Annotated in this window: 213 protein-coding genes, 4 pseudogenes and 1 riboswitch (1 of these 218 running past the window's edge); of the genes and pseudogenes, 124 read left to right on the top strand and 93 right to left on the bottom strand. The window is 60.6% G+C overall.

The window, feature by feature from the left end; all coding sequences use genetic code 11:
- The first annotated feature begins 218 nt into the window (after positions 1-218).
- Positions 219-668: a YkvA family protein gene (locus IOD17_RS08600; RefSeq protein ID WP_233684686.1), complete on the top strand. Its 450-nt coding sequence runs from the start codon at positions 219-221 to the stop codon at positions 666-668.
- A 16-nt stretch (positions 669-684) separates the two neighbouring features.
- Here the strand turns inward: IOD17_RS08600 and IOD17_RS08605 are convergent, their stop codons facing one another.
- Entirely contained in the window at positions 685-1,407 is a 723-nt protein-coding gene (locus IOD17_RS08605; RefSeq protein WP_233684687.1) for a substrate-binding periplasmic protein, read from the bottom strand.
- Positions 1,408-1,539: 132 nt separating this feature from the next.
- On the opposite strand from IOD17_RS08605, the gene IOD17_RS08610 reads away from it, so the two are divergent.
- The 3 genes from IOD17_RS08610 to IOD17_RS08620 are packed head-to-tail and all read left to right on the top strand — an operon-like array spanning position 1,540 to position 2,689.
- The gene (locus IOD17_RS08610) at positions 1,540-1,860 is read left to right on the top strand and encodes a helix-turn-helix domain-containing protein (protein ID WP_233684688.1); all 321 of its coding nucleotides are present in this window, start codon (positions 1,540-1,542) and stop codon (positions 1,858-1,860) included.
- A complete protein-coding gene (locus IOD17_RS08615; RefSeq protein ID WP_233684689.1) occupies positions 1,857-2,222 on the top strand; it encodes a hypothetical protein in 366 nt (121 codons plus the stop codon). Before IOD17_RS08610 ends, IOD17_RS08615 begins: the two co-directional genes overlap by 4 nt.
- Complete coding sequence (locus IOD17_RS08620; protein WP_233684690.1) at positions 2,222-2,689, top strand: sel1 repeat family protein; 468 nt, start codon at positions 2,222-2,224, stop codon at positions 2,687-2,689. The genes IOD17_RS08615 and IOD17_RS08620 overlap by 1 nt, the downstream gene beginning before the upstream one ends.
- A 15-nt stretch (positions 2,690-2,704) precedes the next feature.
- Here the strand turns inward: IOD17_RS08620 and IOD17_RS08625 are convergent, their stop codons facing one another.
- Positions 2,705-4,465 (bottom strand): bifunctional diguanylate cyclase/phosphodiesterase, encoded by a 1,761-nt coding sequence (locus IOD17_RS08625; protein ID WP_233684691.1) that lies wholly within the window; start codon positions 4,463-4,465, stop codon positions 2,705-2,707.
- 94 nt (positions 4,466-4,559) lie between these two features.
- The gene (locus IOD17_RS08630; RefSeq protein ID WP_233684692.1) at positions 4,560-6,641 is read right to left on the bottom strand and encodes a carboxy terminal-processing peptidase; all 2,082 of its coding nucleotides are present in this window, start codon (positions 6,639-6,641) and stop codon (positions 4,560-4,562) included.
- Positions 6,642-7,035: 394 nt separating this feature from the next.
- Here IOD17_RS08630 and IOD17_RS08635 point away from each other — a divergent pair, with 394 nt between their 5' ends.
- From IOD17_RS08635 to IOD17_RS08650, 4 genes are all read left to right on the top strand, one after another.
- On the top strand, positions 7,036-8,001 hold the full coding sequence (locus IOD17_RS08635; RefSeq protein ID WP_233684693.1) for an NAD(P)H-quinone oxidoreductase: 966 nt from the start codon (positions 7,036-7,038) through the stop codon (positions 7,999-8,001).
- 116 nt (positions 8,002-8,117) lie between these two features.
- Positions 8,118-8,681 (top strand): alkyl hydroperoxide reductase subunit C, encoded by a 564-nt coding sequence (gene ahpC, locus IOD17_RS08640; protein WP_021700808.1) that lies wholly within the window; start codon positions 8,118-8,120, stop codon positions 8,679-8,681.
- Positions 8,682-8,929: 248 nt separating this feature from the next.
- On the top strand, positions 8,930-10,483 hold the full coding sequence (gene ahpF, locus IOD17_RS08645) for an alkyl hydroperoxide reductase subunit F (RefSeq protein WP_233684694.1): 1,554 nt from the start codon (positions 8,930-8,932) through the stop codon (positions 10,481-10,483).
- A gap of 240 nt (positions 10,484-10,723) precedes the next feature.
- On the top strand, positions 10,724-11,518 hold the full coding sequence (locus IOD17_RS08650; protein ID WP_233684695.1) for an SDR family NAD(P)-dependent oxidoreductase: 795 nt from the start codon (positions 10,724-10,726) through the stop codon (positions 11,516-11,518).
- 69 nt (positions 11,519-11,587) lie between these two features.
- Here the strand turns inward: IOD17_RS08650 and IOD17_RS08655 are convergent, their stop codons facing one another.
- From IOD17_RS08655 to IOD17_RS08665, 3 genes are all read right to left on the bottom strand, one after another.
- Positions 11,588-12,145, bottom strand: coding sequence for a TetR/AcrR family transcriptional regulator (locus IOD17_RS08655; RefSeq protein WP_233684696.1), 558 nt, complete (start codon positions 12,143-12,145; stop codon positions 11,588-11,590).
- Positions 12,146-12,252: 107 nt separating this feature from the next.
- On the bottom strand, positions 12,253-13,383 hold the full coding sequence (locus IOD17_RS08660; protein WP_233684697.1) for a thiolase family protein: 1,131 nt from the start codon (positions 13,381-13,383) through the stop codon (positions 12,253-12,255).
- A 43-nt stretch (positions 13,384-13,426) separates the two neighbouring features.
- Positions 13,427-13,966: a PaaI family thioesterase gene (locus tag IOD17_RS08665; RefSeq protein WP_233684698.1), complete on the bottom strand. Its 540-nt coding sequence runs from the start codon at positions 13,964-13,966 to the stop codon at positions 13,427-13,429.
- Positions 13,967-14,081: 115 nt separating this feature from the next.
- Between IOD17_RS08665 and IOD17_RS08670 the strand changes: the two genes are divergently transcribed.
- Positions 14,082-15,290, top strand: coding sequence for an MFS transporter (locus IOD17_RS08670; protein ID WP_233684699.1), 1,209 nt, complete (start codon positions 14,082-14,084; stop codon positions 15,288-15,290).
- A gap of 15 nt (positions 15,291-15,305) precedes the next feature.
- On the top strand, positions 15,306-16,706 hold the full coding sequence (lpdA, locus tag IOD17_RS08675; RefSeq protein ID WP_233684700.1) for a dihydrolipoyl dehydrogenase: 1,401 nt from the start codon (positions 15,306-15,308) through the stop codon (positions 16,704-16,706).
- 18 nt (positions 16,707-16,724) lie between these two features.
- Here lpdA (IOD17_RS08675) and IOD17_RS08680 read toward each other — a convergent pair whose 3' ends face one another.
- The 6 genes from IOD17_RS08680 to IOD17_RS08705 are packed head-to-tail and all read right to left on the bottom strand — an operon-like array spanning position 16,725 to position 21,913.
- A complete protein-coding gene (locus IOD17_RS08680) occupies positions 16,725-17,378 on the bottom strand; it encodes an HAD family hydrolase (protein ID WP_233684701.1) in 654 nt (217 codons plus the stop codon).
- Positions 17,378-18,367, bottom strand: a complete 990-nt coding sequence (locus tag IOD17_RS08685) for an ABC transporter ATP-binding protein (RefSeq protein ID WP_233684702.1) — start codon at positions 18,365-18,367, stop codon at positions 17,378-17,380. Before IOD17_RS08685 ends, IOD17_RS08680 begins: the two co-directional genes overlap by 1 nt.
- A complete protein-coding gene (locus tag IOD17_RS08690) occupies positions 18,364-19,161 on the bottom strand; it encodes an ABC transporter permease (protein ID WP_233684703.1) in 798 nt (265 codons plus the stop codon). Before IOD17_RS08690 ends, IOD17_RS08685 begins: the two co-directional genes overlap by 4 nt.
- Positions 19,148-19,993, bottom strand: a complete 846-nt coding sequence (locus IOD17_RS08695) for an ABC transporter permease (protein WP_233684704.1) — start codon at positions 19,991-19,993, stop codon at positions 19,148-19,150. The genes IOD17_RS08690 and IOD17_RS08695 overlap by 14 nt, the downstream gene beginning before the upstream one ends.
- Positions 19,990-20,796, bottom strand: coding sequence for an alkaline phosphatase family protein (locus IOD17_RS08700; RefSeq protein ID WP_233684705.1), 807 nt, complete (start codon positions 20,794-20,796; stop codon positions 19,990-19,992). The genes IOD17_RS08695 and IOD17_RS08700 overlap by 4 nt, the downstream gene beginning before the upstream one ends.
- Positions 20,797-20,854: 58 nt before the next feature.
- On the bottom strand, positions 20,855-21,913 hold the full coding sequence (locus IOD17_RS08705; protein ID WP_233684706.1) for an ABC transporter substrate-binding protein: 1,059 nt from the start codon (positions 21,911-21,913) through the stop codon (positions 20,855-20,857).
- 345 nt (positions 21,914-22,258) lie between these two features.
- On the opposite strand from IOD17_RS08705, the gene IOD17_RS08710 reads away from it, so the two are divergent.
- Entirely contained in the window at positions 22,259-22,975 is a 717-nt protein-coding gene (locus IOD17_RS08710) for a UTRA domain-containing protein (RefSeq protein ID WP_233684707.1), read from the top strand.
- Positions 22,976-23,046: 71 nt separating this feature from the next.
- Here IOD17_RS08710 and IOD17_RS08715 read toward each other — a convergent pair whose 3' ends face one another.
- The 9 genes from IOD17_RS08715 to IOD17_RS08755 all read right to left on the bottom strand — a co-directional run bounded on the left by IOD17_RS08715 (position 23,047) and on the right by IOD17_RS08755 (position 32,127).
- Positions 23,047-24,336 (bottom strand): M18 family aminopeptidase, encoded by a 1,290-nt coding sequence (locus IOD17_RS08715; RefSeq protein ID WP_233684708.1) that lies wholly within the window; start codon positions 24,334-24,336, stop codon positions 23,047-23,049.
- A gap of 72 nt (positions 24,337-24,408) precedes the next feature.
- Positions 24,409-25,119 (bottom strand): 4'-phosphopantetheinyl transferase family protein, encoded by a 711-nt coding sequence (locus tag IOD17_RS08720; RefSeq protein WP_233684709.1) that lies wholly within the window; start codon positions 25,117-25,119, stop codon positions 24,409-24,411.
- A 310-nt stretch (positions 25,120-25,429) separates the two neighbouring features.
- Positions 25,430-26,026 carry a cytochrome c3 family protein gene (locus tag IOD17_RS08725; protein ID WP_233684710.1) on the bottom strand — a complete coding sequence of 199 codons (597 nt, stop codon included), beginning with the start codon at positions 26,024-26,026 and terminating at the stop codon, positions 25,430-25,432.
- A 9-nt stretch (positions 26,027-26,035) separates the two neighbouring features.
- Entirely contained in the window at positions 26,036-26,521 is a 486-nt protein-coding gene (locus tag IOD17_RS08730) for a nitrate reductase cytochrome c-type subunit (protein WP_233684711.1), read from the bottom strand.
- 11 nt (positions 26,522-26,532) lie between these two features.
- On the bottom strand, positions 26,533-29,037 hold the full coding sequence (gene napA, locus IOD17_RS08735; protein WP_233684712.1) for a nitrate reductase catalytic subunit NapA: 2,505 nt from the start codon (positions 29,035-29,037) through the stop codon (positions 26,533-26,535).
- The gene (locus IOD17_RS08740; protein WP_233684713.1) at positions 29,034-29,294 is read right to left on the bottom strand and encodes a chaperone NapD; all 261 of its coding nucleotides are present in this window, start codon (positions 29,292-29,294) and stop codon (positions 29,034-29,036) included. Before IOD17_RS08740 ends, napA begins: the two co-directional genes overlap by 4 nt.
- A 36-nt stretch (positions 29,295-29,330) precedes the next feature.
- Positions 29,331-29,498 (bottom strand): periplasmic nitrate reductase, NapE protein, encoded by a 168-nt coding sequence (locus IOD17_RS08745; RefSeq protein WP_233684714.1) that lies wholly within the window; start codon positions 29,496-29,498, stop codon positions 29,331-29,333.
- A gap of 148 nt (positions 29,499-29,646) precedes the next feature.
- Positions 29,647-30,797 (bottom strand): IS3 family transposase gene (locus IOD17_RS08750; protein ID WP_233684715.1). Its coding sequence is split into 2 segments (ribosomal slippage): positions 29,647-30,554 and positions 30,554-30,797, totalling 1,152 coding nucleotides; the frame shifts between segments, so codons are not numbered across the junction.
- Between the two features lie 331 nt (positions 30,798-31,128).
- Entirely contained in the window at positions 31,129-32,127 is a 999-nt protein-coding gene (locus tag IOD17_RS08755) for an AraC family transcriptional regulator (RefSeq protein ID WP_233684716.1), read from the bottom strand.
- Positions 32,128-32,480: 353 nt separating this feature from the next.
- On the opposite strand from IOD17_RS08755, the gene IOD17_RS08760 reads away from it, so the two are divergent.
- From IOD17_RS08760 to trhA, 5 genes are all read left to right on the top strand, one after another.
- Positions 32,481-33,803: a dicarboxylate/amino acid:cation symporter gene (locus IOD17_RS08760; protein WP_233684717.1), complete on the top strand. Its 1,323-nt coding sequence runs from the start codon at positions 32,481-32,483 to the stop codon at positions 33,801-33,803.
- A 183-nt stretch (positions 33,804-33,986) separates the two neighbouring features.
- Entirely contained in the window at positions 33,987-35,126 is a 1,140-nt protein-coding gene (locus IOD17_RS08765) for an acyl-CoA dehydrogenase family protein (RefSeq protein WP_233684718.1), read from the top strand.
- A 110-nt stretch (positions 35,127-35,236) separates the two neighbouring features.
- Positions 35,237-36,874 (top strand): AMP-binding protein, encoded by a 1,638-nt coding sequence (locus IOD17_RS08770; RefSeq protein WP_233684719.1) that lies wholly within the window; start codon positions 35,237-35,239, stop codon positions 36,872-36,874.
- Positions 36,875-36,964: 90 nt separating this feature from the next.
- The gene (locus IOD17_RS08775; RefSeq protein WP_233684720.1) at positions 36,965-38,146 is read left to right on the top strand and encodes a CaiB/BaiF CoA transferase family protein; all 1,182 of its coding nucleotides are present in this window, start codon (positions 36,965-36,967) and stop codon (positions 38,144-38,146) included.
- A gap of 131 nt (positions 38,147-38,277) precedes the next feature.
- The gene (trhA, locus tag IOD17_RS08780; protein ID WP_233684721.1) at positions 38,278-38,895 is read left to right on the top strand and encodes a PAQR family membrane homeostasis protein TrhA; all 618 of its coding nucleotides are present in this window, start codon (positions 38,278-38,280) and stop codon (positions 38,893-38,895) included.
- A gap of 11 nt (positions 38,896-38,906) precedes the next feature.
- On the opposite strand, the gene IOD17_RS08785 is transcribed toward trhA, so the two are convergent.
- The 3 genes from IOD17_RS08785 to IOD17_RS08795 form a co-directional block, all read right to left on the bottom strand.
- Entirely contained in the window at positions 38,907-39,431 is a 525-nt protein-coding gene (locus IOD17_RS08785; RefSeq protein ID WP_325175665.1) for a SprT family zinc-dependent metalloprotease, read from the bottom strand.
- Between the two features lie 84 nt (positions 39,432-39,515).
- Positions 39,516-40,115 (bottom strand): Yip1 family protein, encoded by a 600-nt coding sequence (locus IOD17_RS08790; protein WP_233684723.1) that lies wholly within the window; start codon positions 40,113-40,115, stop codon positions 39,516-39,518.
- 158 nt (positions 40,116-40,273) lie between these two features.
- Complete coding sequence (locus IOD17_RS08795; RefSeq protein WP_233684724.1) at positions 40,274-40,876, bottom strand: DNA-J related domain-containing protein; 603 nt, start codon at positions 40,874-40,876, stop codon at positions 40,274-40,276.
- 97 nt (positions 40,877-40,973) lie between these two features.
- Here IOD17_RS08795 and ttcA point away from each other — a divergent pair, with 97 nt between their 5' ends.
- The 26 genes from ttcA (at position 40,974) to IOD17_RS08920 (ending at position 64,471) form a co-directional block, all read left to right on the top strand.
- The gene (gene ttcA / locus IOD17_RS08800) at positions 40,974-41,798 is read left to right on the top strand and encodes a tRNA 2-thiocytidine(32) synthetase TtcA (RefSeq protein WP_233684725.1); all 825 of its coding nucleotides are present in this window, start codon (positions 40,974-40,976) and stop codon (positions 41,796-41,798) included.
- Positions 41,799-41,828: 30 nt separating this feature from the next.
- The gene (locus IOD17_RS08805; protein WP_233684726.1) at positions 41,829-42,500 is read left to right on the top strand and encodes a DNA-3-methyladenine glycosylase I; all 672 of its coding nucleotides are present in this window, start codon (positions 41,829-41,831) and stop codon (positions 42,498-42,500) included.
- A gap of 95 nt (positions 42,501-42,595) precedes the next feature.
- Positions 42,596-43,360: an NAD-dependent deacylase gene (locus IOD17_RS08810; RefSeq protein ID WP_418904263.1), complete on the top strand. Its 765-nt coding sequence runs from the start codon at positions 42,596-42,598 to the stop codon at positions 43,358-43,360.
- Between the two features lie 76 nt (positions 43,361-43,436).
- A complete protein-coding gene (locus tag IOD17_RS08815; RefSeq protein WP_233684728.1) occupies positions 43,437-44,057 on the top strand; it encodes a C40 family peptidase in 621 nt (206 codons plus the stop codon).
- Between the two features lie 165 nt (positions 44,058-44,222).
- Positions 44,223-44,747 (top strand): C40 family peptidase, encoded by a 525-nt coding sequence (locus IOD17_RS08820; protein WP_233684729.1) that lies wholly within the window; start codon positions 44,223-44,225, stop codon positions 44,745-44,747.
- Positions 44,748-44,774: 27 nt separating this feature from the next.
- Positions 44,775-45,437 carry an O-methyltransferase gene (locus IOD17_RS08825; protein ID WP_233684730.1) on the top strand — a complete coding sequence of 221 codons (663 nt, stop codon included), beginning with the start codon at positions 44,775-44,777 and terminating at the stop codon, positions 45,435-45,437.
- Positions 45,438-45,443: 6 nt separating this feature from the next.
- Positions 45,444-45,764 (top strand): hypothetical protein, encoded by a 321-nt coding sequence (locus IOD17_RS08830; RefSeq protein ID WP_233684731.1) that lies wholly within the window; start codon positions 45,444-45,446, stop codon positions 45,762-45,764.
- Between the two features lie 89 nt (positions 45,765-45,853).
- Positions 45,854-46,082: riboswitch (cobalamin riboswitch) on the top strand.
- A gap of 127 nt (positions 46,083-46,209) precedes the next feature.
- The gene (btuB, locus tag IOD17_RS08835) at positions 46,210-48,075 is read left to right on the top strand and encodes a TonB-dependent vitamin B12 receptor (protein ID WP_233685211.1); all 1,866 of its coding nucleotides are present in this window, start codon (positions 46,210-46,212) and stop codon (positions 48,073-48,075) included.
- Between the two features lie 48 nt (positions 48,076-48,123).
- Positions 48,124-48,696, top strand: a complete 573-nt coding sequence (locus tag IOD17_RS08840; RefSeq protein ID WP_233684732.1) for a hypothetical protein — start codon at positions 48,124-48,126, stop codon at positions 48,694-48,696.
- Positions 48,696-49,307 carry a cob(I)yrinic acid a,c-diamide adenosyltransferase gene (gene cobO / locus IOD17_RS08845; RefSeq protein ID WP_233684733.1) on the top strand — a complete coding sequence of 204 codons (612 nt, stop codon included), beginning with the start codon at positions 48,696-48,698 and terminating at the stop codon, positions 49,305-49,307. The genes IOD17_RS08840 and cobO overlap by 1 nt, the downstream gene beginning before the upstream one ends.
- Complete coding sequence (locus IOD17_RS08850) at positions 49,308-50,609, top strand: cobyrinate a,c-diamide synthase (RefSeq protein WP_233684734.1); 1,302 nt, start codon at positions 49,308-49,310, stop codon at positions 50,607-50,609.
- A complete protein-coding gene (gene bluB, locus IOD17_RS08855; RefSeq protein WP_233684735.1) occupies positions 50,606-51,259 on the top strand; it encodes a 5,6-dimethylbenzimidazole synthase in 654 nt (217 codons plus the stop codon). Before IOD17_RS08850 ends, bluB begins: the two co-directional genes overlap by 4 nt.
- Positions 51,256-52,065: a cobalamin-binding protein gene (locus tag IOD17_RS08860; RefSeq protein ID WP_233684736.1), complete on the top strand. Its 810-nt coding sequence runs from the start codon at positions 51,256-51,258 to the stop codon at positions 52,063-52,065. The genes bluB and IOD17_RS08860 overlap by 4 nt, the downstream gene beginning before the upstream one ends.
- Positions 52,062-52,970: an adenosylcobinamide-phosphate synthase CbiB gene (gene cbiB / locus IOD17_RS08865; protein ID WP_233684737.1), complete on the top strand. Its 909-nt coding sequence runs from the start codon at positions 52,062-52,064 to the stop codon at positions 52,968-52,970. Before IOD17_RS08860 ends, cbiB begins: the two co-directional genes overlap by 4 nt.
- Positions 52,963-53,955 carry a threonine-phosphate decarboxylase CobD gene (gene cobD / locus IOD17_RS08870; RefSeq protein WP_233684738.1) on the top strand — a complete coding sequence of 331 codons (993 nt, stop codon included), beginning with the start codon at positions 52,963-52,965 and terminating at the stop codon, positions 53,953-53,955. Before cbiB ends, cobD begins: the two co-directional genes overlap by 8 nt.
- Positions 53,952-55,400, top strand: coding sequence for a cobyric acid synthase (locus tag IOD17_RS08875; protein ID WP_233684739.1), 1,449 nt, complete (start codon positions 53,952-53,954; stop codon positions 55,398-55,400). Before cobD ends, IOD17_RS08875 begins: the two co-directional genes overlap by 4 nt.
- 108 nt (positions 55,401-55,508) lie before the next feature.
- A complete protein-coding gene (gene cobU, locus IOD17_RS08880; protein ID WP_233684740.1) occupies positions 55,509-56,045 on the top strand; it encodes a bifunctional adenosylcobinamide kinase/adenosylcobinamide-phosphate guanylyltransferase in 537 nt (178 codons plus the stop codon).
- Positions 56,042-57,097, top strand: coding sequence for a nicotinate-nucleotide--dimethylbenzimidazole phosphoribosyltransferase (gene cobT, locus IOD17_RS08885; protein WP_233684741.1), 1,056 nt, complete (start codon positions 56,042-56,044; stop codon positions 57,095-57,097). Before cobU ends, cobT begins: the two co-directional genes overlap by 4 nt.
- Complete coding sequence (cobC, locus tag IOD17_RS08890) at positions 57,094-57,669, top strand: alpha-ribazole phosphatase family protein (protein ID WP_233684742.1); 576 nt, start codon at positions 57,094-57,096, stop codon at positions 57,667-57,669. The genes cobT and cobC overlap by 4 nt, the downstream gene beginning before the upstream one ends.
- Positions 57,666-58,397, top strand: coding sequence for an adenosylcobinamide-GDP ribazoletransferase (locus tag IOD17_RS08895; RefSeq protein ID WP_233684743.1), 732 nt, complete (start codon positions 57,666-57,668; stop codon positions 58,395-58,397). Before cobC ends, IOD17_RS08895 begins: the two co-directional genes overlap by 4 nt.
- A gap of 179 nt (positions 58,398-58,576) precedes the next feature.
- Positions 58,577-59,785 carry an MFS transporter gene (locus tag IOD17_RS08900; RefSeq protein ID WP_233684744.1) on the top strand — a complete coding sequence of 403 codons (1,209 nt, stop codon included), beginning with the start codon at positions 58,577-58,579 and terminating at the stop codon, positions 59,783-59,785.
- A complete protein-coding gene (locus tag IOD17_RS19315) occupies positions 59,782-59,907 on the top strand; it encodes a hypothetical protein (RefSeq protein ID WP_267925803.1) in 126 nt (41 codons plus the stop codon). The genes IOD17_RS08900 and IOD17_RS19315 overlap by 4 nt, the downstream gene beginning before the upstream one ends.
- 63 nt (positions 59,908-59,970) lie before the next feature.
- Positions 59,971-60,522, top strand: coding sequence for a glutathione peroxidase (locus IOD17_RS08905; protein WP_233684745.1), 552 nt, complete (start codon positions 59,971-59,973; stop codon positions 60,520-60,522).
- Between the two features lie 122 nt (positions 60,523-60,644).
- Complete coding sequence (locus IOD17_RS08910; protein ID WP_233684746.1) at positions 60,645-61,571, top strand: esterase/lipase family protein; 927 nt, start codon at positions 60,645-60,647, stop codon at positions 61,569-61,571.
- 47 nt (positions 61,572-61,618) lie between these two features.
- Positions 61,619-62,689, top strand: coding sequence for a lipase secretion chaperone (locus IOD17_RS08915; protein ID WP_233684747.1), 1,071 nt, complete (start codon positions 61,619-61,621; stop codon positions 62,687-62,689).
- Between the two features lie 3 nt (positions 62,690-62,692).
- Entirely contained in the window at positions 62,693-64,471 is a 1,779-nt protein-coding gene (locus tag IOD17_RS08920; protein WP_233684748.1) for a hybrid sensor histidine kinase/response regulator, read from the top strand.
- Here the strand turns inward: IOD17_RS08920 and IOD17_RS08925 are convergent.
- The 3 genes from IOD17_RS08925 to IOD17_RS08935 form a co-directional block, all read right to left on the bottom strand.
- Positions 64,440-65,057 carry a response regulator gene (locus IOD17_RS08925; RefSeq protein WP_233684749.1) on the bottom strand — a complete coding sequence of 206 codons (618 nt, stop codon included), beginning with the start codon at positions 65,055-65,057 and terminating at the stop codon, positions 64,440-64,442. The genes IOD17_RS08920 and IOD17_RS08925 overlap by 32 nt on opposite strands.
- A gap of 407 nt (positions 65,058-65,464) precedes the next feature.
- Positions 65,465-65,944, bottom strand: coding sequence for a hypothetical protein (locus IOD17_RS08930; RefSeq protein WP_233684750.1), 480 nt, complete (start codon positions 65,942-65,944; stop codon positions 65,465-65,467).
- 244 nt (positions 65,945-66,188) lie between these two features.
- The gene (locus tag IOD17_RS08935) at positions 66,189-67,043 is read right to left on the bottom strand and encodes a sulfurtransferase (protein WP_233684751.1); all 855 of its coding nucleotides are present in this window, start codon (positions 67,041-67,043) and stop codon (positions 66,189-66,191) included.
- A 160-nt stretch (positions 67,044-67,203) separates the two neighbouring features.
- On the opposite strand from IOD17_RS08935, the gene IOD17_RS08940 reads away from it, so the two are divergent.
- Positions 67,204-67,881 (top strand): spermidine synthase, encoded by a 678-nt coding sequence (locus IOD17_RS08940; protein ID WP_233684752.1) that lies wholly within the window; start codon positions 67,204-67,206, stop codon positions 67,879-67,881.
- A 45-nt stretch (positions 67,882-67,926) separates the two neighbouring features.
- On the opposite strand, the gene IOD17_RS08945 is transcribed toward IOD17_RS08940, so the two are convergent.
- Entirely contained in the window at positions 67,927-68,754 is an 828-nt protein-coding gene (locus IOD17_RS08945) for an HDOD domain-containing protein (RefSeq protein ID WP_233684753.1), read from the bottom strand.
- 165 nt (positions 68,755-68,919) lie between these two features.
- Positions 68,920-69,981: an SMP-30/gluconolactonase/LRE family protein gene (locus IOD17_RS08950; protein ID WP_233684754.1), complete on the bottom strand. Its 1,062-nt coding sequence runs from the start codon at positions 69,979-69,981 to the stop codon at positions 68,920-68,922.
- 139 nt (positions 69,982-70,120) lie between these two features.
- Between IOD17_RS08950 and rnd the strand changes: the two genes are divergently transcribed.
- From rnd to IOD17_RS08990, 8 genes are all read left to right on the top strand, one after another.
- Complete coding sequence (gene rnd, locus IOD17_RS08955) at positions 70,121-71,254, top strand: ribonuclease D (protein ID WP_233684755.1); 1,134 nt, start codon at positions 70,121-70,123, stop codon at positions 71,252-71,254.
- Positions 71,251-71,544: a YcgL domain-containing protein gene (locus IOD17_RS08960; protein WP_233684756.1), complete on the top strand. Its 294-nt coding sequence runs from the start codon at positions 71,251-71,253 to the stop codon at positions 71,542-71,544. The genes rnd and IOD17_RS08960 overlap by 4 nt, the downstream gene beginning before the upstream one ends.
- Positions 71,545-71,567: 23 nt before the next feature.
- Positions 71,568-72,500: a D-2-hydroxyacid dehydrogenase gene (locus IOD17_RS08965; protein WP_233685212.1), complete on the top strand. Its 933-nt coding sequence runs from the start codon at positions 71,568-71,570 to the stop codon at positions 72,498-72,500.
- A gap of 92 nt (positions 72,501-72,592) precedes the next feature.
- A complete protein-coding gene (locus tag IOD17_RS08970) occupies positions 72,593-73,042 on the top strand; it encodes a YcgN family cysteine cluster protein (protein ID WP_233684757.1) in 450 nt (149 codons plus the stop codon).
- A gap of 207 nt (positions 73,043-73,249) precedes the next feature.
- Positions 73,250-74,476 (top strand): hypothetical protein, encoded by a 1,227-nt coding sequence (locus tag IOD17_RS08975; protein WP_233684758.1) that lies wholly within the window; start codon positions 73,250-73,252, stop codon positions 74,474-74,476.
- Between the two features lie 49 nt (positions 74,477-74,525).
- Positions 74,526-75,413, top strand: a complete 888-nt coding sequence (locus IOD17_RS08980) for a LysR substrate-binding domain-containing protein (protein ID WP_233684759.1) — start codon at positions 74,526-74,528, stop codon at positions 75,411-75,413.
- 97 nt (positions 75,414-75,510) lie between these two features.
- On the top strand, positions 75,511-76,623 hold the full coding sequence (gene aguA, locus IOD17_RS08985) for an agmatine deiminase (RefSeq protein ID WP_233684760.1): 1,113 nt from the start codon (positions 75,511-75,513) through the stop codon (positions 76,621-76,623).
- Between the two features lie 9 nt (positions 76,624-76,632).
- A complete protein-coding gene (locus tag IOD17_RS08990; protein ID WP_233684761.1) occupies positions 76,633-77,724 on the top strand; it encodes an extracellular solute-binding protein in 1,092 nt (363 codons plus the stop codon).
- Positions 77,725-77,734: 10 nt separating this feature from the next.
- Here the strand turns inward: IOD17_RS08990 and IOD17_RS08995 are convergent, their stop codons facing one another.
- The gene (locus tag IOD17_RS08995) at positions 77,735-78,205 is read right to left on the bottom strand and encodes an RNA methyltransferase (protein WP_233684762.1); all 471 of its coding nucleotides are present in this window, start codon (positions 78,203-78,205) and stop codon (positions 77,735-77,737) included.
- A 133-nt stretch (positions 78,206-78,338) separates the two neighbouring features.
- Complete coding sequence (locus IOD17_RS09000; protein ID WP_233684763.1) at positions 78,339-78,710, bottom strand: YajD family HNH nuclease; 372 nt, start codon at positions 78,708-78,710, stop codon at positions 78,339-78,341.
- A gap of 124 nt (positions 78,711-78,834) precedes the next feature.
- Between IOD17_RS09000 and IOD17_RS09005 the strand changes: the two genes are divergently transcribed.
- The gene (locus IOD17_RS09005; protein ID WP_233684764.1) at positions 78,835-79,134 is read left to right on the top strand and encodes a hypothetical protein; all 300 of its coding nucleotides are present in this window, start codon (positions 78,835-78,837) and stop codon (positions 79,132-79,134) included.
- A gap of 25 nt (positions 79,135-79,159) precedes the next feature.
- On the opposite strand, the gene IOD17_RS09010 is transcribed toward IOD17_RS09005, so the two are convergent.
- From IOD17_RS09010 to IOD17_RS09020, 3 genes are all read right to left on the bottom strand, one after another.
- Positions 79,160-79,633, bottom strand: a complete 474-nt coding sequence (locus IOD17_RS09010) for a Crp/Fnr family transcriptional regulator (protein WP_233684765.1) — start codon at positions 79,631-79,633, stop codon at positions 79,160-79,162.
- 117 nt (positions 79,634-79,750) lie between these two features.
- Positions 79,751-81,376 (bottom strand): methyl-accepting chemotaxis protein, encoded by a 1,626-nt coding sequence (locus IOD17_RS09015; RefSeq protein WP_233684766.1) that lies wholly within the window; start codon positions 81,374-81,376, stop codon positions 79,751-79,753.
- 214 nt (positions 81,377-81,590) lie between these two features.
- Entirely contained in the window at positions 81,591-83,621 is a 2,031-nt protein-coding gene (locus tag IOD17_RS09020) for a S9 family peptidase (protein WP_233684767.1), read from the bottom strand.
- A 152-nt stretch (positions 83,622-83,773) separates the two neighbouring features.
- On the opposite strand from IOD17_RS09020, the gene IOD17_RS09025 reads away from it, so the two are divergent.
- From IOD17_RS09025 to IOD17_RS09040, 4 genes are all read left to right on the top strand, one after another.
- Positions 83,774-84,247, top strand: coding sequence for an MFS transporter (locus IOD17_RS09025; protein WP_233684768.1), 474 nt, complete (start codon positions 83,774-83,776; stop codon positions 84,245-84,247).
- Between the two features lie 66 nt (positions 84,248-84,313).
- Positions 84,314-84,757, top strand: a complete 444-nt coding sequence (locus IOD17_RS09030) for an HIT family protein (protein ID WP_233684769.1) — start codon at positions 84,314-84,316, stop codon at positions 84,755-84,757.
- Positions 84,750-85,526, top strand: a complete 777-nt coding sequence (locus tag IOD17_RS09035; RefSeq protein ID WP_233684770.1) for a class II glutamine amidotransferase — start codon at positions 84,750-84,752, stop codon at positions 85,524-85,526. Before IOD17_RS09030 ends, IOD17_RS09035 begins: the two co-directional genes overlap by 8 nt.
- A gap of 13 nt (positions 85,527-85,539) precedes the next feature.
- Positions 85,540-86,064: a DUF2937 family protein gene (locus IOD17_RS09040; protein WP_233684771.1), complete on the top strand. Its 525-nt coding sequence runs from the start codon at positions 85,540-85,542 to the stop codon at positions 86,062-86,064.
- A gap of 125 nt (positions 86,065-86,189) precedes the next feature.
- Here IOD17_RS09040 and IOD17_RS09045 read toward each other — a convergent pair whose 3' ends face one another.
- Positions 86,190-87,170, bottom strand: coding sequence for a DMT family transporter (locus IOD17_RS09045; RefSeq protein ID WP_233684772.1), 981 nt, complete (start codon positions 87,168-87,170; stop codon positions 86,190-86,192).
- A gap of 104 nt (positions 87,171-87,274) precedes the next feature.
- On the opposite strand from IOD17_RS09045, the gene IOD17_RS09050 reads away from it, so the two are divergent.
- The gene (locus IOD17_RS09050) at positions 87,275-88,162 is read left to right on the top strand and encodes a LysR family transcriptional regulator (protein ID WP_233684773.1); all 888 of its coding nucleotides are present in this window, start codon (positions 87,275-87,277) and stop codon (positions 88,160-88,162) included.
- Positions 88,163-88,192: 30 nt separating this feature from the next.
- Here IOD17_RS09050 and IOD17_RS09055 read toward each other — a convergent pair whose 3' ends face one another.
- Genes IOD17_RS09055 through IOD17_RS09065 form a run of 3 tightly spaced genes read right to left on the bottom strand, consistent with a single transcriptional unit; the run spans position 88,193 to position 90,671 of the window.
- The gene (locus tag IOD17_RS09055) at positions 88,193-89,371 is read right to left on the bottom strand and encodes a vWA domain-containing protein (RefSeq protein ID WP_233684774.1); all 1,179 of its coding nucleotides are present in this window, start codon (positions 89,369-89,371) and stop codon (positions 88,193-88,195) included.
- 34 nt (positions 89,372-89,405) lie between these two features.
- Entirely contained in the window at positions 89,406-89,801 is a 396-nt protein-coding gene (locus IOD17_RS09060; RefSeq protein ID WP_233684775.1) for a GFA family protein, read from the bottom strand.
- Positions 89,802-89,825: 24 nt separating this feature from the next.
- Entirely contained in the window at positions 89,826-90,671 is an 846-nt protein-coding gene (locus IOD17_RS09065) for an AAA family ATPase (protein WP_233684776.1), read from the bottom strand.
- A 216-nt stretch (positions 90,672-90,887) separates the two neighbouring features.
- Here IOD17_RS09065 and cysK point away from each other — a divergent pair, with 216 nt between their 5' ends.
- A complete protein-coding gene (gene cysK, locus IOD17_RS09070) occupies positions 90,888-91,862 on the top strand; it encodes a cysteine synthase A (RefSeq protein WP_233684777.1) in 975 nt (324 codons plus the stop codon).
- Positions 91,863-92,007: 145 nt separating this feature from the next.
- Here the strand turns inward: cysK and metH are convergent, their stop codons facing one another.
- On the bottom strand, positions 92,008-95,718 hold the full coding sequence (metH, locus tag IOD17_RS09075) for a methionine synthase (protein ID WP_233684778.1): 3,711 nt from the start codon (positions 95,716-95,718) through the stop codon (positions 92,008-92,010).
- Positions 95,719-95,881: 163 nt separating this feature from the next.
- On the opposite strand from metH, the gene IOD17_RS09080 reads away from it, so the two are divergent.
- Positions 95,882-98,161 (top strand): fatty acid cis/trans isomerase, encoded by a 2,280-nt coding sequence (locus IOD17_RS09080; RefSeq protein ID WP_233684779.1) that lies wholly within the window; start codon positions 95,882-95,884, stop codon positions 98,159-98,161.
- 78 nt (positions 98,162-98,239) lie between these two features.
- Here the strand turns inward: IOD17_RS09080 and IOD17_RS09085 are convergent, their stop codons facing one another.
- Positions 98,240-99,805, bottom strand: coding sequence for a methyl-accepting chemotaxis protein (locus IOD17_RS09085; RefSeq protein WP_233684780.1), 1,566 nt, complete (start codon positions 99,803-99,805; stop codon positions 98,240-98,242).
- A 279-nt stretch (positions 99,806-100,084) separates the two neighbouring features.
- On the opposite strand from IOD17_RS09085, the gene rlmM reads away from it, so the two are divergent.
- From rlmM to IOD17_RS09100, 3 genes are all read left to right on the top strand, one after another.
- Positions 100,085-101,140: a 23S rRNA (cytidine(2498)-2'-O)-methyltransferase RlmM gene (rlmM, locus tag IOD17_RS09090; RefSeq protein WP_233684781.1), complete on the top strand. Its 1,056-nt coding sequence runs from the start codon at positions 100,085-100,087 to the stop codon at positions 101,138-101,140.
- A 129-nt stretch (positions 101,141-101,269) separates the two neighbouring features.
- On the top strand, positions 101,270-101,521 hold the full coding sequence (gene tusA, locus IOD17_RS09095) for a sulfurtransferase TusA (protein WP_233684782.1): 252 nt from the start codon (positions 101,270-101,272) through the stop codon (positions 101,519-101,521).
- Positions 101,521-101,976: a gamma-glutamylcyclotransferase family protein gene (locus IOD17_RS09100; RefSeq protein ID WP_233684783.1), complete on the top strand. Its 456-nt coding sequence runs from the start codon at positions 101,521-101,523 to the stop codon at positions 101,974-101,976. Before tusA ends, IOD17_RS09100 begins: the two co-directional genes overlap by 1 nt.
- Positions 101,977-101,979: 3 nt before the next feature.
- On the opposite strand, the gene IOD17_RS09105 is transcribed toward IOD17_RS09100, so the two are convergent.
- A complete protein-coding gene (locus IOD17_RS09105; protein WP_233684784.1) occupies positions 101,980-103,353 on the bottom strand; it encodes an MATE family efflux transporter in 1,374 nt (457 codons plus the stop codon).
- Between the two features lie 168 nt (positions 103,354-103,521).
- On the opposite strand from IOD17_RS09105, the gene pdxB reads away from it, so the two are divergent.
- Positions 103,522-104,664, top strand: a complete 1,143-nt coding sequence (gene pdxB / locus IOD17_RS09110) for a 4-phosphoerythronate dehydrogenase PdxB (RefSeq protein ID WP_233684785.1) — start codon at positions 103,522-103,524, stop codon at positions 104,662-104,664.
- A 39-nt stretch (positions 104,665-104,703) separates the two neighbouring features.
- On the opposite strand, the gene IOD17_RS09115 is transcribed toward pdxB, so the two are convergent.
- Entirely contained in the window at positions 104,704-104,880 is a 177-nt protein-coding gene (locus tag IOD17_RS09115; protein WP_418904259.1) for a PA1571 family protein, read from the bottom strand.
- 138 nt (positions 104,881-105,018) lie between these two features.
- On the opposite strand from IOD17_RS09115, the gene IOD17_RS09120 reads away from it, so the two are divergent.
- The 5 genes from IOD17_RS09120 (at position 105,019) to IOD17_RS09140 (ending at position 109,584) form a co-directional block, all read left to right on the top strand.
- Positions 105,019-106,134, top strand: coding sequence for an ATP-NAD kinase family protein (locus tag IOD17_RS09120; protein WP_233684787.1), 1,116 nt, complete (start codon positions 105,019-105,021; stop codon positions 106,132-106,134).
- 85 nt (positions 106,135-106,219) lie between these two features.
- A complete protein-coding gene (locus tag IOD17_RS09125) occupies positions 106,220-106,795 on the top strand; it encodes a DUF1287 domain-containing protein (RefSeq protein ID WP_233684788.1) in 576 nt (191 codons plus the stop codon).
- A 166-nt stretch (positions 106,796-106,961) separates the two neighbouring features.
- Complete coding sequence (locus tag IOD17_RS09130) at positions 106,962-107,396, top strand: thiol-disulfide oxidoreductase DCC family protein (RefSeq protein ID WP_233684789.1); 435 nt, start codon at positions 106,962-106,964, stop codon at positions 107,394-107,396.
- Positions 107,389-107,778, top strand: coding sequence for a DoxX-like family protein (locus IOD17_RS09135; protein ID WP_233684790.1), 390 nt, complete (start codon positions 107,389-107,391; stop codon positions 107,776-107,778). Before IOD17_RS09130 ends, IOD17_RS09135 begins: the two co-directional genes overlap by 8 nt.
- A 27-nt stretch (positions 107,779-107,805) precedes the next feature.
- Complete coding sequence (locus IOD17_RS09140; RefSeq protein ID WP_233684791.1) at positions 107,806-109,584, top strand: ABC transporter transmembrane domain-containing protein; 1,779 nt, start codon at positions 107,806-107,808, stop codon at positions 109,582-109,584.
- On the opposite strand, the gene rhtA is transcribed toward IOD17_RS09140, so the two are convergent.
- The 3 genes from rhtA to IOD17_RS09155 form a co-directional block, all read right to left on the bottom strand.
- Positions 109,581-110,453, bottom strand: coding sequence for a threonine/homoserine exporter RhtA (gene rhtA / locus IOD17_RS09145; protein ID WP_233684792.1), 873 nt, complete (start codon positions 110,451-110,453; stop codon positions 109,581-109,583). The genes IOD17_RS09140 and rhtA overlap by 4 nt on opposite strands.
- Before the next feature lie 74 nt (positions 110,454-110,527).
- Positions 110,528-110,809, bottom strand: coding sequence for a pyrimidine/purine nucleoside phosphorylase (locus IOD17_RS09150; protein ID WP_090253248.1), 282 nt, complete (start codon positions 110,807-110,809; stop codon positions 110,528-110,530).
- Between the two features lie 96 nt (positions 110,810-110,905).
- Positions 110,906-111,457, bottom strand: coding sequence for an exonuclease domain-containing protein (locus IOD17_RS09155; RefSeq protein ID WP_233684793.1), 552 nt, complete (start codon positions 111,455-111,457; stop codon positions 110,906-110,908).
- Positions 111,458-111,664: 207 nt separating this feature from the next.
- Between IOD17_RS09155 and IOD17_RS09160 the strand changes: the two genes are divergently transcribed.
- From IOD17_RS09160 to IOD17_RS09180, 5 genes are all read left to right on the top strand, one after another.
- Positions 111,665-112,543, top strand: coding sequence for an NAD(P)-dependent oxidoreductase (locus IOD17_RS09160; protein WP_233684794.1), 879 nt, complete (start codon positions 111,665-111,667; stop codon positions 112,541-112,543).
- 122 nt (positions 112,544-112,665) lie between these two features.
- Positions 112,666-114,873, top strand: a complete 2,208-nt coding sequence (locus tag IOD17_RS09165; RefSeq protein ID WP_233684795.1) for an EAL domain-containing protein — start codon at positions 112,666-112,668, stop codon at positions 114,871-114,873.
- Positions 114,874-114,884: 11 nt separating this feature from the next.
- Positions 114,885-116,780 (top strand): sensor histidine kinase, encoded by a 1,896-nt coding sequence (locus IOD17_RS09170; RefSeq protein WP_233684796.1) that lies wholly within the window; start codon positions 114,885-114,887, stop codon positions 116,778-116,780.
- An 87-nt stretch (positions 116,781-116,867) separates the two neighbouring features.
- The gene (locus IOD17_RS09175) at positions 116,868-117,128 is read left to right on the top strand and encodes a YkgJ family cysteine cluster protein (RefSeq protein WP_233684797.1); all 261 of its coding nucleotides are present in this window, start codon (positions 116,868-116,870) and stop codon (positions 117,126-117,128) included.
- 33 nt (positions 117,129-117,161) lie between these two features.
- On the top strand, positions 117,162-117,764 hold the full coding sequence (locus tag IOD17_RS09180) for an START domain-containing protein (protein WP_233684798.1): 603 nt from the start codon (positions 117,162-117,164) through the stop codon (positions 117,762-117,764).
- Positions 117,765-117,830: 66 nt separating this feature from the next.
- Here IOD17_RS09180 and gltA read toward each other — a convergent pair whose 3' ends face one another.
- Positions 117,831-119,105 carry a citrate synthase gene (gene gltA / locus IOD17_RS09185; protein WP_233684799.1) on the bottom strand — a complete coding sequence of 425 codons (1,275 nt, stop codon included), beginning with the start codon at positions 119,103-119,105 and terminating at the stop codon, positions 117,831-117,833.
- 362 nt (positions 119,106-119,467) lie between these two features.
- Between gltA and sdhC the strand changes: the two genes are divergently transcribed.
- The 14 genes and pseudogenes from sdhC (at position 119,468) to IOD17_RS09250 (ending at position 135,763) form a co-directional block, all read left to right on the top strand.
- Complete coding sequence (sdhC, locus tag IOD17_RS09190; RefSeq protein ID WP_233684800.1) at positions 119,468-119,842, top strand: succinate dehydrogenase, cytochrome b556 subunit; 375 nt, start codon at positions 119,468-119,470, stop codon at positions 119,840-119,842.
- Entirely contained in the window at positions 119,836-120,204 is a 369-nt protein-coding gene (sdhD, locus tag IOD17_RS09195; protein ID WP_233684801.1) for a succinate dehydrogenase, hydrophobic membrane anchor protein, read from the top strand. Before sdhC ends, sdhD begins: the two co-directional genes overlap by 7 nt.
- Before the next feature lie 3 nt (positions 120,205-120,207).
- Positions 120,208-121,980, top strand: coding sequence for a succinate dehydrogenase flavoprotein subunit (sdhA, locus tag IOD17_RS09200; protein ID WP_233684802.1), 1,773 nt, complete (start codon positions 120,208-120,210; stop codon positions 121,978-121,980).
- An 11-nt stretch (positions 121,981-121,991) separates the two neighbouring features.
- Positions 121,992-122,699 carry a succinate dehydrogenase iron-sulfur subunit gene (locus IOD17_RS09205; RefSeq protein ID WP_108488312.1) on the top strand — a complete coding sequence of 236 codons (708 nt, stop codon included), beginning with the start codon at positions 121,992-121,994 and terminating at the stop codon, positions 122,697-122,699.
- Positions 122,700-122,949: 250 nt separating this feature from the next.
- Positions 122,950-125,781 (top strand): 2-oxoglutarate dehydrogenase E1 component, encoded by a 2,832-nt coding sequence (locus tag IOD17_RS09210; protein ID WP_233684803.1) that lies wholly within the window; start codon positions 122,950-122,952, stop codon positions 125,779-125,781.
- Positions 125,782-125,850: 69 nt separating this feature from the next.
- Positions 125,851-127,071, top strand: coding sequence for a 2-oxoglutarate dehydrogenase complex dihydrolipoyllysine-residue succinyltransferase (odhB, locus tag IOD17_RS09215; protein WP_233684804.1), 1,221 nt, complete (start codon positions 125,851-125,853; stop codon positions 127,069-127,071).
- A gap of 66 nt (positions 127,072-127,137) precedes the next feature.
- The gene (gene lpdA / locus IOD17_RS09220; RefSeq protein ID WP_233684805.1) at positions 127,138-128,574 is read left to right on the top strand and encodes a dihydrolipoyl dehydrogenase; all 1,437 of its coding nucleotides are present in this window, start codon (positions 127,138-127,140) and stop codon (positions 128,572-128,574) included.
- A gap of 210 nt (positions 128,575-128,784) precedes the next feature.
- A complete protein-coding gene (sucC, locus tag IOD17_RS09225; RefSeq protein ID WP_108488308.1) occupies positions 128,785-129,951 on the top strand; it encodes an ADP-forming succinate--CoA ligase subunit beta in 1,167 nt (388 codons plus the stop codon).
- The gene (gene sucD, locus IOD17_RS09230) at positions 129,951-130,838 is read left to right on the top strand and encodes a succinate--CoA ligase subunit alpha (RefSeq protein ID WP_233684806.1); all 888 of its coding nucleotides are present in this window, start codon (positions 129,951-129,953) and stop codon (positions 130,836-130,838) included. Before sucC ends, sucD begins: the two co-directional genes overlap by 1 nt.
- Before the next feature lie 183 nt (positions 130,839-131,021).
- A pseudogene (locus tag IOD17_RS19485) lies at positions 131,022-132,128 on the top strand (HAMP domain-containing protein); the annotation flags it as partial.
- Positions 132,129-132,389: 261 nt separating this feature from the next.
- Positions 132,390-132,983 (top strand): annotated as a pseudogene (locus tag IOD17_RS19490) (methyl-accepting chemotaxis protein); the annotation flags it as partial.
- A 242-nt stretch (positions 132,984-133,225) separates the two neighbouring features.
- Positions 133,226-134,539: a branched-chain amino acid transport system II carrier protein gene (gene brnQ / locus IOD17_RS09240; protein ID WP_233684808.1), complete on the top strand. Its 1,314-nt coding sequence runs from the start codon at positions 133,226-133,228 to the stop codon at positions 134,537-134,539.
- 100 nt (positions 134,540-134,639) lie between these two features.
- Entirely contained in the window at positions 134,640-135,374 is a 735-nt protein-coding gene (locus tag IOD17_RS09245) for a DUF599 domain-containing protein (protein ID WP_233684809.1), read from the top strand.
- Positions 135,371-135,763: an MAPEG family protein gene (locus tag IOD17_RS09250; protein ID WP_233684810.1), complete on the top strand. Its 393-nt coding sequence runs from the start codon at positions 135,371-135,373 to the stop codon at positions 135,761-135,763. Before IOD17_RS09245 ends, IOD17_RS09250 begins: the two co-directional genes overlap by 4 nt.
- Before the next feature lie 60 nt (positions 135,764-135,823).
- On the opposite strand, the gene IOD17_RS09255 is transcribed toward IOD17_RS09250, so the two are convergent.
- The gene (locus tag IOD17_RS09255) at positions 135,824-136,114 is read right to left on the bottom strand and encodes a hypothetical protein (RefSeq protein ID WP_233684811.1); all 291 of its coding nucleotides are present in this window, start codon (positions 136,112-136,114) and stop codon (positions 135,824-135,826) included.
- Positions 136,115-136,303: 189 nt separating this feature from the next.
- Here IOD17_RS09255 and IOD17_RS09260 point away from each other — a divergent pair, with 189 nt between their 5' ends.
- The 7 genes from IOD17_RS09260 (at position 136,304) to IOD17_RS09290 (ending at position 146,222) form a co-directional block, all read left to right on the top strand.
- Positions 136,304-136,768 (top strand): PaaI family thioesterase, encoded by a 465-nt coding sequence (locus IOD17_RS09260; protein WP_233684812.1) that lies wholly within the window; start codon positions 136,304-136,306, stop codon positions 136,766-136,768.
- Positions 136,765-137,211: a PaaI family thioesterase gene (locus IOD17_RS09265; protein ID WP_233684813.1), complete on the top strand. Its 447-nt coding sequence runs from the start codon at positions 136,765-136,767 to the stop codon at positions 137,209-137,211. The genes IOD17_RS09260 and IOD17_RS09265 overlap by 4 nt, the downstream gene beginning before the upstream one ends.
- Before the next feature lie 44 nt (positions 137,212-137,255).
- Positions 137,256-138,521: an MFS transporter gene (locus IOD17_RS09270; protein WP_233684814.1), complete on the top strand. Its 1,266-nt coding sequence runs from the start codon at positions 137,256-137,258 to the stop codon at positions 138,519-138,521.
- A gap of 81 nt (positions 138,522-138,602) precedes the next feature.
- Positions 138,603-140,507 carry a molecular chaperone HtpG gene (gene htpG, locus IOD17_RS09275; RefSeq protein ID WP_233684815.1) on the top strand — a complete coding sequence of 635 codons (1,905 nt, stop codon included), beginning with the start codon at positions 138,603-138,605 and terminating at the stop codon, positions 140,505-140,507.
- A 136-nt stretch (positions 140,508-140,643) separates the two neighbouring features.
- Positions 140,644-144,327 carry a PAS domain S-box protein gene (locus tag IOD17_RS09280; protein ID WP_233684816.1) on the top strand — a complete coding sequence of 1,228 codons (3,684 nt, stop codon included), beginning with the start codon at positions 140,644-140,646 and terminating at the stop codon, positions 144,325-144,327.
- On the top strand, positions 144,324-145,322 hold the full coding sequence (locus IOD17_RS09285; protein WP_233684817.1) for a response regulator: 999 nt from the start codon (positions 144,324-144,326) through the stop codon (positions 145,320-145,322). Before IOD17_RS09280 ends, IOD17_RS09285 begins: the two co-directional genes overlap by 4 nt.
- A gap of 114 nt (positions 145,323-145,436) precedes the next feature.
- The gene (locus IOD17_RS09290; RefSeq protein ID WP_233684818.1) at positions 145,437-146,222 is read left to right on the top strand and encodes a dienelactone hydrolase family protein; all 786 of its coding nucleotides are present in this window, start codon (positions 145,437-145,439) and stop codon (positions 146,220-146,222) included.
- Positions 146,223-146,262: 40 nt separating this feature from the next.
- On the opposite strand, the gene IOD17_RS09295 is transcribed toward IOD17_RS09290, so the two are convergent.
- The 7 genes and pseudogenes from IOD17_RS09295 to IOD17_RS19500 all read right to left on the bottom strand — a co-directional run.
- Positions 146,263-147,051 carry a DUF4394 domain-containing protein gene (locus IOD17_RS09295; RefSeq protein ID WP_233684819.1) on the bottom strand — a complete coding sequence of 263 codons (789 nt, stop codon included), beginning with the start codon at positions 147,049-147,051 and terminating at the stop codon, positions 146,263-146,265.
- A gap of 153 nt (positions 147,052-147,204) precedes the next feature.
- Positions 147,205-147,918 (bottom strand): anti-sigma factor, encoded by a 714-nt coding sequence (locus IOD17_RS09300; RefSeq protein WP_233684820.1) that lies wholly within the window; start codon positions 147,916-147,918, stop codon positions 147,205-147,207.
- Positions 147,915-148,463, bottom strand: a complete 549-nt coding sequence (locus IOD17_RS09305; RefSeq protein WP_233684821.1) for a sigma-70 family RNA polymerase sigma factor — start codon at positions 148,461-148,463, stop codon at positions 147,915-147,917. The genes IOD17_RS09300 and IOD17_RS09305 overlap by 4 nt, the downstream gene beginning before the upstream one ends.
- 90 nt (positions 148,464-148,553) lie before the next feature.
- Positions 148,554-149,414: a pirin family protein gene (locus IOD17_RS09310; RefSeq protein WP_233684822.1), complete on the bottom strand. Its 861-nt coding sequence runs from the start codon at positions 149,412-149,414 to the stop codon at positions 148,554-148,556.
- On the bottom strand, positions 149,414-149,812 hold the full coding sequence (locus tag IOD17_RS09315; protein WP_233684823.1) for an OsmC family protein: 399 nt from the start codon (positions 149,810-149,812) through the stop codon (positions 149,414-149,416). Before IOD17_RS09315 ends, IOD17_RS09310 begins: the two co-directional genes overlap by 1 nt.
- A 56-nt stretch (positions 149,813-149,868) precedes the next feature.
- Positions 149,869-150,216: a PDC sensor domain-containing protein gene (locus IOD17_RS19495; protein ID WP_418904264.1), complete on the bottom strand. Its 348-nt coding sequence runs from the start codon at positions 150,214-150,216 to the stop codon at positions 149,869-149,871.
- Positions 150,217-150,432: 216 nt separating this feature from the next.
- Positions 150,433-151,263 (bottom strand): annotated as a pseudogene (locus tag IOD17_RS19500) (methyl-accepting chemotaxis protein); the annotation flags it as partial.
- Between the two features lie 216 nt (positions 151,264-151,479).
- Here IOD17_RS19500 and IOD17_RS09325 point away from each other — a divergent pair.
- The 3 genes from IOD17_RS09325 (at position 151,480) to IOD17_RS09335 (ending at position 154,850) form a co-directional block, all read left to right on the top strand.
- The gene (locus IOD17_RS09325) at positions 151,480-152,508 is read left to right on the top strand and encodes an amidohydrolase family protein (protein ID WP_233685213.1); all 1,029 of its coding nucleotides are present in this window, start codon (positions 151,480-151,482) and stop codon (positions 152,506-152,508) included.
- 62 nt (positions 152,509-152,570) lie between these two features.
- Positions 152,571-153,035, top strand: a complete 465-nt coding sequence (locus IOD17_RS09330) for a DUF3859 domain-containing protein (RefSeq protein ID WP_233684825.1) — start codon at positions 152,571-152,573, stop codon at positions 153,033-153,035.
- 189 nt (positions 153,036-153,224) lie between these two features.
- A complete protein-coding gene (locus IOD17_RS09335; protein WP_233684826.1) occupies positions 153,225-154,850 on the top strand; it encodes a methyl-accepting chemotaxis protein in 1,626 nt (541 codons plus the stop codon).
- 69 nt (positions 154,851-154,919) lie between these two features.
- Here IOD17_RS09335 and IOD17_RS09340 read toward each other — a convergent pair whose 3' ends face one another.
- From IOD17_RS09340 to IOD17_RS09355, 4 genes are all read right to left on the bottom strand, one after another.
- Positions 154,920-155,687 carry an SDR family oxidoreductase gene (locus IOD17_RS09340; protein WP_233684827.1) on the bottom strand — a complete coding sequence of 256 codons (768 nt, stop codon included), beginning with the start codon at positions 155,685-155,687 and terminating at the stop codon, positions 154,920-154,922.
- A gap of 37 nt (positions 155,688-155,724) precedes the next feature.
- A complete protein-coding gene (locus IOD17_RS09345) occupies positions 155,725-156,792 on the bottom strand; it encodes a phosphotransferase family protein (RefSeq protein ID WP_233684828.1) in 1,068 nt (355 codons plus the stop codon).
- Between the two features lie 285 nt (positions 156,793-157,077).
- A complete protein-coding gene (locus IOD17_RS09350; RefSeq protein WP_233685214.1) occupies positions 157,078-157,392 on the bottom strand; it encodes an SCP2 sterol-binding domain-containing protein in 315 nt (104 codons plus the stop codon).
- A 54-nt stretch (positions 157,393-157,446) separates the two neighbouring features.
- A complete protein-coding gene (locus tag IOD17_RS09355; protein WP_233685215.1) occupies positions 157,447-158,157 on the bottom strand; it encodes a histidine phosphatase family protein in 711 nt (236 codons plus the stop codon).
- A gap of 210 nt (positions 158,158-158,367) precedes the next feature.
- Here IOD17_RS09355 and sohB point away from each other — a divergent pair, with 210 nt between their 5' ends.
- Together sohB and IOD17_RS09365 are read left to right on the top strand one after the other, a co-directional pair.
- Positions 158,368-159,387 (top strand): protease SohB, encoded by a 1,020-nt coding sequence (sohB, locus tag IOD17_RS09360; RefSeq protein WP_233684829.1) that lies wholly within the window; start codon positions 158,368-158,370, stop codon positions 159,385-159,387.
- A 25-nt stretch (positions 159,388-159,412) separates the two neighbouring features.
- Positions 159,413-160,402, top strand: a complete 990-nt coding sequence (locus IOD17_RS09365; protein WP_233684830.1) for a YhdH/YhfP family quinone oxidoreductase — start codon at positions 159,413-159,415, stop codon at positions 160,400-160,402.
- Positions 160,403-160,456: 54 nt separating this feature from the next.
- Here the strand turns inward: IOD17_RS09365 and IOD17_RS09370 are convergent, their stop codons facing one another.
- Positions 160,457-160,894, bottom strand: coding sequence for a hotdog fold domain-containing protein (locus IOD17_RS09370; protein ID WP_233684831.1), 438 nt, complete (start codon positions 160,892-160,894; stop codon positions 160,457-160,459).
- 113 nt (positions 160,895-161,007) lie between these two features.
- Between IOD17_RS09370 and IOD17_RS09375 the strand changes: the two genes are divergently transcribed.
- Positions 161,008-161,586, top strand: a complete 579-nt coding sequence (locus IOD17_RS09375) for a TetR/AcrR family transcriptional regulator (protein WP_233684832.1) — start codon at positions 161,008-161,010, stop codon at positions 161,584-161,586.
- A gap of 44 nt (positions 161,587-161,630) precedes the next feature.
- Here IOD17_RS09375 and IOD17_RS09380 read toward each other — a convergent pair whose 3' ends face one another.
- The 5 genes and pseudogenes from IOD17_RS09380 to IOD17_RS19510 all read right to left on the bottom strand — a co-directional run.
- Positions 161,631-162,128, bottom strand: a complete 498-nt coding sequence (locus tag IOD17_RS09380; protein WP_233684833.1) for a DUF934 domain-containing protein — start codon at positions 162,126-162,128, stop codon at positions 161,631-161,633.
- A complete protein-coding gene (locus IOD17_RS09385; RefSeq protein ID WP_233684834.1) occupies positions 162,112-163,770 on the bottom strand; it encodes a nitrite/sulfite reductase in 1,659 nt (552 codons plus the stop codon). Before IOD17_RS09385 ends, IOD17_RS09380 begins: the two co-directional genes overlap by 17 nt.
- Positions 163,771-164,194: 424 nt before the next feature.
- Entirely contained in the window at positions 164,195-164,812 is a 618-nt protein-coding gene (locus IOD17_RS09390) for a hypothetical protein (RefSeq protein ID WP_233684835.1), read from the bottom strand.
- Positions 164,813-164,819: 7 nt separating this feature from the next.
- Positions 164,820-165,875 carry a methyl-accepting chemotaxis protein gene (locus tag IOD17_RS19505; protein WP_418904265.1) on the bottom strand — a complete coding sequence of 352 codons (1,056 nt, stop codon included), beginning with the start codon at positions 165,873-165,875 and terminating at the stop codon, positions 164,820-164,822.
- Positions 165,876-165,887: 12 nt separating this feature from the next.
- A pseudogene (locus IOD17_RS19510) lies at positions 165,888-166,454 on the bottom strand (cache domain-containing protein); the annotation flags it as partial.
- Between the two features lie 332 nt (positions 166,455-166,786).
- On the opposite strand from IOD17_RS19510, the gene IOD17_RS09400 reads away from it, so the two are divergent.
- The 3 genes from IOD17_RS09400 to IOD17_RS09410 all read left to right on the top strand — a co-directional run bounded on the left by IOD17_RS09400 (position 166,787) and on the right by IOD17_RS09410 (position 169,409).
- A complete protein-coding gene (locus IOD17_RS09400; protein ID WP_233684836.1) occupies positions 166,787-167,617 on the top strand; it encodes an undecaprenyl-diphosphate phosphatase in 831 nt (276 codons plus the stop codon).
- Between the two features lie 80 nt (positions 167,618-167,697).
- Positions 167,698-168,666, top strand: coding sequence for an alpha/beta fold hydrolase (locus IOD17_RS09405; RefSeq protein WP_233684837.1), 969 nt, complete (start codon positions 167,698-167,700; stop codon positions 168,664-168,666).
- A 17-nt stretch (positions 168,667-168,683) separates the two neighbouring features.
- Entirely contained in the window at positions 168,684-169,409 is a 726-nt protein-coding gene (locus IOD17_RS09410; protein ID WP_233684838.1) for a DUF1294 domain-containing protein, read from the top strand.
- On the opposite strand, the gene IOD17_RS09415 is transcribed toward IOD17_RS09410, so the two are convergent.
- The gene (locus tag IOD17_RS09415; protein WP_233684839.1) at positions 169,406-170,305 is read right to left on the bottom strand and encodes a LysR substrate-binding domain-containing protein; all 900 of its coding nucleotides are present in this window, start codon (positions 170,303-170,305) and stop codon (positions 169,406-169,408) included. The two genes, IOD17_RS09410 and IOD17_RS09415, sit on opposite strands and share 4 nt — an antisense overlap.
- 123 nt (positions 170,306-170,428) lie before the next feature.
- Between IOD17_RS09415 and IOD17_RS09420 the strand changes: the two genes are divergently transcribed.
- Complete coding sequence (locus IOD17_RS09420; RefSeq protein WP_233684840.1) at positions 170,429-171,037, top strand: FMN-dependent NADH-azoreductase; 609 nt, start codon at positions 170,429-170,431, stop codon at positions 171,035-171,037.
- Positions 171,038-171,098: 61 nt separating this feature from the next.
- Here the strand turns inward: IOD17_RS09420 and IOD17_RS09425 are convergent, their stop codons facing one another.
- Positions 171,099-172,685, bottom strand: a complete 1,587-nt coding sequence (locus tag IOD17_RS09425; RefSeq protein ID WP_233684841.1) for an ABC-F family ATPase — start codon at positions 172,683-172,685, stop codon at positions 171,099-171,101.
- A gap of 357 nt (positions 172,686-173,042) precedes the next feature.
- Here IOD17_RS09425 and IOD17_RS09430 point away from each other — a divergent pair, with 357 nt between their 5' ends.
- The 9 genes from IOD17_RS09430 to IOD17_RS09470 all read left to right on the top strand — a co-directional run bounded on the left by IOD17_RS09430 (position 173,043) and on the right by IOD17_RS09470 (position 181,407).
- On the top strand, positions 173,043-173,825 hold the full coding sequence (locus IOD17_RS09430) for a MetQ/NlpA family ABC transporter substrate-binding protein (protein WP_233684842.1): 783 nt from the start codon (positions 173,043-173,045) through the stop codon (positions 173,823-173,825).
- A gap of 277 nt (positions 173,826-174,102) precedes the next feature.
- On the top strand, positions 174,103-174,852 hold the full coding sequence (locus IOD17_RS09435) for a GntR family transcriptional regulator (protein WP_233684843.1): 750 nt from the start codon (positions 174,103-174,105) through the stop codon (positions 174,850-174,852).
- Positions 174,849-176,585, top strand: coding sequence for a fumarate reductase/succinate dehydrogenase flavoprotein subunit (locus IOD17_RS09440; RefSeq protein ID WP_233684844.1), 1,737 nt, complete (start codon positions 174,849-174,851; stop codon positions 176,583-176,585). The genes IOD17_RS09435 and IOD17_RS09440 overlap by 4 nt, the downstream gene beginning before the upstream one ends.
- A gap of 16 nt (positions 176,586-176,601) precedes the next feature.
- On the top strand, positions 176,602-176,847 hold the full coding sequence (locus IOD17_RS09445) for a 4Fe-4S dicluster domain-containing protein (RefSeq protein ID WP_233684845.1): 246 nt from the start codon (positions 176,602-176,604) through the stop codon (positions 176,845-176,847).
- 188 nt (positions 176,848-177,035) lie between these two features.
- Positions 177,036-178,445 carry an ABC transporter substrate-binding protein gene (locus IOD17_RS09450; protein WP_233684846.1) on the top strand — a complete coding sequence of 470 codons (1,410 nt, stop codon included), beginning with the start codon at positions 177,036-177,038 and terminating at the stop codon, positions 178,443-178,445.
- A gap of 70 nt (positions 178,446-178,515) precedes the next feature.
- Positions 178,516-179,295 carry an ABC transporter permease gene (locus IOD17_RS09455; protein ID WP_233684847.1) on the top strand — a complete coding sequence of 260 codons (780 nt, stop codon included), beginning with the start codon at positions 178,516-178,518 and terminating at the stop codon, positions 179,293-179,295.
- A complete protein-coding gene (locus IOD17_RS09460) occupies positions 179,295-180,152 on the top strand; it encodes an ABC transporter ATP-binding protein (protein WP_233684848.1) in 858 nt (285 codons plus the stop codon). Before IOD17_RS09455 ends, IOD17_RS09460 begins: the two co-directional genes overlap by 1 nt.
- A complete protein-coding gene (locus IOD17_RS09465; protein ID WP_233684849.1) occupies positions 180,149-181,114 on the top strand; it encodes a HEAT repeat domain-containing protein in 966 nt (321 codons plus the stop codon). The genes IOD17_RS09460 and IOD17_RS09465 overlap by 4 nt, the downstream gene beginning before the upstream one ends.
- Positions 181,114-181,407 (top strand): DUF971 domain-containing protein, encoded by a 294-nt coding sequence (locus IOD17_RS09470; RefSeq protein WP_233684850.1) that lies wholly within the window; start codon positions 181,114-181,116, stop codon positions 181,405-181,407. Before IOD17_RS09465 ends, IOD17_RS09470 begins: the two co-directional genes overlap by 1 nt.
- Before the next feature lie 304 nt (positions 181,408-181,711).
- Here the strand turns inward: IOD17_RS09470 and IOD17_RS09475 are convergent, their stop codons facing one another.
- Positions 181,712-183,082: a transposase gene (locus IOD17_RS09475; RefSeq protein ID WP_233684851.1), complete on the bottom strand. Its 1,371-nt coding sequence runs from the start codon at positions 183,080-183,082 to the stop codon at positions 181,712-181,714.
- Between IOD17_RS09475 and IOD17_RS09480 the strand changes: the two genes are divergently transcribed.
- Positions 183,081-184,643 carry a hypothetical protein gene (locus tag IOD17_RS09480; protein WP_233684852.1) on the top strand — a complete coding sequence of 521 codons (1,563 nt, stop codon included), beginning with the start codon at positions 183,081-183,083 and terminating at the stop codon, positions 184,641-184,643. The genes IOD17_RS09475 and IOD17_RS09480 overlap by 2 nt on opposite strands.
- Here the strand turns inward: IOD17_RS09480 and IOD17_RS09485 are convergent.
- From IOD17_RS09485 to IOD17_RS09540, 12 genes are all read right to left on the bottom strand, one after another.
- On the bottom strand, positions 184,616-185,842 hold the full coding sequence (locus IOD17_RS09485; RefSeq protein ID WP_021703202.1) for an IS256-like element ISPa46 family transposase: 1,227 nt from the start codon (positions 185,840-185,842) through the stop codon (positions 184,616-184,618). The two genes, IOD17_RS09480 and IOD17_RS09485, sit on opposite strands and share 28 nt — an antisense overlap.
- Before the next feature lie 512 nt (positions 185,843-186,354).
- Positions 186,355-187,119 (bottom strand): alpha/beta hydrolase, encoded by a 765-nt coding sequence (locus IOD17_RS09490; protein WP_233684853.1) that lies wholly within the window; start codon positions 187,117-187,119, stop codon positions 186,355-186,357.
- 226 nt (positions 187,120-187,345) lie between these two features.
- Positions 187,346-187,738, bottom strand: a complete 393-nt coding sequence (locus tag IOD17_RS09495) for a GFA family protein (protein ID WP_233684854.1) — start codon at positions 187,736-187,738, stop codon at positions 187,346-187,348.
- Positions 187,739-187,960: 222 nt separating this feature from the next.
- Positions 187,961-188,794 (bottom strand): taurine dioxygenase, encoded by an 834-nt coding sequence (gene tauD / locus IOD17_RS09500; protein WP_233684855.1) that lies wholly within the window; start codon positions 188,792-188,794, stop codon positions 187,961-187,963.
- A gap of 15 nt (positions 188,795-188,809) precedes the next feature.
- Positions 188,810-189,643 (bottom strand): taurine ABC transporter permease TauC, encoded by an 834-nt coding sequence (tauC, locus tag IOD17_RS09505; RefSeq protein WP_233684856.1) that lies wholly within the window; start codon positions 189,641-189,643, stop codon positions 188,810-188,812.
- A complete protein-coding gene (tauB, locus tag IOD17_RS09510; RefSeq protein ID WP_233684857.1) occupies positions 189,640-190,422 on the bottom strand; it encodes a taurine ABC transporter ATP-binding subunit in 783 nt (260 codons plus the stop codon). The genes tauC and tauB overlap by 4 nt, the downstream gene beginning before the upstream one ends.
- A 54-nt stretch (positions 190,423-190,476) precedes the next feature.
- Positions 190,477-191,451 (bottom strand): taurine ABC transporter substrate-binding protein, encoded by a 975-nt coding sequence (gene tauA / locus IOD17_RS09515; RefSeq protein WP_233684858.1) that lies wholly within the window; start codon positions 191,449-191,451, stop codon positions 190,477-190,479.
- 71 nt (positions 191,452-191,522) lie between these two features.
- Positions 191,523-192,503 (bottom strand): taurine ABC transporter substrate-binding protein, encoded by a 981-nt coding sequence (tauA, locus tag IOD17_RS09520; RefSeq protein ID WP_233684859.1) that lies wholly within the window; start codon positions 192,501-192,503, stop codon positions 191,523-191,525.
- A 334-nt stretch (positions 192,504-192,837) separates the two neighbouring features.
- Positions 192,838-193,146, bottom strand: coding sequence for an AzlD family protein (locus IOD17_RS09525; RefSeq protein ID WP_233684860.1), 309 nt, complete (start codon positions 193,144-193,146; stop codon positions 192,838-192,840).
- The gene (locus IOD17_RS09530; RefSeq protein WP_233684861.1) at positions 193,143-193,853 is read right to left on the bottom strand and encodes an AzlC family ABC transporter permease; all 711 of its coding nucleotides are present in this window, start codon (positions 193,851-193,853) and stop codon (positions 193,143-193,145) included. Before IOD17_RS09530 ends, IOD17_RS09525 begins: the two co-directional genes overlap by 4 nt.
- A gap of 10 nt (positions 193,854-193,863) precedes the next feature.
- On the bottom strand, positions 193,864-194,226 hold the full coding sequence (locus IOD17_RS09535) for an MmcQ/YjbR family DNA-binding protein (protein WP_233684862.1): 363 nt from the start codon (positions 194,224-194,226) through the stop codon (positions 193,864-193,866).
- Positions 194,227-194,232: 6 nt separating this feature from the next.
- Complete coding sequence (locus IOD17_RS09540; RefSeq protein WP_160014225.1) at positions 194,233-194,511, bottom strand: peptidylprolyl isomerase; 279 nt, start codon at positions 194,509-194,511, stop codon at positions 194,233-194,235.
- 143 nt (positions 194,512-194,654) lie between these two features.
- Here IOD17_RS09540 and IOD17_RS09545 point away from each other — a divergent pair, with 143 nt between their 5' ends.
- Positions 194,655-195,881: a PilT/PilU family type 4a pilus ATPase gene (locus IOD17_RS09545; RefSeq protein WP_233684863.1), complete on the top strand. Its 1,227-nt coding sequence runs from the start codon at positions 194,655-194,657 to the stop codon at positions 195,879-195,881.
- A 29-nt stretch (positions 195,882-195,910) separates the two neighbouring features.
- Here IOD17_RS09545 and IOD17_RS09550 read toward each other — a convergent pair whose 3' ends face one another.
- From IOD17_RS09550 to IOD17_RS09595, 10 genes are all read right to left on the bottom strand, one after another.
- Positions 195,911-196,636, bottom strand: a complete 726-nt coding sequence (locus tag IOD17_RS09550) for a substrate-binding periplasmic protein (protein WP_233684864.1) — start codon at positions 196,634-196,636, stop codon at positions 195,911-195,913.
- A 72-nt stretch (positions 196,637-196,708) separates the two neighbouring features.
- Positions 196,709-198,664, bottom strand: a complete 1,956-nt coding sequence (locus IOD17_RS09555; protein ID WP_233684865.1) for an acetoacetate--CoA ligase — start codon at positions 198,662-198,664, stop codon at positions 196,709-196,711.
- Positions 198,665-198,850: 186 nt separating this feature from the next.
- Positions 198,851-199,759, bottom strand: coding sequence for a hydroxymethylglutaryl-CoA lyase (locus IOD17_RS09560; protein ID WP_233684866.1), 909 nt, complete (start codon positions 199,757-199,759; stop codon positions 198,851-198,853).
- Between the two features lie 177 nt (positions 199,760-199,936).
- Positions 199,937-201,898 carry an acetyl/propionyl/methylcrotonyl-CoA carboxylase subunit alpha gene (locus IOD17_RS09565; RefSeq protein WP_233684867.1) on the bottom strand — a complete coding sequence of 654 codons (1,962 nt, stop codon included), beginning with the start codon at positions 201,896-201,898 and terminating at the stop codon, positions 199,937-199,939.
- The gene (locus IOD17_RS09570) at positions 201,895-202,695 is read right to left on the bottom strand and encodes a gamma-carboxygeranoyl-CoA hydratase (RefSeq protein WP_233684868.1); all 801 of its coding nucleotides are present in this window, start codon (positions 202,693-202,695) and stop codon (positions 201,895-201,897) included. The genes IOD17_RS09565 and IOD17_RS09570 overlap by 4 nt, the downstream gene beginning before the upstream one ends.
- A 36-nt stretch (positions 202,696-202,731) precedes the next feature.
- Complete coding sequence (locus IOD17_RS09575; RefSeq protein WP_233684869.1) at positions 202,732-204,339, bottom strand: carboxyl transferase domain-containing protein; 1,608 nt, start codon at positions 204,337-204,339, stop codon at positions 202,732-202,734.
- 18 nt (positions 204,340-204,357) lie between these two features.
- The gene (locus IOD17_RS09580; RefSeq protein ID WP_233684870.1) at positions 204,358-205,521 is read right to left on the bottom strand and encodes an isovaleryl-CoA dehydrogenase; all 1,164 of its coding nucleotides are present in this window, start codon (positions 205,519-205,521) and stop codon (positions 204,358-204,360) included.
- 29 nt (positions 205,522-205,550) lie between these two features.
- Entirely contained in the window at positions 205,551-205,952 is a 402-nt protein-coding gene (locus tag IOD17_RS09585) for a MerR family transcriptional regulator (RefSeq protein ID WP_233684871.1), read from the bottom strand.
- 145 nt (positions 205,953-206,097) lie between these two features.
- Positions 206,098-206,442: a low molecular weight protein tyrosine phosphatase family protein gene (locus tag IOD17_RS09590; RefSeq protein ID WP_233684872.1), complete on the bottom strand. Its 345-nt coding sequence runs from the start codon at positions 206,440-206,442 to the stop codon at positions 206,098-206,100.
- Between the two features lie 6 nt (positions 206,443-206,448).
- Complete coding sequence (locus tag IOD17_RS09595) at positions 206,449-207,381, bottom strand: LysR family transcriptional regulator (protein ID WP_233684873.1); 933 nt, start codon at positions 207,379-207,381, stop codon at positions 206,449-206,451.
- A 159-nt stretch (positions 207,382-207,540) separates the two neighbouring features.
- Here IOD17_RS09595 and IOD17_RS09600 point away from each other — a divergent pair, with 159 nt between their 5' ends.
- On the top strand, positions 207,541-208,770 hold the full coding sequence (locus IOD17_RS09600; protein WP_233684874.1) for an acyl-CoA dehydrogenase: 1,230 nt from the start codon (positions 207,541-207,543) through the stop codon (positions 208,768-208,770).
- 53 nt (positions 208,771-208,823) lie between these two features.
- Here the strand turns inward: IOD17_RS09600 and IOD17_RS09605 are convergent, their stop codons facing one another.
- The 4 genes from IOD17_RS09605 to xthA form a co-directional block, all read right to left on the bottom strand.
- Complete coding sequence (locus tag IOD17_RS09605; RefSeq protein WP_267925804.1) at positions 208,824-209,027, bottom strand: hypothetical protein; 204 nt, start codon at positions 209,025-209,027, stop codon at positions 208,824-208,826.
- Between the two features lie 4 nt (positions 209,028-209,031).
- On the bottom strand, positions 209,032-210,018 hold the full coding sequence (locus IOD17_RS09610; RefSeq protein WP_233684875.1) for a TerC family protein: 987 nt from the start codon (positions 210,016-210,018) through the stop codon (positions 209,032-209,034).
- 121 nt (positions 210,019-210,139) lie between these two features.
- Complete coding sequence (locus IOD17_RS09615; RefSeq protein ID WP_233684876.1) at positions 210,140-211,522, bottom strand: phosphate ABC transporter substrate-binding/OmpA family protein; 1,383 nt, start codon at positions 211,520-211,522, stop codon at positions 210,140-210,142.
- A gap of 104 nt (positions 211,523-211,626) precedes the next feature.
- Positions 211,627-212,442 carry an exodeoxyribonuclease III gene (gene xthA / locus IOD17_RS09620; RefSeq protein WP_233684877.1) on the bottom strand — a complete coding sequence of 272 codons (816 nt, stop codon included), beginning with the start codon at positions 212,440-212,442 and terminating at the stop codon, positions 211,627-211,629.
- Between the two features lie 142 nt (positions 212,443-212,584).
- Between xthA and IOD17_RS09625 the strand changes: the two genes are divergently transcribed.
- From IOD17_RS09625 to IOD17_RS09660, 8 genes are all read left to right on the top strand, one after another.
- Entirely contained in the window at positions 212,585-213,226 is a 642-nt protein-coding gene (locus tag IOD17_RS09625) for a GNAT family N-acetyltransferase (RefSeq protein ID WP_233684878.1), read from the top strand.
- A gap of 98 nt (positions 213,227-213,324) precedes the next feature.
- Positions 213,325-215,052 carry an autotransporter assembly complex protein TamA gene (locus IOD17_RS09630; protein ID WP_233684879.1) on the top strand — a complete coding sequence of 576 codons (1,728 nt, stop codon included), beginning with the start codon at positions 213,325-213,327 and terminating at the stop codon, positions 215,050-215,052.
- Positions 215,049-218,717, top strand: coding sequence for a translocation/assembly module TamB domain-containing protein (locus tag IOD17_RS09635; RefSeq protein ID WP_233684880.1), 3,669 nt, complete (start codon positions 215,049-215,051; stop codon positions 218,715-218,717). The genes IOD17_RS09630 and IOD17_RS09635 overlap by 4 nt, the downstream gene beginning before the upstream one ends.
- Before the next feature lie 297 nt (positions 218,718-219,014).
- On the top strand, positions 219,015-220,358 hold the full coding sequence (locus IOD17_RS09640) for an alanine/glycine:cation symporter family protein (RefSeq protein WP_233684881.1): 1,344 nt from the start codon (positions 219,015-219,017) through the stop codon (positions 220,356-220,358).
- A 141-nt stretch (positions 220,359-220,499) separates the two neighbouring features.
- A complete protein-coding gene (tpx, locus tag IOD17_RS09645; RefSeq protein WP_233684882.1) occupies positions 220,500-221,000 on the top strand; it encodes a thiol peroxidase in 501 nt (166 codons plus the stop codon).
- Positions 221,001-221,206: 206 nt separating this feature from the next.
- Entirely contained in the window at positions 221,207-222,436 is a 1,230-nt protein-coding gene (locus IOD17_RS09650) for an MdtA/MuxA family multidrug efflux RND transporter periplasmic adaptor subunit (protein WP_233684883.1), read from the top strand.
- Positions 222,433-225,525 (top strand): MdtB/MuxB family multidrug efflux RND transporter permease subunit, encoded by a 3,093-nt coding sequence (locus tag IOD17_RS09655; RefSeq protein ID WP_233684884.1) that lies wholly within the window; start codon positions 222,433-222,435, stop codon positions 225,523-225,525. Before IOD17_RS09650 ends, IOD17_RS09655 begins: the two co-directional genes overlap by 4 nt.
- 133 nt (positions 225,526-225,658) lie before the next feature.
- Positions 225,659-226,112: the 5' portion of an efflux RND transporter permease subunit gene (locus IOD17_RS09660; protein WP_233684885.1), read on the top strand. Its footprint extends 2,654 nt past the window's final position; 454 of the gene's 3,108 nt are visible here — the first part of the coding sequence; it begins with the start codon at positions 225,659-225,661; the stop codon falls past the right edge of the window.

The following is a 226,112-nucleotide window of genomic DNA, read 5'->3' on the forward strand; positions in this document are numbered from 1 at the left end:
TAACTCTTGCGTAGAAACCCTTTGATATTATTAAGTTATTGATTTATATGGGTATTTATCGTGTGAGCAAAAAATGCCCGATCTGTTGCGAGGCCCCGTGGGCTGGGCGTTTGCCAGGCTTATCGAGAATCTGTTCACAAGGTTATCCACAGCTTTAGTGGATAACCATGGCAAGCCCAGTACGCATGCGGGATTGCCGGGAGATGGTGAGGAAAGCAATGAAAAATCTTGCGCGTTACCAGCGTTTGGCAAAGCGTTTCCTCAAAGCCGGACGGTTACCGGCGCTGTTGTTTTCGGTCGCCCGCAAGCGTGAAAAACTGGGTGAGAGATTCAGTGATCTGGCGGCTCAGCTCAAGTTGTTGCAGGCACTCTGTCTGGCTTGGTGGCGCGGGGAATACCGAGCCATTGATACCCAGGCGTTACTGGCGGTGATGGCGGCTCTGCTTTACTTCGTCACGCCGATTGATGGCATACCGGATTGGCTGTTTGGCATTGGCCTGGTCGATGACTTGGCCGTACTGGCTTGGGTGATGCGTACCTGGCGCAATGAACTGGCAGCTTTTGAGCAATGGCGCGCGGCTCAAGCTCCTGAGGTGCTGGGCGTGTTGGAGCGGTTGCCGGACAGCGAACAGCAGCTGATCGAGCAGCAGGGGCGCCTGTCGCAATGAGCGTTACGAACCTGCTTTAGGTGGCGTTGAGCCACTGCTCGATAATGCCTTGGTCGCGCAATTGCAGCAGGGTCTTGTCCAGCTGCTCGGCACTGACAGGCAGTTTGGGGCTGTAGGTGCAGTGCATGCCATAGCGCTCGATGACCCAGGGGTTGAGCCTTAGCGCAGTAGCGGCTTGTTTATGCAGAGCGAGGTTCAGTGGTCGGCGCATGTCGATAATGGCATCCAGGCGCTGCTTGCTCAGCAGGTTGAGTCCGGCACTGTGATCGCGCAGGTCCTGGCGAATGATCTGCTGCTTGGCGAATGCCTCCATCAGTGCCGCGTTATACACGTAGCCAAGTTGCGTGCCGACGGTTTTGCCATATAGCTGGCTCAGGCTGCTGATGGGGGCTTGCTGATCGTGCAGCAACAACACATCTTCTTCGCTGTAGAGCGCGGCAGACCAGTGATAGCGCTCCGGTCTGTCTATCCATTGTGGGTTGCTGTTACAGATCACATGGATGCGGCCGCGTTGCATGTACTCATCAATGCGTTTATTCGGGGTTTCCACAAATTCTGCGTTGTAGCCAAGCGTCTGGCTGGCCAGTTGGCCAAGCTGATAAATGACGCCGCCGCGCAGTTGCTGGTCTTTGACTTCGACATAGGGCAGGCCGTCAGCGCTGGCAAAACCCCAGCGTAATTCCTCGGCATGGGTCGTCAGGCTGTAGGCAGCAACTAGTATTGTTATCAATGTGCGCAAAGCTAGCCCCCAGGTGCGGCTTGATAACCTGGCGGCAGTATAGATCACGCCCTTTGCCGTGCCGGCTGTTAAGATGGCCGCCTGTTCTGGAGTTGCGAGAGTGATGGAAGTGCTCTGCATGGAGATTTACAGATGAATGTGCAAGTGATCGAGCGTGATGGCGAGCCGGAGTATGCGGTGCTGCCATGGGCGCAGTATCAAGCCCTGTTACAGGCGGCCGGACACGCTCCCGACACTGCGGTTGCCGAAGCGCAGGGCGATACCCCGGCACTCAGCCAACTCACGCGTCTGCGTGAGGCCAAGGGTCTGACAGCGGAGCAGCTGGCGCGCCAGGTCGGAATCAGCCCGCACTATATGGCCATGATCGAGAGCGGTGAGCGTCAGCCAGATGCTGCGATTCAGCGTGCACTGGCCTGGCACCTAGGAGTGGCTGGCTGGGAGTCGCAGCTTTGAGCGTGCGTATCAGTCGGCAGCATTGGCAGGCGCTATTGGATGAGCTTGAGGATGCCCAACGACAGCGCCACCTGCTGACCTATCGTGCGCTGATCGAGCGTCTGGCCTTACCCAGCCCGGCGATGCAGACCCTGGCCGCTGCTCTTGAGCACTTGGCCGCATTGGATGCGCGTGCCGAACGCCCCCTGCGCAGTGCGCTGGTGATCAGCCAGGGCGCCAGTCGCCTGCCTCGCACGGGCTTCTTTGAATGCGTCAATCGCCTGGGACGCTTTAGCGGTGCATCCGATGGTATTGCTGCGGCTTCCTGGCATGCGGCTGAGGTGGCCCGGGTGTTCGAATTCAGCTACCCGGAAGATGCCTGATGCTGATCACCCTGCGAGCTCGTCTGGGTTATGTGCTGGCCCGTCGGTTGTTCCACTGGCCATGGTTGGTCAAACAGCCCAGGGCCTGGCGCTGGATGGAAGGGCAGTTTGCGCGTCTGGCCAACCTGGGGCATCGCCCGGCACAAAGCTTTTATGGGCATATTCTGCTGTTTCGTGGACAGGGGCTGGCTGCGCGCAATGAGGGCCGGCGTCTGCTGGCGCTGGCTGCCAAGGCTGGTGATGCCAAAGCCGCCTACCAGCTTGGCGTACTGAGCCTGGCTGGCGATACCCAGCATGCAGCAGATGTACAGCAAGCCATTGACTGGTGGACCCGGGCGGCCAATGCCGGACACCCCGCAGCGGCGTACCGACTGGCTGAACTGTACCGCGCTGGCGCTCCAGGCATCCCGGTTGATCTGGCCTTGGCTGAGCACTTTGCGGCGCTGTCCGTTGCCGCTCACGACTAGTTTTGCGGGGCCGCTTTAGGCAGCCGTATCGCTGGCGGTGTCGATGATGTGCAGGCTGTAACCAGGTACCGCCTTGGCATGCCGCTTGGCCTCCGAGGCCATGGCGGCAAGTTGACTGGCATCCAGCTGTGCACACTGCTCGGGGTGCACATGCACCACCCCCAGCGACAGCGAGAGCAGGGCGTATTCCTGGCGCTTGCCGCTGCGGTCATGGGCGACAAAACAGCCGGCGTGCAGGTCTTCTTCTCTGTAGAACCTTCGGCATTGGCTCTGGAAGTCTTCCAGCAGGCGATTGAGCCGTGCGCGCCAGTCTGGCGAGCCGAGGGCCAGGAGAAAGTCATCGCCACCGATATGCCCGACAAAATCCCGCGTCGGATCAATCCGATCGTTCAGGCATTGCGCCAGGCTCAAGAGCACTTCGTCGCCCTTGGCATAGCCGTAGATGTCATTGAACGGCTTGAAATTGTCGATATCCACATAGCACACCACGGCTTCACGGCCCTGCTGCAAAAGTCGGGTCAGGCACTGCTGAATCGGTACGTTACCTGGTAACAAGGTCAGTGGATTGGCATAGCGGGCCTGTTGGATTTTCAGTTCGGTGATCAGCTTGAGCACGTCGATCACCCGACCCAGGCCAATGTAACGTCCGCCTTCAATGATGATGAAATCTTCTTCGATGCGCTGACGGGCGCGGCTGGTGAGCAAGCGGCTGACCTGTTGCAGCGACTGGCTGACTTCCACGGCCAGGTAGTCATCACTCATCAGGCGGCTGATAGGCTTGCGGGCGAACAGTTCGTTGGCAAAGGGCTTGAGCAAGGCTTCGGCCAGTGAGTGGCGATGCACGATGCCGACCGGTTGCAGGGTTTCGTCGAGAATGGCCAGTGAGTTCAGGTTGGCCTGGGTGCGAAACATTTCCAGCACTTCAGTAGTGGGCGTGCCGGTGGCTACTGCGCGTTGCGGGTTGAGCAGGCCGCGCAGGTCGCTGGTATCTTCACTCAGCGGACTGCTGGTTGTGGTGTTGGGTAGCAGGTTGAGGGCGTCGCGCGGTGGCACCTCTTGCGGCCGGCAGAGCAGGTAGCCTTGCAGCAGGTCGACGCCCATTTCTGCCAGTACGGCGAGTTCTTCGGGCAGTTCGATGCCTTCGGCAATCACTTGCGCGCGCGAGGCCTTGGCCATCTTCAGAATGGAGCCGACGAATTCGCGCTTGACCGCATCCTGATGGATGCCATCGATAAAGTGGCGGTCGATTTTCACGTAGTCCGGGCGCAACTCTGACCACAGGCGCAGGCTGGAATATCCCGCACCAAGGTCGTCCAGGGCGATAGAGAATCCCATCGCGCGGTAGTGGTGCAGAGCCGTATCAAGCAGGGCGAAGTCGTCGGTAGGCGATTGTTCAGTTAGCTCAATCACTACTTGGCTGGGCGGAATGCCCAGCGACTGCAAGAGTTGCAGCGTACGGCCCGGCTGGTGTTTGGGTTGCATCAGCGAGTCTGGCGAGACGTTGAGGAACAGCTTGCCCTCAAGCTGGAGTTGGCTGAAACGCTGGCAGGCTTTCTGGCGGCACAAGAGCTCCAGTTCGCTCAGGCGGCCGGCGCTGCGGGCCACGGCAAACAGATTGATCGGCGAATGCAGAGCGCTATTGGACGGGCCACGGCTTAGGGCTTCATAGCCGAGAATACGCCGCTCGGAGAGCGAAAAGATCGGCTGAAACAGGCTATGCAGATCGCTGTTGGCGAGGATGTTGTCCAGCGCACTGAACTGCTCGGTGGCAATCATGTTGGATCTCGATAGGCATAAAAAACGGGGACTGGTTGATGACCAGTCCCCGCATTTCACGACAATTTGATGACCCTTTGATGACGCTCGCTGTTTACTGCTTGGCCAGACGTGTATTCAGACCCAGGTAGTCGAGCAGAATGCGTCCGCTTTCGGCGAGGTAGGCATCGTCTTCCGGTTTGGTTTTGTCGTCTTCCACCGGCAGCGCATCTTCGTCTTCTTCCTTGATCTTGTTCAGCAGGGCTTCGCCCTTGGCCTGACGGCGGCTGTTTTCGATGGCCAGTTGCTGGGCTTCGATATCGGCCTGTTGGGCGCGACGTTTGTTTTCATTGAGGCTGACGGTGTTTTCTTCCATCAGCTTCTGCGCCAGTTGCAGGCGTTCGCGGGCGAAGGTGAAGTCCGGATTCTGTGCGGTGCGGCTTTCAAAGCGGCTCTGCAGTTTTGCCAGGAACGGCTTGATCGGGTCCAGCTCCGGTTTGATTGCTGGTTTGATGCTGTCCCATGGCAGGGCCTCGGGCAGGGCGCTTTCGCCGATTTCCTTGGTGTCCATGACGTCTGGGTACTGAATATCCGGAATCACGCCCTGATGCTGGGTGCTCTGCCCGGAGACGCGGTAAAACTTGGCCAGAGTCAGCTTCAGCTCACCATGGTTGAGCGGCTGGATGGTTTGTACGGTGCCTTTGCCGAAGGTCTGACCGCCGAGGATCAGCGCGCGGTGGTAGTCCTGCATGGCGCCGGCAAAAATCTCCGAAGCCGAGGCTGACAGGCGATTGACCAGCACGGCCAGCGGGCCTTTGTAGTAGATACCGGTGTTCTCATCGGCCAGTACATCGACACGGCCATCGCTGTTGCGCACCAGTACGGTCGGGCCCTGGTCGATAAACAGGCCGGTCAGTTCGGTTGCTTCCTGCAGCGAGCCGCCACCGTTGTTACGCAGGTCGATGACCACGCCATCGACGTTTTCCTTCTCCAACTCGGTGAGCAGGCGTTTGACGTCACGGGTGGTGCTTTTGTAGTTCGGATCGCCGGCACGGAAGGCTTTGAAATCCAGGTAGAAGGCCGGAATCTCGATGACCCCGAGCTTGTAGTCGCGATTGTCGTGCTTGAGGTTGAGGATGGATTTCTTCGCTGCCTGTTCTTCCAGCTTGACCGCTTCACGGGTGATGGACACCACCTTGCTGGTCTGATCATTCGGCGCGTTGCTGGCGGGGATCACTTCCAGGCGTACTTGCGAGCCTTTCGGGCCACGGATCAGCTTGACCACTTCATCCAGGCGCCAGCCGATCACGTCGACCATTTCCTTGCTGCCCTGTGCCACACCGATGATCTTGTCGGCAGGGGCGATCTGCTTGCTCTTTTCCGCCGGGCCTGCCGGCACCAGGCGCACGACCTTGACGTGTTCGTTGTCGCTTTGCAGCACGGCACCAATACCTTCGAGCGACAGGCTCATATTGATGTCGAAGTTTTCCGCGTTGTCCGGCGACAGGTAGGTGGTGTGTGGGTCGTAGGACATGGCAAAGGCGTTGATATAGGCCTGGAACACGTCTTCGCCGCGGGTCTGCTTGAGGCGCGCGAGCTGGTTGTTGTAGCGCTTGGTGAGCAGCTCCTGAATCGCCTTGGGCTCTTTGCCGGCGATTTTCAGGCGCAGTACCTCGTCTTTAACGCGCTTGCGCCACAGGTCATCGAGTTCGGCAAGGTCCTTGACCCAGGGGGCGTTCTCACGGTCGATCAGCAATGTCTCGTCACTGTTGAGGTCAATCTTGTCGACGCCTTGTTCGAGCATGTTCAGGGTGAACTGCAAACGGCTCTGCAGGCGTTCGAGGTGGCGTTTGTAGATGGCAAAGCCCGGTTGCAGGTCGCCATTTTTCAACAGGTCGTCAAAACGCGTGCGCCATTTATCGAACTCGGCAATATCGGAGGCGATGAAGTAGCTGCGCGAAGGGTCGAGCATCTTCAGGTAGCCCTGATAGATCTTTTCCGAGCGTTCGTCATTCAGCGGTGGTTTGTTGTAGTGGTGGCGCTTCAACAACTCCACGACGTTGAGGCTGGCGATGACTTGCTCGCGGTCAGGCTGCAGGTATTCCCAGGACGCGTCACTGGTGGTTTTTGCCGCGAGCGGTAGGGCGCTCAGGGCAAACGAAAAGGCGAGGGTGACGCTGAGTAGGGATCGCTTCATGCTGATTCGACGTGTGGGCAGTTGATAACGCATATTAGGGTCTGTTCCCGTTTCGTTCGCGGCCGCGCCGGAGCCTGTTTTAGCGCGAGGCAAGGCACGAGACACGAAGTTTGGTTGTTCCAAATGAGTGTCGAGAAACGCAGTATCGCGCTAAAACAAGCCCGTCCCTACGGGTTGCGCGAAAAATTTCGCCATGCGGTGTTGGAGGACTTGGCAAGGGAACACCATTACCTGCGTCCTCCGCCTAGCCTGGCGAAATTTTTCGCAGCAACGCGGCTCGCGACGAAACGGGAACAGACCCTAGGCCATCTTTAAGGGCGCCAGGTTCCATCGGCGCAATGCAAAAGCCCGGCGGTTAGCGCCTGGCTCGGTTCAAATGCACTATGGAGGCAGCGTGAAGGCATTGCAAGGCGTTGAAGGCCGTGTGGAGTGGGCGCAATACCTCGCGCCGGCCTGTGATGTAGGGGAAATTCGCATCCGTGTGGCCGCCGCCGGACTGAATCGGGCCGATCTGTTGCAGCGAGCGGGGCTTTATCCGCCGCCGCCAGGCGCCAGTGAGGTGCTTGGGCTCGAGTGCGCCGGTATTGTCAGTGAGGTTGGGGCGGGCTGCGACTGGAAAGTGGGTGATCGTGTTTGCGCGTTGTTGAGCGGTGGAGGCATGGCCGAGGAGGTGGTGGTCGATGCCCGGCACGCCTTGCCAGTGCCCGAAGGCATGACGCTGGTTGAAGCCGCCGCTTTGCCCGAGGTGTACGCCACGGCCTGGCTCAATCTGTTCCAACTGGCGGCGCTGAAGCCCGGACAGAGAGTGTTGCTGCATGCCGGTGCCAGTGGTGTGGGGTCGGCCGCCATTCAATTGTGCAAAGCCTTTGGCAGCCCGTGCTGGGTCAGCGTTGGTTCTGCTGAACGGTTGGCCTACTGCGAAAGCCTGGGCGCTCAGGGCGGCGTGCTGCGTGGCGAGGAACAGCTGCAGGCGCTGCGTGACTTTGCGCCGTTCGATGTGATTCTCGACCCTGTTGGGGGCAACTATGCGGCGCTCAATCTGGAATTGCTGGCCCAGGATGGCCGCTGGGTGAACATCGGTTTGCTCGGCGGACGCAAGGCCGAGTTGGACCTGGCGTTGCTGCTGGGTAAGCGCGTGCAGCTGATCGGCTCGACCCTGCGCAACCGTGATGCGCTGTTCAAAGCGCAGCTGCTACAGGATTTACAGCAATACGTCTGGCCGCTGTTTGCCGAAGGGCGTCTAAAACCGCAACTTGAGCGCAGTTTTGCCGTCAAAGAGGCCGAGTTGGCTTTTGCCGAACTGGCGGGCAATGGCGTCAATGGCAAGCTGGTGTTGGTAATTGATCCGACCTTGGCATAAGGCTATGGGTCGATTGGCTTACTCAATCAGAATCATGGCGGCAATCAATAAGCTTTTTTCGAATAAGGGGCTAGAATGCGCCCTGTAAATTTCCTAACCCTCAGAAGGAATCAGAGATGTCCCTCATCAACACCCAAGTTCAACCTTTTTCGGCTAACGCGTTCCACAACGGTGAGTTCATCCAGGTCACCGAGCAGAGCCTGAAAGGCAAGTGGTCCGTGCTGATCTTCATGCCGGCTGCCTTCACCTTCAACTGCCCGACCGAAATCGAAGACGCCGCCAACAACTACGCCGAGTTCCAGAAGGCCGGTGCCGAGGTGTACATCGTCACCACCGACACCCACTTCTCCCACAAGGTATGGCACGAAACCTCCCCGGCCGTGGGCAAGGCCCAGTTCCCGCTGATCGGTGACCCGACCCACCAGCTGACCCGCGCTTTCGGCGTGCACATCGAGGAAGAAGGCCTGGCCCTGCGTGGCACCTTCGTGATCAACCCGGAAGGCGTGATCAAGACCCTGGAAATCCACTCCAACGAAATCGCTCGCGACGTCTCCGAGACCCTGCGCAAGCTGAAGGCAGCCCAGTACACCGCCGCCAACCCGGGTCAGGTTTGCCCGGCCAAGTGGAAAGAAGGCGAGAAGACCCTGGCTCCCTCCCTGGACCTGGTCGGCAAGATCTAAAAATGGGCGTAGCGCTGCTGCGCTAGGCATTGCTGCGTTGAACTGAGGTTCGGGCTGCTCATTTACAGCTCGTAAACTGCGCGCCCTCGTCTCAGTTCGCCTTGCACTGCCTTCGCTCGCGACGCGCTCCGTCCCATTTTCCGCCTCAAGAAGTCCCACAGGACTTCCTAAGGTGCCCGAACGCCCGGGCGCGATCCGTCCGGGCGTTTGTTTGTCCGAAATTTGCTATTCGCCAGAGGAATCCCGTCATGTTGGACGCCAATCTGCAAACCCAGTTGAAGGCCTACCTCGAGAAGGTCACCCAGCCGTTCGAGATCGTCGCCAGCCTCGATGACGGCGAGAAGTCTCAGGAGCTGCTCGGACTGCTCAACGACATCGTCGGCCTGACCGACAAGATCACCCTCAAGACCGATGGCAACGACGCCCGTCGTCCGTCGTTCTCGCTCAACCGCCCGGGTGCGGATATCGGCGTTACCTTCGCCGGCATCCCCATGGGTCACGAATTCACCTCGCTGGTACTGGCCCTGCTGCAGGTCGGCGGCCACCCGTCCAAGCTGGACGCGGAAACCATCGAGCAGATCAAGAGCATCGAAGGCCGTTTCGAGTTCGAAACCTACTTCTCGCTGAGCTGCCAGAATTGCCCCGACGTGGTCCAGGCACTGAACCTGATGGCCGTGCTCAACCCCAACATCCGCAACGTGTCCATCGACGGTGCGCTGTTCCAGGAAGAAGTCGAGCGTCGCCAGATCATGGCCGTGCCGAGCATCTACCTGAACGGTGAAGTGTTCGCCTCGGGTCGCATGGAGGTGAAGGAAATCCTCGCCAAGATCGACACCCAGGCCGGCAACCGCGACGCCGAGAAGATGAACGCCAAGGACGCCTTCGACGTACTGGTAGTCGGTGGTGGCCCGGCCGGCGCAGCAGCGGCCATCTACGCCGCGCGTAAAGGCATCCGCACCGGCGTGGCAGCCGAGCGCTTCGGCGGCCAGGTGCTGGATACCATGTCCATCGAGAACTTTATTTCCGTGAAGGAAACCGAAGGGCCAAAACTGGTGCGCGCCCTCGAAGAACACGTCAAGGAATACGAAGTCGACGTGATGAACCTGCAGCGTGCTTCGGCTCTTGTGCCGGCCAGCAGCGAAGGCGGCCTGCACGAGGTGAAGTTCGAAAACGGCGCTTCGCTCAAGGCCAAGACCGTGATTCTCTCCACCGGCGCACGCTGGCGCGAGATGGGCGTGCCTGGTGAGCAGGAATACAAGGCCAAGGGCGTGTGCTTCTGCCCGCACTGCGACGGCCCGCTGTTCAAGGGCAAGCGTGTCGCGGTGATCGGCGGCGGTAACTCCGGGGTCGAAGCGGCCATCGACCTGGCCGGCCTGGTGGCTCACGTGACCCTGCTGGAGTTCGCTGACACCTTGCGTGCCGACGCCGTGCTGCAGAAGAAGCTCTACAGCCTGCCGAATGTGACTGTGATCAAGAGCGCACAGACCACCGAGGTCAAGGGCGACGGTCAGAAGGTCAACGGCCTGGTGTACAAAGATCGCACCACCGAGGAGCTGCACACCGTCGAGCTGGAAGGCATCTTCGTGCAGATCGGTCTGCTGCCCAACAGCGATTGGCTCAAAGGCACTGTGGAACTGAGCCGTTTCGGTGAAATCATCGTCGATGCCAAGGGTGCGACTAATATCCCAGGCGTGTTCGCGGCAGGTGACGTGACCACCGTGCCGTACAAGCAGATTGTGATTGCTGTAGGCGAGGGCGCCAAAGCTTCCCTGAGTGCTTTCGATCATCTGATCCGCAGCTAAAGCTAGGCGCGCTACGTCGCATAAAGGCGGACAACCTTCACCGGTTGTCCGCTTTTTTTTGCGCTGCGATCAGGTGCTTGGCGGTTCTTTTCAGGTTTTTTACGTCTCAGGCGTTTGCGGCATAGCTGTCGATAGTTTTTATTATGAGCAACATATAATATTTATATTATGTATGTAATATGAATTGGCGCACTATACCTCCAGACAACCTCACTACCCCGTACACCCAGGAGACGCAGCATGAGCACGCATAACGATAAAGGCACTGCATTGATCACCGGCGCTTCATCAGGCATTGGCGCCACCTACGCCGAGCGCCTGGCACAGCGCGGTTACGACCTGCTATTGGTTGCCCGCGATCTGCCGCGCCTGCAGGCCCTGTCGGCGCGTTTGACCGAGCAGTACGGGGTAAAGGTTGAAACGCTGAAGGCCGACCTGACCGACAAGGCTGATCTGCACGCTGTTACTCAGCGCCTGCGTACCGACAAGGCCATCAGCACGCTGGTCAATAACGCTGGTATGGCCATGAACGGCCAACTGGCCGAGGCCGATCTCGACACCGTTGATCGGATGATTCTGCTCAATGTCGTCTCCCTCACCCACCTGTCCAGCGCAGCGGCAGCAAACTTCACGGCTGCTGGACGTGGAGCAATCATCAACATCGCGTCGGTGGTGGCCCTGGCGCCGGAAATGTTCAATGCCGTGTACAGCGCCACCAAGGCCTACGTGCTGAGCCTGAGTCAGACGCTCAATGGTGAGCTCAAGGACAAGGGTTTGCAGGTTCAGGCGGTATTGCCCGGGATCACCCGTACCGAGATCTGGGAACGCAGCGGCATGGATGACTCGGCGCTGCCGCCTAGCATGATCATGGAGGTGGGGGAGATGGTGGACGCGGCACTGGCAGGGTTTGATCAGGGTGAGCTGGTGACCATTCCATCGCTGCCCGATGCCGCCGACTGGCAGGCCTTCACCGCCGCCCGTGGCAAGCTTGGGCCGAATCTCTCTCACAGCAGCGCGGCTGCACGTTACAAGTAAATCTGAGCATTAAGCCAAGCCCCGACTGGCAACAGGCGGGGCTTTTACGTTTGCAGGTGTGCGGGAATGTCAGGCTGTGTTCGGGCTGGTGTTCTGCTCGATCAACAGGCAGCGGGTGGTTTTCAGCAGGCGGTCGGACAGTTCCGGGTCGCTGACGCTGCGTGACAGCAGCAGGGCACCGACCATGGCGCTGAGAATCAACACGCTCTGTTCATCGGCCTGTTCGCCGTGCAGGCCTGCTTCGATGGTACTCAGACGGTCGCGAATCAGTTCATCAGTGGTCGTGCTGGGGGCGCCGCGCTGGCCCAGTTCGGCGGAAATGGTCGGCAGCGGGCAGCCTTCGCCCGGATTGGCACGGTGTGCAGAGGACAGATAGCCCTTGATCAGACCCGCCAATGACAGTTCGCTGCTGGCGGCGGCCAGTTGTTCGGCGCTGTGGCGCAGGGCGGTTTCCACCAGTTCGTCTTTCGACTTGAAGTGGGCGTAAAAGCCGCCATGGGTCAGGCCCAGGGTCTTCATCAACGGTTGCAGGCCGGTTGCACCAACGCCATCGCGGCGGAACAGGCGTGCGGCTTCTTCGATGATGCGCTGGTGGGTCTGGGCTTTATGGTCTTCGGAGTAACGCATGGAGTACCTGGCCGCTGATATTTCAGATGTTGGCTGCCATCTTACCCGCTTCGTCTGGCTGTTTCAGCGCCCGGCGCAGTGACGCGCCGGACGGGGGCAGCACAGGATCAGACGGCTTCCAGCAGAGTGGCAACGCCCTGGCCGCCGGCAATGCATTGGGTGGCAATTGCATAGCGACCGCCCGTGCGCTGCAGCAGGCTGGCGGCCTTGCCGGTAATCCGCGCCCCGGTCGCCCCCAGTGGGTGACCGAGGGCCAGGGCACCGCCGTCGAGGTTGACCTTGGCCATGTCCAGCCCCAGCTCGCGCACGCAGGCCAGTGACTGGCTGGCGAAGGCTTCGTTGATTTCCACCAGATCGATGTCCTCGATACGCAAACCGGCGCGCTGCAGCACCTTGCGTGTCGCCACCACCGGGCCCATGCCCATGATTTCCGGTGCGCAACCACCTACGGCCACCGCCTTGATGCGCGCAAAGATATTCAGGCGGTGGCGGCGGGCAAAGTGTTCACTGCACACCAGCACGGCGGCGCTGCCGTCGGTAAGTGGTGACGCCGTGCCCGCAGTCACGCTGCCGCCAAAGGCCGGCTTGAGTTGGGCCAGAGCCTCGAGGTGAGTGCCAGGGCGGATGCAGCCATCGGCTTCGACCAGGCCTTCTGGCGTGCTGATGGCGACGAGTTCATCGCGAAACAGGCCGCTCTCACGGGCCGCAGTGGCTTTGGCGTGTGACTCGACGGCCATGGCGTCCTGATCACTGCGACTGACGTTGAAACGCTTGGCCACTTCCTCTGCCGTGTGCCCCATGCTCATGTAAACCTGCGCAAAGTTCTCGAGCAGGGTGGGGTTGGGGGAAATATTGAAACCACCCATGGGTACGCGCGTCATCGATTCGACTCCCGCACAGATAAAGGCCTCGCCTGCGCCGAGCATGATCTGCCCAGCCGCGAAATGCACGGCAGTCATTGACGAGCCACAGAAGCGGTTGACTGTTGCCCCACCGAGGGTTTCCGGGAACCCGGCGCGGAAGCTGGCAATGCGGGCGATATTCATGCCCTGTTCGGCTTCCGGGTAGGCGCAGCCCATGATCACGTCTTCGATCTCTGCTGGATCGAGGTCGAGCTTGTCCACCAAACCGCGCAGCGTCTGGGCGGCGAGGTCGTCCGGGCGGAGGTTGATCAGGGAGCCTTTCTTGGCGAAGTGAAATGGCGAGCGAGCAAAACCGGCGATGACGATGGATGACATGGTGGAGTTCCTCATGGTGATTAACGCGATGGCAAAGCCGGGCTCAGCCGGGCATGTTGAGAATCAGGCAGGTGGTTGAGCCCACGGCATACAGGCGGTCGTCGACGTCATAGATACGCCCCTCGGCCAGTGCGGTGGTGCGGCCGAGATGGACGATGCGCCCCTCGGCGCGAACCGGGCCGATTTTCTTGCTCAGGGCCCGGATATAGCTGATGCGCAGGTCGGTGGTGGTGTAACCCTGGCCGCGTTGCAGCTGGGTGTGGATGGCGCAACCCATGCAGGAGTCGAGCAGGGTGGCGGCGTAACCACCGTGTACGCTGCCCAGGGGGTTGTAGTGACGTTCATCGGGCGTGCCCTGGAAGAGAAAACGACCGGGTGACCACTCCAGTGGGATGAAATCCAGCAGGTGACCGATGGGCGGCGAGGGCAGTTCGCCGCGGCCGATACCGTCAAAGAACTCCTGCGGTAACAGTTCGCTGACCTGCGCCAGGCTCATGCTGCCGGGTGCACCAAGGCTGGCGCGCATGGCCTGTTCGGCGGCGAGCCATTCGGCCAGTTTTTCTTCGCGTGATGGGATGCTCATGGGGGCCTCTGCTTGGGTTTACGTTTTATATTTCGAGTGTAATTTTATTGTTTACATTACGACCGAAATATTAATAAATGGCAAGCCACTGCCGCTGAAAATTAAGGGACACGCCATGCACGCCCATCCACTACCGTCGCGCCGCCTGTTGTTGATGCTGGTGGCGTTGACGGCTCTCGGCGAAATCTCCACGCAACTGATCATTCCAAGCCTTGGCGCTATCGAGCTGATCATGGCCGCACAACCGGGTAGCAGCCTGCTGGCGTTATCGGCTTTCGTCGCGGCTTTTGGCTTGGGCCAGTTATGGCTTGGCCCCTTGTCGGACCGAATCGGCCGGCGTCCGGTGCTGATTGCCGGGTTGCTGGTCTACCTGCTGGCGACCCTGTGGATGCTGCTGGCCGGCAGCATGAGTGAATTTATCGCTGCCCGCGTGTTGCAGGGCATTGGTGCCTGTACGGCGCTGGTGTTGGCGCGGGCCATCGTGCGCGATGTGTGGCAGGCCCAGGCTGGGCCTGCATTGGCGCTGACGGTGATCGGTATGCTCTGCGCCATCGTCCTTTCACCCATGCTCGGTGGTGTGCTGACGCTGTATGGCGGCTGGCGCGTACCGATTGCCCTGGCGCTGCTGATCGGCGTCGGCATTGTTTGCGCAGTGTTGGGCTTGTACCGCGAAAGCAATCCGCAGCTTGACCCGCAGGCGGGGCAGCTCAGCCGCTTGGCCGGCAACTATGCCGATCTGCTGCGCGCCGCTTCGTTCCGCGCGCTGGCTCTGACGCTGGCCTGCACCTATGGCGCGATGTTCGCCGTGATCGCCGGCTCATCGGCCGTATACATCGGCCTGCTGGGGTTGAGCACGGCGCAATTTGGTATCACCTTCGCGGCAATTGTTTCGGCGCTGATTGCCGGCGCGCTGTTCACCCAGCGGCGCATTCTGCAATTGGGCCCGCAGAAGATCGTCGGCATAGGCGCGGCGCTGGTGGCGAGCGGCGCACTGGCCACCTTGGCGATCTATCTGCTGTTTGGTTTGTCGCTGCTCGGGCTGTCGATACCCCAGGTATTGGTTACCTTGGGTGGCGGCATGTTGCTGCCGGCATCGGTGGCTGGTGCGGTGATTCCCAATGCCCACCGCGCTGGGCTGGCCGCAGGCTTTATGGGCTTTGCGCAAATGGCCGGTGCTACCTGCAGCGGCGTCCTGCTCAGCCTGCTGGCGGATGGCTCGGCGTGGCCTATGGTGTTGCTGAACAGTTTATTTGCCATAGCGGCGTTCTGCGCCTTCCACCTGCTGCGCCCACGGCCGGCAGCGAACGCGGCGCTGGTTGGCTAACCCAGGAGCAATTCCATGAGCAACTATGACGTGCTGATCATCGGTGGCGGCCCCGGCGGCTACAACGCAGCCATCCGCGCCGGACAACTGGGCCTCAAGGTCGCCTGCATCGAGGGCCGCGAGACCCTCGGTGGTACTTGCCTGAATGTCGGCTGCATGCCGTCGAAGGCCTTGCTGCATGCCTCGGAGCTGTATGAAGCGGCGACCAGTGGCGAGCTGAATAACCTCGGTATCGAGGTCAAACCGACGCTCAATCTGGCGCAGATGATGAAGCAGAAGGATGAGAGCGTAACGGCCCTGACCAAGGGCATCGAGTTTCTGTTTCGCAAGAACAAGGTCGAGTGGATCAAGGGCTGGGGTCGCTTGAACGGGCCGGGCAAGGTCACGGTAACCCTCGCCGATGGCAGTGTGCGTGAGCTTACGGCCAAGGACATCGTGATCGCCACCGGCTCGGAGCCGACGCCACTGCCGGGAGTGACCATTGATAACCAGCGCATTCTCGATTCGACTGGCGCGCTGGCCTTGCCGCAAGTGCCCAAGCACCTGGTGGTGATCGGTGCCGGAGTGATCGGCCTGGAGCTGGGTTCGGTGTGGCGGCGTTTGGGCAGTGAAGTGACGGTGGTGGAGTATCTCGACCGCATTTGTCCAGGCCTGGACAACGAAACCGCGAAAACCCTGCAGCGCACCCTGAGCAAGCAGGGCATGAATTTCAAACTGGCGACCAAGGTCAGCGCCGCCAAGGCCACGGCCAAAGGGGTAACCCTTGACCTGCAGCCCGCTGCAGGTGGCGCTGTTGAGCCATTACAGGCGGACTATGTGCTGGTTGCGATTGGTCGCCGCCCCTATACCGCTGGCTTGGGCTTGGAAACCGTAGGCCTCGCCACCGACAAGCGCGGCATGCTGGAAAATCAGCAGCACCGCAGCAGCGTTCCGGGCATCTGGATTATCGGCGACGTGACCTCTGGGCCGATGCTCGCGCATAAGGCCGAAGATGAAGCCATCGCCTGTATCGAACGGATTGCCGGGCATGCCGCCGAGGTCAATTACCAGGCGATTCCCGGAGTGATCTACACCAAGCCGGAAGTTGCCACCGTGGGCAAGACCGAAGAGCAGTTGAAGGCTGAAGGGTGCGCTTACAAGGTCGGCAAGTTTCCCTTTACCGCCAACAGCCGGGCGAAGATCAACCACGAGGCCGAAGGCTTCGTCAAAGTGCTGGCCGATGAGCGCACCGACCAGATTCTCGGCGTGCATATCATCGGCCCCAGCGCCGGTGAGCTGATCGGCGAATACTGCGTGGCGCTGGAGTTCAGTGCCTCGGCTGAAGACATCGCGCTGATCTGCCATCCCCACCCGACGCGCTCGGAGGCGCTACGCCAGGCGGCGATGAATGTGCATGGCTGGGCCATGCAGGCCTGAATGAAGGTTAGTGCGGGTTCAGCGCCAGTTGAGGATTGGCCAGCCGGCCTGCTGCGCGTGCTGCAACAAGGTGGCGTCAGGGTTGACCACGTGGGGATTGGTGACCACCTGCAGCAGTGGCAGATCGTTGCGTGAGTCCGAGTAGAAGTAGGCCCCGTCAAGGGTTTCGCCCTGTTCCTGCAGCCACGCTTGCAGGCGAATGACTTTGCCTTCGCGGTAGGTCAGCACGCCCTGGGTGCGGCCGCTGTAGTGGCCGTGCTGCTGTTCCAGGTCGATGGCCAGTACTTCCTCGATCTTCAGGCGTTCTGCAATCGCACTGACCAGAAAATGCGCCGAAGCCGAGATCACCAGAATCCGGTCGCCAGCGGCTCGGTGTTGCGCCAGGCAGCGGGTTGCGTCGCTGTAGAAAATCGGCTCAATGACATCTTCCACAAAGGGTTCGACCACGTGGGCAACTTCCTCAGCCGTGCGCCCGACCAGGGGCGACAGGGTGAAGGCCATGTAGTCTTCCATGGCCAGGCTGCCGGCGGCGTACTGCTGCATTAGCACCTGTTCCTGGGCGATAAAGCTGTCCGCGTCGGCCCAGCCGAGCTTGACCATTTCCTGGCTCCACAGGCTGGCACAGTCGCCGCCGATCAGGGTTTCATCCAGGTCGAAAATTGCCAGGGCCATCAGGCCACCTCACAGATTGCGTTGTCTTCAATATTCAGGTTGATGCGTTGGCCGCTGGCCAGCAGGTCAGCGGGGGAGCGATTGAGCACGTCCACCAGCAGTTCGACGCCCCGCGCCTCGACGCGGTAACGGATCACGTTGCCGAGCAGGCGATGGCTGTGAATCTGCCCTTCGATTGCACCCTGTACCCCGATCTGGATGGCTTCCGGGCGGATCGCCACGCGGCTGTTGATCGGGCGTAGCAACAAGCGGCTGGCGGCGTCGGTATCCAGCAGGTTGTAGTTGCCGATAAATCCTGCCGCAAAGGCATCCACCGGCGCGCTGTAGAGGCTTTCTGCATTGCCGCTCTGGACGATCTTGCCGGCATTCATCAACACAATGCGGTCGCTCATGACCAGGGCTTCTTCCTGGTCGTGGGTGACGAAAATGGTGGTCAGGCCCAGCTCCTGCTGGATGCTGCGAATCTGTTCGCGCAGGTGTTTGCGAATCCGCGCATCCAGCGCCGACAGCGGCTCATCGAGCAGCAGCAGGCGCGGGCGAGTGACCAGGGAGCGGGCCAGGGCCACGCGCTGGCACTGGCCGCCGGAGAGCTGATGTGGGTAGCGTTCGGCGAAGTCGTTGAGTTCGACCAGTTCCAGCACCTGTTTGACCCGCTGTTCGGCTTCGCTGCCCTTGACCTTCTGCATGCGCAGGCCGAAGGCTACGTTCTGTGCCACGTTCATGTTGGGAAACAGCGCGTAGCTCTGGAACACCATGCCGATGCCGCGTTTTTGTGGCGTCAGCGGCACCAGATCCTGACCGTCAAGGATGATCTGGCCGCCATTCACCCCGGTTAACCCGGCAATGCAGCGCAGCAGGGTGGATTTACCGCAACCAGACGGGCCGAGCAGGGTGATGAACTCGCCCTTGCCGATTTCACAATCGATTTCGCTGAAGATGGGCGTACTGCCGTAGCTCTTATGTAGGCCGCGAATGCTCAGGTAACTCATGGTCTGTCCTTATTCAGGCGATTGGCTGCCCAGGTGAAGATCAGCACGAAGAAGAAGTAGGAGATCACCAGCGCGCTGTTGAAGTGGCCGCTGCTGTTTTTCATGTTGTTCAGGTAGACCTGCAGGGTTTCATAGCGGGTGCCGACCAGCAGGTTGGCGAACACGAACTCGCCGAACAGGAAGCTGAACGAGAGAAACAGCGAGACCATCAGGCCCTTGCGCAGGTTCGGCAGCACCACCAGGAAGGCCGCCTGCCAGGTACTGGCGCCGAGCAGCTGTGCGGCGTCCATCAGGTCGCGCAGGTTGATCGCTTGCAGGTTGTTGGTGATCGCCCGGTACATAAACGGCAGGGCCACGGTGAAGTAGCAACCAATCAGAATCCATGGCGTGCCGACCATGGCCAGCGGGCCGGAGCCATAGACCTGCAACAGGCCGACTGAGGACACCACCGGCGGAACGGCGAACGGCAGCAGAATCAGCACGTTCATCAGCCCGTCGAGTTTGGGGAAGTGGTAATGCACGACAAACAGCAGCGGCAGAATCAGCAGCACTGACAGCAACAGCGCAGCGAAGCACACCAGCAACGACTGGCCAAAGGCGGTGAGAAAGCGCGTATCGCTCCACAGCGCTACATACCACTTGAAGGTCAGCCCGGACGGCAGAATGGTCGCCGACCAGCTGGTGGACAGCGAGTAGATCAGGGTGCCGGCCAGCGGCAAGAGCAGGATCAGAAACAGCAGCCAGACCACCACGCGGTGATACAGGGCGGCTGGCTTGGCATCAGCGTGCGACATGGTAGCTCCTCTTCAGCAGCCACTGGTGCGCGGCCGTGATCACCACCATCAGGCCCACCAGCACCATCGCCAGAGCGCTGGCCATGTCTGGGTTGAGGCTGATATCACCGGCGACCATGGCGGCAATACGAATCGGCAGTACGTTGAAGTTGCCGGTGGTCAGCGCGTACACCGTGGCGTAGGCGCCCAGGGCGTTGGCCAGCAAGATGACGAAGGTGCCAAGCAACGCCGGGGTCAGTACCGGAATGCCGATATGTCGCCAGAAGTCCCAGGTGCCGGCGCCGAGCAGGGCAGCGGACTCGCGCCAGTCCTCCCGTAGAGCGTCGAAGGCCGGGTACAGCAACAGCACGCCAAGGGGAATCTGGAAGTAGGTGTACAGCACGATCAAGCCGGTTTTGGAGTACAGGTTGAAATCTTCGATGATCCCGGCTTGCTTGAGCAGCAGGGTCAACGCGCCGTTGAAGCCGAGGATGATGATGAAGGCAAAGGCCAGCGGCACCCCGGCGAAGTTGCTGGTCATGTTGGAGAAGGCCATGACGAAGTCGCGCAGCTTCGAGTCAACCTGGCGCAGCGAGTAGCTGCCGAGCACGGCAATCACGATGCCGAACAGGCTCGACCAGAAGGCGATCTGCAGGCTGTGCTTGATTGCCTGCAAGTAGAACTTGGAGCTGAAGATCTTCTCGTAGTTGCCCAGGCCCCAGCTGTCACCAACGCTCAGGCTGTGCACCGCCACCCACACCAGTGGGGCGATCTGGAAGGCGATAAAAAATACCGCGAAGGGCAGCAGGCACAGCAGGGCCAGCCACTTGCCGCGGGGGTTACTTGCCGTCACTTGAGCAGCTCCTTGCACCAGGGTTTGTCATGGGCCGCGCCGAGCAGGGTGCAGATAGTGCCGCACAGCTCGGTTTGGCGTGGTTGCGCGCTGCCATCCAGGTTGAACGCGTTGCCGACGACGAACAGTGGCACTTCGCGCTCTTCCGGCAGCAGGCCGTTGTGCGAGTGGTCGTTGTTCATGCCGTGGTCAGCCGTCACCAGCACCTGATAGCCAGCATCCAGCCAGCGTTGCAGGTACTCGGCCAACAACAGGTCGGCGTGTCTGGCGCTGTTGCGGTATTGCGGCGAATCCAGACCGTGTTTGTGGCCGGCGTCGTCGATGTTCATCGGGTGTACCAGGAGGAAATTCGGCCGGTGCTGCACACGCAGGTGCTCGGCATCGGCAAACAGGTGCGAGTCCGGGTAGTGGTCGGCGTAATAGAAATGGCCCTGCTGAATCGGCAGGTCAGGGTCACTGGTATGGCGGTCGCGGGCGGCATCGAAGGGCGCGCGGTTATACAGCTCGCTGATCCAGTGATAGGCCGCCGCCGCGGTAGACAGACCGGCAGCACGGGCATAGTGGAAGATGCTGCGCTCCTTCGACAGACGCACCACATCGTTGTGCACGATGCCACTGTCGATCGGCGCCACGCCGGTCATGATGCATTCATAGAGTGGGCGCGACAGCGAAGGCAGTTCGCATTCGAGCTTGTACAGCGCGGCGCGGCCAGCGCCGCAGTAGGCCTGCAGATGGCCCAGCGCATGGCGGGCCACCTCGTAATTCAGTCCATCCAGTACCACCAGGATGACGTTGTGTTTCATCGAGCGATTTCCTTGAGCAAAAACACAGCCCGGCGAGCGCCGGGCCGTGGGTCAGCAGTTACTGCATTTCGATGATCACATGTTCCTGCCACAGCTGTGGCAGTGCTTTGGCGGTGGCTTCCCAGGCCGCCGGGTTTTTGATCGGCTGGACCTTGGCGTACTGCTCATTCGGCAGCAGTTTGGCCTGTACCTCGGCTGGCAGAGTCAGGTGCTCGGCACGAATCGGCCGGGCATTGCCCTTGGCCAGGTTGATCTGCCCGGCATCGCTCAAGATGTACTCACGCGCCAGTTTGGCGGCGTTGGGGTGCTTGGCATACTTGTTGATGATGGTGCTGTAGCCGGAGATCACCGAACCGTCGGACGGGATCAGCACTTCAAAGCGATCGGGGTCGATCTGGCCACGGTAGGACAGGCCATTAAAGTCCCAGACGATGCCCACTTCCACTTCGCCTTTTTCCAGGGTCTGGATGGTCGGATTGGACAGGCCCAGACGGCCCTGTTTGGCGATTTCAGCGAAGAAATCCAGGCCCGGCTGAATGTTGCTCTCGTCGCCACCATTGGCGATGGAGGCTGCCAGTACACCGTTAACGGCCTGGGCGGCAGCGCTGACATCACCGATGGCGACCTTGTATTTGCCCTGTTTCAGATCAGCCCAGGAGCGTGGCACGTCCTTGACCAGCTGTTTGTTGACGATAAAAGCGATGGAGCCGGTGTAGGCGAGCATCCAGTGGCCATCGGCATCCTTGGCCCAGCTCGGGATCTGTTCCCAGGTGCTCGGTTTGTAGGCTTGGGTAACACCCTGCTGCACAGCGATGGGGCCGAAGGCGGCACCGACGTCGCCGATGTCGGCGGTAGCGTTGTCTTTCTCGGCGGCGAATTTGGCGATTTCCTGGGCCGAGCTCATGTCGGTGTCCATGTGCTTGAGGCCGTAGAGTTTGTTCAGGTCAGCCCAGGTATCTTTCCAGTTGGCCCAGCTGTCAGGCATGCCCACACTGTTTACCGCGCCTTCTGCGCGTGCGGCTTGTTCCAGTGCTTTCAAGTCCGTCCCGGCCGCCATAGCGGAAGTCGCCAGGGCGATGGCAGAGCCCATCAGTGAAGCCAGCAGCAGTTGTTTCATTGGAAACTCCTTTGCGAGTGATATGCGTGCGAAGTTAAGCATCTGGTCTAGATCAGCAAGACTTGCGCCACTTTAGGCTTGTGTAATGACAGTTTTATGTACATTCGTTATCAAATGGCCGCGTAGAGGCGTTGGCAACGGCTGATCAGCAAGCGTAGACCATCACTCGGGTGCCGATTAATTGCGGTATGGGCGGTGCGTTACCGATAAATGGATGGGCTGAAAGATTATTGTCATGGTCTGTTTATCAAGACTGCTTAAACTTGAAACATGCTTTTAAAACCGCTGCAGGCAGTGGTTATTGCCCCTGAATGGGGCTGGACTAGTCCAAATTCGGAGGTCTTGATGCGCGATGAAGCGCCGCGGGCAGTCACCGCTATATGCCGGGCATTGGAAGAACAGATCGAACACGGCCTGTTGCCATCGGGCAGCCAGTTGCCGGCCGAGCGCAAGCTCAGCGAAGTGTTCGACACCACGCGGATCACCCTGCGTGAAGCGCTGGGGCAATTGGAAGCGCAAGGGCTGATCTACCGTGAGGACCGCCGTGGCTGGTTTGTCTCACCGCCACGGGTGACCTATAACCCGTTGGTGCGCAGCCACTTCCATGCCATGGTCGGCGAGCAGGGTCGGGTGCCCGCCACCGAAGTGCTGAGTGCCAAGCAGATTCCCGCCAGTGCGGAAATCTGCCAGTTGTTGGCCTTGCCAGCGCTGTCCAGCGTGTACCAGATCCGGCGTGCGCGGCGAATCGACGGGCGTCTGGTGCTGTATGTCGAGCACTACCTCAACCCTAACTATTTCGCTGGTATTCTGGATTTCGACCTGACCCGTTCGCTGACCGAGCTGTATGCCAGTGAGTACGGCATTCATTACGGGCGAGTGCGTTTCGATATGGTACCCACGGCGTTGCACAGCGAAGCCGCTTCAGCCTTGAAAGTGGCGGTGGGGAGCCCCGCGCTGCGCATCGTGCGGATCAACCGCGACCAGCATGGCCGGCTGATCGACTGCGACCTGGAGTTCTGGCGCCACGATGCCCTGCATGTGAGCGTTGAGGTGCCGGAGTGATGGTAACTCTGTAGGGCGGAGGCGCTTTATCCAACCACCCTACGACGTCGCGAGCTTGTAAATAGAGGGCGTCAGGGCAGTTCAGCACTGGCGTAAAACGCCGTCAGCACTTTCACCAGATGCGCCAGGTCATGGCTGCCGGCCAGTTCGCGGATCGAGTGCATGGCGAAGGTCGGCAAGCCGATATCCACGGTGCGCACGCCCAACTGGCTGGCGGTGATCGGGCCGATGGTCGAGCCACAACCCATGTCGCTGCGGGTGACGAAGCTCTGCACCGGCACTTCGTTTTCCAGGCACAGGTGGCGGAAGAAACCGGCGGTTTCGCTATTGGTGGCGTAACGCTGGTTGCTGTTGATCTTGATGACCGGGCCGGCGTTGAGCTTGGGGCCATGGTTCTGGTCGTGCTTGTCGGCGTAGTTGGGGTGCACGCCGTGGGCGTTGTCCGCCGAGACCAGCAGCGAGCGCTGGATGGTCCGCACGAAGGCATCGCCGTCCGGCAGCACGCGGCGCAATACCTGTTCGAGCATCGGGCCGTCAGCGCCACAGGCCGAGCAGGAGCCGACTTCTTCATGGTCGGTACAGACCAGCACGCAGCTTTCCTCATCCGGTGCGGCGAGCAGCGCCTGCAACCCGGCGTAGCAGGACAGCAGATTGTCCAGCCGCGCACCGGCGATAAAGTCGCTGTTCAGGCCTATTACTGCCGCGCTCTGGGTGTCGTAGAAACTCAGCTCGTAGTCGAGCACCGCATCGGCGCTGAAGTCATGTTCACGGGCCAGTTGGTCGGTGATCAGCGCGCGGAAGTCTGCTGCTTCGCTACCCGCGAGTTGGGCGAGAATTGGCGGCAGTTCGTTCTGCGCATTGATCGCCCAGCCCTGGTTGGCTTCACGGTTGAGGTGAATAGCCAGGTTGGGGATTACCGCAATCGGGTTCTGGAAGTCGATCAACTGGCTTTCCACCTTGCCGTCGCGGCGGTAAGTGACACGCCCGGCCAGCGATAGGTCACGGTCAAACCAGGGCGCGAGCAGCGCGCCGCCGTACACCTCGACACCGAGCTGAAAGAAGCCCTGGCGTTGCAGCTCGGGTTGCGGTTTGACGCGCAGGCATGGGCTGTCGGTGTGTGCGCCGACCAGGCGGATGCCGCCTTCCAGAGGCGAGCGCTTACCCAGTTTGAAGGCGATTATCGAGGAGTCGTTGCGCGTCACGTAATAGCGGCCACCGGTCTCGGTGTGCCAACTGGCGCGCTCATCCAGGTGCTGAAAACCGGCCGCTTCAAGACGCAAAGCCAGGCTGGCGGTGGCATGGAAAGGGGTGGGCGAGGCCTTGAGGAATTCGATCAGGCCTTGATTCAAATCTTCGCGCATGGGGCACTCCGGGCGGCAATCGGCCGAGTTTAACGGATTTGCCCCAGGCTTTGGGCGGCGCCGCTCGACAGATCAGCGCGGGATGCTGATCAGGCTGAGCAGGTAGCCGTCGAACTCGGCGAACTGGCCTTCCAGCTCACTGCCGGCCGGCCAGTCGGTATGCAGGTCAATCAGCAGGCGCATACGCACTCTGTTGTCTGTGGTGACGCTGAGCAGCTCTGCATCCTGAAAGTAGAAGTACCGTAGCACCTGCGGGTAGAGCGCCTTGAACAGACTTTCCTTGAGTGAGAAGGTCAGGCTGATGTACTGGGCACGCTGTTCTATGGGTAGGCTGTCCAGGCGGATCAGTTCTGCCGGAGTGAGGATTTCCCCGACCAGGCGTTCGGCGCGGCTGGCCGGCATGATGCGTTCGATATCCAGACCCAGGCCGCGCCAATCCGAGCTGTTGCCCACCACTGCGCCTGCCCAGCCACTGCCATGGGTGATTGAGCCCAGCGTACCGGCTGGCCATTGTGGCGCACGGTTTTCGCCGCTGCCGGGAACGGTCGCCATGCCGGTCAGTTGGCCCAAGGCCGTGCGAGCACACAGGCGGCCGGCCAGGTATTCGGCCTGACGCTTGGCAACGCCTGTTACCGGGGTAATGGCGCAGCGCTGGAAATCCTCGCTGTGCAGCAGCGCGGGGTCGAAACGGGTGCTGCACAGCTGCAGCGACGGTAATTGATGGGGCAATGGCCAGTGGGTGCTGAGCGCTGTGCAGCAAGCTGGCAGGTAGTCTGTAGTCATGGGCGCATTCTGCCGCGTGCGTGACGTGTCGGCCAGTCGGCGGTGCTGTTTACAATTCTTTGCAAAGCGGCAACAAAGCTAAACGGAGTGATCGCGGTTTTTTTGCCACACTGGGTCATGCGTTTCTAAGGAGACGCAGGTGAGGTTGTAGCAGGTGCATGCGTGAGGCGTGTACCTGCATTTCTCTGAGATTGAGTGCGGGAGCCCATTTGGGCTCCCGTTTTTTTTTGCCTGCCAGCTATGGCTGGTTACTCTCAGAGCCGTCGCCGTACAACGTTTAAATTGCGTCGGGCACTTTTTGCTCGGACGTTTACCAGCCTGGCACTCCACTCATATCGGGCAGTTTGTGGGCGATGCCTTTATGGCAATCAATGCAGGTAGCTGCGCCGCTGGCCAGGGCCGTGGAGTGCATCTGCCGGGCACGCTGGCCTTGGCGGGTGAAGTCCATAAATTCGAAGTTGTGGCAGTTACGGCATTCCAGCGAGTCATTGGCTTTAAGCCGCGCCCACTCGTGTTCAGCCAGTTCGCGGCGATGGGCGAGGAACTTGTCGCGGGTGTTGATGGTGCCGAAGATCTTGCCCCATACCTCTTTTGAAGCCTGCATCTTGCGCGCAATCTTGTCGGTCCATTTATGCGGCACGTGGCAATCCGGGCAGGTGGCGCGTACCCCGGAGCGGTTGCTGTAGTGGATGGTGTCCTTCAGCTCGACATACACGTTGTCGCGCATTTCATGGCAGGAAATGCAGAACTGCTCGGTGTTGGTGGCCTCCAGCGCGGTGTTGAAGCCGCCCCAGAAAATGATCCCGGCGATAAAACCGCCAAGCGTGAGAAAGCCCAGGCTGTAATGCACGCTCGGGCGACGCAGGATGCCCCAGTAATCCTTGAGCAGGGCGAACAATGACTTCATGACGCCTCCTCAGGGTTTGGCCGGGGCATTGGCTTCGTCCTGCAACAGCTTGTCGATGGTCTCGAAACTGTTGCCCACCAGCGGCTGCACCTCGTTTTGCGAGACATGGCACTGGGTGCAGAAGTAGCGCCGTGGCGAGACTGCCGCCAGCGCCTGGCCGTCGCGGTCCATGTAATGGGTGATGCTGATCATCGGCGCCTGGGTGCGCGCGCTGCCTGCGCGGCTGTGGCAGGTCAGGCACTTGTTGCCGTTCTTGTCGATCTGGTAGCCACTGATGCTGTGGGGGATGGTCGGCGGTTGCTCGGGGTAGTTACGTTCGCGCTTGAGGTCCTTGTTTTCCTCGTTGGCGATGGGTGGGGCCGGCAGGCTCTGGCTGATGGTGCCACCAGCGCGGCGGCCATCCGGGGCTGGAGCGTCCAGCGGGTAGTTGACCTCGGCAGCCACGGCGATGCCGAAGGCGGCCAGCAGCAATAAAGGCAGTAGGCGATAGTTCATCAGGCTTCTCCTCAGGCCACGCTGATCAGTTCGATCTTCACCGCACACTTCTTGTAATCGGTCTGCTTGGAGATCGGATCGGTGGCGTCCAGGGTGACCTTGTTGATCAGCTTGCGCGCGTCGAAGAACGGCACGAACACCAGACCCTGTGGTGGTTTGTTGCGTCCGCGGGTTTCGATACGTGCACGCATTTCACCGCGCCGGCTGATGATCTTCACTTCGCTGCCACGCCGCGCATTGAGCGCCTTGGCGTCATCCGGGTGCATGTACACCAGGGCGTCGGGTACCGCCTTGTGCAGCTCTTCGACGCGCTGGGTCATGCTGCCGGTGTGCCAGTGCTCCAGCACCCGGCCGGTGCTGAGCCAGAACGGGTAGTCGGTATCCGGAGATTCAGCGGCGGGCTCGTAGGGCAGGGCGAAGATGATCGCCTTCTTGTCCGGGTAGCCGTAGAACTGCACACCACTACCCTTGGCCACATAGGGGTCGAGGCCCTCTCGGTAGCGCCAGCGGGTTTCTTGGCCATCCACCACTGGCCAGCGCATGCCACGTTCGCTGTGGTAACGGTCGAAGTCCGCCAGGTCATGGCCGTGGCCACGGCCGAACTGGGCGTACTCCTCGAACAAGCCTTTTTGCAGGTAGAAGCCGAAGGCCTTGGCTTCATCATTGAGGTAGCCGGCTTCGATCTGCTCGCTGGGGAACTGATCGACCTGGCCATTGGCGAACAGCACCTGATACAGGGTCTTGCCCTTGTGTTGCGGCGAGCTGGCCAGCAGCTCGGCGGGCCAGACCTCATCGGTGGTAAAGCGTTTGGAGAACTCCACCAACTGCCACAGATCCGACTTGGCATCGCCAGGTGCGCTGACCAGTTGATGCCAGAACTGCGTACGACGCTCGGCATTGCCATATGCGCCTTCCTTTTCCACCCACATGGCGCTGGGCAGAATCAGGTCGGCGGCCTGGGCCGAGACGGTGGGGTACACATCGGAAACAATCACGAAGTTGTCCGGGTTACGCCAACCTGGCAGTACCTCGCCCATGATGTTCGGCCCGGCCTGCATATTGTTGCTGGCCTGGGTCCAGTAGACGTTGAGCACGCCGTCCTTGAGCATGCGACTCTGCTGCACGGCGTGGAAACCGACCTTCTCCTGAATGGTGCCGGCCGGAATCTTCCAGATTTTTTCCGCCGTGGCGCGGTGCTTGGGGTTGGTCACCACCAGATCGGCCGGCAGGCGGTGAGCGAAGGTGCCCACTTCACGGGCGGTGCCGCAGGCCGAAGGCTGGCCGGTGAGCGAGAAGGGGCTGTTGCCCGGCTCGCTGATTTTGCCGGTGAGCAGGTGGATGTTGTAGATCAGGTTGTTGGCCCACACGCCGCGCGTATGCTGGTTGAAACCCATGGTCCAGAACGACATGACCTTGCGCTTGGGGTCGGCATACAGCTCGGCCAGCGCTTTGAGACGCTCGGCCGGCACGCCGGTTTCCTTGGCGGTGCGCTCCAGGGTGTAGGGTTTGACGAAAGCGGCGAACTGCTCGAAGGACATATCCGTCCAGGTATTGGCCTTGTCTGCGTTCTTCGCCTGCATCTCCAGCGGATTGTCCGGGCGCAGGCCGTAGCCGATATCGTCGGCCCCCTTGGCGAACTTGGTGTGCTGGCTGACGAAGTTCTGGTTTACCGCACCGCTTTCGATGATGTGGTTCGCGATGTAGTTGAGGATCAGCAGATCAGTCTGCGGCTTGAACACCATGGGAATGTCGGCCAGCTCGAAGCTGCGGTGCTCGAAAGTGGACAGCACTGCCACCTTGGTTTGCGGATAGCTCAGGCGACGGTCGGTGACCCGGCTCCACAGGATCGGGTGCATCTCGGCCATGTTCGAGCCCCACAGCACAAACACATCGGCGGCTTCGATGTCGTCATAGCAGCCCATCGGCTCGTCGGCACCAAAGGTGCGCATAAAACCCATCACCGCCGAGGCCATGCAGTGGCGCGCGTTGGGGTCAATGTTGTTGCTGCGCAGGCCGGCCTTCATCAGCTTATTGGCTGCGTAGCCTTCCCACACCGTCCACTGCCCGGAGCCGAACATGCCGACCGACTCGGGGCCTTTGTTCTTCAGCGCTTCCTTGAACTTCAACTCCATGATGTCGAAAGCCTGTTCCCAGCTGATCGGCTGGAACTCGCCCTGCTTGTCGTACACGCCGTTCTTCATGCGCAGCAGCGGCTGGGTCAGGCGGTCGACGCCGTACATGATCTTCGACAGAAAGTAGCCTTTGACGCAGTTCAACCCGCGGTTGACCTCGGCCTTGACGTCGCCGTGGGTGGCCACCACGCGGTTGTCCTTGGTCGCCACCATCACGCTGCAACCGGTGCCGCAGAAGCGGCAGGGGGCTTTGTTCCAGTTCAGCGCGGTAAGGTCTGCTTCGGTGATCAGGTTGCTCGCCGAAGTGGCGAGCGGCAGGCCGGCCGCTGCGGCAGCAATGGCGGCGGCGTTGGCCTTGGCGAATTGGCGGCGGGTTAAGCTCATTCGTCGACTCCTTCGGGGCTGAGCAATTCGTGATAAACCAGCGCGGCGTTGAGTACGCCCGGCAGGTGGCTGATCTGATCGATGCGCTCAAGAATCTGTTGTTCGTTTGCGGTTTCCAGTACCACCACCAGCTTGCCCAGCGGGCTTTGCTGATGCAGTTCAACACCGTCAAGCAGGCGCAGATTGGCTTTTACCGCCTCGAACAGTTCGGGACGGGCGTGTACCAGCAGGCTGGCGATATGCAGGGTTTCGGCCATGTTCCGTGGCTCCATGGGGTGAATCAGGCGGGGCTGTCAGCTAGGCGGCCCCGGTGGGCCAATCAGCATCTGCATAAACCAGATAAAGAAGCCGTAACCACCGACCAGGGCGATGGACAGCAGGGGGAAGAAGCACACCACCAGAAACAGGAACAAGCGGGTTTCCTTGCGTTTACTGGGGGCGTCGCGGTCAGTGGTAGGCATCTCGGCTGACTCCATTCATGCGTAGCAGTCAGGCTAGACCCTACAGGCAATAGGGACAAAAAAATTGCGCTGAATCATGACGAATGGCTTTTTCAGCACGCGACGGGTAATCGCCTGGTGATAACCGGTCTGAATCGCCCCGGATTTCTTAGACACTTTCCAAGCTTAGTAAATGTCGCTTCTCAAACTCTACCGGTGACAGCTGATTGTTGAAACCATGTCGGCGTTTTGGGTTGTAAAACATCTCGATGTAATCGAACACGTCGCCACGAGCATCCTGCCTGGTGCTGTAGATCTTTCGCTTGATCCGCTCCCGCTTCAGCAACTGGAAGAAGCTTTCCGCCACAGCATTGTCGTGACAATTGCCGCGCCTACTCATGCTGCCCAGCAAGTTGTTGGCTTTCAGAAAACTCTGCCAATCGCCACTGCTGAACTGACTGCCCTGGTCAGAGTGGATCATCACTTCTTGCTTTGGCTTACGCCGCCAAACCGCCATCAGCAATGCATCGATAGCCAAGTCACTGGTCATTTGCGGTTTCATCGACCAACCGATCACCTGTCGCGAAAACAGGTCGAGCACCACCGCCAAGTACAGCCATCCTTCGTAGGTGCGAATGTAGGTTATGTCCGTAACCCAGACCTTGTTGGGTTCAGTGACATTGAATCGGCGCTCCAAGTGGTTCGGTGAGGCCACTGGAGGCTTGCCACCGTAACGGCCTGGACGGCGTCGATAACCCGTCTGCGACCGCAGTCCTTCTTGACGCATCAGTCGAGCAACGCGGTGTCTGCCGCACTGTTCGCCCAGCTCGCGCAGATCGTCATGGATTTTTCGATACCCGTAGACACCGCCGCTTTCCAGCCATGAGTGTTTGATCAGGCCGAGCAAGCGCTGATCATCTTTGGCCCTTGCTGACTTGGGCTCAGCAAGCCAGGCGTAGTAACCACTCGCATGGACTTTAAGGGTCAGGCACAAACGGCGAACAGGGTATTCCGATGACAGCTTATTGATAAAGGCGTACTTCAGCCGCACTCCTTGGCAAAGTACGCGGCGGCCTTTTTTAGGATGTCTCGCTCTTCAGTAACGCGCTTGAGTTCCGCACGTAAACGACGTAATTCGGCTTGCTGATCGTCTTCCTGCTCACGCTGCTCTTGGGGTTTGTTGTAGCGCTTCACCCATGCATAAAGGCTGTGCACGGACATGCCTAAACGAGCCGCTACCTCGGCAACAGGTAGGCCGCGTTCGGTCACTTGCTTGACTGCTTCGATTTTGAATTCTTCGGGATAACGCTGGTTGCTCATGGCACCTCCTAATGGGCCTCAGTTTAAGGCTTGGAGGTGTCTACGAAACTAGGGGCGATTCAGTAGCAACCCTTTGATTTGCTTAGAAGCGTGAATGTTCAACGCGGCTAAGTGAGGTGAAAAAGCGACATGAATGGCAACGCGCACCAAACCAGCTCAAGTGTCGTAATGTCCAGACGCTACTGATCGGTTCCAAGGCTGTCTAGTAGATGTGTTGAAAATGTCTCGAAATCACGGCGAAGAGAGGTAGCCAGACCACGTGCGCTTTCACTGCAGCCCAGAATGCGTCATAAACGCCCGTGTGCTGCATGCAGTCGGCAACTTTGCTGCCTTACCCTTCCTGCGCCCGATAGGCCCCCGGGGTTAATCCGGTCCACTTTTTAAACGCCCGATGAAACGCAGACGGCTCGGAAAACCCAAGCTGCTCGGCAATATCCTGAATCGCCAACTCATCACGCCCCAGGTGGTAAATCGCCAGGTCGCGGCGTAGATGGTCTTTGAGTTCCTGAAAGCTTGAGCCTTCCTCGCGCAAATGGCGACGCAGGGTTTGTGGGCTCATGTGCAGTTGTTGGGCGACGGCATCCAGGTCCGGCCAGTTGCTGCAGTCGCGGCCAAGCAGGCGGCGGATTTGGCTGATCAGGCTGTCGCCGCCATCCGGGCGGGCCAGTAGGTCGGCGGGGGAGTGCTGGAGGAATTGTTTGAGGGTGCGTTCATCCTGCAACAGCGGCATGGCCAGGTAGCGCGCGTGGAACAGCAGGCTGGTACGCCCGGCGGTGAAGCGCCGCGTGCAGGGGAAGAGCAGTTCGTATTCGCTGGCATGCGCCGGTTGGCTGTAGGTAAAGGTGGCTTCTTCCAGGCGGATGCGTTGGCCGATCAGCCAGCTACCGAGGCGATGCCAGATCACCAGCAGGCTTTCCACCAGAAAGTGGTCGGGGTCCCACAGGGTTGAGTCGTCCACGCTTAGCCGCGCCCAGTCGCCTTCGCGCTGGATGCTGATGGCCGGGGCCTCGGGGAACAGGCTGTAGAACAGCGCGCCACGGCCCAGGGCTTTTTCCAGGGAATGGCAGTGGATGATCGCGTAACACATCATGGCGAAGGTGCCGCGCTTGCTGCGCATGCGGCCGAAACCCAGGTATTCGTCGTCGAGACTTTCCCACAGCAGTTGCACCAGGCGGGCGAATTGCTCGGGTGCGACCCGTGCGCGCGGTTCGTCGAGCAGCGCTGGTTGGATGCTCAGCTGGCGCAGCAGCGGCGTGCAGTCGTGGCCCTGGCGTTCGGCGCCGCGTAAGGCCGCGCGGACAAAGTGGCTGGCGATGGTGCGTTCGCGCATGGGGGCTCGCTCGTTGTTATAGGCGGGCGATGGTAGCCACACGCCGGTCTGTGCAACAAGCCAAGGCGCTGTTGGCTGGTCATTGGTTTGCTGGGGATAACCGCCACGTGGCTGGCCATGGGCGTGCGGGAATCCGCCAGATTAACTAATTGCTAATCGAGTTATTTTTTCAAGTTGCTGATTTATAAGGATTTAAAAAATAAACCCAGAGTGGCATGGGGCTTGCGATAGGCCGCGCGAGGTGCGCCAGGTGCACCGACAAAAAGTCCCCCATCGTTAAGGGGGGTAGTGCTTATCCGGGTGTTGCCGGTGTCGATGGACGTTGCCGGGCAATATCGCTGAGGACCTCTGCCATGACCGCCACGCCGCTCGCTGCGCCACGTCAACCGTTCTACAAGATGCTCTATGTACAGGTACTGGTGGCCATCACCATTGGTATTCTGCTTGGCCATTTCTACCCAGAAACCGGTGTGGCGCTCAAACCGCTGGGTGATGGCTTCGTCAAACTGATCAAGATGGTGATTGCGCCGATCATCTTCTGCACCGTAGTCAGCGGCATCGCCGGCATGCAGGACATGAAGGCCGTCGGTAAGACCGGTGGTTATGCGCTGCTGTATTTCGAGATCGTTTCCACCATTGCGCTGGTGATTGGCCTGATTGTGGTCAACCTGGCGCAGCCCGGCGTGGGCATGCACATCGACCCAAATACTCTGGATGCCAACAGCATCGCCGCTTATGCCTCGGCCGGTGCGCAGCAGAGCACCATCGGCTTTCTGCTTAATGTGATCCCGGTCACCGTGGTGGGGGCGTTCGCCAATGGCGACATCCTTCAGGTGCTGTTCTTTTCGGTGATCTTTGCCTTCGCGCTGCAGCGTATGGGTGACTATGGCCGCCCAGTGCTGGAGTTTATCGAGCGCATTGCCCAGGTGATGTTCGGCATCATCAACATGATCATGAAGCTCGCGCCCATCGGTGCCTTTGGTGCCATGGCCTTTACCATCGGCCAGTATGGTGTGGGCTCGCTGGTGCAACTGGGTCAGTTGATGATCTGCTTCTACATCACCTGCGTGTTCTTCATCCTCGTGGTGCTCGGCGGTATTGCCCGTAGCCATGGCTTCAGCATCCTCAAATTCATCAAGTACATCCGCGAAGAGCTGATGATTGTGCTCGGCACCTCGTCGTCCGAGTCGGTGTTGCCGCGCATGCTGACCAAGATGGAAAAACTGGGGGCGAAGAAGTCGGTAGTGGGGCTGGTGATCCCGACCGGTTACTCGTTCAACCTCGACGGCACATCGATCTATCTGACCATGGCGGCGGTGTTTATCGCTCAGGCTACTGATACGCCGATGGACCTGACCCATCAGATCACTCTGTTGCTGGTGTTGCTGGTGGCGTCCAAGGGGGCGGCGGGGGTTACCGGTAGCGGCTTTATCGTGCTCGCGGCCACGCTGTCGGCGGTGGGCCATCTGCCGGTTGCCGGCTTGGCGCTGATTCTGGGTATCGACCGCTTTATGTCCGAAGCCCGCGCGCTGACCAACCTGATCGGCAATGGTGTGGCGACTATCGTGGTCGCCAAGTGGTGCAAGGAGCTGGATGAAGACACCCTGCAACGTGAACTGGCCAGCGGTGGCAAGGAGCAACCTGTGCCCGCAGCGGCCAAGCCCGAACTGAGCTGACAGATTAATGATGCATTTGAGCCCGCCTTTTGGTGGGCTTTTTTATGCCTGGGCCATGGCCTCGGGCGTTACGCGGGGGATGACCGAATGGGTCAATCCAGGCTGAGCGCATGGGTCATTGAGGCGGGCTGGAGGGCGGCCTAACCTGCAGCACGACTTCAGTCCCCCAGGGAGCACACTCGCATGCAGCGCACGATTTTCGACACTGAACATACGATGTTTCGCGACGCCTTCGCCGCCTTTCTGAAGAAGGAAGTGGTGCCTTATCAGGATGAATGGGAAGCGGCGGGCGTAGTCAGCCGCGAGGTGTGGAAGAAGGCCGGTGACATGGGCTTTCTGCTGCCCTGGGCGGATGAGGAATACGGCGGTGCCGGGCTCAAGGACTTCCGCTATGAGCAGATCATGTGCGAGGAACTGGCCAAGATTAACGAGCCAGGCTTCATGATCCCGCTGCATTCGGCCTTGTGCGGCCCCTACATCGCCGAGTACGGCAATGCCGAGCAGAAAGCGCGCTTTATGCCAGGCATCATCAGTGGCGAGCTGATCCTGGCGGTGGCGATGACCGAGCCGAGCGCCGGTTCCGACCTGGCCGGTATGCGCACCAACGCGGTGGACAAGGGCGACCATTACCTGCTCAACGGCTCCAAGGTGTTTATCTCCAACGGTTTGCTGGCCGATGTGGTGATCGTGGCGGCCAAGACTGATCCGAACAACAAGCACGCCATGGGCCTGTTCCTGGTCGAGCGTGGCATGGAAGGTTTCGAGCGCGGCAAGAACCTGGAAAAACTCGGCATGAAGAGCCAGGACACCGCCGAGCTGTTCTTCAACAACGTCAAGGTGCCCAAGGCCAACCTGCTGGGCGACGCCAAGGGCGGCTTCTTCTACCTGATGAACATGCTGGCCCAGGAGCGCCTGACCAACGCCTGCGGCGCGGTGGCCGGTGCTGAAGCAGCGTTGCAGACCACCATTGATTACGTGAAGGAGCGCAAAGCCTTCGACCGGCCGATTTCGCACTTCCAGAACACCCGCTTCAAACTGGCGGAAATGCGCACGCAGATCGACGTGGCGCAGGTGTTTGTCGACCGCTGTGTGATGGACCACAACCAGAAAAAGCTCACCCCGGAAGTGGCTGCCGAAGCCAAGCTGTTTACCACTGAGCTGCTGTGCAAGGTGGTCGATGAAGGCGTGCAGTTGCACGGTGGCTGGGGCTACATGTGGGAATACCCGATCTGCAAGATGTACGCGAACGCACGTATTCAGCGGATCTTCGCCGGCACCTCGGAAATCATGAAGGAGATCATCAGCCGCGGCATGAAGCTGTAAGACGCTTGCCCTGCCAGGCGATCTTGACCCTGCATGGTGGTTGTCTGTTACAACGGGCAACCCAAGCCTCAGGGTTGATGCTTGGAAAACAATAAGAACGAGGGAATGCGATGAACGAGCAACTGCCTCTGGAGCGTCTGGCGCTCTGGGTTGAGAAACGTCCGAATGCGGTCTGGCTCAGCCAGCCAGTAGACGGCCACTGGCATGACTTTACCTGGGCGCAGGTCGACGAGCAGGCGCGGCGTATGGCCAGTGCCTTGCTCGCACTGGGTTGCGTGCCGGGTGATCGGGTGGCACTGCTGGCGAAGAATTGCGCCGAATGGTTGATTGCCGATCTGGCGATCATGCAGGCCGGGTTGATCAGTGTGCCGCTGTATCCGTTGCAGTCGGCCGAGAGCATCGACTATGTGCTGCGTCACTCGCAGTGCAAGGTGATCTTTCTCGGCAAGCTGGATGAACCGGCCAAACTGGAGGCGGGCATTCCAGCTGATGTGGTGCGCATCGCCATGCCATACCCGACGCTTGCGGCCGAACATGGCTGGCATGCGCTGTTGGCCGCGCATGCGCCGCTTGCCAAGGGCCATCAGCAGGCAGTCGACGCGCTGCTCAGCATTCTCTACACCTCCGGCACCACCGGGCAGCCCAAGGGCGTGATGCTTTCGGCCAGGGCCTTTGCCTATGCCGGCAGCCAGTCGGTGAAGGAATTACAGATCACCGAGCAGGATCAGTATTTCTCCTACCTGCCGCTGTCGCACGCCGCCGAACGTTTCCTGGTGGAAATGAACGCGCTCTACAGCGGCGGGCGGGTGGCCTTTGCCGAGTCACTGGAAACCTTTGCCAGTGACCTGCGCCATGTTCGGCCCACCGTGTTCTTCTCCGTGCCGCGTCTGTGGACGCGCTTTCAGCAGGGCGTGCTGGAAAAACTGCCGCAGGCCAAGTTGGCGCGGCTGTTGGCTATTCCGCTGCTTGGCGGGCTGGTGGCACGCAAGATTCGCAAGGGCCTGGGGCTGGACCGTGCACGTATTCTGGTCAGTGGCGCAGCGGCGATACCAACGGCGTTGCTCGGCTGGTATCAGAGTATCGGCATGACCATCTGCGAGGGCTACGGCATGACCGAGCACTTTGCCTATGGTTGCTTCAACCGTCCCGGGCAGGTGCGCTTCGGTACGGTGGGCCGGCCGATGCCGGGCAATCAGCTGCGCATCGCCGAGAATGGCGAGATCCTCCTGCAGTGCCCGAGCCTGATGCTGGGCTACTACCTGGACCCGGAGAAAACCACGGAAACCATCACCGATGGCTGGTTGCACACCGGCGACAAGGGCGAGGTGGATGCGGCCGGTTACCTGAAGATCACCGGGCGGGTAAAAGACATCTTCAAGACCAGCAAGGGCAAGTACATCGCCCCGGCACCCATCGAAGGTGAAATAGCCAAAAACCTCTGGGTTGAGCAGGTCTGCCTGATGGGCAGTAACCTCGATCAGCCGCTGGCCTTGATCGAGCTCTCACCGGCCGCGCGTGAGCAGCCGCGTGAGCAGGTCACGGCTGATTTGCAGCAGACCCTGCAACAGCTCAACGCGCAGTTGCAGGCGCATGAGCGGGTCAGTCACTTCGTGCTGGTGCGCGAAGCCTGGACCGTGGACAACGGCTGCATGACCCCGACCATGAAGATTCGCCGCAACATACTGGAAGCGCGCTTTGCCGATCAGCTGGCGGCGCTGGATGCCAGGCAGCCGCTGCATTGGCAGTGAGCGCTGGGTAGCCCGGATGCACTTCCGGGAATCTGTTGATATCCCCGGAGTACATCCGGGCTACGGGATTGAGTTCCCTGAGGAGCTGTTATGCAAGGCCCGCTGTCGTCATTGAAAGTGCTGGATTTTTCCACCCTGTTACCAGGGCCGTTTGCCTCTTTATTGCTGGCTGACATGGGCGCTGAAGTACTGCGCGTGGAATCGCCCAGCCGCATGGATCTGGTGCGCGTGCTGCCACCGCATGACGGCGGCGTATCGGCCAGCCATGCCTACCTCAATCGCAACAAGCGCTGCATCGCCCTCGACCTGAAAAAGCCGGAAGCGGTGGAGATGGTCAAGCAATTGGTGGCCGAGTACGACATCGTGCTGGAGCAGTTTCGCCCCGGCGTGATGGACAAACTCGGTGTGGGCTATGAGGCGCTGAAGGCGATCAACCCGAAGCTGATTTACGTGTCGATCACCGGTTACGGTCAGAGCGGCCCGTACAAGGACCGCGCCGGTCACGACATCAATTACCTGGCCCTGGCCGGTATCGCCAGCTACACCGGCCGCCGTGAAACCGGGCCGCTGCCTTTGGGCATCCAGGCGGCGGATATTGCCGGCGGTTCGCTGCATGGGGTGATCGGCCTGCTCGCGGCGGTTATCCAGCGTCAGGCGACAGGGCAGGGCCAACAGGTGGACATCAGCATGACCGACTGCGCCTTTAGCCTGCATGGCATGGCCGGGGCAGGCTATCTGGCGGCTGGGGTGGAGCCTGCGATGGAAAACCAGGCGCTGAACGGCGGCAGCTTCTACGACTACTACCGCACCCGCGATGGTCGCTGGTTCTCGGTCGGCAGCCTGGAGCCACAATTTATGCAGCAGTTCTGCGCTGCCATCGGCCGCCCGGAGCTGGCCGCGCGCGGCCTGTCACAGAAGCCCGAGGATCAGCAGGCGCTTAAACGCGAGATCGAAATCGAGTTCGAGAAACGCGACTTTGCCGAGTGGAGCCAGGTGTTCGCCGGGCTGGACGCCTGCGTGGAACCGATGCTCAATCTCAGCGAGGCGGTCGAACATCCGCAGATCAAGGCCCGCGGCCTGGTCACCGAAGTGCCGCGTGCGGGCAATGGGCCACAGGAGCAAATCGCCTGTCCGATCAAGTTTTCCAGCGGCCTGCCTGCGCCACGGCATATCGGTGCCACGCTGGGTGCGCATACCAGCGAAGTGTTGGCGGAGTTGGGTTACAGCGCTGAGCAGATTGACCAACTCAGGGCGGCCAAGGTGGTGGCTTGAGTGTACGGGCAAGTATCACGTTGATTGGTGGGTAGTTTGCTCGCGCGGAGCAAAAGGTTGCTCGTCAAACGCTGAAATTTCCGGCATAAGCCTGGGGCATTTTGCCTACGGGCGTCGTGGGGTCGGAAAATATGTATCACGGGGAACGCTTCAACGCCTGGACTCACCTGGTCGGGGCGCTACTGGCTTGCGCTGGCGCGATATGGTTGCTGGTGCTGGCCAGTCTGGATGGCGAGCTGGGCAAGGTCATCAGTGTGGCCATCTACGGCCTGACGTTGGTGCTGCTCTATAGCATCTCCACGCTTTACCACAGTGTGCAGGGGCGGGCGAAAGTGCTGATGCGCAAGCTCGATCACCTGTCGATCTACCTGCTGATTGCCGGCAGCTATACGCCGTTCTGCCTGGTGACCCTCGAAGGTGCCTGGGGTTGGACGTTGTTCGGCATCGTCTGGACGCTGGCAATTATCGGCATGCTGCAAGAGATCAAGCCGCGCTCCGAGGCGCGTGTGCTGTCGATCGTGATCTACGCGGTGATGGGCTGGATTGTGCTGATCGCGGTCAAACCATTGATCGCCGCACTGGGGATGGACGGGTTTATCTGGCTGGCCGGCGGTGGCGTGTTGTACACCGTGGGGATCATTTTCTTTGCCTATGACAGCCGTTTTCGCCACTGGCATGGCATCTGGCACTTGTTCGTCATGGGCGGCAGCCTGATGCACTTTGTCGCGGTATTGCGTTACGTGCTGTAGTTCCCGGCGGATTATTCGAGGCGCTGTTCGCCGGTGTAACGCAGCGTCACCTTGCAACGGCGGCAGTAGTAGCGCCGGCCTTTGCTGACCAGGGCATGGCGCTGGGCGGAAAAGGGGAACTCGCCCTCGGCACAACTGCAGCGATAGATATAGCGGCTGACCGTACGCCGCTGCACCGCATAGCTGTGGCAGCGGTTGGGCGGTAGTTCATACACGCCGCGCATGATCAGCTGCCATTCCTCGCCGTGGGGCTGGATCTTCGGGCCGAACAGCTGGTGAGCGATCAAGTGCGCCACCTCATGAGGCACCGTCTGCTTGAGGAAGTCATCGCGGTTTTCCCGATACAGCTGCGGGTTGAAGCGCAGCTTGTTTTCCGTCAGGTGCGCCACACCGGCCTTTTGTCCACGCAGCTTGAAACTTACCTCGGCGCGGGTGAAGGATTGTTTGAAAAAGGTTTCAGCCTGCTGATAGCAGTGTTCGACGCGCTGGAGCAGTTGTTCAGGCATGGCGGCTTGGGTGCGGAGAAAGGCGCTGATTATGCCCAAGCAGTGCAACGATCACAGCCCTGAAACGACGAAACCACCCGCAGGTGGTTTCGTCTTGTTTCATCATGCGTTGAATCAGCTGGTGTACACCGGGCCAACGCCAAAGCCCCAGAGAATCACTGAGGCGGCAATCATCGCCACCAGCACCACCAGACCTACAGCCAACACCGAGCTGGAGAACATAAAGCCTTCATCCTCGGGGATGCCCATAAAGGTCGGTATGCCGACATACAGCAGGTAAACCGTGTAACAGATGGCTGCCGTGCCCACCACCATAGCCAGCCAGAGGTGCGGATAGAGCGCCGCCAGCCCGCCGATAAACAGCGGTGTAGCGGTGTAGGCAGCAAATACCACGCATTGTGTGAGGTTTGGGCTGGCGTCGTAGGTGCGCGCCATCCAGTGGATAAAGGCCCCCATCACAGCGACACCGGCCAGCATCGCCAGGTAGGTCATGACGGTCATTTGCAGCGCACTGGCCTCGGTGAGCATCACCGGTGCTCGATCACCAATGGCCCAGCCCACCTGAGTGGTACCGATGTAGGCAGAGACTGCGGGTATGGCAGCGAGAATCAGAATGTGGGTGAGGTACATGTGGCTGATGGTTTCTTCTTCGCCACGGATTTCCTGCCATTCCTGATCGGGATGGGTGAACAGCCCCAAAACATGATGGATCATGTCAGACCTCCTGTTGTTATAGCGGCCGTCCCCCAGTAGAGCGCCTGAATCGCGTGCACAGCGGTGTCAGGTGCGATACCAAACCTATGCGACCGTATGTCGCAGTATAGGCGGGCAAAAGGATTGGCAAAGGGGCTGGGTTAGAGCAAATCGTGCTCTCAAACGTGGCCGTAATAGCGTTCCAGGATTTCCATGGCCTTGTTGATTGACTGCAAGCGTGCCGTACTGCCGCCGCGATCGGGGTGATGCTGACTCACCAACTGCCGGTAGCGATGCTTGATAGCGGCGAAGTTGAGCGCTTGTGTGCTGTCTTCCAGCTCGAACAGCTCCAGCGCCGCCTGTTTTTCATCGCTGCCGTGCATGCGCGTCCAGAAACTCAGCAGCAGTTTGGCCACATCCTCTTCCTCGGTGTGACTGAGTTGGCTCAGATCGAGGTAATAGTCGCGCAGTGGGTCGTGCTCGCTCAGTTCGCGGCTACCAGGCTGATAGGGCAACAGCTGGATATTCAGCGCACTGATCTGTAAGTAGCTGCTCTGGCTGGCCCAGAGTCGGTCGCGTAAGCGGTAGAGGGCGTTGAACAAAATAAAGTGGGTGCGAAACAGCGCCAGCCTGTCTGTCAGGGGCTGGTTGGGGATATGCACGCACTGGCGGGCTTTCAGCAGCTGGATCAACTGGTACTCGCCCAGGCCGTCAGGGGCCGTGCGCAGCAGTTCATGCAGTTGTTCGGGCAGGTCGAGGCCTGGGTCGAAATCGTCGTTCATCGGCCGAGCCTAGCATTTGCGAAACTGTGGGGTAGGGTGCGTCACGCTTTCTGGGTAAAATGCCGCACTTTCGTAACCCTCCGGATTCCAGCGCACCATGGGCACCCTCTCGGTCAACCAGAACAAACTGCAAAAACGCCTGCGTCGTCAGGCTGGCGAAGCCATTGCCGATTTCAACATGATCGAAGATGGCGACAAGGTCATGGTCTGCCTGTCCGGCGGCAAGGACAGCTACACCATGCTCGATGTGCTGCTGCACTTGCAGAAGGTCGCGCCGATCAAGTTCGAGATTGTTGCGGTGAACATGGACCAGAAGCAGCCGGGTTTTCCTGAGCACGTGCTGCCGGCTTATCTGGAATCCATTGGTGTGCCGTACCATATCGTCGAGAAGGATACCTACTCGGTGGTCAAGGAGAAGATTCCGGAAGGCAAGACTACCTGTTCACTCTGCTCACGCCTGCGTCGCGGTACTCTGTACACCTTTGCCGATGAAATCGGCGCGACCAAGATGGCCCTCGGGCATCACCGCGACGACATCCTGGAAACCTTCTTCCTCAATATGTTCTACGGCGGCACGCTCAAGGCCATGCCGCCCAAGCTGCGCGCCGATGACGGCCGCAACGTGGTGATTCGCCCGCTGGCCTACTGCAGCGAAAGCGATATTGAGGCCTACAGCCAGCTCAAGGAATTCCCGATCATTCCGTGCAACCTGTGTGGCTCTCAGGAAAACCTGCAACGCCAGGTGGTCAAGGAAATGCTCCAGGAGTGGGAGCGCAAGTCGCCGGGGCGCACCGAGATCATGTTCCGCGCCCTGCAGAACGTGGTGCCATCGCAGCTGGCCGACCGCAATCTGTTCGACTTCAAGAGCCTGAAAATCGACGACAGTGCCACGCCGCGCTTCCTTGACGTGATGAACCTCTGATCCCGCAGTTTACGGTTCAAGGATTGCCTGATGCGCGATTACAAATGGCTTAACGAATACTGCCTGAACCGCTTTGGTTCGGCTGCCGCGTTGGAGGCGATGCTGCCGCAGCCGCGTAGCGCCGAGGAGCTGCGGGCTATCCCTGATGATCGCTACCTGTCGATCCTCAGTCTGCGGATCTTCCGTGCGGGCCTCAAGCACAGCCTGGTGGACGCCAAATGGCCAGCCTTCGAGCAGATGTTCTTCGGGTTTGATCCGGAGAAAGTCGTGCTGATGGGCGCGGAACGCCTGGAAAACCTGATGCAGGATGCGCGCATCATCCGCCACCTGGGCAAGCTCAAGAGTGTGCCGCGCAACGCCCAGTTCATCCTCGATGTGCAAAAGGAAAAGGGCAGCTTCGGCGCGCTGATCGCCGACTGGCCGGTGAGCGATATCGTCGGTTTGTGGAAATACCTGGCCAAGCACGGTTGTCAGCTGGGCGGGCTGTCCGCGCCGCGTTTCCTGCGCATGGTCGGCAAGGACACCTTGATCCCCACCGATGACATGGTCGCAGCATTGAAAGCGCAGAAGATTATCGACAAGGCGCCGACCAGCCTGAAAGAGCTGGCGGCGGTGCAGGCTGCATTCAACCAATGGCAAGCGCAGAGTGGGCGGCCGTTGTGTCAGTTGTCGGTGATGCTGGCCCATACAGTCAATCACTGAGCAGATCGCTGGATGTAGGGTGGATGACGTTTTTCCATCCAGCATGACGCAGTTGCGGTGGACCAGAAGAGCGTCGTCCACCCTACAGATGAGGGATCGAGATGGACGAGGTCATTACCCGTGTTGCCCAGGCCATCGTCGCGGCTGAACGCATCCTGTTGATTACTGGTGCCGGTTTGTCTGCTGATTCCGGCTTGCCCACCTATCGCGGCCTCGGCGGCCTGTATAACGGCCACACCGCCGAAGGCTTGCCGATTGAAGCAGCGCTGTCCAGCTCGATGCTGCAGCGTGATCCGGCACTGTGCTGGAAATACCTGGCGGAGTTGGGCAAGGCCTGCCTGGGTGCTCAGGCCAATGCCGGGCACTATGCGATTGCCGAACTGCAGCGCAAAAAGCCGCAGTGCTGGCTACTGACCCAGAATATCGACGGTTACCACCGCGCAGCGGGCAGCCCGATGGAGCGGGTGATCGAAATTCATGGCGAGCTGGCCCCTTTGTATTGCCAGTCCTGCGGTGCCGTCGACAGTGAGCTGGCCGCGCATTTGGATCGACCGCTGCCACCCAAATGCCGGCAATGCGCCGGGGTGCTGCGCCCGCCCGTGGTGCTGTTCGAGGAAATGTTGCCTGAGCAGGCCATCGGCACGCTGTATGACGAGGTGCGCAAAGGCTTTGAGGTGGTGATCAGTATCGGCACCAGCGCGAGTTTCCCGTATATCGTCGAACCGCTGTTGCGAACCCGCCAGACGGGCGGCTTTACCGTCGAGATCAACCCGCAGCGCACTGACTTGAGCGGCCGGGTGGATGTGCACCTGCAAGGGCGGGCGTTAGATGTTTTGCCGAAACTGCTGAGTCACATTTAGAGCCATAGAATTTGCAAATGTATGCCATAGAGGGCATAGTCGCGCTCTTATAAAATTCATCGACACGGTCGTGCCCATGCTCAAACGCCTCGCACCCCTCGTGCCTATTGCACTCTCCATGGTTCTGGCCGCTTGCGCCAACCATTCGCCGCAGCCACAACCGGAGCTGGCCACCCAGCCCGCAGTGTTCTCCTCGACCGCGTTGGCCGAGTTTGATGAACAGGCCAAGGAAGCTGCCCTCGGCGACTTTACCGAAGAAAAATCCTACAAACTGCCGCAGCTGGCCGACAGCATCCTGTCTCACGGCCTGTCTCTGGTGGGCACGCGCTACCGCTTTGGCGGTGGTTCGGTGAGCTCCGGTTTCGATTGCAGCGGCTTTATCGGTTACCTGTTCAAGGAAGAGGCCGGCATGCAGTTGCCGCGTTCTTCCCGTGACATGATCAATATCGACGCTCCACTGGTCTCGCGTGATGAACTGGAGCCGGGCGATCTGCTGTTCTTCAGCACCAATGGACGTAATCGCGTCAGCCACGCCGGCATCTACATGGGTGATAACCAGTTCATCCACTCCAGCAGCAGCCGCAGCGGCGGTGTGCGGGTCGACAGCCTGGAAGATCGTTACTGGAAACGTACCTTCATCGAAGCCAAGCGTGCCCTGGCGCTGGCTCCCAGTGACAGCGTAGTGCGCCATCCCTGAGCCTGCTTGCCGCGGCTGCCCGTTGTGCAGCCGCTTTCCAGCTTTTCGTATCTGATACATATCGATAGTTTTCAATGACTTGCCAGGCAAAGCTAATCTAAAGCTTGCTCTGCGGTGCGCAAGTCGGCAGAGTAGGGCGCATCTCGGCTCAGGATCGCCTTATCCATGACCGCTCTCGCCCGTTTCAGTCTGCTGGTCGTTGTCGCGCTGCTCAGCGCTTGCTCCAGTCGCGCACCAGCGCCAATCCCGCCACCCGTCGTGCAAACGCCCCACAGCAGCTTTAACGGCAATGCTGATGATGTGCTGTTTCGTGCCCTCGGTTTGGTCGGCACGCCTTATCGCTACGGGGGTAATACCCCGGACGGCGGTTTTGACTGCAGTGGCTTGATTGGCTATGTCTACCGCGATGCAGCGGGCATCAGCCTGCCGCGTTCGACCCGCGAGCTGATCAGTATGCGCGCCCCGGCAGTCGGTCGTGACCGCCTGCAAAGTGGCGATCTGGTGTTCTTCGCCACCAATGGCGGCAGTCAGGTCAGCCATGCTGGCATCTATGTCGGTGAGGGGCGCTTCGTGCATGCGCCGTCCAGCGGCGGTACCGTGCGCCTGGACAGCCTGAGCAACAGCTACTGGCAGCGCACCTACCTGAATGCCAAGCGCGTGTTTCCCCCAGAGTTGGCGCGTAACCCCTGACAGCTGTGGTTTGCAGCGGGAGTAGGCATGACCAACCGAACGCTCAATCTCGATACCGCCTTGTATCAATACCTGCTGGATGTTTCCCTGCGTGAAACGCCGCTGCTCAAGCGCCTGCGTGAGGAAACCGCACAGCTGAGCATGGCGCGTTGGCAGATTGCCCCTGAGCAGGGCCAGTTTATGGCCTTGCTGGTGCAACTGACCGGCGCGCGGCGGATTGTCGAAGTCGGCACCTTTACCGGCTACAGCGCCATCTGTATGGCCCAGGCCATGCCTGAAGATGGTCGGCTGATCTGCTGTGATATCCCCGGTGACTACAACGCCACGGCCAGGCGTTACTGGTCTGAAGCGGGGCTTGCTGAGCGTATCGAACTGCGTCTGGCCCCGGCGCTACAAACCCTGGCGGAACTGGAAGCTGAAGGTCTGGCTGGCAGTGTCGATCTGCTGTTTATCGACGCTGACAAGGCCAATTACCCGGCCTACCTGGAACATGCCCTGCGCCTGGTGCGCCAGGGTGGACTGATTCTGTTCGACAACACCCTGTGGAGTGGCCGTGTGCTTGAGGAAAGCCCCGAAAGCGCCGATACCCGAGCCATTCAAACGCTCAACCTGGCGCTGCGCGATGACCCGCGCATCGACCTGTCTCTGCTGCCGCTGGGCGACGGCCTGAGTCTGTGTCGCAAACGCTGAGTCTGTATGCCCGACCCCATTCGTCTGCCCGAACAACCTGATGCCTGCGAACTCTGCGCTCGTGCGACCGCTTTGACGCGCCATCACCTGATCCCCAAGGCGCTGCACAACAAGGTCTATGTGCAGAAGCGCTTCGCCAAGAGTGAGCGCATCAGCGCCACGCTGTGGGTCTGCCGCGCCTGTCACAACCAGATCCACCGCCTGTTCAGCGAAAAGGAACTGGCGCTGACCTACAACAGTCGCGACAGCCTGCTCAGTGATGAACGCCTGCGTACCTTTGTCGAGTGGCTGGCCAGCAAGCCCGCCGGGTTTATGCCCCGGCATTGATCGAGCCCGGCGCGGGTCAGGCAGCCTGCCTGCGACCTTAATGGTCTCTGGGCGGCGTTATGCGTTGACGCTCCCGGTGCAACTCTCTACCCTGCGCGCCTGCAACAGGTGCCCCCGACGCAGCGCGTCAGAGGGGTGAAACAGGGAAGCCGGTGCGTTACGTGTTGATCACGCAACAATTCCGGCGCTGCCCCCGCAACGGTAAACGAGTCAAGGATCGCCAATAGCCACTGTGCCCACCGGCATGGGAAGGCGCGATCCGGAAGCCATCGGCTTCACTCGTCAGCCCGGAGACCGGCCTGCTGCATCCACGGCATTGCGGAGGGCGTTGTCGGGTGGCTGCGGCGTTCTGCCGTGTCTGCCCGTGCTGTTCTCCCATGCCTTATATCGGCAGTGTCGCGCGGGTGGCGCGACGGAGAATCAGACCTTGCTTCGCATCCTCACTATGCGTCCGCTGGCCATTGCGCTCGCGGGCTGTAGCCCATTTCTCGCGGCCCAGGCCGCAACCCTCAGCCTGGACACCCAGGTCATTACCGCAACCCGTACCGAGCAGTCAGCGGCCAGCAGTATTGCGGCGTTCAACCTGATCGAGCGTGAGCAGATCGAGCGCAGCCAGGCGCAGTCGGTGCCGGAGTTGCTCAGCCGCGTGCCGGGTATTTCCCTGAGCAACAACGGCGGCCCGGGCAAGTCGACCTCGCTGTTTATGCGCGGCAGCAACTCCAACCATGTGCTGGTACTGATCGATGGCGTCAAGGTCGGTTCGGTAACCAGCGGTGGCGCCGCGTTGCAGGATTTGCCGATTGAACTGGTTGAGCGCATCGAAGTGGTTCGCGGGCCACGCTCCAGCCTGTATGGCTCCGAGGCCATTGGCGGGGTGATTCAGATCCATACCCGCAAAGGCCAGGGCGCGGGTTTCAAGCCTTTTGCTTCGGCCGGTTATGGCAGCCAGGACACCTATCAGGGCAGCGCTGGCTTCACCGGTACGGCCGGCAGTGGCTGGTACAGCCTGGGTGTATCCGGTCTTGATACGGATGGCATCAACGTCAAGCCGGCCACGGTCAGCGGTTATGAGCAGGACCGTGACGGTTACCGCAGCCTGTCACTGGCCGCCAAGGCCGGTTACCAATTCGCCAACGGCCTGGAACTCGATGGCAGCCTGTTGCAGAGCCGCTCGCACAACGACTATGACTCGGTGAACAGCAAACGTACCGCTGGTTTCGGGGCCAATGCCGAGGGTGTGCAGAAGGTGGTGGGCGGACGGGCACGTTTCAGCCCGCTGGAGCCCTGGCTGCTGACCCTGCAGGCCGGGCGTAGCGAAGACAAGTCCGACAGCTTTCAGGACCACGCCTTCTATTCGCGATTTGACAGCCGCCGCGACTCGCTCAGTTGGCAGAACGACCTCAGCCTGGCCGATGGTCACACCCTGACCTTGGGCGCCGACTATCAGCATGACGAGGTCAACGGCACCACCGCCTATGCCCGCGACTCACGCGACAATCAGGGCTTCTTTGCCCAGTACCTGGCGCAGCTTGGCCGGCATGACCTGCAACTGAGCGTGCGTCGCGACGATGACGAACAGTTTGGCAAACATGACACCGGCAGCCTGGGCTGGGGCTATGCGCTGAGCGATACGCTGCGCCTGACGGCCAGCTACGGCACGGCCTTCAAGGCGCCGACCTTCAACCAGCTGTACTACCCCGGTTTCGGTAACCCGGATCTGCAAGCCGAAGAGTCGCGTAGCGTCGAGCTGGGGCTGGCCGGTGTGCATGACTGGGGGCACTGGTCGGTCAATGCCTACCGCAGTGAGATCGACAACCTGATCGCCACTGTGAATTCGCTGGTAGGCGGCAAGAGCCAGAGCCGCGCCGAAGGTGTCGATGAGGCGCGCATTCGCGGTGTCGAGTTGCAGCTGGGCAGCGAGTTGCTGGGCTGGGAGTGGAATGCCAATTACAGCCTGATGAGCGCCGAGAACCGCTCACAGCGCAGCAGCCGTGGCGGCATTGCTTACTACGGCAAGGAACTCAATCGGCGGCCGAGCCAGCTGTTCAACCTCGACGTTGATCGCGCCTTCGGTGATGTCAGTGTCGGTGCCAGCCTGCATGCGCAGAATTCGACCTACGACGACCTGGAAAACCAGACCGAGTTGTCCGGCTTCGCCACCCTTGATCTGCGCGGTGAATACCGCCTCAACAAGGAATGGCGCCTGCAAGCGCGGGCGGCCAACCTGCTGGATGTCGATTACCAGACCGCTGAAGGCTACAACCAGCCGGGCCAGGCGTTTTACCTGACCGTGCGTTACCAAGCCCTTTAACCCACCCGACCACCCCTGGCGGGTGGTTTATGACTCAGGAGCAGCTCCATGCCCGTTCTTTCAACCCGTACTCAGGTCCTGATTGGCATCGCCCTGGCGCTGCTGCTGGCCATTACCCGTGGCAATCACTTCGCCACGCTCAACCTGCCCAGCGCGTCCTGGGCGGTGTTCTTCCTGGCGGGCGTGCTGCTGCGCCCGCGTTGGGTATTTGCCGGGTTGTTTGCCCTGGCCAGTGCCCTGGATTTCTCCATGCTGGCCAGCGGTACGGTCACTGACTGGTGCCTGTCGCCGGCCTACTGGATGCTGGTGCCGGCTTACGCGACTCTGTGGCTGGCAGGCCGTCTGTATGCCGGCTGGCACCGCGACACCCTGCAGAGCCTGTTGTTGCTGGCTGCGGTGGTGGCGGTCAGTGCGTTCCTCTGCAACCTGCTCTCGGGTGGCGGCTTCTACTTCTTCTCCGGGCGCTATCCGGAGCCAACTCTGGCGGCCTGGTTGCCGCGCATCGCTGAGTACTACCCGCGCTTCCTGTCTTCCATGGCGCTGTATGTCGGCGTAGCCAGTGCGCTGTATATCGCCGTTCGGGCGTTTTTGGGTCAGCGCAGCAGCCTGGATATCAAATAATGACCGAGTCGAACGAGCGTGATGAGCGCCACCGTGCGCGGATGCAGCGCAAGAAAGCCCTGATCGATGAAAAGATCGCTCAGGCCCAGGATGAATACGGCCTGCTGCTGGTGCACAGCGGCAACGGCAAGGGCAAGAGCAGCAGTGCCTTCGGCATGGTGGCTCGGGCCCTTGGGCATGGTTTCAAGGTGGGCGTGGTGCAGTTCATCAAGGGCGCGGCGAGTACCGGCGAGGAGAGCTTTTTCCGGCGCTTTCCTGATGAGGTCAGCTACCACGTGATGGGCGAGGGCTTTACCTGGGAAACCCAGGATCGCCAGCGTGATATCGACAAGGCCCGTGAAGCCTGGGCCGTGGCGGTGCAGCTGTTGAGCGATCCGGCCATCGGCCTGGTGGTGCTCGATGAGCTGAATATCGCCCTCAAGTACGGCTACCTGGAACTCGACACGGTGCTCGCTGACATCGAAGCGCGGCCGCTGCTGCAGCATGTGGTGGTGACCGGTCGTGGGGCGCTGCCGGGGATGATCGAGGCGGCGGATACCGTCACCGAAATGAGCCTGGTCAAGCACGCGTTCAAGGCTGGGGTGAAGGCGCAGAAGGGAGTGGAGTTCTAGATGGAACGCGCGGCTGCCCGGCAATGCCCGGCTCTGTTGATTGCGGCTCCGGCTTCCGGCCAGGGCAAAACCACCGTGACCGCCGCCCTGGCGCGCCTGCACCGACGTGCCGGGCGCCGGGTACGGGTGTTCAAGTGCGGTCCGGACTTCCTTGACCCGATGATCCTGGCACGCGCCAGTGGCCAGCCGGTGTACCAGCTGGACCTGTGGATGATCGGTGAGGCGGAAAGCCGCCGCCTGCTCTGGGAAGCGGCGGGTGAGGCGGACCTGATTCTGATCGAAGGGGTGATGGGGCTGTTCGATGGCACGCCATCGGCTGCTGACCTGGCGCGGCGTTTTGCCGTGCCGGTTATGGCTGTGATCGACGGCAGCGCCATGGCGCAGACCTTCGGCGCATTGGCCTATGGCCTGGCCAACTTCCAGCACAACCTGCCGTTCTCCGGGGTGCTGGCCAATCGTGTCGGCAGTGAGCGGCACGCTGAGATGCTGCGTGACAGCCTGTCGCCGGCGATTCGCTGGTATGGCGCCTTGCCGCGTAGTGCGGCTGTGGAACTGCCAAGCCGGCACCTCGGGCTGGTCCAGGCGCAAGAGCTGGATGACCTCGATGCACGTCTGGACGCGGCTGCCGATGCGTTGCTGGCCAGTGCTGGAGAGTTGCTGCCGGAGCCAGTCAGTTTCGCTGCGCCTGCCGCGCTGCAATACCCGCCGCTGCTTGAAGGGGTGCGCATTGGTGTGGCCAGCGACAGCAGCTTTGCCTTTATCTACCAGGCCAACCTGGATTTGCTGCGCCAGATGGGCGCTGAACTGCTGCCGTTTTCACCGGTGCACGATCATCAGTTGCCGGAGGTCGACAGCCTCTACCTGCCCGGCGGCTACCCCGAGCTGCACCTGGCACCGCTGGCGGCCAACCAGACGATGCTGGCGGCAATTGCTGCGCACCATGCAGCGGGTAAACCGCTATTGGCCGAGTGTGGCGGCATGCTCTATCTGCTGCAGTCGCTGACCGACAAGCAGGGTGAGCGTGCCGAACTGGCCGGGCTGTTGCCGGGGCATGCACACTTGCAGACGCGTCTAGCAGCATTGGCCTTGCAGGAAGTAGAGCTGCCAGAAGGCCGTCTGCGCGGGCATACTTACCACCATTCCGTGCTGGACTGTGCCCTTGAGCCGCTGGCTCGTGGTGAATGCCCGAATTACCGGCGCACCGCCGAAGCGGTTTACCGCATCGGTCGGCTGACGGCCTCCTATATCCACTTCTACATGCCGTCCAATCCCCAGGCGGCAGCCGAGTTGTTGTTGCCATGACCGATCACGCCTTCAGCCCCGCAGAACGCGCTGCGGTGTACCGCGCCATCGCCGAGCGCCGCGATATGCGCCACTTCGTCGGTGGTGAGGTGGCTCCGCAGTTGCTTGCGCGTTTGCTGGAGGCGGCGCACCAGGCGCCCAGTGTCGGCTTGATGCAGCCCTGGCGGTTTATCCGCATCACTCGGCCTGCTTTGCGTGAGGCGATCCATGGCTTGGTGGAGGCCGAGCGGGTGCGTACAGCCGAGGCGCTGGGTGAGCGCGCTGATGCGTTCATGCAGCTCAAGGTTGAAGGCATTCGTGACTGCGCCGAGTTGTTGGTGGTGGCCTTGATGGATCAGCGCGAGTCGCACATCTTTGGGCGTCGCACCCTGCCGGAAATGGACCTGGCGTCACTGGCCTGCGCCATCCAGAACCTCTGGCTGGCGGCGCGGGCCGAAGGGTTGGGCCTGGGGTGGGTGTCACTGTTCGAGCCGCAGGCGCTGGCTGCGCTGCTGCATATGCCCAGCGGCAGCAAACCGCTGGCGGTGCTTTGCCTGGGACCGGTCAGCGAGTTTTACAGCGAGCCGATGCTGGTGCAGCAAGGCTGGGCCACACCCCGGCCACTGGCCGAGCTGCTGTTCGAAAACAGCTGGGGCGAGGCGCAGGCATGAGTGCAGCGAGCAAGGGCCCGCAGCGCATTGTCTGCCTGTCCACGGAAACCTGCGAAACCCTTTATCTGCTGGGTGAGCAGCGGCGCATCGTGGGCATTTCCGGTTTCACCGTAAGGCCGCCCCAGGCGCGCAAGGAAAAGCCCAAGGTCAGCGGCTTTACCACGGCGCGGCTGGACAAGATTCTCGCGGTTCAGCCCGATCTGGTGCTGGGCTACTGCGACCTGCAGGCGGACATCGCCGCCGAGCTGGCTCGCGAAGGTCTGGAGGTGCACCTGTTCAACCAGCGCGATGTCGCCGGCATCCTGCGCATGATCGAAACCCTCGGCGCTCTGGTGCATGCCAGTGCGCGTGCCGAGCAACTGGTGGCTGAGCTGCAGGCTGGTATGCGGCAGGTTGCCGAACAGGCCGCGCAACTGCTGCGGCGGCCACGGGTGTATTTTGAAGAGTGGAACGAGCCACTGATCAGCGGCATTGGCTGGGTCAGCGAGCTGATCGAACTGGCCGGGGGCGAGGACTGCTTTGCCGAACTGGCGGCTTTCAAGCGTGCGCGCGAGCGGGTCATCGCGGATCCGCAAGAGGTCTTGCAGCGTGCGCCGGAGCTGATCATCGGTTCCTGGTGCGGCAAGCGCTTCCGTCCCGAGCAGGTGGCCGCGCGCGAGGGGTGGCAGGCGCTGCCGGCCGTGCGCAACGGTCAGCTGCATGAGATCAAATCAGCGGACATTCTCCAGCCCGGCCCAGCTGCCCTGAGCGATGGCCTGCGTCAGCTGCATGCGCTGATTCGAGGCTGTGCGGAGGTTGGCGCGTGAGCCTGGCGCTAAGCGCACTGGCCGGTGTGGCACTGGATGCCGTGCTCGGTGAGCCCAAGGGCTGGCACCCGCTGGTGGCCTTCGGTCGTCTGGCCACGCGTATCGAGCAGCGCTTCAACCCCGCCGGTGCCGGTTGGCGCAGCCACGGCGTCACGGCCTGGTGCCTGGCGGTGTTGCCGCTGACCCTGCTCACTTGGCTGCTCAGTGAGATCAGCGGGCTGGGGTGGGCAGTGGAAATTCTCGCCTTGTACGCCGCCCTGGGCCTGAAAAGCCTGGGCGAGCATGCGCTGCCGGTGGCGCAGGCGCTGCGCCTGGGTGATCTGGCCCTGGCCCGCGAGCGGGTCGGTTATATGGTCAGCCGTAATACCGCGCAGCTGGATGCCACGGGTGTGGCCCGCGCCGGCAGCGAGTCGGTGCTGGAAAACGGTAGCGATGCGGTGTTTGCCGCGTTGTTCTGGTTCCTCCTGGCCGGTGCGCCGGGCGTGGTGTTGTACCGCCTGAGCAATACCCTGGACGCCATGTGGGGGTACCGTAACGAACGCTTCGAGCGCTTCGGCTGGGCCGCTGCGAAAATCGACGATGCACTCAATTACCTGCCCGCTCGGCTGGTTGCCCTGACCTATGCGGTGTTGGGCAAAACCCTGCTGGCGCTGCATTGCTGGCGCACCCAGGCACCGCTGTGGGACAGTCCCAATGCCGGCCCGGTGATGGCGGCTGGGGCAGGGGCGCTGGGCATCAGCCTGGGCGGCGCGGCGGAATATCACGGTGAGGTGCATGTGCGGCCTGATCTGGGTGCGGGGCCGCCGCCCCAGGCGCGGGATATCGAGCGGGCCGTCAATCTGGTCTATGGTGGCGTGCTGCTATGGCTGGTTCTGCTGCTTTTCTGGATGCTTTTTTATGCTTGAACATGGTGGCCGCCTACGCGCGGCTTCGCTGCGTTATGGCATTGCCTTGGCGGAATGGCTGGACCTGTCCACCGGGATTGCGCCCTATGGCTGGCCTTTGCCCGCCATCCCGGCCAGTGCCTGGGCGCGCTTGCCCGAACAGCAGGACGGCCTGGAAATCGCCGCACGCGATTACTACGGCGTGGCCAACCTGCTACCGGTGGCCGGCTCGCAAGCGGCGATCCAGGCGTTGCCACGTTTGCTGCGCAACGTCACGGTGGGCATCGTGTCGCCGGCCTATGCCGAGCACGCGGCGGCCTGGCAGCGCGAAGGGCATCGTCTGCTGGAAATCAGCGAAGGGGCGGTCGAGCGGGCGCTGGAACGCATTGATGTGCTGTTGCTGGTCAATCCGAACAACCCCACCGGGCGCTGCATTGAACCTGCGCGCTTGCTGGAGTGGCATCGGCGTTTGGCTGAGCGTGGCGGCTGGCTGGTGGTGGACGAGGCGTTTATCGACTGCACGCCTGCATTCAGCCTGGCGGCGTTCAGCGAGCTGCCGGGGCTGATCGTACTGCGCTCCTTTGGCAAATTCTTCGGTTTGGCGGGCATTCGCCTGGGCTTCGTCCTGGCGCAGCCGCAGCTGCTGGCGCAACTGGACGAGTTGCTTGGCCCTTGGGCCATCAGTGGGCCGAGCCGGGTGGTGGCCACGGCGTTGTTACAGGACCTGGCCGGCCAGCAGGTGCAGCGTGAACGGCTGCTGGCTGATGGTGAGCGGCTGTTGGCGTTGTTGCTTGAGCATGGCCTGAGCCCAACGGGCGGCTGTGCGCTGTTCCAGTTCTGTTGCACGCCGCAGGCCGCCTTGCTGCATGAGTTTCTCGCCCTGCAAGGCATTCTTACCCGCCTGTTTGAAGCACCGCTGAGTCTGCGTTTCGGCCTGCCGCCCGATGAAGCCGGCTGGCAGCGTTTGCAGCAGGCACTTGCTGCCTTTAGTGGGGAAATTGCATGACCACCCTGATGGTACAGGGCACCACCTCCGATGCCGGCAAGAGCACCCTGGTGACGGCGCTGTGCCGCTGGCTCAAGCGCCAGGGCGTCAGCGTGGTGCCGTTCAAACCGCAGAATATGGCGCTCAACAGCGCCGTCACCGCCGACGGCGGCGAGATCGGCCGCGCCCAGGCAGTGCAGGCCCAGGCCGCAGGCTTACCGCCTCACACCGACATGAATCCGGTGCTGCTCAAGCCCAACAGTGACATTGGCGCCCAGGTGATCATCCACGGCCGCGCGCTAAGCAGCATGGATGCAGTGGCTTACCACGATTACAAGAAGGTGGCGATGCAGGCCGTGCTGCAGTCACACCAGCGCCTCAGCGTCGCTTATCCGGTGGTGATGGTCGAGGGTGCCGGCTCGCCAGCGGAGATCAATCTGCGTGCCGGCGATATCGCCAATATGGGCTTTGCCGAGGCGGTGGATTGCCCGGTGATCCTGATTGCCGATATCGACAAGGGCGGGGTATTTGCCCATCTGGTCGGCACCCTGGCATTGCTTTCCGAGAGCGAACAGGCGCGGGTGCAGGGCTTTGTGATCAACCGCTTTCGCGGCGATATCGCCTTGCTGCAACCGGGGCTGGATTGGTTGGAGCAGCGCACCGGCAAACCGGTATTGGGGGTCTTGCCCTACCTGATGGATTTCCACCTTGAAGCCGAGGATGCCATCGACACGCGCCAGAGCGCCAAGGCGGCCGAGCGGATCAAGGTGGTGGTGCCGGTGCTGCCGCGTATCAGCAACCACACCGATTTCGACCCGCTGCGCCTGCACCCGCAAGTCGAGCTGACCTTTGTCGGGCCTGGCCAGGCGATTCCAGCGGCAGACCTGATTATCCTGCCCGGCTCGAAAAGCGTGCGCAGCGATCTGGCGTTTCTGCGTGAGCAGGGTTGGCCAGACGCTATCGCCAGGCACCTGCGTTACGGTGGCAAGCTGCTGGGTATCTGCGGCGGGCTGCAGATGCTCGGCACGCAGATTGATGATCCGCACGGCCTTGAAGGGGCGGTAGGTTCCAGTGATGGATTGGGCCTACTGGCATTTACCACAGTACTGGAGCCGCAGAAGCAGCTGCGTAATGTACGCGGCCAGTTGTGCCTCGGGGATGCGCCGGTCAGCGGTTACGAGATTCATGCCGGGGTCAGTACGGGTATCGGCCTAAACGCTGCCGTGCGCCTGGATGATGGGCGCAGTGACGGCGCGTTGAGTGCTGATGGCCAAGTGCTCGGCACCTATCTGCATGGTCTGTTTGAAGGCATCGAGGCGTGCAGCGCCTTGCTGCGTTGGGCTGGGTTACGCGAGGTGCAGACGGTGGATTACCACGCCTTGCGTGAGCGCGATATCGAGCGTTTGGCCGATCTGGTCGAGGCGCATCTGGATACGGCAAAACTGCGAACGTTATGTGGCCTGTGACGCACGACGACCCGCTTTAGTCGCGAAATGGCTGAGCCAAACGTGTCGCGGCTAAAGCGCATCCCGCAGTAATTCTTCGTCACCCGTTGCAATCAGAAGGTTATCGATATGCATGAACTGATTCTCGGTGGTGCCCGCTCCGGCAAGAGCCGTCTGGCCGAGCGGCTGGCGGCTGAGTCTGGCCTGGCAGTGACCTATATCGCCACCAGTCAGCCGTTGGATGGTGAGATGAGCGCGCGTATTCGCCATCACCAGGAACACCGGCCGCTACATTGGGGGCTGGTGGAAGAGCCGCTGGCGCTGGCGCGGGTGCTGCGCGAACAGGCCGCTGCGGATAAATGCCTGCTGGTTGATTGCCTGACCCTGTGGCTGACCAATCTGTTGATGCAAGACGATGAAGCGCGACTGCAAGCCGAGCGCGATGCACTGCTCGACTGCCTGGCGAGCCTGCCGGGGCGGATTATTCTGGTCAGCAATGAAACCGGTATGGGTGTGGTGCCGTTGGGCGAGTTGACCCGGCGTTATGTCGATGAGGCGGGCTGGTTGCACCAGGCCCTGGCCGAGCGTTGCCAGCGCGTGCTGTTCTGCGTCGCTGGCTTGCCGATGCGGCTCAAGGGCGCAGCACTGGAAGGAGAGACGTTATGAGTCTGCAATGGTGGCAGGGCCCTTGCCAGCCCCTGGATCATGTGGCCCGCCACAAGGCGCTGGCGCGTCAGCAGCAACTCACCAAACCTGCCGGCTCGCTCGGCCAACTGGAACGCCTGGCGATTCAGCTGGCCGCTCTGCAGGGCCGTGAGCGACCGAGTGTGGCGCAGGTGGCCATCAGCATTTTTGCCGGCGATCACGGCATTGTCGCCGAGGGCGTTTCGGCCTTTCCCCAGGCGGTCACCGGGCAGATGCTGCGCAACTTCGTCGCGGGTGGTGCCGCCATCAGCGTGCTGGCCCGGCAGCTGAATGCCACGCTGGAGGTGATTGACCTGGGCACCGCCTTGCCGCTGGAACCGCTGCCAGGGGTGCGCCATCTGCATGTCGGCGCCGGTACGCAGAACTTCCTGCAAGGCCCGGCCATGACCCCGGCGCAATTGCTGATCGCCCTGGAAGCCGGACGCGACAGCCTGCTGCGTGCTCAGCAGAACGGCTGCGAGCTGTTTATCGGCGGGGAGATGGGTATCGGCAATACCACCGCCGCCACCGCCCTGGCGTGCTGGTTGCTGGACTGCCCGGCGGCCGAGCTGGTCGGCCCCGGCACAGGGCTGGATGCCACGGGGGTGGCGCACAAGGCGCAGGTGGTCGAAGCAGGGTTGCTGCTGCATCGTCCCACTATCGCTGAGCCGATGCAGGCCTTGCAGGTCTTTGCCGGCTTCGAGATGGCGGCACTGGTTGGCGCTTATCTGGCCTGTGCGCAACAGGGCATCGTGGCGTTGGTTGATGGTTTTATCTGCACGGTGGCGGCATTGCTCGCTGTGCGGCTCAACCCGGCTTGTCGCGAGTGGATGCTGTTTGCCCATCGCGGCGCAGAACCTGGCCACCAGCGCGTGCTCCAGGCGCTGCAGGCCGAACCGCTGCTCGATCTGGGCCTGCGCCTGGGCGAGGGCAGTGGCGCGGCGTTGGCGCTGCCGCTGTTGCAACTGGCCTGTAGCCTGCACAACGACATGGCCACCTTTGCCGAGGCGGCCGTGGCCGAGCGCCCGCAATGACGGTCTATCTGGAGCTGCTGCGCCACGGGGAAACCGAACTGGGCGGCGGCCTGCGCGGCAGCACGGACGATGCCCTGACTGCAACCGGCTGGGCGCAGCTGCGCACGGCGGTGGCTGACGGCAGTCGCTGGGATCGCTTGATCAGCTCACCTTTGCAGCGTTGTGCACGCTTTGCCGAAGAGTTGGCCGCGCAGCACGGTGTGCCGCTCAGTCTGGAGCCCGATCTACAGGAACTGCATTTTGGCGCGTGGGAAGGGCGCAGTACCGCCGAGCTGATGCAGACCAGCGCAGAAGACCTGGGCCGTTTCTGGCGCGATCCCTATGGCTTTACCCCGCCCGAAGGCGAACCGCTGCTGGCATTCGAGGCGCGGGTGCTTGGTGCGCTGCAGCGCTTGCAGGCACGCCATGCCGGCGAGCGCCTGCTGTTGGTGACTCATGGTGGGGTGATCCGCCTGTTGCTGGCACGCGCCCGTGGTCTGCCGCGCAATGATCTGCTGCAGGTAGCGGTCGGCCACGCCGAGCGCTATCAGCTGCGCCTGGATGAACAAGGGCAGCTGTGGGAGCGCACATGACGTCCTGGTGGATTGCCCTGCAATTTCTTACCCGCCTGCCGGTGACCCTGGCCGGCAGGCCGACGCCTGAGCAGGTCGGCCGCTCGCTGTTGTTCTATCCGCTGGTGGGGCTGCTGATCGGCCTGTTGTTGCTTGCCGCGCAACACCTGCTGGGCGATAGCGCGGTGCTGCTGCAGGCAGCCTTGTTACTGGCGCTGTGGGTGGGCATCAGCGGCGGCCTGCATCTGGATGGCCTGGCGGACAGCGCCGATGCCTGGGTTGGCGGCTTCGGCGATAAACAACGCACCCTGGACATCATGAAGGACCCGCGCAGCGGGCCGATTGCCGTGGTGGTGCTGGTACTGCTGCTGTTACTCAAGTTCGCCGCCCTGGCGACCATACTGGAAAACGGCTCGACGCTGCTGCTGGTTCTGCTGCCCTGGCTGGCGCGCTGCCTGTTGCCGCTGCTGTTTCTGACCACGCCCTATGTGCGCGCTGGCGGTCTGGGGCAGGCTTTGGCTGAGCATTTGCCGCGTCAGCAACTGCCTTGGGTACTCGGCGCCAATGCTCTGGCCATGTTGCTGTTTGGCTGGCCGGCGCTGCTGGCCTGGTTGGTTGCAGCGGCCGTGTTTATCTATCTGCGTGCGCTGATGTGCCAGCGCCTTGGTGGCACTACGGGCGACACTGCCGGCGCGCTGCTGGAAATAGTCGAGTGTGCCGTGTTGCTAACCTTGGCCCTGGCGATCTGATGGCGCGGCGGCGACTGTGCTGCCAACAAAGCGAGCAACTGTGCCTGTGCCTTGATCAATAGCCGGCATATACCTGCTGATCGCCGTCTCGACACTCAGGCCGACAGTCCGCCTGAGTAGTGTGCTGACAACTGCATTACCTTCACAGCCGCCAACGGCTGTCCCTGGGAGATCGACACATGACAAGCGCAAGGCGCTCTGCCACCTGGTTGCTGCTGGGCGCATCGCTGATTCTGGCGCTGTCGCTGGGCATCCGGCATGGTTTTGGCCTGTTTCTGCCACCGATGAGCAGTGAGTTTGGCTGGGGACGGGAAGTCTTTGCCTTTGCCATCGCCCTGCAAAACCTGATCTGGGGGCTGACCCAGCCGTTTACCGGGGCCCTGGCCGACCGTTTTGGCGCGCGCCGCACGGTGATTGTCGGTGGTGTCCTGTATGCCATTGGGCTGCTCTGCATGGGCCTGGCTGACTCGCCCTTGAGCTTGTCGCTGAGCGCCGGGGTGCTGATTGGCATCGGCCTGTCCGGCACTTCGTTCTCGGTGATTCTGGGTGCGGTGGGGCGTGCGGTACCCATGGAGAAACGCAGTATGGCCATGGGCATTGCTGCGGCGGCCGGCTCGTTCGGTCAGTTCGCCATGCTGCCCGGTACCCTGGGCCTGTTGAGTTGGCTGGGCTGGTCAGTGGCGTTGATGGCGTTGGGCTTGCTGGTGGCCCTGATCGTGCCACTGGCGGCGATGCTCAAGGACACGCCGCTGCCGCTCACCGGTCAGGAGCAGAGCCTCGGCGAAGCCTTGCGCGAGGCTTGCAGCCACTCGGGGTTCTGGCTGTTGGCGTTGGGCTTTTTCGTCTGCGGCTTTCAGGTGGTGTTTATTGGCGTGCACCTGCCGGCCTATCTGGTCGATCAGCACCTGCCAGCGCTGGTCGGCACTACGGTGCTGGCCCTGGTGGGCCTGTTCAATATCTTTGGCACCTATATCGCCGGTTGGCTGGGCGGGCGGATGTCCAAACCACGCTTGCTCAGCGCACTGTACCTGGCACGGGCGGTGGTGATTGTGGCGTTTATCCTGACGCCGCTGAGCGTCTGGAGCGCTTATGCCTTTGGTGTGGCAATGGGCTTGCTGTGGCTGTCCACGGTGCCGCTGACCAATGGCACCGTGGCGACCCTGTTCGGCGTACGCAACCTGTCGATGCTGGGCGGCATCGTGTTTCTGTTCCATCAGCTGGGGGCATTTCTCGGCGGCTGGATGGGCGGCTATCTGTATGACCATACCGGCAGCTATGATCTGGTTTGGCAGATTGCCGTGCTGCTCAGCTTGTTGGCGGCTGCCTTGAACTGGCCGGTGCGCGAGCAGCCGGTGGCCCGCTTGCAACAACAGGAGGCGAGTGCGTGAATATCGAGTATGGCTGGAGCGCCGCGCTGATGATGGGCGGCATGTTGACCCTGGGCCTGGCCTGGTGGGGCTGGCTGCAAGGTGGCCTGGCGTTTCTGCAATTGGGGCTGGGTGTCTGTTAACTGCTATAAGCGTTTATGCCTGACGCATGGTGTTGGGCTGTCGATTGATCAAGGTAATCCGTTATGTGGCGTACTTTTCTGCTGGTTGCGGTGATGTTTGGGGCAGTGGGCGGGCTTGCCCAGGCGGCCGAGTGCCCGGCCTTGTTGCAGGGCGATCTGCAGAAACTGCGTAGCCAGGAGCGTATCGACCTGTGTGCGCAGTTCGCCGGCAAACCGCTGGTGGTAGTCAATACCGCCAGCTTCTGCGGCTTTACTCCGCAGTTCAAAGGCCTTGAGGCGCTGTATCAGCGGTACAAGGGGCAAGGCCTGCAGATTCTCGGTGTACCTTCGGATGATTTTCGCCAGGAGGCTGATGACAGTGCCGAGACGGCCAAGGTCTGCTACGTCAACTATGGCGTGACCTTTGCCATGAGTGAAACCCAGCGCGTAACCGGCAGTGATGCCGTACCGCTGTTCAAGGAACTGGCCGCGCAGAGCCAGGCTCCACGCTGGAACTTCTCCAAGTATGTGGTTGATGCCCAGGGCCAGGTGATCGCCAGTTTCCCCAGCAGCACCACACCCGATGACCCGGCACTGCTAGCTGCCGTCGAGCAGGCGATTGCCTCGCAGCGTTGAGCGCCGGGTGATCGAGGCCTCACCCATCTGGGCGATGGTTTACCGTTAAACACCTCCTTAGAGTTGTTAGTACGCCGGACGCAGTTTCCCGGCGTGCCAACAAGAAAAATAAGGAGGCACCCATGCGTCGCGTTATTGCTACTGCCCTAGCTGCTGTTGCCCTGGTGGGCGCGGTTGAAGCTCAAGCCAACTACACCAAGACCAAATACCCGATCGTGCTGGTGCACGGGGTGACTGGTTTCGACACCATTGGTGGGCTGATCAACTACTTCCATACCATTCCCTGGAACCTTGAGCGCGACGGTGCCAAGGTCTATGTCGCCAGTGTGTCGGCACTCAACGACAGCGAGCAGCGCGGTGCCTCCCTGGCGCAGCAGATCGTGCCGTGGGCCAGTGCCAATGGTGGCAAGGTCAACCTGATCGGCCATAGCCAGGGTTCACCGACTTCGCGCGTTGCTGCCTCGCTGCGTCCTGATCTGGTGGCCTCGGTAACCTCGGTCAACGGCGTCAACAAAGGCTCTAAGGTAGCCGATGTGCTGCGCGGCGCAATTCCGGCCAACAGCGCGATCGAAGGCGGGGCCAATGGCCTGGCCAATACCCTGGGCAAGCTGATCAACCTGCTGTCGGGTAACAACAACCCGCAGAACGGCTTGGCCGCACTGAAAACCCTCACCACCGCAGGTACTACGGCGCTTAACGGCCGCCATCCATGGGGTGTGAACAGCAGCAGCTACTGCGCCAAATCCACCGAAGTGCACAACGTGCGCGGGCACAACATCCGTTACTACTCCTGGACCGGTAATACTCCGTACACCAACGTCTTTGATGCGGTTGATCCGTTTCTAGCCATCACCGGCCTGGCGTTTAATGGCGAGAAGAACGATGGGCTGGTTGGCGTTTGCTCGACCTACCTGGGGCAGGTGATCGCTGATGACTACAACATGAACCACGTGGATGCGATCAACCACCTGTTTGGTGTACGTGGCTGGACCGACCCGGTTTCGCTGTACCGCCAGCATGCCAACCGCCTGAAAAACAAAGGCGTCTGACCGTTGTCCGGCGGGCTGCGCAATGCCGCCCGCGTTCTGGAGCTTTTATGGCCCTGTCGTTGCGCACCACTGTTCCTCTTCTGGTACTGGCCGGCAGCGTTGCCGGCCTTACGCTTTACTGGCAATGGCCGCAGGCATCTGCGCCGGCCGCAAGCCACGCACCGTCGGCCAGCACGGCGACTGTTGCCAGCCCCCCCGTGGCGCATCTACCAGCAGGCAAGCCGGCTGCGCAAAGCCCGGAAAAACCCGTAACCCTGCCGGGCCTGCAAGGCACTGAAGTGGATGGTGACCTGCGTGCCGACAGTGCCGGTAACCTGCAGCTGAACCTGGCCTTGCGCGATTATCTGGATTACTTCCTCAGCGCGGCGGATCGAGCCGGCCTGGAAGTGGTCGTCGAGGCCATGCTGGCGGATGCCCGTGGGCGTTTGCCGGAGCCGGCGCTGGGGCAGTTTATCGGCCTGCTGGGCGACTACATGGATTACAAACGCGCCAGTCTGGAACTGTTACAACAGCCGTTGAGTGCTGCGCAGCAGAGCACCCCGGCAGACCAGTTGCAGGCCTTGCAGCGCGCCTTCGAGCAACTGGCGCAACTGCGCCGGGCGCATTTTTCCAGTGCGGCGGCCGAAGCCCTGTTCGGTGCCGAAGAAGCCTATGGCCGTTACACCCTTGATAACCTGGCCCTGATGGCCCGTGACGACTTGACCGAACAGGCCAAGGCGCTGGCACAAGAGCGTTTGCGCGCCCAGTTGCCCGAGGCCATGCGTGCCAGCGAGGAGCGTCAGACGCAGGCCCAGGCCTTGCAGGCGCAAACCGAGAAACTCTGGCAGGAGGGGGCCAGCGAAGAGCAGGTGCGTCAGTTCCTTACCTTGACCTATGATCCACCCACGGTCGAGCGTCTGCTCGACGAGCAGCGCAACGAGCGCGCCTGGCAACAGCGTTATGCCGCTTACCAGCAGGAGCTGGCGGGTCTGCAGGGCAATGGCCTGAGTGCTGAGGATCAGCAGCGTGAGCAGCAGCGTCTGCGCCAGCGTTTGTTCAGAGCCGAAGATCAGCATCGGGTGGAGACCTATGACGCCATTGCCGCCAAACAGCAGGACAATCCCTCGCCTGAGCTGTAAGCCATGAACCTGGAGCGCCAGGAAGCCCTGCTACTGGCCCAGCAGCGCCGTGGCTATCGCAGCCTGCGCTTCACCGAGGCGCTGGAAGAGCAGTTTGTCGAGCACCGGGTACAGCGTATTCGCCGCCGTCTGCTGCTGATCATCAGTACCGCGATTGTCTTTCAGCTGGTTTACACCGTACTGGATCTGTTGCTTCTGCCCCTGGAAACCAGTCTGGCGACCTTGCTGCTGCGCGTGCTGGGTATGTTTGGTGCGTTGCTGGCATTTCTCTATTGCCGGCGCCCGAGCAGCCCGGCGCGCCCAAGTCTGCTGGCCTATGTGGCTGCCTACGGGCTGAACGGTAGCTGTGTGGCGGCGATTATCCACGTGTGCTGGGCCCAGGGCGTGCCGATGCCCTATGACGGGCTGTTTCTGGTGCTGCTGTTTGGCTATGTATTGCTCGGCGTGTCGTTTCGTGCGGTCAGTCTGGCGTCGTGGAGTATCTGTGGCCTGTTTCTGTTGTTTGGCCTGTTCAGTTCAGGCGGCAGCGTGATGTTGAGTTATCAGGGGCTGTTTTTGCTGTGCGCCAACCTGATCGGCAGTGTCGGCGCCTACCTGCAAGAGCACGGCCAGCGTGGCGCCTGGCTTAACTTGCGCCTGCTGGACCTGGCGCGGCAGCGTGCGGAAGCGGACGACGCACGCAAACTGCGCCTGCTCGCGGCCGCCAGCCATGATCTGCGCCAACCACTCAACGCCATGGGCCTGTATGCCCAGCATCTGCTTGAACAGAATCAGGATCCCGGCGTGCACCGCATCAGCAGCCGTCTGGCGATTGCCGTGGAGCAGCTCAGTCGACTGCTGCAATCGCTGTTCGACTACACGCGCTTGACTCTACCCGGCGGCGTGCAGGCCAAACAGGAGGTGTTCGCCTTGCGTCCGCTGCTGGCGCGCCTGAGTGGTGAAACCCGCGCCGAAGCCGATGCCCAGGGCATTGAGTTGCAGCTGCACAGTGCCGACCTCTGGGTGCGCAGTGATCCGCTGTTGCTCGAGCGTGTGCTGCGCAACTTGCTTAGCAATGCGCTGCGCCATGCGCAGGCACGGCATGTGTGGTTGCAGGCGCGGGCGGAAGAGGGCGTGGTCTACCTGGAAGTCGGGGATGATGGCCAGGGCTTGAGCGATGAAGAGCAAGAGCTGGTGTTCGAAGAGTTCCGCCAACTGGACAACCCCGGACGCAATGCCGAACGCGGCCTGGGCCTGGGCTTGGCTATTGTGCAGCAACTGGCGCAATTGCTTGGGCATCAGTTGCAATTGCACTCAAGCCCTGGGGCTGGCGCGCGGTTTGTTCTGCAACTGCCGGTGGCCGAGGCTGGGCAATGGCAGGCACCTGCGCCGGCGGTCAGCGCCATGCAGGGGCGAGTGCTGTTGCTGGAGGATGATGCTGCAGGGCGTGAAGCTCTGGCTGGGCTGTTGCAACGCTGGGGCTGTGAGGTATGGGCCTGCGCCGATCCAGCCGAGGCTTTGCAGTGTTTGTCCGAGGCGCAGCCACAGGTGCTGATCAGCGACTATCGGCTGGCGGCCACTGAAGACGGCCTGCGCGCCATTGAGCGTCTGCGCGAGGAAGCCGGGCGTATGCTGCCGGCGCTGCTGATCACAGCGGATGTCAGCGCTGACCTGCAGGAACGCTGCACCCGTGCCCATGTCACCCTGCTGGGTAAGCCACTGCTGCCGGCTCGCCTGCGTCAGACCCTGGCGGTGTTATTGCCCGCAGTGGTTAAAGCCAGCCCCGCTGCCGCGCCGCACTAACGCAGGCAGTGCGAGTGTGCACGTCGAACTCCTGGAACAGTGATTTCAGGTGGGTTTTCACCGTGTCCTCGGAAACGCCCAACTGACGACTGATCGACTTGTTCGGCAGGCCTTCGGCCAGCAGCTGAAGGATTTCCATTTGCCGTGGCGTGAGTTGTGGTTTGTCCCCGTGTTGCGGTGCAGGCAGGGTTTCTCCTAGTAGAACGCGGGTGACCGCCTGACGCAGTTCATCGCTATTGGCACTTTTCGGGATAAATCCCAGGGCTCCGGCAGAGAGTGCGGCCTGGGCGTCCAAGTTGGAGTCGCTGGCACTGAGAATCGCCACCGGGGTCATGCGCCCTTGTTGTTGCCAGCGTTGCAGCAACTCCAGGCCTGGCACGTCTGGCAGACGCAGGTCGAGCAGGATCAGATCGAAAGTGGCGTGTTGCAGGCAGGTTTCGGCGGCGGCTGCGGATTCGGCGGTGCGAATCTGCAGGTCAGGGCAGAGCGGGGCGAGGGCCAGGCTGAGGCCATCGAGAAAGATCCGGTGGTCATCCACCAGCAACAGACTGAGCTGTTCGGGCAAGGCAGTGCAGAGTGCAGTCATAAGGGCTGTCTCAGGCGGCTTATGGCCTGCCATCCATGGCGGCCACCCGCGGGCAGTCGCTACGCGACGTTAGAACGGTTCCAGGCCATTCTTCTTATTGTTGTGTGCGCCGGGCGAGTGTAACCCAAACGGCTGGATGAATCAGAAGCGCTACGTCACCTGTATGCCCTGCTGTGACCGGTCTGCTAATGCTTTGTGCAGTGCTAGAACAATCATTGACCGTGTGATGGCTTGGGGGGTAGAGACAAGATCAGGAAATAGGCAGGGTTTGGATTACTGGGGTTTGCCTGTGGGGCGAAAAGCGACAACTTTCCATGGTTTCTGAAAAGTCTTTGCAACCCTTGAGAGAGCGGTTTGTACCTGTGTTTCGATTGCCGAAAAATGCCCTTGGCACGTTGGTTTGTGTTTCAGGCGACCTGGCTGAGGTTGCCGATGCAGCGCTGCCAGGCGGCGATAAAATCTTTGGTGCGACCATGGGGTTTGAACACCCGTCGCCAGACCTGCGCCATGCCCATCAGGTCGTCGGCATCGGGCAGTTCACGTTGCTCGGCTTCAATCAGCATCCAGGCAATCGCCGTGGCGTAGCGCAGGTTTACGGTCAGTTCCAGGTGCGGCGCAGCAAGGAAGGCATGCTGACTGGCGAGGCCGCGTACCTGGCTGGCGAGTTCTGGGTCCAGTGCCAGGTGCTGATCCCAAAGCTGTTGGTGGCGTAGTGCGGCGATACGGTAGAGGCCGTGCCCGTGTTTGTCATCGAGGGCTGAGCCGAGCGCGGATTGGCTGGCGGCGGCTCCGAGCAACAAGGCTTCGGCGGCGGTGGAATGGCGGCCCAGGTAGAGCAGGGTAGGGCGGATGACGTACTGGCTTAACTCGCAGGCGGCAATTCCCATATAGCCCTCGGCGAAAGGTGACCGATGGGGACGGGGCGCTGGCAGCTTCGACTTATTCTAATAAAGGCCCCACCGGGAGCGGGGTTAGCCGCTCATGTTGAAGTGTAGTGCGACCTTTCTACTGTAAAAGGCTGTTTTTAAATTGTTTTCGGCTTTCGGTTATTGCCTATATTCCAGTTTGTGATTAACCCGCATATGGCGACGCGACGCGACGCGGCGCTGCGGCCGCATCGCTTGAGGCTTGTCAGTCGCCAGTGGCTACTGGCCGAGTCGGGTCGGTGATCCATTCGCTCCAGGAACCGGCATACAGTGGTGCCAGCGGGTAGCCAGCCAGGCACAGGGCGAACAGGTTATGGCAGGCCGTTACACCGGAGCCGCAGTAGGCCACCAGCTCACTGGCCGGACGCTCGCCAAGTTGCGCGGCAAAGCGCTGGCGCAGTTGCTCCGGGCTGAGGAAGTGACCGTCGCTGTCGAGGTTGTCGGTAAACGCCGCACATTGCGCGCCGGGAATATGCCCGGCGACCGGGTCGATTGGCTCTACCTCGCCTCTGAAGCGCGGCAGGCCGCGGGCATCGAGCAGGGTCAGTTGGCTATCACCGAGGCGCTGCTGCAGCTGCGCGGCATTGACCAGCAGGCTGGCGTCGGCGTTGCCAGTGAACGTGCCGGCAATAGGCGTGGGCAGTTCGTGGGTCAAAGTGCCGCCGGCTTCGCGCCAGGCTTTTAGGCCACCATCGAGCAGGTACACGCCGTCACGTTTGCCCAGCCAGGCCAGCAGCCACCAGGCGCGGCTGGCAAAGGCGCCGGGGCCGTCGTCGTACAGCACCACCTCACTGTTATTGTTCAGTCCCCATTCACGCAGACGACTTAGCAGTTGCGCAGGCTCTGGAAGCGGGTGACGGCCGGTGATGCCTTTGTGGATTGGCCCGGACAGGTCGCGCTCCAGATCGGCAAACTGCGCGCCAGGGATGTGGCCTTCGGCATAGCTGCGTTGGCCGTAAGTCAGATCCTCCAGAGCAAAGCGGCAATCAAGAATCAGCAGACTGGGGTCGGCAAGGCGCTGTTGCAGTTGAGCAGCAGTGATCAGTTGGGCGAGGGGCATGCCAGTCATCCTATGGGCAAAGGGGCAGCCGGCATCATAAACCCTGCTATTGAGCTGTCGCAGCCTGGTTCTGGAAGATTTCTGCCCGCTGGGCGCTGCATCTTTGCCGGTTTATGGGCATGCTGCATGCCCGTTTTAGCTGACCCAGGTTGCGCACGCCATGAAGCGTTTTGTACTGCTCGATACCGCCCCGATTCCCGATGGCTCGGGCGCGCTGTGCCTGTTCGAGTACGGTGAGGATTTTGTCATCAAGATTGCCGGCGGCGATGGCGGTCAGTTGATGAATACGCGCATGCATGGTTCCGAAGATGCGCTGGCGGCGATTCCCTGCAAGAAGGTCGCCGGGCGGCCGGACTCGCGGGTGTTGATCGGCGGTCTGGGCATGGGCTTTACCCTGGCCGCAGCCTTGCAGAACCTGGGCAAGACCGCTGAAGTGGAAGTGGCCGAGCTGGTGCCTGGGGTGGTGGAGTGGAACCGCGGACTGCTGGGAGCCAAGGCCGGTTACCCGATTCTCGATCCGCGTACCCGGGTGATTCAGGACGATGTCGCCAACTGCCTGAAGAATGCCGAGCAGCGTTATGACGCGATCATGCTGGATGTCGACAACGGCCCCGAAGGACTGACCCAGAAGCGCAATAGCTGGCTGTATTCGGCTCAGGGTCTGCAGCGCTGTTACCAGGCATTGCGCCCCAAAGGCGTGTTGGCAGTGTGGTCAGCAAGTGCCGACCGGGTGTTCAGCGACAAGGTGCGCAAGGCCGGATTCAAGGTCGAGGAAGTGCAGGTCTACGCCCATGGCAACAAGGGCACCCGGCACACCATCTGGATTGCTAACAAGTAGCACTAGCCACCACTGAGCGCGGTCAGGCGCTCAGTGGTGTTTGACTCAGCCAAGCAGCTCGGCAAAGCCTTTGTCGGCATCCAGAATAGCCGGCAGTTCATCCAGCAGGCTGGGCACATCCAGCCCTTCGAACAGCGGGCCTTGCAGCGTGTCCACTGCCTTGGACATGGCGCCTGGATGTTCACGCAGCGCCTCGGCAATCGACACCGCTTGCGCCAGTACGCGTGGCAAGGGCATGTCCACTGGTGCCTGGAACGGCCGACTCTGGTAGGCGATGGCATGCTGGATCAGCTCCGGCAGTTGCCAGCGCCGCGCCAGCTCCGCACCCACCTCAGGGAAGCCAAAGCCCAGTTGCAGGGTTTCCAGTGCCACACGCTGGGCGGCCCCGACATCCTTACCATTCTGGTTGAGGCGTTCGGCCAGCTCAGGTACGCCGGTCTGAATCAGCAGTTCGCCGATGTTGTGCATCATCCCGCAGGTAAATGCAGTTTCCACGGCAACACCGCGGTTCTTCGCCAGCAGTCGACTGATGCTGGCGACCTGAAAGCTGTGTGTCCAGAAACCCTTGAGGTCAAAGCCTGGCGGCGCCTGAAACGCACCGGTCACAGCGGAGGCCAGCACCAGCGTACGCAGGGTGTTGAAACCCAGGCGCATGGCGGCATCTTCAACGCTGGTGGACTCGCGGGCGCCGCGAAAGCGCGCCGAGTTGGCCAGGCGCAGCACTTTGGCGGCTATCACCGGATCCAGGGCGATATTGCGCGCCACACTGTCCAGGCTGGTGTGGGGGTTATCGAACTGTTGAATCAGATCCTGGGCGACGCGGGGTATACAGGGCAAGCTGTGAACTTGTGAAAACAGGGCGCTTATATCCATGACAGGAGCCTGCTAGAGGGGTGGGAATAATCACGATAGCAGCGATTTGCAGAGCGCAATGTGCCGTGCACATTTCTCCTGATCTGGATCAGGAAAACACCTGCAGGAGGGGCTGGGGAGGGGGTAGAAAGGCCCGCCACATTTGATGGGCGGGCCTCAGATGTATCAGCGGATTTTCAGTTTGCCGATGCGGTCGTTGTCCAGGCTGCCGAAGTACAGGTAGTCGCCCACCGGCTTGACCGAGGTGATCATGCGCAGGTGGGTGCCACTGGTGTCATGCAGGCTCTGGATGATCTCGCCTTGCTCATTGAGGGCGATGGCAAAACCGTAAGGAACGGCCTTGGGCCAGAAGGCGCGTGGCAGTTTGGCCAGCTGTGATTTCGCCCAGGGCGAGCGGTGTAGCATATCGGCGTCGGCCTTGCGCGGGGTTGGCAGGGCGACCCAGAAGGTGCCGTTGCGGTCACCCTGCAGGTTGTCCGGCAGGCCCGGCAGATTGTCGATGAAAATGTCGTGGGTGCCGGCCTTGTCGCCGCTCAGCCAGTAACGGGTGATGCGGTAGCGGTAGGTTTCGTTGACCAGCACGAAGTCCTCATTGGCCGACAGCGCTACGCCGTTGGCGAAGTACAGGTCCTTGAGCAGCACCTTGGTTTCGCCGTTGGCCGTGTTGTAGCTGAGCAGGCGGCCCCACGGACGGGCTTCGAGCAGGTCGAGCAGGTAATCCGGTTGTTCGAAACGCTGGCTGGCATCGCTGAAGTAGATAGTGCCGTCGCGGGCAATGTCGAGATCGTCGGTGAACTTGAACGGCACGCCTTCGGCTTCAGTGGTCAGTACCTTGACCTGGCCCTGAGGGTTGATGCTCAGCAAGCCCTTGTAGGCGTCGGCGACGATCAGGTTTCCGGCGGCGTCAAAGTCCATACCCAGTGGGCGGCCCTGGGTGTCGACGAAAGTCTCCACGCTACCATCGGCCTTGATGCGCACGATCTTGCCGTCATGCAGGCCGGCGTACACCTGACCCTGAGCATCCACTGCGGTGTCTTCCGGGCCATGCACCTGGCCACGGCCGAGCAGTTCGGCCTTCATCAAGGTGTCGTTGGGTTCCAGATTACCGGTCATTGGCGGGATTTTTGGCGCGTCCCAGGCCAGCGGGTCAATCGGGCTGGGGGTGACGGCGAGGTAGATTGCCGCGGCGGCAATCAGGGCCGCCAGCAGGCCAAGCAGTTTCTTCATTGTTGTTATTCCCTGTTGAAGGTGGTTCTCAATGCAAGCGGGCGCAGAATAGCGCGTCTGCCGGCTGTCGCGCATTGTGAATGCCCGGCTATTGGACTGGGCGATATATACTGCGCGGCATTCTTCAGGGGAGAGCCGCGTGGCGATTGATATTCAGTGGATTGGCGATGACGCCAGCCTGGCACAGCATTGTGCAACCTGGCGCACGCTGGCGTTTGTGGCGCTCGATACGGAATTTATGCGGGTCGACACTTTTTACCCGATTGCCGGCCTGTTGCAGGTCAGCGAGGGCGAGCGGGCGTACCTGATCGATCCGCTGCTGATCAGCGACTGGACGCCCTTTGCCGAGCTGCTGCGAGACCCTGCCGTGGTCAAGGTGCTGCACGCCTGCAGCGAAGACCTGGAAGTGTTTCTGCGTTTGACTGGCAGCCTGCCCGCGCCGCTGTTCGACACCCAACTGGCGGCCGGCTATCTCAATCTGGGTTTCTCCATGGGCTATTCGCGTCTGGTGCAGGCGGTGCTGAATATCGAACTGCCCAAGGGCGAGACCCGCTCCGACTGGCTGCAACGGCCGTTGTCGGCCACTCAGGTCAGCTATGCCGCGGAAGATGTGCTGCACCTGGCTGAGGTCTATGCGCAGCTCAAGGCGCAGCTGCCGGCTGATAAATACGCCTGGGTGCTGGAAGACGGCGCCGAGTTGGTCAGCAACCTTGGTCGCGAAGTCGATCCCGAGCTGGCCTACCGCGAAGCCAAGCTGGCCTGGAAACTCTCGCGCCAGCAATTGGCGGTGTTGAAAGCACTGTGTAGCTGGCGTGAAGAGCAGGCGCGTAAACGCAACCAGCCGCGCAACCGGATTATTCGCGAGCATTCGCTATGGCCACTGGCACGCACCCAGCCGGATAACCTGGTGGCCCTGGGGCGGATCGAAGACATGCACCCGAAAACCGTGCGCCAGGATGGCGAGTTTATTTTGCAACTGATCAAGCAGGCCGCAGCCACCCCGGCTGAAGAGTGGCCTGAAGCCCTGCCCGAGCCATTGCCGCTGGAGGCTGCATCACTGCTGAAAAAGCTGCGTGCCATCGGCCAGCGCGAGGGGGAACGCCTGGGAATCGCCCCGGAGCTGATGCTGCGCAAGAAAACCCTCGAAGCCCTGTTGAAAACCGGCTACCCCAATGGCCCCTACCAGCTGCCGGATTCCCTGCGCGGCTGGCGACGTGAATTGATGGGCCAGGCACTGCTTGATTGCCTGGCTGCAACCGGAGACTCCGCGTGAAACGTATCTGCTCAATCTACAAAAGCCCGCGCAAGAACGAGATGTACCTCTATGTGCTGAAAAGCGATGGCCTCAAACGTGTACCTGAAGCGCTGTTGAGCGCCTTCGGTACTCCGGCTCTGGCCTTCGAACTGATCCTCACCCCCGAGCGCCAACTGGCCCGCGAGGACATCCACAAGGTGCTGGCCAACCTCGACGAGCAGGGCTACCACCTGCAAATGCCTCCACCGGAAGATGAATACATCGAGCACCTGCCCGATGAACTGCTGCGCCGTAACGATCCGGTCTGATGAACCCGCCTGCTGACACCCCGCTGCGCGTACTGATCGCGGAGGGCGAGCATCGCCGTTATGCCGCGTTGCTGCGTGAGCAGGCTCCTGAGTTGGAAGTGTTCGGCAGCGACCAATTGGGCGATTTGCAGCATCAGGCATCAACCTGCCCGGTGTGGCTGGGGCAGCCTGACTTGTTGGCTGCCTTGCTGCGCCAAGGTGTTCGGCCGCACTGGTTGCAATCGACCTGGGCAGGCATCACGCCCTTGTTGGCCGCTGATTTGCCAAGCGATTACCGCCTGAGCCGCGCCGTGGGTATCTTCGGTCAGGTGATGGCCGAGTACGTGCTGGGGCATCTGCTGGCTCATCAACGTCAGTTGTTTGCCCGCCTGGCGGCGCAGGTCGAGCAGCGCTGGGACAACCGCGCACCGCAGAGCCTGGCCGGGCGCACGGCGCTGATTGTCGGTACGGGGGATATCGGCTTGAACGTGGCGCGGTTTCTCGCACCGTTCGGCATGCAGTTGCTGGGCATTGCCAGCAGCCCGCGCCATCTGCCGCCGTTCCGTCGGGTGGTTGGGCTCGACGAGCTGCCAAGCCTGGCGGCGGAGGCCGATTACCTGATCAACCTGCTGCCCGATACGCCAGCCACCCGTGATATTTACGATGCCGAACTGTTTGCTGCCTGCAAGCCCAGCGCGCTATTTATCAACGCCGGGCGTGGTGTGGCTGTAGTCGATCAGGCACTGGTCAGCGCCTTGCAGCAGGGGCAACTGGCCGGCGCGGTGATCGATGTCTGCCGCGTAGAGCCGCTGCCTGCTGGCCATCCATTCTGGGATGCACCGCGTTTGTTGCTGACCGGGCACAGTGCTGCGCCGACAGACCCGCGCCTGCTGGTGCAGCTGTTTGTTGATAACCTGCAACGCTGGCGTGCCGGTGAGGCCTTGGTGGGGCAGGTGGATTTCACTCGGGGTTATTGAGTCAAGCGGCAGCCATTCGGCTTGCCGCCCTTGGCCGCGTCAGGCTGAGCGGCTAGACTGCCGGCCTTTTCGCCCCTCACCGTACCCTCGCCATGGCCGCTAAAGTCGAACCCTTCTGGAAACGCAAAACCCTCGAACAGCTGGATCAGGACGAGTGGGAGTCGCTGTGCGATGGCTGCGGTCTGTGCTGCCTGCAAAAGCTTGAAGACGAGGACGATGGCAGCGTCTATTACACGCGCATCGCCTGCAAACTGCTGGATCTGCAAACCTGCCGCTGCACGGACTACAGCAACCGGCGCAAGTTTGTGCCCGACTGTATTCAGCTCACCCCGGCCCAGGCCGATCAGTTTCAGTGGCTGCCGCCGACCTGTGCTTACCGTCTGGTCAGCGAGGGTAAGGACCTGCTGCTGTGGCATCACCTGGTCTGCGGCGACCCCGAGCAAGTGCACAAACAGCGAATTTCCCAGGCTGGGCGCATGCTTAGCGAAAACAGCGTGGCCGAGGATGAGTGGGAGGATCATATGATCTTCCGCGCCGGCTGAGAGGATGTTTACAAACTACTGCGCTCGGCCATTCTGCGTTGAAATCAGCCTCAAAATGCTCATGTACAACTCGTACACTCCGCTTTTTCGGCTTCTTTCGCCTTGTTTGGCCGTCGCTCGCTACGTTTGTAAGCATCCTCTGAACCTCGCCTGCAAATGCCAGCCTAAACTCGCCTGAACCATTCAATTGCACTGTGGAGCTTTGCCATGTTGCTGCGCCGTCTGTTGCTGTCCGTTGTCTTGCTGAGCCTGAGTACCCCGCTGTGGGCGAAGAAGGTTGATCTGGATTACCGCGTGCGTTTTCTGCCGGAGACCGAGCAGGCCGAAGTCAGCCTGACTCTGGAAGACGGCGCGCGGGTCATCAGCCTGGCCTTCAATCTGGGCGACCAGGGCGTTTACAGCGACTTCAAGGCCGATGGCCAATGGACCCAGGACAGTCCTGCACTGGGCGTTTGGCAGCCAGCCAAAGGCAAGGCAAAGCTGACTTACCTGATGCGCATCAACCATGAACGTGCCCCCGGGCGTTTTGATGCGCGGATCACCAAGGATTGGGCGCTGCTGCGTGGCGACGATCTGGTACCGGCGGTCAAGCTGCGCCAGGAAGATCACACCGTGCTGGTGTCGCGTCTGCAGTTCGACCTGCCCAAGGGCTGGAAAAGTGTCGAAACCGGCTGGCCGCGGGTCGGCAAGAACAAGTTCCGCATCGACAACCCACAGCGCAAATTCGACCGCCCAACAGGCTGGATCGTGGCCGGTAAAGTCGGCACGCGCCGTGCCAAGCTGGGCGAAACCGATGTGGCCATCGCCGCGCCAGTGGGCGAAGGCATGCGCCGTATGGACGTAATGACCCTGCTGACCTTCGTCTGGCCACATGCCCAGGAAGTGTTCCCGCGCGACCCGGCCAAGCTGCTGATCGTCGGTGCCGGCGACCCTATGTGGCGCGGCGGTCTGTCGGCGGCCAACTCCTACTACATGCACAGTGACCGTCCGCTGGTCAGTGAGAACGGCACCAGTTCCCTGGTGCACGAACTGGTGCATGTGTTCAGCCGAATCCGCGCCCGTGACCGCAGTGACTGGATCACCGAGGGCTTGGCCGAGTACTACGCCATCGAGCTGATGCGCCGTGCCGGTGGCCTCAGCGAAGAGCGTTACCAGAAGATTCGCGAACAGCTGATCCGCTGGAGCAAGCCGGTGCAGAGCCTGCGCACTGACAACTCCAGTGGCCCGGTTACTGCCCGCGCGGTATTGCTGTTGCAGGAACTGGATCGGGAAATCCGTCAGGCCACCAAAGGCACCACCCAGCCACGCTCGCTGGATGACGTGACCCGCGGTCTGATGCGCCTGGACAAGGCCAGCACCAAAGACTTTATCGAGATCAGCGAAAACGTCATGGGTGGTGCCTCCGAGGTGCTGGACAACAAGCTGTTGCGCTAGTCACCCGCCTGAGTAAGCATGCGGCGCAGTTGTCAGTGAGGAGCGCCGCATGCGCCGTCTACCGTCTCTCACCGCCTTGCGTACCTTCGAGTGTGCTGCCCGGCATGCCCACTTTGGCAGGGCCGCGGCCGAGTTGTGTGTCACCGACAGTGCGGTCAGCCACCAGATCCGCCAGCTAGAAGAGCAGCTCGGTACGCCGCTGTTCCAGCGTGACGGCCGCCAGGTGCGCCCCACACCGCAGGCTCAGCGTCTGTTGCGCAGCGTGCAGCAGGCCTTCGAGCTGATTCTGGATGCCTGTGATGAACTGCGTGACCCCGGCTCCCAGGCGCAGTTGCGCATCGCAGTAACCGCCGAACTGGCGCAGAAGTGGTTGATCGGTCGCCTGGCCGATTTCAGCGAACGCTATCCGCAGATCACCCTGCACCTTTATGAGCAGCCGCTGGAGGCGACTCAGCCCGGCGAAGAAATCGATCTGGCGATTACCTACGGCACTGGTCCGGCCGATGGCAGTGCCTTCTTCGTGCGGCCTTTGCCGACCCTGTTGTTCTTCCCGGTGTGCAGCCCCGGCCTCTTCAACCAGCTGCCGCTCAAGCACCCGCGCGATCTGGCCCGTCACTGCCTGCTGCACGACGATCAGGACGGCAAGACCTGGACAGCCTGGCTGACCACCCACGCCGGCGATATCCAGCCGCAGCGGCACCTGTACCTGGGCCATGCCGGCTTGACCATGGAAGCGGCTGCACGTGGCCAGGGTGTGGCGATTGGCGACAACCTGACCAGCGCTGAGGACCTGGCCAGCGGGCGATTGGTACGGCCGTTCGCCGCCAGTGTGGCGTCGCTCGGGCAGTACGCACTGGTCTGCGAGCGCTTGCGTCTGGATAAACCGGCGGTGGCGCAGTTCGTTGAATGGTTCACTGATCAGTTAGTTGATATCTGAATTGAATTCATCTATTCCGCGATAATGGTCATTGGTCGCGGACGCTCTGCCGCAGGTACTGTCGAGCTATTCCTCAGCCACCGACGAGTACCTAGCAATGGCCCGTTCCCTGACTTCCCTCCCGAAAACCGATGGCTTCCGTCTGCCCGGCGAATTCGAACCCAAGACCCGCTGCTGGCTCGGCTGGCCGGAGCGCACCGACGTATGGCGCAACGGCGCCAAACCGGCGCAGAAAGTCTGGGTCGATATCGTTAGCGCCATCGCCAGCAGCGAGCCGGTCACCGTGTGCGCTTCGGCCAGTCAGTACGCCAATGCTCGTCGTCAGTTGCCGGCGCATGTGCGGGTGGTGGAAATGACCTGCAACGACACCTGGTTCCGCGACAGCGGCCCGGCCTTTCTGGTCAATGACGAGAGTGGCGAGGTGCGCGGCGTGGACTTCGAGTTCAATGCCTACGGCGGTCTCGATGGCGGCTTGTACTACCCCTGGGACAAGGACGACCAGATCGCCCAGAAGATTCTGGAAATCGAAGGCTACGACCGCTACCGCGCGCCCTTTATCGCCGAGATGGGCGGTATCCAGACTGATGGCCAACGCACCCTGCTGACCACCGAGCAGTGCCTGCTCAACCGCAACCGCAACGCGCATCTGGGCAAGAATGAGATGACCCGCCGCCTACAGGACTACCTCGGTGCCGAGCAGGTGATCTGGCTGCCGCGCGGCTGCAAGTTCGATGAAACCGACGGCCATATCGACGACCTGGCCTGCTTTGTCCGCCCCGGTGTGGTGGTGATGCAGTGGACCGACGATCGCAACGATCCGCAGTGGGAAATCTACCAGGAGGCCTACGATATCCTGCGCAGCACCCGCGATGCCCAGGGTCGCGAACTGCAGATCCACAAGCTGCCGCAACCGCGTGTACTGGAATGGACGGCTGAAGAGGCCGAAGGCCTGGATCAGGATGATTCGACCCACACCCGTCAGGCTGGCACGCAGATTTGCGCCTCCTACATCAACTACTACGCCGGCAACTCGGCCATCGTCGTGCCGCTGTTCAACGATCCCTGCGACCGCGTGGCCCAGGCCACTCTGGCCGAGCTGTTCCCCCAGCACCGGATTATCGGTATCGAAAACTCCCGGGAAATCCTCCTCGGTGGCGGCAACGTCGCCTGTATCACCATGCCGCAATACGCCGCGCCCAAGCGCGCCTAGGAGGCTTCGATGAAACTGCATGCCAGTCTGTTGGCGTTAGGCCTGGCCGCGAGCGTTCAGGCGCTGGCGGCCGAGGCGCCGAAGCAGGTCAATCTGTTTATCTGGGGCGAATACCTGGCCCCGGATACCCTGAGCAGCTTCGAGCAGAAGACCGGGATCAAGGTGGTGGTCGACCACTTCGACTCGCTGGAAACCGTGGAAACCAAGCTGCTCACCGGGCGCAGCGGTTATGACCTGGTGCTCACGGCCGGTCAGCACCTGCAACGGGCCATCAAAAGTGGGGCCGTGCAGCCGCTGGACAAGGCAGCGGTGCCGCATTTCAGCGGGCTTGATCCGGAGTTCACCGGGCATATGGCGGCCTTTGATCCGGGTAACCGCTATGCAGGGTTGTATGTGTGGGGCACCACCGGCTTTGGCTACCAGCAGCAGGCCATTGCCAAGCGTATGGCCGATGCACCCACCGACAGCTGGGCCATGCTGATGGACCCAGCCGTCGTGGCCAAGTTTGCCGACTGCGGGGTGAGTTTCCTCAATGACCCCAATGAGGTGTTTGCCGCCGCGTTTCGCTATCTGGGCCTGGATATCAACCAACAGAGCCTGGATGACCTGAAACTGGCCGAGGCGCATCTGGCCAAGGTGCGGCCGTCGATCCGCTACTTCGACAACGACCGCAATATCAGCGACCTGGCCAACGGTGATACCTGCCTGGCGATGTCATGGAACGGCAACGTGTCGATTGCTGCCGGCCAGGCTGAGCAGGCAGGCAAGCCCTACAGCCTGCACTACAGCATCCCGCGTGAAGGCACGCTGATCTGGTTCGATGCAATGGTGATCCCCAAGGACGCACCACACCCCGAGGCAGGCCTGGCGCTGATGGACCACCTGATGACCCCCGAGGTCATCGGTGCTATTACCAACACCATCTACTACGCCAACGCGGTGCCGGCAGCCAATGCCGCGGTCGATCCGACGATTCTCGCTGACCCAGGCACCTATCCACCCGCCGCGATACGCGCCCAGCTCTACACCAAGAACGACAACAATCCAGCGTTCAACCGCGCTCTGACGCGCGCATTCAGCCGGCTCAAGTCGGGGCTTTAGGCTGTATAGCTTATTTGAATTTGGGGCCAGACTTGGTGTTGTTGCCCTTGGCCAGGCGGTCGTAGAGCACGACGTTAACTGTCGCAGCAAGGTTCATGCAGCCTTCGGTGGGGATGTAGATCACATCCTCGCACCAGTCGCGCACTTCCTTGCTCAGTGAGCCGTCTTCGGGGCCGAAGATGTAGATGGCGCGGTCGGGGTGGGTGTACTCCGGCAACGGCCGGGCTCCTTCGACCAGTTCCACGGCCACTGGCGTGCAGCCCAAGGGGATGATCTGTTGCAGATCCGCTACGCCAATCAGCGGGATATCCATATAGATGCGCTTGGTGTCGGTGACAAAATCACGGGCACGCTCGTAGCGTTTGCCGGTGTAGAACACCGAGCTGACGCCATAGCAGCCAGCTGCGCGCATTACGGCACCGACGTTTTCCGGGGATTTCGGGTTGAACAGGCCGATGCAGGCGTATCTCTTGTTGGCCACGCTGTACTCGCAAAGATTCGGTAGATAGAGCGCCGCAGCAGAACGACCGCAACAGATCGTGAAGGGCGGCAGAGCAGAAAAGGCCGGCGAGTATAACGCCGTGCACTGGTTGGCTGTGTCGGGCTGACGCTTGCTAGTTCTTTTTCAGCAGGGCAGCGAGATCTGCGAAGGGGTTGTGGGTCGCCTGGGCGGTCTTCGGCGTACTCAGCGAGCCTTCGCTGAAGTACTGTTGATCGGTGTAGCGCGCGTGTTCGTTATCGTGACAATACAGGCATAGCAACTCCCAGTTGGAGCCGTCCTGCGGGTTGTTGTCGTGGTTGTGGTCGCGGTGGTGCACGGTCAGTTCACTCAGGCGTTTGCCGGAAAACTCGCGGGCACAGCGCCCGCAGACATGCGGGTACATTTTCAGCGCCTTGTCGCGGTAGCCTTCTTCGCGCGTGCGCTGGGCTTCGGCGAGAATGCGGTCAAGCTTGCCAGTGGCGGAGGGGGATTTATCGCTGCTCATCTGATGTCTCGTGCGGTGGGCCTTGGTTGCAGTCTAGCCGTGCCGGTCGTCAGTGAGAACCGCCGATGCGGCACTTAACGGCAAGCCTGTGGCCCAACGCAGTAACCTCACAGGAGATCCCAGCATGCGCTTGACTGCCCTGTTGTTCGCTTTGACCACCCTGGCCAGCACGTCATTACTGGCTCAGCAACCGCCGAAAATGCCGGCCACGGCCCCCGCGACAGGAGCCCCTGGCACCGCCACACCACAACCTTACGCCCCCGTGCCGGCGCAGCACTTGCCTAATTCAAGTAGCCAGAACCCGCCGCTGCTCAAACCGCTGCCAAAGCCCGAGGCCCGCGAGCCGCGTCGTGACGAGGATCTGCGGTTGCTACAGGAGCAGCGTGAGCGTAATGCGCAGCCGGTGCCGAAAACGGCGGAGTAAGCGACTGTCGTTTGAACCGCAGCCGTTACAGCTGTTGTTCCACCAGTTGACCGTCGGCCATGCGCAAACGTCGCGACATGGCGATGGCAATCGCGCGAATTACCTTGGCGGCAGTTTTCGGGGATTCACCGAGCATCTTGTCCAGGGAGTCCTTGGCCAGCATCAGCAGGCTGCAGTCACTGACGGCAATGCAACTGGCCGAGCGCCGCTCGCCATCGAGCACGGCCATTTCACCGAAGGCGCGGCCTTTGCGCAGTTTGGCCAGTTCGATGGTTTCACCGCTGGAGTTGATCTTGCGTACCGAGACGGCCCCGGCGTGGATGATGCACATAAAGGTGCCCGGGTCGCCCTCGCGGCAGATGCTCGCTTCGGGGGCGCACTTGCTGATATTGAAATAGCCGGCGGCGCTGAGCAGTTCATTCGGTGTGAGGTTGTCGAACAGGCCGCAGTCGAGCAGCATGTCGCGTATTTCATCAATCAGTTGGGACTGGGCGGGCATGGACGGCAGCCTGGGATGGCGCGACATCTGTCGCATACGTTGACCTTAGCCGTCAGCCATCACGCTTGCCAGCGCTGCCCGGTGCCTGCCGCCGAGTGGCGCTGGTGCGGTATGAATCTAGAAACTGAAACGCTGCATGACGCCCTGCAAACGCCCGGACATGGCTTGCAGGGCCTGAATGGCCAGGACAATGCCACCCTGGGCAGCCGAGTTTTCTTCGACGATTTGCGCCACCCGCTCCACGCTCATGGCCACCTGTTCACTGGCCGCCCGCTGTTCTTGCAGGGACAGTGAAATCACGCTGACGGCCTGCAGTGAATCATTCAGCGCCTGGCGAATGCCGCCCATCGAGTTGCCAGCCTGATCAACCAGTTGAGTGCCGCTGCTGACCCGTTCACAGCCGGCGGCCATGCTGCTCTTGGCTTTGAGCATGCCGCTCTGGATGGCATCGACCAGGGCGACAATCTCGGTAGTGGAGTGCGCGGTGCGCCCGGCCAGGCTGCGTACCTCATCGGCTACCACGGCAAAACCACGGCCTTGTTCGCCAGCGCGTGCCGCTTCGATGGCGGCGTTGAGGGCGAGCAGGTTGGTTTGCTCGGCGATACCGCGAATCACGTCGACAATAGCGCTGATATTGCGCGACTGATCAGCCAGGGTTTCCACGTCCCGCGCGCTTTGCGCCACCAGTTCGGCGATCTGGTGCATTTCCTCTGTGGCACGGGCCATGACCAGAATGCCCTCATCGGTCATGTCACCGGCTTTCTTGGCCATGTCGTAGGTCTGCTGGGCGTTTTCGGCAATGTGATTGATGCTTACCGCCAGTTGTTCGACAGTGGCGGCCATGGCCGAAGCCGTGTCGCTCTGCACGTTGGCACTGGTCAGTACCTGTTCGGAGGAGGCGGCCAGCTGCAAGGTGGCGCATTCGATCTGTTCAGAGGCTTCGCCGATATTGCCGATCATGTCCTGCAGGCCACGGCGCATGCTCTGCACGGATTTCATCACGCCGGTCATCACCTGGTTGCCCAGGCTCTTGCCGCCACCTAGACGGCCTTCGGCAATGCGTGCGCTGATCTCTTCCAGCTCGCCAGGTTCGGCGCCCAGTTGCCGGCTCATTAGGCGAATGAAATAAACCACCTGAGTCAGGCCCAGCAGCAGGGCGATCAGCAATACGCTGCTGCTCAGGTTGAGGTTGCTGGCATAGGCGGCTTCACCTAACTGGTACTGGCGTTTGGCCTCAAGCAGCTGCACATCGATCAGTTCGGCGAACTTACCCGACAACGGGTCGATCAGGGGGTAGAGGCGTTGGCTGGCAAAGGCGTCGATGCCGGCTTTGTCGCCACGGTTAAGCAGACTCTGCAGTTCATTCAGCGGCTGTCGAGCTTGTTCCATCAGCGGCTTGATCTGCTCGATAAGCCGGGTTTCCTCGGCAATCAGGCTGGTGTTCAGGTAGGCGTTCCAGGTTTCCTCGATACGCGTCTGGGCCTGCTCGATCAGCTGTTGCGCCGCCTTGGCATCCAGCTCGCCGCTGCGGGCCTTGTGCGTGGCGTCGACGATGTTGACGGCGTAGAGGTCGGCAATCAATTTGAGGTCGCGCAGCGGTACTACGCGGTCCAGATACACCGTCTGCAGGCCTTTGACGGTGTTTTGCAAGCCATATAGACCCAGGCCGCCGACGCAGAGCAGGCCGAACAGCAGGCAGCCGGAAAGCAGCAATAGGTGGGTTCTGATCTTCCAGTTTTTCATGACAGACCTTCCATGGTGAACAGGCAACGGAATGGAGAGATGGCAGTACGCCAGCGTGGAATTCAGCGTAGCCGAGTTTATGCGTCAGATCGGTTAAATCTGGGTAGACGGTCAAGTAAATTTTCGCCCTAAACGTCCGCTGTTTAGTGCCAAACAAACTGATCCTGTAGCGCGCCACCCATCCGGGCAGGCTAGGGCGCGCGCTATCAGCGACTTAAATCCGGCCCAGTACCTTGAGGATAAAGGCGTATTCCAGGGCGACATCCTTGAGCGCCTGGTAGCGGCCGCTCATACCGCCGTGGCCGGCGTCCAGTTCGGTTTTCAGCAGCAACAGGTTGTTGTCGGTTTTCTGCGCGCGTAGCTTGGCCACCCATTTGGCAGCTTCCCAGTACTGCACGCGGCTGTCGTTGTAGCCGGCTACGGCAAGAATCGCCGGGTAGTCCTGTGACTTCACGTTTTCGTAGGGTGCGTAGCTTTTGATGCGTTCAAACACGTCAGGCTGGCTTGGATCACCCCATTCATCGTATTCGGTAACGGTCAGCGGCAGGTCGGGGTTCTGCATGGTGTTGAGCACATCGACAAACGGCACTTCGGCGATGGCAGCAGCAAACAGCTCGGGGCGCTGGTTGAGCACCGCGCCCATCAGCAGACCGCCGGCGCTGCCGCCGCTGATCACCAGTTGCTGAGCGCTGGTATAAGCGCTGGCGATCAGGTGTTCGGCACAGGCGATAAAGTCGTCGAAGGAGTTCTGCTTGTGTTCCAGCTTGCCGCCGCGATACCAGGCTTCGCCCAGCTCGCCGCCGCCGCGCACATGGGCGATGGCAAAGATAAAGCCGCGTTCAAGCAGCGACAGGCGCGCGTGGGAGAACCAGGGGTCGAGGCTTTCGCCATAAGCGCCGTAGCCATACAGGTAGAGCGGCGCAGGGCTGCCGAGCACGTCGCGTTTGGCTACCAGGCTGATAGGCACCTGGGTGCCGTCGGCGGCAGTGGCCCACAGGCGCTGGCTGACATAGCTGTCGGCATCGAACGGTCCGAGTACCGGGGTTTGCTTGAGTACCACTTGCGCGCCCGTGGCCAGCTCCAGCTGACGCACCTGCGCCGGGCGATTGAGCGCTTCATAACGCAGGCGAATCACCGGGCTGTCGAATTCCAGGCTGTCTTGCACATACAGGCTGTAGGCAGCGTCCGGTAACTGTACGCGGTAGGCCGCTTGCCCCTGCGGCTGCACGTCGATAATGGGTAGACCGTTCTCGCGCAGGCTGAGTATCAGGGCCTGCTGATTGAGGGTGACGCCTTCCAGCATCACCTGTGGGTCATGCTCGCGCAGCAATTGCCAGTGGGCTCGTTGTGGGGCGGCTTCACTGGCGTACAGCAGAGCGAAGTTGATGCCGTGCTGGTTGCTGCGGATCAGCCAACGCCATTGCCCATCCAGCATGCCGTGGTCGACGTCGTATTCGTGGCCTTCTTCGCGTGGTGCCACGCAGCTGAATGCAGCCTGCGGGGTGGCGGCATCCAGCACCCAAGCTTCACTGGTGGTTTTGCTGCCCAGTTGCAGAATCAACTGGCGCTCGGAGCTGCTGCGGTAGCAACTGAGGAAGAAACGACCGTCCGGCTCATGGAACACCTGTTCGGCTGCATCGCTGCCGAGGCGATGGCGATACAGCTTGTGCGGGCGGTGGGTGTCGTCCAGTTCACCGAAAAACAGGGTCTGGCTGTCATTGGCCCAGGTCATGCTGCCGTCGCAGTCCTCGAAGGGCAGCTCAATCAGGCGGCCGCCGGCCAGTTCCTTGACGAACAGCCGGTAGGTTTCCTCGCCGCTGGTGTCCAGGCTGTAGGCCAGGCGCTGGTGATCCGGGCTGATGCTGAAGGCGCCCAGCGAGATAAAGCCGCCATCGGCCAGGACGTTGGGGTCGAGCAGCAGCTGTTCGCTGCTCTCATCGACCGTCAGCGAACCATCGGCGGGCTTACGGCAGCGGTAGTGCCGCGGGTATTCATCACCAGCGGTGGTGCGCTGGTAATACAGGTAAGGGCCCCAGGGCGAGGGCAGGCTGAGGTCGGTTTCACGGATGCGCCCCTTGATCTCCTGAAACAGGCTTTCGCGCAGCGTCAATTGTTCGCTGAGCTGCTGTTCCAGGTAGGCATTTTCCGCTTTGAGGTAATCAAGCACCTCAGTGCTGTCGCGGTTTTCCAACCAGCGATAGGGATCGGCAGCGTTCTCGACGCGGGCGATGGGGGCGTGGGGCATGGGGTGGCTCCATTGACGTGCGCCGACAGCGGGGACGCCGCTGCGGACAAAAGCCGTTATCATAAGCGCCACTTCGCCTGTCGGGCGCTGAAATCTGTGTACTGATGTGCGTGCGCGCCGACTGCTCTTCACTGTCAGAGAATTTGCGTTTTATGAGTGAACACGACTACCTGCTTGCCTGGGGTGCCTATCTGGTGGCGGCGTTTGGCTGCCTGCTGGTATGGCTGCGTCTGACCGGCTGGATGTGGCGTTATTTGCGTGAGCCGCTGCGAGTATTGGTGTTGGTGTTGCTGTTCAGCCCGACCATTGTCGACCCTGGCAAGGAGCAGTTCGCCCCCTCTATTGCCATCACCGCAATGGACCTGTTGCTTGGCGTCGGTAACAACGCCTGGCGCGCAGTGGCGGATTTGAGCATGTATGGCCTGATTGTATTTGGCTTGTACCTGTTGTTTGTCGCCATCCGCTGGCCTATAGAGCGCTGGCGGCAAGGGCGCAAAGGGCCAGCTCCGATTGCCGATGACGAGCCGACGCTGCGCGAGATGATGAGGCGCGACGAGCAGGACTTTGGTGACACCCGTGTTGATGGTCGTGGCGATCGCCGTTTGCGGGTTGAACCGCGTCTGTAATCTGCGCTGCGTACTTGCACCGGACGGCACAGCCGTTCAGCATGCCCCTTTGACTAAGGAGGGGTTATGGAGTGTGTGTTCTGTGCAATTGCCGCCGAGCAACTGCCTGCCGAGCGTATCTATGAGGATGAACACTTTATCGTCCTGCTGGATATCTTCCCCTTGCGCCCGGCTCATGTGCTGATCGTCAGCCGCGAGCACGCGCCGTTTCTCAAGGACCTTTCCACCGCTGCCGCAGATGCGCTGCTGCCATTGGCGCAGCGGATTGCCGCCGCCCTGCGTGCGGCCGGCTATGGCGAGCAGGGCATCAATTTTCTGATCAATGACGGGCCGACCTCCAATCAGCATGTGCCGCACTTGCATCTGCACCTGATTCCACGGCGCAGCGGCGATGTCATGCAGCTGCTCTGGCGCGCCCTGACGCGTTTTCTGCCGTTGGCGCGCAAACGTATCGAGGCGCGGTTGGCGCTTGAGGCGCAGCAACTGCGCGAGGCTTTAGCCAATGTGTGAATTGCTGGGCATGAGTGCCAATGTGCCGACCGATATCGTCTTCAGCTTTACCGGCCTGATGCAGCGCGGCGGACGTACTGGCCCGCACCGTGATGGCTGGGGCATCGGCTTTTATGAAGGGCGCGGCCTGCGTCTGTTTCAGGACCCGCGTGCGAGCAGCGAGTCGGAGGTGGCGCAGTTGGTGCAGCGCTACCCGATCAAGAGTGAAGTGGTGATCGGGCATATTCGCCAGGCCAATGTCGGTCGGGTTTGTCTGGCCAACACCCATCCGTTTGTCCGCGAGATGTGGGGGCGCAACTGGTGCTTTGCGCATAACGGCCAGTTGGCTGATTTCGCACCGCAATTGGATAACTACCGGCCGATTGGCGACACCGACAGCGAAGCGGCCTTCTGTGATTTGCTCAATCGCCTGCGTCAGGCCTTTCCCGAACCGATGGCGGTGGATGTGTTGTTGCCTACCTTGGTCAACGCCTGCGTTGGTTATCGTCAGCACGGCGTGTTCAATTGCCTGCTCAGCGATGGCGACTGGCTGTTCAGCTTCTGCTCCAGCAAGCTCGCGCATATCACCCGGCGCGCACCGTTTGGCCCGGCGCACCTGAAAGATGCCGATATGCAGGTGGATTTCCAGGCGGAAACCACGCCCAATGATGTGGTCACGGTGCTGGCCACTGAGCCCTTGACTGATAACGAGAGCTGGACGTTGTACCAGCCGGGAGAATGGCGTTTGTGGCGCGGCGGTGAATGTATCGCGCAGGGTCTGACGGACTGAATGGGGAGGGGAGATGATTAGAAGCTATCTGCGGTTGGCCTTGTTCGCTCTGGGGTTGCTGATTGGCGTACAGGTGCCGGGTTTTATTGATGACTACAGCAAGCGCGTCGAAGCCCATCGCATCGAATCGGAGCTGGGCCTCAAAGGCTTCCGCGAAACGGCGAAGCGCTTTTTCAAAGGCGATCTGGTGGCCTTGGTCGGCCATTACCAGGCCAGCGCTGACCCGGTAATGCGCAGTGACGCGCAGAGCCTGGGTACGCTGGTCGAGCGTTCGGCCTTTCTGGAGCGTGAAAGCAAGGCCATGCAAGGCCCTTGGTACGCTCAGGTCTGGCATCTGGCCACTGCGGCTGATCATGAGCTGATGGCGGAAACCTTCGCTGCTTACCGCTATCAGGTGCTGCTGGCCCCGGAAGCCATCGCCTGGGGCATCGCCTGTGCACTGCTGCTGGCCTGGCTACTGGAAAGCCTGGCACTGCTGATCGGCATGCTGTTTGGCGCGGGCCGCAGCCAGAAGGTGCAGCAGCGGCACTGGCGCTAGGTTTTACGATCAGCCTTTGGGTCTTAGCGAGGGGCTTTGTGGGAGAGGCTTTAGCCGCGACAGCTCTTGCAGGCCTAAATGCGTCGCGGCTAAAGCCCCTCCCACGGACAGCTGCAGCCGTCAGTCTAGTGGCTTGATGAAACGGGTTTGGCACGGCTCTGGGCGGTGTCAGTTTGGTTAACAGGCTTTGCTTGAATGGCCAGTGCCTTACGTTGCGACACCAGCAACACCCCCGCGAGTACCAACGCGGCCCCCGCCAACTGAGCCAGCGACACCGGTTCTGCCAGCAGCATCCAGGCGAAGACAATCGTCAGAATCGGCCCCAATGTGCCAATCAGCACGGTACGCGCTGAACCGATAAGACGCAGCGCAGCCGATTGCCAGAAGATCGGCAGCACCGTGGAGAAAATCGCCATCGCCGCGCTGTAGGCGTACACCTCAAGCGGCAGTTGCAGTGCGCTGAACGGCTGGGTGGCGAGGAAGTGCAGCTGCGTGGCAAAGGTGGAAACGATGATCGCCAGGGCTGCAAAACGGATGGTGCCCAGCCGATGAATCGCCACCTCAGCCCCTGAGCTGTAAAGCGCGTAGGACAACGCAGAGCCGAAAACGAATGCCGCGCCGATCAGCACCGCCTTGAGGTCTTCTGCCACCTGCAGGTCATGGGCGAACGCCAGGCCGATACCTGCGTAGGTCAGCAGCAGTGCGGCAATCTGACGTTTTTCCAGACGCTTGCCCATAAACAGCACGCCGATCAGTACGGTCATGGTCGGGTAGATAAACAGGATCAAGCGTTCCAGCGCCGCCGAGATGTACTGCAGGCCGATGAAGTCGAGGATGCTGGCGCCGTAGTAGCCGAGCAGCCCTAGCGCCACCAGCATGCCCCAGTCCTTACGGGTCAGCGGTGGTGCGTTGCGGCACAGCCACAGCGTGGCCCAGAGGGCGATGGGCAGGGCAAAGCTCATGCGCAGGGCGAGCAGGGTGATGGCATCCACCGGCGCGGCGGCGTAGGCCAACTTGACGAAGATGGCTTTGAACGAGAAGCCAAAGGCGGCAAGGATCGCCAGTGCGATACCCACGCGCTCAGTTGACCAGGTTTTCCATGGCATCTTGGGTGAATCCTTACGTGTTGTGCTGCGCCGAATGATGAAGGGTATAGAATGGCCTTGGAATTGGCTTTTTCATAACAGATCGTTCGGATTTAACTAACGCTATGCAGTATGACCTGACTGATCTACGCCTGTTTGTCGCCATTGCCGAGGCGAAAAACCTCACCCGTGGAGCCGAGCGCGTGCACCTGGCTGCGTCTTCGGCCAGCCACCGCATGCGCTTGCTGGAAACGTCGATCGGCACACCGCTGCTGCTGCGCGAGCCGCGTGGCGTCAGCTTGACCCGTGCCGGCGAGGCCTTGCTGCGCCATGCGCGCCAGGTATTTGCCCAGCTTGAGCAGATGCATGCCGACCTGACCCCATACGCCAAAGGCGTGCGTGGGCATGTCAGCCTGTGGGCCAACACCCACGCCACCCATACCTTTCTGCCCGACAGTCTGGCGACTTTTCTGCAGCATCATCCGCAAGTCAGTATCTCTCTGGAGGAACACACCAGCCCCGATGTACTGATGGCGGTGGCGCGTGGTGAGGTGGAAGTCGGCGTGGTGGCGGGGACGATTGAAGGTGCCGAGGTTGAGCTGATTCCATACCGAGCCGACCGCCTGGTGCTGATTGCCCCGACTGAGCACCCACTTGCCGCGCTTACCAGCAGCCTGTTTGCCCAGGTGCTGGATTATCCCTTTGTCATGCTGCATTCAGGTTCGGCAATTCACACCTTCACCATGAATGCTGCCGCCGCGCAGGGGCGACATCTGGAGGTGCGGATTCAGGTGCGCAGCTTTGAAGCCGTGTGTCGCATGGTCAGTGCAGGCGTGGGCATCGGCATGGTGCCGCGCAGTGCGGTAACGGCTGGGGCACCGCTTGCGGTGATTGAGCTGGAAGAACCCTGGGCGCAGCGGGACTTGAAGGTCTGTGTGCGCAAGCGCGAGCTGTTATCGGGATTTGCTGCAGAGCTGGTCGACTGCCTGACCGCTAGCAGTACGGCAGGATAAACAAAACGGGCCCTGTTGGGCCCGTTGGTCTTACTTGGAGAGAAAGCGCATACCTTCTTCCAGGCCTTGCAGAGTCAGTGGATACATCTGGTCTTCCACCAGCTCGCGCATGATGTTGGTCGAGGCGGTGTAGTTCCAGGTGTCCTTGGGGTAGGGATTGATCCAGATAAGCTTCTTGTACTTCTCCATAAAGCGCTTGATCCAGACGTAGCCCGGCTCTTCGTTCCAGTGCTCGACGCTGCCGCCGGCCTGGGTGATCTCGTAAGGGGCCATGGCCGCATCGCCGACGAACACCACTTTGTAGTCCGCGCCGTACTTGCGCAGCAGGTCCTGGGTGGAAAAGCGCTCGGAGGTGCGGCGCAGATTGTTCTTCCATACCGACTCGTACACGCAGTTATGGAAGTAGAAATACTCCATGTGCTTGAACTCGGTCTTGCAGGCGGAAAACAGCTCTTCGCAGACTTTGACGTGGGCGTCCATCGAGCCGCCGATGTCGAACAGGATCAGCAATTTCACCGCATTGCGCCGTTCCGGGCGCATCTGGATATTCAGCAGGCCGCCGTCTTTGGCGGTGTGGTCGATGGTGCCGTCCAGGTCCAGCTCGTCCTGAGCGCCCTGGCGGGCAAACTTGCGCAGGCGGCGCAGGGCCACCTTGATATTGCGCGTACCCAGCTCGACCTGATCATCGAGGTTCTTGTACTCGCGCTGGTCCCAGACCTTGACCGCCTTGCCCTGGCGCTTGCCGGCATCACCCACGCGGATGCCTTCCGGGTTGAAGCCGCCGGAGCCAAATGGGCTGGTGCCACCGGTGCCGATCCACTTGTTGCCGCCTTCGTGACGTTCCTTCTGCTCTTCGAGGCGTTTCTTGAATTCCTCGATCAGCTTGTCCAGGCCGCCGAGGGATTCGATCTTGGCGCGTTCCTCGTCGGTCAGCGAGCGTTCGAACTCCTTGCGCAGCCACTCATCGGGGATTAACGCCTCGATATGCTGGTTAAGGTTTTCCAGGCCTTTGAAGTAGGCGCCGAACGCGCGGTCGAACTTGTCGAAATGCCGCTCGTCCTTGACCAGGATGGTGCGCGAGAGGAAATAGAACTCGTCCATATCGGCGAACACCACGTTGTGCTTCAACGCGTTGATCAGGTCGAGCAGCTCGCGAACCGACACCGGTACCTTGGCGGCGCGCATTTCGTTAAACAGGTTGAGCAGCATGGCTGCGCCCTCGTGAATTCAACTGACTATGGCGCTAGGAGCGCCGCTCCAATGGCAGGCCATCGTTGATGGCGTACCAGTCGGCTTTCGATTCCGGAAAAATATGCTTCTGCGCGATTTCACCCACTGGTGTATCCAGCGTGCCCAGCGCGACTGACAGCCAGTTCGGGTAGGGCTGTTCGCTGTACCACTGCAGGGTCGAGCCGCAATGCTGGCAAAAAGTCCGCGTCACGCCCGGCGAGGACTGGTAGACGCCCAGTGATTCCTCGCCTTGGGTGAAGTGAAAGTCCTTGCGCCGCACATTGGCGTAAGTGGCGAAGGCCGCGCCATGGGCTTTGCGGCACATCAAACAGTGGCAGTGAGTCGCCGACTCGATAGGCGCATCGATGCGGTATTTCACTGCAGCGCAAAGGCAACTGCCGCTGTGCATGGATTCGCCTCCCGCGGCCAATGCTTAGCGCGACGCGCGGCGGCTCATAAAGGCCAGGCGCTCAAGCAGCTGCACATCCTGCTCGTTTTTCACCAGCGCACCGGCCAGAGGCGGGATGGCCTTGGTTGGGTCGCGTTCGCGCAGTACGGCTTCGCCGATGTTGTCGGCCATCAGCAGTTTCAGCCAGTCGACCAGTTCGCTGGTGGACGGCTTCTTCTTCAGGCCTGGCACCTTGCGCACGTCGAAGAACACGTCCAGCGCTTCAGCGACCAGATCCTTCTTGATGTCGGGGTAGTGCACATCGACGATCTTCTGCAGGGTCGCGCGATCCGGGAAGGCGATGTAGTGGAAGAAGCAGCGGCGCAGGAAGGCGTCCGGCAGTTCCTTTTCGTTGTTCGAGGTGATGATGATGATCGGGCGTTGCTTGGCCTTGATCGTCTCGTTGGTCTCGTAAACGTAGAACTCCATCTTGTCGAGTTCTTGCAGCAGGTCGTTGGGGAATTCGATGTCGGCCTTGTCGATTTCGTCGATCAGCAGAATGACGCGCTCTTCGGACTCGAAGGCCTCCCATAGCTTGCCTTTCTTGATGTAGTTGCGAACGTCGTGAACCTTGTCGGAATCCAGCTGCGAGTCGCGCAGGCGGCTAACCGCATCGTATTCATACAGGCCCTGGTGCGCCTTGGTGGTTGACTTGATGTGCCAGGTGATCAGGCGTGCGCCAAAGGATTCGGCCAGTTGTTCGGCCAGCATGGTTTTACCGGTGCCCGGCTCGCCCTTGACCAGCAGCGGACGCTGCAGGGTGATGGCGGCATTGACCGCGAGCTTGAGGTCGTCGGTGGCGACGTAGGACTGGGTGCCTTCGAACTTCATCGGTAAATCCTCGAACGGTAACGCGCAGGGCCATACCCGCGGGTTCAGTATTTGAAAAAAACAGACTATAACGCGCAGCCCCGGTGACTGTGAACGCAGACGGGGCATTCAGTCACTGAATGGCGGGTCACCCAGCCTCTGTTGCCAGGCTGGACGCAGGCGGGCCGGCGTTTTAGTCTGGCTGACTTTCGGCAACTACCGCACAAGGACCTCGCCATGAGTCGCATCTTCGCTGACAATGCACAAGCCATCGGCAACACTCCGCTGGTCCGGATCAATCGCCTGGGGCCGGCTGGGGTGACCATCCTGGCCAAGATCGAGGGCCGCAACCCGGCCTACTCGGTGAAGTGCCGGATCGGCGCGAGCATGATCTGGGATGCCGAAGAGCGCGGCGTGCTCAGGCCCGGCATGACCATTGTTGAACCCACCTCTGGCAACACCGGCATTGGCCTGGCGTTTGTCGCGGCGGCGCGTGGCTACAAGCTGCTGTTGACCATGCCAGCTTCGATGAGTCTGGAGCGGCGCAAGGTGCTCAAGGCTCTGGGCGCCGAACTGGTGCTGACCGAGCCGGCCAAGGGCATGAAGGGTGCGATTGAAAAAGCAGCGGAAATCGCCGCCTCTGACAGTACTACCTACTTTATGCCGCAGCAGTTCAACAACCCGGCCAACCCGGCGATCCATGAAAAGACCACCGGCCCGGAAATCTGGAACGACACCGAAGGCGCGATTGATGTGCTGGTGGCAGGTGTTGGTACCGGCGGCACCATCACTGGTATTTCGCGCTATATCAAACAGACCCAGGGCAAGCCGATCCTCTCGGTAGCGGTTGAGCCGATCAGCTCGCCGGTGATCACCCAGACCATTGCCGGTGATGAAGTCAAACCCAGCCCGCACAAGATCCAGGGCATCGGCGCCGGTTTTGTTCCAGGCAACCTTGACCTTAGCATGGTCGACCGGGTTGAGCTGGTGACCGATGACGATGCCAAGGCCGTGGCCCTGCGCTTGATGCGTGAAGAGGGGATTCTCTGCGGGATTTCCTGTGGTGCGGCGATGGCGGCGGCATTGCGCGTGGCCAACGAGCCGGGCATGCAGGGCAAGACCATTGTGGTGATCCTGCCGGACTCGGGTGAGCGCTACCTGTCGAGCATGCTGTTCAGCGATATGTTTACCGAGCAGGAACTGCAGCAGTAACCCGAGGCAGCCACACCTGTGGGAGAGGCTTTAGCCGCGAAGCAGCTGTTTAAAGCCCGCCGCTAAAGCGTCTTCCAAGTAAAAGAAATGCCGCTCACTTGATAGGTGAGCGGCATTTTTATTGGGCGAGCAGTGAGGGTGTTACTTAGTTGTCATAGCCCAGGTTGGGCGCCAACCAGCGCTCGCTGACGTTCAAGTCCTGCTTCTTGCGGGCGGTGTAGTTTTCCACCTGGTCCTTGTCGATTTTGCCGACCGCAAAGTACTGCGCCTGCGGGTGAGCAAAGTACCAGCCGGACACCGCGGCTGCCGGGAACATGGCGTAGTGTTCGGTAAGGAATACACCGCTGTTGCCGGCCTTGTTGAACTCGGCCGCCGGGTCAAGCAGGGCGAACAGGGTTTTCTTCTCGGTGTGGTCCGGGCAGGCCGGGTAGCCGGGAGCGGGGCGGATGCCTTTATAGGCTTCCTTGATCAGTTCCTCGTTGGTCAACTGCTCGTCGGCGGCGTACCCCCAGTAGTTTTTGCGCACCTGCTCGTGCAGCCATTCGGCGCAGGCTTCGGCCAGGCGGTCGGCCAGGGCTTTGACCATGATGCTGTTGTAGTCGTCGCCGGCGTCCTGATAGGCCTTGGCCACTTCCTCGGCACCGATACCGGCGGTGGTGATAAAGCCGCCAACATAGTCAGTGATACCGCTGTCTTTCGGTGCAACAAAGTCGGCCAGTGAGTAGTTCGGCTTGCCGTCCGGCTTGATGGTCTGCTGGCGCAGGTGGTGCAGGGTGGCCAGTTTCTCGCCGTTGTCGGCGTAGACGTCCAGGTCGTCGTCATTCACCTGATTGGCGGGCCAGAAGCCGAAGACCGCGCGGGCGCTGATGAGTTTTTCGTCGATCAGCTTTTTCAGCATGGCCTGAGCATCGGCGTACAAGGCCGTTGCCGCTTCGCCGACCACTTCATCGGTGAGGATGCGCGGGAACTTGCCGGCCAGGTCCCAGGAGATAAAGAACGGCGTCCAGTCGATGTACTCGGCCAGGGTCGCCAGGTCGATATTGTCCAGCACCTTGACGCCAGTAAAGCTCGGTACGCTGGGCTGGTAACTGGCCCAGTCAAACTGCGGTTTGTTGGCGACTGAGGCGGCGTAGCTCAAACGCTCGGTGCGGGCACTGCGGTTGGCGGTGCGCTCGCGCACTTCGATGTAATCCAGACGGGTGCGCTCAACGAAGTCCGCTTTCAGCTCTTTGGACAGCAGCTGAGTGGCTACGCCCACAGCGCGCGAGGCGTCGGTGACGTACACCACGGCATCGTTCTGATACTTGGGCTCGATCTTCACCGCCGTGTGCGCTTTCGAGGTGGTGGCGCCGCCGATCATCAACGGCAGGTGGAAATCCTGGCGCTGCATTTCACGGGCGACATGCACCATCTCGTCCAGCGACGGGGTGATCAGGCCGGACAGGCCGATGATGTCGCACTTCTCGTCCTTGGCCACCTGCAGGATTTTCTCGGCCGGCACCATCACGCCCAGGTCAACGATGTCGTAACCGTTGCAGCCCAAGACCACACCGACGATGTTCTTGCCGATGTCGTGCACGTCGCCTTTAACGGTGGCCATGAGGATCTTGCCCTTGGCTTCCGGCTTGTCGCCTTTCTCGGCCTCGATAAACGGAATCAGGTGGGCCACCGCCTGTTTCATCACGCGGGCGGATTTGACCACCTGCGGCAGGAACATCTTGCCGGCACCGAACAGGTCACCGACCACGTTCATACCGGCCATCAACGGGCCTTCGATCACTTCGATGGGGCGCGCGCATTGCTGGCGGCATTCTTCGGTGTCTTCGACGATGTGCGTGGTCACGCCCTTGACCAGCGCATGCTTGAGGCGCTCGACCACGTTCCAGGTGCGCCACTCTTCGGTTTCCGCTTCCTTGACGCTGCCGTCGCCCTTGTAGTTGCCGGCAATCGCCAGCAGCGCTTCGGTGGCGCCGGCGTTGCGGTTGAGCACCACGTCTTCCACCGCGTCGCGCAGCTCTTTGGGAATCTCGTCGTAGATTTCCAGCTGACCGGCGTTGACGATACCCATGGTCAGGCCGTTCTGGATCGCGTAGTACAAGAACACCGAGTGAATCGCTTCACGCACCGGGTTGTTACCACGGAAGGAGAACGACACGTTGGACACGCCGCCGCTCGACAGGGCATAGGGCAGGTGGTCGCGGATATAGGCGCAGGCCTCGATAAAGTCGACCGCGTAGTTGTTGTGCTCTTCGATGCCGGTGGCCACGGCGAAGATGTTCGGGTCGAAGATGATGTCTTCCGGCGGGAAGCCCACTTCGTTGACCAGAATGTCGTAGCTGCGCTGACAGATCTCGCGCTTGCGCTCGGCTGTGTCAGCCTGGCCGACCTCGTCGAAGGCCATGACCACCACGGCGGCGCCATAGCGTTTGCACAGGCGGGCGTGGTGCTTGAACTGCTCGACGCCTTCCTTCATCGAGATCGAGTTGACGATGCCCTTGCCCTGGATGCACTTGAGGCCGGCCTCGATCACTTCCCACTTGGAGGAGTCGATCATGATTGGCACGCGGGAGATGTCCGGTTCGCCGGCGATCAGATTCAAGAAGGTGACCATGGCCTTCTGCGAATCGAGCATGCCCTCGTCCATGTTGATGTCGATCACCTGGGCGCCGGCTTCCACCTGCTGCAGGGCGACTTCCAGGGCTTCGGTGTAGTTGTCCTCGCGGATCAGCCGGGCAAACTTGGCCGAACCGGTGATATTGGTGCGCTCGCCGACGTTGATAAACAGCGAGTTGCGGTCGATGGTGAAGGGCTCCAGACCGGACAGGCGACAGGCCTTGGGAATATCCGGAATGGCGCGCGGCGGGTATTTTCTTACCGCATCGGCAATCGCCTGGATATGCGCCGGCGTGGTGCCGCAGCAGCCGCCGACAATGTTCAAAAAGCCCGAGGCGGCAAACTCTTCAACTACTACGGCCATTTCCGCCGGGGTTTCGTCGTATTCACCAAAGGCATTTGGCAGACCGGCGTTGGGGTGCGCGGAGACAAAGGTGTCGGCTTTGTTGGCCAACTCTTCCAGGTACGGGCGCAGGTCGCTGGCACCGAGGGCGCAGTTCAGGCCCACGGAAATCGGCTTGGCGTGGCGCACCGAGTTCCAGAAGGCTTCAGTGGTCTGCCCGGACAGGGTACGGCCGGAGGCGTCGGTGATGGTGCCGGAAATCATGATCGGCAGCTCGAAGCCCTGCTGCTCGAAGACTTCCTGCACGGCGAAGATCGCCGCCTTGGCATTGAGGGTGTCGAAGATGGTTTCGATCAGGATCATGTCCGCGCCGCCTTCGATCAGGCCGCGGGTGGCTTCCACATAGTTTTCCACCAGCTCGTCAAAGGTGACGTTGCGGTAGCCAGGGTTGTTCACATCCGGGGAGATCGAGCAAGTGCGGCTGGTTGGGCCCAGCACGCCGGCGACGAAACGCGGGCGATCGGGGGTTTCCAGCGTCTTGGCATCGGCCACGCTGCGGGCCAGACGCGCGCCTTCGACGTTCAGCTCATACACCAGGCTTTCCATGCCGTAGTCGGCCTGGGATACCTGGGTGGCGTTGAAGGTGTTGGTTTCGAGGATATCCGCGCCGGCATCCAGATACGCCTTCTCGATGGCACCGATCACGTCCGGACGGCTGAGGATCAGCAGGTCGTTGTTGCCTTTGACGTCCTGCGGCCAATCGGCGAAGCGTTCACCTCGGTAATCGGCTTCTTCCAGCTTGTAGCTCTGGATCATGGTGCCCATGCCGCCGTCGAGGATCAGGATGCGCTCGGAAAGAGCCTTCTGCAGAGCGTGGAGACGGGCGGTGCGATCGGACATGGGGAACTACCTGGGGAGCGGAAACAAAGGTGGCGATGATAGCAAAGCTGCGTGCTTTTGCAGTGGTCTGCGCTTTCACATGAATCCTGCTCATGTTTGTTGATTCGCCTTGCTTGCCTGGCGCCAGCTAGAATCGGTGCTTGGTCTTTTCAGGGATGTGCTTATGTTCTGCCGCTTACTGCTTGGCGCGTGTTTATTGTTCATCGGCTCGCTGCAGGCGGCGCAGCCGGTTTCCTTCAGCCGCGACGTGCAGCCGATCTTTACCAAGAACTGTGTGGCTTGCCATGCCTGCTACGATGCGCCGTGCCAGCTCAATCTGGGCAGCGCCGCAGGGGCAGAGCGTGGGGCAAGCAAAACTGCGGTGTACAACGGTACGCGCACCCAGGCTCAGGCTACTACGCGGCTGTTTCTCGACGCGCATGACCAGGCGGCCTGGCGGCGCAAGGGCTTTACCTCGGTGCTGGATGCGCAGGGCAGTCAGGCGGCGCTGATGGCGCGTATGCTGGAGCTTGGGCACCAGCAGCCGCTGGCCGCCAACAGCAAATTGCCGGCGCAGCTGGATATCAGTATCAACCGCGCCAACCAATGCCCGTTGCCACAGGAGTTTGCCGAGTTCGCCCGCAAGAATCCGCAAGCCGGCATGCCGTTCGCGGTGACTGGCTTGAGTGAGGCCGACTACCAGACGCTGCAGGCTTGGATCGAGCAGGGCGCGCCGGTCGATCAGCAGGCGCTGCAGGCCAGCGCCGCCGAGGCGCAGCAGGTCGCCACCTGGGAAGCCTTTATGAACGCCCCCGGCGCCCGCGAGGCGCTGGTGTCGCGCTGGCTCTACGAACACCTGTTTCTCGCCCACCTGCATTTTGCCGGTGGCGAAGCGGGGCACTTCTTCCAGATGGTGCGTTCGCGCACGCCCAGCGGCCAGCCAGTGGATGTCATCGCCACGCGGCGACCCAATGATGACCCCGGCACCGAGTTCTATTACCGGTTGATCCCGGTGCAGGGCGTGATTGTGCACAAGACCCACATCACCTACGGGTTGAGTGCGGCCAAGCTGGCGCGGGTCAAAGAGTTGTTCTTTGCCAGTGACTGGCAGGCCGACGCCGTGCCTGGTTATGGCCTGCAGCGCCGTGCCAATCCATTCGAGACCTTTGCTGCGATTCCCGCGCAGGCGCGCTATCAGTTTATGCTGGATAACGCCGAGTACTTCGTGCGTACCTTTATTCGCGGCCCGGTATGCCGCGGGCAGATTGCCACGGATGTGATTCGCGACAACTTCTGGGCGCTGTTCCAGGACCCGCAGCACGACCTCTATATCACTGATGCCGAATACCGCGAGGAGGCCACCGCGTTGTTGGCCATGCCGGGGCAGCTTGATGGCATCACCGATCTGCCGGGCCTGTGGCGCAGCTACCGGGACAAACGCAATGCTTATGAAGCGCTGCGTATGCAGCGTTATGCCGATGCTCCCGCACCTAGCTGGTCGCATATCTGGGCCGGCAACGACAATGCCTTGCTGTCGATCTTCCGCCAGCACGACAGCGCCTCGGTGCGCAAAGGGCTGATTGGTGAAGTGCCGCAAACCCTCTGGTGGATGGATTACCCACTGCTGGAGCGCACCTACTACCAACTGGTGGTGAACTTCGATGTGTTTGGCAACGTTTCACACCAGGCGCAGACCCGTTTGTATTTTGACCTGATCCGCAATGGTGCCGAGGTCAACTTCCTGCGTCTGATGCCGGCCGAGTCACGCAAGAGTTATCTGGATGATTGGTACCAGAGCAGCGGCAAGCTGAAAATCTGGCTGGATTATCAGGCCATCGACAGTGACAGCCCGAGTGCGCTGCACTTGATCGCAGGTGACCCTAAACGCAGCTTTGTCGAAACCCTGCTGGAGCGTTATGGCAGCTTGAATGCGCGGCCCGATCCGATCAACCGCTGCACGGGTGCGCATTGTCATCGCTCCGGCATAACCGCTGAGCTACAGCGTGCCGAGCAATCCCTGAGTCGCTTGACCGGTAAACCAGGGGGCACGCTCAAGGTGATCAATCAGTTGCCGGAAGCCACACTGTTACGCGTGGAGTTGACTGACGGGCAGCGTGAGATCTATAGCCTGCTGCGCAACCGTGCGCACAGCAATGTGGCCTTTATGCTGGGCGAGGAACTGCGCTACCAGCCAGCGCTGGATACCCTGACGGTGTATCCCGGTGTGCTAAGCAGCTACCCGAACTTTATCTTCAATGTTCCGGCAGAGCAGGTGGCGGACTTCGTTGCTGCGCTGGAACAGGCACGTTATCAGCCAGCGTTTGAGAAGGTTGTCGAGCGCTGGGGCATTCGCCGTACGCATCCCGAGTTCTGGCGCTATTTCCACGATATGTCGGCGTATATCCAGCAGACTGAACCGGTGGAAGCCGGCGTGCTGGATATGAACCGCTACGAGAATTTGTAGGAGCCAGCTTGCTGGCGATCAGCGGATCACAGCATCGCCAGCAAGCTGGCTCCTACAGAGCAGTACACCGTTGCTTTTTTAGCGGTTAAAGCGTTCGACCAGTGCGTACTGACCGTTGGCGGTGGCCGTCAGGGCTTCGCTGAGCAGGGCGGTGTCATGCGCCTCGCCCGCGGTCTGGTCGGCCAGGTGGGCGATGGTGGTGATGCTGCGGTTGACCTCATCGGCCACTGCGCTTTGCTCTTCGGCGGCCGCGGCGATCTGGTTGGCCATATCGGTGATATTGGCTACTGCGTCGCTGATACCGGCCAGCGCTTCGTCGGCCTGCTGCACACGTTCAACCCCTTCGTCTGCCTGCTTACGGCCGATTTCCATGGTCAGTACCGCTTCTTCTGCGGTGCGTTGCAACTTGGCGATTAACTGGTGGATCTGCCCGGTGGATTCGGCGGTACGCTGCGCCAGCGAGCGCACTTCGTCGGCCACCACGGCAAAACCACGGCCCATTTCCCCGGCCCGCGCCGCTTCGATGGCGGCGTTGAGGGCGAGCAGGTTAGTCTGGTCGGCAATGCCTTTGATCACATCGACCACGCCGCCGATTTCAGTGCTGTCCTGGGCCAGGCGTGTCACCGTTTCACCGGTATCGCCGACCGATTGCGACAGGCGCTGAATAGCTTGACGAGTTTCGCTGGCAATGCTGCGGCCGGCACTGGTCAGGCGGTTGGCATCCTGGGTGGCGATGGCAGTGCGGGCGACGTTGCTGGCCACTTCCAGTGTGGTGGCGGCCATTTCGTTGATGGCAGTGGCCACCTGATCGGTTTCGTTGCGCTGCCGCTCAAGTCCGGCGGAGCTGTTGTGCGCCAGCGTGTCGGCCTGCTTGGCTTGCAGGGTGAGCTGTTCGGCGGTGTCCTGTAGGCGGGTCAGGCAGGTTTTCAGGCGCGCTTCCTGGCTGAGGATGGACATTTCCAGGCGAGCCTGCGCGCCGCGGCTGTCGGTGTACATCTGCGCGATCAACGGGTCTGATGTGGTCTGGTCGGCCAGGCGCAGCAGGCGTTTGAGGCCGCGCTGTTGCCAGTTCAAACCGGCCAGGCCGAGCGGCACCGAGAGTGCCGCCGCCAGGGCAAAGCCCCAGCTGGAGTCGAGCCAGGCACCGATCAGGAAGCCGATCTGACTGACCAGAATAAATGGCAGCCAGTCCTGCACGATGGGCAGCCAGCGGTCACTGCCAGGAATCGCTGATTTGCCGCTGTTGATACGTTGGTACAAGGCTTCGGCGCGACGTACCTGTTCGGTAGTCGGTTTGACCCGCACCGACTCGTAGCCGATCACCTGATTGCTTTCTGTCACCGGGGTGACGTAGGCGTTGACCCAATAGTGGTCACCGTTCTTGCAGCGGTTCTTGACGATGCCCATCCACGGTCTGCCTTTCTTCAGGGTATTCCACATATGCTGGAACACTGCTGGCGGTACATCGGGATGGCGCACCAGGTTGTGCGGCGCACGAATCAGTTCGTCACGGGTGAAGCCGCTGATCTCGACAAAGGCATCATTGCAATAGGTGATCTGGCCTTTGAGGTCGGTGGTGGAAATCAGCCGTTGCTGCGCGGGGAATGTGCGCTCACGTTGAGTAATAGGTTGGTTATTGCGCATGGTGAGTTCTATTCCTTTAAGCGTTATCAGTACTTCGGCTGTTTGCTGCGCAAGTTTAGCTCGCGATCTCAGAGGTAACCGATAGAGACAAAAGTCGTGGCTTGGTGATGCCGGTGCGACCGAATGGCTGGTTGGCAGGCCATAGCGGCCTGGCGCAGTGCAAGCAGTCTAACCCGAAGGTTGTGGCGCAGGCGAAGCGTGCATGGTCATGTAACCGTTGAGGAAACAAACGGCAACAGAGCCAGTCGGCTATGATGCGCGCCTTGAGGAGAGTGACCGATGAATAGCTTGCTGTTGCACTGCCGCCCCGGATTTGAAAACGAGGTCTGCGCAGAGATCGCCGAACAGGCTGCGTTGCTGAATGTGGCCGGGTATGCCAAGGCCAAGCCGAACACGGCTTGCGCAGAATTTATCTGTACCGAGGCTGATGGTGCTGAGCGCCTGATGCGTGGGGTACGTTTCACTCAGCTGATCTTTCCTCGGCAGTGGGCGCGCGGCGTATTTATTGACCTGCCGGAAACGGATCGCATCAGTGTGCTGCTGGCTCACCTGGCCGACTCGCCGGTGTTTGGCAGCCTGTGGCTGGAAGTGCTGGACAGCAACGACGGCAAAGAGCTGTCGAATTTCTGCAAGAAGTTCGAAGCGCCGCTGCGCAAGGCCCTGAGCAAGGCCGGCAAGCTGGTCGACGATGCACGCAAGCCGCGTTTGCTGCTGACCTTCAAGAGCGGTCGCGAGGTGTTTGTCGGCATGGCCGAGGCGAATAACTCGGCGCTCTGGCCCATGGGTATCCCTCGGTTAAAATTCCCCCGCGAAGCACCGAGCCGTTCGACCCTCAAACTGGAGGAGGCCTGGCACACCTTCATTCCCCGCGAGCAGTGGGATGAGCGCCTGTCCGATGAGATGACCGGGGTTGACCTCGGTGCCGCGCCGGGCGGCTGGACTTATCAGCTGGTCAAGCGCGGCATGCTGGTAACCGCCATCGACAACGGGCCGATGGCCGAAAGCCTGATGGACACCGGCCTGGTCAACCACCTGATGGTCGACGGCTTCACCTGGACGCCCAAGCAGCCGGTGGACTGGATGGTCTGCGATATTGTCGAAAAGCCGGCGCGTACCGCGGCGATGGTGGAAACCTGGATTGGCGACGGCCATTGCCGGGAAGCGGTGGTCAACCTCAAGCTGCCGATGAAGCAGCGCTACGCCGAGGTTCGTCGCCTGCTGCAGCGCCTAGAAGATGGCTTTGCTGCGCGCAAGATCAAGGTGTCGATTGCCTGCAAACAGCTGTACCACGACCGCGAAGAAGTCACCTGTCATCTGCGCCGCTTAGGTAAATAGCCTGTCCACTGGCTCCCTCGCTGCGGCTGCAATGGCCGCAGCGAGGGAGCTCAGCAGTTTTCCAGCAGCACCAGATGACCTCGGGGTCAGCTTTGCGCGAGAATAGCGGCCTGCTACTGGAGCCTGCCGATGTCTTTGCAAACCCCTGCGATTCCCGATGATACCCTCGACGCCACCGGGCTGAACTGCCCGGAGCCGGTGATGATGCTGCACAACAAGGTGCGCGACCTGCCGGCTGGTGGCCTGCTCAAGGTGATTGCCACCGACCCCTCGACCCGTCGCGATATTCCCAAGTTCTGCGTGTTTCTCGGCCATGAGCTGGTGGAACAGGCCGAAGAGGGCGCGACTTATCTGTACCTGATCCGCAAGAAAGCCGACTGATGGATTGGTACTTCGCCTACGGCTCGAACATGAACCCTGCGCGCATGCAGGCCCGCGGCTTGTCTGTGAGCGAGGTATTGCCAGGGCGCTTGCCGGGTTACGGTCTGTGCTTTGACAAGCGTGCCGCTGACCGTGCGCCGGGGCGCGCCTACGCCAATATCCGTTATCAGCGCGATGGCGTGGTGGAGGGTGTGCTGTATCGCCTGCAGGGCGCTGACGAAATCGCCAAGCTGGATTACTTCGAAGGTACGCCGATCTATTACAGCCGTGAGCGCATGCCGATTGTCACGGCTGGTGGTGTCCAGGCCGCTTGGGTGTACATCGCCAACCCGGCGTTTCGCCAGGTCGGCCTGTTACCCAGTGCCGACTACCTGGCGCATTTGCTGGCGGGGCGTGAATGGCTGCCCTCGGCCTATTGGGACGCGCTGGCGGCGCATCCCTGCCACCCGGATTAAGCGCTAACTGGCCATGCGGATGCGTTTGCGCGCGCTGCCGGCCAGGCGTACGGCGAGCATGCCGCCGGCGCAGGTGAGGCCGACCACCAGCCCCTGCCAGAGCCCGCTGGGGCCGCTTGGCTCGCCGAACCAGTCGGTCAGGCCGAGCACATAACCCACCGGCAAGCCGATGCCCCAATAGGCGAACAGGGTCAGAATCATGGTCACACGGGTGTCCTGATAACCACGCAGCGCGCCGGCTGCGGTTACCTGTATGGCATCGGAGAACTGGAACAGCGCCGAATACACCAGCAGGGTGGTGGCCACCGCAATTACTGCACCGTCCGGGGTATAGATCTGCGCAATCTGCTCGCGCAACAGCAGCATCAGGCTGGCCGACAGGCAGGCGTAGCCGAGTGCCGCCGCCATGCTCACCCCGGCGGCAAAGCGCGCTTCACGGGGCTCGCCACGCCCCAGCGCCTGTCCGACGCGCACGGTGGCGGCCATGCCCAGGGAATAGGGGATCATAAACACCATGGAGCTGAAGTTCAGGGCGATCTGGTGCCCGGCCACCACGGTGGCGCCCAGGCCGCCGATCAGCAGCGCGATCACCGCAAAGATGCTCGACTCGGCAAACACCGCAATGCCAATCGGCAGACCGACCGAAAGCAGGCGCTTGAGCACCGCCCACTGCGGCCATTCGAAGTGGCTGAAGATTCTGCTCGGCTGATAGAACGGTGCCCACTTCACCCACCAGAGCATGCTCAGGAACATAAAACCCATCACCAGACCGGTGGCCCAGCCGCAGCCGACGCCGCCCATGGCTGGCAGGCCGAGCTTGCCGTAGATAAAGATGTAATTGAGCGGAATATTCAGTGCCAGACCGCACAGGCCGATGACCATACTCGGCCGGGTATGCCCGAGGCCGTCACTGAAGCAGCGCAACACGTGGTACAGCGCTACGGCCGGAAAGCCGCAGGCCACGGCGCGCAGGTAACCCATGGCCGGTTCGATCAGCGCCGGGTCGACGTTCATCAGGCTGAGGATGATTTCCGCGTTCCACAGAATCAGCGCTGCCGCGATGCCTACGGCCAACGCCAGCCACAGTGCCTGGCGCACCAGCGGGCCGATCTCGGCATGCGCGCCTGCGCCGAAGCGCTGCGCGACCTTGGGCGTGGTGGCCAGCAGAATGCCGGTCATCAGCAGAAACACCGGCACCCAGATCGAGTTGCCCAGCGCCACGGCGGCCAAGTCCTGCGGGCTGACCCGGCCGGCCATCACGGTATCGACGAAGCCCATGGCGGTGTTGGCCAGTTGGGCAATGATGATCGGCGTTGCCAGCTTCAGCAGGCTGTAGAACTCGGTGCTGACGCGTTGCAAGCGGGTTTGGGCAAGCATTGAGGTGTATCCGGCTGTATATCAGGAAACCGTGCAGTCTACGCCTTGACGGCTTGGTCAGGAAACCTTGTTGCGTGATGTTTCAGTGCAATCGGCGCATCACACGAGTCAGCGTAGCCAAGCGCTGCCGGCAGGTTAGAATGCCGGCCTGATTTGTGGAGCACAGCCATGCGCATCGTCGCTGATGATAATATCCCTCTGCTTGATGAATTCTTTGCCGGTTTTGGTGAAATTCGTCGCCTGCCCGGTCGCAGCATCGATGCGGCTGCGGTCGTCGATGCTGATCTGTTGCTGGTGCGCTCGGTGACCCAGGTTAACCGCGCGCTGCTCGATGGCTCGCCGGTGAAGTTTGTCGGCACCTGCACAATCGGAACCGACCATCTGGACCTCGACTATTTCCAGCAGGTCGGCATCACCTGGGCCAGCGCGCCGGGCTGTAATGCCCGTGGTGTGGTCGATTATGTGCTGGGCAGCCTGCTGGTATTGGCCGAGCAGCAGGGCGTTGATCTGGCGACGCGCACCTATGGGGTAGTCGGCGCGGGGCAGGTTGGCAGCCGTTTGCTCAAGGTGCTGCGTGGCCTGGGCTGGCGTGTACTGGTCTGCGATCCGCCGCGTCAGGCGCTGGAGGGTGGTGATTTCGTCAGTTTGCAGCAGGTGCTGGATGAGTGTGACGTGATCAGCCTGCATACGCCGCTGGAGCGCCTGGGCGATCACCCGACGTATCACCTGTTCGATCATGCGCGACTGGCATCACTCAAATCCGGCAGTTGGCTGATCAATGCCAGTCGCGGTGCGGTGGTGGATAACCAGGCCTTGCGCGAGTTGCTGGCGCAACGCAGTGATCTGCAGGTGGTGCTGGATGTCTGGGAAGGCGAGCCGCAGGCCGATGTTGAACTGGCCGCGTTGTGCCGCATCGCCACGCCGCATATTGCCGGCTACAGCCTCGACGGCAAGCTACGCGGCACGGCGCAGATTTATCAGGCGTTGTGCCAGTACCTGGGTGTGGTGCCCAGCGTTGAACTGCAGCAACTGATGCCTGCTGCCTGGCTAAGTGAGCTGACTATCGATGCCAGCGCTGACCCGGCTTGGGCCTTGTCCAGTATCTGCCGCGCGCTGTATGACCCGCGCCGCGATGATGCGGATTTTCGCCGCAGCCTGCAGGGCGATGCGGCAACCCGGCGTGCGGCGTTTGACGGGCTGCGCAAACACTACCCGATGCGACGGGAAATCGACGGGCTTAAGGTTTCTGTAAAAGGTGATGCGCCGGCGTTGGTCAGCTTGGTGCAGGCGTTGGGCGCGAGATTGAATTAGCTGTAGCGAAGGGCAGCGAATGCTGCCCTGGCAGGAAACTTACTTACGGTTTGCGGCTTGCTTTTGAGCTTTTTCAAACGCGGTGCAGGCCTGTTGGATCATCTCTTCGGTGATCGGGATTTCGCGGCCATGGGCGTCGATGACAAAGCCACCAATCGGCATGGTCGGGGCTTTTTGCGAATTCTGTTGTTGGCTGTGCATGGCTGGTCTCCTCATCGGTTAGCGCGATTTTATGAGTGTTAGATGAAGGCGCTATGACAACTGCGACGGCAGAAAACCGCCGCAAGACACAGGGCAAATCAGTCATTGCAGGCACTGTGCCAGGTGCACGTAGGTATTGAATCAGAGGGTGTTATGGGGCTTTTCCATATTGGCTTGATCATCAACCCATTGGCCGGGCTGGGCGGCCCGGCGGGGTTCAAAGGCAGTGACGGCATGGCCGAGCAGGCCCTGGCTTTGGGGGTTGAAGCCAAAGCGGCGCTGCGCACGCAGACGGCGCTTGAGGTGCTGCTGCCGCTGCGTGATCGCCTGGAAATCGTCACCTTTCCCGGCGCCATGGGCGCCGATTTGCTTGCCGAGATGGGCTTTGCCCACCGTGTGGTCGGCGAGTTGGGCGAAGGCCCGAGCAGCGCCGCTGATACCCGCCAGGCTGTCGAACTGCTACAGGATGCTGGTGTCGCGCTGATTCTGTTTGCTGGTGGCGATGGCACGGCGCGAGATATCTGCGCGGCGGTACGTGAAGGTCAGCCCGTGCTGGGGATTCCGGCTGGGGTAAAGATTCAGTCCGGGGTCTACGCCATCAGCCCACGCGCAGCCGGTGAGCTGACTGCACGGCTGGTCGAGGGCGGCCTGGTGCGTCTGAGCAGCGGTGAAGTACGTGATATTGATGAAAGCGCCCTGCGTGAAGGTCGGGTGACGGCGCGCTGGTATGGCGAACTGACCGTACCGCAGGAAGGCGGCTATGTGCAGCAGGTTAAGCAGAGCGGCGTCGAATCCGAAGAGCTGGTACTGATTGACCTGGCCGACTGGCTGCAGGACAGCTGGGAAAGCGATGTACGTTATGTCTTCGGCCCCGGCTCGACCCTGCATGGCCTGGCGCAGAATCTCGGCTTGCAGACCACGCTGCTGGGCGTCGATGTGATCGAGAATGGTCAGCTGCTGGCCAGCGATGTCACCGAGGCGCAGCTGTTCGAGCTGGTTGATGGTCATCCCGCGCGGCTGCTGGTGACTGCGATTGGCGGTCAGGGCCATATTATTGGCCGTGGCAACCAGCAGATCAGCCCACGGGTGCTGCGCGCCATCGGCCTGGAAAACCTGCGGGTGGTCGCCACCAAGCGCAAGCTCGGCACACTGGAAGGTCGGCCGTTGCTGGTGGACAGTGGTGATACGGTGCTGGACGATGCCTTCCCCGATGTGGTGCGCGTGTGGGCCGGTTATAAGGAAGAGCTGCTGTATCCGGTTGCACGCTGAAGCTAAAGGGTAGGAGCCAGCTTGCTGGCGATCATTGGTCAATCGCCAGCAAGCTGGCTCCTAGAAAAGGCTCGGGAGATTTTCAATGCGTGTTGTGCTGACTCTGTTATTGGGTTGCCTGCTGGCCTTTGACGCCTGGGCACTGCAGGCCGATGCCCTGGTCACAGCGGCCCGCGAGCAGGTCGGCGTAACCCTGAGTTATGACCCTGCTTACCGCCGCCTGAGTTACCCCAATGGTGATGTACCACTCAATACCGGTGTGTGCACCGATGTGGTAATCCGCGCGCTGCGCCAGCAAGGCCTGGATTTGCAGCAAGCGGTGCATCAGGATATGCGCGCTAACTTTCGCCTGTATCCCAAGAACTGGGGGCTAAGCCGCCCCGACAGCAATATTGACCACCGCCGCGTGCCGAATCTGATGACCTGGTTCAAACGCCAGGGCTGGTCGCTGCCGCCTGGCCAGGATGCTGCGCGCTATCGCCCTGGCGATATCGTCACCTGGGATCTGGGCGGCGGCCTGACCCATATCGGCATTATCAGCGACCGCCAGGCTGGCAGCGGGGTGCCCCTGGTGCTGCACAATATCGGCCGTGGCACTCAGGAAGAGGACATCCTCTTTAGCTTTAAGATCACCGGCCATTACCGTATCCCGGCCGCCTAAGAGCCTGTTTACGATCTGCTGCGCGTCGGCCATCCTGCGTTAAAAACAGCCTCGGAATGCTCATTTACAACCAGTAAACTCCGCTTCCTCGGCTGTTTTTGCCTTGTCTGGCTCTAGCTCGCGAGATCGTAAACAGGCTCTAAGGGCTGCATTGAAGGAGTTGGGTATGCAGGAGCAAACACGTCCACCCCTTATCCAGCCAGGCGAGCGCGTGGTGCTGTTCGACGGGGTGTGCAAGCTGTGCAACGGCTGGGCGAAGTTTCTGATTCGTCATGACGTTAAGCAGCGCTTTCGCCTGGCCTCGGTGCAATCGGCCGAGGGCCAGGCGCTATTGGCCTGGGGCGGCTTGCCCACCGAGCGTTTCGATACCATGGCCTTGATCGAGAATGACCAGATGCTGCTGCGTTCGGACGCAGTGCTGCGCATCGTCGCGCAATTGCCTAAGCCATGGCGCTGGCTGGCCTGGCTGGGGTTGATTCCACGGCCTGTGCGTGACTGGTGCTACGACCGTATTGCCCTGAATCGCTACCGGCTGTTTGGGCGCTATGACAGCTGCCTGCTACCTAGCGCCGACCATGCCCGGCGCTTTTTGCATGACTGATCCGCGTTTGCTGCAAATCGCCTGGGTCGCACGTATCGCTCTGGCGCTGGTGTTTATCTGGCACGGCCTGGTGCCGAAGATTCTCTGGCTGAGCCCGGATGAGCTGGCGATGATCCAGGCGCACAACTTGCCGGCTCCCGAATGGGTGGCGCGCATTGCCGGGCTGGCGGAAATCATCCTGGGTTTATTGCTGCTGTGGCGGCGTCAGCGTTGGCCCTTGCTGCTGGCCGGCGTGCTGTTGATTGGCTTGCTGCTTGATGTGGCGCTATTGAGTCCCCATCTACTGCTGCAGGCATTCAATCCGCTGAGCACCAACCTCGCCGCCCTGGCGCTGTGTTGGCTGGCCTGGCGGGCGGAAACGCCGCAATCGCCTACTCATTAACGGGCGTCAGCGCCCCAGCGAGCCTGCATGCTTTCGATCCTGTCTTCCCGTCAGCGCAATGCCCTGCGTATGGCCTGGCGCTTTATTGCGCCCTATCGTGGTCGCGTGTTCGGGGCCTTGCTGGCGCTGATGTTTACCGCCGCCATCACCCTGTCGATGGGCCAGGGCATCAAGCTGCTGGTCGACCAAGGCCTGGCCACGCAGTCGCCGGCAGCATTGCAGCAGTCGATCGGGCTGTTCTTCGTGCTGGTATTGGCGCTGGCCATCGGCACCTTTACCCGTTTTTACTTGGTGTCGTGGATTGGCGAGCGTTTTGTCGCCGATATCCGCAAACGGGTGTTCAACCACCTGATCGAACTGCACCCGGGCTTTTATGAGAGCAACCGCAGCTCGGAGATTCAGTCGCGGCTGACTGCCGATACCACGCTGCTGCAATCGGTGATCGGTTCGTCACTGTCGATGGCGCTGCGCAACCTGATCATGCTGGTCGGCGGCAGCGTGTTGCTGGTGGTGACCAACGCCAAGCTCAGCGGCATCGTGTTGATGGCGTTGCCGCTGGTGGTCGCGCCGATTCTGATCTTCGGCCGCCGCGTGCGTGCGTTGTCGCGGCAGAGCCAGGACCGGGTGGCGGATGTCGGCAGCTATGTTGGCGAGGTGCTGGGACAGATCAAGACCGTGCAGGCCTACAACCACCAGAATGAGGACAAGCGCCGTTTCGGCCTGTCTGCCGAGGCCGCCTTCGATACCGCGCGCCAGCGTATCGCCCAGCGTGCCTGGCTGATTACCGTGGTGATCGTGCTGGTGCTTGGCGCGGTGGGGGTAATGCTCTGGGTCGGTGGTATGGACGTGATTGCCGGGCGAATTTCCGGCGGTGAGCTGGCGGCTTTCGTGTTCTACAGCCTGATCGTAGGCTCGGCCTTTGGTACCTTGAGCGAGGTCATTGGCGAGCTGCAACGCGCTGCGGGTGCTGCCGAACGTATCGCCGAGCTGTTACAGGCGCGCAATGAAATCACCCCGCCGGCGTCCGCTGCGTTGCATCTGACTCAGCCGGTGCTGGGCCGTATCGAACTGCAAGGGCTACGTTTCGCCTACCCGTCGCGGCCTGGCAGCTTTGCCGTGGATGGCATCGACTTGCAGGTTTCAGCGGGGGAAACCCTGGCCTTGGTCGGGCCATCCGGTGCCGGTAAATCCACGCTGTTTGATCTGTTGCTGCGCTTTTTCGACCCGCAACAGGGTCGCATCCTGATTGATGGCGTGCCGATCCAGCAGCTTGATCCGCGCGAATTGCGCAGCAGCTTTGCCCTGGTGTCGCAGAACCCCGCGCTGTTCTTCGGCTCGGTGGAGGACAATATCCGCTATGGCAAAACCAGCGCGACGCTGGCTGAAGTCGAAGCGGCGGCCAGAGCCGCGCATGCCCATGAGTTCATCATGAAGTTGCCGAATGGCTACCAGACTCATCTGGGCGATGCCGGGCTGGGGCTATCCGGGGGCCAGCGTCAACGCCTGGCGATTGCTCGCGCGCTGTTGGTGGATGCGCCGATTCTGCTGCTCGATGAGGCGACCAGTGCACTGGACGCCGAGAGCGAGCACTTGATTCAGCAAGCCCTGCCGCCGCTGATGGCAGGGCGCACGACTCTGGTGATCGCCCATCGGCTGGCCACGGTAAAAAGTGCTGACCGCATCGCAGTGATCGAGCACGGCAAGCTGGCCGCGATTGGCACGCACAGCGAGCTGGTCAACAGCAGTCCGCTGTATGCCCGTTTAGCCGAGTTGCAGTTCAGTAACGAGGCGGAGGCCGCTGTTTAAAGCGGCTTGGCTTTGGGGCGTATGGTCGCCGCTGCACCGGCCGAGGCGAGGATGATGGCGCTGATCGCCAGCCATTGACTGAGGGTCAGGCGCTCGCTGAGGAATAGCAGGCCAGAAAGCGCGGCAATCGCCGGCTCCATGCTCATCAGGATGCTGAAGGTGCGCGCGGGCAGGCGGGTCAGGGCGACCATTTCCAGGCTGTAGGGCAGGGCCGAGGACAGCACGGCGACGCCGAGGGCGACGGGCAGCAGGTCTAGGGAAAAAAGGCCGCTGCCGGCTTGCCACAGGCCAATCGGGAACACCAGCATGGCCGCGACGATGGTGCCGAGTGCCACAGTCTGCTTGCCGTGCTCAGCGCCGGCCTGTTGTCCGAAAACGATATACAGCGCCCAGCACAGCCCAGCCGCCAAGGCCAGGGCCATGCCGACCGGGTCCAGCGGCACCTCGCTTTGGCCGGTGGGCAGCAGCAGCCAGAGGCCGAAAACTGCCAGGGCGATCCAGACGAAATCCACCAAACGGCGTGACGACAACAGCGCCAGGCCCAGCGGGCCGGTGAATTCCAGAGCCACGGCGATGCCCAGCGGAATGGTTTTCAGCGAGAGGTAGAACAGCAGGTTCATACCGCCCAGTGACAGCCCGTAAGCCAGCAGCGAACGGCTGGACTTCAGCGTCAGCTTGGCCTGCCAGGGCCGCATCAGGATGCACAGGATCAGCGCGCCAAGGCTCAAACGCAGGGCCGTGGTACCGCTGGCGCCAATCTCCGGGAACAGCCCCTTGGCCAGGGATGCGCCGCTCTGGATCGAGGTCATGGCGATCAACAGCAACAGGATCGGCAGGATCACCAGAGAGAATTGCGTTGAGCGCGGCATGGCTGTTCCTTGGTTTTTGTTCGTTAATAAAAAAGCCGGCCACTGAGGCCGGCTTTCAGGCACCTGGCCGGGGCTTAGCGGTATTCACACAGGTAGGCGGTGTCGGCCGCTACCTTGAGCTGAAACTTGCTGTCGGCCGGTACGGTGAACTTGCTGCCGCTGGTGAAGGTTTCCCAGTTGTCGCTGCCTGGCAGTTTCACGGTCAGGGCGCCGGCGACAACGTGCATGATTTCCAGCTGGTTGGTGCCGAACTCGTATTCGCCTGCAGCCATCACGCCAATGGTGGCCGGGCCTTCAGCCATGCCGAAGGCGATGGATTTGACGGTGCCGTCGAAGTATTCATTGACCTTGAACATCTGCAGTTCCTCGATAAAGGGATTGAAAGCGCTGGCTGCCAGTTATGGCAGGCCATGGAAAAAGGCCCGCCAGTATGCCCAAGCGGTTTTTCTTCGTCATCTGCTTTGCGCAGGCAAAACCAGTGGCAGCAGCCGGGCGGTATTGCGCGCATCAGTGAGGGCGCGGTGCTGTTGACCCTGGAAGGCCAAGCCCGCGAGGTTGAGGGCCATCTTCAGGCCTATCGGCTTGGCCAGTTGGCGGGCCTCGGCAAAGCGTTTCTTCAGGTTGATGTGGGGGAGTTGGCTCAGGTAACTGTCCAGCCCATGGGCCAGCCATTCCTGTTCGAACTGACGGCGGTCATAGTCACCCCAGCTGGCCCAGCCGGCCAGTTGTGCCTGATGGCTCTGCAGCCAGCGCTCGAACTGCGCCCAGACCACCGAAAGCGGAGCGGCCGCATCCACATCGGCCTGGCTTATCTGGGTCAGCTGACGGCAAAAGTGCGTCAGATGCGGACGCCGGGTAGGGCGGACAAAGCGCTGAAAGTGCTCAACCTCATGGCCATCGCGAGTGACCAGGCTGGCGCCGATTTCGATGATTTCCATTTCTGTGACTGGCCAGCCACCGTCTTCGGTGGTGGCTTCCAGGTCGATTACCAGCCAATGCTGCATAAGCCCTCCTTTGCCTGTGGCGAGTATGGAAGCGGAATCGGCTGCGGGTAAAGCCTGTCTGTCGGCTGCATCCATACAGTTTTGTCCTTTGGCTGTGCTGGTATTGGCCGCAGGTGGCGGGCATGCTTGCAGCCTAGGGGCTGAGCGGCGCGTAATGCGGCGCTGGGCGGTACGAGCGGTAACTGAAATCAGCGTAGAGGTGTTGGCATGGCAAAGGTGGCGTTTATCGGGCTGGGGGTGATGGGCTACCCGATGGCGGGGCATCTGGCGCGTGCTGGCCATCAGGTGTGTGTGTATAACCGCACGGCCGGCAAGGCTGTGCAGTGGGCGAGTGAGTATGCCGGTAGCCATGCGCCAACCCCGCGTGAAGCCGCTGCTGGCGCCGAGTTTGTAATGGTCTGTGTTGGCAATGACGATGACCTACGTGGCGTGGTGCTGGGTGCCGACGGTGCCTTCGCTGGCATGCAAGCGGATGCCGTGCTGGTTGACCACACCACCGCGTCGGCCCACGTAGCGCGTGAACTTGCTGCACAGGCCAGCCAGCTGGGGCTGGGCTTTCTAGATGCCCCGGTTTCCGGTGGCCAGGCCGGCGCACAGAACGGTGTACTGACCATTATGGTCGGCGGCGCAGAGGCCACCTACGCCAAGGCCGAGCCGGTACTGCAGCCCTATGCTCGCATGACGCGTCTGATGGGGGAGGCCGGCAGTGGTCAACTGACCAAGATGGTCAATCAGATTTGCATTGTTGGCTTGGTCCAGGGATTGTCCGAAGCTCTGCATTTTGCCCAGTGTGCGGGCCTTGATGCTCATGGCGCCATGGAAGTGATCGGCAAGGGGGCTGCGCAGTCCTGGCAGCTGGATAACCGTCACAAGACCATGCTGGCCGGCGAGTTCGAACATGGTTTTGCCGTGGACTGGATGCGCAAAGACCTTTCTATTTTGCTGGATGAAGCGCGTAGCAATGGCGCGCAGTTGCCTGTCACTGCGCTGGTCGATCAATTCTATGCCGATGTACAGAGCATGGGCGGCGGCCGTTGGGACACCTCAAGCCTGCTGGCCCGCCTGCAGGGGCGCAAAACCCGCTGAACTTGCTCGTGCGCACCTCGCGCGCGGATTGCCTGACGTCTGGAGTGGGCCGTCTATACTGAGCTGACAACCAGTCAGGAATCGGTTGTGTTCCCACTCCATCAGGTATGCGGGCAGCTTTCATGGATGAGCAATTTGCGTTCAGCGACGACGAACTTCCCGGCCCTGTAAGCCAGCGTGTGTGGCGTGTGCTGGCGGTTGATGACGATGCCGATTTCCAGCGCGCGACTGCCTTTGCCCTGAGTGAACTTGAGGTACTGGGTGGTCGAGTTGAGCTGATGCAGGCATTCAGCTGCCGCGAAGCCCTGGCAGTATTGGCTCAGCAGCAGGATATCGCCCTGGTGCTGCTCGACGTCGTAATGGAAACCGAAGATGCCGGCCTGCGCCTGATCCAGTCTCTGCGTGAGGTGCTTGGCAACCGTGACACCCGCGTGGTGCTGCTGACCGGCGAGCCAGGGCTGGCTCCGGCCCATGAGGTGATGCGTGATTACGATATCAATGATTACTGGGCCAAAAGTGAGCTGAGTGCCGAGCGCCTGCTGACTGTGCTGACGGCCGCCGTCCGTGGTTACTCCCAGTTGCGCGCGGTGGCCATTGCCCGGCGTGGCTTGCAGATGATTGTCGAGTCGAGCAATGCGCTGTTCTGCTCGAAGAACACCCGTGAACTCTCAGCCAAGATCCTCTCGGAAATCAGCTCGCTGCTGAATCTGCAAACCGAAGGCGTGGTCTGTATGCGTCTGGATGACGGCCAGGATGCTGTGGCGCTGGCCGTGCGTATTGTCGGCGCCAATGGCCGTTTCAGCGGCACTGTCGAGGGCAGTCTGGAGAGCCTGGACGCGCCCCTGGTGGCAGGGGCCCTACGTCAGTGCTTGTTGGAACAACAGACCTTGCGCCTGCCTGATGCTGCGCTGCTGTTCTTTCCGCGTTTCCAGGCTGGTGCGGACTACGCCTGCTATGTGGCCAGTGAGCGCACTCTGGATGACACCGAGCTGGAACTGCTAAAAGTGTTCAGCGCCAGTATCAGCCGTGGTCTGTACAACGTTGCGCTGTTCACTCGCCTGGAGGAAATGGCCTACCAGGATGACCTGCTGAAGATCCCCAACCGTAACGCGCTGATCCGCATGCTGGACATGACCCTGAAGTCGAATGGCAAGGATCAGTCAGTGCTGGTGTTGATCGACATCGATAATTTCTCCGGAGCCAATACGGCCTTTGGTACAGGCTATGGCGACTTTATCCTCGGCCTGGTGGCCAAGAAGTTGCGCGATGCCTTCAGCAGTGAGGTGCTGATTGCGCGAGTGCGTGATGACCTTTTTGCCATTCTCGGTCCGCAGACACAGGTACGGGCGGCGGAGATCGTGGCGCTGTTTCGCCGACACAAACGGCCCTATGAACTGGGGCAGGTGCACAGCCTGAGTAGCGTGACCATGCACCTTGCCGACTTTACCGGTTCAGCCAGTGTGGCTTTGCAGGATGCCTTGTTGACCCTCAAGCAGGCCAAGCGCCTGGGCCATGATCAGCATGGTGTTTACGATCCACGCTTGCAGAGTGCGCACGCCGAGTCGTACCGCATGCTGCTGGCGCTGCGTGATGCAGTCGAGGCTGGGCAGATCAGCGTGGAGCTACAGCCGCAGATTGATCTGCGCACGCAGCGCGTCACCGGGGTGGAGGCATTGGCACGTTGGCGCAAGGCCGATGGCAAGATGGTGCCACCGCTAAGCTTCATTCCCCTGGCCGAAGCCACCGGTTATATCCTGCCGTTGGGCGATTTGCTGATGCGCCTGGCGCTGCAGGCGGCCAAGCAACTGGCCGATGCGGGTTACCCGCAGATTCGCGTGGCGGTCAACGTCTCTGCGCCGCAACTGCTCCAGCACGATTTTATCGAGCGTTTCAGCTCTCACCTGCAGGCCGCCGGGGTTACACCCCAGCAGATCGAAGTGGAAATCACCGAATCGGTGGCCATGCGCACTTTCGATACCGTGTGTGAAAAGCTTAGGGCCCTGCGTGCCATGGGGGTGGAGGTGGCGATTGATGACTTTGGCACCGGTTTTTCCTCGCTCAGCTACCTGCGTTTGCTGCCGGCAGATCGCTTGAAGATCGACCGCAGCTTTATTTTGGAGATTGGCGAGGTCAGTGATCAGCAGATGATTGCCGAAGCGGTCATCCAGATCGCCGCGCGGGTCGGAATGCAGGTGATCGCCGAAGGTGTGGAAACCCAGCAGCAGGCCGACTGGATACTCAGTCATGGTTGTCGGCAGGCGCAGGGTTACCTGTTTGCCAAGCCGATGGCATGCGCAGAGCTGCTGGACTGGCTCGGCTGTTGGTCCTAGTGCCAGCGCTGATGGTTGAAGCAGTCTATCGCAGGCTATTGGTGCGTCCGGTAAGGCGTTATCTACTGCTGCTGTTTGTGCCATGGAGCGTACTGATCCTGTTGCTGATGGTATTGCTCTACGAGCGCCTGTTGGATGCGCGGCTTGATCCGTTGCTGCGCGATCAGCAGGTTAGTCTCAATGAAGGTGTGGGGGTGCTCAATCGTCATCTGGCCATGTTGCGTGGCAATGTGCAGTTTCTGATTCAACAACCCCTGTTTGCCGAGGTGCTCGCCAACCCCAGTGCGGAAAACCGGCATGCCCTGAGCCAGTTATTTGTCGAGTTCGCTCGCAGTACCGCCAGTTATGACCAGATTCGCTGGTTGGACGAACGTGGGGCCGAGCAAGTGCGTGTGGATTGGCATGACGGTGCACCGCAGGTGCGCGCCCAGGCAGAACTACAGAACCAGGCGCAGCATTACTATTTTGTCGAAACCATGAACCTGGATCGAGGTCGTTTCTACCTGTCGCGTTTCGACCTTAACAAGGACTTCGGCGTGGTCGAACGACCGCTAAAACCGACCTTGCGTGGGGCTCAGCCGATCTTTGACAGTGAGGGCAAGCGCCGCGGCATTCTGGTGCTCAATTACCTCGGTCAGGTGCTGTTGCAGCGTCTGGCCGAGGTTTCTCGGAGCTATGGCAACAACCTGACGCTGGTCGATCATGAAGGTTACTGGTTGTTGGCTGCTGCCGAGCAGGATGCCTGGGGCTTTGATCTGGGCAAACCCGATGCCACTCTGGCCAGTCGCTACCCGGCCAGTTGGCAGCGTATGCAGAGCGCGCGCAATGGCGTGTTTACCGACGCTGCCGGGGTTTGGGCATTTGCCACATTCGACCCTTACCAGCGTAGCGTGCGGGCTTCCGATGCCGGTGAGCAATGGTTGCTGGTTTCCCATTTGCCCCGTGTGCAGGTGCAGGCGTTGCGGGTCGAAGTCTTCTGGCTGGTGCTGCTGTTTGTCTGCGTGACGTTATCAATGGGCATGTTGGTGGCTATCCGCCTGGGCTTGGGCGAGCATGAGCGCGACCAGGTGCGTCAGGCGCTGGAGGTCAGCGGTCAGGCTTTGCAACAGAGCAATGACGAGCTGCGCGACACGGTGGATCAGTTGCAACGTACCCGTGGTGCGCTCCTGCAGGCGGAAAAACTGTCTTCGTTGGGTACCCTGGTGGCAGGCGTAGCGCATGAGCTGAACACCCCAATCGGTGCGGCCAGCGTTGCGGCCTCGGCCCTGGAGGCAGGCAACCAGACGGTGCAGCGTGGTCTGGAGGAAGGGTTGCAACGCTCCGTGCTGGAAAAATTTCTGCAGCGCAACGATGAAGGCCTGGCGATTATCCGCAACAGCTTGTCGCGTATGGCACAGCTGACTCGGGCCTTCAAACAGTTGGCCAGCGACCGTGCCAGTACCGAGCGACGGACCTTCGATCTGGTCGAACTGGTGCGTGAGGTGTTGCTGTTGTTTACCCCGAGGCTGAAGCAGGCAGCGCAACAGGTGGTTCTGGAGCTGCCTGATGGATTGCTGCTCGACAGCTACCCAGGGCCGCTGGGGCAGATTCTGCAGAACCTGATCGACAATGCCCTGACGCATGCGTTTACTAGCGACGAGCCGGGGCTGGTTACAGTGCGTGCCGAGCATGATGTGCTGCGCCATGAGTGCGTGATAGAGGTGCGTGATAACGGCTGTGGCATGAGTGGTGAGGTGCTGAGCAAGATTTTCGACCCGTTCTACACCACTCGACGCGGGCGTGGCGGCACTGGCTTAGGCCTGCATATTACCCATCAACTGGCGGTGGATATCCTCGGTGCTGAACTGCAGGTACGCAGCACTGTAGGGCAGGGGACACAGTTTCGGTTGCGCCTACCACTCGCCTGAATCTATGCACTTCAGGCTGCTAAGACTGATCAGGGCATCGTAAAATTGTTCGGTTACCGATTTCTGTTGTAGCTGAGGTTTGCCCTGATGAATTGCCGTGCTGGTTGCGGTGCCTGCTGTATTGCTCCTTCGATCAGTTCGCCCATCCCAGGTATGCCGCACGGCAAGCCTGCTGGTGTGCGCTGTGTGCAACTGGATGCCAACAATTACTGTTTGATCTTCGGCAGGCCGGAGCGCCCGGCTGTGTGTTCGTCTTTTCAAGCGGATGTCGAGGTGTGTGGCAGTACTGACGAGCAGGCTATTCAGTTGCTCGGTTGGCTGGAGCAGAGCACTACTGTGTCGCACTGATACTGAATGCAGGTTCATCGTGATGGGGGCGTAATGAAGCGAGTTGGTCAGTGGTTTCTGGGGAGTTGCCTGCTTCTGGCTGCCAATCTGATACAGGCGCAGCCGTGGCGACTGGTCAAGGATGAGGCCGGGATACAGGTCTATCTGCAGACCATTCCTGGCTCAAGTTTCCAGGCTTTTCGCGGTGTGACGCGCATGCGGGTGAGCATGCCCAGGCTGTTGGCCTTGCAAGATGATGTCAGTGCGGCGTGTCACTGGATTCATGCTTGCAGCGAGCAGAAGTTGCTCGCCCATGACGGCAAGCAAAGTTGGGCCTACACGCGCTTCCACACGCCCTGGCCGGTCCAGCGGCGCGATTCGATTTTGCAGGTCACCACCGAGCAGGCCGCCGATGGCAGTGTGACCCGTGTTTTGCACGGGGTGGCGGATTATTTACCGCAACAGTCGGGGTTTGTTCGTGTCAGCAAGGTCGAAGGGTTCTGGAACCTGACGCCTCGTGACGGTGAGATCGAGGTGATCTATCAGGTGCATTCCGAGCCTGGCGGCAGTGTGCCGGCGTGGCTGGCCAATAGCTTTGTCGTCGATGCGCCGTTCAATACCTTGCAGGCGTTGCGCCAATTGGCGGAAGAGCAATAGAACTGCCTGCAACAAGAAGCAAAAAAGGCTGCCCGAGGGCAGCCTTTTTTATGCAGCATCACTGAATTACTTGTTCAGATCACGCTGCTTGTAGCCAGTGTACAGTTGACGCGGGCGGCCAATTTTGTACGGGCTGGAGAGCATTTCCTTCCAGTGCGAGATCCAGCCGACGGTGCGCGCCAGGGCGAAGATCACGGTGAACATGCTGGTCGGGATGCCGATGGCCTTGAGGATGATGCCCGAATAGAAATCGACGTTCGGGTACAGGTTGCGTTCCTTGAAGTACGGATCGGTCAGGGCGATCTCTTCCAGGCGCATGGCCAGTTGCAACTGCGGGTCGTTGGTGATGCCCAGTTCCTTCAACACTTCGTCGCAGGTCTGTTTCATCACGGTGGCGCGCGGGTCGCGGTTTTTGTAAACGCGGTGACCGAAGCCCATCAGTTTGAACGGATCGTTCTTGTCTTTGGCTTTGGCGATGAACTTGTCGATGTTTTCCACGCTGCCGATTTCGTCGAGCATGGTCAGCACCGCTTCATTCGCCCCGCCGTGTGCCGGGCCCCAGAGGGCGGCAATACCGGCCGCGATACAGGCAAACGGGTTGGCACCCGAAGAGCCAGCCAGGCGTACGGTGGAGGTGGAGGCGTTCTGCTCATGGTCGGCGTGCAGGATAAAGATCTTATCCATGGCCTTGGCCAACACCGGGCTGATCGGTTTGATCTCGCATGGGGTGTTGAACATCATGTGCAGGAAGTTTTCCGCGTAGTTCAGGTCGTTACGCGGGTACATCATCGGCTGACCCATGGAGTACTTGTAGGTCATAGCGGCGATGGTTGGCATCTTGGCGATCAGGCGCATGGCCGATACTTCGCGGTGATGCGGGTTATTGATGTCCAGGGAATCGTGGTAGAAGGCCGACAGGGCGCCGACTACACCACACATGATGGCCATCGGGTGAGCGTCACGGCGGAAGCCGTTGAAGAAGGTCTTCAGTTGCTCGTGAACCATGGTGTGGTTCTTGATGGTGCTGACAAACTTGGCTTTTTCTTCTGCGTTTGGCAGTTCGCCGTTGAGCAGCAGGTAGCAGGTTTCCAGGTAGTCGGATTGCTCTGCCAGCTGTTCGATGGGGTAGCCGCGGTGCAGCAGGATGCCTTGGTCGCCGTCGATGTAGGTGATCTTCGACTCGCACGAGGCGGTGGACATAAAGCCAGGATCAAATGTGAAACGGCCCGTGGCGGTTAAGCCCCGTACGTCAATTACATCGGGACCAACGGTGCCGGTTAAAATGGGCAGCTCGACGGGGGCTGCGCCCTCGATGATCAACTGCGCTTTTTTGTCAGCCATGTGTGGCCTCCTAGTTATGCTTGAAATCATCTGACTGCCCCCCACGCAGGGCCCGCACCACTATAGTGAGATAAATTCGAATGTCAATTTGCGAGAACCCAGGCGGCAGAAGGGTTTGCGGGTTGTTTTCGGGCTTTTAAAGTGGCTCTTTACGCCATTTATTAGAGGTGCGCAATGCGCTTTTAGGTAGGGGGCTTTGCGTTGTCATTAGTAACCTAACTGTCTATACTCTGCGCCCAGCTACCAAGGGCTTTAGCCTGCCTTTTGGTAGTTGTCACTCCTTGGGTGATGGGTACCTGACCAGTGCACTTCCCGACAACTTTGCCCTGATAGTTAGGGGCTCTCAGTGTGATAAAAAAGCCGTGAATAGCCAAAGACCTGTAAACCTCGACCTTAGGACGATCAAACTTCCTATCACTGGCGTTACGTCATTCCTTCACCGTGTTTCTGGAATCATTCTGTTTTTCGGCATTGCCGTGCTGCTTTACGGGCTCGACAAATCGCTGGCATCTGCAGAAGGTTTTGCCGAGGTGAAAGAGTGCTTGACCAGCCCGCTGGCCAAGTTTGTGATTTGGGGTCTGTTGTCCGCTCTGCTGTACCACCTGGTGGCTGGTATTCGCCACTTGATCATGGACATGGGCATCGGTGAGACGCTGGAAGGCGGCAAGCTGGGTTCGAAAATCGTTATCGTCGTATCGGCGATCGTGATCGCGCTGCTGGGGGTGTGGATATGGTAACCAACGTCACGAATTTCTCGCGTTCGGGTCTTTATGACTGGATGGCGCAGCGTGTTTCCGCTGTCGTCCTCGCGGCTTATGTGCTTTTCCTGCTGGGCTATGTGGTGTGCAACCCAGGCCTGGGTTATGCCGAATGGCAGGCGCTGTTCTCCAATAACGCAATGCGTATCTTCAGTCTGTTGACCCTGGTGGCACTCAGTGTTCACGCCTGGGTTGGTATGTGGACAATTTCCACCGACTACCTGACGCCAATGGCGCTGGGTAAGTGGGCGACTGTCGTGCGTTTTCTGTTCCAGGCCGCGTGTGGCGTTGCCATGTTCGCGTTCTTCGTCTGGGGCGTGCAGATTTTTTGGGGTAACTGATCCATGACAAGCATTCGCACTCTTTCTTATGACGCCATCATTGTTGGTGGCGGCGGCGCGGGTATGCGCGCTGCATTGCAGTTGGCTCAGGGTGGTCATAAAACCGCAGTAGTCACCAAAGTTTTCCCAACTCGTTCGCACACTGTGTCTGCTCAGGGTGGCATCACCTGCGCTATCGCTTCGGCTGATCCGAATGACGATTGGCGCTGGCACATGTACGACACCGTCAAGGGTTCCGACTATATCGGTGACCAGGACGCTATCGAGTACATGTGTTCTGTTGGTCCGGAAGCCGTATTCGAACTGGAGCACATGGGTCTGCCGTTCTCCCGTACCGAACAGGGTCGCATCTATCAGCGTCCATTCGGCGGTCAGTCCAAAGGCCCGAATAACCCGACTCAGGCTGCACGTACCTGCGCTGCTGCTGACCGTACCGGTCACGCCCTGCTGCACACCCTGTACCAGGCCAACCTGAAAGCTGGCACCTCGTTCCTTAACGAGTGGTATGCCGTGGATCTGGTGAAGAACCAGGACGGCGCCATCGTCGGCGTTATTGCCATCTGCATCGAAACCGGCGAAACCGTTTATATCCGTTCCAAGGCTGTGGTTCTGGCCACTGGCGGTGCTGGCCGTATCTACGCTTCCACCACCAACGCCCTGATCAACACCGGTGATGGCGTGGGCATGGCCCTGCGTGCCGGCGTACCGGTGCAGGACATCGAAATGTGGCAGTTCCACCCGACTGGCATCGCCGGCGCCGGTGTACTGGTCACCGAAGGTTGCCGTGGTGAAGGTGGTTACCTGATCAACGCCCATGGCGAGCGTTTCATGGAGCGTTATGCGCCGAACGCCAAAGACCTGGCCGGTCGCGACGTGGTTGCTCGTTCCATGGTCAAGGAAGTCATCGCCGGCAACGGCTGTGGCCCGGACAAGGATCACGTACTGCTGAAGCTCGACCACCTCGGCGAAGACGTGCTGCACAGCCGTCTGCCAGGTATCTGCGAGCTGTCGAAGACCTTTGCCCACGTTGACCCGGTCGTCGCTCCGGTTCCGGTCATCCCGACCTGCCACTACATGATGGGCGGCGTGCCGACCAACATCCACGGTCAGGCCATCACTCAGGATGCCAACGGCAACGACAAGATCATCGAAGGCCTGTTCGCTGTAGGCGAAGTAGCCTGCGTATCGGTACACGGCGCTAACCGTCTGGGCGGCAACTCGCTGCTCGACCTGGTGGTGTTCGGCCGTGCTGCTGGCCTGCACCTGGAAAAAGCGCTGAAAGAAGGCGTGGAAGTCCGTGGCGCCAGCGAAACCGACATTGAGCTGTCGCTCAAGCGTCTGGCCGGTGTCAACGAGCGCACCAGTGGCGAAGATGTCGCGCCGCTGCGTAAAGAACTGCAACAGTGCATGCAAAACTACTTCGGTGTATTCCGCACCGGCGAGTACATGCAGAAAGGTATTACCCAACTGGCCGACCTGCGTGAGCGCATCGCGAGCGTCAAGATCGCGGACAAGAGCCAGGCATTCAACACTGCGCGTATCGAAGCATTGGAACTGCAGAATCTTCTCGAAGTGGCAGAAGCCACCGCGATCGCTGCCGAGGCTCGCAAAGAGTCCCGTGGTGCTCACGCCCGTGAAGATTTTGAAGAGCGTGACGACGAAAACTGGCTGTGCCACTCCCTGTACATTCCAGGTGAGAAACGCGTCAGTAAGCGTTCGGTCAACTTCACGCCGAAGACAGTTCCAGCGTTTGAACCCAAAGTCCGGACTTATTAAGGGTGCCTGATATGTTGCAAGTCAGTGTATATCGCTACAACCCGGAGAAAGATGCTGCTCCGTTCATGCAGGATTTCCAGGTCGACACCGGTGGCAAGGACATCATGGTTCTTGACGTTCTGGCGCTGATCAAGGAACAGGACGAGGGTTTCTCCTACCGTCGCTCCTGCCGTGAAGGCGTTTGCGGTTCCGACGGCATGAACATCAACGGCAAGAATGGCCTGGCCTGTATCACTCCGCTGTCCGCAGCGGGGCTGAAAGGCGGCAAGCTGGTGATTCGCCCGCTGCCTGGCCTGCCGGTCATTCGTGACCTGGCTGTCGATATGAGCATCTTCTACAAGCAATACGAAAAGGTGCAGCCATTCCTGCAGAACGATACGCCGGCTCCGGCCATCGAACGTCTGCAAACGCCGGAAGAGCGCGAGAAACTGGACGGTTTGTACGAGTGCATTCTGTGCGCGTGCTGCTCCACCAGCTGCCCGTCGTTCTGGTGGAACCCCGACAAGTTCCTCGGCCCGGCTGCATTGCTGCAGGCTTATCGTTTCCTGGCGGACAGCCGTGATACCAAGACCGAAGAGCGTCTGGCATCGCTGGATGATCCGTTCAGCGTGTTCCGTTGCCGCGGCATCATGAACTGCGTGAACGTTTGCCCTAAAGGTCTCAATCCGACCAAGGCGATCGGTCACGTACGCAACATGCTGCTGCAGAGCGGTACCTGATTCACGGTTGTTTGCTAAACCTGTAACACCTGCGGCGCTGGCTTCAAACCCAGCGCCGCAGTTATAGCCAGGACTACGGCTCACAAAGCGGTAGTTCCTAATTTTGAAAAATATGACGACCAGCAGGGGCATCCGGGCTGGTGCCCGGACTATCTGCGGGATCCGTAGTGGCTTACCAGTCGCTGCTTCAGGACTGGCAAACCATGCGGTTTCTACGCCGGTGGTGTCCCCTTACCGAGGGTGACCAAGCATGCAAGAAAGCGTGATGCAGCGCATGTGGGACAGTGCCCACCTATCCGGTGGTAACGCTGCCTATGTGGAAGAGCTCTATGAGCTTTACCTGCACGATCCCAACGCTGTGCCAGAAGAGTGGCGCACTTACTTCCAGAAGTTGCCGACTGACGGCAGCGCCGCCACAGACGTATCGCACTCCACGATTCGCGATCATTTCGTCCTGCTCGCTAAAAATCAGCGCCGCGCCCAACCGGTGTCTGCTGGTAGCGTGAGCAGTGAGCACGAGAAGAAGCAAGTCGAAGTGCTGCGCCTGATTCAGGCTTATCGCATGCGCGGCCATCAGGCTGCCCAGCTCGATCCGCTTGGTCTCTGGCAGCGTCCTGTTCCAGCGGATCTGGCGATCAATCACTACGGCCTGACCGATGCCGACCTGGACACCACTTTCCGTACCGGTGGTCTGTTCATTGGCAAGGAAGAGGCTACTCTGCGCGAAATTCGCGATGCGTTGCAGCAGACATATTGCCGCACCATCGGTGCCGAGTTCACCCACATTGTCGATTCCGAGCAGCGCAGCTGGTTCCAGCAGCGTCTGGAAAGCGTGCGTGGCCGTCCACAATTCTCCGTGGACGTGCAGAGCCACCTGCTTGAGCGTCTGACCGCAGCTGAAGGCCTGGAAAAGTACCTGGGCACCAAATACCCGGGCACCAAGCGTTTTGGTCTGGAAGGCGGCGAGAGCCTGATCCCGTTGCTCGATGAAGTGATCCAGCGTTCCGGCTCCTACGGCACCAAGGAAATCGTCATCGGCATGGCCCACCGTGGCCGTCTCAACGTGCTGGTCAACACCTTCGGCAAGAACCCGCGTGACCTGTTCGACGAGTTCGAAGGCAAGAAGACCGAAGGTCTTTCTTCCGGTGACGTGAAATACCATCAGGGTTTCTCTTCCAACGTGATGACCGCTGGCGGTGAAGTGCACCTGGCGATGGCGTTCAACCCGTCGCACCTGGAAATCGTCTCTCCGGTGGTCGAGGGCTCGGTACGCGCCCGTCAGGACCGTCGCAGCGATGCCAGCGGCGAGAAAGTGCTGCCGGTTTCCCTGCACGGTGACGCGGCATTCGCCGGTCAGGGTGTGGTCATGGAAACCTTCCAGATGTCGCAGACCCGTGGCTTCAAGACGGGCGGCACTATCCACATCGTGATCAACAACCAGGTCGGCTTCACCATCAGCAACCCGCTGGACTCACGCTCCACCGAGTACTGCACCGATGTGGCGAAGATGATTCAGGCGCCGATCCTGCACGTAAACGGCGATGATCCGGAAGCCGTACTGTTTGTGACTCAGCTGGCCGTCGATTACCGCATGCAGTACAAACGTGACGTGGTCATTGACCTGGTCTGCTACCGCCGTCGCGGTCACAACGAGGCCGACGAGCCGAGCGGCACCCAGCCGATCATGTATCAGCAGATCACCAAACAGCGCACCACCCGTGAGCTGTATGCCGATGCTCTGACTGCCGCCGCGCGCCAATCGGTTGAAGAAGTTCAGGCCAAGATCGACGAATACCGCACGGCCCTGGATAACGGCCAGCATGTGGTCAAGAGCCTGGTCAAAGAGCCGAACAAAGAACTGTTCGTTGACTGGCGTCCGTACCTGGGACATGCCTGGACCGCGCGTCACGACACGCGTTTCGAGCTGAAAACCCTGCAGGAACTGTCCAACAAGCTGTTGGAAATTCCAGAAGGTTTCGTGGTTCAACGCCAGGTGGCGAAGATCCTTGAAGACCGTCAGAAGATGGGTGCCGGTGCGCTGCCGATCAACTGGGGCTACGCCGAGACCATGGCCTACGCGACCCTGTTGTTTGAAGGCCACCCGATCCGCATGACCGGCCAGGACATCGGTCGCGGCACCTTCTCGCACCGTCATGCGGTGCTGCACAATCAGAAGGACGCCAGCGCCTTCGTGCCGTTGAAAACCTTGTATGAAGGTCAGCCGAAGTTCGAGTTGTATGACTCCTTCCTTTCGGAAGAAGCTGTACTGGCCTTCGAATACGGTTATGCCACCACCCAGCCGAATGCGCTGGTGATCTGGGAAGCCCAGTTTGGCGACTTCGCCAACGGTGCTCAGGTGGTGTTCGACCAGTTCATCTCCAGTGGCGAGCACAAGTGGGGCCGTCTGTGCGGCCTGACCATGCTGCTGCCGCACGGCTATGAAGGGCAGGGGCCTGAGCACAGCTCGGCGCGTCTGGAGCGTTACCTGCAACTGTGCGCCGAGCACAACATGCAGGTGGCGGTACCGACCACCCCGGCTCAGATCTACCACTTGCTGCGCCGTCAGGTGATTCGCCCGCTGCGCAAGCCATTGGTCGTATTGACGCCGAAGTCGCTGCTGCGCCACAAATTGGCCATCTCGACCCTGGAAGATCTGGCCGAAGGCTCGTTCCAGACCGTGATCCCGGAATTGGATGCACTCGATCCGAAGAAAGTCGAGCGCCTGGTGCTGTGCAGCGGCAAGGTCTACTACGACCTGCTGGAGAAGCGCCGCAACGAAGGTCGCGAAGACATCGCCATCGTGCGTATCGAACAGCTCTATCCGTTCCCGGAAGAGGACCTGGCCGAGGCAATCGCCCCGTACAAGAACCTCAAACACATCGTCTGGTGTCAGGAAGAGCCGATGAACCAGGGCGCCTGGTACTGCAGCCAGCATCACATGCGTCGCGTGGCGACAGCGCACAAGAAAGCGCTGTTCCTCGAATACGCTGGTCGTGATGCCTCTGCCGCACCAGCCTGTGGTTATGCATCGATGCACGCCGAACAGCAGGAAAAACTCCTGCAAGACGCCTTTACTTTTTAACGCCTTCGCGCAGCAGGCGGCCAACTGGGCCGCCTGCTAGAAGAAACCGAATTTAAGGAACCCCACACAATGGCTATCGAGATCAAAGCCCCTACTTTCCCGGAATCGGTTGCCGACGGCACCGTGGCCACCTGGCACAAGAAACCGGGCGATGCGGTCAAGCGCGACGAGCTGATCGTCGACATCGAAACCGACAAAGTAGTGATCGAAGTGCTGGCCGAGGCCGACGGCGTCCTCGCGCAAATCATCAAGAATGAAGGCGACACCGTTCTGTCCAACGAACTGCTGGGCACCCTGGGTGAGGGCGGTGCTGCTGCGCCAGCACCGGCTCAGGCTGCTGCCGCACCAGCTCAGGCCGCTGCACCCGCTGCCGCGGGCGATGACCAGATCCTGTCCCCAGCTGCACGCAAGATTGCTGAAGAAAACGGCATCGACCCGAACAGCATCGCCGGCACCGGCAAAGGTGGTCGTGTAACCAAGGAAGACGTGGTTGCTGCCGTCGAAGCGAAGAAGAACGCGCCCGCTGCTGCACCGGCTGCCAAGCCTGCTGCTCCAGCTGCTGCCGCTCCGGTATTCGCCACCGGCGACCGTACCGAGAAGCGTGTGCCGATGACCCGTCTGCGCGCCAAGATCGCCGAGCGCCTGGTCGAGGCTCAGTCCTCCATGGCCATGCTGACCACCTTCAACGAAGTCGACATGACCGAAGTCATGGCACTGCGTTCGAAGTACAAGGACCTGTTCGAGAAGTCCCATAACGGCGTGCGCCTGGGCTTTATGTCGTTCTTCGTCAAAGCCGCTACCGAGGCGCTGAAGCGCTTCCCGGCTGTCAACGCCTCGATCGACGGCAACGACATCGTTTACCACGGCTACGCCGACATCGGTGTTGCGGTGTCCAGCGACCGTGGCCTGGTGGTTCCGGTGCTGCGTAATGCCGAGCTGATGAGCCTGGCTGAAATCGAAAGCGGCATCGCCACCTTTGGCAAAAAAGCCAAAGACGGCAAGCTGTCGATCGAAGAAATGACTGGCGGCACCTTCACCATCACCAACGGTGGCACCTTCGGTTCGATGATGTCGACGCCGATCGTCAACCCGCCGCAAGCCGCGATCCTGGGGATGCACAACATCATCCAGCGTCCGATGGCAGTGAACGGTCAGGTGGTTATCCGCCCGATGATGTACCTGGCGCTGTCTTACGACCACCGCCTGATTGATGGTAAGGAAGCCGTGACCTTCCTGGTGACCATCAAGAACTTGCTGGAAGACCCGGCGCGTCTGCTGCTGGATATCTAAAAGCCAGTTTCTCCCACGGCGGCTCTGTGTACAGGGCCGTCCGGTTTATTCGAGAAGGAATACGTTATGACCCAGAAATTCGACGTGGTAGTCATCGGTGCCGGCCCTGGTGGCTATGTAGCGGCCATCAAAGCAGCGCAGCTCGGTCTGAAGACTGCCTGCATCGAGAAGTACCAGGACAAAGAGGGCAAAATCGCTCTCGGCGGTACCTGCCTGAACGTCGGTTGCATTCCGTCCAAGGCGCTGCTGGACAGCTCCTGGAAATACCACGAAGCGCATGAAGGCTTTGCCATTCACGGTATCGAAGCCAAGAGCGTGACCATCGATGTGCCGGCGATGATCGGTCGTAAGGCCAACATCGTGAAAAACCTCACCGGTGGTGTTGCCACCCTGTTCAAGGCCAATGGCGTGACCCTGCTCGAAGGTCACGGCAAGCTGCTGGCGAACAAGCAGGTTGAAGTCACCGGTTCCGATGGCAAGACGCAGATCGTTGAAGCCGCAAACGTGATTCTGGCCTCTGGCTCCAAGCCGATCGACATTCCGCCAGCTCCGGTTGATCAGGACGTGATCGTCGATTCCACTGGTGCCTTGGAATTCCAGAGCGTGCCGAAGAAACTGGGCGTGATCGGCGCTGGCGTCATCGGTCTGGAACTGGGTTCGGTGTGGGCGCGTCTGGGTGCGGAAGTGACCGTGCTGGAAGCGCTGGACAAGTTCCTCCCGGCTGCCGACGAGCAGATCTCCAAGGAAGCGCTGAAAACCTTCACCAAGCAGGGCCTGAAAATCCGTCTGGGCGCTCGCGTGACCGGTTCGGAAGTGAAGAAAAAGCAGGTTACCGTCAACTTCACCGACGCCGAAGGCGAGCAGAAGATTGTCTTCGACAAACTGATCGTGGCTGTGGGCCGTCGCCCGGTGACCACTGATCTGCTGGCGGCTGACAGTGGCGTGACCCTGGATGAGCGCGGCTTCATCTATGTTGACGACCAGTGCGCGACCAGCGTGCCGGGCGTCTACGCCATCGGTGACGTGGTGCGTGGTGCCATGCTGGCTCACAAAGCCTCGGAAGAGGGCATCATGGTTGCTGAGCGTATCGCTGGCCACAAAGCCCAGATGAACTACGACCTGATCCCTTCGGTTATCTACACCCACCCGGAAATCGCATGGGTCGGCAAGACTGAGCAGCAACTGAAGGCTGAAGGTGTTGCCGTCAACGTTGGCACCTTCCCGTTCGCGGCCAGCGGCCGTGCCATGGCAGCCAACGACACTGGCGGTCTGGTCAAGGTGATCGCCGATGCCAACACCGACCGTGTTCTCGGTGTACACGTGATTGGCCCAAGCGCTGCCGAACTGGTGCAGCAGGGTGCAATCGGTATGGAGTTCGGCACCAGCGCCGAGGATCTGGGGATGATGGTCTTCTCCCACCCGACGCTGTCTGAAGCACTGCACGAAGCAGCTCTGGCGGTGAATGGCCACGCCATCCACATTGCCAACCGCAAGAAGCGTTAACACGTTGTTGGTCTGAGCCGTTGCCTGCGTCGGCGTTGTGTACCGACGCAGGTGCAGCTCAGGCAGAAAGAACCACGGCAGATGGCCCGCGTACAGCTCAGGTTGCTGCGCGGAATATCAGCCGGATTGCTGCAGAAGCAGTCACAGGTGGTGCGGCATCATAAGTGCAGCACCGTATGCGCAATACCTAAACGAAGACGGTAGACAAGCATGAATCTCCACGAGTATCAGGGTAAGCAGCTGTTCGCTGAATACGGCCTGCCCGTATCCAAGGGCTTCGCGGTAGACACCCCGGAAGAAGCCGCAGCAGCCTGCGAAAAAATCGGTGGCACCGAGTGGGTCGTCAAGGCTCAGGTCCACGCTGGTGGCCGCGGTAAAGCGGGCGGCGTGAAGCTGGTCAAGAGCAAAGAAGACGCCAAGGCTTTCGCCGCCAACTGGCTGGGCAAGCGTCTGGTGACTTACCAGACCGATGCTAATGGTCAGCCGGTCAGCAAGATCCTGGTTGAATCGTGCACCGACATCGCCAAGGAACTGTACCTGGGCGCGGTAGTTGACCGTTCCAGCCGTCGCATCGTGTTCATGGCGTCCACCGAAGGTGGCGTGGACATCGAGAAAGTGGCACACGACACCCCTGAGAAAATCCTCAAGGCGACCATTGATCCGCTGGTCGGCGCTCAGCCGTTCCAGGGCCGCGAGCTGGCGTTCCAGCTGGGCCTGCAAGGCGATCAGATCAAGCAGTTCACTCAGATCTTCGTGGGTCTGGCCAAGCTGTTCCAGGACTATGACCTGGCTCTGCTGGAAGTGAACCCGCTGGTGATCAAGGCTGACGGCAACCTGCACTGCCTGGACGCCAAGATCAACATCGACAGCAACGCCATGTACCGTCAGCCGAAGCTGCGTGCCATGCACGACCCGTCTCAGGACGACCCACGTGAAGCCCACGCTGCCAAGTTCGAGCTGAACTACGTTGCCCTGGAAGGCAACATCGGTTGCATGGTCAACGGTGCTGGCCTGGCCATGGGCACCATGGACATCGTCAACCTGCACGGCGGCAAGCCAGCCAACTTCCTCGACGTAGGTGGTGGTGCAACCAAAGAGCGCGTGACCGAAGCCTTCAAGATCATCCTGTCCGACAGCAATGTGGCTGCCGTACTGGTGAACATCTTCGGCGGTATCGTTCGTTGCGACATGATTGCCGAAGGCATCATCGGCGCTGTGAAAGAAGTCGGCGTGAAAATCCCGGTTGTCGTCCGTCTGGAAGGCAACAACGCTGAGCTGGGCGCTAAAGTCCTGGCAGAAAGCGGCCTGAACATCATCGCGGCAACCAGCCTGACCGACGCTGCTCAGCAAGTCGTCAAAGCTGCGGAGGGCAAATAATGAGCGTCCTGATCAATAAAGACACCAAAGTTATCTGCCAAGGCTTCACCGGCTCGCAGGGTACTTTCCACTCCGAACAAGCCATCGCTTACGGTACCCAGATGGTTGGCGGCGTGACCCCAGGTAAAGGCGGCACCACTCACCTCAACCTGCCGGTGTTCAACACCGTCAAGGAAGCTGTGGAAGCCACTGGCGCCACCGCCTCGGTGATCTACGTTCCGGCTCCGTTCTGCAAGGACTCGATCCTGGAAGCAGCATTCGGCGGCATCAAGCTGATCGTCTGCATCACCGAAGGTATCGCGACCATCGACATGCTGGAAGCCAAGGTCAAGTGCGACGAGCTGGGCGTAGTCCTGATCGGCCCGAACTGCCCAGGCGTGATCACTCCGGGCGAGTGCAAGATCGGCATCATGCCAGGTCACATCCACCTGCCAGGCAAAGTAGGCATCGTGTCGCGTTCCGGCACCCTGACTTACGAAGCCGTCAAGCAGACCACTGACGCCGGTTTCGGTCAGTCCACCTGCGTCGGCATCGGCGGTGACCCGATCCCAGGCTCCAACTTCATCGACATCCTGAAGCTGTTCCAGGAAGACCCGAAGACTGAAGCGATCGTGATGATCGGCGAGATCGGCGGTTCGGCTGAAGAAGAAGCGGCTGCTTTCATCAAGGCCAACGTGACCAAGCCTGTCGTGTCCTATATCGCTGGTGTAACCGCTCCTGCGGGCAAGCGTATGGGCCACGCTGGCGCCATCATCTCCGGTGGCAAGGGCACTGCAGACGAGAAGTTCGCAGCCCTGCAAGACGCTGGTGTGAAAACCGTGCGCTCCCTGGCTGACATCGGCAAGGCCCTGGCCGAGCTGACCGGTTGGGAAGTCAAAAACGCCTAAGCGTTGCTGACTGCTCATGAAAGGCCACCTTCGGGTGGCCTTTTTGTTTTCGGCAGGCATAAAGTGGCTTGCAGCAGGTCTACTTCTTGCTGGGCAATTGACTGAGAAAAGTCTCAAGAATGCAGCAGCTGCAGTCGATAAGGCAGCAAATGCCTACTTAATCGCTACCAGAGGGAGTTCTCTATGCGCTGGTTTGCCGATCTGCGGATTGCCTACAAAATTGCCATCGTGCCGGTGGTGCTCTGCGTACTGTTGATTATTCTCGGGGTGGTTTCCTCGTTGTCGCTGCGCAATATCGCCGACCGGGCTGAGGTGGTTACCCGTGATCTGGGGCCGAGTATCGAGCGGGTCGCCCAGGTCAGTGACAACATGGCGCGCTTGCAGTTATCGGTTAGCCAGTATGCGCGCAGTGGTGAGCCGGGCGCCGAATCGCTGATTGCCGAGTTGGACCGCAGCCTGGGTGCGGCCTTGCAGGAGGCTGAAAGCCGACTGAACGATGCCGAGCAGCAGCGTCTGCTGGCGTCTATCCAGCAGTTGCATGTGCAGTACAGCGGGCTGTTTCGTGAGCGCTTGGTGCCGTTGAGTCAGCAGCGTCAGGCGTTGATCAGTGGTGAGTTGAGCGAGCACGGGCCGGCGATTGAACAGGCACTGTCGGCGGTGCTGACCAATGCGCAGCAGAGCTTCAACCTCGATGCGGTGTTCTATGCCAGTGCGGCGATGCGCCATCTGTTGCTGGGCAGCCAGTATCTCTATCAGTTTCTGCAGGAAAATCAGGACGCTCAGGTCACCGCTTTCACCCGTGAACTGGACAACGCGCAAAGCATGATTGGGGTCTTGCGTGATCGCAGCAGCAGTGAGCGCTTGATTGCGCAACTGACCCAGGCGCTGGATAGTCTGGATCGTTACAAGGTTGCGGCTGCCAAGGTGGTTGAGCTGGTCAAGCAGCGTAATGAAGCCCTGGCGCAGATGGACCGCATTGACCCGCAGATCGCCGATCTGGCCAGCCGCCTGCAGCAACGCCTGATGGCTGGCATGCAGGAAGCAGCCAAAACAACTGACAGCACCGTGCTGCAGGTCAACCAGTTGCTCTGGGGGTTGTTGGTTGCTGCGCTGGTTTTCGGTGCGTTGCTGGCCTACGGCGTAGGGCATGCCCTGGTGCGTGGCCTGAGGCAAATCAACCTGATGCTGCACGATATGGCAGAAGGTGAGGGTGATCTGACCAAGCGTTTGCCGATTCGTGGGCAGGACGACCTTGGCCAATTGGCCAGCAGCTTCAACACCTTTGTCGAGAAGATCCGCCAGACCGTTACCGAGGTGGCACAGGCCACTCACACTCTGGAACGGGCCGGGGAAAACCTGCAGCAGTCTGCACAGCGTGCGCATCAGGATGTCGAGCAGCAGCGTGATGAGAGCACACAGATTGCCTCCGCCATGACTCAGATGGCTGCCAGTGCACAAGAGATGGCCAGCAGTGCAGGGCAGGGCCAGCAGCTGTCGCGTGAAACCCGTGAAGCTGCCCATGATGGCTTGCGCTGCGTCGAGAGCAATCGCCAGGCCATGCAGAGCCTGACCGAGAAGGTCGCACGTCTGTCCGATGTGATCGAGAGCCTGAGTACTGACAGCGAACGCATCGGCTCGGTGCTCGCGGTGATCGGTTCGATTGCCGAGCAGACCAATCTGCTTGCGCTCAACGCCGCGATTGAGGCGGCGAGGGCTGGTGATCAGGGCCGTGGTTTTGCGGTGGTGGCCGATGAGGTACGTAGCCTGGCGCAGCGCACCCAGACTTCGACCGAAGAGATTCAGGAGATCATCCAGACCCTGCAACAACGTAGTCAGGCGTCTATCACGGTGATGGCAGAGAGCCGTCAGGCGGTGACCCTGGCTTATGACAGTGCCGAGCAGACCAGTGATTCGTTGCAGCGTATCACCCAGGCTGTGGGCGCCATTGATCAGAACATTCAGTTACTGGTAGCAGCTGCCGCCGAGCAGGCCAAGGTGGCGGACGATGTCGGTTCCGGTGTGGTGCGTGCTAATCAGATCAGCGAACACACTTATGCCACGGTCGAGCAGACGCGGGCTGCCGCGCAGAGTATTCGCGAGCTGGAGCAGCAGTTGAGTCGGCTGATCGAGCATTTCCAGGTGTAAGCGACGGCGCTGGCTTTGGCGAAGTTATAGAAATGCGACATGCACGCCCTGTGGTTCGACGCCTCGACCAGCATGGGTCGTCGCAGGTGCGCCATTGCATTATGGTGCGCCCCGTATTCGGCGCGGCCTCACAAGGGTCAAGTGCGCTGGCGTGAGTGGCCTGTGATCCGCGGCCATCCTGTCCTGATCATGAGTCGGGAAATTCTGCACCTCTCTGACTTCCTGCTTTGGTACTGCTCTTAATGAAAGCGTTGCAACGACTCGACCTTGTGGCCCTTGGCTTTATGACTTTTGCGCTGTTTCTTGGCGCGGGCAACATCATCTTCCCACCCAGCGCGGGCATGGCTGCCGGTGAAAACATCGGCCTGGCGGCGCTGGGGTTCCTGCTTACCGGGGTTGGTTTACCCTTGCTCACCATCGTCGCTCTGGCCCGTGTCGGGGGTGGTATGGCGTTGCTCACTGCGCCGCTGGGCAAGCGTGCCGGTGTGTTGTTCGCGGTCGCGGTCTACCTGGCCATCGGCCCATTGTTCGCCACCCCTCGGACGGCCGTGGTGTCGTTTGAAATGGGCGTAGCGCCCTTTACCGGCGCCAGCAGCACCGCCTTGCTGATCTACACCCTGGCCTATTTCGCCGCTGTGCTGTTCCTCTCCTTGAACCCAGGGCAGTTGGTAGATCGCATCGGTAAATACATCACCCCGGTACTGCTGGCGGCGCTGCTGGTACTGGGTGGCGCGGCGCTGCTGGTACCTGCCGGGGAAATCGGCCAGGTATCGGCGGATTATCAGAGCGCGCCATTTGTGCAGGGTTTTCTGCAGGGCTACCTGACCATGGATACCCTTGGTGCTCTGGTATTCGGCATCGTGATTGCTACCGCTATCCGCGATCGCGGTATCACCGATGGCAAGCTGATTACCCGTTACTCGGTGGTTGCCGGTCTGATTGCTGCCGTGGGGCTGTCGCTGGTTTATCTGGCGCTGTTCTACCTCGGGGCGACCAGCCAGGGTATTGCTGGCGAGGCGCAGAACGGCGTGCAGATTCTCACGGCCTATGTGCAGCACACCTTCGGTACGGCTGGCAGCCTGTTGCTGGCGGTGGTTATCACCCTGGCGTGCCTGACTACCGCCGTAGGCTTGCTGACCGCCTGTGGTGAGTTTTTCGGCGGCCTGCTGCCGGTGTCTTACCGCACGGTGGTGATCGCTTTCGGCCTGTTCAGCCTGCTGGTGGCGAATCAGGGGCTGACTCAATTGATCAGCTTCTCGATTCCAGTACTGGTGGGCCTGTATCCGCTGGCCATTGTGCTGGTGGCGCTGAGCCTGCTGGATGACTTGTGGTGCTCGTCGGCGCGGGTATTCCGGCCGGTGATGGCGGTCACTCTGGTGTTTGGCCTGGTTGACGGGATTGCCGCAGCCGGTGGCAAGGCACTGATCCCGAGTTTCTTCAGCGCCTTGCCGTTGGCGGATCAGAGCCTGGGCTGGCTGATTCCGGTGTTGCTGACCCTGGTGATTGCGGTTGTGCTGGACCGCGCACTGGGCGCGCCGAAGTCTGCCGCCGCCTGATTACTGCTGTTTATCCAAGGCCGCTCACTGAGCGGCCTTTTTGTTGGCCAGCTGAAAGCCTGGCCTGTCTATAATCGGCGCAGGTTAACAAGGAGCCTCCATGCCGATCAGCGACTACTACCTGCCTCATTTGCTTGCCGTCCTCTGGTTCGTGATCTGCTGGGTCGGTTACACCCGCTACGCCCAGGTCAAAGGCCGCACGACACCTTGCCTGGCCAGCGTGCTGCATCTGTATCGCGAGGACTGGATGCGGCGCATGCTGTTGCGTGACAACCGCATCGCCGATGCCAATGTGATCGGCAACCTGGAGCGCAATGCTTCGTTCTTTGCCTCCAGTACCCTGATCATCCTCGCCGGTATCCTTACGGTACTTGGCGCTTCTGATCGAGCCGTGTCACTGCTGGCCGATCTGCCTTTTGTCCAAGCGGCCAGTCGCGGGCTGTCTGAGGTCAAGTTGCTGAGCCTGGGGGTGGTGTTTGTCTACGCCTTCTTTACCTTCAGCTGGTGCATGCGCCAGTACAACTTTGCCGCCGTGCTGGTAGGCTCAGCACCGATGATTGGTGAACGGCATGTTACCGAGCAGGAGCGCAAGGCTTTTGCCGAGCGCACTGCGCGGGTCATCTCAATGGCCGCTCACCAGTTCAACCAAGGCTTGCGGGCCTATTACTTTGGCATGGCGACCCTGGCCTGGTTTATCAACCCCTGGTTCTTCATGCTGGTGACCGCTGGCGTGGTTCTGGTGCTGTATCACCGCGAGTTTCACTCAGATGTGCTGGAAGTCATGGTCTATACCCAGACACCGGCATTTGATCCGCCCAAGGAGAAAAGCGAATGAGTCTGCCGTTCTGGTGCATCTTTATCAGTGCCATCCTGATCTTTGTCGCCAAGGCCCCGGTGGCCAGGGCCATGGCGAAGGAGGGTGGTGGTCGCTACGACAATCACCATCCGCGCGCCCAGCAGGCACGCTTGAGTGGTTTCGGCGCGCGCGCCCTGGCGGCGCATATGAACAGTTTTGAGGCCTTCCCGCTATTTGCCGTGGGTGTGCTGATGGCCCATGTGACCAACAATCACGGTGTGCTGGTTGACGTGCTGGCGGTGACCTTCGTGGTGGCGCGGGTGCTGTACCTGGTTTTCTACTGGGCCGACCTGCACTGGCAGCGCAGTCTGGTCTGGGTAGTTGGGTTGTTGTGCAGCCTGCTGCTGATGCTGACCCCGGTACTTTGAGTACGCGTACAAACAAACAGGCCCGCATTATGCGGGCCTGTTTGCTTTCGGTTGAACGGCTTATTGGCCTTCAACGGCGTCCTTGATTTCATCGCCGGCATCTTTGATGACGTCAGCGGCATCATCGGCAGCGTCTTCGATCTTCTCGCCAGTGGTCGGCTCGTTGCCGGTCGCTTCATCGACTTTCTGCTCAATGGCTTCGCCGGTCTTCTCAACGGCATCACCCATGGATTCGATGGCTTCAGATGCGGACTCCTTGGCTGACTCTACTTTGTCTTCCGGGGTTTTCTCGCAAGCTGCCAGGCCGAGCATGGCGGCGAGAAGCAGGGCATAGGTGAATGGCTTTTGCACGGTAGATACTCCTTGTATGTGATGATCGATGCCTGGTTCCCCAGGCATGGTCATTAAACAGCGTGATTTCGCCGAAGTTCCCTGACATTTGTCTGGCAGAACCGCCAATTGCCACCTCGTCGAGGTGTAGCAGTGGCCGCCAAGGGGTATCATGCACGCCCTTTGTATAGTTGTAGCGGGACTGAAATCATGAGCAATTCCCCCATTCTTGAGCGGGCGCAGCGTTTTTTATCGGTGCTGCGTCATTGCCAGGTGCTCGGCATGGGCGTACACAGCGCAGCCCCAGAGGGGCTGATCCTGCGTTTGCCCTACAGCCCGCAAATTGTTGGCAACCCGGACACTGGGGTCATTCATGGCGGGGCAATTACCACGCTGATGGACACCACCTGCGGCATTTCAACCGTGTGCGTGCTGCCGGAGTTTGAGATCTGCCCGACCCTGGACCTGCGCATCGATTACATGCGCCCGGCTGAGCCGAACAAGGATGTATTCGGTTTTGCCGAGTGCTACCGGGTGACCGAGAACATCATCTTCACCCGTGGCTATGCCTATCAGGACAACCCCGACGAGCCGATTGCCCATGTGGTGGGGGCTTTTATGCGCATGGGTAAACCAGCCGATCTGCAACGTACTGCCAAGGGGGCTGGCCAATGAGCACGCTGAACCTCAACCAGCTGGTGCGTGAAGCCCACGAGCAGAACAACTACGACAAGCTGATCAGCCTGATTCCCTATGCCAAGCTGCTGGGTATCGAGTGCTTGCGTCTGGGCGATGACATGGTGTTTCGTCTGCCAGCCAATCAGGACTGCATTGGCAACCCGACCTTGCCAGCGCTGCACGGCGGGGTGATTGCCGGGTTTATGGAACACTCGGCGATGCTTCACCTGTTGATGTTCATGGGTATTCCACATTTGCCGAAAATCATCGACTTCTCGATAGATTACCTGCGCGCTGGCCATTATCGTGACACCTTCGTGCAGTGCCAGGTCTGGCGGCAGGGGCGCCGTGTGGCCAACGTGGCCATCACCGCCTGGCAAACCAACCAGACCGAGCCGATTGCCACGGCGCGGGCGCACTTCAAGGTGGATGAACCCTGAGTGCGGCACTGACCTCTCGCTGAACCCCTATTAAGGAATACTGAATGGATGCGCTGCTGATTCTGGGTGGCTTGCTGCTGATCCTCGCCGGGCTGGTCTGGCTGGTGATGCGCGCTTTTGCCACCAGCCTGTTGTGGGGCTGGGCCAGTTTTCTGCCGCCGTTCACCCTGCTGTATGTCTTGCGTCATTGGCGCTCGGCGCGTCCTGCCTTGGCGTTGTCGGGGTTGGGGATCATCCCGCTGGTGGTCGGTCTGACCCTGCTGGCCAGCCATGATGCGCAGCGTTTGGAGGCCATCCTCAGTCTGCAATGGCTCAAGTCGCAAACGCCGGCACCGGCGGAACTGGCCATCAATCTACGTGGTGAGTTACATGGCCGGCCCTTCGTGCCGCAACAGGCCGAGCTGATCGACGGCGTATTGAGTCTGCGCGAAGGGCAGGATTTCTTTGCCCAGAGTGAGTTGATAATTCGTCTGCCCAAGGCTGAAAAAGGCCCTGTGCGTGTCGATGTGCTACCGGCTGATGAAGGCATTCTGCCGGAGGTGGAAATCAGCTGGTTGTTGCCCGAGCAGGAGTTGCCCGAAGCGCGGCGCCTGAGCCGGGGGTACACCCTGCATCTGGATTTGCAGCCGTTGGCTCCGAACAAACTGGTGGGCGATTTCCATCTGGTGCTGCCTCCGCAGTTCAAGACCACCCTCAGCGGCAAGCTGGAGTTATTCAGCAACGGCTTGCGCTACCGCGATGGCAAAATTGACCGGCAGTTTGACTCAAGCGACACCCTTGCCCATGTGGTCGAGGACTACCTGGAGCGCCGCTTTGCCACACGTCAGGTGCAGCTGCAGCCCTTGGGTGCGTTGAGCTTTCCGCAGCAGCGTTTTGAGTTGAGCGTGCAGGCGCGAATAAATGGTGAGTCGCAGCAACTGCCGCTCACGCTGCAAAAACGCGATAAGCGTGGCTGGCAGGTGGCCGGTGACAACTTCCCACCCTTGGCCAGCAACGAAGTACTTGCAGCCAAGCCAGCGGCAGTGAGCGAAGCGGTCAGTGCAGTGGCAGCATCTGTCCCTGAGCGGGTCAGCCGGCCTCTGGATCGCCGTGTGCGCTTCAGTCTGGAAGGCTTGCTGCGCAGTCCCAACCGCTATCAGGATCTCAGCATGCGTGCCGTCACCAAACGCGGCAACACCGCCGAAGGACGCTTCCAGGGAATCGACCAACAGGGGCGGATCATCCTGCGCCAGCGCATGAGCGCTCAGGGCGAAGTGACCTATACCTTGCAGCCGGAAGAAATCACCCGCATCGAGTTACTCGAACCTTAGGCCTTGAAATTCCACACGTTGCCCCCACCTGTATGACATCCGCCGCGCTGCGGCTTCGTCAACAAAGTGGAGTTAGAGAGCATGAGTGTGGAAACTCAAAAAGAAACCCTGGGCTTCCAGACCGAGGTGAAGCAACTGCTTCACCTGATGATCCATTCGCTGTATTCGAATAAGGAAATCTTCCTTCGCGAGCTGATTTCCAACGCCTCCGATGCCAGCGACAAGCTGCGTTTCGAAGCGCTGGCCAAGCCCGAGCTGCTGGAAGGCGGTGCGGAGCTGAAGATTCGCGTCAGCTTCGACAAGGACGCCAAGACCGTCACCCTCGAAGACAATGGCATCGGCATGAGCCGTGAAGACGCCATTACCCACCTGGGCACCATCGCCAAATCAGGCACTGCCGATTTCATGAAGCACCTGACCGGTGACCAGAAGAAAGACTCGCACCTGATCGGCCAGTTCGGTGTGGGCTTCTACTCGGCTTTTATCGTCGCCGACAAGGTTGATGTGTACAGTCGCCGCGCCGGTAGCCCGGCCAGCGAAGGCGTGCACTGGTCGAGCAAAGGCGAGGGCGAGTTCGAAGTTGCCACCGTTGAAAAAGCCGAGCGCGGCACGCGTATCGTCCTGCACCTGAAAGCCGGCGAAGACGAGTTCGCCGATGGCTGGCGTCTGCGCAATATCATCAAGAAATACTCCGACCACATTGCTTTGCCGATCGAATTGCCGAAAGAGTTCCATGGCGAAGAGAAGGACAAGCCCGCTGAAGTCGAGTGGGAAACCGTCAACCGTGCCAGCGCCCTGTGGACTCGTCCGCGTACCGAGATCAAGGACGAGGAATACCAGGAGTTCTACAAGCACATCGGTCACGATTTCGAGAACCCGCTGAGCTGGAGCCACAACAAGGTCGAAGGCAAGCTGGAATACACCTCGCTGCTGTACACACCGGCCCGTGCGCCGTTCGATCTGTATCAGCGTGAAGCGCCGCGTGGCCTGAAGCTTTATGTGCAGCGCGTATTCGTCATGGATCAGGCCGAGTCGTTCCTGCCGCTGTACCTGCGCTTTATCAAAGGCGTGGTCGACTCCAACGACCTGTCGCTGAACGTCTCCCGCGAGATCCTGCAGAAAGACCCGATCATCGACTCGATGAAGTCGGCGCTGACCAAGCGCGTGCTGGATATGCTGGAAAAGCTGGCGAAGAACGAGCCCGAGCACTACAAGAGCTTCTGGAAAAACTTTGGCCAGGTGCTCAAGGAAGGCCCGGCCGAAGACTTCGCCAACAAGGAGAAGATCGCCAGTCTGCTGCGCTTTGCCTCCACCCGCACTGAAGATGGCGAGCAGAGCGTCGGCCTAGGCGAGTACATCGCGCGTATGGCCGAAGGTCAGGACAAGGTCTACTACCTGACTGGCGAATCCTACGCCCAAGTTAAGAACAGCCCGCATCTGGAAGTGTTCCGCAAGAAAGGCATCGAGGTACTGCTGCTCACCGACCGTATCGATGAGTGGCTGATGAGCTACCTGACCGAGTTCGACGGCAAGCACTTTGTCGACGTCGCTCGTGGCGATCTGGACCTCGGCAAGCTGGATTCGGAAGAAGACAAGAAGGCCCAGGAAGAAGTCGCCAAGGCCAAAGAAGGCCTGGTCGAGCGCCTGAAAACCGCGCTGGGTGAGCAGGTTGCCGAGGTGCGCGTTTCGCATCGCCTGACCGACTCGCCGGCGATCCTGGCCATTGGTGAGCAGGATCTGGGGCTGCAGATGCGCCAGATCCTCGAAGCCAGCGGACAGAAGGTGCCGGACTCCAAGCCGATCTTCGAATTCAACCCGAGCCACCCACTGATCGAGAAGCTCGATGGCGAGGCCGACGAAGACCGTTTCGCCGACCTCAGCCATATCCTCTTCGACCAAGCTGCCTTGGCCGCCGGGGATAACCTGAAAGATCCGGCTGCTTATGTGCAGCGGCTGAACAAGCTGCTGGTCGAACTATCCGCCTGATCGCTGTAAACCCAAAAAAGCCCGCCATTGGCGGGCTTTTTTGTCGGTGTTTGATTGACAGGCCGGGCAGGCTCGTTTGTCATGCTGTCATTGCGCCACTGGTGCGCATGCACAACCGATGTAGTCTTGGGGTGGTATGCAGTTTCTTGATCAGTTGTTTATCGTCAGTGCTGACCCCAGCGTGCTGGTACTCAGCAGTTACGACCCGTTGCTGGTGCTGATGTCGCTGTGCATTGCGGTGTTCACCTCAGGCATGGCCTTGCAGCTGGCCGGTGTGGCCCGCGACAGTGAAGCCGCCTGGTGGCGGCAGATCACCATCCTCACTGGCTCGCTGGCCCTGGGGGCGGGGGTCTGGTCCATGCACTTTATCGGCATGCTGGCCTTTCAGTTATGTGCCGAAGTGCGTTTTGATCTGGATGTGACGTTACTGTCCATGCTGCCGAGCCTGGCAGCGTCCTGGGTCGCGCTAAGTGTGCTGGCCCGCCGCAATCTGAGCCTATTCCAGTTGTGCATCGGCGGTTTGCTGGTGGGGGCCGGTATCGGCGCGATGCACTACAGCGGTATGGCCGCGATGCAGATGGCACCGCTGCTGCGCTATGACCCCTGGATGTTCGGTGAATCGATTCTGGTGGCCGTTGGCCTGGCCATTCTCGCCCTGTGGGTACGCTTCGGTCTGGAAGGCCGCCTGCCGGCGCTGTGGGCCTTGCTGCTCAGCGCCCTGGTGATGGGCCTGGCAATCAGTGGCATGCACTACACCGGTATGAAGGCAGCACGTTTTGTCGGGATGGCCGAGTCCGATCATCCGATAGCCGTGGTGGACAGCCTCTACCTGGGCGCCGCGATCTCATTGATCACCGTGGCTTTGACGGTTTTCGTGGTGGCGGCCAATGCGCTGTTGCGCTACCGCCGCATAAGCCTGCAACTGCAAGCCAGCGAACAGCATCTACGTTCGATCTTCGATACCGCCCTTGATTCGATCCTGACCATTGACCACACCGGCACCATCCGTTCGGCCAATCGGGCGGCTGCCCGACTGCTGGGGTGGCAGCCGCATGAACTGGTCGGGATGCCGATGCGACGCTTGTTCAGCGAGCAGGATGGCAACACCTACGAGGTGTACCTGCGCAGCTACCTGAACAGTGGCGAGGTCATGTTGTCAGGGGCTGAACAAGAGTTGCACTGCATTGCCCGCGATGGTCAGAAAAAGCCGGTGCGCCTCAGTGTCGGGGTGACCCGTGCCGGCAATCACCCGCTATTTGTGGTGTTCGCCAACGACATCAGCGAACGCATCCATATGGAGCAGGCGCTGCGTGAGAGCGAGCAGCAATACCGCTCGCTGATCAGCAATATCCCCGGTGTGTCCTTCCGCTGCCTGCTCGATAGCGATTGGACCATGCTGTTTATCAGTGATGCGGTGCAGCCGCTGACCGGCTGGAGTGCCGATGACTTCATCAGCCAGCGCCAGTCGATTGCCGCGCTCTACCACCCGGATGATCTGCAACCCGTTGCCGAACAGGTGCAGGCTGCCATTGATCAGCGGCGCAATTACACCGTCGAATACCGCCTGTTTGACCGCGATGGCAAGGAACACTGGATCTGGGAAAGCGGCAGTGCGGTGTGTGATGAGCAGGACATTCCGCGCTGGATTGATGGCGTGCTGCTCGACCAGACCGAAACCAAACTGCGCAACGCCGAGTACGAAGGCAAGGTCAATGCCATCAGCAAGGCCATGGCACTGGTTGAGTTTGACCTGCAAGGCCATGTGCTGGCGATCAACGACAATGCGCTGGATCTGTTCGGTTATCAGCGCGCCGATATGATTGGCCAGCACCACAGCATGTTCTGTGACCCTTTGTATGTCGACAGCGAGGATTACCGGCAATTCTGGGTCGATCTGGCCAAAGGTCTGTTCTCGGCAGGCGAGTACCGGCGTATTGGTAACGGCGGCCGTGAGGTGTGGATTCAGGCGACCTATAACCCGATTCTCAATACCGACGGCAAGCCTTTCAAGGTGGTCAAGCTGGCCACCGACCTCACCCCGCGTCGCTTGATGGAGCAGGAAACCCGCGCCGCGCGTGACCGTGCTGAGGCCGCAGCGGCAGCGCGCAGCAGCTTCCTGGCCAATATGAGCCATGAGATCCGCACGCCGATGAACGCCATCATCGGCTTTACCGAATTGCTGATCGGCACGCCACTGGCCGATGATCAACGCCGTCATCTGCAGACCGTGCAGCAGGCCTCGCGCTCGTTACTCGGCTTGCTCAACGACATTCTTGATACCGCCAAGCTCGACCGGGGTGCGATTGAGCTGGAAGATCTGGATTTTTCCTTGCGCGAGCTGTGTGAGCAGGTCTGCGCAACCCAGCGCCTGAGTGCAGAGAGCAAGGGCCTGGCGTTACAGCTGGAGTACCCGGCGCAGTTGCTGGAGTTCTATCGGGGCGATGCTTTGCGCCTGCAACAGGTGCTGACCAACCTACTGGGCAATGCGGTGAAATTCACCAGTGAAGGGCGAGTGTGCTTGCACGTGCAGGGTGAACCCGGCGCGATCCGCTTGATCGTCGAAGACAGCGGCATCGGCATTGCGGCTGACCGCCTTGAGAAGATTTTCGAGCCCTTTGCCCAAGCCGATGCGTCGATGAGTCGGCGGTTTGGAGGTACAGGCTTGGGCACCACCATCTCGCGCCAGCTGGTCGAGTTGATGGGCGGCCGTTTGCGGGTGGAAAGCATACTGGGTGAGGGCAGTCGTTTTATCGTCGAGTTGCCCCTGCGTGCGGGGCAACGGCTGGCTCCACAGGTGCGTCAGTCGCTGCCACAACTGGCGACATTGCACATTCTCGCCGCTGACGATGTGCCGCAAAACCTGGAGTTGTTGCAGCTCAATCTGCAGCGCCTGGGGCATCGGGTCACTTGCGTGGCGGATGGGCAGGCCGCAGTAGAAGCTTTTGCTAATGGCAGCTTTGACCTGATTCTGATGGATGTGCAGATGCCCCTGGTCGACGGTCTGGAAGCCTCTCGGCGTATCCGTGCGCTGGAGACCGCCGGACAGCGTGCCGGTGTGCCAATCATTGCCCTGACCGCCAGCGTGTTGGACCAGGACCGTCAGGCGGCGTTGGATGCTGGGATGAACGGCTTTGCCTCGAAACCCCTGGACCTTGCCGCTTTGCTCGCTGAAATAGCTCGGCTGCTCGGCGTGGCTGAGGACGCGTCGCCGGCCGAAAGCGAGGCCGCAGCCACGGACGGACTGTTCGACTGGCAGCGTGGGGCCAGCCTGTGGGGCGGGCCGGTACAGATGAGTCAGGCGATCCAGCGTTTCCTTGCTGAGCAGAATGCGCTGGTCGAACACCTCAACAGCATGCTGGATAAGAATGATTGGGACACCGGGCGCAGCCTGGCGCACCGTTTCCGGGGAGCAGCGGCCAACCTGGCGCTGACTCATCTGGCGGGCCTGGGCCTGGCTATCGAGCAGGCGTTCAACCAGCGTGAAGGCTTGCACCTGCGGAGCCTGTTGGCGGAATTGGCGCGGGCACTGACCGCAGTGACCGAAGCCTTGCCACAAGTGCCTGAAGCCAGTACGCCGGCCCAGGCGCTGGACCGTGAGCAGCTGCGTGCTACCTTGCTGCGCCTGCAAGAGGCGGTCAGTCGTGGCGGCCTGGATGATCAGGCTCTCGACTGCCTGACGCGCGGCTTGCAGAGCGCGCCGCACAAAGCCGCTTTGGCGCAGATCCGCCTGGCGCTGGATGATTTCGACTTTGACTTGGCGCAGCAATCGCTGAACGAGTTGCTGAGCCAGTTGCACGACGAGGAACCGCAGACACCATGATTACCCCAGTCGATGCGCGTCCGTTGCTCCTGCTGGTTGACGATGAGGCCACCAACCTGCAAGTGCTGCGGCATATCCTGCAGGATGACTATCGCCTGCTGTTTGCCAAGGATGGCGCGAAAGCCCTGGAAATGGCCGAACGCGAGCGGCCGGATCTGATCCTGCTGGACGTAATGATGCCTGGCATGACCGGGTATGAGGTGTGTCAGGCCCTCAAGGCGCAGGCCCATCTGGAGGCCGTTCCGGTGATTTTTGTCACCGCGCTGGCTGATGTTGAAGATGAAGCACGCGGCTTTGCCGTGGGCGCGGTCGATTACATCACCAAACCGGTCAGCCCGCCGATTGTGCGCGCTCGGGTGCGTACGCACCTGTCACTGGTACGCATGGATGAGCTGCGCCAGACCCGTTTGCAGATTGTTCAGCGCCTCGGCATGGCTGCGGAGTACAAGGACAACGAAACCGGCCTGCACGTGATTCGCATGAGCCATTTCTCCAAGATCCTGGCCCTGGCTGCCGGCTTCAGCGAAGCCGCCGCCGAAGAATTGCTCAACGCCGCGCCCATGCACGATATCGGCAAGATCGGCATTCCGGATGCGGTGCTGCGCAAGCCTGGCAAGCTCGATGAACAGGAATGGGCGGTGATGCGCCAACACGTCGAGATTGGCGCGCGGATTATTGGCGAGCATGCCTCGGGCCTGTTGCGCACCGCGCAGCGCATTGCCCTGTCGCACCACGAGAAGTGGGACGGTACGGGCTACCCCAATGGCCTGAGTGGCGAGGATATTCCGCTGGAAGGGCGCATCGTGGCGATTGCCGATGTGTTCGATGCCCTGACCAGCGTGCGCCCTTACAAGGCCGCCTGGTCGGTGGAAGACGCGCTGGGCTTGCTGCGCGAAGAGAGTGGCAAGCACTTCGATCCGCAGCTGGTCGAGCTGTTTATTCAGCAGCTGCCGGCGATTCTGGAAATCAAGGACCGCTGGGCCGAGCAGGGCTGAGCCGGTAACAGGCTGAAACCTTTGGATGCACGCCGGCGGGTGCCTGCGCTTGGTCATCCTGCGGCGGCGGTCTATGGTGAGCGCTGCGTTTAACTCGCCCAGAGGAGCTTCGCCATGTCCACGAAAACCCTGTTACCCCTGTTATGTGCCGGCGTGATTGGTTTTGCTGAAGCCGCCGTGGTGGTCAAGCCAGTGCCATATGAAATCGACGGTGAAGCCTTCGAAGGCTTGCTCATCTACGACGATAAGGTGACCACGCCGCGCCCCGGACTGCTGATGGTGCCCAACTGGCTGGGCGTTACCGAGGATTCGGCGAAGAAGGCCGCCCGCGCCGCTGGCGATAAATACGTGGTCTTTATGGCCGACATGTACGGCAAGACCGTACGCCCGAAAAATGCCGATGAAGCCAAGGCTGCGGCGACCCAGGTGCGTGGCGACAGGCCGCTGATGCGTAAACGGGCGCAGGCTGCGGTGGAAGTGCTCAAGGCGCAAACCGCACAGGTGGCGCTGGATGTCAGCAAACTGGGCGCCATCGGTTTCTGTTTCGGCGGCGGCGCTGTGCTGGAGCTGGCGCGCTCCGGCGCTGAACTGAAAGGCTTTGTCTCGTTCCATGGCAACCTCGATACGCCCAATCCGAGTGATGCACAGAACATCACGGCACCAGTTCTGGTGCTGCATGGCGCCGATGATCCGGCCGTGCCGCAAGAGCAGGTTGATAGCTTTATTGCCGAGATGAAAGCGGCGAAAGCCGATTGGCAACTGGTCAGCTACGGCGGCGCGGTGCATTCCTTCACCAGCCCGGTGGCCAACGTGCCGGGGCGCAACGAGTACCACCCGGTGGTGGCCGCGCGTGCCTTCAAGGCCATGGATGATCTGTTTGCGGAAACCTTCGCCGATTAAGACGTAGCGGGAAGGCCGGGCGACCTTCCCGCGTCCGCACTTATTCCGGCAGTACGGCGATATCGATGATATTGCCCGGCAGGCCGGCAACTTCACCCAGGGTCGTCGGCTTGCCCGTGGCCAGATCCAGGGTATGCAGCGTGGTGCCGGTCAGCAGGTACGCGGTGTTGCCGCCCTTGCCGTCGCTGGCGATGTCCAGCGCTGCATTCTGCAAACCATCAACGATCTTGCCTACGGCTTGCTGAATGCCATCGTTTGGCGGGTTCTGCAGCATCAGGCTGCTGCTGGCCAGGTCGACGGTGTACAGCACGGTGGCCTTAGTGCCGGCGTAGGCGTTGCTATACGCACCGGCAACAACCTTGGCGCTTTTACCGGCATAAGGGCCTTCGGCGGCGTAAGCCACCGAACCGTCTACCACCACTTCACCGGTTTCGACGTTGACGCGAAAGCTGGTGCCGTCGGCCGCGAGCATTCGCAGTTTGTCGGCAACCGGGTTGAAGTCGATGACCGCCTGGCCGCTACCGGGCAGTTGCTTGTTCAGGCTGGCAACCTTGCTGGCTGCGCCAGTGGCCAGGTCCAGGGTGTGGAGCTGATGGTCGTCGCTCAAGGCATAGAGCATGCCGTTGGCTGGGCGCACATCAATGCCGCGCAATGGGCTTGGGCTGTTGGTCGCCATCGTGGCGGTGACTTTCTGGCTGGCGCTGTCGATCTTGAACAGCTGACCGTCGGCGCCCAGGGCCAGTAGGGTCGCTGCACTGGCAGTGCCGGCGGCGAGGCTGAGGGTGGCAGTGGTAACGGCAGCGGTCAGCAGGGTGTTGAAGCTGTTCATATGCGTTCTCTCATCTGTGGTTATCCAGCATCGATGCAAGGCTGGTTGGTACCTGCCTTGCAGGTGCCTCGATGAAACACCTGATAGCTATACCCACGAGAGAACGTCTGGATGTCGTCGCCTGAAAATAAATTCAGTTTTTTATAAATAACCTCAGTTGACCGAGGCCATCACCGCGCGGCCGATATACAGCACCTTGCCGGTTGGCCGATCCTTAGGCGAGCCGCCGGCCGGCTCCAGGGTCAGTTCGAACAGCTGGCCGGCTTGTACCGCGCCAATCTGTTCGGCAGACAGTTGCAGCGCTTTACCCGGTTCGACCAGGCCCAACGAGCGCGGACCGATAGCCGGGTCGATCAACGTCCAGAACTGCACGGAGCGGTCGGCCGGGATTTGATCGTCCAGCAACGGTTGCAGACGCAGGCTGCCAGTGCCGTCCACATGCACCACCCAACCAGGTTTGGCCGCTTCACCGGGGGCTTGCAGCACCACGGTGTAGCTGTTGCCAGGCATGTCCGAGCGCCACAGGTTAGGCATCAGCGCGACGATCAAGGCAAGCGCCAGAACGGCGCTGGTCAGGCGCCAGGTGGTCAGGCTCTGCCACCAGGCGAGCCAGGCATTCACCCGGCTGACGGCTGGAGTCAGGCCGAGGCTGTCCTGCAGGCGCTGCCATAGGTGCGCAGAGGGTGTCTGCGGCGGTAGTTGGTCGCTCAGTTCGAGAAAATGCTGCTGCCACTGCAGGGCCATTTGCGCAGCTTCACTGTCGTGCTCGATCAGTTCGCGCACTTCAGCAGCTTCGGCCTCATCAAGCAGGCCCAGGACGTATTCGCCGATCAAGGCGCGGCGTTCGGCAGGTTGTTGCGAAATCATGCTTGCAAACACTCCTGCAATGCGCGCAGACCGGCGCGAATACGGCCCTTGATGGTGCCCAGCGGGGTGGTCAGGCGGTTGGCGATCTGTTCATGGGTCAGGCCACGGTAAAAGGCCAGCAGGATCGGGTGGCGGCGATTGCGTTCGATGTTTTGCAGGCAGCGGCGCAGTTGTTGCTGTTCGCCTTGCTGCTCAAGCAATTCGGCGGCCTGGGGGCTGTCATCGGCCGCGCGTTCGATAAAGTCGTCATCCATATCCACCGTTCGGCCACGGCTGCGCAACTGATTCAGTGCGCGGTAGCGCAGGATGCTGTAGATCCAGGCGCGGCCGCTGCCTAGCGTGCGCTGAAAGCGCTGGGCATTGCGCCAAACCTGCACAAAGGCATCGTGCACGCAGTCTTCGGCTTGATCACGACGGCCAAGCAAGGTGATGGCCAATCCGAGCATCTGCGCGGCCTCCTGTTGGTAGAGCGCCTGGAATGCCCGTTCGTCCTGCCGGGCGCAGGCTTCCAGATGGCTTTCGTAATCAAACAGCGGCTGCGCCATGCACAGGGTTCCTGAATGTGTGAGCGTGCCAAGGGTTATACCCGAGCACCTGCGTTTTGGATGTCGTGCGAGTGCAACAAATCTTCTCCGTCAGCGCGGCAGTTCGATGCGTGCGGTCTCGCCGGGCACGCTTGGCCAGTCCTGCGCTGCCCAGCGTTCACGCGCCTGATCGATCAACGCTGGGTCGCTTGCAACGAAGTTCCAGTTGATCCGTCGCGGGCCGATAGGCTCGCCACCAATCAGCACCAAGTGGCTCTCGCTGCAGGCGCTGAGGGTGTAAGTCTCGCCCTCTGGTAGCACCAGCAGGCCGCGCAGCGGCAGTTGCTGGTCATCCAGCGTCGCCTCGCCATCAATCAGGTACAGCGCGCGTTCGGCATGCTCGGCGGGAATCTGCACTGCGCTGCCTGCGGCCAGCTTGATCTCGGCATAGACAGTGGGCGACAGCACTGGCACCGGTGATTGCAGGCAGAAGCCGGTGCCGGCAATCAGGCAGATGTCCACGCCCATGCTGCTACTGCGCGGCAGGCTGTCGGCGGGGTGATGGCTGTAGCGGGGTTCGCCTTGCTCTTCGGCCGCGGGCATGGCCAGCCAGACTTGCAGGCCATGCATGCGCGAGCCGCTTTGTTGCAGGGTTTGCGGGGTGCGCTCGACGTGCGCTACGGCGCGACCGGCAGTCATCCAGCTGACTTCACCGGGGCTGACCACCTGATCCGAGCCGAGGCTGTCCTTGTGCTGCAGTTGTCCCTCGAACAGGTAGGTGAGGGTGGACAGACCAATATGCGGGTGCTGGTTGATATTCATGCCGCTGCCGGCCGGGTAGGTATTCTCCAAAATATGGTCGAAGAACACGAAGGGCCCGACGCTGCGGCACTTGGCCGAGGGCAGGGGACGCAGGATAGGTTGCCCGCCGAGGTTCTCCGGACGCGGCTGGATCAGCTGAAAATCGCTCATCAGGCGCCCTCGCCCAGCTGAGTGTTGACCTGAACTTCGCTGCTGGTCATCAACTTGTGGATCGGGCATTTATCGGCGACGCGCAGCAGCTGCTGGCGTTGCGCGTCATCCAGTGCGCCGTGCAGGCTCAGCTCGACATTTAGCTGGTAGACGCCTTGGCGCTCCTGGCTGTCGTCGCGGTTGAGTTTCACGTCGAGGCCTTCCAGGGGTAACCCGCGCTGTTTGGCATACAACGCCAGGGTCAGTGCCTTGCACGCGCCCAGCGCAGCATCGAACAGGTCATGCGGCTCGGGCGCGGAGCCTTCGCCGCCCAGCTCCACCGATACGTCACTGTGCAGGGTGTGCGGGCCGATGCTGATGCGTTGCAGCAGGCCTTTCTCGTTGCTGATGCTGATCATGTGAACTCCGACGCCATGGGCTGAGTGAGTAGCCAGCCTAGCTCATGGCGCAGGGCTCAGACCAGCGCAGACAGCCGCACATCGGCCCCAAGTACACGCAGCAATTGACCACGGGCATCGAGGATCGGCACCGAGACGGTGAAGCAGAAGTCGTCGGTTGCCGATGAGCGATAGACCTGGGTGATATGGCTGCACAGGCTGTCGGCCGCGGCGCGGAACCAAGGACGTTGCTGCCAGTTGCGGCCTTTACAGCTGCTGCTTTCGCTGTGGTTCACATCGACGGCAAAGATGTTTTCGGACAGCTGCACGCCGCGGCTGTCGACCAGGTAAAACAGCTCGAACCGCGCATCACGCTTGAGGGTGTCGCCGAGCAGGCGTTCGGCGGTGGCCACATCAGCACTCATGCTAGGTTGGCGCGCCAGTTGCTCGACACTGGTCTGCACGGCGTGGTGAATCTCCAGACGGAAATCACCTAGCCCGGCCAGCAGACGGTCGCCATCTTCGCGCACCGCCTGGCTGTGGTGCAGCACTTGGCCGGCCTTGCCGAGCAATTCGCTGGCGACCCGGGCGATGTTCTGCACGTCACCGTTTATTGAGCGTACGGCTTGGCCGATCTGCTCGGTGCCCGCGGCGATCTGGCCCACGCGGCTGTCCAGGCGATCCATGGCCTGGCGGGTGCTATCCAGGCCACCGCCCACGGCGAGCATGCCATCGCGGCCATCGGCCACGGCCTGGTGCATGTGGCTGCCCGCGTCGGTGAGTTGCTGCATGCCGCTGCGAAAGCGCTCGATGATGTCACTGACCTGCGTGGTGGCGTCGGTGGTATGCCCGGCCAGACGCCGCACTTCCTCGGCCACCACGGCAAAGCCACGACCATGCTCGCCTGCGCGTGCAGCCTCGATGGCCGCATTCAACGCGAGCAGGTTGGTTTGCTGGGAAATGCTGGCAATCACCCCGATCACCTTGCTGACCTCTTCAAGCTGGCTGGTCAGTTGCTGAATCACCAGCTCCAGCTGCTGTTCGCTCTTACCGATCACCTCAACCTGTTGCAGCACCGCCTGGCCGCTTTGCTGGCAACCATGCAGGGTGGCGGTGACCTCGGCGGACAGCTGTGCGACTTCGGCGGCGCCGGGCACCAACTCGGCGTCGAGGGTGGTGGTGACCTGTTCGCTGGCGCTGGCGATCAGTTCTGAAGACTGTGCCAGGGTTTGCCCGCTTTGCTGGTTGGCGGCGGCAATACGCGCCAGTTGTGGGGCATGCGAAGCAATGCCGACTGCTGCGCCCAGGCTGGTGCGGATGCGTTGGTGCAGGCCAGCGCTGAAGTCATTCAGTCGCGACATCCAGCGATAGTTGTCGCTCAGGCGGGTGGTGAGGTCGTGCTGATTGAACAGCGCGTCGAGTGCAATGTCGTCCGTGTTCTTGCGTGGGGTCGAGCGCAATAGCTGAAGCATGGCGAATTCCTTCTAGGGTCTGCTGGCTGCACTGCAAGCCAAGTGCCATTACTGAAGTGGCGCGTCATGCCGCTGACGCTGGAAAACAGTCGTCGTGGTTGCCCTGTTCTGGTGCTGTATGGCCTGTTCTGGGTCTTTGTGGTGCTGTTTACCCGTCTGGAGCCTGAACTTGCGCTCGCAGCGCAGGGTCTATGCTGCTCTGACTGTCAGGAGGACATGCCCTTGCCTGCATCGCGTTTGAGTGTTGCCCTGTTGTTCGCTTTGCTGAGCACGCTGGTTCAGGCCCGCGACTATCGCTACAGCGATGCCCATCTGCATTACGTCGACTTTTTTCAGGAAAGTGCCGGCATGACCGAGCTGCTGGAGCAGATGGCCGCCGGCAATATTGACCATGTGATGCTCTCGGGTATTCCCGTGGCCAAGAAGTGGGATGAAGATGAGCCCAAACGCCCGCGCTATTACGCTGGCGACGATGCCAACGCCTACTGGTACAGCGCCACCGATGTGCTGGTGGCGCATGCCTACAAGCAGGTACCGGCTGAGCAACGTAAACGCCTGCACCCGTTCCTTTCGGGGTTTAACCCGAATGACAAGAATGCCGATGCGCATATCCGTCGCATGCTCGAACTCGATCCTGGCCTCTGGCAGGGCATTGGTGAGGTGTTCACCCGCCATGATGACCTCACGGCGCTGATCCATGGCGACGCTCCACGGGCCAACAACGAGGCCCTGGCGCGGGTCTTTCACCTGGCCGCCGAGTACGACCTGCCGGTGATGCTGCACTCCAACATCACCTCTAAGCGCGAGCGCAATCCACTGTATTTGCAGGAAATCGAAGACCCGTTGCGCAACCACCCGCATGTACGCTTTATCTGGGCGCATGCCGGCACCAGCAAGGAAATTCATCGTCATCAGGAGAAGCTGGATTTCCTCCTGCCAACGCTCGAACGGATGCTCAAGCAATACCCCAACCTGTATATCGACCTATCCTGGACCATGTTGCAGCCCTACCTGCTGGATGTCGACGGCAAGCCTGACCCTGCATGGGTGAAGTTGGTCAGCAGCTACCCGGCGCGTTTTATGCTCGGCTCCGATGTGGTTGGGCGCTTTGATGGGCTGGGTGATTACCTGAGCGGCTTTACCCCCTTTCTTGATGCCTTGCCGGCGGATGTGGCGCAGCAGGTGGCGCGCGACAACTTTCTCGCGGTACTGCCGCGCAAGGTGCAGGCCGAACTGGTCGAATAGCTCTGTCACGGCCTTGTCACACGGGTGTCATAGGCTCGCGCCATCTAAACAAGGAGCGCGATATGCAATACACCCGTTTCAGTGCCTTGGCGGCATGCGTCTTGATCAGTGGCCTGGTGCAGGCCGAAGTGCGGGTTCAGGGCCCGCTGGAATACGGCGTCTTCGCCAGCGATTACCAGGATTTTCAGGAAGGCGAGCGCGTCCTGACCCGTAGTAACCAGCAGATCGAGCCCGGCGATGAGATTCCCGCCAAGCTCGGTACCAAATTCGGTGTGCGTTACAGCCTGACGGGCAAAACCGCCACTGAAGCGCCGCTGACTCTGCTGTATCTCACCCCAGGGGTGATCACCACGGATGGCAAGCGCCATGACAAGTATGTGGTCACGCAAAAGCTGGTGCCCGGTGCGCCCCAGGACGTCATGGCATTCGAGTTCACTGAGGCGCATGAAGTGGTGCCGGGTGAATGGCACTTTATGGTGTTTCAGGATGACCGCAAGCTGCTGGAGCAGCGTTTTACCGTGCGCTGAAGCCTCCAGGCTGTGCTGCCAACCCGAGCCTGGCTCAGGTTTTTTATGCCTGAGCAGTCAAGATTAAGCGTTTGGGGTCGATAGGCTGGTACAAGTTCAGGAGCAGTTGGCTGAAAGTCTTAATGTGTTCATAAGGCTGATGGCCATATGCTACTGACCATAAGGTTAAAGACCCCAAGGACAGCCGTGATGACCCTAAGAAACCTCAATATCGCCCCCAGAGCGTCGCTTGGCTTTGGTTTGGTGGCCCTGCTGGTAATGCTGCTCGGCAGTTTCTCGCTGTTGCAGATGTCGGAGATGAATAAGCAGTCTGCCGACGTCAACGACAACTGGTTGCCCAGCGTATTAAGCCTCGGGGAGATGAGCCAGGACATCCTGCGTTTGCGCGCACTGACCCTGCGCCTGATGCTCAACAGTGACGAGGCCGTGACGCAGCAGAACGTTGCCCGTGTCGAGGAGTTCAAGACGCTGTTGCATAAGGCGCAAAGCCAATATGAAAATCTGATTGCCAGTGATGCCGAGCGCAGCATTTACCAGCGTTTCAAACAAGCCGAGAGCAGCTACCTGCAGGAGCAGGCCAAAATCGTTACGGCCGTACGCCAGGGCGATCTGGATGCCGCCCTGGCAGTGGCCAATGGCACACTCAACAGCCATGCCGATGATATGGCCAAGGCCTTGGCCGATCTGGCTGAGATGAACCGCACCGGTGCAACGGCCGCCGCTGATCGTGCTGACGCCGTGTTCTCCAGCGCCCGTGTTTGGGTCATCGCGATGATGCTGATGGCGCTGGGCATGACAGTCACTCTGGCGCTGTTGCTGACCCGCAGCATCGTCAGCCCGCTGGGTGAAGCAGTGCGTGTGGCTGAGGTGGTGGCCAGCGGTAATCTGACCCAGACCATCGATGTGCAGGGCTCGGACGAGCCGGCCCGTCTGCTTGGCGCCTTGAAGACCATGCAGCAGAGCCTGCGCAGCACCATCCAGAATATTTCCGACTCCTCGACGCAACTGGCCTCGGCATCGGAAGAACTCAGCGCGGTGACGGAAGACTCCACCCGTGGCCTGCACCAGCAGAACAACGAAATCGAACAGGCGGCCACTGCAGTCAACGAAATGACCAGCGCCGTGGAGGAAGTCGCGCGCAATGCGGTGAGCACCTCCGAGGCCTCAAGCGAATCCAACCGCACCGCCCAGCATGGTCGCGAGCAGGTGCGGCAGACGGTCGATTCGATCAGCCACCTGGCCGAAGACGTCACCAACACCGCCACTGAAGTGGAACAGCTGGCAGGACAGGTGCGTGACATCAGCAAGGTCCTGGATGTGATCCGCTCGATTGCCGAGCAGACCAACCTGCTGGCCCTCAACGCCGCGATCGAGGCGGCGCGTGCTGGCGATGCCGGGCGTGGTTTTGCCGTGGTGGCCGATGAAGTACGCGCTCTGGCGCATCGCACACAGCAGTCGACCCGCGAAATCGAGCAGATGATCAGCGGTATCCAGCAGGGCACCGATAAAGCGGTCAACGCCATGCAGAACAGCAACAGCCGGGCGCGTTCGACCCTGGATGTGGCCAAGGCCGCTGGGCAGGCGCTGGATGAAATTGCCGCGGCCATTTCGCAGATCAACGAACGTAACCTGGTGATTGCCAGCGCCTCGGAAGAGCAGGCCCAGGTGGCCCGTGAAGTGGACCGCAACCTGGTGAATATCCGCGACCTGTCGATGCAGTCCTCGGCCGGTGCCAATCAGACCAGTGCGGCCAGCCAGGAACTCTCGCGCCTGGCGGTGGACCTGAATGCGCTGGTGGCGCGCTTCAGCATCTGATCGACTATTGCTGCACGCATGAAAAAGGGACCCTAGGGTCCCTTTTTCATTGCCGCTAAGTGCCGCACCTCAGGAGAGGAAACCGCCATCCACGTTCAGTGCTACGCCAGTGGTGTAGCTGGAGGCATCGCTGGCCAAGTACAGCACGGTGCCAGCCATTTCACTTGGGTCAGCCACGCGTTTGAGCGGGATGCGCTGCAGGGCAACCTTGAGAATGGCGTCGTTCTTGGTCAGCGCCGAGGCGAACTTGGTGTCGGTCAGACCAGGCAGCAGGGCGTTGCAGCGGATGCCGAACTGCGCGCATTCCTTGGCAAATACCTTGGTCATGCTGATCACGGCGGCCTTGGTCACCGAGTAGATGCCCTGGAACTCGCCAGGGGAGACACCGTTGATCGAAGCCACGTTGATGATGCTGCCGCCACCGTTGGCTTTCATCAGCTTGCCGCCTTCGATGGACATGAAGTAGTAACCGCGGATGTTCACATCGACGGTCTTCTGGAACGCGCCCAGGTCAGTGTCCAGTACGTTGCAGAACTGCGGGTTGGTGGCAGCGTTGTTGACCAGCACGTCGAGGCGACCGAACTGCTCCTTGATCTGCGCAAAGACGTAGCTGATCTGCTCCATTTCACCAATGTGGCAGGCAATCGCAGTGGCCTTGCCGCCGTCGGCGATGATGGCGTCTGCGACTTTCTGGCAGTCATCAATCTTGCGGCTCGAGACGATGACGTGCGCGCCTTGCTGGGCCAGCAGTTTGGCAATGGCCTCGCCGATGCCACGGCTGGCGCCGGAGACGAAAGCGATCTTGCCGTCGAGGTCGAACAGATGGGTCTTGGACATGGTTTTTTCCTTTCTTATGAGAGGCCTGTTCGGCCGTTTACAGCTGCGATTTATTGATGACCTGCAGACTCATCTGCTCCAGCAGCTTGTTCATGTGTATGAACTGCGCAAAACGTTTGTCCTGGGTCTGACCATGGAAGTAGCGGTAATAGATCTGCTGCACGATACCGGCCAGACGGAACAGGCCGTAGGTGTAGTAGAAGTCGATGCTCTTGATCTCAATACCGGCACGTTCGGCGTAGTAGTCAGCGAACTGCTGGCGCGTGAGCATGCCCGGTGCATTACTCGGCTGGCGGCGCATCAGTTGCACCGGAGCCGGGTCGGCGGCTTCGATCCAGTAGGCGAGGGTGTTGCCCAGGTCCATCAGTGGATCGCCAATGGTGGTCAGTTCCCAATCCAGCACACCGATGATCTGACTCGGGTTCTGTGGGTTGAGAATCACGTTATCGAAGCGGTAATCGTTGTGCACGATGCCCGGCTTGTGGTGGTCGGCCGGCATCTTGTCGCGTAGCCAGGCTTTGACCGGCTCCCACAGTGGCGCGTCGGGTGTCAGGGCCTTCTCGTAGCGATCGCTCCAGCCGCTGATCTGTCGCTGTACATAACCTTCCGGCTTGCCCAGGTCGCCCAGGCCACAGGCTTGATAGTCGACGTTGTGCAGCTCGACCATCTTGTCGATAAAGCTCTTGCACAGCTCGCGGGTCTGCTCGGCGCTGAAGTTCAGCTCGGCCGGCATGTCCGAGCGCAGGATGATGCCGTTGACCCGCTCCATGACATAGAACTCGGCACCGATCACCGATTCGTCAGTGCAATGCACATAGGCTTTCGGGCAATACGGGAAGCCGGCGTTGAGCTGGTTGAGAATGCGGTACTCGCGGCCCATGTCGTGGGCCGATTTGGCCTTGTGGCCGAATGGTGGACGGCGCAGAACGAATTCTTTACCAGGGTATTCGAGCAGGTAGGTCAGGTTCGACGCGCCGCCAGGGAACTGGCTGATACGTGGCTCGCCGGTCAGGCCCGGGATATGCGCCTTGAGATACTGGTCGATGATCGCGGCGTCGAGCTCTTCGCCTTCGCGGATACGGGTGGACTGGTCAGTAAGCGCCATGTTTATCCCTTCTGCTTATGATGGGTGCCTAAGATAATTAGCTAATCTAATGCTGCAGCCTGCGGCTCACAAGGATTACCCGCCGTTATAGGCGCGCGTGTTGCTACCTAATCAAGCTGCCTGATTGGCTGTTCTGGTGCGTATTGCAAGACATAAAACACTGGCCGGGAGCCAGTGTTAACGTCGCGTAGCGACGGCCCGTAGGGTGGCCTCCATGGATAGCGGTCATAAAAAAACCGGAGTCGAGGACTCCGGTTTGTTGTGCAACTGTGATGCTGTTTCCACTTAAACCGGGAACAGTTCGCCCAGTTTCATGGCCAGCATCATGTCGCCTTCGGCGCGCAGTTTGCCGGACATGAAGGCTTGCATACCGTCGGTTTCGCCGCTGGTGATGCCTTTCAGGGTGTCGGTGTCCATGATCAGGGTCACGTTGGCGTTGGCGTTGTCGCCTTTCTCAACGGCGCAGGTGCCGTCTTTGACGATCAGTGCGTAGTTCTCGCCGTCTTCGATGTTGAACTGGAATACCAGATCCAGGCCGGCGGCAGCGCTGGCGTTGAACTTGGAGTGCATGGTTTGGACGATGTCTGCAACGCTCATGATGTTTTCCTTTTTCTTGGGTTTTACTAGCGCCCGTCAGGGTGCAGTGGGCCGGACTCAGCGATAAGTGATGAGTTCCGGCGCCTTCAACAGCTGGAGATGCACATGGCTGTTGAAGGAAGCCAGGCTCACTTGCTTGCCACGAAACTTCAGGCAGCTTAGTGAGGTGTTGACAATTTGCCAGTTCAGTTCAAACGCCTGCGCTGGTGCGATGCCGGTAATCAGGTGGAGCAGGGCGGTAATAGTGCCGCCTGAGGTAAATATGGCGATGTTCTGTTTGCTGTCTGCCTGCTGTAGCACACGTTCCAGACCACCCTGCACCTGTTCGACGAAAGCCTGCCAGCTTTGCAGGCCAGGTTTGTCATGTTCGCCGCTGACCCAACGGCCAATCAGCTTGGCAAACAGGCGCTGGAATTCGCCACGGTTCTGCGCCGCGTTGCGCAGGATGTGCAGCGCTTCGGGTTCTTCTGGAAGCAGGTCAGGGAGCAGGGCGCGGATCACCGCGTCGGCGTCGAATTCATTGAAGGCCGCATCGATTTCCAGCGCAGTACTTGCCAGCTCGGCATCCTGCAGCTGCTTGAGCGCGGCATTGGCCGTGTGCTGCTGACGACGCAGGTCGCCGCTGACGCTGCGGTCGATGCGTGTACCAAGTTGCGCAAGGTGCGCGCCCAGCACTTCGGCCTGGCGAATTCCGATGGGCGATAGCACATCGTAATCGTCGGCACCGAATGAGGCTTGGCCATGTCGAATCAGGTAGATGCTGCCCACGTCCGCTCGATTCCGGTACGTTGAAAGTTTCGCGAGGGTATGAGGAAGCTCAGGAGCTGTCAACGTAAAAACATACGCTTGTTTGAATTGCATCGATGCGCTGAATAGCCAGTCCTCAGCTTGCTGGCCGCCAACCCATGGCCTCGGTATGCTTGCGGTCAATCAGCGTGCTCGATGAATCGGCGCTGTCACTGGATTGAGGGGCAATACGTGGAGTTTTTTGCAGAGTACATCGGCTTTCTGGCCAAGACGGTCACCCTGGTTGTCGCCATTGTGGTGGTGCTGGTCACAATTGCCGCCTTGCGTGGCAAAGGGCGTCAGGCTACGGGGCAGTTGCAGGTGAACAAGCTCAATGACTTCTTCAAGCAACTGCAACAACGTGTTGAACACGCGGTGCTCGACAAGGATCAGCTGAAGGCTGCGGCCAAAGCCGAAGCCAAGGCTGCCAAGCTGGAGAAAAAAGCCGGTACGCAGAAACCACGTGTCTATGTGCTGGATTTTGATGGGGATATCAAAGCCTCGGCTACCGACAGCCTGCGCCATGAAATCACTGCTTTACTGAGCATGGCTACACCGCAGGACGAAGTGGTGCTGCGTCTGGAAAGCGGTGGTGGCATGGTACACAGCTACGGCCTGGCCTCTTCGCAGCTGGCGCGCATTCGCCAAGCGGGCGTGCCGCTGACCATCTGTATCGACAAGGTTGCGGCCAGTGGCGGCTACATGATGGCCTGTATTGGCGAGAAGATCATTTCCGCGCCATTCGCCATTCTCGGTTCGATTGGTGTGGTGGCGCAGTTGCCCAACGTGCATCGTCTGCTGAAGAAGCACGATATTGATTTCGAGGTGCTCACCGCGGGTGAGTACAAGCGCACCCTGACCGTGTTTGGTGAGAACACCGATAAAGGCCGGGAGAAATTTCAGGACGACCTGGAAACCACCCACGAGTTGTTCAAAGGTTTTGTCGCGCGTTACCGGCCACAACTGGATATCGATCAGATTGCCACCGGTGAAGTCTGGCTAGGCCTGGCAGCGCTGGAGAAACAGCTGGTAGATGAGCTGAAAACCAGCGACGAGTACCTGGCTGAACGGGCGAAAAGTGCTGAGCTGTTTCATCTGCACTATGCCGAGAAGAAAACCCTGCAGGAGCGTGTAGGACTGGCGGGCAGCGTAGCGCTGGATCGCTTTGTGCTGAACTGGCTGAGTCGTTTGAATCAGCAGCGCTTCTGGTAATCACGCCTTCATACAGAGGAAGAAGATGAGCAAGTTCAGTGCATTGCAGGCTCGTGAAAGTGCTACGGGCGGTTTCGAACAGGTGATTGTGCAGCGCGACATCGGCGACTTGCCGGCCGGTGAACTGCTGATTCGGGTCAAGTACTCCTCGCTCAACTACAAGGATGCACTGTCAGCCAGTGGCAACCGTGGCGTGACCAAGAGCTTTCCGCATACCCCGGGTATCGATGCTGCGGGTGTGGTGGAAGCGTCCAGCGTGGCTGAATTCAGCGTGGGTGATGAGGTGATCGTCACCGGTTATGACCTGGGCATGAACACCTCGGGCGGCTTTGCCCAGTACATTCGGATTCCGGCCAACTGGGCGCTGAAACGTCCCAAGGGCCTATCCCTGCGTGAAGCCATGGTGCTCGGTACAGCCGGCCTGACGGCGGCGCTGTGTGTCGACAAGCTGGAGCAAAGCGGCCTGAGTCCGGATGCCGGCCCTGTACTGGTAACGGGGGCTACGGGTGGTGTAGGCAGTGTCGCCGTGGCCCTGCTGACCTCGTTGGGCTATCGCGTCGCGGCCTCGACGGGCAAGGCGGAGCAGGCCGATTATCTCAAGGCCCTTGGCGCACAGCAGATTGTGCTGCGTAGCGAACTGCAGGAAGGCACTGATAAGCCTATGCTCAAGGAGCAGTGGGCGGGCGCCGTGGATTGTGTGGGCGGGGATATCCTGTTCAACGTGGTCAAGTCGCTGCGCTACGGTGCCAGTGTGGCCTGCTGTGGGCTGACGGCCGGGGTCGGCTTCAAGGGCAGCGTACTGCCGTTTATCCTGCGCGGAGTGAACCTGCTGGGGGTAGACTCTGTAGAGCTGCCGCTGGTGGTCAAAGCCTCGATGTGGGACAAGCTGTCGTTGCAATGGAAGGTCAACCTCGATGCACTGGTCAGCGAGGTAACGCTTGAGCAACTGCCGGCAACCATTGCGCAAATCCTCGCGGGCAAGCAGGTCGGGCGCGTGCTGGTCAACCTGGCTTGATTGCTAGCCTGTCTGATAAGGCCCGGTATTTCCGGGCCTTTGTATTTCCGGGGGTCAGGCCTGACTGACGTACATGGTGATGTCTGCACGGAACACTGCTTTGTCGCCGACAAAGGCTTGCACAGGCACAGTGACATCACCCAGCTGGTTCCAGTCGATGGCGCTGCCATCGGCCACGGCGCGAATATCACCATCAGCCTTGGCCAGGTATTCCACAGTCATTCCGCGCGGAATCCAGCGGCAACCCTTGGGGATCGACGCGTCAGTCATAGTCCCTGCAGCCAGTTCGGCGGCGTTGCACAGGGCAATCGCGTGTACGGTGCCAATGTGGTTGAGCACTTCGCGACGTTTAGGAAAGGTGACTTCGGCGTAGCCTGGGCGCAGCTCAACGAACTGTGGGGCGATGCTGGCGAAGTAGGGCGCGACCTGGCCGATCATGGCGCTGAACTGCGCCGGGCCTGCCTGTTGGAACATCTGTAACATCTGGCTCATGGACTTCTCCTGGGCGGATTGGGGTGATGGATTGAGTGCGCGCCAGGGCAGTGTACAAATATTAGAATTAAATTCTAGAATTATTTTCTTGTTGATTGCCGTACGAGGAAAGCATGGCTCGTCGTTCCCGCAAAGATGAAATCCTTCAGGCCGCGCTGGCCTGCTTTACCGAGGTCGGAGTTGATGGCACCACCATCGAGATGATCCGTGATCGTTCCGAGGCCAGTATCGGCAGCCTGTATCACCATTTCGGCAACAAGGAACGGATCATCGCCGCGCTCTATCTGGCAGGTACGGCGGAGTATGCGGCGATGCTGGAAGAAGGCTTCGCCACAGCTGGCAGTGCTGAGGCTTGCGTCAAGTTGCTGGTCACCAGCTATGTCGACTGGGTGGTGGCCAATCCTGATTGGGCGCGTTTTGTTCTGCACAGCCGCAGCCGGGTTGAGGCGGGGGAAATGGGGGAGCAACTGCGTGAAGCCAACCGCAAGCACTTTCAGCGCATCTTTGCTGCGCTCTCGCGTTACCGTGAGGAGGGGCTGTTCAAGGCCATGCCGGTGGACTGTTTTGCTTCGGTCATTATCGGGCCAACCCACGACCTCTCGCGGAACTGGCTGGCGGGGCGTACGCAGACGCAACTGGCGGACTGTCGCGAGTTTTTGGCGCAGCTGGCCTGGGACAGCGTGAGAGCCTGAAACTAAAAAGCCCCGCGATGCGGGGCTTTTTAGTGCTGAGCCGATCAGGCGCGGCGACGGAACAGCGGCAGCGGCTGATCCGTGGAAGCCTGATACACCTCGCGAAACTCTTCGAAGGCTTTCAAGGCATCCTGCGGGTCTTTGTCCTCACGCAGGGCGAAGGCATCGAAGCCCACGCGCAGGTAGGAGAACAGTTGATCACGCAGTACATCACCGATAGCGCGCACTTCACCCTTGTAGCCATAGCGATTGCGCAGCAGGTAGGCCGTGGAGCAGTGGCGGCCGTCGGTGAAGGCCGGGAAGTTCAGCGCGATGACCTGAAAGTTGTCCAGTTGATCGGCGATTTCTTCGATTTCCTCACCGGCATCCAGCCACACGCCCAGGCCGCCATCGCGAGCCTTGAGTGCGGTACTGTGCTCAACCCAGAGGGCCAGCGGCACAATCAGGTCGTCGCAATTGGAGATACCATCCAGCGTGGCATCTTTGGGCAGCAGGTGCCAGCTTTCGTCGACCAACTGACCGTTCTTAATGATTCGCTGCATATACGCGCTCCTTGAACGGGTCGACACCGATGCGGCGGAAGGTGTCGAGGAAACTCTCTTCTTCATTGCGGCGTTCGACGTAGACCTTGACGATCTTGTCGATCACATCGGCCATGTCGGCTTCGGCGAAGGAGGGGCCAAGGATCTGTGCCAGGCTGGCATCACGACCGGCGCTACCGCCGAGTGATACCTGGTAGAACTCCTGGCCTTTCTTGTCCACCCCGAGGATGCCGATGTGGCCGACGTGGTGATGGCCACAGGCGTTCATGCAACCGGAGATATTCAGGTCGATATTGCCCAGGTCGAACAGGTAATCCAGGTCGTCGAAACGGCGTTGGATAGCCTCGGCAATCGGGATCGACTTGGCGTTGGCCAGGGAACAGAAATCGCCGCCGGGGCAGCAGATGATATCGGTCAGCAGGCCGACGTTTGGCGTAGCAAAACCGTTTTCACGCAGCTCGCCCCACAGGGTAAACAACTGTGCCTGCTCGACGTCGGCGAGGATGATGTTTTGGTTGTGGCTGTTGCGCACTTCACCAAAGCTGTAGCGGTCGGCCAGGTTGGCAATCGCATCAAACTGCTTGTCGGTGACATCGCCAGGCGCCACGCCGGTCGGTTTCAGTGACAGGGTCACTGCGACATAACCCGGCTTCTTGTGCGCGAAAGTGTTGCGCTGACGCCAGCGGGCAAAGCCTGGGTGCTCTGCATCCAGGGCAGCCAGTGCGGCATCCTGATCCTCGAGGGCTTTGTAAGCCGGGTCGATAAAATGCGCGGAAACCCGTGCTACTTCAGCTTCGGTCAGGGTGGTCGGGCCGTCTTTCAGGTGCGCCCACTCGGCGTTTACGCGCTCAGCAAACACTTCAGGGGTGAGGGCCTTGACCAGAATCTTGATGCGCGCCTTGTACTTGTTATCGCGACGGCCATAGCGGTTGTACACACGCAGAATGGCGTCGAGGTAGCTGATCAGGTGCTGCCACGGCAGGAATTCGTTGATAAAGCTACCAACGATCGGCGTACGACCCAGACCGCCACCAACGGAGACGCGGAAGCCCAGCTCACCGGCATCGTTGCGTACGGCTTCCAGGCCAATATCGTGCACTTCAATCGCTGCACGGTCGCTCACTGCGCCATTAACCGCAATCTTGAACTTGCGCGGCAGGTGGGTGAACTCGGGGTGGAAGGTCGACCACTGGCGGATGATCTCGCACCAAGGGCGCGGGTCAATGATTTCATCCTTGGCCACACCGGCGAACTGGTCGGTGGTGGTGTTACGGATGCAGTTGCCGCTGGTCTGGATAGCGTGCATCTGCACGGTGGCCAGTTCGGCGAGAATCTCGGGAACGTCTTCCAGATCCGGCCAGTTGAACTGCACGTTCTGGCGGGTGCTGATGTGCGCGTAACCTTTGTCGTAGTCACGAGCAATCTTGGCCATCATGCGCACCTGCGCTGATGACATCAGACCGTACGGCACGGCAACGCGCAGCATGGGCGCGAAGCGTTGGATATACAGGCCATTTTGCAGGCGCAGCGGGCGGAATTCTTCGCCGCTCAGTTCGCCAGCCAGGTAACGGCGGGTTTGATCGCGGAACTGCTTGACGCGGTCCTCGACGATTTGTTGGTCGTACTGGTCGTATACGTACATGTGGTGTCCTGTTATCAGGCTTTTTACAGCTAATCAGCGCGCACGGCCGCGCACTCCTGGCGGAGCCGGTGGAAGATACCAGTTCAGGGATATACACAAAAGTGATGTTTGAATATATGGAAAGAACTTAAAGTGATAAGTGGCAGGGTCAACATAGCCGTACGGCTTGAGGAAGCCCGCACACTGGTCTTAACTGCTAGAGGCGATTCACCCATAAACACAACAAGAGGGGTAGTCCATGACCGAACACAGCGAACCGGATAATGCTGACAGCGTGGTCGATGCCAAGGCCATCTTTGCCTTGATTCTGATCTTCGTCGCCACTGCGGTGTTCTGGGTCAGCCAGCAGTAAGACCCAGCGACCAGTGCACAGAAACGGGCATCAATGGGTTGATGCCCGTTTTTTATTGCGCAGTGCGCAGCTTCAATGGCAACTAAGGCTGTCGGCCTGGCGGTAGAGCATCAGCAGTTTGCGGGTGATGGTCTGCTGGATATCGTCCCGCTCGAAGGTCGACAGGCGTGTCAGGCGACCGACTTGCAGGCGATGCAGGTGGATGTAGGGCATCTGCTGATCGAACTCGCGCAGGTCACCTTTCATCATGATCGGCAGGAAAATGTCCCCCGCCTTTTTCTGATTACTGATGATCTGCGCCAGGGCTGGTTTGAATGGCATGGTCTTGGGGGCCGGGCCGCCTTCCTTGATCATCGTGGTCAGCAGCAGGCCAGGCTTGTTCAGCACCACACCGGGCAGTACACAAAGCCCGGTCTTGCGCACGGCCAGCGCTTCTATGCCATTCAGGGTGTCGTGAAACGCATAGGGGTTGGGCAGCACCACCATCTTGCGCCCCAGGTCGCTGGGGAAGTGCAGGTCATAGTTGGTATACAACTGGCGGGTCGATTCCGAGTAGACGCACAGGCGGTTCTCGAACAGCTTGATAAAGCGCTCGGCCAGCTCGCGCCTGGCAATGCTGTCCAGGTCCCAGATCAGGTCCTGGTTCTGCGGTTTGCTGAGGTCGACTTCCTGATGTTCCATACTGCTCATTTAGTATTTATACCCTGAACTGTCCCAGCAGCCTGTTCAGTTGTTCAGCAAGCTGGCCTAGGTGCTGCCTGGCGTCGCTGGATTGTTGTGCTGCCAGGGCATTGTTATGAGCCAGGCTGGCCGCCTGGGTGACATTCTGGTTGATGTCTTCGACCACGTGCGATTGTTGCAGCGTCGCGCTGGCGATGGAAGCGTTCAAACCGGTGAGGTTGCGCAAACCGCTGGCAATCTGGGTGAGACTGACGCCCGCCTGGCTGGCCTGCTCAATGGTCAGTTGTGAGGCTTTGCTGCTGTCGTTGATGACTTTGACGGCGGCCTCCGAGTTACCTTGCAGGCGTTCAATCATCACCTGGATTTCGGCGGTGGACTTCTGCGTGCGCTGCGCCAGTAGACGGACTTCGTCGGCTACGACTGCAAAGCCACGGCCCTGCTCGCCAGCCCGGGCTGCCTCAATGGCGGCGTTGAGTGCCAACAGGTTGGTCTGCTCGGCAATCGAGCGAATCACTTCCAGCACGCTGCCGATCTGCGTGCTTTCCTGAGCCAGGGCTTGAATGACTTCGACAGCCTGACTGATGGTGGCGGACAGTTCAGTGATCTGTCGCAGACTGCTTTCGATGTTCTGCTGGCCCTGCCGCGCCTGGTCTTCGGCGGCATGCACTTCTGATGAGGCATGTTCGGCGTTCTTCGCCACATCCTGCACGCCATAGGTGACCTGGTTGATTGCCGTGGCCACCAGTTCCATCTGCTGTGATTGCTGCTCACTGTGCTGCTGCGCCTGGCTGGAAATCTGCCCGAGTTCGCGGGCGGCTACATCGAGCTTGCCGGCGGAGTCGAGTGACTGGCGGATCACCTGGCGCAACTTCTCGGTAAACATATTGAAATAGCGGGACAGGGCGGACAATTCATCGCTGCCATGGGTGTCCAGGTTGCGCGTCAGGTCGCCGTCGCCGCTGGCGATATTGGCCATGGCGCTGACGGCCTGCTGCAGTGGCTGGGTGATGCTGCGCACGATCAGCACCACCAGCAATGCCACCAATATGGCAATGCCGAGGCCGATAATCACCGCTTTCAGAGCCTGGGTCTGGAACTCGGCCTGGACATCGTCGACGTATACCCCTGAACCAATAATCCAGCCCCAGGGCTGGAACAGTTCGACATAGGACACCTTGGGCACCGGATCGCTGGCACCAGGTTTTGGCCAGCGGTAGTTCACCTGGCCTGCGCCCTGGCTCTTGCTGATGGCCACCATCTCATTGAACAGCGCTTTGCCGTCAGGGTCCTTGAAGCCCGAGAGGTTCTACCCTTCAAGTTTGGGGTTGGTGGGGTGCATGATCATTACGGGCGTCTGATCGTTGATCCAGAAGTATTCCTGGCCGGCATAGCGCAGGCCGCGAATCGCCGCTATGGCCTGTTTCTGTGCCTGTTCACGGGGCAGGCTGCCTGCCGTTTCCAGGCCATGGAAGTATTTCAGAATCCCGGCGGCACTCTGCACGACATGCTGGGTCTTCTCACTTTTGGCTGCATACAGGTCGGTGTGGATTTGCTGCAGTAACAGTGCGCCCTGGATCACCAGCATCAGGATGGACACTGCCAGAATCAGCCACAGGCGACGATTGATGGGTAGGCTGCGCAAGCTGTTCATGGGACTAAGCTCCCTTCTGTTTTTGTGAGGCGCTCTTATAGGCTGACCACGCCGTTTTCCTACGTTAGACCTTAGGCTAATTGGCGAATAAGCACAGTGTAGAAGGCCAATGGCCAGCAATTGTCTGGCGGCAGGCGGTTCCAGCCCCTGGGTTGGCAGCACTACGGCGCATGTTCTCTGTTAGGATTTGCGCCACTGTTTGTTAAGTGTGTGATTTGGCTGTTTTTTCTGTGCGAGGGAACCTTTACTCGCAAAGGCTGTCGACGCACTCGCGGGTTCATCATCATCATCGTTGTTGTTCGTGCCAAAAGCGCACGTGTTGGGGAGTGGGGATGGATCTTTGGGTTGCCTTGCAGGCATTTATTCTGGGTGTGGTGGAAGGGCTGACCGAGTTTCTGCCGATTTCCAGCACAGGGCACCAGATCATTGTTGCGGATTTGATCGGTTTTGGCGGTGAGCGGGCGATGGCGTTCAACATCATCATCCAGCTTGGGGCGATTCTGGCGGTGGTGTGGGAATACCGACGCAAGATTTTCGATATCGTCATCGGTCTGCCGAAAGAGCAGCAAGCGCAGCGCTTTACCGTCAACCTGCTGATTGCCTTCCTGCCTGCGGTAGCTTTGGGCGTTCTGTTTGCCGATCTGATTCACCATTATTTGTTCAACCCGATCACTGTGGCCCTGGCCTTGGTCATCGGTGGCGTGATCATGCTCTGGGCCGAGCGGCGCACTCACCTTGTACACGCGGAAAGTGTCGATGACATGACCTGGAAGGACGCCCTGAAGATCGGTTTTGCTCAGTGCCTGGCGATGATTCCGGGTACGTCACGTTCCGGCGCGACGATTATCGGCGGTCTGCTGTTTGGCCTGTCGCGCAAGGCCGCCACCGAGTTCTCCTTCTTTCTCGCCATGCCGACCATGGTCGGTGCCGCGGTATATTCCGGCTACAAATACCGTGATCTGTTCCAGGCCAGCGATCTGCCGGTATTCGCCATCGGTTTTATCACCTCGTTTGTTTTCGCCATGATCGCGGTGCGGGCGCTACTCAGCTTTATCGGCAAGCACAGCTATGCAGCCTTTGCCTGGTATCGCATCGGTTTTGGTTTGCTGATTCTGGCGACCTGGCAGTTGCAGTGGATTGACTGGAGCACGGCGCAGCCGTGATTGCTGTATTCGGCAGATGGATTAAAGGCGCACCTCGGTGTGCGCCTTTGTCATAGTGGCCTCGGTTAGTGGAGGCGTATATGCATCAGCTTGAGCAGCAAATCCTTCAGGTCAACGGCATCGACCTGAGCCTTTACAGTGCTGGCCCAGCAGCGGGACGTCCGGTCTGGTTGCTGCACGGCTTTCCCGAGTGCTGGCATTCCTGGCGCCAGCAGATTGCTCCCTTGGCTGCGGCCGGTTACCGCGTGCTGATCCCGGAGATGCGTGGCTACGGCCAGAGCAGCGCACCGCGTGAGCCGGCGGCCTACGATGTGCTGACGATCTGCGGTGATATTCAGGCGGCCATGGATCAGCTGGGGCAGCAGCAGGTCTGTGTGGTCGGCCACGACTGGGGTGCACCAATTGCCTGGCATTTAGCCCTGCTTGAGCCTGAGTGGGTGCAGGCCGTGGTCGGCATGGCGGTGCCATTTGGCGGTCGACCCCGACAGCCGGCCATCGAGATCATGCGCCAGCTGTATGCCGGACGCTTTCATTACATCGTGCATTTTCAGCAGCCGGGCGTGGCTGAGGTGGAAATGGATGCTGATATTGCGCGGACCTTGCGCATGATGATGCACAACACTTCCGCCGCCGTACCCAAGGATCACTTCCTGCAGGAAAAAACCGCCGATGCGGGGTTGTTTGACGGCATGCAGGACCCTGGCACGCTGCCCGCCTGGTGTGATGCGTCAGCGTTCGCACTCTACGTGCAGACTTTCCAGGAGCGCGGTTTCTATGGCGCGCTGAACTGGTACCGCAACTTCGAGCGTAACTGGCAGCGTACCGAGGTATTGGCTGAGCGGCAGGTCAAGCAGCCCGCGCTGTTTCTGCTGGGCGACATGGACCCGGTGGGCACATTGGAGGCCTATACCCTCAAGCAGATGCCCAAGCGGGTTCCCCGGCTGGAGTCGCATGTTCTAGAAAATTGCGGGCATTGGATTCAGAACGAGCAGGCTGAGCAGGTCAATGCCTTGCTGTTGGACTTTCTGCAGCGCCACTATCGTGCGTAAAGCTCTGGGATGACGTGATGGAACAGCGCGGCCGGTTACGCAACTGGAATGACGACAAGGGCTTCGGCTTTATTCAGCCGGAGCAGGGTGGTGCAGAGCTCTTCGCGCATATCTCGGCCATGCGCGGTGACCGTCGCCCGGTTGCCGGCGATCAGGTGCTGTATGTCGCCGGCCAGGATGCCCAGGGCCGGGCGCGCGCCGAGCATATCCGCCTGGCCGGTGAACTGGCGCTGGATCGTCCGGCCATTCGCCGTAAACCGCGCGCAGATAAACCGCTAATCAAGTCAGCTGTTAAGCCAGCAAATAAGCCCAAGATACGGACGAAGCGCAGCTACGACTCCGGGCCGATTCAGCATCTACCGGCGAAAATGGCGCTGCTGATTTTGCTCTGTGTGTTGCCGCTGCTGGGTGGTTGGCGCGTGCTGAAGCAGTTTGGCGTGGTCTGGGTGTTGTTGGCATATCCGCTGGCCAGCATGATCAGCTTTGTGCAGTACTGGCACGACAAATCCAGCGCCCAGGCTGGTCGCTGGCGCACGCCGGAAAATGTTCTGCATGGGGTCGCGCTGCTCGGTGGATGGCCGGGCGCGTTGGTGGCGCAGCAGTGTTTCCGACACAAGACGCGCAAGGCATCCTTCCAGTTGGTGTTCTGGTCGATTGTGCTTGTACATCAGGTGATATGGATTGACTGGCTGTTGCTCGACGGCCAGTTGTTGATGGCTGTGTTGCACGCCTTAAACCGCTAGATCGGTTGCTCCCAACGGCTGACGGCTTCGCTGAGGTGTTCGATCCAGGCGCGGACGGCCGGCAGCATGCCACGGCGATGGGTGTAGACCGCCTGCAAGTTGCCTGTTGGCAGGGCCCAGTCCGGCAGCAGACGGATCAGTCGGCCATCGGCCAGTTCATTCAGGCACAGTGGCGCCGGCAATAGAGTGAAACCCAGTTCTGCCAGGGCCGCCTGCTTGCGCACTTCGAAATCGACGACAGCCAGGCGTGCAGCCAGCACTACGTCCTGGCTGCGCCCGCTGACATGCTCGAAGCGCATGTGGATGTGCCGGTCCGCTTCCAGTGCCCCCAATGCCGGCAACCGGGCGAGGTCTTCAGGCGTGCGGATTTCGGCGTTCTCCAGCAGGGCCGGGGCGGCCACCAGAAACGCTTGCGCCGGGCGCAAGCGGCGGGTGATCAGCGTGGGGTCTTCATCTTCTGCGCTACGTACGCGCAAGGCGACGTCCACGCCCTCATTGAGCAGGTCGATACGCCGGCTGGTCTGGATCAGTTCCAGTTGCACCTTGGGGTAGGCCGCGAGAAAACTTACTACCAGTTCCGTAAGCAGCGCGATGCCGCCGGGCGCGCTGACCCGTAGGCGCCCACGGGGTTCGCTGGTCAGGCTGGCCACGGTTTCCTCGGCCTGTTCGGCTTCCTGCAGCATGGCCTGGCAATGGCGCAGGTAGCGCTCGCCAACCTCGGTCAACGCCAGTTTGCGCGTGGTGCGTTGCAACAGGCGTGCGCCGAGGCGGTTCTCCAGTTCGGAAATCCGTCGTGACAGACGCGATTTGGGAATACCCAGAATGCGTCCGGCGGCGGCGAAACCGCCGGCCTCTACCACTTTGGCGAAATAGAACAGGTCGTTGAGGTCATGCATGGCTTTATCGTCCTATCAGTAGGACGAACTATCGCATTTGCGCCGACTAATCGGCTATTGCTTTCATCAGTAGTATCTCCAGCATCTTGATCGCCGTGGGGCGATCTCATTTTGGAGATTGTCATGAAACTACTTCACCTCGATTCCAGCATCCTCGGCGACTCGTCCGCTTCCCGTCAGCTCAGTCGCGCCGTGGTCGAGGCCTGGCTGGTCGCTGCCCCTGAGGCTCAAGTGAGCTATCGCGACCTGGCCGGCGATGCGCTGAGTCATCTGTCTGCCTCCAGCCTGGTGGCCGGCGGTACACCGGCTGAGCTGCGGGATGCTGCACAGCGGCATGAAGTGGCGCTGGCCGAGGCCACGCTCAATGAGTTTTTGGCTGCCGACGCCGTGGTGATTGGCGCGCCGATGTACAACTTCACCGTACCCACCCAGCTCAAGGCTTGGATCGACCGCGTGGCTGTAGCCGGCAAGACCTTTGCCTATGACGAAAATGGCCCGAAAGGTCTGGCCGGTGGCAAGAAGGTCATCATCGTCTCCACCGCCGGCGGCATCCATGCTGGTCAGCCAAGTGGCCAGGCGCATGAGGACTACCTGCAATTCGTGCTGCGTTTTCTCGGCATCACCGACATCGAGCTTGTTCGCGCTGAAGGCCTGGCTTATGGCGAAGAGCCGCGCAGCAATGCCCTCAAGGCCGCGCATGCGCAGATCGCCGGGTTGTTCGCTACTGCATAAGACGGCACAAACGAAAAAGCCCGCTCAATGAGCGGGCTTTTTTATGCTAGTTACAGACCGGTCAGACGATCACGCCCTGGCTGCGCAGGTAGTCGTCGTAGCTGCCGCTGAAGTCGGTCACGCCGTTCTCTGACAGCTCGATGATGCGGGTGGCCAGGGAGCTGACGAACTCGCGGTCATGACTGACGAAGATCAGCGTGCCTGGGTAGTTCTCCAGTGCCAGGTTGAGGGCCTCGATGGATTCCATGTCGAGGTGGTTGGTCGGTTCGTCCATCAGCAGCACGTTGGGCTTCTGGCAGGCCAGTTTGCCGAACAGCATGCGGCCTTGCTCACCACCGGACAGCACCTTCACCGATTTCTGGATTTCATCGGAGGAGAACAGCATGCGGCCGAGAGCGGCGCGAATATTCTGCTCGCCTTGGGTCCACTGGCCCATCCACTCGAACAGCGTGTCATCGGCTTCGAAGTCGTGGGCGTGGTCCTGGGCGTAGTAACCCAGTTCGGCACTGTCGGTCCACTTCACGGTGCCGGCGTCCGGGGTCATTTCACCAACCAGAGTACGCAGCAGGGTGGTCTTGCCGATGCCGTTGGGGCCGATGATCGCCACGCGCTCGCCGGCTTCCACGGTGAAGCTGAAATTCTTGAACAGCACCTTGTCGTCAAAGGCCTTGGACAGTTTGTCCAGGGTCACGGCCTGGCGGTGCAGCTTCTTGTTCTGGTCGAAGCGGATAAATGGGCTGACGCGGCTCGATGGCTTGACCTCGGCCAGCTGGATCTTGTCGATCTGCTTGGCGCGGCTGGTGGCCTGCTTGGCTTTCGAGGCGTTGGCCGAGAAGCGGCTGACGAAGGTCTGCAGCTCGGCGATCTGTGCCTTCTTCTTGGCGTTGTCGGCCAGCAGTTGCTCGCGCGACTGGGTGGCGGCCGTCATGTACTCGTCGTAGTTGCCCGGGAACAGGCGCAGCTCGCCGTAGTCCAGGTCGGCCATGTGGGTGCAGACCGAGTTGAGGAAGTGACGGTCGTGGGAAATGATGATCATGGTGCTGTTACGCGCCGTGAGGATGTTTTCCAGCCAGCGGATGGTGTTGATGTCCAGGTGGTTGGTCGGCTCGTCGAGCAGCAGCACGTCCGGGTCGGCGAACAGCGCCTGGGCCAACAGCACGCGCAGCTTCCAGCCCGGAGCGACTTCGCTCATCGGGCCGAAATGCTGTTCGAGTGGGATGCCCAGGCCAAGCAGCAGCTCGCCCGCACGGGATTCGGCGGTGTAGCCGTCCATCTCGGCGAACTCGCCCTCCAGTTCGCCCACCTTCATGCCGTCTTCTTCGCTCATTTCTGCCAGCGAATAGATGCGGTCACGTTCGGCCTTGACCTTCCACAGCTCGGCGTGGCCCATGATCACGGTGTCGATCACGTTGAACTCTTCGTAAGCGAACTGATCCTGACGCAGCTTACCCAGGCGCACGTTCGGCTCCAGCATCACCTGGCCAGCCGAAGGCTCCAGATCACCACCGAGAATTTTCATGAAGGTCGACTTGCCGCAACCGTTGGCGCCAATCAGGCCGTAACGGTTGCCGTTGTTGAACTTCACGGAGACGTTTTCAAAGAGCGGCTTGGCGCCGAATTGCATGGTGATGTTTGCGGTGGAGATCACGAATCTTGGTCCAGATAAGCGGGCGCACGGGCGCGAAAGGGGCGCGATTGTAGCGGTTTACGGCGGTAAAAGGCAGCAGGCGGGACGGGCGGGCTTGCGTTGCGATGTGTTCGCTCTGGGTTATGGCTGTCTCAACGTTTGCCATGAACCTGAAAACGCTCTGCCATAGGTGTTATCAGTTTATGGACCGGCGTGTTTTTATATTCACTAATAGAATATAAAAATAATTATTCAGTATTTTATGGGAATAAAAAATCTCAGTAGTGTCAGCAGCAACCGAGCCTGACCGGCAGGTGAAAATCCGCTCCGCTCGCAGCTGAAGATCCAGCTGGGGCATACGAACTGAGAGATCCCACGATGAAAAAGACTTTGCTGCTCACCGCGCTGGCTGCTGCACTTTCCGTAACCCTGGCGCAGGCCGGCGAGAAACTGGTTGTGGCGGCTTCGCCCGTGCCGCATGCCGAAATCCTTGAGCTGATTAAGCCGCAGCTGGCCAAGGAGGGCGTCGATCTGGATGTCAAAGTCTTCACCGATTATGTGCAGCCCAATCTGCAAGTCAGCCAGAAACAGCTGGATGCCAACTACTTCCAGCACCAGCCTTATCTGGACACCTTCAATGCCAATCGCGGTACGAATCTGGTGAGCGTCAAGGGCGTTCATGTCGAGCCGTTCGGTGCCTATTCCAGCAAGATCAAGAACCTGACTGAACTGCCGCAAGGTGCCACTGTGGCCATCCCCAACGACGCCACCAACGGCGGCCGTGCTCTGCTGTTGTTGCAGAAGGCTGGCGTGATCACTCTGAAGCCGGACACTGGCATCCTCGCAACACCAAAGGACATTGCCGACAACCCGAAGAACATCAAGGTGCGTGAACTGGAAGCGGCAACCCTGCCGCGCGTGCTGGATCAGGTTGACCTGGCGCTGATCAATACCAACTACGCCCTGGAAGCCAAGCTGGACCCAAGCAAGGACGCTCTGGTGATCGAGGGTCGTGATTCGCCGTATGTGAACTACCTGGTGGCGCGTCCGGATAACCAGGACAGCGATGCCATCAAGAAACTCTCGGCGGCTCTGACCAGCCCTGAAGTCAAAGCCTTTATCGAGAAGAAATATTCCGGCGCAGTGGTTCCCGCGTTCTGATCCTCACCAACTGACTGACCACGGCGGCATGGGTGGCTCAGCTGCCCCTGCCATTTCCAACGCCGACGAAGGCTTGCTCTCGTCGGCGTTCTTTTTTGCGCAGCCATATCCAGGGGCTGCCGACACTATGTCGCATTAGAGTGCGTGTTTGCCTGGCCAATGGCTGCTGCGCGCAATGCCATAACCTTATTCGATAACGGTATTTTCAAAGCGATGCTTATATTCGTTATCTTCTCGCTACAACTTGTTATGACAAGTAATGATTGAGACCCGAAACATGGCCCAACTGCTACCGCTGTCCCCCGTACCGCTTTACAGCCAACTCAAGGAATTGCTGCGTACGCGCATCCTTGATGGCACCTATCCACCACACAGCCGCATGCCCTCGGAAAGCGAGCTGGGCCAGGCTCATGGCGTCAGCCGCATTACCGTGCGCCAGGCGCTGGGCGACCTGCAGAAGGAAGGGCTGATCTTCAAGATTCATGGCAAGGGCACCTTCGTTGCCAAGCCCAAGGCATTCCAGAACGTCAGCACCCTGCAAGGCCTGGCCGAGTCGATGACGCAGATGGGCTATGAGGTGCTCAACCGTCTGCGCAGCTTCAAATTCGTGCCGGCCAGCGCGTTGGTCGCTGAACGCTTGCAGGTGGAAGAGGGCAGCCTGGTCACTGAAATCAAGCGGGTACGCCTGATTAACCGTGAGCCGGTGTCGCTGGAAGTCACCTACCTGCCGAAGGCCGTTGGCGAGAAGCTGGAGAAGGCCGATCTGGCCACCCGCGACATCTTTCTGATTCTGGAAAACGACTGCGGTATCGCCCTCGGCCACGCCGACCTGGCCATCGATGCGGCACTTGCCGACAGCGATCTGGCCCAGGCGCTGCAGGTCGAGGAGGGTGCGCCGATCATGCGCATCGAGCGCCTGACCCACACCGCCGACGGCACGCCCCTGGATTTCGAACACCTCTACTACCGCGGCGATGCCTTCCAGTATCGCCTGCGCATCGACAGGCAGAAGGACGCGCAGCAATGAGCAGCTATCAGACCCTGGAACAGGAATACGACATCGTGATCATCGGCGGCGGCACTGCCGGGCCGATGGCGGCGATCAAGGCCAAGGAGCGCAACAAGGCGCTGCGTGTGCTGCTGGTGGACAAGGCCAACGTCAAGCGCAGCGGCGCGATCAGCATGGGCATGGATGGCCTGAACAACGCCATCGTCCCCGGCCACGCCACGCCGGAGCAGTACACCAAGGAAATCACCGTGGCCAACGACGGCATCGTCAACCAGGCCGCCGTGTACGCCTATGCCACCCACAGTTTCGAGACTATCGAACAGCTGGATCGCTGGGGCGTGAAGTTCGAGAAGGACGAGACCGGCGACTACGCGGTGAAGAAGGTCCACCACATGGGCGCCTACGTGTTGCCGATGCCCGAGGGCCACGACATCAAGAAGGTGCTCTACCGCCAGCTCAAGCGCGCCCGGGTGGAAATCACAAACCGCCTGATCACAACCCGCCTGCTCACCGATGCTGAGGGCGCGGTCAATGGCGTGATGGGCTTTGACTGCCGCACCGCCGACTTCCATGTGATCAAGGCCAAGGCGGTGATTCTTTGCTGCGGCGCGGCCGGGCGCCTGGGTTTGCCATCGTCTGGCTACCTGATGGGCACCTACGAGAACCCGACCAACGCCGGCGACGGCTACGCCATGGCCTATCACGCGGGTGCAGAGCTGGCCAATCTGGAGTGCTTCCAGATCAACCCGCTGATCAAGGACTACAACGGCCCGGCCTGCGCCTATGTCACCGGCCCGCTGGGCGGCTATACCGCCAACAACAAGGGCGAGCGCTTTATCGAGTGCGACTACTGGAGCGGGCAGATGATGTGGGAGTTCCATCAGGAACTTGAAGGCGGTAATGGCCCTGTGTTCCTCAAGCTCGATCACCTGGCCGAGGAAACCATCCAGACCATCGAGGAAATCCTGCACAGCAACGAGCGTCCGAGTCGCGGCCAGTTCCACGCTAATCGTGGCACCGATTACCGTACCGGCATGGTCGAGATGCATATCTCCGAGATCGGCTTCTGCTCCGGTCATAGCGCCTCGGGCGTATGGGTCAACGAGAAAGCCGAAACCTCGGTTAAAGGCCTGTACTCGGCCGGCGATATGGCCGCCGTGCCACACAACTACATGCTCGGCGCTTTCACCTACGGCTGGTTCGCTGGCAGCAACTCAGCAGATTACGTGGCTGAGCGTGACTACAGTGAGCTGGATCAGGCGCAGATCGATGCCGAGCGCGCGCGGGTCTATGCGCCGCTGCTGCGCGAGCACGGCCTGCCGCCGGCGCAGGTCGAGTACAAGCTGCGACGCATGGTCAACGACTACCTGCAGCCGCCCAAGGTGACCAAGAAGATGGAAATCGGCCTGACCCGTTTTGCCGATATCCAGCGTGACCTCGACCAGCTCAAGGCCAACAACCCTCACGAGCTGATGCGCGCCCTGGAAGTCAGCGTGATCCGCGACTGCGCCGAGATGGCCGCACGGGCTTCGCTGTTCCGCACTGAGAGCCGCTGGGGCCTGTACCACCACCGCGTCGATCACCCGCAGCGCAACGATGCTGAATGGTTCTGTCATGCCCACCTGAAGAAGGATGAAAGCGGTGTGATGAGCAGCTTCAAGAAACCGGTCGAGCCCTACCTGATTCCGCTGGATGACGAAGAGCAGCAGGCCTACAACCACTTGCGCGTCAAAGGCAACGCAGCAGCCTAAAAGGAGGGCGCGTGAAATGGCGTATCAACCCCAGGAAATATTCTTTCGCAGCAACGCCCCGGTAACGGTCGATGAAGACAAATGCATCGCCCACAAGGGCTGCACCGTCTGTGTGGATGTCTGCCCGATGGACCTGCTGGCCATCAACCCGGCCACGCAGAAAGCCTATATGGCCTTTGACGAATGCTGGTACTGCATGCCGTGCGAGACGGATTGCCCGACCGGCGCAGTGAAGGTGGAGATTCCTTATCTGCTGAGGTAGTCCGCCGGGTTCAAACCGCACTGCAATCACTTGATTCTGTCGCACGGGTTAAACCCACCGGGGTACGCCTGCTCGACAAAAGCTATCCGGATAACCGCCGGACGCCTGCTGTAACACCCCCTCGTTTCCCACCAGCCAACCGCATGGCGGAGACGATTCCAATACTTATGATTCGAGGGGAAACACCCATGATCTTGCGTACTACCATCGCCGGCCTCGCGCTGGCCATCAGCAGCATCACCGCCGCCCATGCAGAGACCATCCGTATTGCCATCGGCACCCAGGACACCACCATCAACTGCGCCGCTGGCGGCCTGCTGATCCGTGAGCTGGGCCTGCTCGACAAGTACCTGCCCAAAGACGGCAAGTACCAGGACGCCAAATACGAAATCGAGTGGAAGAATTTCACCAGCGGTGCGCCGCTGACCAACGAGATGGTCGCCGGCAAGCTGGACTTCGGCGCCATGGCCGACTTCCCTGGCTCGTTCAACGGTGTGGCGCATATCGAGGCGGGCAAGCAGAGCCTGTTTATCAGCGTGCTGTCCGGCAGTACGCTGGGCAGCGGCAACGGCATCGTGGTGCCGGCGTCCTCCAGCGTGCAGTCGCTGGCAGAGCTGAAAGGCAAGACCATCTCCGTGCCGTTCGCTTCCACCGCCCACGGCATGTTGCTGCGCGCTGTGGCCGCACAAGGCTGGGACCCGGAGAAGGACGTGCGGATTATCGCCCAGGCCCCGGAAATCGCTGGTTCCGCGCTACGCAGCAACCGCATCGAAGCGCATGCCGACTTCGTGCCGTTCGCCGAGCTGTTCCCCAACCGTGGTTTCGCCCGCAAGATCTACGATGGCTCGCAGGCCAATGCGCCAACCTTCCACGGCGTGCTGGTGGATGCCAGCTACGCCAAGAAGTACCCGGAAATCGTCACCGCCTACCTGCGCGCGGGCATTGAAGCCGACCAGTTGCTGGCCGCCGAGCCGGAGAAATACAGCGAGCTGATCGAGAAGGTCACCGGCATCGAGGCTGAGGTCAATTACCTGTTCCACGGTCCGCTCGGCCTGCAAACCCGTGACCTGAGCTGGAAGCCGGAATACCGCCAGGCGGTGGCGACGTCCATCGACACTCTCAAGTTGCTCAAGCGTACTGACCGTGACTTGGATACGGCCAAGTTCATTGACGATCAGTACATTCGCGCAGCTTTCAAGGCTTCCGGTCTGGACTACAGCACGCAGCTGGCCAACTACGCCGCGCTGCCGCTCAAGGCCAACGATGCACTGACCGGCAAACCGATCACCGACTTCAAGCGCCTGGCGCAGATCTGGGTGCGTGGCGAAGACAAGGTGCGTCATTACAGCTCGCCGGAAGCAGCCCTGGGCGCGCTGGCCACTCTGGAAGCAGAGGGTAAGGACATCCGCGCCATCTATGCCCAGGCAGCGGACAGCGGCATCAAACTGCTGGCCAACCAGGCCTGGTTTGTCCGTGATGCCAAGGGCCAGCTGAATGCCTTCCTGCTCAAGGATCAGGCCCTGGCCTATGCCCAGCAGCATGGCGGCACCGCGCTGGACTTCGTCAGCGCCAACCAGCAGTTGCTGGCCAGCCGCTAAGACCTACTCCCTCTGCCCACCCTTTCTCGCTTAGGCGAGCGGGGTGTGGCAGAGGGTTATGGAGATTGCCATGAAACCGCTATATCGCTGGCCCCTGCGTCTGGCATCGCTCGCCGCCTGCCTGCTGTTCTGGCATGTGGCGGCGGCCCAGCGCCTGAATCTGGGGCTGATTACCTTCACTTACGTGCCAACGCCAAGCGCGGTGCTGGATGCCGCCGTGGCCCTGATCGAATCGAGCAAGCTGGCCACGCACCTGTCCAGCAGCCTGGGCCGGGTGTTTGTCGGTTACCTGCTGGCGGTGATCGCCGGTGTGCTGCTGGGACTGGTCATTGGCCGTTCGAAATGGGCCGAAGACAGCCTGCTGCCGCCACTGGAAGTGTTGCGGCCGATTCCCGCAGTAGCCTGGATTCCCCTGGCCATCCTGATGTTTCCGTCCTCGGAAGCTTCGATGATCTTTATCACCTTTACCGGGGCGCTGTTCCCCATCCTGCTCAATACCATCCATGGCGTTGAGGGCGTCGATCCGCGTCTGATCGCCTCGGCGCGCAGCCTGGGCGCTGGGCGCCTGGCGATTCTGCGCGAGGTAATCGTGCCGGGCGCTGCGCCGAGCATCGTTACCGGCCTGGCCATCGGCATGGGCACCTCGTGGTTCTGCCTGGTGACGGCGGAAATGATCTCTGGGCAGTGGGGCATCGGTTACTACACCTGGGAGTCCTACACCATCCAGAACTACGCCGACATTGTCGTTGGCATGCTGCTGATCGGCGTGCTCGGCATGGGCAGCAGTGCCCTGGTCAAACAACTGGGGGCCTGGGCGACGCCCTGGTACCGGATCAAGGGGAAGCGCTGATGAGTGCCTATGAAAAAGCCGTAGAACCGGGACGCATCGACGGCCAGCAATTGTCGATTCGCCTGGGGCAGGGCGCACAGGCCTTCGACGCCTTGCAGAACCTGGATTTCAGCGTCGAGCCCGGCGAGTTCGTGTGCATTCTCGGTCCCTCCGGTTGTGGCAAATCGACTCTGCTTGGTGCCCTGGCCGGTCATCTACAGATCAGTGCCGGCGCGCTGCGCGTTGATGGCCAGGTGGTGGATGGGCCCTCACCTGAGCGCGGTATGGTGTTTCAGCACCACACCCTGTTGCCTTGGCGCAGTGTGCTCGACAACGTTGCTTTTGGCCTGAAGATGCAGGGCCTGGGCAAGGCCGAGCGGCGCTACCAGGCCGGTGAGTTTCTCCGTCTGGTCGGCCTGCAGGAGTTTGCCCTGCGCTGGCCCAATCAGTTGTCCGGCGGCATGCAGCAACGCGCGGAAATCGCCCGGGTGCTGATCAACCGCCCGCGTCTGTTGCTAATGGACGAGCCCTTCGGCGCGCTGGATGCACAGACCCGTGCGCGGATGCAGGAGTTGTTGCTGGACATCTGGACGCGCATCCGTACCACCGTGGTGTTTGTTACCCACGATATCGACGAGGCGCTGTTTCTCGCCGACCGCGTGCTGGTAATGAGCCCACGACCCGGACGTTTTATCGAGGATCTGCGCCTGGATTTCCCTCGCCCCCGGCACGCCAGCCTGCTGACCAGCCCTGAGTTTGTCCGCCTCAAACGCCATTGCCTGGAGTTGCTGCGCCACGAAGAAGGTCGCGAACTGCCACGCCTGACCCCGCTGGGGCTGCCCAGCGCCGACTTCCCGCCATTGCGAATTGCCCTATGACTGAATTGAACAGCGACAACCCCGAAATTCTGGCCCTGCAGCCACGCCTAAGTGACAGCGATGCAGGCGTGCGGCGTATTGCCCTGATTGCCCTGGCCGATCTGGAAGACCCCGACACCTTACCCTGGTTGATTGAGGCCCTGGGCAGCGATAGCGACGCCCAGGTGCGCACCGAGGCCGCCCGTCTGCTTGAAGCCTGGGAGGAGCCCGAGGTGGTGGCCGCTTTGTGCGCCGCCCTGGCCGATGCGGATGAGGCGGTACGTGGTGCTGCTGCGCAGAGCCTAAGTGAACTGAAAAGCCTGGACGCCGGGCGGGTGATCCTACCTTGGGCCAACCATGCTGATGCCTTTGTGCGCAGCAGCGCCCTGCGTGCCCTGCGTGAACTGCGCCTACCCGACAGCGTGCCAGTCGCACGCCAGGCCCTGCAGGACAGCGATGCCTTTGTGCGGCGTGAGGCAGTGGGTATCCTCGGCTGGCTCAAGCAGCTCGACGCGCTACCCGAATTGGCGCGCCTGGCCAGTGATGACCCGGACACCGAAGTACGCCGCGCCGCCACCGGTGCCTTGGGCCTGGCCAGCGATTTGCTGGTACTGCCGGCTTTGCAGGCAGCCTTGTGCGACAGTGAATGGCAGGTGCGCGAAGAGGCGGCCACCACCCTGGGCAAGGTGGGGCTGAGCGAGGCCGGACCGGCGCTGATCGACGCATTGCAGGACAGCTACTGGCAGGTACGCCTGCGCGCGGCGCGTTCGCTGGGCAAACTGCGCTTTGTCGACGCGTTGGATGGCTTGGTCACGCTGCTCGGTCATAGCATCAGCAACCTGCGTAAGGAGGCTGCGTTGGCCCTTGGCGAACTGGCCGACAGCACTGCCATTGCCCCCTTGCAAGCGGCCGAGCAGGACAGCGACCCGGAAGTGCGCAAGGCCGTGCGTATTGCGCTGTCCCAGCTGCAAAGGACTACCTGATGAACGCCCCCAGCGCCATCCGCAATCAGCGCAGTGCCGGCCTACTGCACCTGCAGTGGCCTGACGGCTCTACGCAAAGCCTTAGTCATGCAAGGTTGCGTGCCGCGTGCCCGTGTTCACAGTGCCGGGCATCACGGCTGGCCGGGCGTATTGATCTGGTCAATGCCGGGGTAAGCCTGAGTGCCATTAACAGTCAGGGTTATGGCGTGCAACTGGTGTTCAGTGACGGGCATGAGCGGGGGATTTACCCGTGGGACTATTTGGCAGGGCTGGCATCGCCTATCGGCGGGTAACGTATCGGAGCAGCAGCCGTCCTGGCGGGCGTTTTTCAATGCGCGCCATTCTTGAAACTCGGCTCGCTCCTCAGTTAACTGAATGCCCCCGCCCGTGTATGGAACTCAGGGAACGCAGCCTATGGTGATGGGCAGCTAGCGGCCGATTCTGTTGAAAAAGTAGGTTCAGCGGCAGCCAGTCGGTCAGGAGTGCCTGCTGTCGAAATGGCTGCAAGCCACTTCAAATTGCCTTCCGGCGTTTCGCTGAGCGTCCTTGCTCAGGTTTGAGGGTTAATTCGAGGGTTTCTGCTCGCAGCAGGCGTACCTATCGCGTGAGCGGTGGTCCTTGAGGCGAAATCTTGGCCATGCGGCGCAGGTTCTGCACTGTCGCAGCCAAGGTGAATTCGTCAGTGGCACCTGTCAGGCCACGCAGTCGTAAACGGTCGAGTTTCATGATCCGTTTGAGGTGGGCGAAAAGCATTTCCACTTTCTTTCGTTCGCAGCGAGAGACGAGGTATTCTGGTGTCTTGGCGATGCGCCGGGCCACGTCGCGGGCAGCTTCATGGATGCTGCGGACGATCTTCCGATTCGGCGTGTTGGGGCAGCATTTCGCTTTCAAAGGACAGGTGGCGCAGTCAGTTTGGCTGGAGCGGTAGATGATGGTATTGGCCTTAGTCACCCGCGATCTTTGCTGGGTGAAGGTGCGCCATTCACTGCGTAGTGGTTTGTCGGTTGGGCAGCGGTATTCATTGGCCTCCTGACACCAGTGGAAGTCTTTACTAGAGAGGCTGTCGTCCTTGCGCTCGGTCTTGTCCCACACTGGTACGTGCGGCTCGATGTCCTTCTCTTCGACCATCCAGGCCAGCATCGGGGCAGTGCCATAGGCGGTATCGCCGATGAGGCGTTCCGGTGTGAGATCGAACTGCGCTTCGACACGCTCGACCATCGTTCTGGTCGAATCGACTTCGGCGGTACGGTGCGCCGGAGTCGCCTCTACATCCACAATCACGCCATGCTCAGTGTCGATCAGGTAGTTCGTGGAGTAGGCAAAGTAGGCCGGACCGCCTGGCGCTGCTGTCCAGCGGGACTGAGGGTCGGTGAGCGAAATTTTCTTGGGAAGAGCTTCAGTCAGGGCCTCTTCATCAAGGGCTTCGAGATACTCGCGCACGGCGCGGCTGCTGAGCGCTGGATTACGCCAATCGACTTCATCTCCCGCCACCCCGCGTTGCCGACTGGCATCGGCCTTAATGATGCTGGCGTCGACGGCGAAACCTTCACCCTTGACCAGGCCGGCGGCCATGCAGCGACGCAGCACCTCATTGAACAACCAGCGGAATAGGTCACTGTCACGAAAACGGCCGTGGCGATTCTTCGAGAAGGTCGAGTGATTGGGTACTTCGTCTTCCAGACTCAGCCGGCAGAACCAGCGGTAGGCCAGATTCAGATGAACCTCTTCGCATAGCCGCCGCTCGGAACGGATGCCATAGCAGTAGCCAACCACCAGCATGCGCACCATCAACTCTGGATCAATCGAGGGGCGGCCGATCGGGCTGTAAAAGTCAGCCAAGTGGGCACGCAGATCGCTAAGATCCAGACACTGCTCAATGCTGCGCAGGAGGTGCTGGCGCGGGACGTGCTCTTCCAGGTTGAACGAGTAGAACAAGCGCTGCTGTCCTCCCGGTAACTGTCCCATCATGCTGTTCGCCCCCACGCTCACTGACAGAGCAATTTTGCCAACGGCATGGGGAGGTCGCTACTTTTTCAACAGAATCGGCCAAAAGCAGCCTGTCGCCTGCTTCAGCTTTAACAGCCAATATAAGCCCTTCGAGCAAATGCATGGCGGTGTCTACGAAATCAGGGGCAATTCATTTCGGCCACAGTTAGGGGGGCTTGCGAAAACACTGTACGAGAGCATGTTCGCACCACATGCCTACCATGCCACCCACCACACGCTTATGCGTGGTTACGCCGTCGGAATTATTGGGCTAGCAATACGCGCTGAATGCGTGGTTCTCCCTGAGAGTGCCGCTGCGGATCTTGCTGCGCCGTTCTCGAATTCGCCGTCTACATTTGCAAGCAATGGCACGCCCGATCCTGCGGTGACAGAGGCGATCGACAACGCTATTCAAATGGACTTCGGCAACTACACGATGGGGCGTTTGGTCCGTCATCGTGCTAACTACGATAACAAACATCCTGAGTACGTCCGCGTTCGAGCGAGGATCGAGCGGCGCATCTATGACCTTGGGTACCGGGCAGATCGATTTGAAACTGCTGATAGGGATATTGGGAGTACATCCTGGCAAGCACGCGATGAAGTAAAGGTGGATCGGTATGGGAAGAAGTACTCGTGGGTTGCCTTTTTTGAAATGTGGGGCGAGCGAGAGGCCAACAGAACCCTGCCTGATTGGCGCCTAGAAGAGAGAACTTCTGACTGTGGCGTTGATCCAAGCTTTCCCAAGCGGCCACCCGAATGGATACCGCCTATTCCAGACTTGTTCGGGCGTGTGACAAAGAGCGCCAATGCTTGGGTACAAGGCGGTTTCACTCCGAACTGGCATTCCTTGCTCGTGGTCCCGTCAATTAATGGACACCAAGGACCATGGGTTCTTTTGCAAGGACATGTCCGTGGGGTCGATGAAACCTGCGATCGGGATATTTTCGCTTTCCTACGCGGTATGTTTGTGGCCCGTAAGGATGTAGAGAGTCTTAAAACGAAGTTTCTTGCTGTGGACTATCCAGGCAACAGCAATATTCCCGAAGCTGGTACTGAGCACTATCTCTACGCAGGGGAGGCAGGCCGTAGCCAGACCTATGCCCGACACCTATACCAGAGGAACGGGCTTTATCGGCGCCAAGTCGTAGAAGCATTCGTGGAGCATGTGCAGGAGGGGCCAAAGAAGAGGATCAAGCGCTCTCCGGGTACGGTTGATCTGATCACCAATGAAGGGAAGACATCCCAAATTTCTTTCGCCGATTTACTCGGTCCGAGGCCGAAATTTCGCCGCATTCCAGGCATCCGACTGGAGCTTCCGTTTATTCACTTCGGCTGGGAGTCCTACCATTCACCGCACAACCAATTCTCAGGCTTCGATCTACCTGCTCCCAGTTTGATTCAGCGTCTTGGGTTAGCGAGCAAGAATCGGGAAATCGACTTCTACGATTCTCTGGGCAAGCCTGGAACGCTCTACCGGAGGGTGTGCAGAATTTTGTGTAACCGGGGTTGGGGTTACTGCTGCGGCAGCCGGTCTTCGTAGCTGATCGTAAAGCGCGTCAGCGCCGCCTTCCAGTCACGGATTGGCATCGTCCATTTCTTGCTGATGTTGCGTAGTGCCAGGTAGAACAGTTTCAGCAGTGCCTCGTCGCTGGGAAACGATCCGCGATTCTTGGTGATCTTGCGCAGGCTCATGTTCACCGATTCGATGGCGTTGGTGGTGTAGATCACCTTGCGAATCTCTGGCGGGAAGTCGAAGAACGGCGTGATACGTGGCCAGTTGCGGCGCCAGGACTGGCCAATCGGCAGGTAGTCGTCATCCCACTTGGCCTCGAACTCACCGAGGCGCAGTTCGGCCTCGTCTGCCGTGCTGGACTGGTAAATTCGCTTCAGGTCAGCAGCCACTTCAGCCCGCCGTTTCCACGACACATAGTTCAGGCTGTGTCTGACCATGTGCACGATGCACAGCTGCACGCTGGTGTGCGGGAACACCGCTTCGATAGCCTCAGGGAAGCCCTTCAGGCCATCCACGCAGGCGACGAAGATGTCCTGCACGCCACGGTTACGCAGCTCGGTTACCACCTGCAACCAGAACTTGGCGCCCTCGTTCTGGGCGATCCATAGGCCGAGGATTTCCTTCTCGCCAGCCAGATTGATGCCCAACGCCAGATACACCGCCTTCACTCGCACGGCGCCTTCGCGCACCTTGGTGTGGATGCAGTCGAGGTAGACGATGGGGTAGACCGCATCGAGCGGGCGCGACTGCCAGGCCTTCACTTCATCGGCTACGGCATCGGTCACCGAGGAGATCAGGCTGGGCGACACCTCGGCACCGTACATTTCCTGCAAGTGCGCCTGGATCTCGCGCACAGTCATGCCGCGGGCATACAGCGAGAGGATCTTGTCGTCGAAACCCGCCCAGCGGGTCTGGTGCTTCTCGACAATCTGCGGATCAAAGGTGCCATGCCGGTCGCGCGGCACTTCGATGGGCAACTCGCCGAACTCACCCTTGAGTTTCTTCTTGCTGAAACCGTTGCGGGTGTTGCCAGTTGGATTGCTTACCGGCTGATGCTTATCGTGGCCCAGGTGGTGGGTCAGCTCAGCATCCAGCGCACGCTCAACCAGCTTCTTGGTCAGTTGCTTGAGGATGCCGTCAGCACCGATCAGGTCTTCAGGATTCTGGTAGTTGGCCAGGAGCTGATCCAGCAGCTCGTCGGTGATGGGATGTTGCGTCTTGCTCATGGTGTCTCCGGTTCGGAGCGACAGTGTCGCTCATGAGCCGGTTACACAAAAATTAGGACACCCTCCTCTACCGTGAGGCTGGCGATTCATGGAAGGGGAACCGGCACAGCCTTCTGTACATTCGGGCGGAACTTCTTCAACGCTACCTGAGCGAAACTCGCCAGGTGTTTGTTTGGTGCAATTGGGGAGAGCGGAATTGGCTCAAGAAAATGGATGGTTATCACCCTATCAGAGACGATGTCAGGCAAAAAATTTACCAAGCACAGAAACACTTACACCGCTCATTCTCTCAATGGTCTGCTAGGGACTCGAAGGTCATAGGGTTCTAACCCTGTAGCATGAACACTTTCGAGTAAGTGCTGGGCAGGCCAATCAGTTCCCACGAAAGGCCAAGCCTAGCTACTCATTTGCAGTCTTTCTGTTCACCGGCCGCTTCTGGCCGATAGCGCCGCATGCAACTCTCTGCCGCCGACTATGGATGTAACGTTTCTATTTACCGCAGACCATTCCTGTTAACCGGCGCTAGTTAAGCATCTGACAATCAGCTCCAGCGCCTTTTTACCCTCTGGGATGGGTAGGATTGGCCAGACGTGAATCATTCCTTCGCCTATCTGCAGGTCCACCGGTACGCCGGCAGCCCGCATTTTGTTGGCAAACAGCAATGCGTCGTGGTGGGCGATATCGCGTGTGCCGGCGAACAGCAGTGTGGGTGGGAGGCCTTGCAGGTTGCCACGAAGCGGGCTGACATGACGGTGCTCAACACTCAAATCCCCAGCGTACAAACGGCCGGCCTCTTTTAGGCCGACAGCGGCGAGCATGGGGTCATGCTTTTCTCTGGCGGCTATGGCCGGGTGCTGCATGCTCACATCAAGCCAGGGGCAGATCAGCACCAATTGCGCGGGTAGTGGCAGGCCTTTTTCGCGCAGGGCGTAGCAAAGGGCGAGGCTCAGGCCGCCACCGGCAGAATCACCGGCCAGGGTCAGTGAGCCGGCATCTGTGGTGATGCAGAGGTGCTGGTAAACCCGAACAACCGCATCCACTGCCTGCTTGCAGCTGGCTTCAGGTGCCAGCGGGTAGAGGGGCACGGTGATCGTGCAGCCGGTCTGCTCTACAAGTCGCTGAAGAAATCGCCAATGATGTGTGGTGATGGGCCGGATATAGGCCCCGCCATGCAGGTAGAGCAGATGGCGCGCCGTGGCCTGTGGGGTTTGTGGCGACAGTTGGTACAGCTCGATCCCGTCCAGGGGCTGATGCTGTACTTCAAGGTTGCGCAGCATATTGCCTGAGGGCCTTGCCGGGCCTTGGTTTCTGACTTTCTTGATGCCCTCAAGTACCGCCTGCACGGAGCTGTAAATGCGTTTGCGTCGGGTGATGCGCAGAAGGGCAATAAGCAGCTGAGACTGAATGCTAGGCATGCATGGGACTCGTTGATTGTTGTTGTGCGCCCAAGCCTACTGCATTGCGCTTGAGTCGGCTTGACTGGGCTACCCCGAGACGGTGTCTCTACTCTTCCGTGCGTGTGGTGGTTTCCCGATCACCTTCATAGCGCTTCGTGAATGGGAAGGGTGGCAGCCAGGATTCGCGGCGGGTGGTCCACAGCTCATAGGTGGGGCGCAGTTGGTTGGGGCTGTCGAGAGTCCCCAGATTGATTTCGACTTCGTCGGCACTGCGGGAAAATACCGAAGAGCCGCAGCGTGGGCAGAAAAACCGCCCGGCGTAATCGGCTGTTGCGCCAACGACTGTCACGGCGTCCTTGGGAAAAACCGCAGAGGCGTGGAAGAGTGCGCCGTGGTGTTTGCGACAGTCGAGGCAATGACACAGGCCAACCCGGTAAGGTTGCCCGGTTGCTTCGATACGCACGTTGCCGCAAAGGCAACCGCCAGTGAATTGCGCCATGCGCCATCTCCTCGGCAAGCCCGTGCTCGGTATATTCACGGGGTGTTGCCCAAGGATAGGTGATCGGTTTGCCTATTGGGTAATTGCCATGCAACAGCAGCAAACTGCCAAGCAGGTGTTCGAAGTAGAGTTGCGGCAGGCTGATAAAACCGCATGCGCCAGCCTGGTCGAGGCTGGAGAAAGGCTGCCGCTGTCAGGAGGAGTGAGGGGCATAGACTCTGCTTAGACCGGCGCATCTCCGAGAATTGTCGCGCGCTGCATCACCCGGCGCTGCGGGCGGTAGTCGTCTACGGCGTAATGCTGGGTGATGCGGTTGTCCCAGAAGGCGATGTCATTGGTCTGCCAGCGCCAGCGCACGGTGAATTCCGGGCGGGTGCTGTGGGCAAACAGAAAGCGCAGCAGCGCATCGCTTTCATCGGTCTCCAGCTCGTTGATCCGGGTGGTGAAGCCATCGTTGACGAACAGTCCCTTGCGCCCTGTGACCGGGTGAGTGCGCACCACCGGGTGGGACAGTGGCGGGTATTTACGCTGCACCTCGTGGTAGTGCTCAAGCGCTTGCGGGGTATTGCCGTAGCGCTCCAGCGGGAACGAGTGGGTGAAGTCATGGGTGGCAGTCAGGCCGTCGAGCAGCACCTGCAGTGGTTTCGACAACGCCTCGAAGGCAGCACTGTTGCTGGCCCACAGCGTGTCGCCACCGAAAGGTGGCAGCAGCTTGGCCGACAGCACCGCGCCCATGGCCGGAGTCGGCAGGAAAGTGACATCGGTGTGCCAGATGGCGTTGTCGCGCACATCGGTTACCGCCGTGTCGAGGATCAGCACTTCTGGCTGCTCCGGCACATTGGGGTAGATCGGGTGAATATGCAGGTCACCAAAGTGGCGGGCAAAACTGGCCTGCTGTTGTGGGGTGATCGGCTGGTTACGGAAGAACAGCACCTGATGCGTGAGCAAGGCCTGCTCAATCAGCTGATGGTTCTCGGCGCTCAAGGGCTCGCTGAGGTTGATACCGTCAATCTGTGCGCCAAGGGCAGGGCTCAGTTGGGTGATTTGAATGCTCATGCTCATCTATCCAGTTCAATGGGCCTGGCCATGCCAGGGCACCAGCTTACGTTGCAGGGCGCGCAGGCCCATCTCCAGGGCAAAGGCGATCAGGGCGATCACCAGAATCCCGAGAATCACCACATCGGTTACCAGAAACTGGGCGGCGGACTGCACCATAAAACCCAGGCCACTGGTGGCGGCGATCAGCTCGGCGGCCACCAGGGTTGACCAGCCCACTCCCAGGCCGATACGAATGCCCGTAAGAATCTCCGGCAGGGCGCTGGGCAGGATCACGTAGCGGATCAACTGCGCCTGGCTGGCACCCAGCGATTGCGCTGCGCGAATCTTGCTCGGGTCGACGTTGCGCACGCCGGTGGCGGTGGAAATGGCGATTGGCGCGAAGATCGCCAGAAAGATCAGCAGCACCTTGGACAGCTCACCAATCCCGCACCAGATAACGATCAGTGGCAGGTAAGCCAGCGGCGGGATCGGACGGTAGAACTCGATCAACGGGTCGAAAATGCCGCGAGCGATTCGGTAACGGCCAATCGCAATCCCCAGCGGAATGGCGGTCAGTACGGCGGCGAACAGACCCAGGCCGATACGTTGCAGGCTGGCGGCCAGGTGCTGCCAGAGGCTGGAATCCATATAACCCTGGCTCAGCACCAGCCAGCCGCGTTTGGCCACCGCCTGTGGGCTGGGTAGAAACAGCGGCTCAATCAGGCCGAAGTAGGTTACCGCCCACCAGGCCCACAGTAGAAAGGCGACTGTCAGGCTACTGATAGTGAACAGGCTGAGCTCACGTGGAGCACGCCGTGCTTGTTGTTCGCTCTCGGTGTTGGAGTAGATGTACTCATGGCTGCTCATGCGCGGCTCCCTTGGCGTTCGGCGAAAACCTGGGCGAGCACATGCTCGCGGGTGGCAATAAAGGCCGGATCGGATTTAATCGCACGGGCACTCTCACCGGCGGTGTAGCGTTGGCCGAAATCCAGGCTCAGGCGTTCGCTGATGCGGCCGGGGTTGGGTGACAGCAGAATCAGGTCGGTGGCGAGAAAGACTGCTTCCTCGATGTCGTGGGTAATCAGGAACACGGGTTTGGCCGTGCGCTGCCAGACCTGCAGCAGCAGCTCCTGCATCTGCTCGCGGGTAAAGGCGTCGAGTGCACCGAACGGCTCGTCCATCAGCAGCACCCGTGGTTCGGCTGCCAGTGCGCGGGCCAGGCCGACACGCTGACGCTGACCGCCAGACAGTTCCCAGATGCGTCGCTGTTCGAACCCGGCCAGATCCACCAGGCTCAAAAGTTCGCGGGCCTTGGCTTCGCGCTGGGGCTTTGCCACGCCGGCCAGTTGCAGGCCGAATGCGACGTTTTCCAACACGTTCTGCCAGGGCAACAGGGCGTCATCCTGAAACACCACGCCGCGTTCGGCGCTGGGGCCCTGTACCGGTTGTTGATCGAGGCTGATGCGGCCGGCGTTGGGTGCAACAAAGCCGGCGATCAGGTTGAGCAGAGTGGTTTTGCCACTGCCCGAAGGGCCTAGGGCGACCAGCAATTGCTGAGGGCCAAGGCTCAGGGAAATATCCGTCAGTACCGGCTCGGCCGTGCCGGGGTACTGTGCGCTGATGCGCTCCAGTTCAAGTAAGGCCATGATCGTGACTCTCTCAAATGCTCCCCCAGCTTTTGCCGGGGGAGTTACAGCGGGTTACTGGATATAGGCGTCGCTGACATAGGGTGAGTAGTCGCTCAGCACGCTGTCGGCTTTGCCCTGCTCCTTGAGAAATACCGCGGTGGCGGCGATGTCCTTGGCCGTCTTGCCGCCGAGCAACTCGGCTTGCTGCTTGGCATCCGGGAAGGCCGAGCCGGCGAGCAGCTCAGGCACGTCTTTAGGATCAGCACCGGTTAACTTGGCAATTTTCTGCACGGGCTCGGAGTCGGCAGTCCAGCTGTCTTTGTTGGCGGCGTAGTCGGCGAAAGCATCCAGGCTGACCTGGGCGAATTTGCTCAGCAGCTCCGGGTGCTTCTCGGCAAAGTCCTTGCGCGCTACCCACACTTCGAAGGTCGGCGCGCCCCAGGTGCCGACTTCTGCGGCATCGGTCAGCACTGTGCCGTTCTGCTTGATCGCGCCGAGTGCCGGCGACCAGACGAAGGCCCCGTCGATATTGCCGCGCGCCCAGGCAGCGGAGATTTCGCTGGGGTTGAGGTTGACGATCTTCACTTTACTCGGTTCGACCTGCCAGTGCTTGAGTGCGCCGAGCAGGCTGTAGTGCGAGGTGGAAACGAATGGCGTGGCGATGGTCTTGCCGATCAGGTCTTGCGGGCCATTGATGCCGCTGCCGTTACGTACTACCAAGGCCTCTGCGGCGTTGATTTGCGCGGCGACTATAAAGGTCGCAAACGGCAGGCCACGGCTGGCGGCAGCGGCCAATGGGCTGCTGCCGAGGTTGCCGATCTGTACGTCGCCGGAGGCGATGGCGGTAACCACTTCAGCGCCGCTGTTAAAACGTCGCCAGTCGATCTTCTGGCCCAAGGCTTTGTCGTAGGTGCCGTCAAACTGCGTCACTTTGGTCGGATCGATACCGGTCTGGTAACCGATGATCAGGTCATCTGCCTGGGCTGCGGTGCTCAGCCCGCTGACAATCAGCGCAGCCAACAGGCTGCGTAATGGACGAAAACTCATGCTGCTTACTCCGCAAGAATGCCGCTGCGCAGTGCAGGCCGAATGGTCATGCACGGCGCAGGTAAGGTGATTTAGTTGGTCAGGTATTGATTGCTGACGTAGGGCGCGTAGTCCGGCAGCACCGCATCGACCTTGCCTTGCTCTTTGAGGAACTTGGCGGTGTTGGTGATGGCCTGGGTGGTCGGCGCCGCGAGCTGGTTGACCTGATCGGCTGCCAGTGGGAACACGTTGCCTTGCAGCAGCAGCGGGATATCCTGAGCCTTAGCGCCGGAGAGCTTGACCAGCTTGTCGATGTTGCTGCTGTCGGCCAGCCAGGCTTGCGGGTCTTTACGGTAGTTGGCGTAGGCGTCCAGGGTAACCTTGGCAAAGGCACGGACAACTTCAGGGTGCTTCTCGGCAAAGTCCTTGCGCACAATCCAGGCATCGAAGGTTGGTGCACCCAGGTCGCTCAGTTCACCTGAGGTGATCAGTACCTTGCCGTTTTCCTTGGCCACACCCAGCGCTGGATCCCACACGTAAGTGGCATCGATGTCGCCACGCTGCCAGGCGGCAATGATCGCCGGCGGTGCCAGGTTGAGGATCTGCACCTTGCTCGGATCAATCTTCCAGTGCTTGAGCGCGGCGAGCAGGCTGTAGTGGCCGGTGGACACGAACGGTACGGCAACTTTTTTGCCGATCAGGTCTTCGGATTTGCTGATATTGCTGCCGTCACGGGCAACCAGCGCCTCGGCGGCACCGATCTGGGCGGCAATCAGAAAGGTCTGAATCGGCAATTCACGGGTGGCCGCTGCGGCCAGCGGGCTGGAGCCGACATAGCCGATCTGCACATCACCGGAGGCAACGGCGGTGATGACTTCGGCACCACCATCAAATTTGCGCCAGTTGATCTTGGCTTGGCTGGCTTTCTCATACGCGCCATCGGCCTGAGCGACCTTAGCCGGGTCTACGGTGGTCTGGTAGGCCACGGTGAAATCCACCGCATGGGCACTCAGGGCAAAACCACTGAGGGCGATGGCTGCAAACAGGCGGCGAGGCAGGAATTTATTGAGCATGGCAGGACTCCTCAACAGCCAATCGACTGCTGTTGCAGGAGTGGCCGGATCACTGGAAATAAATGGGGTTCAGCAGGGTCCGGTGATCCGGTAGAAACAAGTTAAACGATCTAAAAAATAGTTAATAAAGACTTTTTAGGCATATACATATGTGCTTTGAAATGACCGGCCGCAGCAGGCCAATTGGCGGCCACGCGGGCAATCAATAATTGTCTCGGGAGAGGTTAAAAGCAGACTTGTCTGGTGCGCGGGGCAGCATAGGTTGCCATCAGGCCGGCATGTCATGCGGTAAACGGCGCTTGCAAGCTATGCAGTGAGGTGCGCGTGGGATAACTCAGAGTTGTCGGCAGAGGGCCGCGACCAGAATGCCCGCGGCAATCGCGGGCAGCGGCTTTTTCACCAGCAGCATGACAACTGCCGTAGTCAGCAAGGCCAGCCGCGCACTCATGTCACCATCAACTGCCATAGGCGTAAGAATGGCCACCAACACCGAGCCAGACATGGCGCTGATAAATTGCTGAACCCTGTAGTTGATCGGCACATACGCCATCACGAACACGCCACCCCAGCGTGTCGCCAGTGTCACGGCCGCCATGACCAAGACGATGATCAGCGAGCCCCAACCCGTCGTGGCCATGCTCATTTTTTCTTCTCCATCCACAGCGCACCGAATACGCCGCCTGCCAGAGCCCCGACAACCACATGGCTATTGTCCGGCAGGTACCAGTAAGCCAGCAGTGATGAGCCGGCAGCGACCGTCCAGATCAGCAATAACCTGAGGCTCTTTTCACCGCCCACGGCCATCGCCAACAGAAAACAGCCCATCACCATGTCCAGACCAAAACTTTTGGGGTCATGGATGGCGCCGCCGAAGTAAATCCCCAACCAGGTGCCAAATACCCAGAATGACCACAGCGCAAGGCCACCACCGAGCAGCAGGCCAAAGCCCGGTTGGCCGCGATTGAAGGCTTGTATGGCCAGCGCCCAATTGGCATCGGAAGCAACCAGCATCACGCCATAGCGTCTGGCCGGGGACAAATGGCGCAGCCAGGGATACAGCGATGCGCCCATCAGCAGGTGACGCGCATTGATGGCGAACACGGTGAGGGCCAGTGGCACGATGGGGATGTGTACACCCCACAATTCCAGCGCGGCAAATTGTGAGGCCCCGGCGAAGACCAGGGTACTCATCAGCAGCGCCGAAGGGTTATCCAGCCCAGTCTGTACTGCTGCGAGGCCAAACGCAGCGCCAAAGGCGATCACGAAAATGGAAAGTGGGACGAGTTGCGTGAAGCCGGCCCAGACATCCTGACGGCTGAATTCATGCAACGTTGTGGTGCTGTCCGACATCTTGCAGCCTTTACTTTGTGCTCGGGTCGAGCAGCAGAGCCAGTTTCAAGCGTTTGGGCAGTTTGCCAACCACCAGTTGATGGGAGCGTGTCAGCAATGCTTGCAGCTCGTTATCGCCTAGCGGGTAGGGTGCGGCAATGCTGATCCAGTGTGCGCGCGCCAGATAAGGCGCTGGGCGGATACCCGGGCGGTCGCAATAGCCGAGAAACAGGTCGGCATCCACCTTGAACGCCAAGCCGTCATGGCTGCCCAGGTGGAACAGGGCGAACATCTTGCTCTCGGCCACCGAGAACACGCGCACGCCGCCCCATTTGATGTCCTCACGGGCACCCGGCAGGCTCAGGCAGAAAGCAGCTACGTGTTCAGGCGTCATCTCAGATCACTCGCGGTAGAAAACCTGTACCAGATGGTAGCCAAACTGGCTTTTAACCGGGCCGTGCACTTCACGCACCGGCTTTTTAAAAATCACCTGATCGATGGCGCGCACCATCTGCCCTGGGCGCACTTCACCCAGGTCGCCGCCTTTCTTGCCAGAGGGGCAGGTGGAGTATTTGCGTGCCAGCACATCGAAGGCTTCGCCGGCGGCGATACGTTTCTTCAGCGCGGCGGCTTCTGCTTCGGTTTTCACCAGAATGTGGCGGGCCATTGCCTTTGGCATGACGGGCTCCTCGGAATTCAGTCGGCATAGTGTGCCAGTATTTTCAGCCACTTAGCGCTTGATTCAGGCTTGCGCCGATTTTCTCGGGAGCGATGCCTAATCTTCGCCTAACGTAATACATCCAACTTGCGGGAAATCTCGTTATGGACCTCAACGCCATGCTGAAAATCCTGTCCAGCCAGGACGGGTCCGACCTGTATCTTTCCACCGGGGCGCCGCCCTGCGCCAAGTTCAATGGCGTGCTCAAGGCGCTCAGCGCTGAGCCATTAAAGGCCGGTGAGGTGGCGGCCATTGCTGATTCGGTGATGGATAGCGCGCAGCGCGAGGAGTTCGAGCGTGAGCTGGAAATGAACCTGGCCATCTCGATTGCCAGCGTCGGGCGCTTTCGCATCAATATCTTCAAGCAGCGCAACGAAGTGTCGATTGTCGCGCGCAATATCAAGATGGACATCCCCAGGTTCGAGGATCTGAAACTGCCGGAAGTGCTGCTCAAGACCGTGATGGAAAAACGCGGTCTGGTGCTGTTTGTCGGTGGTACAGGCTCCGGCAAATCGACTTCCCTGGCGGCGCTGATCGACTACCGCAACCGCAACAGCGGCGGGCATATCATCACCATCGAAGACCCGGTGGAGTACGTGCATAAGCACAAGAAGTCGATCATCAACCAGCGTGAAGTCGGCGTGGATACCCGCAGCTTTCATGCCGCGTTGAAGAACACCCTGCGTCAGGCGCCGGACGTGATCCTGATCGGTGAGATTCGCGACCGCGAAACCATGGAACATGCCCTGGCCTTTGCCGACACCGGCCACCTGGCGATCTCCACGCTGCACGCGAACAACGCCAACCAGGCGCTGGATCGCATCATCAACTTCTTCCCCGAAGACCGCCGGCCGCAGCTGCTTAACGATCTGGGTAACAACCTCAAGGCGTTTGTCTCCCAGCGCCTGGTCAAGACCATCGACGGCAAGCGCCGCGCAGCAGTGGAGGTGCTGCTCGGCACCCCAACCATTCGCGACCAGATCAAGCGCAGCGACTTCTCCGAAATCAAGGAAACCATGGAGAAATCGAAAAACCTTGGCATGCAGACCTTCGATCAGGCGCTGATCGATCTGGTCAACGAGGGCTCAATCGATGAAGAAGAAGCGGTGAAAAACGCCGATTCGGCGAACAACGTGCGGCTCAAGCTCAAGCTCTACCGCGACAACCCCGCTGCGCCTGCCGCACCTGTCGCAGCGCCTGCGCCCGTGGCTGCCGCCCCCCGTCCAGTCGCGGCACCTGCTGCTTCCGCTGCCGAATGGGGGCTGGAATTGAAGCTGGAAGATATCGAAGAGGAGCAAGTGCCAGAGGACCCCGGCCGCAAGGGCATTTGAAGTCCCGGTTGTGAGCAGGTTGTGCGCCGTTAGCGCTCGGGTTGGTAGGCATCTTGAATACGCTGGATCATGCCTTCGGCACGTAGCGCTGCAACGGCCTTGCGCAGATCTTCCTGCAATTGCGCATCACAGTCTTTCGAGCAGGCCAAGTACATGTCGGTGCTGGCCAGCACAGGGCTCATCTGCAAACGATTGTCGCTGTGTGGCCACAGATACAAGCCTTCCGGCACGCCGGTAAACCAGGCATCGACACGCCCTAGCTCAAGCATGCGCGCGGGATTATCGCCAAGCTTGAGGCTGACAATCTGCTCCTCAACAAACCCATTGCTCTTGAGAATCTCCATCTGCGCGGTGCCATGCCCGACGGCAATACGCCGGTAACGCTGGCGAGCCTCGGCAAAGTCGGCCACCGGCGCATCGAGGCTGAAAAAGGCGCGCTCAAGCGGCATGATCGGCGCGATCCAGCTGTACAGCGCTTCGCGCTCCGGGGTACGCGAGAGCGGGATGATCAGCAGATTCTTCCCGCGGCTGACCCGCTGCTGGGCACGAGCCCAGGGGGTGACATGGATATGGCTGAGATAGCCCGCGCGGGCAATCGCGGCCAGTGTCACATCGCCAACCATGCCGTAACCACCCTGAAAGCTGACAAAAGTCAGTGGTGGCGCGTCCGGCATATGCAGTTCCAGCGGTTCCTGTGCTGCTGCGCTCAGGCTCAGCGAGGTTAGGACAGCGAGACAGATCCAGCGCACAGCCACGGCAGCACTCCAACAACGACTGGTTTGGAGTATAAGCACTGCGCGCCGGGCTCGGCTGGAGTTTTGGGTACGTTAGTCCCGCAGTTCTGCCAGGTCGCGGTACAGCTCCAGCGCCTGTGGGTTGGCCAACGCATCGGTGTTTTTCACCGGCTTGCCGTGCACCACGTTGCGCACCGCCAGTTCGACGATCTTGCCGCTGATGGTACGTGGGATGTCGGCCACGGCGATGATCTTCGCCGGCACATGGCGCGGGGTGGTGTTGGCGCGGATCATCTGACGGATCTGCGTTTGCAGCGCGTCGCTCAACTCCACGCCGTCGCGCAGACGGACAAACAGCACCACACGCACGTCGTCGTCCCACTCCTGGCCGATGGCGATGGATTCCAGCACGGCTTCGACCTTTTCCACCTGGCGGTAGATCTCGGCGGTGCCGATGCGTACGCCGCCGGGATTCAGTACCGCGTCACTGCGGCCATGGATCACCAGACCGCCGTGGGCAGTGATTTCGGCGTAATCGCCATGGGCCCAGATGCCGGGGAAGGTGTCGAAGTAGGCTGCCTGGAACTTGCTGCCATCTTCATCCTTCCAGAAGCCAATCGGCATGGACGGGAAATGCTGCGCGCAAACCAGCTCACCTTTCTCGCCTGTCACTGCTTGGCCGGCGTCATTCCACACTTGTACGTCCATGCCCAGGCCTTTGCACTGCAACTCGCCGCGCCACACTGGCAACACCGGGTTACCGAGGGCGAAGCAGGAGACGATATCGGTGCCGCCGGAGATGGATGACAGGCAGACATCGGCTTTGATCTCGCGGTAGACGTACTCGAAGCTTTCATGGGACAGCGGCGAGCCGGTCGACAGAATCGCCTTGAGCCGTTGCAGCCTGTGCGTGCTGCCGGGCTTGACTCCAGCTTTTTCCAGGGCCGCGAGGAATTTGGCGCTGGTGCCGAAGATGCTGATATTTTCCGCGTCGATCAGGTCGATCAGGCGCTCGGCACCTGGGTGGAACGGCGAGCCGTCGAACAGCACGAGGGTCGCACCCAGGGCCAGGCCGGAGACCAGCCAGTTCCACATCATCCAGCCGCAGGTGGTGTAGTAGAACAGCGTGTCTTCGGCGTGCAGGTCGGTATGCAGGCCAAGCTCCTTGACGTGCTGCAGCAAGGTGCCGCCGGCGCCATGTACGATGCACTTGGGCACGCCGGTGGTGCCGCTGGAATAGAGGATATACAGCGGGTGATCGAACGGAACCTGGGTGAACTCGGGCTCGCCGCCGGCCTGGTAGAAGTCCTGCCACAGCGCGACCTTGGCCGCTGAATGGAAATCGGCTGCCTTGGTCTGGGTGTTGGAGTAGGGCACCACAATCAGCTGCTCAAGCGAGGGCAGGCGCTCGAGGATTTCATTGAGCTTGGCGGTCAGGTCGAGGTTCTTGCCGGCATAGCGGTAACCGGCGGCAGCGACCAGGATCTTGGGTTCGATCTGGCCGAAGCGGTCGATTACTCCCTGGGTGCCGAAGTCCGGCGAGCAGCTCGACCAGGTGGCGCCGAGGCTGGTGCAGGCGAGCATGCCGACCAGGGTTTGCCAGGTATTGGGCATAAAGGCAGCAACGCGGTCGCCAATACCTACGCCAGCTTCACGCAGGCTGCGTTGCAGGCCCGCGACATGGGCGGCCAGTTCGGCGTAACTCAGTTGCTCGCGCGATCCGTCTTCGCCAATGGCGATCAGGGCCGGGTGGTGATCACGGCGGCGCAGCAGATGTTCGGCAAAATTCAGGGTTGCGCCAGGAAACCAGTGGGCGCTGGGCATGGCCTTGCCTTCCTGCAACACCGCGCCGGGTTGTGCACTGAAACGCACTTCGAAGAAGTCGACCACCGCCTGCCAGAAAGCTTCACGCTGCGCCACGCTCCAGGCGTGCAGGGCGGGATAGTCGACTAGCTGCAGGTCGTGGCGCTGATTGACGAAGCGGCGAAAGCTGTCCATCCGGGTTGCTGCGATACGTTCGGCAGAAGGCGTCCACAGGGGCTGTTGCATCGTGCTTCCTCATCATTCTTGTTGTGCGGCTTGAGCGTGCAAGCCTACTGGCTGCTGCCTGGCTTGCGGCGGCCGGTGCGCGACAGATCCGCCACGGCAGTTACTGCTGCTGTAGCCGCTGTGCACCGCGCTCAGGCAGCCGGCAGCGAGCCTGAGTGCGGCGCTTTACAGGGTGTAAATAAAACCTTACGTCTCGGCGTTAGCCAGCTTGGCCCGTGCCACCCGCGAGCCGTTGGGCTTGTCCAGCACTGCGCAAATGCGCTGTCCGGCGGCGATCAGTCGGCCCATGTCGATGCCGCTTTCAATGCCCAAACCCTGGAGCAGGTACAGCACGTCTTCGGTTGCGACATTGCCGGTGGCGCCTTTGGCGTACGGGCAACCGCCGAGACCTGCGACCGAGCTGTCGAATACGCTGATGCCTTCCTGCAGGCTGGCGTAGATATTCGCCAGCGCCTGGCCGTAGGTGTCGTGGAAGTGTCCGGCCAATTTGTCTCTGGGAATATCGCGGCCAACCACCTCGAACAGCTTGCGGGTATCGCCCGCCGTGCCGGCCCCAATGGTGTCACCCAGGGATACTTCGTAGCAGCCCATCGCATGCAGCTCGCGAGCCACGCTGGCGACCTGCTCGGGCGGCACAAAGCCGTCATACGGGCAGCCCAGCACGCAGGAGACATAACCGCGCACGCGGATGCCATGCTGTTTGGCGGCATCCATAACCGGTACGAAACGCTCCAGGCTTTCGCTGATCGAGCAGTTGATGTTTTTCTGTGAGAAGGCTTCTGACGCCGCGGCAAACACCGCCACTTCGCGTACGCCAGCTTCCAGCGCGCCTTCAAAACCTTTCAGATTGGGTGCCAGAGCGGCGTAGGTGATGCCCGGCAGTTGCTGGATCTGCGCAAATACCTCGGCGGAACCGGCCATCTGCGGCACCCACTTGGGCGAGACAAAGCTGCCGACCTCGATATAGCCCAGGCCAGCGGCGGACAGGTCATCGACCAGGCGCACCTTGTCGGCCACGCTGATCGGCTGTTTCTCATTCTGCAAACCGTCGCGCGGGCCGACTTCGACCAGGCGCACCTGTTTGGGTAGGTTCATCGTTGCCTCGTTGTTTATTTCGATGGGTATCGCGCTGCTCAACCCATCCTACGTTGATGTGCTTGTAGGCGCGGGCTTGCCCGCGATAAACGCGCTGCTATCTGTGGGAGACGCGTTAGCGGCGAGCGTTCTGTCGCTGTTATCGCGGCTAAAGCCCCTCCCACAGAGGTCATCCATTTATGCGCTGATTGCTTCCAGCTCCACCAGCACCGTACCTTCGCTGACCATCTCGCCCTCGCTGCAATACAGCGCCTTAACCGTGCCTGGATGCGGCGCGCGAATGCTGTGCTCCATCTTCATCGCCTCCAGTACCACCAGCGCAGTGCCGGCTTCGACCTGCTGGCCGGTCTCGACCAGCACGCGCACGATACTGCCGTTCATCGGGGCCGTCAGGCCACCGTGCTGCTGATGACTGGCTTCGACTTCGGCAATTGGGTCGACGCGGTGGATGCTGCGCAGCTCGCCGGCATAGTGCAGATAGAGGCTGTCGCCGCGGCGAATCGCCAGATGCTGTTGGCGCACGCCATCGCTTTCCACCGACAACGTTTCGCCTTGCAGCTGTACGGTGGACGTCGCGGCGTGGCGCAGACGAATCACCTGGCGCTCGTTCTGGCAGCTCAGGTGCAGATCGGTTTCCGCCGGCAGGCCCAGACGTAGGCCGTTGTTGCGTGACCAGGGTGAATGGTAATCGTCGTGGCGCTGCTGCGGCGCTTCACTCTGCACAAAGGCCTCGGCAGCCAGCTGCCAGAATTCGGTCGGCAAATCGGTTGCCGGAGGCAGTAACTGAGCTTCGTGACGCGGAATAAAGCCGGTATCCAGCTCTGCGTTGGCAAAGGCCGGATGGGCCAGCACACGTTGCAGGAATGCCAGGTTGGTTTTAACGCCGCCTACGCAGGTTTCCTTGAACATGGCCAGCAGACGCAGGCGCGCCTCTTCGCGGTTTTCGCCCCAGGCAATCAGTTTGCCGAGCATCGGGTCATAGAAGGGCGAGACTTCATCGCCTTCGCTGACGCCGCTGTCGACACGACGACCTGGTCCGGCATTGGCTTCGCGGTACAGCGTCAGAGTGCCGGTAGCCGGCAGGAAGTCGTTGTCCGGATCTTCCGCATACAGCCGTACTTCGATGGCATGGCCAATCAGCGGCACCTGCTCTTGGGTAATCGGCAGTGGCTCACCACGGGCGACGCGAATCTGCCAAGCCACCAGGTCCAGCCCGGTGATCAGCTCGGTCACCGGGTGCTCGACCTGCAGACGGGTGTTCATCTCCATAAAGAAGAAGTCGCCGCGCTCATCCAGCAGAAACTCTACGGTACCGGCGCCAACATAGCCGATGGCCTGGGCGGCCTTGACTGCGGCTTCCCCCATGGCGCGGCGCAGCTCTGGCGATAGGCCCGGAGCAGGGGCTTCTTCGACGACCTTCTGGTGGCGGCGCTGGATCGAGCAGTCGCGCTCATTCAGGTAAAGGCAGTTGCCATGCTGGTCGGCAAATACCTGGATTTCCACATGGCGCGGTTTGAGTACGTATTTTTCCACCAGCATGCGCGAGTCGCCGAATGACGACTGCGCTTCGCGCTGGGCGCTGGCCAGGGCTTCGGCCAGTTCGCTTTCGCGCTCGACCACCTTCATGCCCTTGCCGCCGCCACCGGCAGCGGCTTTTAGCAGCACCGGATAACCGATCTGTTCAGCGGCCTTGCGGAAGGTTTCCACATCCTGCGCTTCGCCGTGATAACCCGGCACCAGCGGCACACCGGCCGCTTCCATCAGTGCTTTGGCGGCGGATTTGCTGCCCATGGCGTCGATGGCCGAGGCGGGTGGGCCGAGAAAAATCAAACCGGCGGCTTCGATGGCCCGGGCAAAGCCGGCGTTTTCCGAAAGGAAGCCATAGCCTGGGTGGATGGCTTGAGCACCGCTGGCCTTGGCGGCGGCAATCAGTTTGTCGATCAGCAGGTAGCTGTCCGCCGGTTTGGCGCCGCCGAGATTGACCGCCAGATCGGCTTCGCGCACATGGCGGGCGCTGGCGTCGATGGCGCTGTGCACTGCCACGGTCTGGATGCCCATAGCTTTGGCCGTGCGCATCACCCGGCAGGCAATCTCGCCACGGTTGGCCACCAGCAGGGTGTCGATAGGCTTAAGGCTCATGCTTGTGGCTCCTGCCATGCGGGTTTGCGTTTATCCAGAAAGGCACGCAGACCTTCCTGACCTTCGGGGCTGACGCGGATACGGGCGATAGCGTTTTCCGTGTAGCGGCGCAGCGCCGGGGTCAGCACGCCGCTGCCGACTTCGCGCAGCAGATCCTTGCCCGCCAGCATGGCTTGCGGGCTGTTGAGCAGCAGGTTATCGATCCAGGTGTTTACTGCCTCATCGAGCTGGTCTGCCGGGTAGCATTCGGCAAACAGCCCCAGTTCCTGAGCGCGCTGGCCGCTGAAACGCTCGGCGGTCAGGGCATAGCGCCGTGCAGCGCGTTCGCCGATGGCCTGTACAACAAAGGGGCTGATCACCGCCGGTGCCAGACCGATGCGCACTTCGGACAAGCACAGCTGGGCATCAACGGTGCCGATGGCCATATCGCAGCAGCTGATCAAACCCAGCGCCCCACCAAAGGCCGCGCCTTGCACCACGGCCAGGGTGGGAATCTTCAGTTGATACAGGTTGTGCATCAGCTCGGCCAGTTCGCGCGAATCGGCCAGGTTGGCGGTGTAGTCCAGGGTCGCCGCGTGCTGCATCCAGGCCAGGTCCGCGCCGGCGGAGAAGTGCTTGCCACGGCCGCGCAGCAGCAGGAAGCGCAGGCTTTTGTCGGCCATCACCGCATCGAGGGCGAGAATCAGCTCGCGGATCATCTCGGCGTTAAAGGCGTTGTTCTTGTCCGCGCGGTTGAGCCAGAGCGTGGCAAAGCCGCGTGGGTCTGTTTGCAGTTCTAGGGTGTTGAAGTCGGTCATGGTCTGTCGCTCTAGAATCCGGGGCAGGGCGCTGCCTTACATGCGGAACACGCCAAAGGTGGTCGGCTCAATCGGCGCGTTAAGGCTGGCGGACAACGCCAGGCCCAAGATGTCGCGGGTTTGCGCCGGGTCGATAACGCCGTCGTCCCACAGGCGGGCGCTGGAGTAGTAGGGGTGACCCTGGCGCTCGTACTGTTCGAGGATCGGCTGCTTGAGCTTGGCTTCATCTTCGGCGGAAAAGTTCTGCCCGGCGCGGGCAGCCTGTTCGTGTTTGACCTGCACCAGCACGCCGGCGGCCTGTTCGGCACCCATTACGCCGATCCGTGCATTCGGCCACATCCACAGGAAGCGCGGGTCGTAGGCGCGGCCACACATGCCGTAGTTACCGGCGCCGAAGCTGCCGCCGATGATCACGGTGAATTTCGGCACCTTGGCGCAGGCCACCGCGTTGACCAGCTTGGCACCGTGCTTGGCGATGCCACCGGCTTCGTACTTCTGCCCGACCATAAAGCCGGTGATGTTCTGCAGGAACAGCAACGGAATGCCGCGCTGGCAGGCCAGTTCGATAAAGTGCGCGCCTTTCTGCGCCGATTCGGCAAACAGGATGCCGTTATTGGCGAGGATCGCTACCGGATAGCCGTGGATATGCGCAAAGCCGCAGACCAGGGTGGTGCCGAACAGCGCCTTGAACTCATCGAACACGCTGCCATCGACGATGCGGGCGATGACTTCACGCACATCGAAGGGCTGCTTGGCATCTGCCGGGATCACCCCGTATAGCTCATCAAAGCTGTACAGCGGATTGATCGGCGTACGGTTATTCAACACGCCGAGCTTGCGCCAGTTGAGGTTGGCAATTGAGCGGCGCGCCAGGGCCAGGGCGTGTTCGTCGTTGTCGGCGTAATGGTCGGCCACACCGCTGGTCTTGCAGTGCACATCGGCGCCGCCAAGGTCTTCAGCGCTGACCACTTCACCGGTTGCTGCTTTTACCAGCGGCGGGCCGGCGAGGAAGATGGTGGCCTGGTTGCGCACCATGATCGCTTCATCCGCCATGGCCGGCACATAAGCCCCACCAGCGGTGCAGGAGCCCATGACCACGGCGATCTGCGGGATGCCCATGGCCGACATATTGGCCTGGTTAAAGAAGATCCGCCCGAAGTGCTCGCGGTCGGGGAACACCTCATCCTGGCGCGGCAGGTTGGCCCCGCCGGAATCCACTAGGTAGATGCACGGCAGGCGGTTCTGTTGGGCGATGGTCTGCGCGCGCAGGTGTTTTTTCACCGTTAGCGGGTAATAGCTGCCGCCTTTCACCGTGGCGTCGTTGGCCACGATCATGCATTCCACTCCCTCGACTCGGCCGATGCCGGCCACTACACCCGCCGCCGGCACCTCTTCGCCATACACCTCATGGGCGGCCAGTTGGCCGATTTCCAGAAACGGCGAGCCGATATCCAGCAGGCGGTTGATCCGTTCACGGGGCAGCAGCTTGCCGCGCGAGGTATGGCGTTCCTGGGCCTTGGCCCCGCCGCCTTCATGAACACGAGCGAGCAGGGCGCGCAGGTCGTTTACCTGAGCGAGCATCGCCGCGCTATTGGCAGCGAACTCCGGTGAGCGGGTGTTGATCTGGGTGTGCAGAATGGCCATCTGGCGCGCTCCGTCAGGCTATTTGGTTTCGTTGAACAGTTCGCGGCCGATCAGCATGCGGCGGATTTCACTGGTACCGGCACCGATCTCATAGAGCTTGGCATCACGCAGCAAACGGCCGGCCGGGTATTCGTTGGTGTAGCCGTTACCACCGAGCAGCTGGATGGTGTCCAGGGCCATCTTGGTGGCCATTTCGGCGGTGTAGAGGATCACCGCAGCAGCGTCCTTGCGCGATTCCTCGCCACGGTCGCAAGCCTTGGCCACGTTGTACAGGTAGGACTTGGAGGCATTCATGCCGGCGTACATGTCGGCCAGTTTGCCCTGCACCAGCTGGAATTCGCCGATCGACTGCTTGAATTGCTGGCGCTCGTGCACGTAGGGCAGCACCACGTCCATACAGGCTGTCATGATCCCGGTCGGGCCGCCGGAGAGCACGGTGCGTTCGTAGTCCAGGCCGCTCATCAGCACGCGCACACCGCCGCCTTCGGCACCGAGAATGTTCTCTTCCGGCACTTCGCAATCCTCGAACACCAGTTCGCAGGTGTTGGAGCCGCGCATGCCCAGCTTGTCCAGCTTCTGGTGGCGGGAGAAGCCCTTGTAGTCGCGCTCGACGATAAATGCGGTCATGCCGCGCGAACCGGCACTGACATCGGTCTTGGCGTAGATCACGTAGGTGTTGGCGTCCGGGCCGTTGGTGATCCACATCTTGTTGCCGTTAAGCACGTAGCGATCGCCGCGTTTCTCGGCACGCAGCTTCATCGACACCACGTCGGAGCCAGCGTTGGGCTCGCTCATGGCCAGGGCACCGACGTGTTCGCCGGAGCACAGCTTGGGCAGGTACTTGGCCTTCTGCTCATGGGTGCCGTTCTTGCGAATCTGGTTCAGGCACAGATTCGAATGCGCGCCGTAGGATAGGCCGACCGAAGCCGAGGCGCGGCTGATCTCTTCCATGGCGATGACATGCGCCAGGTAGCCCATGTTGGTACCGCCGTATTCCTCTTCCACCGTCATGCCGAGCAGGCCCATGTCGCCGAACTTGCGCCACATGTCCATGGGGAACTCGTTATCGCGGTCGATCTGCGCCGCGCGTGGGGCCAGCTCGGCCTGGGAGAACTGATACACCGAGTCGCGCAGCATATCGATGATCTCGCCAAGGCCGAAGTTGAGGGTTGGGTAGCTCATGGTTCCACCTGTAATTTTTAGAGTTAATTTCAGGATTTAAGTGGTTGTTTCTTATTAGTTTCAGCCAGGGCTGCCAGGCAGCGCTCCTCGGCGGTATCCAGTTCAAGCTGCATCTGTTCGATGTCCAGCAGTTGCTGCTGTAGCTGGGCGCGGCGCTCGGCGATCTTCGCCATAAAGGTGTGCAGCTGTTTGTGGTTGCCGTGCACCGGGTCGTACAGCTCGATCAGCTCTTTGCACTCGGCGAGGGAAAAGCCGATGCGTTTGCCGCGCAGGATCAGCTTGAGGGTGACCTTGTCCTTGGCGCTGTAGATGCGTTCCTGGCCGCGCCGCTCGGGGCTGAGCATCTGCTGTTCTTCATAGAAGCGAATGGCGCGGGTGGTGATATCCAGCTCGCGGGCCAGTTCGGAGATCGAGTAGGTGGTGGCGGACATACGGCAGCGCTCTTGTTTACCTTTACGTTAACGTAAACTTGCTGGCCGCTGTAGTCAACCAGAGCGCGTGCAGCGTTATCGGGCTGATCAAACCTGACACGGGTTTATGAGTTGAAAACTGTTATCTGATAGAGGCTTGCGGTGTTTATCTAGAAAAGTAAGGAGGTACACGCTGCTGCAGAATCTGCACCAGCGCGGGCTCCATAAAGGCGTAGTCGTCAGGAATGTTCAGGCTGTGGATGCGCTTGTTGCCAAGCTGGCGGCGAAATTTCTCGGCCAGCTTGCGCCGATGGCGGCTTTCCATCACCAGAATCAATTCGGCCCACTCCAGCAGCTCGGGGCTGACTGGGTTGTCGGCATCGCGGTTGACCCCGGCCGAGGCGGTTTCAACTCCAGGCCAATTGGCGAAAACCTGTTCGGCGGTGGGGCTACGCAGGCGGTTCTTGGCGCAGATAAACAGCACCCGTAGTGGTGCACCCGAACTGGCCACACCGAATCAGCCCTGGGCCTTGTCGGCTTTCTTTTCCTGAGCCATGGCTTGCTGGGAAATCTCGATGATCTGCTCGCGCATCCAGCGGTTAGCCGGATCCTGATCGGTGCTTTCGTGCCAGTAGAGGTGAGTTTCCAAGGGCGTCATGTCCTTGATCGGCAGTTCGACAAAATGCAGGTCGTTACGCCGGGCAAAGCGCTCCGGCACGGTCATGGCCATATCCGTGCTTTGCAACACGGTGGTGGCCATCAGGTAATGCTGCGAGCGTAGGGCAATCTTGCGCTGGATGCCCATGCGGCCCAGAGCCAGGTCGACATGGCCAAGGCCACTGCGGCGGCTGGAAATATGGATGTGGGTCAGGCCCATGTATTCATCCAGAGTGATCTTGTCTTTGGCCAGTGGGTGGCCGCGACGCAGGGCACAGACGTAACGGTCTTCCATCAACTTAACGTGGCGCACCTGTGGGTCGGTATTCAGCGGGGCGTCTACGGCAAAGTCCAAGCGACCGGCGGCCAGCTCCTTGGTGGTTTCGCGGCGCCGCGCCAGCATGCTTTCGATATTCACATTGGGCGCCATACGGCGCAGGCGCTGGAACAAAGGCGGCAGGACGATGGCCTCGGTGAGGTCGGTCATGCTGATGCGGAAGGTCTTGTTGGCCTGGGCCGGGTTGAAGATGCGGCTTTCCTGCACGGAGATGCGCAGCTGCTGCAATGCGTTGCGCACCGGACCGATGATGTTCTGCGCCATCGGAGTGGGCACCATGCCCTGGGCGGTGCGCACAAACAGCGGGTCATTGAAGGTTTCCCGCAGACGCGCCAAGGCGTTGGAGACGGCGGGCTGGGTAATACCGACGATCTGTCCGGCGCGGGTTAGATTGGCCTCGGTGTAGATGGCATCGAAGACGACAAAGAGGTTGAGGTCGACCTTGTTCAGATTCATTGCACGCTCACTCCGAGTGATGATCGCTATCAGTGGAACATATATCGGTGATGAATGTTAATACACGGCGAGAATAGATTAGATAAATCCTAAGCCCTGTTCTAGCATCATTTCCACTTCACCGAATCCCTCATAATCAGCGTCAGAAGGTAGCCACCCATGGATTTCGCCTACTCCCCCAAGGTTCAGGAACTGCGTGAGCGCGTCACCGCGTTTATGGAGACCCATGTCTATCCAGCCGAAGCCGTGTTCGAGCAGCAGGTCAACGAGGGCGACCGCTGGCAGCCCACCGCGATCATGGAAGAGCTGAAGGCTAAGGCCAAAGCTGAAGGCTTGTGGAACCTGTTTCTGCCGGAATCCGAGCTGGGCGCCGGGTTGACTAACACCGAATACGCGCCGCTGGCGGAAATCATGGGCAGCTCGTTGATTGGGGCCGAGCCGTTCAACTGCGCCGCGCCGGACACCGGCAATATGGAAGTGCTGGTGCGCTATGCCAACGAAGCGCAGAAGGAACAGTGGCTCAAGCCGCTGCTGGACGGCACCATCCGTTCCGCCTTCGCCATGACCGAGCCGGGTGTGGCATCAAGCGACGCCACCAACATGGAAGCCCGCGCGGTACGTGAGGGTGACGAGTGGGTGATCAACGGCCGTAAATGGTGGACTTCCGGCGCCTGCGATCCACGCTGCAAGATCATGATTTTCATGGGTCTGACCAACCCGGACGGCCCACGCCACCAGCAGCACTCGATGATTCTGGTGCCGATGGACGCCCCAGGGGTGAAAGTCCTGCGTCCGCTGCCGGTATTTGGTTACGACGATGCGCCGCATGGTCACGCCGAAGTGCTGTTCGAAAACGTCCGCGTGCCTTACGAGAACGTGCTGCTGGGTGAGGGGCGTGGTTTCGAAATTGCCCAGGGTCGCCTTGGCCCAGGCCGCATTCACCACTGCATGCGTTCCATCGGCATGGCCGAGCGCGCACTGAAACTGATGTGCGAGCGCTCGATCAGCCGCACCGCCTTCGGCAAACCGCTGGCGCGCCTGGGTGGCAATATCGATCACATCGCCGACTCGCGTATGGAAATCAACATGGCGCGCCTGCTGACGTTGAACGCGGCTTACATGATGGACACCGTGGGCAACAAGATCGCCGCCAGCGAAATCGCCCAGATCAAGGTGGTGGCACCCAACGTTGCGTTGAAGGTGATTGACCGTGCCATCCAGATCCACGGTGGCGCCGGTGTGTCCAACGACTTCCCGCTGGCCTACTGGTACGCCATGCAACGCACCCTGCGTCTGGCCGACGGCCCGGATGAAGTGCACCGCGCGGCGATCGGCAAGTTCGAGATCGGCAAGTACGTGTCCAAGGACATGATGAAAGCCAGCCGCTGATTGCTTCAGTGAAACGCACAAGGCCCGCAATTGCGGGCCTTGTGCGTTGTGGGTCAGTGCGCGCTTTCCGGCGGAGCGTAGTGGCCAGCCAGCTCGCTGCTTTGTTGCAACCAGAGCATGCGCATATGCAACTGGGCGGCGAAGGCGCGGGCGGCCTGCTCTTCGTGAAAGGTCAGGGCGCGACGGCCCATGCGCACTTGCCAGTGCAACTGGCCGCGTTGCAGCAGCGGTTCGATGACGATGGCGGGTGGGTTCACGCGGTCAATCCTTTGAAGGGTGGTCTCGGGTTCGTAGCAGCGACAATATCACGCCACCGGCCAGCAAACCGAGGGTCAAGCCCAGCGAAAGCAGAGCAGGGACCTTGACCAGATCATGCAGAAAAATCTTGCCACCGATAAACATCAGCACCAATGCCAAGGCGTACTTGAGGTAGATAAACCGGTGCATCAATGCCGCCAGGGCGAAGTACAGCGAGCGCAGGCCGAGGATGGCGAAGATGTTCGAGGTGTAGACGATAAACGGATCCTGGGAGATAGCCAGTACCGCCGGTACGCTGTCTACGGCAAATACCAGATCAGCCAGTTCGATCAGCACCAGAGCCAGCAACAATGGCGTGGCATAGAGCAGAGGTTTGCCGCTGACCTTATCGGGCAGGCGCACCAGAAAGCGTCCCTCATGCATCTCGTCGGTGACGCGCATGTGCCGGCGCACGAAGCGGATCATCGGGTTTTGTGCCAGGTCCGGGTGAGATTCCTCATCATTGCTGCGCAGCATCTTGACGCCGCTGAACAGCAAAAATGCGCCGAAGATGTAGAGAATCCACTCGAACTCCCGCACCAGCGCCGTGCCCAGGCCAATCATGATCGCGCGTAGCACGATCACCCCGAGGATGCCCCAGAACAGCACGCGATGTTGAAAACGCCGGGGAATGTTGAAGTAGCCGAGAATCATCGCCATGACGAACACGTTGTCCATCGACAGTGACTGTTCGACGAGAAAACCGGTGTAGTACTCCAGCGCCTTGGTTGCACCGAGCTGCCACCATATCCAGCCGCCAAAGGCTACACCGACGCTGAAATAGCCGCTGTACAGCAGCAGGCTTTCGCGCATTTCGATTTCATGCTGGTCGCGATGCAGCACGCCGAGGTCGAGTACCAGCAGGCTGATAATCAGGAGCAGAAAGGCCAGCCAGAACCAGCCGGGGGTGCCCAACAGCGGGGCAGTGAGCAGGCTTGTCAGGCTATCCATGGAGCCACCTCGAATGTCAGCCTAAGTTGAAATCAACTCAGTGACTCCGACATCACGGTGAAGGCTCACCGCCAGAGGGGCCCGGCGTCACGCATGGCTAAGATTAGCAGGGCGCTAGCGCTCAGTAGACCCAGACTTCAACACGCCGATTCTTGATTCGGCCTTCGTCGGCGCTATTGGCGGCCACGGGGAGCTCATCACCCAGTCCCATGATGTCGCGGAAGATCACCCCGTCTTTATTCAGTTCACGGCGGACCGCCATTGCGCGCAGCTTGGAGAGCAGTTCAGCCCGCGCCGGATCAGCCTTGGCATCACCGAACCCAACCAACACCACCTTGTTGTGCAGCTTGTCCTGCTCGCGCAAATAGCGCTTCAAACGGTTGAGATCGCGCAGGGCTTTGTTGTCGAGGCTGGCGCTGCCTTCCTGAAAACGGAAGTTCACTGACAATCGCTGGGCTTTTTCCGCTAGTTCCTGGTAGTTCGTCGGCATATGAGCCTGGCTGGGGATCTTCACGGCCTGTACGGTCTGCGCGATAAACCCGCTCTGCTCGACAATCGCCTGCCCACGTGGGCTGTGGGCAAACTGCACCAGGGCGCGGGCCCAGGGATTGTTCAGCTCCGGTTGGTTATAAAGAAACAGGCGGCGCGACAGAGGATAATCTTCGGTAGCAATCAGAGTCAGGCTCGGCAGCATCGGCTGCGAATCACCTGCGGCAATCGCCACTGCCTTGGCCTGGCGGATATAGGGCAGGCCGATAAAACCGATGCCGTTGGGGTCCTGACTGACCGAATCGGAGAGCTTCTCGCTGGATTCGAAGCGCTTAGCCGTGCCGCTCAAGGTTTTGCCATTGGCGCTCAGTACCAACTCCTTGAAGGTATCGAAGGTGCCTGATTGGTCATCGCGGGCGTACAGAGTGATGGGGCCTGCTGGTCCACCCAGTTGCGCCCAGTCGCGGATATCGCCGGCAAAGATCTGCGCCAGTTGCATGGTATTCAGCGCTGCCAGTGGGTTGCTGGGGTGCAGAATGATTGCCAGGCCATCCAGAGCAATGATCTGCTCGGCGGCCGGACTTTTCAGGTCTCCCAACGGCTGCAGACTGTTGGCCTCACTGTCTTTTATCGGCCGGGAGGAGGCGGCGAGGTCGGCACTGCCGTCGCCCAGGGCGGTAAAACCGGTGCCCGAACCGTGCGCGGCCACTTCGATACTCACGCTGCGTCCGTCGGCAGCCTTGCCACTGACAATCTGCTCGTTCTCGGCATTGCCGGCTGCAATGCGAATTGCGTTAAGCCCCTGTTCCTCAAGCAAACCTTTGACCAACGCTGGGCCAAGCCGTGCGCCAATGGTGTTTGAACCCTGGATACGCAGCACGCTGCTGTCGCCATTGGTCAGCGGTAGGGCGGCGAACACCGACCAGGGCAGGGCATAGCAGATTGAACCGAGCAGCAGAAAACTGATAGTGCGGGTCCAGGTTTCGCGATCGGAAGCAGAGTGGGTGCGCAGCATGCGGCAAACACCTTATATGGGTGAGTGAAAGTGCCGCGACGATAAGACAAACAAGTGACTGCAATATGACAGTCACTCATTCATGCAGGGGCTCTGTGCTGAGTCTATTGGCCGAGTTCCAGCCAGATGGGGGCGTGGTCCGAGGGCTTTTCCATGCCACGCAGGTCGTAGTCGACACCGGCATCCTTGATGCGTTCTTGCAGCGCCTGGGAGGCCAGAATCACATCAATACGCAGTCCGCGTTTGGGTTCATCTTCGAAGCCCCTGCTACGGTAATCGAACCAACTGAAACGGTCATTCACCGCCGGGTTGAGATGGCGGAAGCTGTCGACCAGCCCCCAGTTCTTCAAGGTGGCCAGCCACTCGCGCTCTTCCGGCAGAAAGCTGCATTTTCCGGTTTTCAGCCAGCGCAGGCGGTTTGGCTCGCCAATACCAATGTCGCAATCTTCCGGGGAGATGTTGATGTCGCCCATTACCACCAGCGGTTGCTCAGGGCTGAACTGACTGACCAGCAGGTCTTGCAGGTCGGCATAGAAGCGCTGTTTAGCCGGAAACTTGGTGGGGTGGTCGCGGCTTTCACCTTGCGGGAAATAACCGTTCATCACCGTTACCGGATTACCTTGGGCATCGGCGAAGGTGCCATAGATAAAGCGCCGCTGCGCGTCTTCGGCATCACCGGGAAAACCCTTGTGCAGGCTCAGGGGCTCCTGGCGTGAGAGCAGGGCGACACCGTAGTGCCCTTTTTGCCCGTGGTAATGCACGTGATAACCGAGCTGACGAATCTCTGCCTCAGGGAACTGCTCGTCGGCCACTTTGGTTTCCTGCAAACCGATTACGTCCGGCTGATGTTTGTCGATCAGCGCTGCCAGTTGATGCGGTCGAGCACGCAGGCCATTGATATTGAAGGAGACGATCTTCATGGGCGGCAGTCCTGAATAAAGCAGCGGGAAAGCCGGCAATGCTAGCCCAGCGAGCGCGCCATCTGCCAGCCTGTGGCGGTGCTGGATAGCCGGTGCTAACGTGGCTGCAGGCCCAATAAATCAAGAACAACAGAGGTCCCTGATGCCCGACAGTCTCGCCGAAGTCCGTCTGCTCGACGGCGGTTATGCCCGTGAAGCCCGCTCCCTGCTGTATCAGGCCTACCGCCATGACCCCACGTTTGCCTATCTGTTCGAGGCCGAGCGGCCGGGCTATGACCAACGGGTACGCGCCACCGTGCGTGAGCTGGTGCAACAGCACTTTGCCGAAGACCTGCCCGCCATCGGTTTGCTGATCGATGACCGGTTGATCGGCATGGCCCTGATCGCACCACCGCAGCGGCGGATGGACATCACCGAAAGCTGGGCCTGGCGCATGCGCATGTTGCTGACCACCGGATTTCGCTGTACCAAGCGCTACCTGGAATACCACGATGCGGTGATCGCCTGCCTGCCGCCGGGGCCGTATCACGTGCTGCCGTTAATCGGTGTTCACCCGCAATACCAGGGCAAACGCCTGGGTGAGCAGCTGCTCGAAGCGCTGCACAACTGGTGCGCAGAGGACGCCAGCTCGCAGGGTGTGGTGCTCGACACAGGCAACGCGCACTACCTGGACTTCTATAAACGTCAGGGCTATGAGGAAATCGGTGAGGTGGCCATTGGCCCGATTATCGAGCACGTGTTCTTCCATCCCAGCCCGCAGGTTACCGTCAAGGCCAGCGCCTGAAATCGGCGGCGCGGTCTGTCTGCTGACATATCGCGTCGCAACTATTTGCCTGCACTGCGGCTCTAAGTCGGCCCTTGGCTCGTGCTAGCATCGCCTTCATGCGTGTTTTTCCCAACCTAGTCAGTGGCGTCTGCCTGCTTTTGTTGAGTGCTACGGCCCTCGCCGAAGCGCAGTTGCGTGTGCGGGTTGAACCGGCCAATAGCGCGTTGAAAAGCAATATCGAAGGCTATATCGGTAGCCTGGGCGAGCGTGATGCCGAGGCCTTGCAACGCTATCGCCGTGTGGCCGAGAACCAGGCCGAAAAAGCCGCCCAGGCACTGGGCTATTACCAGGCACAGATCACCACCGAGGTAAGCGAGGGCGCAACACCGCGCCTGACCTTGCGTATTCAGCCAGGTGAGCCGGTGCGCTTGCGTGATGTGGTGGTGCGTATCGAGGGCCCGGCCACTCAGTTGCGTGCCTTTCGTACCCCCAATGACCCGCAACTGCGCAGTGGCGCGCAGCTCAATCAAGGGCATTACGATACCGCCAAGCGTGAAATCCAGAACCAGGCGTCGCGTTATGGTTTCTTCGCCGGGCGCTTCAGCCACCAGCGTTTGACGATTGACCCGGAGGCCGGGGTGGCGGATATCGAGCTGGTCTACCTCAGCGGGCCGCGCTACCAGCTTGGGGCCGTGCAGTTTACCGGTGATGCGCCCTTCGATGAGCAGTTACTGCAACGCATGGTGCCGTTCCCCGCGAGCACGCCCTATGACTCGGCACTGATTGCCGAGCTGTATCAGGCGCTGCGTTCCAGTGGGTATTTCGAGTCCGTGCAGGTGGACGCCAACCCCGGCAGTGCTGTGGGCGAGCAAATTCCGGTGCAGGTTCAATTGCAGGCGCGCAAGCCGCGCAGCATGGGCCTTGGCTTGGGCTTTTCCACCGACGTTGGCCCGCGTGGCAGGGCCAATTGGACGCGGCACTGGGCCAACCCGCAAGGGCATAGCTATGGCGCGGAGTTCGAACTGTCGGCGCCGCGGCAGAATGTTGGCCTGTGGTACGACGTGCCGCTAGATCCGCCGCTTACCGACAAACTGCGCGTGGCCGGCGGCTACCAGGCTGAAGACCTGGCCAACACCGACAGCAGCAGCCGCCTGCTGACCTTCGGCCCGGAGTGGCACAGCAAACTCGACAACGGCTGGCAGCGTGTACTGTCGTTGAAATGGCAGCATGAGCAGTACGACCTGGGCGATGACGCCGGCACCAGTACGCTACTGATGCCCGGCATCAGTTATTCCTACCTGCACAGCGATAACCAGATCGACCCCAACCACGGCTACCGCCTGCAGTTCGATCTGTCCGGCGCGGCCAAGGGGCTGTTGTCCGATGCCAACGTGCTGCACGGCAATATCCAACTCAAAGGCCTGACTACGCTCTTCCAGCGCCATCGGGTGCTGGGTCGGGTGCAGTTGGGTGGCACCGAATCCGACGGGTTTGCCAAGGTGCCGCCATCGCTGCGGTTCTTTGCCGGGGGCGATCAGAGCGTGCGCGGTTATGACTACCAGAGCCTGTCGCCGGAGAACCGTGCTGGCGACAAGATCGGCGGGCGCTATCTGTTTACCAGCAGCCTGGAATACCAGTACAGCCTGACCGAGCGCTGGCGCCTGGCGAGCTTCTTCGACCAGGGCAATACCTTTGATTCGCTGGAAATTCCCTCGCTGAAAAGCGCGGTGGGCGTTGGTGTGCGCTGGGTATCGCCGCTTGGACCGTTGCGCCTCGATCTGGCGCATCCGCTGGATGATCAGGGCGGTGTGCGTCTGCATTTCTCCATGGGGCCGGTACTGTGAAGCGCGGCCTGCGTTATGCGCTGTTCAGTCTGCTCGGGCTGCTGCTTGCACTGGTGGTCAGTTTGAGTTTGCTGCTGGGCACCCAAGGCGGCAGCCGCTGGTTAGTGGCGCAAGTGCCAGGCTTGCAGGTCGACGAATTCGCTGGCCGCCTGGGCGGCAGCTGGAGTGCGACACAGCTGCGCTGGCAGCAGGGTGAGAACAGCGTGCAGGTGATGGCGCCTCGCCTGGAGTGGTCACCTACCTGCCTGTTGCGCCTGACCTTGTGTGTCGCGCAACTGCGCAGCGGGTCGATCAGCCTGGTATTCCCGGATGATCAGCAGCCCAGCAGCGAGCCGTTCACCCTGCCGGACCTGAGCCTGCCGCTGGCACTGCAACTGGGGCAGGTGCAGATCGACAGTCTGCAGCTTAATGGCGTCGAGCAGCTGCAAGGACTGCAATTGGCGGCGCGTTGGACTGCGCAGGGCATTCAGATTGATAACCTCAGCCTGCACACCGCCGATCTGCAGCTGGCATTGCAGGGGCAGCTGCAGACCTCGGGCAACTGGCCACTGCGCCTGAACGGACAGCTGCAATTACCGGCACCCGAACAACAGGCCTGGCCGCTGGCGCTGCAGCTCGAAGGTGAACTGCGCGAGCGGGTGCAATTGACAGCCAGCAGCAGTGGCTATCTGCAGGGTGAACTGACGGGCTGGCTGCAGCCGCTGGCAGAGCACCTGCCGGCGCAATTGCGTTTGCAGGTTGCGGCCTTCAAAGCCAGCGCTGAGTTGCCCGACACCTTGAATCTTGAGCAGCTTGTGCTCAATGCCCAGGGTGATCTACAGGACGGCTACCAGATCACGGGCGGTGCCAGCCTACCGGCAGCCGAGGGGCCGATAACCCTGGCGTTGGCAGGGTTGCTCAAAGCCGATGGCGCTGCGATCAGCAATTTGAGCTTGGTCGCCAGCCCGGAGCAGCAGGTACAACTCAGCGGCGAACTGAACTGGCAGCAGGGCTTGAGCCTGGACAGCCGCTTTAACTGGCAGAACTTCCCCTGGCAGCGCCTCTATCCACTGGAGGAGGCGCCGCCTGTAGCATTGCGGATGCTCAGTGGTGAGCTGGCCTATCAGGATGGCAACTACCTCGGGCATTTTGCCGCCGAGCTGGATGGCCCGGCTGGCGCCTTTAGCCTGCAAAGCCCTTTGAGTGGCGATCTGCACAAGCTGTATCTGCCTGAGTTGCGCCTGCAAGCCGGACAGGGCCGCGCCGAAGGTCAGGTCAGCCTGGGTTTTGCCGAGCAACTGAGCTGGGATGTGCGCCTGCAGTTAAGCCAGTTTGACCCCGCCTACTGGCTGGCCGAGTTGCCCGGCAGCTTGGCAGGTCCACTCAACAGCTCGGGCAGTTTGATCAATCAGCAGCTCAACCTTAATGCCGATATCGACCTTGACGGTCGTTTGCGCGGGCAGCCGGCCAAGCTCCTGGCGAAATTTGCCGGCGGCCTGGAGCAGGGCGAGCTAAGTGCGTTGGATATCCGCCTGGGCGATAACCGCATCAGCGGTAAAGGCGCTTTGCAGCAACAACTGAGTGGTCAGTTGCTGCTGGCGATGCCGCGTCTGGGCCAGCTATGGCCGGGTTTGCAGGGCCAACTCAATGGTCAGCTTGATCTGGCCGGCAATCTGCAAGCACCACAAGGTCAGCTGCAACTGCAAGGGCAGCGCCTGGCTTTTGCAGAGCAACGCATACAACAGCTCAAACTCGACGCCAGCCTGAACAGCGCCCAGCGTGGCCAGATCACTCTACAGGCGTTGGGCATTGCGCTGGGCGAAACCGAGCTGGGACGTCTGGATGCAAACGTCACGGGCAATCAGCAGCAGCAAAGCCTTGAGCTGCAACTGCAAGGCCCGCTACTGAACAGCCAACTGGCCTTGGCCGGAAAATTGGATAACGGTAACTGGCGCGGCAGCCTGAGTCGGGCGGAGGTGCAAAGCAGCGGTCAGGATTGGCGGCTGCAACAGCCGGCCACGCTGGTGCGGCTGGCCAGCGGGCAGCTCAGCCTGGGCGCGCATTGCTGGCGTTCGGGTGAGGCCAGCCTGTGTGGCACAGAGCAGCGCCTGCTGCCGCAACCCAAGCTGAACTACCAGCTGAGCAACTTCCCCATGGACAGCCTGGCAGCGCTGTGGCCCAAGGATTTCGCCTGGGAAGGCGAGTTGAACGGCCACCTGCAACTCGATCTGCCGGCCAGCGGGCCGAACGGCAGTCTGGCGCTGGATGCTGGCAGTGGCGTCTGGCGTATTCGTGATCAACAACAGTGGTTGGACTTTGCCTACGACAGCTTGCGCCTAAGCGCGCAATTGCGCCCGCAACGCATCGACAGCCTGTTGGAGTTACATGGTCCGGCTATCGGTGAGCTGTCGCTGCAGGCGCAACTGGACCCGCGCCCGGCGAGCAAACCACTGTCCGGCAGCTTCCGCCTGAACGGGCTCGACCTGGCCCTGGCACGCCCGTTTGTGCCGATGGTCGAGCGTATTGCCGGGCAGCTGAATGGTGCTGGCATGCTCTCCGGCGGGCTGCTGGTACCGCAGATCAACGGCAGCTTGCGGGTGCAGGGCGGTGAGATTGCTGGTGGCGATCTGCCGATGAATATCGAGCAACTGCACCTGCAGGCGCGTATCGAGGGTGAGCGGCTGCAGCTGGAGGGTGATTGGCGCAGCGGCGAGCAAGGACAGGGCAGCCTCAATGGCGAGTTGAACTGGGCCGATGGATTGCTGGCCGATATGCAACTGCGCGGCAGCCATCTACCGGTGACGGTGGAGCCTTACGCAGCGCTGGAAGTGGAGCCGGACCTGCGTTTAAGCCTGCGTGATGAGCAGCTGTCTGTGGCCGGCAAGGTGTTGATCCCCAGTGGCAAGATCGAAGTGCGTGAGCTGCCGCCTTCGACCGTGCAGGTATCCAGCGATGCCCAGGTGCTTGGACGTGACAGCGCGGCACAACAGGCCACAGCGATTGCCATGGATATCGATGTCGAGGTTGGTCAGCAGCGCCTGACTTTCAGCGGCTTTGGTCTGAATGCCGAGTTGCTCGGCCGGGTGCATATCGGCAATGACCTCGATACTCGTGGCGAGCTTAGTCTGAACAAGGGGCGTTTTCGCGCCTATGGCCAGCGCCTGAATGTGCGCCGGGCGCGTCTGCTATTCGCCGGGCCGATCGATCAGCCGTTTCTCGATATCGAGGCGGTGCGTCAGGTCGATGACGTCACCGCTGGTCTGCGTTTGAGCGGCAACGCGGCGCAACCCACCAGCACGGTATTTTCCGAGCCTGCAATGAGCCAGGAGCAGGCGTTGTCCTACCTGATCATGGGTCGGCCGTTGGGGCAGGGCGGCGGCGATAACAACATGCTGGCGCAAGCCGCGCTGGCCCTGGGCATGGCCGGCAGTGCGCCGCTGGTCAACAGCCTGGCGCAAGGCCTGGGGATCAGTGATTTTCAGCTCGACACCCAGGGCAGTGGCGTGACCACCAGTGTGGTGGCCGGCGGCAATTTATCGGAACGCCTGAGCCTGCGTTATGGCGTTGGGGTATTCGAGCCAGCGAACACCATCGCCTTGCGTTACGAGCTGAGTCGGCGGCTCTATCTTGAGGCTGCCAGCGGGCTGGCCAGTTCGCTTGACCTGTTCTATCGACGCGACTTTTAGCAAGCCATTTTTCTGCGGGGCGATGCTGGATTAAGCCAGTTAGTTCGCGTTTAAATTGCGCCCCTCGCTCAAAACGTCTGAGCGTTGAAATCTAAACAGTGAAAACCACTATCGCAGTCTTCATATACTGACCGCCGCTGATCACCGGGCAGTCGTTGTGCTGACTGGTATAGCCCGATCCGTTGTTTACAGGCGCGCCAACCCGGCTCGCGTTATGTGTAACAGCATCGCCTACCCGGCAATCGGACAAGCGAAGGCTACCCACCTCGCGTTCACTACAAGAATAAGGAAATGAGCATGGAATTTATCAATACCCTGGTCAATCAACTCAACGGCGTGGTCTGGGGACCGCCCATGCTGGTGATGATTCTCGGCACCGGCCTGTTCCTCATGCTGCGCCTGAAGTTCATGCCGCTGAGCAAGATTGGCGCAGGCTTCAAGCTGATGTGGCAAGGCCGTCAAAAAGGCGATACCGAGAGCGGCGAGATCAGCCCGTTCCAGGCGCTGATGACCTGCCTGGCCGCTACTGTGGGCACCGGCAATATCGCTGGCGTGGCCACTGCGATCTTCCTCGGCGGCCCAGGCGCACTGTTCTGGATGTGGTGTACCGCACTGGTCGGCATGGCCACCAAATACAGTGAAGTGGTGCTGGCGGTGCACTACCGCGAGAAGGACGAGCGCGGCGAACACGTCGGCGGCCCGATGTATGCGATCAAGAACGGCCTGGGCAAAAAATGGTTGTGGCTGGGTACCGCGTTCGCCATTTTTGGCGGTTTTGCCGGCTTCGGTATCGGCAACATGGTGCAGGTCAACAGCATGGCTGCGGCCCTGCACACCACCTTCAACATTCCGCTGTGGGTTACCGGCGTGGTGACCATGGTGGTGGTTGGCCTGGTAATCCTCGGCGGCATCAAGCGTATCGGCAAGGTCGCCGCAACCCTGGTGCCGTTTATGTGTGTGGCCTACATCATCGCTGCAGTGGTGGTGCTGGTGGTCAATGCCGCGGAAATCCCGAAAGCCTTTGAAATGATCTTCACCTACGCCTTCACCCCGATTGCGGCTACCGGTGGTTTTGCCGGTGCAGCAGTGATGGCGGCGATTCGCTTTGGTGTGGCCCGCGGTATTTTCTCCAACGAAGCGGGTCTGGGTACTGCCGGTATCGCTCAGGCGGCCGGCACCACCAACAGCCCGGTGCGTTCGGGAATGATCGGCATGCTCGGGACCTTTATCGACACCATCATCATCTGCTCGATGACTGGCCTGGCAATTATCACCTCTGGCGTGTGGACAAGCGGTGCCAGCGGTGCAGCGCTGTCAGCCGCCGCCTTCGAGCAGGCCATGCCGGGCGTGGGTGGCTACATCCTGACCCTGGCTCTGGTGATCTTCGCCTTTACCACTATCCTCGGCTGGAGTTACTTCGGCGAGAAGTGCTGGGAATACATGGTCGGCACCAAGTCGATCCTGCCGTTTCGCATTCTCTGGGTGGTGGCCGTGCCGTTCGGGGCAATTGCCCAGTTGGACTTTGCCTGGCTGGTGGCCGACACCCTCAACGGCTTGATGGCAATCCCCAACCTGCTGTCGCTGCTGCTGCTCAGTCCGATTGTGGTCAAGCTGACCAAGGATCACTTCGCAAAAAATTGATGTGCCGCATCGGCGAGCAGGGTAGTCTGACTTTCTGGTCAGCTCTGCTCGCCGTGTTGCAGGGGCGCCGGCTTGCCATTTGGCGGGTTCGCGCCCTTACTTGTTTTCCGCCCCTCAATTGCACAGATAAGGATCAATCCCATGGCACAAGTCACACTCAAAGGTTCCCCGGTTGAAGTCGCCGGTCAACTGCCGCAGGTAGGCCAGCAGGCTCCGGCGTTCAGCCTGGTCGCCGGTGACCTGAGTGATGTCAGCCTGGCCAGCCTGGCCGGCAAGCGTAAAGTCCTGAATATTTTCCCTAGTGTTGATACCCCGACCTGCGCCACCTCGGTGCGCACCTTCAACACTCGCGCCAGCCAATTGGCCAACACCGTGGTGCTGTGCATTTCCACCGACCTGCCGTTCGCTCAGGCGCGTTTCTGCGGTGCAGAAGGCCTGAAAAACGTGATCAACCTGTCGACCATGCGTGGTGTCGAGTTCCTCAAGAATTACGGCGTGGCCATCGCCAGCGGCCCGCTGGTCGGTGTTGCCGCTCGCGCAGTGGTCGTGCTGGATGAAAACGACAAGGTGCTGCACAGCGAGTTGGTTGGCGAAATCGCCGACGAGCCGAACTATGACGCGGCCCTGGCTGCACTCAAGTAAACGCACTTGAGCGATACACCAACGGCCTGCCTTGCAGGCCGTTTTTATTGGCCGATCATCCAGTGCGGCCATCCTCGGGCCGGGTATTTTCATTTGCGGATCAGATATTTAGTTACGTAAGGAAAAGGTAAATAGGCGGTAAAGAGGCTTTGCAGGCTGGCTGATACTGAATATCGTTCACGCTCCCCAAGGAAGTGATCGTTGCCATGCCTGATACACAGTTCACCCATCGCCCCCGCAACCTGTCGCGCCAATGGCTGATCGGCCTGCTGCTGCTCGCCGCGCTGCTGCTCCTGCTCTGGTGGTTCTGGCCCAGCAAGGCGCAATCACAACAGATGCGCCGTGGACCTTTTGGAGATATGGGGCCGGTTCCCGTACGGGTTGCCGATGTCAGCCAGGGCAACTTTGCGGTCGAACTCAAGGCCCTGGGCACCGTCACAGCCTATAACACGGTGAATGTGCGCGGCCGGGTGGATGGCGAACTGGTCAAGCTGCTGTTCAAGGATGGTCAGCAGGTCAAGGCCGGCGATCTGCTCGCGGTCATCGACCCTCGTCCCTATGCAATTGCCCTGCAACAGGCCCAGGGGGCGTTGCAGGAAAGCCAGGCGCAGCTGCGCAACGCCGAGCTGGACCTAAAGCGCTATCGCGGTCTGTATGCCGAAGACTCGATTGCCAAGCAGACCCTCGATACCCAGGAAGCGTTGGTCAATCAGTACCGTGGCGGGATCAAAAGCCTGCAAGCGAATGTCGCCACTGCAAAGCTCAACCTCGACTTCACCCAGGTACGTGCGCCGATCAGCGGCCGCCTGGGCATCCGTCAGGCGGACGTGGGCAACCTGGTGGGCTCCGGCGATACCTTGCCGCTGGTGGTGATTACCCAGACCCTGCCCATCGCCGTGACCTTTACCTTGCCGGAAGCCGAACTGCCCGCCGTGGTGCAGCAGCTGCGCGCAGGGGAAACCCTGGCGGTCGAGGCCTGGGACCGCAGCGAGAAACTCAAACTCGCCGACGGAGAACTGGAGAGCATCGACAACCTGATCGACACAGCCACCGGCACGGTCAAGCTCAAGGCACGCTTTGCCAATGCCGAGGAAATGCTCTTCCCCAACCAGTTCGTCAACGTGCGTCTGCGCGTGAAAACCCTGCAGAACGTCACCCTGATGCCCTCGGCAGCGCTGCAGTTCGGCGCCAGCGGCACCTTCGCCTATGTGGTGGATGCTGAAGACAAGGTGCAGCTGACGCCGATCAGTGTCGGCCCCAGCGACGGTCAGCGCAGCGTGGTGGAGCAGGGCCTGACCCCAGGGCAGCGCCTGGTGCTGGAAGGCACCGATCGCCTGCGTTCCGGCAACAAGGTCGAGGTCATCAGCGACACCCCTGGCGTCACCCAGACACCTACGGCCAAGCCTGAGCGCAAGGGAGCACCGCGCGCCCAATGAACGCCTCCCGCCTGTTTATCCTGCGTCCGGTCGCCACCACACTGATCATGCTGGCGATCTTCCTCAGCGGTGTGATCGCCTATCGCCTACTGCCAGTCTCGGCGCTGCCCGAGGTGGATTACCCGACCATCCGGGTGATGACCCTCTACCCAGGCGCCAGTCCGGACGTGATGACCAGCGCAGTCACCGCGCCGCTGGAGCGCCAGTTCGGCCAGATGGCCGGGTTGAAGCAGATGTCCTCGACCAGCTCCGGCGGCGCATCGGTCATCACCCTGCGCTTCAACCTGGAGGTGAAGCTGGATGTTGCCGAGCAGGAGGTGCAGGCGGCGATCAATGGCGCAAGCAATCTGCTGCCCAATGATCTGCCGGCACCGCCGGTGTACAACAAGGTCAACCCGGCCGACACTCCGGTGCTGACCCTGGCCATCAGCTCAAAAACCATGCCGCTGCCGCAGGTGTTCGATCTGGTCGATACCCGCCTGGCGCAGAAACTCGCGCAAACCAGCGGCGTCGGCCTGGTGACCCTGGCCGGCGGCCAGCGCCCGGCCGTGCGTTTGCGGGTCAACCCGGAGGCCCTGGCGTCTTATGGTTTGAACCTCAGCGATGTGCGCACGCTGATCACCTCCAGCAACGTCAACCAGCCCAAAGGCAACTTCGACGGCCCGACGCGGGTGTCGCAACTGGATGCCAATGACCAGCTGAAGTCCGTCGACGAATACCGAGAGCTGATCCTCGGCTACAAGGACGGTGCCACGCTGCGCCTCAAGGATGTCGCCGAGATCGTCGATGGCGCAGAAAACCAGCGTCTGGCGGCCTGGGCCAACCGCAGCGAAGCGGTGCTTGTCAATGTGCAGCGCCAGCCCGGGGCCAACGTCATCGATGTGGTCGATAGTATCCAGATGCTGTTGCCCCAGCTGACCCAGGGCCTGCCGGCCAGCGTCGAAGTCAACGTGCTGACCGACCGCACCGAAACCATCCGCGCGGCGGTCAAAGGCGTGCAGCATGAGCTGCTGCTGGCCATCGCCCTGGTGGTACTGGTGACCTTCCTGTTTCTGCGCAAGGTGTCGGCGACCATCATCCCGTCCATCGTCGTGCCGCTGTCGCTGATCGGCACTTTCGGCGTGATGTACCTGGCCGGTTTTACCATCAACAACCTGACGCTGATGGCCCTGACCATTGCCACCGGCTTTGTGGTGGACGATGCCATCGTCATGCTGGAGAACATCGCCCGTCATCTGGAAGAAGGCGAAACGCCGCTGAATGCGGCGCTCAAAGGTGCCAAGCAGATCGGCTTTACCCTGGTGTCGCTGACCATCTCGCTGATCGCCGTGCTGATTCCGCTGCTGTTTATGGCTGACGTAGTGGGGCGGCTGTTCCGCGAGTTCGCCATCACCCTGGCAGTGGCCATTCTGATTTCCCTGGTCATTTCCCTGACCCTGACGCCGATGATGTGTGCACGCCTGCTCAAGGCGGAAAAGCCCGAAGCAGAAGGGCGCTTCTACCGCGCCGCCGGGGCAGTGATCGACGGCATGATCGCCCGTTACGGCGTGTGGCTGACCTGGGTGCTCAAGCATCAGCCGCTGACGCTTTTAGTCGCCATTGGCACTTTGGCGCTGACCGTGGTGCTGTACCTGGCGGTGCCCAAGGGCTTTTTCCCGGTGCAGGACACCGGGGTGATCCAGGGCATTTCCGAGGCGCCGCAGTCGATTTCCTTCCGCGCCATGAGCGAGCGTCAGCAGCGCTTGGCCGAGGTGATTCTGCAGGACCCGGCCGTGGCCAGCCTGTCGTCCTATATCGGCGTGGATGGCGACAACCCGACGCTCAACAGCGGCCGTCTGCTGATCAACCTGACGCCACGGGCCGAACGCGATGTCAGCGCCAGCCAGATTATCGAACGGCTGCGCCCGGAGCTGGCACGCATTCCCGGCATCGAGTTGTACCTGCAACCGGTACAGGACCTGTCCATTGAGGATCGGGTCAGTCGCACGCAGTTCCAGTTCAGCCTGGAGTCGCCGGATATCGGCCTGCTGGAAGAGTGGGTGCCCAAGCTGGTCAGCGCGCTGCGCGAGCAGCCGGAGCTGACCGATGTGGCCAGCGACCTGCAGAACCGTGGCCTGCAGGTGTTTCTGCAGATCGACCGCGATATGGCCGGACGTCTCGGCGTGAGCATCGCCGATATCGACAACGCGCTGTACGACGCCTTTGGCCAGCGGCAGATTTCCACCATCTACACCCAGGCCAGCCAGTACCGCGTGGTGCTGGAGAGTGAGAACGCCGGCAGCATCGGCCCGGCGGCGTTGCGGCAGATTCACGTCAAGGCTGCTGATGGTCAGCAGGTCGCGCTGTCGACCCTGGCTCAGGTTGAGGAGCGCGCCGCCAGCCTATTGATCAACCACATCGGCCAATTCCCGGCCGCCACCTTGTCATTCAACCTGGCCAGCGGTGTATCGCTGGGTGAGGCGGTGGCGGTGATCGAGCAGGTCGAGCAGGAAATTGGCATTCCGCCGGCAGTGCAGACGCGCTTCCAGGGCGCGGCAGAAGCCTTCCGCGCATCCTTGTCGAGCACCTTGCTGCTGATTCTCGCAGCCATCGTCACCATGTACATCGTGCTCGGGGTGCTCTACGAGAGCTATATCCACCCGATCACCATTCTCTCCACCTTGCCGTCGGCCGGGGTCGGCGCGCTGCTGGCCTTGCTGCTCAGCGGTAACGAGCTGGGGTTGATTGCGATCATCGGCATCATCCTGCTGATCGGCATCGTCAAGAAGAACGCGATCATGATGATCGACTTCGCCCTCGACGCCGAACGTAACCAGGGCATGCAGCCGGAGGCGGCGATCTATCAGGCGGCGTTGCTGCGTTTCCGCCCGATTCTGATGACCACCCTGGCAGCACTGTTTGGGGCGATTCCGCTGATGCTGGCCACAGGCTCCGGTGCTGAGCTGCGTCAGCCGCTGGGCCTGGTGATGGTTGGCGGTTTACTGCTGAGCCAGATACTCACGCTGTTCACCACGCCGGTGATCTACCTGTACTTCGATCGCCTGTCGCGGCGTATCAGCGGCCGCAGCGCGGCGGGGGTATTGGTGTGAGTGGCATCTGGCTCTTCCTCCCTTCTCCCGCTTGCGGGAGAGGGGCCGGGGGAGAGGGTGGAGATCGCGTGATGTTCTTGACCCTCTCCCCAACCCTCTCCCATAAATGGGAGAGGGAGCAGAGCGTGCGCCCATGAACCTTTCTGCACCCTTTATCCGTCGGCCGGTGGCCACCCTGTTGCTGAGCCTGGCGATCATGCTGCTCGGCGGCGTCAGCTTTGGCCTGCTGCCAGTGGCGCCGCTGCCGCAGATGGATTTCCCGACGATTACCGTGCAGGCCAGCCTGCCGGGCGCCAGCCCGCAGATCATGGCCTCCAGCGTGGCGACGCCGCTGGAACGCTCGCTCGGCACCATCGCCGGTATCAGCCAGATGAACAGCCGCAGCAGCCAGGGCAGTACGCGGATCATGATTCAGTTCGACCTGGATCGTGATATCAACGCGGCCGCCCGTGAAGTGCAGGCGGCGATCAATGCCTCGCGCGAGCTGCTGCCCAGCGGCATGCGCAGCATGCCCACCTACGCCAAGGTCAACCCGTCGCAGGCGCCGATCATGGTGCTGTCGCTGACCAGTGACGTGCTGAACAAAG

Source organism: Pseudomonas anguilliseptica, assembly GCF_021375795.1.
Lineage (GTDB): Bacteria > Pseudomonadota > Gammaproteobacteria > Pseudomonadales > Pseudomonadaceae > Aquipseudomonas > Aquipseudomonas anguilliseptica_A.

What these genes read in the sequence shown, in the direction of transcription:
- IOD17_RS09650 (WP_233684883.1), top strand. Translation starts at nt 221,207, where the DNA reads ATGCCTGATACACAGTTCACCCATCGCCCCCGCAACCTGTCGCGCCAA.
- lpdA (WP_233684700.1), top strand. Translation starts at nt 15,306, where the DNA reads ATGAGCAACTATGACGTGCTGATCATCGGTGGCGGCCCCGGCGGCTAC.
- IOD17_RS09440 (WP_233684844.1), top strand. Translation starts at nt 174,849, where the DNA reads ATGAGCAGCTATCAGACCCTGGAACAGGAATACGACATCGTGATCATC.
- IOD17_RS09445 (WP_233684845.1), top strand. Translation starts at nt 176,602, where the DNA reads ATGGCGTATCAACCCCAGGAAATATTCTTTCGCAGCAACGCCCCGGTA.
- IOD17_RS08625 (WP_233684691.1), bottom strand. Translation starts at nt 4,465, where the DNA reads ATGATTGCCACCGAGCAGTTCAGTGCGCTGGACAACATCCTCGCCAAC.
- IOD17_RS09580 (WP_233684870.1), bottom strand. Translation starts at nt 205,521, where the DNA reads ATGAGCTACCCAACCCTCAACTTCGGCCTTGGCGAGATCATCGATATG.
- IOD17_RS08685 (WP_233684702.1), bottom strand. Translation starts at nt 18,367, where the DNA reads ATGAGTTACCTGAGCATTCGCGGCCTACATAAGAGCTACGGCAGTACG.
- xthA (WP_233684877.1), bottom strand. Translation starts at nt 212,442, where the DNA reads ATGAAGATCGTCTCCTTCAATATCAATGGCCTGCGTGCTCGACCGCAT.
- IOD17_RS09270 (WP_233684814.1), top strand. Translation starts at nt 137,256, where the DNA reads ATGGATGCGCTGCTGATTCTGGGTGGCTTGCTGCTGATCCTCGCCGGG.
- IOD17_RS09545 (WP_233684863.1), top strand. Translation starts at nt 194,655, where the DNA reads ATGGACCTCAACGCCATGCTGAAAATCCTGTCCAGCCAGGACGGGTCC.
- IOD17_RS08950 (WP_233684754.1), bottom strand. Translation starts at nt 69,981, where the DNA reads ATGAAGAAACTGCTTGGCCTGCTGGCGGCCCTGATTGCCGCCGCGGCA.
- IOD17_RS08705 (WP_233684706.1), bottom strand. Translation starts at nt 21,913, where the DNA reads ATGAAACAACTGCTGCTGGCTTCACTGATGGGCTCTGCCATCGCCCTG.
- rhtA (WP_233684792.1), bottom strand. Translation starts at nt 110,453, where the DNA reads ATGCCGCGCTCAACGCAATTCTCTCTGGTGATCCTGCCGATCCTGTTG.
- napA (WP_233684712.1), bottom strand. Translation starts at nt 29,037, where the DNA reads ATGAGCTTAACCCGCCGCCAATTCGCCAAGGCCAACGCCGCCGCCATT.
- IOD17_RS09040 (WP_233684771.1), top strand. Translation starts at nt 85,540, where the DNA reads ATGATTAGAAGCTATCTGCGGTTGGCCTTGTTCGCTCTGGGGTTGCTG.
- IOD17_RS09280 (WP_233684816.1), top strand. Translation starts at nt 140,644, where the DNA reads ATGCAGTTTCTTGATCAGTTGTTTATCGTCAGTGCTGACCCCAGCGTG.
- IOD17_RS09495 (WP_233684854.1), bottom strand. Translation starts at nt 187,738, where the DNA reads ATGGCGCAATTCACTGGCGGTTGCCTTTGCGGCAACGTGCGTATCGAA.
- IOD17_RS08875 (WP_233684739.1), top strand. Translation starts at nt 53,952, where the DNA reads ATGACCACCCTGATGGTACAGGGCACCACCTCCGATGCCGGCAAGAGC.
- cobT (WP_233684741.1), top strand. Translation starts at nt 56,042, where the DNA reads ATGAGTCTGCAATGGTGGCAGGGCCCTTGCCAGCCCCTGGATCATGTG.
- IOD17_RS09345 (WP_233684828.1), bottom strand. Translation starts at nt 156,792, where the DNA reads ATGGCGCTTACTGACCAGTCCACCCGTATCCGCGAAGGCGAAGAGCTC.
- IOD17_RS08690 (WP_233684703.1), bottom strand. Translation starts at nt 19,161, where the DNA reads ATGTCGCACGCTGATGCCAAGCCAGCCGCCCTGTATCACCGCGTGGTG.
- sucC (WP_108488308.1), top strand. Translation starts at nt 128,785, where the DNA reads ATGAATCTCCACGAGTATCAGGGTAAGCAGCTGTTCGCTGAATACGGC.
- IOD17_RS09490 (WP_233684853.1), bottom strand. Translation starts at nt 187,119, where the DNA reads ATGCTGCGCAACCTTGAAGTACAGCATCAGCCCCTGGACGGGATCGAG.
- IOD17_RS09465 (WP_233684849.1), top strand. Translation starts at nt 180,149, where the DNA reads ATGACTGAATTGAACAGCGACAACCCCGAAATTCTGGCCCTGCAGCCA.
- IOD17_RS09430 (WP_233684842.1), top strand. Translation starts at nt 173,043, where the DNA reads ATGAAAAAGACTTTGCTGCTCACCGCGCTGGCTGCTGCACTTTCCGTA.
- IOD17_RS08935 (WP_233684751.1), bottom strand. Translation starts at nt 67,043, where the DNA reads ATGCCCCTCGCCCAACTGATCACTGCTGCTCAACTGCAACAGCGCCTT.
- IOD17_RS08975 (WP_233684758.1), top strand. Translation starts at nt 73,250, where the DNA reads ATGTTGCTGCGCCGTCTGTTGCTGTCCGTTGTCTTGCTGAGCCTGAGT.
- htpG (WP_233684815.1), top strand. Translation starts at nt 138,603, where the DNA reads ATGAGTGTGGAAACTCAAAAAGAAACCCTGGGCTTCCAGACCGAGGTG.
- IOD17_RS09610 (WP_233684875.1), bottom strand. Translation starts at nt 210,018, where the DNA reads ATGGATAGCCTGACAAGCCTGCTCACTGCCCCGCTGTTGGGCACCCCC.
- ahpC (WP_021700808.1), top strand. Translation starts at nt 8,118, where the DNA reads ATGTCCCTCATCAACACCCAAGTTCAACCTTTTTCGGCTAACGCGTTC.
- IOD17_RS09060 (WP_233684775.1), bottom strand. Translation starts at nt 89,801, where the DNA reads ATGCACAGCGGCAGTTGCCTTTGCGCTGCAGTGAAATACCGCATCGAT.
- IOD17_RS09120 (WP_233684787.1), top strand. Translation starts at nt 105,019, where the DNA reads ATGGGGCTTTTCCATATTGGCTTGATCATCAACCCATTGGCCGGGCTG.
- IOD17_RS08905 (WP_233684745.1), top strand. Translation starts at nt 59,971, where the DNA reads ATGTGGCGTACTTTTCTGCTGGTTGCGGTGATGTTTGGGGCAGTGGGC.
- IOD17_RS09570 (WP_233684868.1), bottom strand. Translation starts at nt 202,695, where the DNA reads ATGACCGACTTCAACACCCTAGAACTGCAAACAGACCCACGCGGCTTT.
- IOD17_RS08895 (WP_233684743.1), top strand. Translation starts at nt 57,666, where the DNA reads ATGACGTCCTGGTGGATTGCCCTGCAATTTCTTACCCGCCTGCCGGTG.
- IOD17_RS08630 (WP_233684692.1), bottom strand. Translation starts at nt 6,641, where the DNA reads ATGAAGCGATCCCTACTCAGCGTCACCCTCGCCTTTTCGTTTGCCCTG.
- IOD17_RS08730 (WP_233684711.1), bottom strand. Translation starts at nt 26,521, where the DNA reads ATGAACTATCGCCTACTGCCTTTATTGCTGCTGGCCGCCTTCGGCATC.
- IOD17_RS09125 (WP_233684788.1), top strand. Translation starts at nt 106,220, where the DNA reads ATGCGTGTTGTGCTGACTCTGTTATTGGGTTGCCTGCTGGCCTTTGAC.
- IOD17_RS08680 (WP_233684701.1), bottom strand. Translation starts at nt 17,378, where the DNA reads ATGGCCCTGGCAATTTTCGACCTGGATGAAACCCTGATCGGCGGCGAC.
- IOD17_RS08980 (WP_233684759.1), top strand. Translation starts at nt 74,526, where the DNA reads ATGCGCCGTCTACCGTCTCTCACCGCCTTGCGTACCTTCGAGTGTGCT.
- IOD17_RS09315 (WP_233684823.1), bottom strand. Translation starts at nt 149,812, where the DNA reads ATGATCAGCATCAGCAACGAGAAAGGCCTGCTGCAACGCATCAGCATC.
- IOD17_RS09265 (WP_233684813.1), top strand. Translation starts at nt 136,765, where the DNA reads ATGAGCACGCTGAACCTCAACCAGCTGGTGCGTGAAGCCCACGAGCAG.
- IOD17_RS08990 (WP_233684761.1), top strand. Translation starts at nt 76,633, where the DNA reads ATGAAACTGCATGCCAGTCTGTTGGCGTTAGGCCTGGCCGCGAGCGTT.
- IOD17_RS08850 (WP_233684734.1), top strand. Translation starts at nt 49,308, where the DNA reads ATGGAACGCGCGGCTGCCCGGCAATGCCCGGCTCTGTTGATTGCGGCT.
- IOD17_RS08610 (WP_233684688.1), top strand. Translation starts at nt 1,540, where the DNA reads ATGAATGTGCAAGTGATCGAGCGTGATGGCGAGCCGGAGTATGCGGTG.
- IOD17_RS09325 (WP_233685213.1), top strand. Translation starts at nt 151,480, where the DNA reads ATGCCCTTGCCTGCATCGCGTTTGAGTGTTGCCCTGTTGTTCGCTTTG.
- IOD17_RS09390 (WP_233684835.1), bottom strand. Translation starts at nt 164,812, where the DNA reads ATGAGCAGTATGGAACATCAGGAAGTCGACCTCAGCAAACCGCAGAAC.
- metH (WP_233684778.1), bottom strand. Translation starts at nt 95,718, where the DNA reads ATGTCCGATCGCACCGCCCGTCTCCACGCTCTGCAGAAGGCTCTTTCC.
- IOD17_RS09585 (WP_233684871.1), bottom strand. Translation starts at nt 205,952, where the DNA reads ATGTCCGCCACCACCTACTCGATCTCCGAACTGGCCCGCGAGCTGGAT.
- IOD17_RS09155 (WP_233684793.1), bottom strand. Translation starts at nt 111,457, where the DNA reads ATGCAGCATTGGCTGGTAATCGACCTGGAAGCCACCACCGAAGACGGT.
- IOD17_RS09455 (WP_233684847.1), top strand. Translation starts at nt 178,516, where the DNA reads ATGAAACCGCTATATCGCTGGCCCCTGCGTCTGGCATCGCTCGCCGCC.
- cobO (WP_233684733.1), top strand. Translation starts at nt 48,696, where the DNA reads ATGACCGAGTCGAACGAGCGTGATGAGCGCCACCGTGCGCGGATGCAG.
- IOD17_RS09020 (WP_233684767.1), bottom strand. Translation starts at nt 83,621, where the DNA reads ATGCCCCACGCCCCCATCGCCCGCGTCGAGAACGCTGCCGATCCCTAT.
- bluB (WP_233684735.1), top strand. Translation starts at nt 50,606, where the DNA reads ATGACCGATCACGCCTTCAGCCCCGCAGAACGCGCTGCGGTGTACCGC.
- IOD17_RS08795 (WP_233684724.1), bottom strand. Translation starts at nt 40,876, where the DNA reads ATGAACGACGATTTCGACCCAGGCCTCGACCTGCCCGAACAACTGCAT.
- IOD17_RS08945 (WP_233684753.1), bottom strand. Translation starts at nt 68,754, where the DNA reads ATGGATATAAGCGCCCTGTTTTCACAAGTTCACAGCTTGCCCTGTATA.
- IOD17_RS08710 (WP_233684707.1), top strand. Translation starts at nt 22,259, where the DNA reads ATGCGCGATGAAGCGCCGCGGGCAGTCACCGCTATATGCCGGGCATTG.
- IOD17_RS08825 (WP_233684730.1), top strand. Translation starts at nt 44,775, where the DNA reads ATGACCAACCGAACGCTCAATCTCGATACCGCCTTGTATCAATACCTG.
- IOD17_RS08820 (WP_233684729.1), top strand. Translation starts at nt 44,223, where the DNA reads ATGACCGCTCTCGCCCGTTTCAGTCTGCTGGTCGTTGTCGCGCTGCTC.
- IOD17_RS09295 (WP_233684819.1), bottom strand. Translation starts at nt 147,051, where the DNA reads ATGAACAGCTTCAACACCCTGCTGACCGCTGCCGTTACCACTGCCACC.
- sdhA (WP_233684802.1), top strand. Translation starts at nt 120,208, where the DNA reads ATGACAAGCATTCGCACTCTTTCTTATGACGCCATCATTGTTGGTGGC.
- IOD17_RS09285 (WP_233684817.1), top strand. Translation starts at nt 144,324, where the DNA reads ATGATTACCCCAGTCGATGCGCGTCCGTTGCTCCTGCTGGTTGACGAT.
- IOD17_RS09530 (WP_233684861.1), bottom strand. Translation starts at nt 193,853, where the DNA reads ATGTCGGACAGCACCACAACGTTGCATGAATTCAGCCGTCAGGATGTC.
- IOD17_RS09260 (WP_233684812.1), top strand. Translation starts at nt 136,304, where the DNA reads ATGAGCAATTCCCCCATTCTTGAGCGGGCGCAGCGTTTTTTATCGGTG.
- IOD17_RS08790 (WP_233684723.1), bottom strand. Translation starts at nt 40,115, where the DNA reads ATGATCCATCATGTTTTGGGGCTGTTCACCCATCCCGATCAGGAATGG.
- IOD17_RS08720 (WP_233684709.1), bottom strand. Translation starts at nt 25,119, where the DNA reads ATGACTACAGACTACCTGCCAGCTTGCTGCACAGCGCTCAGCACCCAC.
- IOD17_RS09400 (WP_233684836.1), top strand. Translation starts at nt 166,787, where the DNA reads ATGGATCTTTGGGTTGCCTTGCAGGCATTTATTCTGGGTGTGGTGGAA.
- IOD17_RS08650 (WP_233684695.1), top strand. Translation starts at nt 10,724, where the DNA reads ATGAGCACGCATAACGATAAAGGCACTGCATTGATCACCGGCGCTTCA.
- IOD17_RS09435 (WP_233684843.1), top strand. Translation starts at nt 174,103, where the DNA reads ATGGCCCAACTGCTACCGCTGTCCCCCGTACCGCTTTACAGCCAACTC.
- IOD17_RS09170 (WP_233684796.1), top strand. Translation starts at nt 114,885, where the DNA reads ATGGTTGAAGCAGTCTATCGCAGGCTATTGGTGCGTCCGGTAAGGCGT.
- pdxB (WP_233684785.1), top strand. Translation starts at nt 103,522, where the DNA reads ATGCGCATCGTCGCTGATGATAATATCCCTCTGCTTGATGAATTCTTT.
- rlmM (WP_233684781.1), top strand. Translation starts at nt 100,085, where the DNA reads ATGAATAGCTTGCTGTTGCACTGCCGCCCCGGATTTGAAAACGAGGTC.
- IOD17_RS09565 (WP_233684867.1), bottom strand. Translation starts at nt 201,898, where the DNA reads ATGAGCCTTAAGCCTATCGACACCCTGCTGGTGGCCAACCGTGGCGAG.
- IOD17_RS09485 (WP_021703202.1), bottom strand. Translation starts at nt 185,842, where the DNA reads ATGAGCAAGACGCAACATCCCATCACCGACGAGCTGCTGGATCAGCTC.
- IOD17_RS09625 (WP_233684878.1), top strand. Translation starts at nt 212,585, where the DNA reads ATGCCCGACAGTCTCGCCGAAGTCCGTCTGCTCGACGGCGGTTATGCC.
- IOD17_RS09180 (WP_233684798.1), top strand. Translation starts at nt 117,162, where the DNA reads ATGAAGCGAGTTGGTCAGTGGTTTCTGGGGAGTTGCCTGCTTCTGGCT.
- IOD17_RS08815 (WP_233684728.1), top strand. Translation starts at nt 43,437, where the DNA reads ATGCTCAAACGCCTCGCACCCCTCGTGCCTATTGCACTCTCCATGGTT.
- IOD17_RS09335 (WP_233684826.1), top strand. Translation starts at nt 153,225, where the DNA reads ATGACCCTAAGAAACCTCAATATCGCCCCCAGAGCGTCGCTTGGCTTT.
- IOD17_RS09415 (WP_233684839.1), bottom strand. Translation starts at nt 170,305, where the DNA reads ATGCATGACCTCAACGACCTGTTCTATTTCGCCAAAGTGGTAGAGGCC.
- IOD17_RS09245 (WP_233684809.1), top strand. Translation starts at nt 134,640, where the DNA reads ATGCCGATCAGCGACTACTACCTGCCTCATTTGCTTGCCGTCCTCTGG.
- IOD17_RS09330 (WP_233684825.1), top strand. Translation starts at nt 152,571, where the DNA reads ATGCAATACACCCGTTTCAGTGCCTTGGCGGCATGCGTCTTGATCAGT.
- IOD17_RS09300 (WP_233684820.1), bottom strand. Translation starts at nt 147,918, where the DNA reads ATGATTTCGCAACAACCTGCCGAACGCCGCGCCTTGATCGGCGAATAC.
- IOD17_RS09385 (WP_233684834.1), bottom strand. Translation starts at nt 163,770, where the DNA reads ATGTACGTATACGACCAGTACGACCAACAAATCGTCGAGGACCGCGTC.
- tauB (WP_233684857.1), bottom strand. Translation starts at nt 190,422, where the DNA reads ATGGCCTTACTTGAACTGGAGCGCATCAGCGCACAGTACCCCGGCACG.
- tauA (WP_233684858.1), bottom strand. Translation starts at nt 191,451, where the DNA reads ATGAGTTTTCGTCCATTACGCAGCCTGTTGGCTGCGCTGATTGTCAGC.
- tauD (WP_233684855.1), bottom strand. Translation starts at nt 188,794, where the DNA reads ATGAGCATTCAAATCACCCAACTGAGCCCTGCCCTTGGCGCACAGATT.
- tauA (WP_233684859.1), bottom strand. Translation starts at nt 192,503, where the DNA reads ATGCTCAATAAATTCCTGCCTCGCCGCCTGTTTGCAGCCATCGCCCTC.
- IOD17_RS08840 (WP_233684732.1), top strand. Translation starts at nt 48,124, where the DNA reads ATGCCCGTTCTTTCAACCCGTACTCAGGTCCTGATTGGCATCGCCCTG.
- aguA (WP_233684760.1), top strand. Translation starts at nt 75,511, where the DNA reads ATGGCCCGTTCCCTGACTTCCCTCCCGAAAACCGATGGCTTCCGTCTG.
- IOD17_RS08745 (WP_233684714.1), bottom strand. Translation starts at nt 29,498, where the DNA reads ATGCCTACCACTGACCGCGACGCCCCCAGTAAACGCAAGGAAACCCGC.
- IOD17_RS09290 (WP_233684818.1), top strand. Translation starts at nt 145,437, where the DNA reads ATGTCCACGAAAACCCTGTTACCCCTGTTATGTGCCGGCGTGATTGGT.
- IOD17_RS09630 (WP_233684879.1), top strand. Translation starts at nt 213,325, where the DNA reads ATGCGTGTTTTTCCCAACCTAGTCAGTGGCGTCTGCCTGCTTTTGTTG.
- IOD17_RS09480 (WP_233684852.1), top strand. Translation starts at nt 183,081, where the DNA reads ATGCTGTTCGCCCCCACGCTCACTGACAGAGCAATTTTGCCAACGGCA.
- IOD17_RS08830 (WP_233684731.1), top strand. Translation starts at nt 45,444, where the DNA reads ATGCCCGACCCCATTCGTCTGCCCGAACAACCTGATGCCTGCGAACTC.
- IOD17_RS09380 (WP_233684833.1), bottom strand. Translation starts at nt 162,128, where the DNA reads ATGCAGCGAATCATTAAGAACGGTCAGTTGGTCGACGAAAGCTGGCAC.
- cobC (WP_233684742.1), top strand. Translation starts at nt 57,094, where the DNA reads ATGACGGTCTATCTGGAGCTGCTGCGCCACGGGGAAACCGAACTGGGC.
- IOD17_RS09015 (WP_233684766.1), bottom strand. Translation starts at nt 81,376, where the DNA reads ATGAAAAACTGGAAGATCAGAACCCACCTATTGCTGCTTTCCGGCTGC.
- IOD17_RS09525 (WP_233684860.1), bottom strand. Translation starts at nt 193,146, where the DNA reads ATGAGCATGGCCACGACGGGTTGGGGCTCGCTGATCATCGTCTTGGTC.
- IOD17_RS08900 (WP_233684744.1), top strand. Translation starts at nt 58,577, where the DNA reads ATGACAAGCGCAAGGCGCTCTGCCACCTGGTTGCTGCTGGGCGCATCG.
- IOD17_RS09405 (WP_233684837.1), top strand. Translation starts at nt 167,698, where the DNA reads ATGCATCAGCTTGAGCAGCAAATCCTTCAGGTCAACGGCATCGACCTG.
- IOD17_RS08940 (WP_233684752.1), top strand. Translation starts at nt 67,204, where the DNA reads ATGAAGCGTTTTGTACTGCTCGATACCGCCCCGATTCCCGATGGCTCG.
- IOD17_RS09115 (WP_418904259.1), bottom strand. Translation starts at nt 104,880, where the DNA reads ATGAGGAGACCAGCCATGCACAGCCAACAACAGAATTCGCAAAAAGCC.
- sucD (WP_233684806.1), top strand. Translation starts at nt 129,951, where the DNA reads ATGAGCGTCCTGATCAATAAAGACACCAAAGTTATCTGCCAAGGCTTC.
- tauC (WP_233684856.1), bottom strand. Translation starts at nt 189,643, where the DNA reads ATGAGCAGCCATGAGTACATCTACTCCAACACCGAGAGCGAACAACAA.
- IOD17_RS09600 (WP_233684874.1), top strand. Translation starts at nt 207,541, where the DNA reads ATGGATTTCGCCTACTCCCCCAAGGTTCAGGAACTGCGTGAGCGCGTC.
- IOD17_RS08755 (WP_233684716.1), bottom strand. Translation starts at nt 32,127, where the DNA reads ATGCGCGAACGCACCATCGCCAGCCACTTTGTCCGCGCGGCCTTACGC.
- IOD17_RS09105 (WP_233684784.1), bottom strand. Translation starts at nt 103,353, where the DNA reads ATGCTTGCCCAAACCCGCTTGCAACGCGTCAGCACCGAGTTCTACAGC.
- IOD17_RS08660 (WP_233684697.1), bottom strand. Translation starts at nt 13,383, where the DNA reads ATGTCATCCATCGTCATCGCCGGTTTTGCTCGCTCGCCATTTCACTTC.
- IOD17_RS09560 (WP_233684866.1), bottom strand. Translation starts at nt 199,759, where the DNA reads ATGAACCTACCCAAACAGGTGCGCCTGGTCGAAGTCGGCCCGCGCGAC.
- IOD17_RS08760 (WP_233684717.1), top strand. Translation starts at nt 32,481, where the DNA reads ATGACCGCCACGCCGCTCGCTGCGCCACGTCAACCGTTCTACAAGATG.
- IOD17_RS09595 (WP_233684873.1), bottom strand. Translation starts at nt 207,381, where the DNA reads ATGAATCTGAACAAGGTCGACCTCAACCTCTTTGTCGTCTTCGATGCC.
- IOD17_RS09470 (WP_233684850.1), top strand. Translation starts at nt 181,114, where the DNA reads ATGAACGCCCCCAGCGCCATCCGCAATCAGCGCAGTGCCGGCCTACTG.
- IOD17_RS08765 (WP_233684718.1), top strand. Translation starts at nt 33,987, where the DNA reads ATGCAGCGCACGATTTTCGACACTGAACATACGATGTTTCGCGACGCC.
- IOD17_RS09000 (WP_233684763.1), bottom strand. Translation starts at nt 78,710, where the DNA reads ATGAGCAGCGATAAATCCCCCTCCGCCACTGGCAAGCTTGACCGCATT.
- cobD (WP_233684738.1), top strand. Translation starts at nt 52,963, where the DNA reads ATGCTTGAACATGGTGGCCGCCTACGCGCGGCTTCGCTGCGTTATGGC.
- IOD17_RS09165 (WP_233684795.1), top strand. Translation starts at nt 112,666, where the DNA reads ATGGATGAGCAATTTGCGTTCAGCGACGACGAACTTCCCGGCCCTGTA.
- IOD17_RS09150 (WP_090253248.1), bottom strand. Translation starts at nt 110,809, where the DNA reads ATGTTCAAGGTCAATGAATACTTCGACGGCACCGTCAAATCCATCGCC.
- IOD17_RS09065 (WP_233684776.1), bottom strand. Translation starts at nt 90,671, where the DNA reads ATGAAGTTCGAAGGCACCCAGTCCTACGTCGCCACCGACGACCTCAAG.
- IOD17_RS09135 (WP_233684790.1), top strand. Translation starts at nt 107,389, where the DNA reads ATGACTGATCCGCGTTTGCTGCAAATCGCCTGGGTCGCACGTATCGCT.
- IOD17_RS09205 (WP_108488312.1), top strand. Translation starts at nt 121,992, where the DNA reads ATGTTGCAAGTCAGTGTATATCGCTACAACCCGGAGAAAGATGCTGCT.
- IOD17_RS08920 (WP_233684748.1), top strand. Translation starts at nt 62,693, where the DNA reads ATGAACCTGGAGCGCCAGGAAGCCCTGCTACTGGCCCAGCAGCGCCGT.
- IOD17_RS09475 (WP_233684851.1), bottom strand. Translation starts at nt 183,082, where the DNA reads ATGATGGGACAGTTACCGGGAGGACAGCAGCGCTTGTTCTACTCGTTC.
- IOD17_RS09555 (WP_233684865.1), bottom strand. Translation starts at nt 198,664, where the DNA reads ATGCAACAGCCCCTGTGGACGCCTTCTGCCGAACGTATCGCAGCAACC.
- IOD17_RS09130 (WP_233684789.1), top strand. Translation starts at nt 106,962, where the DNA reads ATGCAGGAGCAAACACGTCCACCCCTTATCCAGCCAGGCGAGCGCGTG.
- IOD17_RS08665 (WP_233684698.1), bottom strand. Translation starts at nt 13,966, where the DNA reads ATGAGCATCCCATCACGCGAAGAAAAACTGGCCGAATGGCTCGCCGCC.
- sdhD (WP_233684801.1), top strand. Translation starts at nt 119,836, where the DNA reads ATGGTAACCAACGTCACGAATTTCTCGCGTTCGGGTCTTTATGACTGG.
- IOD17_RS09340 (WP_233684827.1), bottom strand. Translation starts at nt 155,687, where the DNA reads ATGTCCAAGACCCATCTGTTCGACCTCGACGGCAAGATCGCTTTCGTC.
- IOD17_RS08725 (WP_233684710.1), bottom strand. Translation starts at nt 26,026, where the DNA reads ATGAAGTCATTGTTCGCCCTGCTCAAGGATTACTGGGGCATCCTGCGT.
- IOD17_RS08775 (WP_233684720.1), top strand. Translation starts at nt 36,965, where the DNA reads ATGCAAGGCCCGCTGTCGTCATTGAAAGTGCTGGATTTTTCCACCCTG.
- IOD17_RS09370 (WP_233684831.1), bottom strand. Translation starts at nt 160,894, where the DNA reads ATGAGCCAGATGTTACAGATGTTCCAACAGGCAGGCCCGGCGCAGTTC.
- IOD17_RS08925 (WP_233684749.1), bottom strand. Translation starts at nt 65,057, where the DNA reads ATGACTGCACTCTGCACTGCCTTGCCCGAACAGCTCAGTCTGTTGCTG.
- IOD17_RS08700 (WP_233684705.1), bottom strand. Translation starts at nt 20,796, where the DNA reads ATGAAACACAACGTCATCCTGGTGGTACTGGATGGACTGAATTACGAG.
- IOD17_RS09450 (WP_233684846.1), top strand. Translation starts at nt 177,036, where the DNA reads ATGATCTTGCGTACTACCATCGCCGGCCTCGCGCTGGCCATCAGCAGC.
- IOD17_RS09100 (WP_233684783.1), top strand. Translation starts at nt 101,521, where the DNA reads ATGGATTGGTACTTCGCCTACGGCTCGAACATGAACCCTGCGCGCATG.
- IOD17_RS19495 (WP_418904264.1), bottom strand. Translation starts at nt 150,216, where the DNA reads ATGAGTGCTGATGTGGCCACCGCCGAACGCCTGCTCGGCGACACCCTC.
- IOD17_RS08930 (WP_233684750.1), bottom strand. Translation starts at nt 65,944, where the DNA reads ATGGGAATTGCCGCCTGCGAGTTAAGCCAGTACGTCATCCGCCCTACC.
- IOD17_RS09535 (WP_233684862.1), bottom strand. Translation starts at nt 194,226, where the DNA reads ATGACGCCTGAACACGTAGCTGCTTTCTGCCTGAGCCTGCCGGGTGCC.
- IOD17_RS09575 (WP_233684869.1), bottom strand. Translation starts at nt 204,339, where the DNA reads ATGGCCATTCTGCACACCCAGATCAACACCCGCTCACCGGAGTTCGCT.
- IOD17_RS09025 (WP_233684768.1), top strand. Translation starts at nt 83,774, where the DNA reads ATGAGTGAACACGACTACCTGCTTGCCTGGGGTGCCTATCTGGTGGCG.
- lpdA (WP_233684805.1), top strand. Translation starts at nt 127,138, where the DNA reads ATGACCCAGAAATTCGACGTGGTAGTCATCGGTGCCGGCCCTGGTGGC.
- IOD17_RS09045 (WP_233684772.1), bottom strand. Translation starts at nt 87,170, where the DNA reads ATGCCATGGAAAACCTGGTCAACTGAGCGCGTGGGTATCGCACTGGCG.
- IOD17_RS08770 (WP_233684719.1), top strand. Translation starts at nt 35,237, where the DNA reads ATGAACGAGCAACTGCCTCTGGAGCGTCTGGCGCTCTGGGTTGAGAAA.
- odhB (WP_233684804.1), top strand. Translation starts at nt 125,851, where the DNA reads ATGGCTATCGAGATCAAAGCCCCTACTTTCCCGGAATCGGTTGCCGAC.
- IOD17_RS09140 (WP_233684791.1), top strand. Translation starts at nt 107,806, where the DNA reads ATGCTTTCGATCCTGTCTTCCCGTCAGCGCAATGCCCTGCGTATGGCC.
- IOD17_RS09175 (WP_233684797.1), top strand. Translation starts at nt 116,868, where the DNA reads ATGAATTGCCGTGCTGGTTGCGGTGCCTGCTGTATTGCTCCTTCGATC.
- IOD17_RS09010 (WP_233684765.1), bottom strand. Translation starts at nt 79,633, where the DNA reads ATGCCCGCCCAGTCCCAACTGATTGATGAAATACGCGACATGCTGCTC.
- IOD17_RS08860 (WP_233684736.1), top strand. Translation starts at nt 51,256, where the DNA reads ATGAGTGCAGCGAGCAAGGGCCCGCAGCGCATTGTCTGCCTGTCCACG.
- brnQ (WP_233684808.1), top strand. Translation starts at nt 133,226, where the DNA reads ATGAAAGCGTTGCAACGACTCGACCTTGTGGCCCTTGGCTTTATGACT.
- IOD17_RS09310 (WP_233684822.1), bottom strand. Translation starts at nt 149,414, where the DNA reads ATGAGCGATTTTCAGCTGATCCAGCCGCGTCCGGAGAACCTCGGCGGG.
- IOD17_RS09050 (WP_233684773.1), top strand. Translation starts at nt 87,275, where the DNA reads ATGCAGTATGACCTGACTGATCTACGCCTGTTTGTCGCCATTGCCGAG.
- IOD17_RS09055 (WP_233684774.1), bottom strand. Translation starts at nt 89,371, where the DNA reads ATGCTGCTCAACCTGTTTAACGAAATGCGCGCCGCCAAGGTACCGGTG.
- ttcA (WP_233684725.1), top strand. Translation starts at nt 40,974, where the DNA reads ATGGGCACCCTCTCGGTCAACCAGAACAAACTGCAAAAACGCCTGCGT.
- IOD17_RS09540 (WP_160014225.1), bottom strand. Translation starts at nt 194,511, where the DNA reads ATGCCAAAGGCAATGGCCCGCCACATTCTGGTGAAAACCGAAGCAGAA.
- cysK (WP_233684777.1), top strand. Translation starts at nt 90,888, where the DNA reads ATGAGTCGCATCTTCGCTGACAATGCACAAGCCATCGGCAACACTCCG.
- IOD17_RS09085 (WP_233684780.1), bottom strand. Translation starts at nt 99,805, where the DNA reads ATGCGCAATAACCAACCTATTACTCAACGTGAGCGCACATTCCCCGCG.
- IOD17_RS09250 (WP_233684810.1), top strand. Translation starts at nt 135,371, where the DNA reads ATGAGTCTGCCGTTCTGGTGCATCTTTATCAGTGCCATCCTGATCTTT.
- ahpF (WP_233684694.1), top strand. Translation starts at nt 8,930, where the DNA reads ATGTTGGACGCCAATCTGCAAACCCAGTTGAAGGCCTACCTCGAGAAG.
- IOD17_RS09030 (WP_233684769.1), top strand. Translation starts at nt 84,314, where the DNA reads ATGGAGTGTGTGTTCTGTGCAATTGCCGCCGAGCAACTGCCTGCCGAG.
- IOD17_RS09035 (WP_233684770.1), top strand. Translation starts at nt 84,750, where the DNA reads ATGTGTGAATTGCTGGGCATGAGTGCCAATGTGCCGACCGATATCGTC.
- IOD17_RS08655 (WP_233684696.1), bottom strand. Translation starts at nt 12,145, where the DNA reads ATGCGTTACTCCGAAGACCATAAAGCCCAGACCCACCAGCGCATCATC.
- tpx (WP_233684882.1), top strand. Translation starts at nt 220,500, where the DNA reads ATGGCACAAGTCACACTCAAAGGTTCCCCGGTTGAAGTCGCCGGTCAA.
- IOD17_RS09305 (WP_233684821.1), bottom strand. Translation starts at nt 148,463, where the DNA reads ATGGCGCAGCCGCTGTTTGATTACGAAAGCCATCTGGAAGCCTGCGCC.
- IOD17_RS09615 (WP_233684876.1), bottom strand. Translation starts at nt 211,522, where the DNA reads ATGCTGCGCACCCACTCTGCTTCCGATCGCGAAACCTGGACCCGCACT.
- IOD17_RS08715 (WP_233684708.1), bottom strand. Translation starts at nt 24,336, where the DNA reads ATGCGCGAAGATTTGAATCAAGGCCTGATCGAATTCCTCAAGGCCTCG.
- tusA (WP_233684782.1), top strand. Translation starts at nt 101,270, where the DNA reads ATGTCTTTGCAAACCCCTGCGATTCCCGATGATACCCTCGACGCCACC.
- IOD17_RS08910 (WP_233684746.1), top strand. Translation starts at nt 60,645, where the DNA reads ATGCGTCGCGTTATTGCTACTGCCCTAGCTGCTGTTGCCCTGGTGGGC.
- IOD17_RS09160 (WP_233684794.1), top strand. Translation starts at nt 111,665, where the DNA reads ATGGCAAAGGTGGCGTTTATCGGGCTGGGGGTGATGGGCTACCCGATG.
- IOD17_RS08600 (WP_233684686.1), top strand. Translation starts at nt 219, where the DNA reads ATGAAAAATCTTGCGCGTTACCAGCGTTTGGCAAAGCGTTTCCTCAAA.
- IOD17_RS08740 (WP_233684713.1), bottom strand. Translation starts at nt 29,294, where the DNA reads ATGGCCGAAACCCTGCATATCGCCAGCCTGCTGGTACACGCCCGTCCC.
- IOD17_RS08620 (WP_233684690.1), top strand. Translation starts at nt 2,222, where the DNA reads ATGCTGATCACCCTGCGAGCTCGTCTGGGTTATGTGCTGGCCCGTCGG.
- trhA (WP_233684721.1), top strand. Translation starts at nt 38,278, where the DNA reads ATGTATCACGGGGAACGCTTCAACGCCTGGACTCACCTGGTCGGGGCG.
- IOD17_RS09005 (WP_233684764.1), top strand. Translation starts at nt 78,835, where the DNA reads ATGCGCTTGACTGCCCTGTTGTTCGCTTTGACCACCCTGGCCAGCACG.
- IOD17_RS09640 (WP_233684881.1), top strand. Translation starts at nt 219,015, where the DNA reads ATGGAATTTATCAATACCCTGGTCAATCAACTCAACGGCGTGGTCTGG.
- IOD17_RS08915 (WP_233684747.1), top strand. Translation starts at nt 61,619, where the DNA reads ATGGCCCTGTCGTTGCGCACCACTGTTCCTCTTCTGGTACTGGCCGGC.
- IOD17_RS09375 (WP_233684832.1), top strand. Translation starts at nt 161,008, where the DNA reads ATGGCTCGTCGTTCCCGCAAAGATGAAATCCTTCAGGCCGCGCTGGCC.
- IOD17_RS08805 (WP_233684726.1), top strand. Translation starts at nt 41,829, where the DNA reads ATGCGCGATTACAAATGGCTTAACGAATACTGCCTGAACCGCTTTGGT.
- IOD17_RS08670 (WP_233684699.1), top strand. Translation starts at nt 14,082, where the DNA reads ATGCACGCCCATCCACTACCGTCGCGCCGCCTGTTGTTGATGCTGGTG.
- IOD17_RS09460 (WP_233684848.1), top strand. Translation starts at nt 179,295, where the DNA reads ATGAGTGCCTATGAAAAAGCCGTAGAACCGGGACGCATCGACGGCCAG.
- cobU (WP_233684740.1), top strand. Translation starts at nt 55,509, where the DNA reads ATGCATGAACTGATTCTCGGTGGTGCCCGCTCCGGCAAGAGCCGTCTG.
- IOD17_RS09080 (WP_233684779.1), top strand. Translation starts at nt 95,882, where the DNA reads ATGTTCTGCCGCTTACTGCTTGGCGCGTGTTTATTGTTCATCGGCTCG.
- IOD17_RS08970 (WP_233684757.1), top strand. Translation starts at nt 72,593, where the DNA reads ATGGCCGCTAAAGTCGAACCCTTCTGGAAACGCAAAACCCTCGAACAG.
- IOD17_RS09210 (WP_233684803.1), top strand. Translation starts at nt 122,950, where the DNA reads ATGCAAGAAAGCGTGATGCAGCGCATGTGGGACAGTGCCCACCTATCC.
- IOD17_RS09655 (WP_233684884.1), top strand. Translation starts at nt 222,433, where the DNA reads ATGAACGCCTCCCGCCTGTTTATCCTGCGTCCGGTCGCCACCACACTG.
- gltA (WP_233684799.1), bottom strand. Translation starts at nt 119,105, where the DNA reads ATGGCTGACAAAAAAGCGCAGTTGATCATCGAGGGCGCAGCCCCCGTC.
- IOD17_RS09365 (WP_233684830.1), top strand. Translation starts at nt 159,413, where the DNA reads ATGAGCAAGTTCAGTGCATTGCAGGCTCGTGAAAGTGCTACGGGCGGT.
- IOD17_RS09420 (WP_233684840.1), top strand. Translation starts at nt 170,429, where the DNA reads ATGAAACTACTTCACCTCGATTCCAGCATCCTCGGCGACTCGTCCGCT.
- IOD17_RS09410 (WP_233684838.1), top strand. Translation starts at nt 168,684, where the DNA reads ATGGAACAGCGCGGCCGGTTACGCAACTGGAATGACGACAAGGGCTTC.
- btuB (WP_233685211.1), top strand. Translation starts at nt 46,210, where the DNA reads ATGCGTCCGCTGGCCATTGCGCTCGCGGGCTGTAGCCCATTTCTCGCG.